The sequence below is a fragment of the Thermomonas sp. XSG genome (assembly GCF_014678725.1).
Taxonomy (GTDB): Bacteria; Pseudomonadota; Gammaproteobacteria; order Xanthomonadales; family Xanthomonadaceae; genus Thermomonas.
Map to the genome: position 1 here is coordinate 2,536,450 of NZ_CP061497.1, position 229,127 is coordinate 2,765,576.

The 229,127-nt window shown below is 68.7% G+C and carries 200 protein-coding genes, 5 tRNA genes, 1 pseudogene and 1 riboswitch (2 of these 207 only partly in view); of the genes and pseudogenes, 131 read left to right on the plus strand and 75 right to left on the minus strand.

Annotated elements, in window-relative coordinates; translation table 11 throughout:
- The 7 genes from ICG51_RS11905 to ICG51_RS11935 form a co-directional block, all read left to right on the plus strand.
- Positions 1-524 carry the 3' end of a sigma-54 dependent transcriptional regulator gene (locus tag ICG51_RS11905; protein ID WP_190280562.1) on the plus strand. It extends 820 nt beyond the left edge of the window, so the window shows 524 of its 1,344 coding nt (coding positions 821-1,344); its start codon lies beyond the left edge, outside the window; its stop codon occupies positions 522-524.
- On the plus strand, positions 521-736 hold the full coding sequence (locus tag ICG51_RS11910) for a hypothetical protein (protein WP_190280563.1): 216 nt from the start codon (positions 521-523) through the stop codon (positions 734-736). Before ICG51_RS11905 ends, ICG51_RS11910 begins: the two co-directional genes overlap by 4 nt.
- A gap of 298 nt (positions 737-1,034) precedes the next feature.
- On the plus strand, positions 1,035-2,135 hold the full coding sequence (locus ICG51_RS11915) for a BON domain-containing protein (protein ID WP_190280564.1): 1,101 nt from the start codon (positions 1,035-1,037) through the stop codon (positions 2,133-2,135).
- 345 nt (positions 2,136-2,480) lie between these two features.
- Positions 2,481-3,065: an RES family NAD+ phosphorylase gene (locus tag ICG51_RS11920; protein ID WP_190280565.1), complete on the plus strand. Its 585-nt coding sequence runs from the start codon at positions 2,481-2,483 to the stop codon at positions 3,063-3,065.
- Positions 3,066-3,087: 22 nt separating this feature from the next.
- Positions 3,088-3,480 (plus strand): low affinity iron permease family protein, encoded by a 393-nt coding sequence (locus ICG51_RS11925; RefSeq protein WP_190280566.1) that lies wholly within the window; start codon positions 3,088-3,090, stop codon positions 3,478-3,480.
- Positions 3,481-3,553: 73 nt separating this feature from the next.
- Positions 3,554-4,534: an SDR family oxidoreductase gene (locus ICG51_RS11930; protein ID WP_223809445.1), complete on the plus strand. Its 981-nt coding sequence runs from the start codon at positions 3,554-3,556 to the stop codon at positions 4,532-4,534.
- Positions 4,535-4,548: 14 nt separating this feature from the next.
- Positions 4,549-5,502 carry a Ku protein gene (locus tag ICG51_RS11935; RefSeq protein WP_190280568.1) on the plus strand — a complete coding sequence of 318 codons (954 nt, stop codon included), beginning with the start codon at positions 4,549-4,551 and terminating at the stop codon, positions 5,500-5,502.
- Positions 5,503-5,623: 121 nt separating this feature from the next.
- Here ICG51_RS11935 and ICG51_RS11940 read toward each other — a convergent pair whose 3' ends face one another.
- The gene (locus ICG51_RS11940) at positions 5,624-6,745 is read right to left on the minus strand and encodes a DNA topoisomerase IB (RefSeq protein WP_190280569.1); all 1,122 of its coding nucleotides are present in this window, start codon (positions 6,743-6,745) and stop codon (positions 5,624-5,626) included.
- A complete protein-coding gene (locus ICG51_RS11945; protein WP_190280570.1) occupies positions 6,742-7,305 on the minus strand; it encodes an isochorismatase family cysteine hydrolase in 564 nt (187 codons plus the stop codon). Before ICG51_RS11945 ends, ICG51_RS11940 begins: the two co-directional genes overlap by 4 nt.
- A gap of 97 nt (positions 7,306-7,402) precedes the next feature.
- On the opposite strand from ICG51_RS11945, the gene lexA (ICG51_RS11950) reads away from it, so the two are divergent.
- Genes lexA (ICG51_RS11950) through ICG51_RS11965 form a run of 4 tightly spaced genes read left to right on the plus strand, consistent with a single transcriptional unit; the run spans position 7,403 to position 13,147 of the window.
- Positions 7,403-8,011 (plus strand): transcriptional repressor LexA, encoded by a 609-nt coding sequence (gene lexA, locus ICG51_RS11950; protein WP_223809446.1) that lies wholly within the window; start codon positions 7,403-7,405, stop codon positions 8,009-8,011.
- A gap of 1 nt (position 8,012) precedes the next feature.
- Entirely contained in the window at positions 8,013-8,627 is a 615-nt protein-coding gene (imuA, locus tag ICG51_RS11955) for a translesion DNA synthesis-associated protein ImuA (RefSeq protein ID WP_190280572.1), read from the plus strand.
- 3 nt (positions 8,628-8,630) lie between these two features.
- The gene (locus ICG51_RS11960; protein WP_190280573.1) at positions 8,631-10,064 is read left to right on the plus strand and encodes a DNA polymerase Y family protein; all 1,434 of its coding nucleotides are present in this window, start codon (positions 8,631-8,633) and stop codon (positions 10,062-10,064) included.
- The gene (locus ICG51_RS11965) at positions 10,040-13,147 is read left to right on the plus strand and encodes an error-prone DNA polymerase (protein WP_223809590.1); all 3,108 of its coding nucleotides are present in this window, start codon (positions 10,040-10,042) and stop codon (positions 13,145-13,147) included. The genes ICG51_RS11960 and ICG51_RS11965 overlap by 25 nt, the downstream gene beginning before the upstream one ends.
- Before the next feature lie 107 nt (positions 13,148-13,254).
- Here ICG51_RS11965 and ICG51_RS11970 read toward each other — a convergent pair.
- Positions 13,255-13,339 (minus strand) — tRNA-Leu (locus ICG51_RS11970).
- A gap of 214 nt (positions 13,340-13,553) precedes the next feature.
- Between ICG51_RS11970 and rnr the strand changes: the two genes are divergently transcribed.
- From rnr to ICG51_RS11985, 3 genes are all read left to right on the plus strand, one after another.
- Positions 13,554-15,848, plus strand: coding sequence for a ribonuclease R (gene rnr, locus ICG51_RS11975; RefSeq protein ID WP_223809596.1), 2,295 nt, complete (start codon positions 13,554-13,556; stop codon positions 15,846-15,848).
- Positions 15,849-16,005: 157 nt separating this feature from the next.
- Positions 16,006-16,752, plus strand: a complete 747-nt coding sequence (gene rlmB / locus ICG51_RS11980) for a 23S rRNA (guanosine(2251)-2'-O)-methyltransferase RlmB (protein ID WP_190280575.1) — start codon at positions 16,006-16,008, stop codon at positions 16,750-16,752.
- Positions 16,752-17,018 (plus strand): hypothetical protein, encoded by a 267-nt coding sequence (locus ICG51_RS11985; RefSeq protein ID WP_190280576.1) that lies wholly within the window; start codon positions 16,752-16,754, stop codon positions 17,016-17,018. Before rlmB ends, ICG51_RS11985 begins: the two co-directional genes overlap by 1 nt.
- A gap of 160 nt (positions 17,019-17,178) precedes the next feature.
- Here the strand turns inward: ICG51_RS11985 and rnt are convergent, their stop codons facing one another.
- From rnt to pstS (ICG51_RS12035), 10 genes are all read right to left on the minus strand, one after another.
- Positions 17,179-17,847 carry a ribonuclease T gene (gene rnt, locus ICG51_RS11990; protein ID WP_190280577.1) on the minus strand — a complete coding sequence of 223 codons (669 nt, stop codon included), beginning with the start codon at positions 17,845-17,847 and terminating at the stop codon, positions 17,179-17,181.
- Between the two features lie 41 nt (positions 17,848-17,888).
- Positions 17,889-18,638, minus strand: coding sequence for a putative DNA-binding domain-containing protein (locus ICG51_RS11995; RefSeq protein ID WP_190280578.1), 750 nt, complete (start codon positions 18,636-18,638; stop codon positions 17,889-17,891).
- Positions 18,635-19,456 carry a DUF692 domain-containing protein gene (locus tag ICG51_RS12000; RefSeq protein WP_190280579.1) on the minus strand — a complete coding sequence of 274 codons (822 nt, stop codon included), beginning with the start codon at positions 19,454-19,456 and terminating at the stop codon, positions 18,635-18,637. Before ICG51_RS12000 ends, ICG51_RS11995 begins: the two co-directional genes overlap by 4 nt.
- A gap of 3 nt (positions 19,457-19,459) precedes the next feature.
- Positions 19,460-19,924 (minus strand): EF-hand domain-containing protein, encoded by a 465-nt coding sequence (locus ICG51_RS12005; RefSeq protein WP_190280580.1) that lies wholly within the window; start codon positions 19,922-19,924, stop codon positions 19,460-19,462.
- Positions 19,925-20,021: 97 nt separating this feature from the next.
- Positions 20,022-20,726 carry a phosphate signaling complex protein PhoU gene (gene phoU, locus ICG51_RS12010; protein ID WP_190280581.1) on the minus strand — a complete coding sequence of 235 codons (705 nt, stop codon included), beginning with the start codon at positions 20,724-20,726 and terminating at the stop codon, positions 20,022-20,024.
- Positions 20,727-20,806: 80 nt separating this feature from the next.
- A complete protein-coding gene (gene pstB, locus ICG51_RS12015; protein WP_190280582.1) occupies positions 20,807-21,643 on the minus strand; it encodes a phosphate ABC transporter ATP-binding protein PstB in 837 nt (278 codons plus the stop codon).
- On the minus strand, positions 21,636-22,499 hold the full coding sequence (pstA, locus tag ICG51_RS12020; protein WP_190280583.1) for a phosphate ABC transporter permease PstA: 864 nt from the start codon (positions 22,497-22,499) through the stop codon (positions 21,636-21,638). Before pstA ends, pstB begins: the two co-directional genes overlap by 8 nt.
- The gene (gene pstC / locus ICG51_RS12025) at positions 22,496-23,467 is read right to left on the minus strand and encodes a phosphate ABC transporter permease subunit PstC (protein ID WP_190280584.1); all 972 of its coding nucleotides are present in this window, start codon (positions 23,465-23,467) and stop codon (positions 22,496-22,498) included. Before pstC ends, pstA begins: the two co-directional genes overlap by 4 nt.
- Before the next feature lie 63 nt (positions 23,468-23,530).
- Positions 23,531-24,598: a phosphate ABC transporter substrate-binding protein PstS gene (pstS, locus tag ICG51_RS12030; protein WP_190280585.1), complete on the minus strand. Its 1,068-nt coding sequence runs from the start codon at positions 24,596-24,598 to the stop codon at positions 23,531-23,533.
- Between the two features lie 157 nt (positions 24,599-24,755).
- A complete protein-coding gene (gene pstS / locus ICG51_RS12035; protein ID WP_223809598.1) occupies positions 24,756-25,760 on the minus strand; it encodes a phosphate ABC transporter substrate-binding protein PstS in 1,005 nt (334 codons plus the stop codon).
- Between the two features lie 290 nt (positions 25,761-26,050).
- On the opposite strand from pstS (ICG51_RS12035), the gene ICG51_RS12040 reads away from it, so the two are divergent.
- A complete protein-coding gene (locus ICG51_RS12040) occupies positions 26,051-27,364 on the plus strand; it encodes a porin (RefSeq protein ID WP_190280587.1) in 1,314 nt (437 codons plus the stop codon).
- Between the two features lie 122 nt (positions 27,365-27,486).
- Here the strand turns inward: ICG51_RS12040 and nth are convergent, their stop codons facing one another.
- Genes nth through ICG51_RS12055 form a run of 3 tightly spaced genes read right to left on the minus strand, consistent with a single transcriptional unit; the run spans position 27,487 to position 29,374 of the window.
- Positions 27,487-28,182, minus strand: coding sequence for an endonuclease III (gene nth / locus ICG51_RS12045; protein ID WP_190280588.1), 696 nt, complete (start codon positions 28,180-28,182; stop codon positions 27,487-27,489).
- Positions 28,179-28,550 carry a hypothetical protein gene (locus ICG51_RS12050; protein ID WP_190280589.1) on the minus strand — a complete coding sequence of 124 codons (372 nt, stop codon included), beginning with the start codon at positions 28,548-28,550 and terminating at the stop codon, positions 28,179-28,181. Before ICG51_RS12050 ends, nth begins: the two co-directional genes overlap by 4 nt.
- Positions 28,551-28,591: 41 nt before the next feature.
- A complete protein-coding gene (locus ICG51_RS12055) occupies positions 28,592-29,374 on the minus strand; it encodes an enoyl-CoA hydratase-related protein (RefSeq protein ID WP_190280590.1) in 783 nt (260 codons plus the stop codon).
- 207 nt (positions 29,375-29,581) lie between these two features.
- Here ICG51_RS12055 and ICG51_RS12060 point away from each other — a divergent pair, with 207 nt between their 5' ends.
- The 4 genes and pseudogenes from ICG51_RS12060 to arsC all read left to right on the plus strand — a co-directional run bounded on the left by ICG51_RS12060 (position 29,582) and on the right by arsC (position 32,426).
- A complete protein-coding gene (locus tag ICG51_RS12060; protein WP_190280591.1) occupies positions 29,582-30,310 on the plus strand; it encodes an FKBP-type peptidyl-prolyl cis-trans isomerase N-terminal domain-containing protein in 729 nt (242 codons plus the stop codon).
- Between the two features lie 94 nt (positions 30,311-30,404).
- Positions 30,405-31,222: pseudogene (locus ICG51_RS12070) on the plus strand (CoA pyrophosphatase).
- A complete protein-coding gene (locus tag ICG51_RS12075) occupies positions 31,210-32,067 on the plus strand; it encodes a sulfurtransferase (RefSeq protein WP_190280594.1) in 858 nt (285 codons plus the stop codon). Before ICG51_RS12070 ends, ICG51_RS12075 begins: the two are co-directional and overlap by 13 nt.
- The gene (gene arsC, locus ICG51_RS12080; RefSeq protein WP_190280595.1) at positions 32,064-32,426 is read left to right on the plus strand and encodes an arsenate reductase (glutaredoxin); all 363 of its coding nucleotides are present in this window, start codon (positions 32,064-32,066) and stop codon (positions 32,424-32,426) included. Before ICG51_RS12075 ends, arsC begins: the two co-directional genes overlap by 4 nt.
- A gap of 38 nt (positions 32,427-32,464) precedes the next feature.
- Here arsC and ICG51_RS12085 read toward each other — a convergent pair whose 3' ends face one another.
- The 4 genes from ICG51_RS12085 to ICG51_RS12100 form a co-directional block, all read right to left on the minus strand.
- Positions 32,465-33,223 carry an enoyl-CoA hydratase/isomerase family protein gene (locus ICG51_RS12085; protein WP_190280596.1) on the minus strand — a complete coding sequence of 253 codons (759 nt, stop codon included), beginning with the start codon at positions 33,221-33,223 and terminating at the stop codon, positions 32,465-32,467.
- A 57-nt stretch (positions 33,224-33,280) separates the two neighbouring features.
- Positions 33,281-33,700: a thioesterase family protein gene (locus tag ICG51_RS12090; protein ID WP_190280597.1), complete on the minus strand. Its 420-nt coding sequence runs from the start codon at positions 33,698-33,700 to the stop codon at positions 33,281-33,283.
- Positions 33,697-36,597, minus strand: coding sequence for an excinuclease ABC subunit UvrA (gene uvrA, locus ICG51_RS12095; RefSeq protein WP_190280598.1), 2,901 nt, complete (start codon positions 36,595-36,597; stop codon positions 33,697-33,699). Before uvrA ends, ICG51_RS12090 begins: the two co-directional genes overlap by 4 nt.
- 117 nt (positions 36,598-36,714) lie before the next feature.
- Entirely contained in the window at positions 36,715-37,386 is a 672-nt protein-coding gene (locus ICG51_RS12100; protein WP_190280599.1) for a hypothetical protein, read from the minus strand.
- Positions 37,387-37,589: 203 nt separating this feature from the next.
- On the opposite strand from ICG51_RS12100, the gene rplU reads away from it, so the two are divergent.
- From rplU to obgE, 3 genes are all read left to right on the plus strand, one after another.
- On the plus strand, positions 37,590-37,898 hold the full coding sequence (rplU, locus tag ICG51_RS12105; protein WP_190280600.1) for a 50S ribosomal protein L21: 309 nt from the start codon (positions 37,590-37,592) through the stop codon (positions 37,896-37,898).
- 23 nt (positions 37,899-37,921) lie between these two features.
- The gene (gene rpmA / locus ICG51_RS12110) at positions 37,922-38,182 is read left to right on the plus strand and encodes a 50S ribosomal protein L27 (RefSeq protein WP_190280601.1); all 261 of its coding nucleotides are present in this window, start codon (positions 37,922-37,924) and stop codon (positions 38,180-38,182) included.
- Positions 38,183-38,329: 147 nt separating this feature from the next.
- Complete coding sequence (gene obgE, locus ICG51_RS12115) at positions 38,330-39,382, plus strand: GTPase ObgE (protein ID WP_190280602.1); 1,053 nt, start codon at positions 38,330-38,332, stop codon at positions 39,380-39,382.
- 100 nt (positions 39,383-39,482) lie between these two features.
- On the opposite strand, the gene rpsT is transcribed toward obgE, so the two are convergent.
- On the minus strand, positions 39,483-39,752 hold the full coding sequence (gene rpsT, locus ICG51_RS12120; RefSeq protein ID WP_190280603.1) for a 30S ribosomal protein S20: 270 nt from the start codon (positions 39,750-39,752) through the stop codon (positions 39,483-39,485).
- 159 nt (positions 39,753-39,911) lie between these two features.
- Here rpsT and murJ point away from each other — a divergent pair, with 159 nt between their 5' ends.
- From murJ to ICG51_RS12200, 16 genes are all read left to right on the plus strand, one after another.
- Positions 39,912-41,474 carry a murein biosynthesis integral membrane protein MurJ gene (gene murJ, locus ICG51_RS12125; RefSeq protein ID WP_190280604.1) on the plus strand — a complete coding sequence of 521 codons (1,563 nt, stop codon included), beginning with the start codon at positions 39,912-39,914 and terminating at the stop codon, positions 41,472-41,474.
- Between the two features lie 35 nt (positions 41,475-41,509).
- A complete protein-coding gene (locus ICG51_RS12130) occupies positions 41,510-42,484 on the plus strand; it encodes a bifunctional riboflavin kinase/FAD synthetase (protein ID WP_190280605.1) in 975 nt (324 codons plus the stop codon).
- Positions 42,485-42,580: 96 nt separating this feature from the next.
- Complete coding sequence (ileS, locus tag ICG51_RS12135) at positions 42,581-45,370, plus strand: isoleucine--tRNA ligase (RefSeq protein WP_223809610.1); 2,790 nt, start codon at positions 42,581-42,583, stop codon at positions 45,368-45,370.
- Positions 45,370-45,867 (plus strand): signal peptidase II, encoded by a 498-nt coding sequence (gene lspA, locus ICG51_RS12140; RefSeq protein ID WP_190280607.1) that lies wholly within the window; start codon positions 45,370-45,372, stop codon positions 45,865-45,867. Before ileS ends, lspA begins: the two co-directional genes overlap by 1 nt.
- Before the next feature lie 9 nt (positions 45,868-45,876).
- Positions 45,877-46,827: a 4-hydroxy-3-methylbut-2-enyl diphosphate reductase gene (gene ispH, locus ICG51_RS12145; RefSeq protein ID WP_190280608.1), complete on the plus strand. Its 951-nt coding sequence runs from the start codon at positions 45,877-45,879 to the stop codon at positions 46,825-46,827.
- Positions 46,828-46,855: 28 nt separating this feature from the next.
- A tRNA-Thr gene (locus ICG51_RS12150) sits at positions 46,856-46,931 on the plus strand.
- A 165-nt stretch (positions 46,932-47,096) separates the two neighbouring features.
- Entirely contained in the window at positions 47,097-48,302 is a 1,206-nt protein-coding gene (locus tag ICG51_RS12155) for an integrase arm-type DNA-binding domain-containing protein (RefSeq protein ID WP_190280609.1), read from the plus strand.
- 115 nt (positions 48,303-48,417) lie between these two features.
- Positions 48,418-48,660 carry a hypothetical protein gene (locus ICG51_RS12160; RefSeq protein WP_190280610.1) on the plus strand — a complete coding sequence of 81 codons (243 nt, stop codon included), beginning with the start codon at positions 48,418-48,420 and terminating at the stop codon, positions 48,658-48,660.
- Positions 48,657-48,986, plus strand: a complete 330-nt coding sequence (locus ICG51_RS12165; RefSeq protein WP_190280611.1) for a hypothetical protein — start codon at positions 48,657-48,659, stop codon at positions 48,984-48,986. The genes ICG51_RS12160 and ICG51_RS12165 overlap by 4 nt, the downstream gene beginning before the upstream one ends.
- A 391-nt stretch (positions 48,987-49,377) precedes the next feature.
- Positions 49,378-51,006, plus strand: coding sequence for a sel1 repeat family protein (locus tag ICG51_RS12170; RefSeq protein WP_190280612.1), 1,629 nt, complete (start codon positions 49,378-49,380; stop codon positions 51,004-51,006).
- 141 nt (positions 51,007-51,147) lie between these two features.
- Entirely contained in the window at positions 51,148-51,483 is a 336-nt protein-coding gene (locus ICG51_RS12175; protein WP_223809447.1) for an AlpA family phage regulatory protein, read from the plus strand.
- Positions 51,480-51,710, plus strand: coding sequence for a hypothetical protein (locus ICG51_RS12180; protein WP_190280613.1), 231 nt, complete (start codon positions 51,480-51,482; stop codon positions 51,708-51,710). The genes ICG51_RS12175 and ICG51_RS12180 overlap by 4 nt, the downstream gene beginning before the upstream one ends.
- Positions 51,711-51,983: 273 nt before the next feature.
- The gene (locus ICG51_RS12185; RefSeq protein WP_190280614.1) at positions 51,984-52,958 is read left to right on the plus strand and encodes an AAA family ATPase; all 975 of its coding nucleotides are present in this window, start codon (positions 51,984-51,986) and stop codon (positions 52,956-52,958) included.
- A gap of 273 nt (positions 52,959-53,231) precedes the next feature.
- Complete coding sequence (locus ICG51_RS12190) at positions 53,232-53,504, plus strand: hypothetical protein (protein WP_190280615.1); 273 nt, start codon at positions 53,232-53,234, stop codon at positions 53,502-53,504.
- The gene (locus tag ICG51_RS12195) at positions 53,501-54,133 is read left to right on the plus strand and encodes a hypothetical protein (RefSeq protein WP_190280616.1); all 633 of its coding nucleotides are present in this window, start codon (positions 53,501-53,503) and stop codon (positions 54,131-54,133) included. Before ICG51_RS12190 ends, ICG51_RS12195 begins: the two co-directional genes overlap by 4 nt.
- Entirely contained in the window at positions 54,130-59,880 is a 5,751-nt protein-coding gene (locus tag ICG51_RS12200; RefSeq protein WP_190280617.1) for a hypothetical protein, read from the plus strand. Before ICG51_RS12195 ends, ICG51_RS12200 begins: the two co-directional genes overlap by 4 nt.
- Positions 59,881-60,328: 448 nt before the next feature.
- Here the strand turns inward: ICG51_RS12200 and ICG51_RS12205 are convergent, their stop codons facing one another.
- Entirely contained in the window at positions 60,329-61,456 is a 1,128-nt protein-coding gene (locus ICG51_RS12205) for a hypothetical protein (RefSeq protein WP_190280618.1), read from the minus strand.
- Positions 61,457-61,587: 131 nt separating this feature from the next.
- Between ICG51_RS12205 and radA the strand changes: the two genes are divergently transcribed.
- Positions 61,588-62,991: a DNA repair protein RadA gene (gene radA, locus ICG51_RS12210; RefSeq protein WP_190280619.1), complete on the plus strand. Its 1,404-nt coding sequence runs from the start codon at positions 61,588-61,590 to the stop codon at positions 62,989-62,991.
- A gap of 99 nt (positions 62,992-63,090) precedes the next feature.
- On the plus strand, positions 63,091-64,470 hold the full coding sequence (locus tag ICG51_RS12215; protein ID WP_190280620.1) for a hypothetical protein: 1,380 nt from the start codon (positions 63,091-63,093) through the stop codon (positions 64,468-64,470).
- A gap of 13 nt (positions 64,471-64,483) precedes the next feature.
- On the opposite strand, the gene ICG51_RS12220 is transcribed toward ICG51_RS12215, so the two are convergent.
- The 5 genes from ICG51_RS12220 to ccsA all read right to left on the minus strand — a co-directional run bounded on the left by ICG51_RS12220 (position 64,484) and on the right by ccsA (position 70,328).
- Positions 64,484-66,049 (minus strand): DHA2 family efflux MFS transporter permease subunit, encoded by a 1,566-nt coding sequence (locus ICG51_RS12220; protein ID WP_190282472.1) that lies wholly within the window; start codon positions 66,047-66,049, stop codon positions 64,484-64,486.
- A gap of 158 nt (positions 66,050-66,207) precedes the next feature.
- Complete coding sequence (locus ICG51_RS12225) at positions 66,208-67,428, minus strand: efflux RND transporter periplasmic adaptor subunit (protein WP_190280621.1); 1,221 nt, start codon at positions 67,426-67,428, stop codon at positions 66,208-66,210.
- Between the two features lie 9 nt (positions 67,429-67,437).
- A complete protein-coding gene (locus ICG51_RS12230; RefSeq protein WP_190280622.1) occupies positions 67,438-68,883 on the minus strand; it encodes an efflux transporter outer membrane subunit in 1,446 nt (481 codons plus the stop codon).
- A 4-nt stretch (positions 68,884-68,887) separates the two neighbouring features.
- Positions 68,888-69,346, minus strand: coding sequence for a MarR family transcriptional regulator (locus ICG51_RS12235; RefSeq protein ID WP_190280623.1), 459 nt, complete (start codon positions 69,344-69,346; stop codon positions 68,888-68,890).
- Between the two features lie 187 nt (positions 69,347-69,533).
- On the minus strand, positions 69,534-70,328 hold the full coding sequence (gene ccsA, locus ICG51_RS12240; RefSeq protein ID WP_190280624.1) for a cytochrome c biogenesis protein CcsA: 795 nt from the start codon (positions 70,326-70,328) through the stop codon (positions 69,534-69,536).
- Positions 70,329-70,415: 87 nt separating this feature from the next.
- Here ccsA and ICG51_RS12245 point away from each other — a divergent pair, with 87 nt between their 5' ends.
- Positions 70,416-70,748, plus strand: a complete 333-nt coding sequence (locus tag ICG51_RS12245; protein ID WP_190280625.1) for a hypothetical protein — start codon at positions 70,416-70,418, stop codon at positions 70,746-70,748.
- 6 nt (positions 70,749-70,754) lie between these two features.
- Here ICG51_RS12245 and ICG51_RS12250 read toward each other — a convergent pair whose 3' ends face one another.
- Positions 70,755-71,159 carry a ribonucleotide reductase subunit alpha gene (locus ICG51_RS12250; RefSeq protein ID WP_190280626.1) on the minus strand — a complete coding sequence of 135 codons (405 nt, stop codon included), beginning with the start codon at positions 71,157-71,159 and terminating at the stop codon, positions 70,755-70,757.
- A gap of 120 nt (positions 71,160-71,279) precedes the next feature.
- Positions 71,280-71,429: riboswitch (molybdenum cofactor riboswitch) on the plus strand.
- Between ICG51_RS12250 and moaA the strand changes: the two genes are divergently transcribed.
- From moaA to ICG51_RS12315, 13 genes are all read left to right on the plus strand, one after another.
- Entirely contained in the window at positions 71,421-72,401 is a 981-nt protein-coding gene (gene moaA / locus ICG51_RS12255; RefSeq protein WP_190280627.1) for a GTP 3',8-cyclase MoaA, read from the plus strand. It overlaps the preceding riboswitch by 9 nt.
- 9 nt (positions 72,402-72,410) lie before the next feature.
- Entirely contained in the window at positions 72,411-73,409 is a 999-nt protein-coding gene (gene moaCB / locus ICG51_RS12260; RefSeq protein ID WP_190280628.1) for a bifunctional molybdenum cofactor biosynthesis protein MoaC/MoaB, read from the plus strand.
- Positions 73,406-74,653, plus strand: a complete 1,248-nt coding sequence (gene glp, locus ICG51_RS12265) for a gephyrin-like molybdotransferase Glp (protein WP_190280629.1) — start codon at positions 73,406-73,408, stop codon at positions 74,651-74,653. The genes moaCB and glp overlap by 4 nt, the downstream gene beginning before the upstream one ends.
- A gap of 11 nt (positions 74,654-74,664) precedes the next feature.
- Positions 74,665-74,913, plus strand: a complete 249-nt coding sequence (locus ICG51_RS12270) for a MoaD/ThiS family protein (RefSeq protein ID WP_223809448.1) — start codon at positions 74,665-74,667, stop codon at positions 74,911-74,913.
- 2 nt (positions 74,914-74,915) lie between these two features.
- A complete protein-coding gene (locus ICG51_RS12275) occupies positions 74,916-75,440 on the plus strand; it encodes a molybdenum cofactor biosynthesis protein MoaE (RefSeq protein ID WP_190280630.1) in 525 nt (174 codons plus the stop codon).
- On the plus strand, positions 75,437-75,793 hold the full coding sequence (locus ICG51_RS12280) for a hypothetical protein (protein ID WP_190280631.1): 357 nt from the start codon (positions 75,437-75,439) through the stop codon (positions 75,791-75,793). Before ICG51_RS12275 ends, ICG51_RS12280 begins: the two co-directional genes overlap by 4 nt.
- Before the next feature lie 193 nt (positions 75,794-75,986).
- Complete coding sequence (locus tag ICG51_RS12285; RefSeq protein WP_190280632.1) at positions 75,987-77,396, plus strand: NarK family nitrate/nitrite MFS transporter; 1,410 nt, start codon at positions 75,987-75,989, stop codon at positions 77,394-77,396.
- Between the two features lie 88 nt (positions 77,397-77,484).
- On the plus strand, positions 77,485-81,225 hold the full coding sequence (locus ICG51_RS12290) for a nitrate reductase subunit alpha (RefSeq protein WP_190280633.1): 3,741 nt from the start codon (positions 77,485-77,487) through the stop codon (positions 81,223-81,225).
- Entirely contained in the window at positions 81,225-82,772 is a 1,548-nt protein-coding gene (gene narH / locus ICG51_RS12295; RefSeq protein ID WP_190280634.1) for a nitrate reductase subunit beta, read from the plus strand. Before ICG51_RS12290 ends, narH begins: the two co-directional genes overlap by 1 nt.
- Positions 82,769-83,461 carry a nitrate reductase molybdenum cofactor assembly chaperone gene (gene narJ, locus ICG51_RS12300; protein ID WP_190280635.1) on the plus strand — a complete coding sequence of 231 codons (693 nt, stop codon included), beginning with the start codon at positions 82,769-82,771 and terminating at the stop codon, positions 83,459-83,461. Before narH ends, narJ begins: the two co-directional genes overlap by 4 nt.
- Positions 83,458-84,162, plus strand: a complete 705-nt coding sequence (gene narI / locus ICG51_RS12305) for a respiratory nitrate reductase subunit gamma (protein WP_190280636.1) — start codon at positions 83,458-83,460, stop codon at positions 84,160-84,162. The genes narJ and narI overlap by 4 nt, the downstream gene beginning before the upstream one ends.
- A 3-nt stretch (positions 84,163-84,165) precedes the next feature.
- The gene (locus ICG51_RS12310; RefSeq protein WP_190280637.1) at positions 84,166-85,071 is read left to right on the plus strand and encodes a peptidylprolyl isomerase; all 906 of its coding nucleotides are present in this window, start codon (positions 84,166-84,168) and stop codon (positions 85,069-85,071) included.
- A 59-nt stretch (positions 85,072-85,130) separates the two neighbouring features.
- On the plus strand, positions 85,131-86,444 hold the full coding sequence (locus ICG51_RS12315; protein ID WP_190280638.1) for a nitrate/nitrite transporter: 1,314 nt from the start codon (positions 85,131-85,133) through the stop codon (positions 86,442-86,444).
- A gap of 48 nt (positions 86,445-86,492) precedes the next feature.
- On the opposite strand, the gene ICG51_RS12320 is transcribed toward ICG51_RS12315, so the two are convergent.
- The 4 genes from ICG51_RS12320 to modA form a co-directional block, all read right to left on the minus strand.
- Positions 86,493-87,548: a tellurite resistance/C4-dicarboxylate transporter family protein gene (locus tag ICG51_RS12320; protein WP_190280639.1), complete on the minus strand. Its 1,056-nt coding sequence runs from the start codon at positions 87,546-87,548 to the stop codon at positions 86,493-86,495.
- A 124-nt stretch (positions 87,549-87,672) separates the two neighbouring features.
- On the minus strand, positions 87,673-88,758 hold the full coding sequence (gene modC / locus ICG51_RS12325) for a molybdenum ABC transporter ATP-binding protein (RefSeq protein ID WP_223809449.1): 1,086 nt from the start codon (positions 88,756-88,758) through the stop codon (positions 87,673-87,675).
- The gene (gene modB, locus ICG51_RS12330) at positions 88,751-89,437 is read right to left on the minus strand and encodes a molybdate ABC transporter permease subunit (protein WP_190280640.1); all 687 of its coding nucleotides are present in this window, start codon (positions 89,435-89,437) and stop codon (positions 88,751-88,753) included. The genes modC and modB overlap by 8 nt, the downstream gene beginning before the upstream one ends.
- A 7-nt stretch (positions 89,438-89,444) precedes the next feature.
- Complete coding sequence (gene modA, locus ICG51_RS12335; RefSeq protein WP_190280641.1) at positions 89,445-90,233, minus strand: molybdate ABC transporter substrate-binding protein; 789 nt, start codon at positions 90,231-90,233, stop codon at positions 89,445-89,447.
- 150 nt (positions 90,234-90,383) lie between these two features.
- Here modA and ffh point away from each other — a divergent pair, with 150 nt between their 5' ends.
- The 12 genes from ffh to ICG51_RS12395 all read left to right on the plus strand — a co-directional run bounded on the left by ffh (position 90,384) and on the right by ICG51_RS12395 (position 99,264).
- Entirely contained in the window at positions 90,384-91,751 is a 1,368-nt protein-coding gene (gene ffh / locus ICG51_RS12340) for a signal recognition particle protein (protein ID WP_190280642.1), read from the plus strand.
- A 110-nt stretch (positions 91,752-91,861) separates the two neighbouring features.
- Complete coding sequence (locus ICG51_RS12345; RefSeq protein ID WP_190280643.1) at positions 91,862-92,971, plus strand: YjgN family protein; 1,110 nt, start codon at positions 91,862-91,864, stop codon at positions 92,969-92,971.
- Positions 92,971-94,017: a M48 family metallopeptidase gene (locus ICG51_RS12350; protein WP_190280644.1), complete on the plus strand. Its 1,047-nt coding sequence runs from the start codon at positions 92,971-92,973 to the stop codon at positions 94,015-94,017. The genes ICG51_RS12345 and ICG51_RS12350 overlap by 1 nt, the downstream gene beginning before the upstream one ends.
- 69 nt (positions 94,018-94,086) lie before the next feature.
- Positions 94,087-94,335, plus strand: a complete 249-nt coding sequence (gene rpsP / locus ICG51_RS12355; RefSeq protein WP_028838841.1) for a 30S ribosomal protein S16 — start codon at positions 94,087-94,089, stop codon at positions 94,333-94,335.
- Between the two features lie 40 nt (positions 94,336-94,375).
- The gene (gene rimM, locus ICG51_RS12360; protein ID WP_190280645.1) at positions 94,376-94,912 is read left to right on the plus strand and encodes a ribosome maturation factor RimM; all 537 of its coding nucleotides are present in this window, start codon (positions 94,376-94,378) and stop codon (positions 94,910-94,912) included.
- Positions 94,913-95,008: 96 nt separating this feature from the next.
- Positions 95,009-95,782 carry a tRNA (guanosine(37)-N1)-methyltransferase TrmD gene (gene trmD, locus ICG51_RS12365; protein WP_190280646.1) on the plus strand — a complete coding sequence of 258 codons (774 nt, stop codon included), beginning with the start codon at positions 95,009-95,011 and terminating at the stop codon, positions 95,780-95,782.
- A gap of 158 nt (positions 95,783-95,940) precedes the next feature.
- Entirely contained in the window at positions 95,941-96,351 is a 411-nt protein-coding gene (gene rplS / locus ICG51_RS12370) for a 50S ribosomal protein L19 (RefSeq protein WP_190280647.1), read from the plus strand.
- 72 nt (positions 96,352-96,423) lie between these two features.
- On the plus strand, positions 96,424-96,834 hold the full coding sequence (locus ICG51_RS12375; protein WP_223809450.1) for an RNA-binding S4 domain-containing protein: 411 nt from the start codon (positions 96,424-96,426) through the stop codon (positions 96,832-96,834).
- Between the two features lie 60 nt (positions 96,835-96,894).
- On the plus strand, positions 96,895-97,587 hold the full coding sequence (locus ICG51_RS12380; protein WP_190280648.1) for a YafY family protein: 693 nt from the start codon (positions 96,895-96,897) through the stop codon (positions 97,585-97,587).
- A gap of 67 nt (positions 97,588-97,654) precedes the next feature.
- Complete coding sequence (locus ICG51_RS12385) at positions 97,655-98,293, plus strand: glutathione S-transferase family protein (RefSeq protein ID WP_190280649.1); 639 nt, start codon at positions 97,655-97,657, stop codon at positions 98,291-98,293.
- A gap of 251 nt (positions 98,294-98,544) precedes the next feature.
- Entirely contained in the window at positions 98,545-98,934 is a 390-nt protein-coding gene (locus ICG51_RS12390) for a peptidoglycan-binding domain-containing protein (protein ID WP_223809451.1), read from the plus strand.
- Positions 98,935-98,946: 12 nt separating this feature from the next.
- Positions 98,947-99,264, plus strand: a complete 318-nt coding sequence (locus tag ICG51_RS12395) for a papain-like cysteine protease family protein (RefSeq protein ID WP_190280651.1) — start codon at positions 98,947-98,949, stop codon at positions 99,262-99,264.
- Positions 99,265-99,276: 12 nt separating this feature from the next.
- Here the strand turns inward: ICG51_RS12395 and ICG51_RS12400 are convergent, their stop codons facing one another.
- The gene (locus ICG51_RS12400; protein WP_190280652.1) at positions 99,277-99,744 is read right to left on the minus strand and encodes an Lrp/AsnC family transcriptional regulator; all 468 of its coding nucleotides are present in this window, start codon (positions 99,742-99,744) and stop codon (positions 99,277-99,279) included.
- A gap of 96 nt (positions 99,745-99,840) precedes the next feature.
- Between ICG51_RS12400 and ICG51_RS12405 the strand changes: the two genes are divergently transcribed.
- A complete protein-coding gene (locus ICG51_RS12405; RefSeq protein ID WP_190280653.1) occupies positions 99,841-101,013 on the plus strand; it encodes an aminotransferase class I/II-fold pyridoxal phosphate-dependent enzyme in 1,173 nt (390 codons plus the stop codon).
- A 39-nt stretch (positions 101,014-101,052) separates the two neighbouring features.
- On the opposite strand, the gene ICG51_RS12410 is transcribed toward ICG51_RS12405, so the two are convergent.
- The 7 genes from ICG51_RS12410 to ICG51_RS12440 form a co-directional block, all read right to left on the minus strand.
- On the minus strand, positions 101,053-101,238 hold the full coding sequence (locus ICG51_RS12410) for a hypothetical protein (RefSeq protein ID WP_190280654.1): 186 nt from the start codon (positions 101,236-101,238) through the stop codon (positions 101,053-101,055).
- Between the two features lie 74 nt (positions 101,239-101,312).
- Positions 101,313-101,927, minus strand: a complete 615-nt coding sequence (locus tag ICG51_RS12415) for a DUF937 domain-containing protein (protein WP_190280655.1) — start codon at positions 101,925-101,927, stop codon at positions 101,313-101,315.
- Positions 101,928-102,033: 106 nt separating this feature from the next.
- Positions 102,034-103,536 carry a catalase gene (locus ICG51_RS12420; protein WP_190280656.1) on the minus strand — a complete coding sequence of 501 codons (1,503 nt, stop codon included), beginning with the start codon at positions 103,534-103,536 and terminating at the stop codon, positions 102,034-102,036.
- Between the two features lie 113 nt (positions 103,537-103,649).
- Positions 103,650-104,351 carry an MOSC domain-containing protein gene (locus ICG51_RS12425; RefSeq protein WP_190280657.1) on the minus strand — a complete coding sequence of 234 codons (702 nt, stop codon included), beginning with the start codon at positions 104,349-104,351 and terminating at the stop codon, positions 103,650-103,652.
- Positions 104,348-106,945: a DNA mismatch repair protein MutS gene (gene mutS, locus ICG51_RS12430; RefSeq protein ID WP_190280658.1), complete on the minus strand. Its 2,598-nt coding sequence runs from the start codon at positions 106,943-106,945 to the stop codon at positions 104,348-104,350. Before mutS ends, ICG51_RS12425 begins: the two co-directional genes overlap by 4 nt.
- 173 nt (positions 106,946-107,118) lie before the next feature.
- Positions 107,119-107,733 carry a DNA-3-methyladenine glycosylase gene (locus tag ICG51_RS12435; protein ID WP_190280659.1) on the minus strand — a complete coding sequence of 205 codons (615 nt, stop codon included), beginning with the start codon at positions 107,731-107,733 and terminating at the stop codon, positions 107,119-107,121.
- Complete coding sequence (locus tag ICG51_RS12440) at positions 107,717-107,917, minus strand: hypothetical protein (RefSeq protein ID WP_190280660.1); 201 nt, start codon at positions 107,915-107,917, stop codon at positions 107,717-107,719. The genes ICG51_RS12435 and ICG51_RS12440 overlap by 17 nt, the downstream gene beginning before the upstream one ends.
- Before the next feature lie 275 nt (positions 107,918-108,192).
- Between ICG51_RS12440 and ICG51_RS12445 the strand changes: the two genes are divergently transcribed.
- From ICG51_RS12445 to ICG51_RS12500, 12 genes are all read left to right on the plus strand, one after another.
- Positions 108,193-110,793, plus strand: coding sequence for a TonB-dependent receptor (locus tag ICG51_RS12445; protein ID WP_190280661.1), 2,601 nt, complete (start codon positions 108,193-108,195; stop codon positions 110,791-110,793).
- Positions 110,794-110,898: 105 nt separating this feature from the next.
- Positions 110,899-111,396 carry a CinA family protein gene (locus tag ICG51_RS12450; protein ID WP_028838822.1) on the plus strand — a complete coding sequence of 166 codons (498 nt, stop codon included), beginning with the start codon at positions 110,899-110,901 and terminating at the stop codon, positions 111,394-111,396.
- Between the two features lie 44 nt (positions 111,397-111,440).
- Positions 111,441-112,076 (plus strand): transcriptional repressor LexA, encoded by a 636-nt coding sequence (gene lexA / locus ICG51_RS12455; RefSeq protein ID WP_190280662.1) that lies wholly within the window; start codon positions 111,441-111,443, stop codon positions 112,074-112,076.
- Between the two features lie 150 nt (positions 112,077-112,226).
- Positions 112,227-113,258, plus strand: coding sequence for a recombinase RecA (recA, locus tag ICG51_RS12460; RefSeq protein ID WP_190280663.1), 1,032 nt, complete (start codon positions 112,227-112,229; stop codon positions 113,256-113,258).
- The gene (locus tag ICG51_RS12465) at positions 113,255-113,755 is read left to right on the plus strand and encodes a regulatory protein RecX (protein ID WP_190280664.1); all 501 of its coding nucleotides are present in this window, start codon (positions 113,255-113,257) and stop codon (positions 113,753-113,755) included. Before recA ends, ICG51_RS12465 begins: the two co-directional genes overlap by 4 nt.
- A 107-nt stretch (positions 113,756-113,862) precedes the next feature.
- Positions 113,863-116,514 (plus strand): alanine--tRNA ligase, encoded by a 2,652-nt coding sequence (gene alaS / locus ICG51_RS12470; RefSeq protein ID WP_190280665.1) that lies wholly within the window; start codon positions 113,863-113,865, stop codon positions 116,512-116,514.
- 124 nt (positions 116,515-116,638) lie between these two features.
- Entirely contained in the window at positions 116,639-116,833 is a 195-nt protein-coding gene (gene csrA, locus ICG51_RS12475; protein ID WP_190280666.1) for a carbon storage regulator CsrA, read from the plus strand.
- 55 nt (positions 116,834-116,888) lie between these two features.
- A tRNA-Ser gene (locus ICG51_RS12480) sits at positions 116,889-116,981 on the plus strand.
- Between the two features lie 84 nt (positions 116,982-117,065).
- Positions 117,066-117,142 (plus strand) — tRNA-Arg (locus ICG51_RS12485).
- A 343-nt stretch (positions 117,143-117,485) separates the two neighbouring features.
- Entirely contained in the window at positions 117,486-117,794 is a 309-nt protein-coding gene (locus tag ICG51_RS12490) for an XRE family transcriptional regulator (RefSeq protein ID WP_190280667.1), read from the plus strand.
- 46 nt (positions 117,795-117,840) lie between these two features.
- Positions 117,841-118,104, plus strand: a complete 264-nt coding sequence (locus ICG51_RS12495) for a DUF1778 domain-containing protein (protein ID WP_190280668.1) — start codon at positions 117,841-117,843, stop codon at positions 118,102-118,104.
- Positions 118,105-118,107: 3 nt separating this feature from the next.
- The gene (locus ICG51_RS12500; RefSeq protein WP_190280669.1) at positions 118,108-118,596 is read left to right on the plus strand and encodes a GNAT family N-acetyltransferase; all 489 of its coding nucleotides are present in this window, start codon (positions 118,108-118,110) and stop codon (positions 118,594-118,596) included.
- A gap of 521 nt (positions 118,597-119,117) precedes the next feature.
- Here the strand turns inward: ICG51_RS12500 and ICG51_RS12505 are convergent.
- The gene (locus tag ICG51_RS12505) at positions 119,118-121,979 is read right to left on the minus strand and encodes a PAS domain S-box protein (protein ID WP_190280670.1); all 2,862 of its coding nucleotides are present in this window, start codon (positions 121,977-121,979) and stop codon (positions 119,118-119,120) included.
- A 35-nt stretch (positions 121,980-122,014) separates the two neighbouring features.
- Positions 122,015-123,229, minus strand: a complete 1,215-nt coding sequence (locus tag ICG51_RS12510) for an EAL domain-containing response regulator (protein WP_190280671.1) — start codon at positions 123,227-123,229, stop codon at positions 122,015-122,017.
- A 320-nt stretch (positions 123,230-123,549) separates the two neighbouring features.
- Between ICG51_RS12510 and ICG51_RS12515 the strand changes: the two genes are divergently transcribed.
- From ICG51_RS12515 to ICG51_RS12545, 7 genes are all read left to right on the plus strand, one after another.
- Positions 123,550-124,836 carry a DUF3696 domain-containing protein gene (locus tag ICG51_RS12515; RefSeq protein WP_190280672.1) on the plus strand — a complete coding sequence of 429 codons (1,287 nt, stop codon included), beginning with the start codon at positions 123,550-123,552 and terminating at the stop codon, positions 124,834-124,836.
- The gene (locus ICG51_RS12520) at positions 124,833-125,360 is read left to right on the plus strand and encodes a hypothetical protein (RefSeq protein WP_190280673.1); all 528 of its coding nucleotides are present in this window, start codon (positions 124,833-124,835) and stop codon (positions 125,358-125,360) included. The genes ICG51_RS12515 and ICG51_RS12520 overlap by 4 nt, the downstream gene beginning before the upstream one ends.
- An 8-nt stretch (positions 125,361-125,368) precedes the next feature.
- The gene (locus tag ICG51_RS12525) at positions 125,369-126,085 is read left to right on the plus strand and encodes an RNA ligase family protein (RefSeq protein ID WP_190280674.1); all 717 of its coding nucleotides are present in this window, start codon (positions 125,369-125,371) and stop codon (positions 126,083-126,085) included.
- A gap of 124 nt (positions 126,086-126,209) precedes the next feature.
- Positions 126,210-127,643 carry a Wadjet anti-phage system protein JetA family protein gene (locus ICG51_RS12530; RefSeq protein WP_190280675.1) on the plus strand — a complete coding sequence of 478 codons (1,434 nt, stop codon included), beginning with the start codon at positions 126,210-126,212 and terminating at the stop codon, positions 127,641-127,643.
- Positions 127,640-128,278: a DUF4194 domain-containing protein gene (locus tag ICG51_RS12535; protein WP_190280676.1), complete on the plus strand. Its 639-nt coding sequence runs from the start codon at positions 127,640-127,642 to the stop codon at positions 128,276-128,278. The genes ICG51_RS12530 and ICG51_RS12535 overlap by 4 nt, the downstream gene beginning before the upstream one ends.
- Positions 128,265-131,696 carry an SbcC/MukB-like Walker B domain-containing protein gene (locus tag ICG51_RS12540; protein ID WP_190280677.1) on the plus strand — a complete coding sequence of 1,144 codons (3,432 nt, stop codon included), beginning with the start codon at positions 128,265-128,267 and terminating at the stop codon, positions 131,694-131,696. Before ICG51_RS12535 ends, ICG51_RS12540 begins: the two co-directional genes overlap by 14 nt.
- Before the next feature lie 101 nt (positions 131,697-131,797).
- Complete coding sequence (locus ICG51_RS12545) at positions 131,798-132,844, plus strand: LacI family DNA-binding transcriptional regulator (protein WP_190280678.1); 1,047 nt, start codon at positions 131,798-131,800, stop codon at positions 132,842-132,844.
- 1 nt (position 132,845) lies between these two features.
- Here ICG51_RS12545 and ICG51_RS12550 read toward each other — a convergent pair whose 3' ends face one another.
- Both ICG51_RS12550 and ICG51_RS12555 read right to left on the minus strand, forming a co-directional pair.
- Positions 132,846-134,546 (minus strand): alpha-amylase family glycosyl hydrolase, encoded by a 1,701-nt coding sequence (locus ICG51_RS12550; RefSeq protein ID WP_190282475.1) that lies wholly within the window; start codon positions 134,544-134,546, stop codon positions 132,846-132,848.
- A gap of 17 nt (positions 134,547-134,563) precedes the next feature.
- Positions 134,564-136,051 (minus strand): MFS transporter, encoded by a 1,488-nt coding sequence (locus ICG51_RS12555; RefSeq protein WP_190280679.1) that lies wholly within the window; start codon positions 136,049-136,051, stop codon positions 134,564-134,566.
- Between the two features lie 164 nt (positions 136,052-136,215).
- Between ICG51_RS12555 and ICG51_RS12560 the strand changes: the two genes are divergently transcribed.
- From ICG51_RS12560 to ICG51_RS12570, 3 genes are all read left to right on the plus strand, one after another.
- Positions 136,216-137,826 carry an alpha-glucosidase family protein gene (locus ICG51_RS12560; RefSeq protein ID WP_190280680.1) on the plus strand — a complete coding sequence of 537 codons (1,611 nt, stop codon included), beginning with the start codon at positions 136,216-136,218 and terminating at the stop codon, positions 137,824-137,826.
- A gap of 63 nt (positions 137,827-137,889) precedes the next feature.
- A complete protein-coding gene (locus ICG51_RS12565) occupies positions 137,890-139,926 on the plus strand; it encodes a glycoside hydrolase family 97 protein (protein WP_223809619.1) in 2,037 nt (678 codons plus the stop codon).
- A gap of 225 nt (positions 139,927-140,151) precedes the next feature.
- Complete coding sequence (locus tag ICG51_RS12570; RefSeq protein ID WP_190280681.1) at positions 140,152-142,935, plus strand: TonB-dependent receptor; 2,784 nt, start codon at positions 140,152-140,154, stop codon at positions 142,933-142,935.
- 105 nt (positions 142,936-143,040) lie between these two features.
- Here ICG51_RS12570 and ICG51_RS12575 read toward each other — a convergent pair whose 3' ends face one another.
- Genes ICG51_RS12575 through zwf form a run of 5 tightly spaced genes read right to left on the minus strand, consistent with a single transcriptional unit; the run spans position 143,041 to position 148,715 of the window.
- Entirely contained in the window at positions 143,041-143,688 is a 648-nt protein-coding gene (locus ICG51_RS12575; protein ID WP_190280682.1) for a bifunctional 4-hydroxy-2-oxoglutarate aldolase/2-dehydro-3-deoxy-phosphogluconate aldolase, read from the minus strand.
- A gap of 2 nt (positions 143,689-143,690) precedes the next feature.
- Positions 143,691-144,704: a glucokinase gene (gene glk, locus ICG51_RS12580; protein WP_190280683.1), complete on the minus strand. Its 1,014-nt coding sequence runs from the start codon at positions 144,702-144,704 to the stop codon at positions 143,691-143,693.
- Positions 144,701-146,533: a phosphogluconate dehydratase gene (edd, locus tag ICG51_RS12585; RefSeq protein ID WP_223809621.1), complete on the minus strand. Its 1,833-nt coding sequence runs from the start codon at positions 146,531-146,533 to the stop codon at positions 144,701-144,703. Before edd ends, glk begins: the two co-directional genes overlap by 4 nt.
- Positions 146,533-147,234 (minus strand): 6-phosphogluconolactonase, encoded by a 702-nt coding sequence (gene pgl / locus ICG51_RS12590; RefSeq protein ID WP_190280685.1) that lies wholly within the window; start codon positions 147,232-147,234, stop codon positions 146,533-146,535. The genes edd and pgl overlap by 1 nt, the downstream gene beginning before the upstream one ends.
- Positions 147,235-147,245: 11 nt before the next feature.
- Complete coding sequence (zwf, locus tag ICG51_RS12595) at positions 147,246-148,715, minus strand: glucose-6-phosphate dehydrogenase (protein ID WP_345776099.1); 1,470 nt, start codon at positions 148,713-148,715, stop codon at positions 147,246-147,248.
- 179 nt (positions 148,716-148,894) lie between these two features.
- Here zwf and fabA point away from each other — a divergent pair, with 179 nt between their 5' ends.
- The 4 genes from fabA (at position 148,895) to ICG51_RS12615 (ending at position 152,758) form a co-directional block, all read left to right on the plus strand.
- The gene (gene fabA / locus ICG51_RS12600) at positions 148,895-149,410 is read left to right on the plus strand and encodes a 3-hydroxyacyl-[acyl-carrier-protein] dehydratase FabA (RefSeq protein WP_190280686.1); all 516 of its coding nucleotides are present in this window, start codon (positions 148,895-148,897) and stop codon (positions 149,408-149,410) included.
- 1 nt (position 149,411) lies between these two features.
- A complete protein-coding gene (gene fabB / locus ICG51_RS12605) occupies positions 149,412-150,620 on the plus strand; it encodes a beta-ketoacyl-ACP synthase I (RefSeq protein ID WP_190280687.1) in 1,209 nt (402 codons plus the stop codon).
- A 213-nt stretch (positions 150,621-150,833) separates the two neighbouring features.
- Positions 150,834-151,091: a helix-turn-helix transcriptional regulator gene (locus ICG51_RS12610; RefSeq protein ID WP_190280688.1), complete on the plus strand. Its 258-nt coding sequence runs from the start codon at positions 150,834-150,836 to the stop codon at positions 151,089-151,091.
- Positions 151,088-152,758, plus strand: coding sequence for a SulP family inorganic anion transporter (locus tag ICG51_RS12615; RefSeq protein WP_190280689.1), 1,671 nt, complete (start codon positions 151,088-151,090; stop codon positions 152,756-152,758). The genes ICG51_RS12610 and ICG51_RS12615 overlap by 4 nt, the downstream gene beginning before the upstream one ends.
- On the opposite strand, the gene ICG51_RS12620 is transcribed toward ICG51_RS12615, so the two are convergent.
- From ICG51_RS12620 to ICG51_RS12630, 3 genes are all read right to left on the minus strand, one after another.
- Positions 152,737-154,134 carry a PhoH family protein gene (locus ICG51_RS12620; protein ID WP_190280690.1) on the minus strand — a complete coding sequence of 466 codons (1,398 nt, stop codon included), beginning with the start codon at positions 154,132-154,134 and terminating at the stop codon, positions 152,737-152,739. The genes ICG51_RS12615 and ICG51_RS12620 overlap by 22 nt on opposite strands.
- A gap of 82 nt (positions 154,135-154,216) precedes the next feature.
- Positions 154,217-154,687 carry a peroxiredoxin gene (locus ICG51_RS12625; RefSeq protein WP_190280691.1) on the minus strand — a complete coding sequence of 157 codons (471 nt, stop codon included), beginning with the start codon at positions 154,685-154,687 and terminating at the stop codon, positions 154,217-154,219.
- Positions 154,687-155,289 carry a glycine cleavage system protein R gene (locus ICG51_RS12630; RefSeq protein WP_190280692.1) on the minus strand — a complete coding sequence of 201 codons (603 nt, stop codon included), beginning with the start codon at positions 155,287-155,289 and terminating at the stop codon, positions 154,687-154,689. The genes ICG51_RS12625 and ICG51_RS12630 overlap by 1 nt, the downstream gene beginning before the upstream one ends.
- A 120-nt stretch (positions 155,290-155,409) precedes the next feature.
- On the opposite strand from ICG51_RS12630, the gene dapA reads away from it, so the two are divergent.
- Together dapA and ICG51_RS12640 are read left to right on the plus strand one after the other, a co-directional pair.
- Complete coding sequence (gene dapA / locus ICG51_RS12635) at positions 155,410-156,312, plus strand: 4-hydroxy-tetrahydrodipicolinate synthase (RefSeq protein WP_190280693.1); 903 nt, start codon at positions 155,410-155,412, stop codon at positions 156,310-156,312.
- Positions 156,313-156,333: 21 nt separating this feature from the next.
- Positions 156,334-156,840: a hypothetical protein gene (locus ICG51_RS12640; protein ID WP_190282478.1), complete on the plus strand. Its 507-nt coding sequence runs from the start codon at positions 156,334-156,336 to the stop codon at positions 156,838-156,840.
- A 278-nt stretch (positions 156,841-157,118) separates the two neighbouring features.
- On the opposite strand, the gene fdxA is transcribed toward ICG51_RS12640, so the two are convergent.
- The 4 genes from fdxA to cysS all read right to left on the minus strand — a co-directional run bounded on the left by fdxA (position 157,119) and on the right by cysS (position 160,685).
- Positions 157,119-157,442, minus strand: a complete 324-nt coding sequence (gene fdxA / locus ICG51_RS12645) for a ferredoxin FdxA (protein ID WP_190280694.1) — start codon at positions 157,440-157,442, stop codon at positions 157,119-157,121.
- A gap of 58 nt (positions 157,443-157,500) precedes the next feature.
- Positions 157,501-158,730 carry an MFS transporter gene (locus ICG51_RS12650; RefSeq protein ID WP_190280695.1) on the minus strand — a complete coding sequence of 410 codons (1,230 nt, stop codon included), beginning with the start codon at positions 158,728-158,730 and terminating at the stop codon, positions 157,501-157,503.
- Positions 158,727-159,170, minus strand: coding sequence for a SufE family protein (locus tag ICG51_RS12655; protein WP_190280696.1), 444 nt, complete (start codon positions 159,168-159,170; stop codon positions 158,727-158,729). Before ICG51_RS12655 ends, ICG51_RS12650 begins: the two co-directional genes overlap by 4 nt.
- Positions 159,171-159,290: 120 nt before the next feature.
- Positions 159,291-160,685: a cysteine--tRNA ligase gene (cysS, locus tag ICG51_RS12660; RefSeq protein WP_190280697.1), complete on the minus strand. Its 1,395-nt coding sequence runs from the start codon at positions 160,683-160,685 to the stop codon at positions 159,291-159,293.
- 104 nt (positions 160,686-160,789) lie between these two features.
- Between cysS and ICG51_RS12665 the strand changes: the two genes are divergently transcribed.
- From ICG51_RS12665 to ICG51_RS12710, 10 genes are all read left to right on the plus strand, one after another.
- A complete protein-coding gene (locus ICG51_RS12665; protein WP_190280698.1) occupies positions 160,790-161,236 on the plus strand; it encodes a hypothetical protein in 447 nt (148 codons plus the stop codon).
- Positions 161,237-161,478: 242 nt separating this feature from the next.
- Entirely contained in the window at positions 161,479-162,486 is a 1,008-nt protein-coding gene (locus tag ICG51_RS12670; RefSeq protein ID WP_190282479.1) for an N-acetylornithine carbamoyltransferase, read from the plus strand.
- A gap of 39 nt (positions 162,487-162,525) precedes the next feature.
- Positions 162,526-163,746 (plus strand): argininosuccinate synthase, encoded by a 1,221-nt coding sequence (locus ICG51_RS12675; protein ID WP_190280699.1) that lies wholly within the window; start codon positions 162,526-162,528, stop codon positions 163,744-163,746.
- The gene (locus tag ICG51_RS12680; RefSeq protein ID WP_190280700.1) at positions 163,739-164,842 is read left to right on the plus strand and encodes an acetylornithine deacetylase; all 1,104 of its coding nucleotides are present in this window, start codon (positions 163,739-163,741) and stop codon (positions 164,840-164,842) included. The genes ICG51_RS12675 and ICG51_RS12680 overlap by 8 nt, the downstream gene beginning before the upstream one ends.
- A gap of 23 nt (positions 164,843-164,865) precedes the next feature.
- A complete protein-coding gene (locus ICG51_RS12685; RefSeq protein ID WP_190282480.1) occupies positions 164,866-166,185 on the plus strand; it encodes an acetylglutamate kinase in 1,320 nt (439 codons plus the stop codon).
- Entirely contained in the window at positions 166,182-167,147 is a 966-nt protein-coding gene (gene argC / locus ICG51_RS12690) for an N-acetyl-gamma-glutamyl-phosphate reductase (protein ID WP_190280701.1), read from the plus strand. The genes ICG51_RS12685 and argC overlap by 4 nt, the downstream gene beginning before the upstream one ends.
- Entirely contained in the window at positions 167,144-168,436 is a 1,293-nt protein-coding gene (locus ICG51_RS12695) for an argininosuccinate lyase (RefSeq protein ID WP_190280702.1), read from the plus strand. The genes argC and ICG51_RS12695 overlap by 4 nt, the downstream gene beginning before the upstream one ends.
- Positions 168,433-168,702, plus strand: coding sequence for a YciI family protein (locus ICG51_RS12700; protein WP_223809453.1), 270 nt, complete (start codon positions 168,433-168,435; stop codon positions 168,700-168,702). Before ICG51_RS12695 ends, ICG51_RS12700 begins: the two co-directional genes overlap by 4 nt.
- Before the next feature lie 3 nt (positions 168,703-168,705).
- Positions 168,706-169,875, plus strand: coding sequence for a glutamate 5-kinase (gene proB / locus ICG51_RS12705; protein ID WP_190280703.1), 1,170 nt, complete (start codon positions 168,706-168,708; stop codon positions 169,873-169,875).
- Positions 169,872-171,140, plus strand: coding sequence for a glutamate-5-semialdehyde dehydrogenase (locus ICG51_RS12710; protein WP_190280704.1), 1,269 nt, complete (start codon positions 169,872-169,874; stop codon positions 171,138-171,140). The genes proB and ICG51_RS12710 overlap by 4 nt, the downstream gene beginning before the upstream one ends.
- A 16-nt stretch (positions 171,141-171,156) precedes the next feature.
- Here ICG51_RS12710 and motB read toward each other — a convergent pair whose 3' ends face one another.
- Together motB and motA are read right to left on the minus strand one after the other, a co-directional pair.
- Positions 171,157-172,134 (minus strand): flagellar motor protein MotB, encoded by a 978-nt coding sequence (gene motB, locus ICG51_RS12715; protein WP_190280705.1) that lies wholly within the window; start codon positions 172,132-172,134, stop codon positions 171,157-171,159.
- 3 nt (positions 172,135-172,137) lie between these two features.
- Positions 172,138-172,992 (minus strand): flagellar motor stator protein MotA, encoded by an 855-nt coding sequence (motA, locus tag ICG51_RS12720; RefSeq protein WP_190280706.1) that lies wholly within the window; start codon positions 172,990-172,992, stop codon positions 172,138-172,140.
- Between the two features lie 316 nt (positions 172,993-173,308).
- On the opposite strand from motA, the gene ICG51_RS12725 reads away from it, so the two are divergent.
- The 5 genes from ICG51_RS12725 (at position 173,309) to ICG51_RS12745 (ending at position 182,830) form a co-directional block, all read left to right on the plus strand.
- On the plus strand, positions 173,309-175,426 hold the full coding sequence (locus ICG51_RS12725) for a CHAT domain-containing protein (protein WP_223809454.1): 2,118 nt from the start codon (positions 173,309-173,311) through the stop codon (positions 175,424-175,426).
- 26 nt (positions 175,427-175,452) lie between these two features.
- Positions 175,453-177,111 (plus strand): ShlB/FhaC/HecB family hemolysin secretion/activation protein, encoded by a 1,659-nt coding sequence (locus ICG51_RS12730; RefSeq protein ID WP_190280708.1) that lies wholly within the window; start codon positions 175,453-175,455, stop codon positions 177,109-177,111.
- Between the two features lie 18 nt (positions 177,112-177,129).
- Positions 177,130-181,665, plus strand: a complete 4,536-nt coding sequence (locus tag ICG51_RS12735) for an MBG domain-containing protein (protein ID WP_190280709.1) — start codon at positions 177,130-177,132, stop codon at positions 181,663-181,665.
- A gap of 187 nt (positions 181,666-181,852) precedes the next feature.
- Positions 181,853-182,419 (plus strand): OmpA family protein, encoded by a 567-nt coding sequence (locus ICG51_RS12740; RefSeq protein ID WP_190280710.1) that lies wholly within the window; start codon positions 181,853-181,855, stop codon positions 182,417-182,419.
- 24 nt (positions 182,420-182,443) lie between these two features.
- Positions 182,444-182,830, plus strand: a complete 387-nt coding sequence (locus ICG51_RS12745) for a DUF4280 domain-containing protein (RefSeq protein ID WP_190280711.1) — start codon at positions 182,444-182,446, stop codon at positions 182,828-182,830.
- A 203-nt stretch (positions 182,831-183,033) separates the two neighbouring features.
- Here ICG51_RS12745 and ICG51_RS12750 read toward each other — a convergent pair whose 3' ends face one another.
- The 9 genes from ICG51_RS12750 to ICG51_RS12790 all read right to left on the minus strand — a co-directional run bounded on the left by ICG51_RS12750 (position 183,034) and on the right by ICG51_RS12790 (position 196,359).
- Positions 183,034-184,590 (minus strand): hypothetical protein, encoded by a 1,557-nt coding sequence (locus tag ICG51_RS12750; protein WP_190280712.1) that lies wholly within the window; start codon positions 184,588-184,590, stop codon positions 183,034-183,036.
- Between the two features lies 1 nt (position 184,591).
- Positions 184,592-184,948 carry a hypothetical protein gene (locus ICG51_RS12755; protein WP_190280713.1) on the minus strand — a complete coding sequence of 119 codons (357 nt, stop codon included), beginning with the start codon at positions 184,946-184,948 and terminating at the stop codon, positions 184,592-184,594.
- Between the two features lie 8 nt (positions 184,949-184,956).
- Positions 184,957-185,592, minus strand: a complete 636-nt coding sequence (locus ICG51_RS12760; RefSeq protein WP_190280714.1) for a DUF4123 domain-containing protein — start codon at positions 185,590-185,592, stop codon at positions 184,957-184,959.
- 96 nt (positions 185,593-185,688) lie between these two features.
- On the minus strand, positions 185,689-187,899 hold the full coding sequence (tssI, locus tag ICG51_RS12765; protein WP_190280715.1) for a type VI secretion system tip protein TssI/VgrG: 2,211 nt from the start codon (positions 187,897-187,899) through the stop codon (positions 185,689-185,691).
- A gap of 143 nt (positions 187,900-188,042) precedes the next feature.
- A complete protein-coding gene (gene tssH, locus ICG51_RS12770) occupies positions 188,043-190,706 on the minus strand; it encodes a type VI secretion system ATPase TssH (protein WP_223809455.1) in 2,664 nt (887 codons plus the stop codon).
- Positions 190,697-191,788: a type VI secretion system baseplate subunit TssG gene (gene tssG, locus ICG51_RS12775; protein WP_190280716.1), complete on the minus strand. Its 1,092-nt coding sequence runs from the start codon at positions 191,786-191,788 to the stop codon at positions 190,697-190,699. The genes tssH and tssG overlap by 10 nt, the downstream gene beginning before the upstream one ends.
- Entirely contained in the window at positions 191,785-193,620 is a 1,836-nt protein-coding gene (tssF, locus tag ICG51_RS12780; RefSeq protein ID WP_190280717.1) for a type VI secretion system baseplate subunit TssF, read from the minus strand. The genes tssG and tssF overlap by 4 nt, the downstream gene beginning before the upstream one ends.
- A gap of 130 nt (positions 193,621-193,750) precedes the next feature.
- Positions 193,751-195,559, minus strand: coding sequence for an MltA domain-containing protein (locus tag ICG51_RS14390; protein ID WP_223809456.1), 1,809 nt, complete (start codon positions 195,557-195,559; stop codon positions 193,751-193,753).
- 107 nt (positions 195,560-195,666) lie between these two features.
- Positions 195,667-196,359, minus strand: a complete 693-nt coding sequence (locus ICG51_RS12790; RefSeq protein ID WP_190280718.1) for a response regulator transcription factor — start codon at positions 196,357-196,359, stop codon at positions 195,667-195,669.
- A 246-nt stretch (positions 196,360-196,605) separates the two neighbouring features.
- Here ICG51_RS12790 and ICG51_RS12795 point away from each other — a divergent pair, with 246 nt between their 5' ends.
- From ICG51_RS12795 to tssE, 9 genes are all read left to right on the plus strand, one after another.
- Positions 196,606-197,760 (plus strand): TraB/GumN family protein, encoded by a 1,155-nt coding sequence (locus ICG51_RS12795; protein ID WP_190280719.1) that lies wholly within the window; start codon positions 196,606-196,608, stop codon positions 197,758-197,760.
- 58 nt (positions 197,761-197,818) lie between these two features.
- Positions 197,819-199,249: a type VI secretion system baseplate subunit TssK gene (gene tssK / locus ICG51_RS12800; RefSeq protein ID WP_190280720.1), complete on the plus strand. Its 1,431-nt coding sequence runs from the start codon at positions 197,819-197,821 to the stop codon at positions 199,247-199,249.
- A gap of 3 nt (positions 199,250-199,252) precedes the next feature.
- The gene (locus ICG51_RS12805; RefSeq protein WP_190280721.1) at positions 199,253-200,665 is read left to right on the plus strand and encodes a DotU family type IV/VI secretion system protein; all 1,413 of its coding nucleotides are present in this window, start codon (positions 199,253-199,255) and stop codon (positions 200,663-200,665) included.
- Positions 200,662-204,252 carry a type VI secretion protein IcmF/TssM N-terminal domain-containing protein gene (locus tag ICG51_RS12810; RefSeq protein WP_190280722.1) on the plus strand — a complete coding sequence of 1,197 codons (3,591 nt, stop codon included), beginning with the start codon at positions 200,662-200,664 and terminating at the stop codon, positions 204,250-204,252. Before ICG51_RS12805 ends, ICG51_RS12810 begins: the two co-directional genes overlap by 4 nt.
- A gap of 17 nt (positions 204,253-204,269) precedes the next feature.
- Positions 204,270-205,349 (plus strand): type VI secretion system protein TssA, encoded by a 1,080-nt coding sequence (gene tssA, locus ICG51_RS12815; RefSeq protein ID WP_190280723.1) that lies wholly within the window; start codon positions 204,270-204,272, stop codon positions 205,347-205,349.
- Positions 205,350-205,533: 184 nt separating this feature from the next.
- Positions 205,534-206,046, plus strand: a complete 513-nt coding sequence (gene tssB / locus ICG51_RS12820) for a type VI secretion system contractile sheath small subunit (protein ID WP_190280724.1) — start codon at positions 205,534-205,536, stop codon at positions 206,044-206,046.
- A gap of 49 nt (positions 206,047-206,095) precedes the next feature.
- A complete protein-coding gene (gene tssC, locus ICG51_RS12825) occupies positions 206,096-207,580 on the plus strand; it encodes a type VI secretion system contractile sheath large subunit (RefSeq protein WP_190280725.1) in 1,485 nt (494 codons plus the stop codon).
- 42 nt (positions 207,581-207,622) lie between these two features.
- On the plus strand, positions 207,623-208,114 hold the full coding sequence (locus tag ICG51_RS12830) for a type VI secretion system tube protein Hcp (RefSeq protein WP_190280726.1): 492 nt from the start codon (positions 207,623-207,625) through the stop codon (positions 208,112-208,114).
- Positions 208,115-208,192: 78 nt separating this feature from the next.
- Positions 208,193-208,633 (plus strand): type VI secretion system baseplate subunit TssE, encoded by a 441-nt coding sequence (gene tssE / locus ICG51_RS12835; RefSeq protein WP_190280727.1) that lies wholly within the window; start codon positions 208,193-208,195, stop codon positions 208,631-208,633.
- A gap of 14 nt (positions 208,634-208,647) precedes the next feature.
- Here tssE and ICG51_RS12840 read toward each other — a convergent pair whose 3' ends face one another.
- The 3 genes from ICG51_RS12840 to ICG51_RS12850 form a co-directional block, all read right to left on the minus strand.
- Positions 208,648-210,210 carry a class I SAM-dependent methyltransferase gene (locus ICG51_RS12840; RefSeq protein ID WP_190280728.1) on the minus strand — a complete coding sequence of 521 codons (1,563 nt, stop codon included), beginning with the start codon at positions 210,208-210,210 and terminating at the stop codon, positions 208,648-208,650.
- Positions 210,207-211,775, minus strand: coding sequence for a hybrid sensor histidine kinase/response regulator (locus tag ICG51_RS12845; protein ID WP_190280729.1), 1,569 nt, complete (start codon positions 211,773-211,775; stop codon positions 210,207-210,209). Before ICG51_RS12845 ends, ICG51_RS12840 begins: the two co-directional genes overlap by 4 nt.
- Before the next feature lie 212 nt (positions 211,776-211,987).
- Positions 211,988-212,064 (minus strand) — tRNA-Pro (locus ICG51_RS12850).
- 145 nt (positions 212,065-212,209) lie between these two features.
- Here ICG51_RS12850 and hisS point away from each other — a divergent pair.
- Entirely contained in the window at positions 212,210-213,589 is a 1,380-nt protein-coding gene (gene hisS / locus ICG51_RS12855; RefSeq protein WP_190280730.1) for a histidine--tRNA ligase, read from the plus strand.
- A complete protein-coding gene (locus ICG51_RS12860) occupies positions 213,589-215,484 on the plus strand; it encodes an aromatic amino acid ammonia-lyase (RefSeq protein WP_190280731.1) in 1,896 nt (631 codons plus the stop codon). Before hisS ends, ICG51_RS12860 begins: the two co-directional genes overlap by 1 nt.
- 15 nt (positions 215,485-215,499) lie before the next feature.
- Here ICG51_RS12860 and ICG51_RS12865 read toward each other — a convergent pair whose 3' ends face one another.
- Positions 215,500-216,528 (minus strand): hypothetical protein, encoded by a 1,029-nt coding sequence (locus tag ICG51_RS12865; RefSeq protein ID WP_190280732.1) that lies wholly within the window; start codon positions 216,526-216,528, stop codon positions 215,500-215,502.
- Positions 216,529-216,541: 13 nt separating this feature from the next.
- Here ICG51_RS12865 and ICG51_RS12870 point away from each other — a divergent pair, with 13 nt between their 5' ends.
- From ICG51_RS12870 to hisIE, 9 genes are read left to right on the plus strand one after another with little or no spacing between them, the layout of a single operon-like run.
- Complete coding sequence (locus ICG51_RS12870) at positions 216,542-216,865, plus strand: YerC/YecD family TrpR-related protein (protein ID WP_190280733.1); 324 nt, start codon at positions 216,542-216,544, stop codon at positions 216,863-216,865.
- Between the two features lie 9 nt (positions 216,866-216,874).
- Positions 216,875-217,789, plus strand: coding sequence for an ATP phosphoribosyltransferase (gene hisG / locus ICG51_RS12875; RefSeq protein ID WP_190280734.1), 915 nt, complete (start codon positions 216,875-216,877; stop codon positions 217,787-217,789).
- Complete coding sequence (hisD, locus tag ICG51_RS12880) at positions 217,786-219,084, plus strand: histidinol dehydrogenase (protein WP_190280735.1); 1,299 nt, start codon at positions 217,786-217,788, stop codon at positions 219,082-219,084. The genes hisG and hisD overlap by 4 nt, the downstream gene beginning before the upstream one ends.
- Positions 219,081-220,172, plus strand: coding sequence for a histidinol-phosphate transaminase (hisC, locus tag ICG51_RS12885; protein ID WP_190280736.1), 1,092 nt, complete (start codon positions 219,081-219,083; stop codon positions 220,170-220,172). The genes hisD and hisC overlap by 4 nt, the downstream gene beginning before the upstream one ends.
- A gap of 2 nt (positions 220,173-220,174) precedes the next feature.
- Complete coding sequence (hisB, locus tag ICG51_RS12890) at positions 220,175-221,248, plus strand: bifunctional histidinol-phosphatase/imidazoleglycerol-phosphate dehydratase HisB (RefSeq protein ID WP_190282484.1); 1,074 nt, start codon at positions 220,175-220,177, stop codon at positions 221,246-221,248.
- Positions 221,245-221,847: an imidazole glycerol phosphate synthase subunit HisH gene (hisH, locus tag ICG51_RS12895; RefSeq protein ID WP_190280737.1), complete on the plus strand. Its 603-nt coding sequence runs from the start codon at positions 221,245-221,247 to the stop codon at positions 221,845-221,847. Before hisB ends, hisH begins: the two co-directional genes overlap by 4 nt.
- Positions 221,844-222,578, plus strand: coding sequence for a 1-(5-phosphoribosyl)-5-[(5-phosphoribosylamino)methylideneamino]imidazole-4-carboxamide isomerase (gene hisA / locus ICG51_RS12900; RefSeq protein ID WP_190280738.1), 735 nt, complete (start codon positions 221,844-221,846; stop codon positions 222,576-222,578). Before hisH ends, hisA begins: the two co-directional genes overlap by 4 nt.
- Positions 222,572-223,342 (plus strand): imidazole glycerol phosphate synthase subunit HisF, encoded by a 771-nt coding sequence (gene hisF / locus ICG51_RS12905; protein WP_190280739.1) that lies wholly within the window; start codon positions 222,572-222,574, stop codon positions 223,340-223,342. The genes hisA and hisF overlap by 7 nt, the downstream gene beginning before the upstream one ends.
- A complete protein-coding gene (gene hisIE, locus ICG51_RS12910; RefSeq protein ID WP_190280740.1) occupies positions 223,339-223,947 on the plus strand; it encodes a bifunctional phosphoribosyl-AMP cyclohydrolase/phosphoribosyl-ATP diphosphatase HisIE in 609 nt (202 codons plus the stop codon). Before hisF ends, hisIE begins: the two co-directional genes overlap by 4 nt.
- Before the next feature lie 22 nt (positions 223,948-223,969).
- On the opposite strand, the gene ICG51_RS12915 is transcribed toward hisIE, so the two are convergent.
- A complete protein-coding gene (locus ICG51_RS12915) occupies positions 223,970-225,796 on the minus strand; it encodes a diguanylate cyclase (RefSeq protein WP_190280741.1) in 1,827 nt (608 codons plus the stop codon).
- A 75-nt stretch (positions 225,797-225,871) separates the two neighbouring features.
- On the opposite strand from ICG51_RS12915, the gene ICG51_RS12920 reads away from it, so the two are divergent.
- The gene (locus tag ICG51_RS12920) at positions 225,872-227,275 is read left to right on the plus strand and encodes a calcineurin-like phosphoesterase C-terminal domain-containing protein (protein ID WP_190280742.1); all 1,404 of its coding nucleotides are present in this window, start codon (positions 225,872-225,874) and stop codon (positions 227,273-227,275) included.
- Positions 227,276-227,374: 99 nt separating this feature from the next.
- On the opposite strand, the gene ICG51_RS12925 is transcribed toward ICG51_RS12920, so the two are convergent.
- The 3 genes in view from ICG51_RS12925 to ICG51_RS12935 are tightly spaced (each overlapping or abutting the next) and all read right to left on the minus strand, a layout consistent with a single transcriptional unit that may run on beyond the window.
- Complete coding sequence (locus ICG51_RS12925) at positions 227,375-228,250, minus strand: EamA family transporter (protein ID WP_190280743.1); 876 nt, start codon at positions 228,248-228,250, stop codon at positions 227,375-227,377.
- Positions 228,247-228,945, minus strand: a complete 699-nt coding sequence (gene mtnC / locus ICG51_RS12930; RefSeq protein WP_190280744.1) for an acireductone synthase — start codon at positions 228,943-228,945, stop codon at positions 228,247-228,249. The genes ICG51_RS12925 and mtnC overlap by 4 nt, the downstream gene beginning before the upstream one ends.
- Positions 228,942-229,127: the final stretch of an acireductone dioxygenase gene (locus tag ICG51_RS12935; protein ID WP_190280745.1), read on the minus strand. It continues 372 nt past the right edge of the window; 186 of the gene's 558 nt are visible here — the last part of the coding sequence; its start codon lies off the right edge, out of view; the stop codon is at positions 228,942-228,944. Before ICG51_RS12935 ends, mtnC begins: the two co-directional genes overlap by 4 nt.

The following is a 229,127-nucleotide window of genomic DNA, read 5'->3' on the forward strand; positions in this document are numbered from 1 at the left end:
ACCCGCTGGAAGCGGTGGCCGAAGGCCGATTGCGCGAGGATCTCTACTACCGCTTGGCCGACATCGGCATCCATATGCCGCCGCTGCGCGACCGCGGCGAAGATGTGTTGCTGCTGGCGCGCGCCTTCATCGACCGGCTCAACGCCCGCTACGGGCAGCGCAAGCGGCTTGCGCCCGCTTGCGAGAAGACGCTGATGCGGCACCTGTGGCCCGGCAACGTGCGCGAGTTGCGCAGCGCCGTGCAGCGTGCCTACCTGCTCGAGCCGGGCAACCAGGTGGTGGTGGGGCCGGTGTCGGCACAGGCGCCGGTACTGCGCGAGACCGATACCAGCATCGTGTTCAGCGTCGGCACCAAGATGGCGGAAATGGAGCGTCGCATGCTGCTGAAAACGCTGTCGCACTTCGACAACGACAAGACCGCGGCCGCGCGCGCACTGGGCATCAGCGTGCGCACGGTGCACAACCACCTCGCGCGGATCGCCGCCGACGAGGGACGCCCGGGATGCGGCGAAGCGGCGGCATGAGCGGATTGTCCGAGGCTGCGGAGCGCGACCACGCGCTTCGCAATGCGTGGAACGTGCTGGAACTGTCCTTGTCCATCGCCCGCGATGCGCTGGAGCAGGACGATGCCGCACGCGCCGCGGAATTCATCGCCCGGGCCGAGCACGCCAGCCTGCAATGCCGGCGGTTGCTCTATGCGCCGCTGGCCGCGGCCGGGGATCATCGTGCGGCCTGACGGAACTGCATCAAGCGGAAGGAGTTGCCTGCGTGCTGTCCGCATGGCAACACCGGAAGCCGCATGGGAGCACGCTTGCGTGGATGGCACGGCATTTGCGTAGTGATTGGGGCGGGCCGTCGTGGCCCGCGCCATTCGCAATCACGAGGAGGACACCGTGCGCAATTCCATTCCCGGCGGACATTCGACCACGACCGGTACCGGCGAACTGAAGGCGGTCGCGAGGGCGGCGTGGGATGTGGGCGCGCATGCCCTGCACGTGGCGGGCGATTGGCTGGACAACATGAGGACATCCAGGATGAGCAATCGCAACCAGGACAACCAGGGACAGGACGTGCGCGGGCAGGCCGGCTATCGCAATGGCAGTCGATCAAGCGGGCGATCCCTGTATTACGGGCAGTACGGCGAATACGCGTCCGCCAACACCCGTGACGACTTTGCCCAGCGGCACGCCCCGTGGCGTGAACAGGGCCTGGGCAGCGGCGATTATCCCTATGACGACCATGGCCGCCGCGCCGAGGCGATCCGCGGTGGCTACGGTATGGATGAAGCCGAGCGCACCTACGGCCGCGAGCAGGAGCGCGGCAGCGGGTTCGGCAGCAGCCAGCAGTACGAAGACATGCGCGGTATCGGCAGCACCGGTGCTACCGGCTACGAAGGTGCCTACGGCCAGCGCGACCCCTCGCAGGGCGGCTATGCGCAGCAGGGGTACGGACAGGGCCGCTATCCGCAGCAGGGCTTCGGCCATGTGCAGGGTCGTGGTTACGGTCAGGACTACAGCCAGGAAAGTCGTGCGCAACAGGGCTACGCCCACGCCGGGGGCCGCGGCGACAGCCAGCCGGGCTACAGCCATGGCGGCTATGCACAGCAGAGCTATGCACAGGGCAGCTACCCGCAGCAGGGTGGTTATCCATCGTCCCAGCAGGGCCATGTGTACGGCCGTGGATACGGATACGGGTCAGGCGAGCAGGGCGGGATGCGTTCCGGCTACGGCGGGCGGGAGCGCCAGTACGATCAGGGCCGCAGCTTCCAGAGCCGGCGCGGACTGGGGCCCAGCAGCTATACGCGCAGCGACGAGCGCATCCGCGAGGATCTCAACGAGCGGCTGATGGACGATGACCTTGTCGACGCCCGCAACATCACCGTGGAGGTGCAGAACGGTACCGTGAACCTGAGTGGCAGCGTCGACGAACGCTGGGAGAAGCATCGCGTCGAGGACATCGCCGACGCCTGTGGCGGCGTGCGCGAGGTGCGCAACAACATCCGCGTCGGCTCCGGTACCACGCCGCCGTCTCCGCAGTCCGACATGCGCACGTCAGCCACCACCGGCAGCGGGAACAAGAATGGTGGTGCGGCGAAGTCCTCCGGCACGAGTACTGGATCGGGTTCGCTTTCCTGACGGCAGTCGTGGTGGTGGGTTGCGCCCGGCTGCGAGAGCGCTGGCTGCGGGGTACTGCCGACGACGTTGCGCTTCGTGATCGGCCACGCCCTGTCCAACCGGGGCGTGGTTTTTCCGCCGTCAGAGCGTGCGATGCGAATGTCGGTGCTGGCGTGCAGAGTGCCCGGGGGAACCGGATATGCAGCTTGAATGCCGCGGTGAACACAGGCGGTGCCGCGTGAAAACGCTGTCCACCGGGCGCCTTGCAGAATGCATTGGCGTGGAAGGCGTTGCGCAACCCTGATCCGAGGCCGGCGCAGGCTTGCACGGCCGCCACTCCCGCGAACCATCGAGCAAAGGACAGCCATGAACAGGAATCTGGACGAAGCGCTTGAGGACAGTTTCCCGGCAAGCGATCCTCCGGCATTCACCACGTCGTCGACCGCCACCGCGGCATCCGATGTGCTGCCCGCCAGCAAGGACGATGCCGCCAGGGACGGCAGGATCCACGTTTACCGCATCGTGGAGGACAGGAAGTCCGCCCAGGCCTTCAGCGGCACCGATGGCGTCGCTGAAGGGCGCTGGACCTCGCGCGCAGGCCAGGTCATCTATACATCGATGTCGCCGGCTGGCGCCATGCTCGAGTTCATGGCCCACCTCGAGGGCCGCACGCCAGAGGCGCTGGTGATGGCGGTGGCCAGCCTGCCGGTGGACGATGTGCTCGTGCAGGCCGAACTGCTGGACGATTGGGACCAGCGTCCCTACCGCGCGCACGTGCAGGCCATCGGCGATGCCTGGCGCGCGGCCGGCAAGTCGCTGGCGCTGCGGGTGCCGAGCGCGCTGTGCCCCGACGAATGCAACATCCTCATCAATCCAGAACATCCGCATTTCGCGCACCTGGTGGTGGTCCGGCTGCATCCGGTCACCGTCGATGAACGCATCCGCACCTGAATCCAAGCGCAAGGAGGCGCCCATGGCCGGTTTCCGCCGGTTCGCCCAGACCACGTCCCGCTGGGCGGGAAATCCCATCGCCTTCGGCATTGCCGCGACCATGGTCCTGGTCTGGGCGGTGTCCGGACCGATGTTCGACTACTCCGCCGAATGGCAGCTGGTGATCAATACCGGCACAACCATCGTCACCTTCCTGATGGTGTTCCTGATCCAGAACGCGCAGAACCGCGATACCGAAGCGATCCAGATCAAGCTGGACGAGCTGATCCGCGCGGTAAAGGACGCCGACAACGCGATGATGGACCTGGGGCGGATGGAAGAGGCCGAGCTGGAAGCGCTGCGCGAGTACTACGAGCGGCTTGGACGCGATGCCGGCTGCGCACTGGAGAAGCGGCGCGGACACGAGCGGAAGTGACGCCCGGGCGGACGCCTTCTTCACGGCGCGTCGGGCACCGTCTACGCAAACGGATGAAACAGGCGATGCAGCCATGAGCAGCCGAGCAGACACCACCGCGCGCCGCCAGCGCCAGTTGCAGGCCGAGGCGGACGCCGCGCCCCGCAGGAAGGCCGCAAAAAAGGCCGGCGGCAAGAAGAAGGCCGTGCAGGCCGGCGCGCGGCGGCAGCCCCAGAACCCGATGCCGGCGCAGCACCTGCGCAAGCCCGGCAGCGAGGCCGAGCTGGAACTGCAGCCGCGCTGGCAGGCGCCGGATTACGTCGGCAGCGGCAAGCTGGAGGGCATGGCCGCGCTGGTGACAGGTGGCGATTCCGGCATCGGCCGCGCGGTGGCGGTGCTGTACGCGCGGGAAGGCGCGGACGTGGCGATCCTCTACCTGAGCGAACACGAAGATGCCGAGCGCACCCGCAAGGCGGTGGAAACCGAGGGGCGCCGCTGCATCGCCATTGCCGGCGACGTGCGCGACAGTGCCTTTTGCGCGCGCGCGGTCGACGAGGTGCGCAAGACGTTCGGCCGGCTCGACGTGCTGGTCAACAATGCCGCGTTCCAGCTGCACGCCGATCGCATCGAAGACATCGACGATGCGCGCCTGCAGGAAACCCTGCAGACCAATATCGCCGGCTATTTCCACATGGCACGCGCGGCCGTCCCGCACCTGCCACGGGGTGGCAGCATCATCAATACCGGTTCGGAAACCGGGCTGTTCGGCAGTCCTAAGCTGCTGGACTATTCGGCCACCAAGGGCGCGATCCATGCCTGGACCAAGTCGCTGGCCAGCCACCTGCTGGAACGCGGCATCCGGGTGAACTGCGTGGCGCCCGGGCCGGTGTGGACGCCGCTCAATCCCGCCGACAAGCCGGCGGAGGACGTGGCGAAGTTCGGCGAGGACAGCGACATGGGCCGGCCGGCGCAGCCGGAGGAGATTTCTCCCGCCTACGTGTTTCTGGCCTCGCCGGTCACCGCCTCGTACGTCAACGGCGTGGTCCTGCCGGTGATGGGCGGGCCGCGCGGCTGACGCGGGGGACGACGATGCCACGCCCGATCTGGTCCGGTTCGCTGTCCTTCGGCCTGCTCAATATCCCGGTGCAGCTGATGGCCGGCACCCGCGGCACCGACCTGTCATTCCGCATGCTGGATGCGCGCGACAAATCGCCGATCCGCTACGAGCGCGTCAACGCCGAAACCGGCGAGGAAGTGCCGTGGAAGGAGATCGTCAAGGCATTCGAATACGACAAGGGCAGTTACGTGGTGCTGGAGCAGGAGGATATCCGCTCGGCCGCGCCTGAAAGCCACGATGCCATCGAGGTGGAGGCGTTCGTCGACGTGGAGGCGATCGGCCCGCAGTATTTCGAGAAACCCTACGTGCTGGTGCCTGCGAAGAAGGCGGAGAAGGGCTACGTACTGCTGCGCGAAACCCTCAAGCGCACCGGCCGCATCGGGATCGCCCGCATCGTGATCCGCAGCAGGGAGAACCTGTGCGCGCTGTTGCCGCAAGGCGATGCGCTGCTGCTGGTGATGATGCGCTACCCGCAGGAGCTGGTGGATGTCGGCGATTACGCCATTCCCGCCGGGCAGGCTGGCGACTACCGGGTCAGCCCGCGCGAGCTGGAGATGGCCGAGGCGCTGATCGCCTCCATGGAAAGCGACTGGAAGCCGGAAGCCTACAAGGACGAGTTCCGCGCCCGCCTGCAGAAGGTGATCGAGAAGCGCATCAAGGCCAAGGGCGGCAAGGTCCGCAAGCCGCTGGACGAGCCCGCGCTGCGCGACGACGACGCCACCAACGTGGTCGACTTCATGTCGCTGCTGCAGAAGAGCATCGACGCCAAACGGCGCACGCCGGCAACCAGGGCCGCCAAACCGGCAAAAGCGGACAAGCCGGCGAAGGCGGCGAAGGCGGCGAAGGCCGCCAAGACGGCCAGGAAGGCCGCGCCCGCAAAGCCCAAGCCGGCCAAGCGCGCGGCCAGGACCAAGGTGGCGCGCTGAAGCGTCGCTGCACGGAGCAGGAGCGTCCATGCACAGCGCATGGACCTGCGCCTGCTGGGCACAGCGGGTCAAGGCGTGGCAGTGGTTATCCGGCGCATGCCGAAGGCGGCGCGATGCAGTGCTATCCAAGCATCCGCGGCTTGCGCCGCTGCGCGCGCAGGAAACGCAGCGTCGCGGCTTCCCACTGGCGTTCTCCGATTGCGCCGCGTGCGTAGCGGGCCAGCGTCGCAGCGCGCCAAGCCGGGAACACGCAAGGATCGATGTAGGCGCTGCGGCACACCGCCCGGGTATTGCCCAGCGTCGCCGCCACCTGTTCCACCACCGCGTTTTCCAACGCTGTCAGGCTGCGTTCGCTGTCGCCTGCTTCCGCACCGTCCTCCGGCAGCGCAGTGGTCGCCAGCGCGCGGAACGCCAGTGCGGTGGCGCCCCAGGTGCGGAAGTCCTTGGCCGAGAAATCCTCCCCCATCGCGGCCTGCAGCCAGCGGTTGACGTCTGCCGAGCTGACCGGATGGCAGCTGCCGGCTTCGACGTACTGGAACAGGTGCTGGCCGGGGAGCTGCTGGCAGCGCCGGACCAGCCGGACCAGGCGAGCATCCGTCAGCGGCACCTCCTGCGACTTGCCCGATTTGCCGCGGAAGCGGAAGCGCAGCCCGCCGCTGCGCATCGCCTGCACGTGCCGGTTGCGCAGCGTGGTCAGGCCGTACGAGCGGTTGCTGGCCGCATATTCGGCGTTGCCGATGCGGATCAGCGTGGTGGCCATCACCGCCACCACCATCGCCACCACCTTGTCCTTCGGCAGGCCAGGTCCGGCCAATGCCCGCCGCAGCGCCCGCCGCAGTCGCGGCAGCGCTGCGCCGAACGCGACGATGCGTTCGTGCTTGTCGTGCCGGCTGCGGCGGATCCATGCCGGGTGGTAGCGGTACTGCTTGCGGCCCTTGGCGTCGCGCCCGGTGGCCTGCACATGGCCGCGCGGATCGCGGCAGATCCACACGTCCGTCCATGCCGGCGGAATGGCGAGTGCACGGATGCGTGCCAGGGTGGCGGCATCGCGGACGCGTTGGCCGCCGGGGCCGACATAGTGGAAGCGTGTGCGTCCGCAGCGGCGGATGCCCGGCAGGTCGTCGCTGACATAGTGCAGGCGCGCGTCGCGGTGTGTATCCCGGTGCCTGCGTGCCTTGTCCCGGGTGGGTTTGCCACGCCGGTTCCGTGTGGGCGCGCGGGCGGGGGCGGGGCGGCCGCTCATCCGCGTCCAAGCCCGAAGGGGGCGCGCCGGCCGCGGCTTGTCGCCACCTCGGCGCCGCAGGTGTACCGCAGCAGGTGCATGGCCGCTTGCTGGAGCGCCGGCGTGCGCGCAGCCGTGCAGTCGCCCGGTACCCACAGCCTGTAGCCCCGCATGTGTGCGTCCAAGGCGGTGGCCAGCACGCAGGAATCGGTGGCGATGCCGGTGATCGCCAGCTGTTCCACGCCCAGCTGTTGCAGCAGGATCGGCAGTGCGGTGGCGCGGAAGGCGGAGTGCTTCGGCTTCAGCAGGTGGAAGTGTCCGGCTTCCGGTGCCAAGCCTTCCGCCAGCTGCGCCGATGCCCCGCCGCGTTCGCGGCAGGACGCCACCAGTTCCGCAAAGCCGCCCTGCCAGCGCGTCCAGTTGTCGTTGGCATAGACCACCGGGCAGCCGGCGGCGTCGAAGCGGCCGCGCAGTGCCCGCAACGGCGCGCAGATCGCCCTAGCCGCAGCCGCAAGCGGGCGCGCACCTTCGAAGGCGAAGTGGTTGATGACATCGACGATGAGCAGCGCGGGCCCGGCCATGGGCAAGACGCTCGCACGCGGTCCGTCAACGCGGCTTGAAACCCGCCCGCCGTGCGGATCTGGCGGAATGCCGGCGTTTGGGATACAAATGTATCCTATGGCCAGTCTTCCTCCCCGCCGCGCAGCCGTCCTCGGCTTCATCCGTGACCGCGTGGCCGGCCACGGCCAGCCGCCGACCCTGGCCGAGATCGCTGCCGCCTGCGGGCTGGCGACGCGTGCATCCGCGCGGAAGCACGTGCTGGCGCTGGCCGAAGCCGGGCTGGTGGAAGTCACCCCCGGGCAGGCGCGCGGCATCCGCCCGGCCGGGATGCGGGCGCGCGCCGACCTCCTGCGAGTGCCGGTGCTGGGCCGGGTGGCGGCGGGCGTGCCGATCGGCGCCGATGCCGGGCTGGCCGACACCCTGACCCTGGATACCCGGCTGTTTTCGGCCACGCCGGACTATCTGCTGCGGGTGCAGGGCGATTCGATGATCGAAGACGGCATCCTCGATGGCGACCTGGTCGGGGTGAAGCGCACCCCGGAGGCCCGCGACGGGCAGGTGGTGGTGGTGCGGCTGGACGGTGAGCTGACCATCAAGCGGCTGGCGCGCGCCGCGGGCACGCTGTGCCTGCTGCCGCGCAATCCGGCCTATGCGCCGATCGAAGTCCAGCCGGGGCAGGATTTCGCGGTCGAAGGCGTGTTCTGCGGCCTGGTCCGGCGGGGATGACATGGGCGCGGTGGTTGCGATCGATGCGCTGCTGCACCAGCGGCGCGTCTGGAAGGGACAGCCGGCACCGTTGCCGCCGAGCGCACAGCCCACCGGGCATGCCGCGCTGGACGCGGCGCTGCCCACCGGTGGCTGGCCGGAGGCGGCGCTGAGCGAGCTACTGATCCCGGTAGACGGGGTGGGTGAGCTGCAATTGCTGTGGCCGGCGCTGGCGCGGCTGTCGCAGGCCGGCGAACGCATCGTGCTGGTGGCGCCGCCCTACATCCCGTTCGCGCCGGCCTGGCAGGCAGCGGGAATCGAATTGCGCCAGCTGCAGGTGGTCGAGGCCGGGTCGCCCCGTGATGCCCTGTGGGCGGCCGAACAGTGCCTGCGTTCGGGCAGCTGCGGCGCGGTGCTGTGCTGGCCGCTGGCCGCCGACGACCGCGCGCTGCGGCGGCTGCAGGTGGCCGCAGAATCGGGGCGCACTCTGGCGTTCGCAATCCGGCCGCTCACCGCCGCGCGCAATCCCTCGCCGGCGGCGCTGCGCATCGCCATCGACGCGCGCCCGGCGCAGCTGCGCGTGCTCAAGTGCCGCGGCGGGTTGGCACCGCCGCGGCCGATCCCGCTTGCAGGCTAGGCCATGCGCTGGGCCTGCATCCTGCTGCCGCAGCTCGCGCTGGACGGCGTGCTGCGGCGCTGCGCCGAACCCGATGCGCCGCTGGCGCTGGTCGCGGGTCCATCGCAGCGGCGCGTACTGCATGCGGTCAATCCGGCTGCCCGCGCGCTCGGCCTGCGCCGGGGCATGGGCCTGGCCGCAGCGCAGGCGCTCGCCGGCAGCTTTGCCATCATCGAACACGACCCGCACGAAGAGGCCCGCTGGCACCGTTTCCTTGCTGCCTGGGCCTACCGCTTCAGTTCGCAGGTCAGCGCCCAATACGGCCATGCGTTGATCGTCGAGATCGAAGGTAGCCTGGGCCTGTTCGGGCCTTGGCCGCGTTTCGAGGCCCGGCTGCGGGAAGAGCTGGCGCAGCTGGGCTTCCGCCACCGCATCGTCGCCGCGCCGAACCCGGCGGCAGCACGGGCGCTGGCCAATGTCCACGACGGGCTGGCGGTAGCCGGCATCGCGCCGATGCGCCATGCCCTCGGGCAACTGCCGGTGCAGCGCGCCGGTTTCGCGCCCGAGGTCGCCACTGCCTTCCAGCGCATGGGCCTGCGCACGCTGCGGCAGGTCATGGTCCTGCCACGCGCCGGGCTGGCGCGGCGCTTCCCGGTCGATGTCCTGCGGCACCTGGATGCGTTGCTGGGCGAGCGCGAACTGGCGTTGGCCTGGTACCTCCCGCCGGACCGGTTCGCCATGCGGATCGAACTGGGCTACGAAGTCGAATCCTCGCAGGCGCTGCTGTTCCCGCTGAAGCGGCTGACCGCGGACCTTGCCGCATTCCTGGCCGGCCGCGATGGCGGTGTGCAGCGGTTCGCGCTGCATCTGGAACACGAGGGGTGTGCGGACACCGTGGTGCCGGTCGGATTGCTGGCACCCGAGCGCGAGCCCGCGCTGCTGTTCGAACTGGCGCGCGGCCGGCTGGAGCAGGCGCAGGTGGCCGCGCCCGTGCGCGCGCTGGCGCTGGTGGCGGAGGAGTTGCCGCCGTTTATCCCGGCGCACCGCGAGCTGTTCGATGCGCGCCCGCAGCAGGCGACATCGTGGGAACAGCTGCGCGAGCGCCTGCGTGCACGGCTGGGGGAAACGGCCGTGCACGGCCTGTCCGCCCATGACGACCACCGCCCGGAGGCGGCGTGGCGCGAGGTCGCGGCGCCTCCCTCCCGTCACGGCGAGGCCCGGCTTGCCGCGCAGGCACTGCCGCCGCAGCGCCCGGGCTGGCTGCTGGCCCGGCCGATCCCGCTGCGCGGCCCGACGCCGCGCCTGCTGACGGGCCCAGAACGCATCGAGTCCGGCTGGTGGAACGGCGACATCCGCCGCGATTACGCCATCGCCCAGCTGGCCACCGGCCAGCGCGCCTGGGTGTACCGGCCGGTGGGCGACGACGGCGACTACTGGCTGCACGGCTGGTTCGCATGAGTCCCACGGGGATGCCCTATGCCGAGCTGCACTGCCTGTCGAACTTCTCGTTCCAGCGCGGCGCGTCCAGCGCGCGCGAGCTGTTCGAGCGCGCTAGGCAGCACGGCTACACGGCCTTGGCGATCACCGACGAATGCACGCTGGCCGGCATCGTGCGCGCCTGGCAGGCGGCGAAGGCGGTGGGGTTGCCGCTGATCGTCGGCAGCGAGATGCGGATCGAGGGTGGCCCGAAACTGGTGCTGCTGGTCGAGAACCTTGCCGGCTACCAGGCGCTGTGCCGGCTGGTCACCACCGCCCGCCGACGCGCGCCGAAGGGCGAATACCGACTGCTGCACGAGGACTTTTCCGACCCGCTGGACGGACTTTCAGCACTGTGGATTCCGGATGATCCGACCGACTGCCGGGACGGGCACTGGTTGCGGGGGATGTTCCCGGCGCGGCTGTGGGTCGCGGTGGAACTGCACCGCGGCCAGCGCGATGCGGAGAAACTCGCGGCCCTGCAGGTGCTCGGCAGGACGCTGGACCTGCCGCTGGTCGCCGCCGGCGACGTGCACATGCACGCGCGCGGGCGCCGCGCCCTGCAGGACGTGATGACCGCGATCCGCCATCGCACCACGGTGGCGGAAGCCGGCCTGCGGCTGTTTCCGAACGGCGAGCGCCATCTGCGTCCGCTGCACGCACTGGCCGGGCTGTACCCGCCGGAGCTGCTCGCGGAGTCCGCGCGCATCGCCCGACGCTGCCGCTTCGATCTGGGCGAACTGCGCTACCAGTATCCGCAGGAGCTGGTGCCGGCCGGGCAGACGCCCGCCAGCTGGTTGCGTGCGTTGACCGAACAGGGCCTGCGCTGGCGCTGGCCGCAGGCGGTTCCGCGCAAGGCGCGCGCGCTGGCCGACAAGGAACTGGGCCTGATCGCCGAACTGCGCTACGAGGGCTATTTCCTGACCGTGCACGACATCGTGCGCCACGCCCGCAGCCTCGGCATCCTCTGCCAGGGCCGCGGCTCGGCAGCGAACTCGGTGGTCTGCTATGCGCTGGGCATCACCGAGATCGATCCCGACCGGATCGGCATGCTGTTCGAGCGTTTCGTCTCGAAGGAGCGCGACGAGCCGCCGGACATCGACGTCGATTTCGAGCACGAGCGGCGCGAGGAGGTCATCCAGTACATCTTCCAGCGCTACGGCCGCGCCCGCGCCGCGCTCACCGCGGTGGCCAGCAGCTACCACGGCGCCGGTGCGATCCGCGACGTGGCCAAGGCGCTGGGGTTGCCGCCGGACCAGGTCGACACGCTGGCCGGCTGCGTGGGCCGCTGGAGCGATGCGTTGCCGCCGCCGGAGCGCCTGCGCGAAAAGGGCTTCGACCCCGACAGCCCGCTGTTGCGGCGGGTGCTGGTGCTGGCGGGGGAGCTGGTGGGCTTCCCGCGCCACCTATCGCAGCATCCGGGCGGGTTCGTGATCTCCGAGCAGCCGCTGTCCACCCTGGTCCCGGTCGAGAACGCGGCCATGGACGGGCGCACCGTGGTGCAGTGGGACAAGGACGACCTCGATGCAGTCGGGCTGCTCAAGGTCGACATCCTCGCGCTGGGCATGCTCACCGCGCTGCGGCGCTGCCTCGACCTGCTGCGCGCCCACCACGGGCGCGACCTGTCGCTGGCGACGATCCCGGCGGAAGATCCCGCCACCTACGACATGATCTGCCGCGCCGACACCATCGGCGTGTTCCAGATCGAATCGCGCGCGCAGATGGCGATGCTGCCGCGGCTGCAGCCGCGCACCTTCTACGATCTGGTGATCGAGGTGGCGATCGTGCGCCCGGGGCCGATCCAGGGCGATATGGTGCATCCCTACCTGCGCCGGCGTACCGGCGAGGAACCGGTGCGTTATCCCTCGAAGGAACTGGAGCGCGTGTTCGAGCGCACGCTGGGCGTGCCGCTGTTCCAGGAGCAGGTGATGGAGTTGGCCATCGTCGCCGCGGGCTACACGCCCGGCGAGGCCGATGACCTGCGCCGTTCGATGGCGGCATGGAAGCGCCACGGCGGGCTGGAACACCATCGCGACAAGCTGACCGCCGGCATGCTGGCGCGAGGCTACGGCGCCGGATTCGCGGCGCGCATCTTCGAGCAGATCAAAGGCTTCGGCAGCTACGGCTTCCCGGAGTCGCACGCGGCCAGCTTCGCCCTGCTCACCTATGCCAGCAGCTGGCTCAAATGCCACCATCCCGCGGCTTTCACCTGCGCCCTGCTCAACAGCCAGCCGATGGGGTTCTACAGCCCCGACCAGCTGCTGCAGGATGCGCGCCGGCACGGGGTGGAAGTGCGCCCGGTCGACGTGCGCCACAGCGGCTGGGCGTGCAGCCTGGAGGCCGATCGGCATGGCGCGTTCGCATTGCGGATGGGGCTGTGCATGGTGAAGGGCTTCAACGAGGACAGTGCGCGGTGGATCGAACGGGCGAGGGCGACGCAGGCCTTCGCCGACGTCGCCGATCTGGCCGAGCGCGCCAGGCTGGACAGCCGTGCCCGCGAAGCGCTGGCCGACGCCGGCGCGCTGCGCGGGTTGGCCGGTCATCGCCATCGTGCGCGCTGGGAGGTGGCCGGCGTGGAGGAACAGCGTCCCTTGCTGGGTGCGGCGACGCAGCCGCGCGAGGGCCAAGTGGCACTGCCGCTGCCGACGGCCGGCGAAGACCTGTTCGCCGATTACGCCACCGTGGGCACCACGCTTGGCCGGCACCCGCTGGCGCGCCTGCGCGCGCAGCTGCGGGCGCGTCGCTGCCGCAGCTCGCGGGAGCTGCCGCGGATTCCGTCAGGCCGGCACATCGCCGCAGCCGGGCTGGTGGTGGGGCGCCAGCGTCCGCAGACCGCCAGCGGCGTCACCTTCGTGACCTTGGAGGACGAGCACGGGATGATCAACGTGGTGGTCTGGAAGCAGGTGGCCGACCAGCAGCGGCAGCCGTTCCTGGAGTCGAAGTTGATGATGGTGGAGGGGCGGCTGGAAGCCGAACACGGCGTGCGCCACCTGATCGCCAGGCGCCTGCATGACCTGACTCCGCTGCTCGGCAGCCTGGACGTGCGCAGCCGCGATTTCCACTGAGCGCGCGGCAGGCCGTCGACCCGTGATCGTGCCGGCATCGAGGCCACTGCGCGGCTTGCGACAGGCAACAAAAAAGCCCGCTTGCGCGGGCTTCTTCAGAACCACTGTGGTGCCCAGGAGAGGACTCGAACCTCCACGGTTTTACCCGCTAGTACCTGAAACTAGTGCGTCTACCAATTCCGCCACCTGGGCCGGTGGTGAGCCGCGCATTCTCCAGAGATGCGCCTGGGCTGTCAACAGTTATTTGTGGCTGCGCGTGCGGTTCACGCCGGGCCTGTACCATCGCGGGATGAGTAAACCTCCCAGCAAGCGCGGCCAGGGCCGCGGCAAGGGGGCCGGCACCGTCAAAGGTGCCGGCAAGACCAGTGGATCACCGGCCAAGGGTGCCGGCAAGCGGCCGGGTTGGATGCCCGAACCGCCAGCGGGCGGCCCGGGCCGACGCGCGCCGCGGCCGACGTCGGCGCCCGTCGCCGATCCGCACGCGCATCGCGAAGCGCAGCGCTACGAAAAACCGATCGCCAGCCGCGAAATGATCCTGCAGGTGCTGGCTGCGCAGGACGGGCCGATGGACGACCAGGCGCTCGCGCAGAAGCTCGAGCTGACTGAGCCGGACCGTTTCGAGGCCCTGCAGAAGCGCCTCGGCGCCATGCTGCGCGCCGGCCAGCTGCTGCAGAACCGGCGCGGCGGCTATGTGCCGGCGGCGCAGGCCGAACTGATCGCCGGCAGCGTGATCGCCAACCCCGACGGCTTCGGCTTCCTGCGCCCGGAGAAGGGCGGCGACGACCTGTTCCTGCCGCCGTACGAGATGCGCAAGGTCAGCCACGGCGACCGCGTGCTGGTCAGCCTCACCGGCATGGACCGGCGCGGGCGCGGCGAAGCGACCATCGTCGAGGTGCTGGAACGCCGCCTGACCCGGCTGCTGGGGCGCTATACCGAGGAGCTGGGCATCGCCTACGTGGTGCCGGACGACAAGCGCATCCAGCGCAACGTGATGGTGCCGCAGGACGCGCGCAACGATGCGAGGGCGGGCCAGCTGGTGGTGGTGGAAATCACCACCCCGCAGGACGCGCACCGCCCGCCGATCGGCCGCGTGCTGGCGGTGCTGGGCGACAAGCTCACCGCCTCGCAGGCGGTGGAGGCGGCCATCCACGGCCATGACATCCCGCACGAGTTCCCCCCCGAGGTGCTGGCGCAGGCCACTGCGGTGCCGCTGGAGGTCCAGTACGACGAAACCGCCTCGCGCGTCGACCTGCGGCGCGTGCCGCTGGTGACGATCGATGGCGAGGACGCCAAGGATTTCGACGATGCGGTGTGGTGCGAACCCAACGCAGACGGCTTCCGCCTGATCGTCGCGATCGCCGACGTTTCGCACTACGTGCGGCCCGGCACGCCGCTTGACGACGAGGCGCAGCTGCGCGCGACCTCGGTCTATTTCCCCGGCTTCGTGGTGCCGATGCTGCCGGAAACGCTCAGCAACGGCATCTGCTCGCTCAACCCGGCGGTGGACCGGCTGTGCTTCTGCTGCGACATGCAGGTGGGCCGCGACGGCATCGTCACGTCGAGCCGGTTCTACGAGGCGGTGATGCACTCGCACGCGCGCCTGACCTACACCGACGTGTGGAACGCGGTGGGCGAGGGCATCCCGGAGGACGAACACGACGCCGCGCTGGCGAAGATCGGCCCCCTGCTGCCGCAGGTGCAGCGCCTGCACCAGCTCTACAAGGTGCTGGACAGGGCGCGTGCCAAGCGCGGAGCGATCGAGTTCGAGAGCAGCGAAGTGCGCTTCGTGCTGGACGCCAAGGGCGTGGTGACCCAGGCCGGCATGCTCCAGCGCAACGACGCCCACAAGCTGATCGAAGAGTGCATGATCGCGGCCAACGTGCAGGCCGCGCTGTACCTGATGCAGGCGCGCGTCCCCGCGCCCTACCGCGACCACGACAGGCCGCCGGAATCCAAGTACGCCGACCTGGAGGAATTCCTCAAGGAATTCCAGCTGCGCGTCCCGCCGTGGGCCAAGGTGCGGCCGAAGGACCTGCGCGCACTGCTCGAGAAGATCCGCGAACGCCCCGACGCCGCGCTGCTGGAGTCGGTGATCCTGCGCAGCCAGTCGCTGGCGGTGTACGCGCCGGACAACATCGGGCACTTCGGCCTGGCGCTGGAGGCCTACGCGCACTTCACCTCGCCGATCCGCCGCTACCCGGACCTGCTGGTGCATCGCGCGATCAAGCACGCGCTGGCCGGCGGCCGGCCGGAAGCCTACGAATACTCGCCGCACGAAATGGCCAGCCTGTCGCTGCAGTGCTCGGAGCGCTCGCGCCGCGCCGACGAGGCCCAGCGCGAGGTCGACGAGCGCTACCGCGCGGCGTGGATGGAAAGCCATGTCGGCAAGGAGTTCGACGGCACCATCAGCGGCGTCACCAGCTTCGGCCTGTTCGTGGAACTGGACGATTCCAAGGTGAACGGCCTGGTCCACGTGACCCAGCTGCCGCGCGACTTCTACCACTTCGATGCGGTGCGCAAGACGCTCACCGGCGAGCGCCGCGGCCGCGAGTTCCGGCTCGGCGACCGCGTCCGCATCGTGGTGCTGAAGGCCAGCGTGGAAGAGCGCAAGATCGACTTCCGCCTGGCCGAGGAAGACGCCGGCCTGCCGGCGCTGCCGGAACGCGGCAAGCCGGCCAAGCGGCAGAAGAAGCGGTACTGAGCGGGCTGGGGGTGCGCGGCGCGGGGCGGCGGACTGCTGCTCCGCCTCCGCGCGCGTTCCGTTCGGGGCGCGGCTGCCGGCCGTCGATGGCCGGCATTCCGCAATTTCCCGCCCCGCGCCGGGTGCGCCGGATTTGCGCGTGCATCACAATAGCCGCATGAGCAAATCCTCCCAATGGATCGTCGGCCTGAACGCGGTGGCTTCCGCGCTGGAACACGACGCCGAACACGTGCGCGAAGTGCTGCTGGAAGCCGGCGGCAAGAATCCGCGCATCACCGAAATCGAGCAGCAGGCGCGGCGCAAGGACATCGACGTGCGCCGGGTCGCCCAGCAGGCGCTGGACGGCGTGGCCGGCGGCGTGCGCCACCAGGGCGCGGCGGCGCGCTACGCGGCGGCGAAGACCTGGGACGAGCATGAGCTGCCGGCGTTGATCGAAGCCGCCGAAGGCAAGGCGCTGCTGCTGGTGCTGGACGGCGTGCAGGACCCGCACAACCTCGGCGCCTGCCTGCGTAGCGCGGCGGCGGCGGGCGCGACCGCGGTGGTGATTCCCAAGGACAAGGCGGTGCAGGTCAACGCCACCGTGCGCAAGACTTCGGCCGGCGCGGCTGACACCCTGCCGATCTTCAGCGTGACCAACCTCTCGCGCACCCTGCGTGACCTGCAGAAGGCCGGCGTGTGGATCTACGGGTTGGCCGGCGAGGCGGACGCGTCGCTGTACGCCATCGACCTGAAGGGCAACGTGGCCCTGGTGATGGGCAGCGAGGGCGAAGGCCTGCGCCGGCTCACCCGCGAGAACTGCGACCAGCTGGTGAAGATCCCCATGCCGGGCGGTTTCGAGAGCCTCAACGTGTCGGTCGCCAGCGGCGTGGCGCTGTTCGAAGCCGTGCGGCAAAGGAGCGCGTGATGGCCTTGAACCTGATGTGGTACGACTGGGTAGGCATCGCCGGGACACTGGCGGTGCTGGTGGCGTTCTTCCTGCTGCAGGCCGGCAAGCTGTCCGGCACCGGCATCGTCTACCAGCTGCTGAACCTGTTCGGCTCCGGCGGTGTGCTGGTGTCGCTGCTGGGCAAGTTCAACGTGTCGGTGTTCGTGCTGGAAGCCGTGTGGATGGCGATCAGCGCCTACGGGATCGTGCGGACGCTCAGGGCGAAGCGTCCTGGGCCCCAGTGAGCCGCCGGGCGACGCGCCCGTAGCGAGCGCAGGGACAATCCGTGCCGTGGATGGCGCCGATTCGCCTAGATAGGTGAGGCAAGCGTTTGCGAAGCATCGCTTCGCGTGCAGCCGAACGCCTGCGATGTTCCATCGCAGGCCGGCCCCACGGCGTGGGAATTCACGGCGTGTCCCCAGCCGCTGCGGGTACGGCGTTCGGCGACGGGGCAGGACGAACCCAGCTGTTTGCAATCGCACAGAACAACTTCGCGGTCTGCTCGGTGTCGTATACCGCCGAATGCGCCTGGCTGGGATCCCAGCCAAGCCCGGCAGCCATTGCCGCGCGCGCCAGCACGGTCTGGCCATAGGCCAGGCCGGCCATCGTCACCGTGTCGAACACGCTGAATGGATGGAACGGGTTGCGCTTGTGCTGGACGCGGGCGACCGCGGCATTGAGGAAATTGAGGTCGAAATGGGCGTTGTGGCCCACCAGGATGGCGCGCTGGCAGCCGTGCTTCTTCACTGCGGCGCGCACCGGCACGAAGATCGCGTCCAGCCCGGTGCGCTCGTCCACTTCGCCGCGCAGAGGATGACCGATCTTGATGCCGGTGACCTCCAGCGATTTCGGGTCGATGCTGGTGCCGGGCGCAGGGGCGATGTGCGCATGCGCGACTTCGCCCGGCACGTAGTTGCCGGCCGCATCCAGTTCGATCGGGATTGCCGCGATCTCCAGCAGGGCGTGCTTGTTCCAGTCGAAGCCGCCGGTTTCCACGTCCACCACCACCGGCAGGTAGCCGCGGAAGCGCTCGGCCATCGCCGCGAAGGCGGGTGCGTCTTGCGTATCGGTCATCGACAAAGCCTAGCAGAGCGAGCCGCTGGCCCCCGTTGCGTTCACCGCGCGGGCGGCGCGGTGCCCAGTAGCACGCCTTCGTCGCGCAGCCGTTCCAGCATCGGCAGTGCCTCGCCGAGGAACGCATCGAAATCGGGGTGGCCGGCTTCCTCCGCCAGCTGGCGCAACAGTGCCCGGCCGCTGCGCCCTTCGTTGGCGGAAACCAGCGCCAGCAGGCGGTACAGCAGCGGGGACAGCATCGAGAAATGGACGCGGCCGCCGGGATCGCGGCGCAGCAGCACCAGCGTGGGTGCGGGCGGTGGTTCGGTGGGCTGGCAGTCCGGGCCGAGCCGGTGCACCGGCCAACGGTAGGCCAGCGGCCACGCCAACGGCGACACCAGTGGCACGCCGCCCAGCAGATCGCCATCGGGATCGTGCGCAGGCAGCGCGGCGTCGCTGAGCTGCAGGCCCAGCTCGGCCCATTCGTAGTGCGCCAGCTCGGCCAGCCATGGCCGCGCGGGCGCTTCCGCGGCCTCGAGGAAGGCGATGAACTCCAGTCCCAGCCGGGTGAACAGCGGGGTTTCGCTGCGGTGGTTGATGAGGAGGCGGCGCAGCAGCGCCTGCCAGTCGGCATCGCCCAGGGTCCTGCGGATCACCGGGAAGGTGCCGGCCAGCAGGCCGTCCAGGTTGTTGGCCACCAGCTCGCGATAGACCGCCAGCCGCCGGTCCTCGATGCCGGGCGGCCCGGGGTGCGTGGCCGGATCGCGCACGTGCGCGGCCAGCGCGTGCAGCTGGTCGTGCAGCGCGCTCATGCCGCGGCCTGCAGTGCACGGATGCGCGCCACCTCGTCCAGCAGCACCGGCAGCGGCGGGAAGTTGAAGTCGCGCTCCAGCAGGGTGGGGCGCACGCCGTGGGTGGCGTAGGCGAAGCTGAGCAGCGCCCACACGTCGTCCTTCACCGCCGTGCCGTGGGTGTCGATCTTGAGGTCGTCGGCCTCGTCGAAGTGGCCGGCGACGTGGTAGCTGGCGATGCGCTGCGTCGGCATCGCCGCGATGAAGGCGCGCGCGTCGTAGCCGTGGTTGATCGCGTTGACGTAGACGTTGTTGACGTCCAGCAGCAGGTCGCAATCGGCTTCGGCCAGCACCGCGTTGACGAAATCGGTTTCGGCAAGCTGCCGGTGCGGCGCCGCGTAATAGCTGACGTTCTCCACCGCGATGCGCCGGCCCAGTGCGTCCTGCACCTGGCGGATGCGCGCGGCGACGTGGCGAACGGCTTCTTCGGTGAACGGCAGCGGCAGCAGGTCGTAGAGATGGCCGTTTGCTGCGCAGTAGCTCAGGTGCTCGCTGTAGAGCGCGACGCGGTGGCGATCCAGGAAATCGCGGGTCTGGCGCAGGAACGCGTGGTCCAGCGGATCCGGGCCGCCCAGCGACAGCGACAGGCCGTGGCAGCTCAGCGGATGCCGCGCCGTCAGCGTTTCCAGCTGCCCGCCGAGCGCGCCACCGACGCCGATCCAGTTGTCCGGCGCGCATTCCAGAAAATCGAAGGCGCCCGCAGGCGCCCCGATCAATTCGTCCAGCAGCGCGCGGCGCAGGCCAAGCCCGGCGCCGTGCTGGGGCAGGGCCTCAGCCACGGCTCACATGCTGCCGCCGCACTTGCCCTCGCCGCATTTGCCTTCCCCGCACTTGCCTTCGCCGGCGGCCTTGCCGTCCTTCTTCATGGCAGCATGGTGCGCGTCCATTTCGGCCTGGCTGATGAAGCCGTCGCCGTCGGTGTCGATCTTCGGGAACATCGTGTCCTTGCCGGCGTGGGCAGCGGCGAACTCGGCGCGGGAGATGCGGCCGTCCTTGTCGGTGTCCTTCTGCGCCATGCCGCAGCTGCCTTCCTGCTTGGCCTTGTCGGCCTTGGCGGGCTTGTCGGCGCCCATCATCCCGGCGCCGCACTTGCCTTCCCCGCACTTGCCCTCGCTGGCGGCGGCCTTGGGCGGATCCTGCAGGTAGCCGTGGGCCATCGCGTCCATCGAGAACAGCGGGCCGGCGAGCGCGCCGGTGGCAACGGCGGCGCCGATCACCAGCGCCAGGGGATTGCGGGATTGCGACATGGTCGACTCCTTGCGCGAATGCGCCTGATGGTGGGGCGATCCTACCGCTTGCGGCACGGGGCGGCCAGTCGCCGGCAGGCGCGCTGTCCCGGGTGGTTCAGACGGCGGTGGTGTTGCTTTCGTCGCGCTTGTCGCGCTGCGGCAGCAGCTCCTCGCCGTGGATCAGGAACCAGGCGTTCTCGGCGATGTTGGTGGCGTGGTCGCCGATCCGCTCGATGTTCTTGGCCATGAACAGCAGGTGGGTGCAGGCGGTGATCGCGCGCTGGTCCTCCATCATGTAGGTCAACAGCTCGCGGAACAGCCCGGTGTAGAGGGTGTCCAGCTCGGCGTCGCGCGCGCGCACGCGCAGCGCGGCCTCGCCGTCGCGTTCGCGGTAGGCCTCCAGCACGTCGCGCACCTGCTGCACCGCCATCCTGCCGAGGGTGCCGAGCCCGCGCGTATGCGGCAGCGGCGGCAGCTGGTTCAGCACCAGCGAGCGCTTGGCGATGTTCGCCGCGTAGTCGCCGATCCGCTCGATGTCCGAAGCCACCCGCAGCGCGGCCAGGATCATGCGCAGGTCGGTGGCCATCGGGCCGCGCCGGATCAGGTGGATCACGTCGTGGTTGACCTGCTGTTCCAGCGCGTCGATGGCTTCGTCGTTGGCGACCACCCGCTCGGCGGCGCCATCGTCGCGGCGTTCCACCACTTCGAGCGCTGCTTCCAGCTGGGAGGCGGCCATCAGGCCCATGCGGATCAGTTCGCCCTGCAGCGCGTGCTGCTCGGCGTCGTAGCTCCGGACGATGTGGCTGTGCTGTTCGTTCATGTCTTGCTCCTTCTTCCCGATGGCCGGGGAAGTGCCCCGCAAGGGGACGAGGGTCGTTACGTGTGCGTGGACTGGCCTGGTCAGCCGAAACGACCGGTGATGTAGTCCTCGGTCTGCTGCTTGGCCGGGTTGGAGAAAATCTGCGAAGTCGCGCCGTGCTCGACCATGTCGCCCAGGTACATGAAGGCGGTGTAGTCGGACACGCGCGCGGCCTGCTGCATGTTGTGGGTGACGATCATGATGGTGAACTCCTGCTTGAGTTCCTCCACCAGCTGCTCGATGCGGCCGGTGGAGATCGGGTCCAGCGCGGAGGTCGGCTCGTCCAGCAGCAGCACGTCGGGCTTCAGCGCCACCGCGCGGGCGATGCACAGACGCTGCTGCTGGCCGCCGGACAGGCCCAGCCCACTTTCCTTCAGCTTGTCCTTCACCTCGTCCCAAAGCGCGGCCTGGCGCAGCGCCTGCTCGACGCGCACGTCCAGCTCGGCCCTGCCCAGGCGTTCGTGGTGGCGGATGCCATAAGCCACGTTCTCGTGGATGGTCATCGGGAACGGCACCGGCTTCTGGAACACCATGCCCACCCGGCTGCGCAGGCGGTTCATCGGGTACTTCGGATCGAGGATGTTCTCCCCGTCCAACAGCACCTCGCCTTCGGCACGCAGCTTGGGATAGAGCGCGTAGATGCGGTTGAACACCCGCAGCAGGGTGGACTTGCCGCAGCCGGACGGGCCGATCAGCGCGGTGACGCGCTTCTCGGGGATGTCGAGGTTGATGTTCCGGACCGCCAGGGACTTGTCGTACCAGAAGTTCAGCCCGCGGGCGGACAGCTTCACCGGCGGCGACTGGGGCAGGGCGGCATCGTGCGGCGCTTGCATGGCGGCTTGGGCATAGTTCATCGGAATGGTCCGGAGGTCAGTCATGGGCGGCGCGCTTGCGCAGGAGGATGAAGCGGGCCAGCAGGCTGGTGGCCAGCACGAACAGGGTGACCAGCAGCGCGCCGGCCCAGGCCAGCTGCTCCCAGTTCTCGAAGCCCGAGCCGGCGAACTTGTACATGGTCAGCGGCACCGCGCTCATCGCGCCGCCGATGTCGAGGCTGAAGAACTCGTTGCCGAACGCGGTGAACAGCAGCGGCGCGGTTTCGCCGCTGATCCGCGCCAGCGCCAGCAGCACGCCGGTGACGATGCCGGGCAGCGCGCTGCGATAGAGCACCTGCAGGGTGACCTTCCACTGCGGCACGCCCAGCGACAGCGCGGCTTCGCGCATCTGCACCGGCACCAGCCTCAGCATCTCGTCGGTAGTGCGCACCACCACCGGCAGCACGATGAAGGCCAGCGCCAGCGCGCCGGCGAAGGCGGAGAAATTGCCGCCGGTGTTCATCACGAAGGCCGCGTACACGAACAGGCCCAGCACGATTGATGGTGCCGACAGCAGGATGTCGTTGACGAAGCGCACCGCGGTGCCGAGCTTGCGATGGCCGCCGACCTCCGCCAGCCAGGTGCCGGCGGCGATGCCCAGCGGGGTGCCGATGGCCACGCCCATGCCGCACATCAGCAGGCTGCCGACGATGGCGTTGCGCAGGCCGCCGGCCTCCATCGGCGGCGGCTGGTCCTGGGTGAACAGCGCCAGGTTCAGGTGCGCCAGGCCCTTCGCCAACAGGGTCCACAGGATCCAGCCGAGGAAGGCCAGGCCGAACAGCGCGGCCGCGCAGGCCAGGCCGATGGCCACGGCGTTCTTGATGCGGCGATTACGGTACAGCGATGCGGACGGGGCGTTCACCGGTTGCCCTCCTTGCGCGCGAGGTTGAGCAGCATCAGCCGGGCCAGCGCCAGCACGATGAAGGTGACGATGAACAGCACGAAGCCGAGCAGCAGCAGGGCGGCGCGATAGGTCTCGGTGGCCTCGCCGAAATCGTTGGCGATGAGCGCGGCGATGGTGGTCGACGGCTCCAGCAGCGACGCAGTGAAAGACACGCTGTTGCCGATCACGAAGGCCACCGCCATGGTTTCGCCCAGCGCGCGGCCCAAGCCCAGGAACACGCCGCCGATCACCGCCGAGCGGGTGTAGGGCAGGACGATGTCCCAGCTCACTTCCCACTTGGTCGCGCCGAGCGCGTAGGCCGATTCCTTAAGCCGCGCCGGCACGGTCAGGAACACCTCGCGCATGGTCGAGGAGATGAACGGGATCACCATGATCGACAGCACAAGGCCGGAGGTCAGCATGCCGGCGCCGATCGGCGGGCCCTGGAACAGCGGGCCGATCACCGGCAGCGGGCCCAGGTGCGCGTCCATCCACGGAATCAGGTGCTCGCGCATCACCGGCATCAGCACGAAGAAGCCCCACATGCCGTAGATGATCGAGGGGATGCCGGCCAGCAGTTCGATGGCGGTGCCCACCGGCGTGCGCAGCCAGCGCGGCGCCACCTCGGTGAGGAAGAAGGCGATGCCGAAGCTCACCGGCACCGCGATCACCATCGCGATCAGCGCGGTGACCAGCGTGCCGTAGATCGGCACAAGCGCGCCGTACTTGTTCTCCACCGGGTTCCAGTCGGTGGAGAAGAAGAAGCCCAGGCCCTCGTGCGACAGGACGCTGCGCCCGCCCCACAGCATCGAGAGGGCGGCGCCGGCCAGGCTGAACAGGACGAAGACCGCGGTGGCGGTCAGCAGCCAGCGGAACCAGCGGTCGTGGCGCGAATCGGCCGCATCACGGCGGCTGGCGATCGGAAGGTCGGAGGTGGTGGCGCTCATTCGGTCTGCTCGTCAGGCCCGCGGGGCGGGCACTGTGGGAATCGGGGGCGGTCCGCGGCGGCGTCAGGCGGGCTGCCCGGCCCAGTACGCCTCGATCTGGCGCACCAGTTCGGGCGGCAGGGGCACGTAGTCCAGCGCCGCTGCCTGCGCGCCGCCGTTGGCCCAGGCCCAGCGGAAGAACTCGCGGGCCGCCTCGGCCGAGGCGGGATCGCGCGGCTGCCGGCGCATCAGGATGAAATTGGTGGCGGCGATCGGCCAGGCGTCGGCGCCGGGCGCGTCGGTGATGACCAGCGCGAAGTCACGCGCGTTCTTCCAGTCGGCGCTGGCAGCGGCTGCGGCGAAGCTCGCCGCGCCGGGCTGCACCCAATGGCCCGCGGCATTGCGCATCGCGGTGTAGGCCATTTTGTTCTGCAGGGCGTAGGACAGCTCGACATAGCCGATCGCGCCCTTGAGCTGCTTGACGTAGGAGGCAACGCCTTCGTTGCCCTTGCCGCCCACGCTGGTGGCGATCCAGTTCACGGTGGTGCCTTCGCCGACCTTCGCCTTCCAGTCGGCGCTCGCCTTGGAGAGGTAGTTGGTGAAGTTGAAGGTGGTGCCCGAGCCGTCGGAGCGGCGCACCACGTTGATCTTCCCGGCCGGCAGCGCGAGGCCCGGGTTGGCCGCGGCGATGGCCGGGTCATTCCAGCGGGTCACCTTGCCAAGATAGATATCCGCCAGCAGCGGACCGGTCAGGCGCAGCTTGCCGGCCTCGATGCCGGGCAGGTTGACCACCGGCACCACCCCGCCGATCACCGAGGGGAACTGGACCAGCCCGTCCTTCACCAGCTCGTCGGTGGGCAGCGGCTTGTCGGAGGAGCCGAAGTCCACCGTACCGGCCTTGATCTGGGCGATGCCGCCGCCGGAGCCGATCGACTGGTAGTTGATGCGCTTCCCGTTCAGCCTGGCGTAGTCGGACGACCACTTCGAGAACAGCGGATACACGAAGCTTGCGCCGGCGCCGGTGACGACGTCGGCAACCCGGTCGGCCTGCGTGGCATCGGCACCGGTGCGGTCACTGCCCCCGGAGCACGCGGCCAGGCCGGTGGCCAAGGTCAGGCAGAGGGCGGTGAGGCGGAAGGCGGAGCGGAACATGGCGTATCTCGATGGCTATGGCCGGATGCGCACATCAAACGATGTTTTTGTGACAGGCCGATGACCATCGCAGGCGTTGTGTCATGGTTCCCGCCGGACGACGGCCAAAAAAAGCGGGCCCGAAGGCCCGCAACAGGGGGGGTATACGGAATGCGGCTTACTTGACGTTCTGGGTCCAGTAGGTATCGATCTGCTGGACCAGCGAGTCGGGGAGCGGGACGTAGCCAAGCGAAGCGGCGGACGCATCGCCGTTGGCATAGACCCAGCGGAAGAAGTCCAGCGCGGCCTTGGTGCCCGGCTTGCTGTTCTTGTGCACCAGCATGAAGTTGGTGGCGGTGATCGGCCAGGCGTTCTCGCCAGGTGCGTTGGTGACGATCAGGAAGAAGTCCTTGGTCGACTTCCAGTCGGCGCTGGCGGCGGCCTCGGCGAAGCTGTCGTCGCTCGGGTTGATGTAATTGCCGGCGGCGTTTTTCAGTCGCGAGTAGGACACCTTGTTCTGGATCGCGTAGGCCAGCTCGACGTAGCCGATGCTGCCGCGGATCTGCTTGACGTAGGCGGACACGCCCTCGTTGCCCTTGCCGCCGATGCCGACCGGCCACTTCACCGCGGTGCCTTCACCGACCTCCGTCTTCCACGACGGGCTGACCTTGGACAGGTAGTTGGTGAAGTTGAAGGTGGTGCCGGAACCATCGGAGCGGTGCACCACGGTGATCTTCTGCGCCGGCAGGTTCAGGCCGCGGTTGGTGGCGACGATGCGCGGGTCGTTCCACATCTTGATCTTGCCGAGGAAGATGTCGGCCAGCACGTCCGGGTCCAGCTTCATGGCGCCGGCGGCGATACCGGGCAGGTTGAACGCCGGCACGATCCCGCCGATCACCGACGGGAACTGCGCCAGACCCGAGCGCGCCAGCTCGGCCGGCGGCAGCGGCTTGTCGGAGGAGCCGAAGTCCACGGTGCCGGCCTTGATCTGGGCGATGCCGCCGCCGGAGCCGATCGACTGGTAGTTCACTTCCTTGCCGGTCGCGGCCTTGTAGTCGGACGACCACTTGGACATCGCCGGGTAGACGAAGGAGGCGCCGGCGCCGGTGACGTCGGACGCGAAGGCGCTGGCGGACAGGCCGGCGGACAGGCTGGTCACCAGCGCGAGCGCGGCGATGCGGATCTTGAAGGACTTGGACACGAAGAACTCCTGGTGAGCGGATGCGACGGGGCGATGCCCGGTTCGTGGCGCATTCCATCGCGCTTGCGTGACGCCCGCGGGTCAGTCGTGTGACGGTGGCATGACGGTTGCGCGGGATCGGCGTGGCGCGCGGCCGGCGGCCGCGTGAAGAAAAGCGCGCAAGGGAAATAAAACTGCAACCGATGGCGCGTCAAATGCGTGCTGCAGGTGACGCGAGGCGGAGACCCGCGCGCTGCCCACAAGACAGCTTTCCATCACAACGGAGTTCCCACATGCGTCCCACCCGTCTGGCCGTCGCGATCGCCCTGATCGCCGGCACCGTCAGTTTCAACGTCGCCGCGCAGAGTGCCCCCAGCGCCCAGGACATCGCCGAGCTGAAGGCGCAGATCGCCGCGCTGCAGGCCCAGATCCAGAGCCTGGAAGAACGCAACGATGCGCAGTCGGAAGTCAACGTCGACACCGCCACCCAGCTCGACAACCTCACCAACAACAGCGTGAAGGTGGAGACCAAGGGCGGCCTGAAGGTGACCTCGGCCGACAAGAACTTCGAGGCCTCGCTGGGCGGCCGCATCCATTTCGACGCATACAGCTTCGACAAGGACGTGGCGGCGACCACCGACACCACCGAGTTCCGTCGTGCCCGCCTGACCCTGTCCGGCAAGGCCTACGGCTGGGAATACAAGATGGAGCAGGACTTCTCCGCCGGCACCAACCTGGACGGCATCCGCGACATGTACATCGCCCGCAACATGATGGGCGGCAAGCTCACCATCGGCCACTTCAAGCCGTACCGCTCGATGGAAGAGCTGACCAGCTCCAACGAGATCCTGATGATGGAGCGCCCCAGCACCTCCGCCACCGGCCTCTACAACGGCCGCCAGTTCCAGCAGGGCGTGGGCTACCTGCGCGCCGGCGACAGCTACACCTTCGGCGTCAGCGCGTTCAACATGCGCAGCGCGCCGACCGCCCGCACCGAGGGTCTGGGCTTCTCCGCGCGCGGCACCTGGGCGCCGATCGATACCGGTACCACCACCCTGCACCTGGGCGGTTCGTACAGCCACGAGAACCTGAACAAGGGCACCCCGAACCTGTCGGCCGTGTCCCATTACGCCGGCCGCCGCGGTCCCTCGCAGACCATGGCCACCACCACCGCCGGCACCGGCGGCAACGATTCGCAGATCGACACCTTCGGTCTGGAAGCCGCGTTCCGCAACGGTCCGCTGTTCCTGCAGTCGGAGTACGCGCGCGCCAGCTACGGTCAGGCGAACGGCACTTCGCAGGACGTCGACGCGTACTACGTGCAGGGCAGCTTCATGCTCAACGGTGGCCTGAAGGCGTACAAGGGCGCCACCGGCGTGTTCGGCTCACCCAAGGTCGGCGAGTCCGGCCTGTGGGAACTCACCGCACGCTACGACGTGATGGAGAACAAGGACGTCAACGACATGAAGACCACTTCGGCGTTGATCGGCCTGAACTACTACATCAACCCGAACATGCGGGTGATGCTGAACTACACCAAGGGCAAGAATGACAAGACCGGCGACGAGCCGGGCCAGATCGCGCTGCGCACGCAGTTCGCGTTCTGATCATCGCTCCCGGCATGCCATAGACGACGCCCCGCGTCTGCGGGGCGTCGTTTTTTGCGCAGCCTTCGGTGTGCGCCATCTTCCGCAGGGTTCAGGGTTAGCGACGTCGCGCCGGGTGTTCTTCAGGGCGCGGCGGGCTGCGCCGACGGACCCTTGTCCGGCCAGCGGCATAGGTCGTGGAGCACGCAGCGCGCGCAGTCCGGCTTGCGTGCCTTGCAGGTGTAGCGCCCGTGCAGGATCAGCCAGTGGTGCGCATCGCGCGCGAATTCGGCCGGCACCAGCCGCACCAGCTTGTCCTCGACTGTGCGCACGTCCTTGCCCGGCGCCAGCCCGGTGCGGTTGGAGACGCGGAAGATGTGCGTGTCCACCGCGATGGTGGGCTCGCCGAACGCGGTGTTGAGCACCACGTTGGCGGTCTTGCGGCCCACGCCGGGCAGCGCTTCCAGCGCCTCGCGCGTGCGCGGCACCTCGCCGCCGTGGCGTTCCAGCAGCAGCCGGCACAGCGCGATCACGTTGGCCGCCTTCGCATTGAACAGGCCGATGGTGTTGATGTAGCCCTTCAGGCCGTCTTCGCCCAGCGCCAGGATCGCTGCTGGCGTGTTGGCGGCGGGATACAGCCGGCGCGTGGCCTTGTTGACCCCGACGTCGGTGGCTTGCGCCGACAGCACCACCGCCACCAGCAGCTCGAACGGGGTGGTGTATTCCAGCTCGGTGGTGGGGTGCGGGTCGCCCGCGCGCAGGCGGGTGAACATCTCGGTGATTTCAGCGGACGTGAGCTTGCTGCCGCGCGCCGCGCGCGGTGTCGGTGCCGGGCTCATGCGTGGCGCGCCCTGGCTTTCGCCAGCGCCCGCGCTAGTGCATCGGCTGCGGCCGTGGGCAGTGGGGGTGTGGCCTGCTGGGCCGTTGGCGCAGCGGCGGTGCGACGCGCGGCATCGCGTTCAGCCTTGATCCGCGCCAGCCGTTCGGCGCGGGCGTGGTGCCGCTGCCGCGCGGCCAGCGCGAAGCGCCGGGCGTCGCGCGCGGCGACCAGTTGCGCGCTGCAACCGGCTGCGCAGGACGGACAGGGCATGGCGTCGAGCAGGCCCAGGGTCATCGCCGCGTCGAGATCGCCTTCGCACAGCGACGCCAGCAGCCGATGGGCCGGATGCTTCGCGTTGCAGTCGCAGGTCGGGCAGGGGGTGGACATGGTTTTCTCGCCACTCCCGCGGGCGCGGGAGCGGGGCGGACTCACTTCCCCGCGAATGCCGGCTTGCGCTTTTCGAGGAACGCGGAGGTGCCTTCGCGCATGTCCTCGGTGGCGAACATCAGGCCGAACTGCGCGGACTCGTATTCCAGCCCTTCCTCGATGCCGCATTCGCCACCGATGTTCACGCAGTCCAGCATCCCGCGCAGCGCCAGCGGCGCGGCGTTGGCCAGCTGCGCGGCCAGCTTCATGGTGTCCGCTTCCAGCTCCGCGGCGGGCACCACCCGGTTGACGATGCCCAGCTGCAGTGCGCGCTCGGCGGTCACCGGGGCGCCGGTCAGGCACAGTTCCAGCGTCGCCGCGCGGCCGCACAGGCGCAGCAGGCGCTGGCTGCCGCCAAAGCCGGGGATCAGCCCGAGGTTGATTTCCGGCTGGCCCACCTTGGCGGTGTCGGCGGCAACGCGCAGGTGGCAGCACATCGCCAGCTCCAGCCCGCCGCCCAGGGCGAAGCCGTTGATCATCGCGATCACCGGTTTGTTCAGCTTTTCCACCCGCCGCATCATCCGCGTGCCGCGCAGCGAGAAGTCGCGCCCCTGCACGGGCGTCAGCGCATTCATCTCGGCGATGTCGGCGCCTGCCACGAACGCCTTGGGGCCGGCGCCGGTCAACACCACCACCCGCACCGCGTCGTCGCCGGCCGCGTCGGCGAAGGCCGCGTCCAGCGCGTCGAGGGTGGCGGCGTTCAGCGCGTTCAGCTTGTCCGGGCGGTTGATGCGGATGGTGCGCACGCCGTCGGTGGTGTCGATCAGCAGCAGGTGGTCGCTCATGCAGGGGTCCAGTCGGATTTCGTGTGCCGGGAGGGAACTTCGAGGGCCGGGCCGGGTCGCAGAGGGGTGCCGGTAGCCGTCAAGTGCCGGGGCCAGTATCCTAACGTGTCGCGCACGGGCATTCCGCCCGGTCGCGGCGAAACCTCCGGCCTGCGCCGGATTCCTGCGGGCCGCGTTGGCGGCCTCATTCGACATACGAGGTTGTGGATGAAGTTGCGTGCGATTGCTGCCAGTGCGGCGGCCCTGACCCTGACCGCCGGCATCGCCTCGGCGCAGACCAAGCCGGCAGCGGCCCCCGCCAAGCCCGCCACCGCCGCGCCCGCCGCGCCGCCGGCGGTCGACAAGACCCACGCCAGCTATGCTTTCGGCTGGCAGCTCGGCCAGGAGCTGGCCAACACCGGCGAGCCGGTCGACATCGCCACCGTGGTGCGCGGCGTGCAGGATGCCTTCGCCAAGAAGCAGCCGGCCTACACCGAGCAGCAGCTGGGCACCGCCTACTCCGCCTTCCAGCAGCGCATGGAGATCAAGGCGCAGGAAGCGTTCCGCAAGGCGCTGGCCGACAATCAGGCGCAGTCCGGCGATTTCGTCACCAAGTTCAAGGCCGAGCAGGGCGTGATCACCCTGCCCAGCGGCATCATGTACCGCGTGGCCAAGGCCGGCACCGGCGCCAAGCCGACCGCCACCAGCGAAGTGCAGATTGCCTTCCGCAGCTTCCTGGCGGCCGTTGGCGTTCCGCTGAGCGGCGTGCAGACCCCGCCGGCGTTCAAGGTTGCGGACGCGCCGATCCCGGCGCTGAAGGAAACCCTGCCGCTGATGCAGCAGGGCGCGGTCTGGGAAGTGGTCATCCCGCCGGGCAAGGGCCTGGGCGGCAACCAGAACCAGCAGTTCGCGCAGCAGGCCGTGGCCATGCAGATCGAGCTGGGCTCGGTCAAGTAATCCGGTTCGCCGCGCGCTGGCGCGGCACCGCTGCAAGTCCCGATGCGCCGGCCATGTGCCGGCGCATCGCGTTTGCGGCGCTACCATGTGCGGCATGAGTGATCTGTTCCGCGCCGTGCTCAGTCCCTGCACCGGCGTCTGCACGCTGGATGAGGGCGGACTGTGCCGCGGCTGTCGCCGCACCGGCGACGAAGTTGCAGCGTGGACGACGCTGGACGATGCCGCCCGCCTGCACCTGATGGACGTGGTCCTGCCGGCGCGCCCGGCAGTGGCGGAGGACGCCTGATGGACGCCGTTGCGCTTGCCGAATGGCTGCGCGGCGCCCTGCATCCGCTGGATGCGCCCCCCTCGGCGGCGCCGTGGAACCTCGCCGATCTGGCCGGGCTGGCCCAGCCGGTCGCGCCGCGCCCGGCGGCGGTGCTGGTCGGGGTGATCCCGCGCGCCGCTGGCGCCGGCGTGCTGCTGACCCGCCGCACCGACGGCCTGCGCCACCATGGTGGCCAGGTCAGCTTCCCCGGCGGGCGTATCGAGCCCGACGACCCCAGCCCGGCCGCTGCGGCGCTGCGCGAGGCGCGCGAGGAGGTGGGCCTGCAGGCCGCGCAGGCCCGGCTGCTGGGCTATCTCGATCCGCTGCTGACCATCACCGGCTTTCGCGTGCTGCCAACGGTGGTGGTGGTAGATCCGGGTTTCCAGCCGGTGCCGGAGCCGGGCGAGGTGGCCGAAGTGTTCGAAGTGCCGCTGGAAATGCTGCTGGACCCGGGGCAGCTGGACACCATCGAACTGCAGTTCGGCGGCCGCGCCCGCCACGTGTTCCAATACCGCTACCAGCCGCAGCGGATCTGGGGCGCGACCGCCTCGATCCTGTACAACCTGCGCGAGCGGCTGGCTGGCTCGAACCAATGGAGGGTGTGATGGCCGGATGGACTACCCTGGTGCAGGCGGACATCCTGTCGGTGGCGCTGGAGCGCCCCGACCTGGTGATCGTCGACTGCCGCTTCTCGTTGCTCGATCCGCATCTGGGCGAGCAGTCCTGGCACCGTTCGCACATTCCCGGTGCTGCCTACGCGCACCTCGAGCGCGATCTTTCCGACATGTCCCGCAAGGGCGAGGGTCGGCATCCGTGGCCGGACGCGGAAACCTTCTGCGCCAAGCTGACCCGCTGGGGCATCGCCCCCAGTTCGCAGGTGGTGGCGTACGACGATGGCGATGGCGCCTACGCCGCGCGGCTGTGGTTCCTGCTGCGCACGCTGGGCCACGAGAAGGTCGCGGTGCTGGATGGCGGCTGGACGCGCTGGACCTCGCTGGGCCTGCCGGCGTCTTCGCTGCCGCGCGAGCCGGCCAGCCAGCGCTACGTCGCGAACTTCGACACCTCGCGCCTGCTCGATGCCGAAGCGGTCGAAGCCCATCTCGCCGCAGGCGGGATGCTGGTCGATGCGCGGGCGGCGGCGCGTTTCCGCGGCGAGGAAGAGCCGCTGGACAAGGTGGCGGGTCACGTCCCTGGCGCGGTCAACCGGCCGTACGCGGAGAACATGGTCGAGGGCCGCTTCAAGTCGCCGATGCAGCTGGCCGACGAGTACCGCGCACTGCTGGCCGGGCGCGATCCGTCCGAGGTCGTGGTGATGTGCGGCTCCGGCGTCACCGCCTGCCACAACCTGCTGGCGATGGAGCGCGCCGGGCTGCGTGGCGCCAAGCTGTTCACCGGTTCGTGGAGCGGCTGGCTGGCTGACCAACGGCGGCCGGTGGCGACCGGGGCATGAGCGCGCAAGGACGCAACGTGGAAATCTGGCATCGCCCGAGCTGCAGCAACTCCCGCGGCGCGCTGGAGCTCCTGCGCGACGCCGGTATCGAGCCGGTGATCGTGGACTACGTGGCCAATCCTCCTGCCAAGGCGCGGCTGCGCCAGGCCATTGCCGATGCCGGGCTCAGCGTGCGCGAGGCGATCCGCAGCAAGGAAGCCGAATACGCGACGCGCGGGCTGGCCGATCCGGCCCTGTCCGACGACGCGCTGCTGGAGGCGATGGTGGCTGCGCCGATCCTGATCAACCGCCCGTTCGTGTTCACGCCCAAGGGCGTGCGCCTGTGCCGGCCGCCGGAAACGGTGCTGGAGTTGCTGTAGCGAATCACGGCCGCTGCCTCGCGGCCGCACACCGGCGACTACTTGCCGATTCGCGCCAGCATCGCGCGCAGCGCCGCCTGCGTGTCGGGATGCGACCACTGGGCGACGAAGCGGGGCAGGTCGATGCGGTCGTCCGCCAGCGCGGCGATGACGTCGCGGCGGGCAATCGCGCGGGTCTCCAGCATCGGCATGTGCGGCAGCTGCAGCAGATCCTCCAGCCAGACCCGCGCGCGGGTGGCGACGTCGTCGATGTGCACCAGCTCGTCCACCAGCCCGATCTGCAGCGCCTGCTGGGCGTCCGGCATCGCCCCGGCCACCAGCAGGCGCTCGCCGCGATGCGGGCCGACCACGCGGGCAAGCAGGTGCTGGATGCCTTCCGGGGCGACCAGGCCCACCTGGGTTTCGTTCAGGCCGATGCGATAGGGGCCGTCGGCGAGGATGCGGTAGTCGCAGCACAGCGCCAGTACGCAGCCACCAGCCGGCGCGTGGCCGGCCATCGCCGCCACCACCGGCACGGGGCATTCCGCCAGCGCCCGCGCGGCCTGGAAGAACACCGTCCAAGCCCGCAGCAGCGCATCCCGGTCTTCGCCCAGCGACAGCAGGTAGGGCACGTCCAGGCCGGCGGAGAACACCTTCGGCCCACCCGCCAGCACGATGCCCCTCGCACCACGCGCCGGTGCTTCGCGCAGCGCCTGCACCAGGTCGGCGCACAGCTCCGGGTTCAGTGCATTGACCGGCGGGCGCGCCAGACGCAGCTCGTGGACTTGGCCGTGGACGGTGGATTCGATCAGCGACATGGGCGGGTTCCTGGGCGACGTGCGGCCATCATAGGCGTGCGCGTCGGCGATGCGGGGTCAGGCGGCGGGCGCGGCCAGCAGCCGCTCGGAAGCGCGGCGCACGCAGTCGGGCAGCGGCGTGGGGCGGCCGTCGCGGCGGCCCACCCAGACCGCGACCACGTTGCCGTCGCAGTGCAGGGTGCCGTCGGCGGCCACGATGCGGTGGCCGATCACGACGCTGCTGTTGCCCAGCTTCTCGGTGAACAGCTCGACCGCGACCTCCGCCGGATATTCGATCGGGCGCTTGAAGTTGAGCGTGGCTGACGCGACCACCGGCGCGGCGTCGTCGGTCACCCACGGCTCGCCGATGGATTCGAACCACTCGATGCGCGCCTGCTCCAGGAAGGTCAGGTAGCGCGCATTGTTGACGTGGTTGAACGCGTCCAGGTCGCTCCAGCGCAGCGGAATGGACATGCGGAACACGGTGTTGTGGGTCATGCGTCTGCCTTCTTCCTGCTCTTGCGCGGGGTCGCAGCGGAGCTTGCCGGATGTTTTTCGAGCAATGGCGCAAGGAAGCGGCCGGTATGCGAGGCCGGGTTCGCCGCCACGTCCTCGGGCGTGCCCACGGCGATGATCTGGCCGCCGCGATGGCCGCCTTCGGGGCCCAGGTCCACCACCCAGTCGGCGGTCTTGATCACGTCGAGGTTGTGCTCGATCACCACCACCGTGTTGCCGTCGTCGCGCAGCTTGTGCAGCACCGCCAGCAGCGCCTCGATGTCGTGGAAGTGCAGGCCGGTGGTGGGCTCGTCGAGGATGTACAGGGTGCGGCCGGTATCGCGCCGCGACAGCTCCTTCGACAGCTTCACCCGCTGCGCCTCGCCGCCCGACAGCGTGGTCGCGCTCTGGCCCAGCTTGATGTAGGAGAGCCCCACGTCCACCAGCGTCTCCAGCTTGCGGGCGATGCTGGGCACCGGCTGGAAAAGGTCCAGCGCGGCTTCCACGGTCATCTCCAGCACGTCGTGGATGCTGAAGCCCTTGTAGCGGATCTCCAGCGTTTCGCGGTTGTAGCGCTTGCCCTGGCAGACGTCGCAAGGCACGTACACGTCCGGCAGGAAGTGCATTTCGACCTTGATCAGGCCATCGCCCTGGCAGGCCTCGCAGCGGCCGCCGCGCACGTTGAAGCTGAAGCGGCCCGGCGAATAGCCGCGCGCGCGCGCCTCGGGCACCTGCGCGAACAGCTCGCGCAGTGGCGTGAACAGGCCGGTATATGTAGCCGGGTTGGAGCGCGGGGTGCGGCCGATCGGCGACTGGTCGATGTCGACCACCTTGTCGAACAGGTCCAGCCCGATGACATCCTTGTGTGGCGCAGGCGTGTGCGAAGCGCCGTTGATTTCGTTCGCCGCAAGTGCGTACAGGGTGTCGTTGATCAGGGTCGACTTTCCGGAACCGGACACGCCGGTCACGCAGGTCAGCAACCCGGACGGGATCTCCAGGTCCACGTTCTTCAGGTTGTTGCCGCTGGCGCCCTTCAGCTTGAGCATCAGCTTGCGATTGGGCGGGTTGCGGTGCATTGGCACTTCGATCTTCTTCTTGCCGGACAGGTACTGCCCGGTCAGCGAGCGCGGCGCCTTCAGCACGTCCGCCAACTGGCCCTGCGCCACCACTTCGCCGCCGTGCACGCCGGCGCCGGGGCCGATGTCGACGATGTAGTCGGCCAGCCGGATCGCGTCCTCGTCGTGCTCGACCACCAGCACCGTGTTGCCGAGGTCGCGCAGGCGGGTGAGGGTGCCGAGCAGGCGCTCGTTGTCGCGCTGGTGCAGGCCGATGGAGGGCTCGTCCAGCACGTACATCACGCCCACCAGCCCGGCGCCGATCTGGCTGGCCAGGCGGATGCGCTGCGCCTCGCCGCCGGACAGCGAATCGGCCTTGCGCTCCAGGGTCAGGTAATCCAAGCCGACGTCGACCAGGAAGCCCAGCCGCTCGCGGATCTCCTTGACGATCTTGGCGGCGATCTCGCCGCGCCAGCCGGGCAGGGTCAGGGTGTCGAAGAAGGCCAGGCAGGCGTCGATCGGCAGCACCGCGATCTCGGGCAGCGGGCGGTCGGCCACGAACACGTTGCGCGCCTGCCGGTTCAGTCGCGCGCCGCCGCACTCCGGGCAGGGCTGTTCGCTGATGTACTTGGCCAGCTCCTCGCGCACAGCCGCGCTTTCGGTTTCGCGGTAGCGCCGCTCGAGGTTGGGCAGGATGCCTTCGAAGGCGTGCTTGCGCTGGTACTTGTTGCCGTTCTCGCCGACGTAGCTGAGGTTGATGATCTCGCCGCCGCTGCCGCGCAGCACGATCTCGCGGATGTGCTCCGGCAGTTGCTGCCACGGCACGTCGACCTTGAAGCCGTAGTGCTTGGCCAGCGAGGCGATCATGGAAAAGTAATAGCTGTTGCGCCGGTCCCAGCCGCGCATCGCGCCGGCGGCCAGCGACAGTTCGGGATGCGCCACCACCTTGGCCGGATCGAAGAACTGCGCCACGCCCAGCCCGTCGCAGCCCGGGCAGGCGCCGGTGGGCGAGTTGAACGAGAACAGCCGCGGTTCCAGTTCCGGCAGCGAGTAGTCGCAGACCGGGCAGGAATAGCGCGAGGAGAACAGCAGCGGGTCGCGGCCGGCCTCATCCATCGACTGCACGATGGCCATGCCGTCGCCCAGTTTCAGCGCGGTCTCGAACGACTCCGCCAGCCGCTGGCGGATGTCCGCGCGCGGCTTGAAGCGGTCGATCACCGCCTCGATGGTGTGCTTCTGGCGCAGCGCCAGCGCCGGTACCGCGTCGATTTCGTGTAGTACGCCATCCACCCGCACCCGCACGTAACCCTGCGCGCGCAGCTGGTCGAACACCTGCAGGTGTTCGCCCTTGCGCTCGCGCACCACCGGCGCCAGCAGCATCCAGCGTTGCCCGGCCAGCGCCTCGTCGGCTTCCATCGCCAGCACCTGGTCCACCATCTGGCTGACCGTCTGCGCTTCCAGCGGGAAGTGGTGGTCCGGGCAGCGCGGGCTGCCCACGCGTGCGTACAGCAGGCGCATGTAGTCATGGATTTCGGTGATCGTGCCGACCGTGGAGCGCGGGTTGTGGCTGGTCGATTTCTGTTCGATCGAGATCGCCGGCGACAGCCCTTCGATATGGTCGATGTCGGGCTTGTCCATCACGCTGAGGAACTGTCGCGCATAGGCCGACAGCGACTCGACGTAGCGGCGCTGGCCTTCGGCGTAGATGGTGTCGAACGCCAGCGACGACTTGCCGGAACCGGACAGGCCGGTGATCACGATCAGCTTGTCGCGCGGCAGGTCGAGGTCGATGTTCTTGAGGTTGTGCGTCCGTGCGCCGCGGATGCGGATGTAGTCCAGCGCCATCGGGATGTCCTGCGGGGTGGGGGAGGCCGGCGGCGGGCGCAGGCCAATCGGGAAGCGTAGCGAGCGCCTGATTTGGGGGCAAATGCAGGCATCTCCAGCGCCAGCGCGCCGCGCGGTTCAGGGTCTGCAGTACTGCTTCTGCTGCCGCACCACATCTTCCAGCAGTGCCTGTCTACCTTTTGTGGTGGCCTGCCCGGCCAGTACCTGCGCGGCTTCGGCAAGACCATCGCACGGGTCGTCGGTGTAGCCGGCGGGCCACAGCAGGACCTGCGAGACCGCGCGAACGTAATCCGCCAGGCTGCTGGCGCGCGGACGCATGCGGAACCGCTCGGGCGGCGGGCGACGGATCGGATTGATGCTGGCCATGGGGCTCTTGCGTTCGAAACGGATGCCGTCATCGTGGCGCGGGGCTGCCGGCATCGACCAGTCGTCGCTGGCCATCGCCGGCGGTCCTGCCACCGGTTCGGCGCTGGTCACGGTCGCGCCCGGGGTCTGCGCCGGCGGGGTCGGGGTCGGGGCGGACTGGGTGGCCGCAACCGGCCTGGGGCGGAGCACCGGCTGATCGTGGTGGATAACCGCCGTCGCGGGTGGGGGTGGCAGGGGTGGCAACGGCGGGGGCAGGTCGATGTAGACCAGAGTCAGCGGCGGTCCGTCACCAGGGGCGGCCTCGGCATCGGGACGGGTCAGCGTCCAGCCGGCCAGCAGGTGCAGGGCCGCGACCAGCAGCCAGGCGCCGCGCTCTGCGGCAAGATCACCGGGCCAGGCCGGGGCAAATCCATTGCTGCGCATCCAGGTCCTTGGGGTCCATGCCGGGGCAGCGCTTGGACGTGGATTCGGGGCGCAAGTTCCGCGCATCGGCGGGTTGCCGGCAGGTTGACGCTAAGCTGCTGAATCCCCTACAATTCCGCTCCTGTCCGCCCTCGATGGCGGCAGGCCCTGCGCAGAGACGGCAACGGGTACCCAGAAGAACTACAGAACCGAGAGATACCAACATGTACGCAGTACTGGTCACCGGCGGTAAGCAATACCGCGTGATGCAGGGCGAAACGCTCCGCGTCGAACTGCTCGAAGCCGAAGCCGGCAGCGAGATCAAGCTGGACAACGTCCTGATGCTGGGCGATGCCGACGGCATCAAGCTGGGCGACGCGCTGAAGGGCGCTTCCGTCACCGCGAAGGTTGTCGGCCACGGCCGCGCCGACAAGGTGCGCATCGTCAAGTTCCGCCGCCGCAAGCACCACCGCAAGCAGATGGGGCACCGTCAGCACTACACCGAAATCCAGATCACCGGCATCAACGCCTGATCGTCAGCCTGGAGAACTAAGCAATGGCACACAAAAAGGCAGGCGGCAGTACCCGTAACGGCCGCGATTCCAACCCGAAGTACCTGGGCGTCAAGATGTACGGTGGCCAGGCCATCGAAGCGGGCAACATCATCGTCCGCCAGCGCGGCACCCAGTTCCATCCGGGCACCGGCGTCGGCCTCGGCCGCGACCATACCCTGTTCGCGCTGATCGACGGCAAGGTGGAGTTCACCACCAAGGGCCCGAAGAAGCGCCGCACCGTCAACATCGTCGCCGCGCAGTAAGCGCACGCGATGTTGCAATGCGAAGGGCCCCGCCTCGGCGGGGCTTTTCGTTTCCGGGCCGTCTTTCCCGCGTTGCGGGGCCGGGCGGGGCCGGCGGCGGCACTTCCCACACACACACACTTCACCGAACACTGCACAATCACACCCATGAAACTCGTCGACGAAGCTGAAATCACTGTCACTGCCGGCAATGGCGGCAATGGCTGCATCGGCTTCCGCCGCGAGAAGTTCATCCCGCTGGGCGGGCCGGACGGTGGCGACGGTGGCGCCGGTGGCGACGTCTGGCTGCAGGCCGACGAGAACCTCAACACGCTGGTGGACTTCCGCCACCAGACCAGGTTCAAGGCCCAGCGCGGCGAGAACGGCATGGGCAGCCAGCGCTATGGCAAGGCCGGCGAGGACACCGTCATCACCGTGCCGGTGGGCACCGTGATCCACAACGTCGACACCGACGAGGTGATCGGCGACCTCACCGAGCACGGCCAGCGCCTGCTGGTGGCCAAGGGTGGCCACGGTGGCCTGGGTAACATGCATTTCAAGAGCTCGGTCAATCGCTCGCCGCGCAAAGCCACGCCGGGCGGCGAGGGCGAGAGCCGGGTGCTGCGGCTGGAGCTGAAGCTGCTGGCCGACGTTGGCCTGCTCGGCTTCCCCAACGCCGGCAAGTCCACCTTCATCCGCGCGGTGTCGGCGGCGACCCCGAAGGTCGCGGACTATCCGTTCACCACGCTGTATCCCAATCTTGGCGTGGTCAGCGTGGAGCCGGGCCGCAGCTTCGTGATCGCCGATATCCCCGGCCTGATCGAGGGTGCGGCCGATGGTGCCGGCCTCGGCAGCCTGTTCCTGCGCCACGTCCAGCGCACCCGCCTGCTGCTGCACCTGGTCGATATCGCGCCCATGGACTACGAGGGCAGCGCGGTGTCGCCGGTCGAGCAGGTGCGCGCGATCGAGCACGAACTGCGCAAGTACGACCCGGCGATGCTGGAAAAGCCGCGCTGGCTGGTGCTGAACAAGGCCGACCTGATGTTCGAGGACGAGGCGCGCGAGGCTGCCGAGAAGATCGTTGCCGAGCTGGGCTGGACCCAGCCCTGGTACGTGGTCTCGGCGCTGGGGCGCGATGGCACCTGGCCGATCATGCTGGCGGTGCAGACCTTCTTCGACCGCCTGCGCGAGGAAGCGCTGGAGGCACAGGAAGGTGCGTGAGGCGAAGCGGCCACACGCGAAAAACCCGGCATCCGCCGGGTTTTTTCATGGCACAAAAAACCCCGCCGGAGCGGGGTTTTTCGAATCCTGCGGCCAGGGCTCAGGCGGCCTTGATCGCCTTGATGCGCGCGGTCAGGCGGGCCTTGTGGCGGGCGGCCTTGTTCTTGTGGATCAGGCCACGGGCGGCGAACCGGTCCAGCAGCGGCTGGGCGGTGGCGAAGGCTTCGGTAGCGCCGGCGGCATCGTTGGCGTCGAGCGCCTTGATCACCTTCTTGACGGCGGTGCGCAGCTGCGAGCGCTGGGCGACGTTGCGGGCATTGCGCACGACGGTCTGCTTGGCGCGCTTCTTGGCGGACTTGATGTTGGCCACGGGTGAGGATCCTGGAAAGTCTGTGGGTGGGGCTATGAAAACCGCCCGCTGGCAGGCTTGCCCACGGACGAAGGAATACGGAAGACTGGAAATTATGGGCGATTCAATGGCTTGGGTCAATATGTCGGTTTTTCGGGAGCAGGCGGGGATGGCAAAGGCATGAGTGGGCTGTTGCGTTCCAGTGCGGTGTTCAGCGCGATGACCCTGCTGTCGCGGATCGCCGGCTTCCTGCGCGATGCCCTGCAGTCGCGCCTGTTCGGCACCTCGGTGGCGATGGATGCCTTCGTCATCGCCTACCGGATCCCCAACTATCTGCGGCGGATCTTCGCCGAGGGCTCGATGCAGATGGCCTTCGTGCCGGTCCTCAACGAGTTGCGCGAGCGCGGCGACAAGGCGGCGTTGAAGGACTTCATCGACCACATGGCCGGCGCGCTGTTCGCGCTGGTGTTCGTGGTCGCCGGCATCGGCATGCTGGCCGCCCCGCTGCTGGCCGAGCTGTTCGCCCCCGGCGCGGTGGGCACGCCGGGCGGGGACGAGAAGTTGGCCCTGATCGCGCAGATGCTGCGCATCACATTCCCGTACCTGGTCGCCATTTCGATGATGGCGCTGGTGGCTTCGGTGCTGAACAGCTTCGGCAAGTTCGCGTTGCCCGCGGCTACGCCGGTGCTGCACAACCTGACGATGATCGCGGCGATGCTGTGGCTGGCGCCGAAGTTCGCCGAACCGGTCAAGGCGCTGGCCTGGGGCGTGCTGGTGGCGGGCGCCCTGCAGCTGCTGGTGCTGTGGCCGGCGCTGGGCAAGCTGGGGCTGCGACCCCAGCTCAAACCGGGCTTCTCCCATCCGGACGTGCGGCGGGTGGCCAAACTGATGCTGCCGACCCTGTTTTCGTCGTCGGTGGCGCAGCTCAACCTGCTGGTGGGAACGGTGTTCGCCTCGCTGCTTGCCACCGGCAGCCAGACCTGGCTGTACCTGTCCGATCGTCTGGTGGAACTGCCGCTGGGGCTGTTCGGGGTGGCGATCGGCACCGTGATCCTGCCGCACCTGTCGCGCCGGCATGCCGCCACCGATGCCGACGGCTACGGCGCCGCGCTGGACTGGGGGCTGCGGCTGGCCCTGCTGGCCGGGGTGCCGGCGGCGCTGGGCCTGCTGCTGCTGGCCGAGCCGCTGACCGCGGTGGTCTACCAGGGCGGCAAGTTCACCGCCTTCGATACCCGCATGGCGGCGATCAGCCTGAGCGCGATGAGCCTGGGCATTCCTGCGTTCATGCTCAGCAAGGTCCTGTCGCCGGCGTTCTATGCCCGCCAGGACAGCAAGACACCCATGCGGGCGGCGATCTGGACGGTGGTCTGCAACGTGCTGCTGACCATCGTCCTGACCTTGCCGCTGTGGCTCAACGACATTCCCGGTGCCCACGGCGGCATCGCGCTGGCCACCGGCCTGTCCGGGATCATCAATGCCTGGCTGCTCTGGCGCTATCTCAAGCGCGCCGGGCTGCTGCGGCCGCAACCGGGCTGGGCGCGCTTCTGGCTGCAGCTGGCGCTGGCCTGCGTGGCGATGAGTGCGGTGGTGCTGGGGCTGCGCTGGGAAATCGGCGACTGGACCGCGATCGACAGCCTGTTGCATCGCGCGCTGCTGCTGGTGGCGGTGATTGCCGCGGGTGGTCTCAGCTACGTGCTTGTGCTGCTGGGGCTGGGCCTGCGTCCGCGCGATCTGCGCCACTGATCGTTGCTGCGGCGCGGCTATACTGGCGGATCATCATGACCTTCCTGTTCCGCGATGCCGCTGGCGGGGCGCTGTGCCCCCAGGGAAGCGTGGTCTGCATCGGTGCGTTTGACGGCCTGCACCAGGGCCATCGCGCGCTGGTCGGCCACGCGGTCGGGCGCGCGCGCGCGCTGGGCGTGGCGGCGGTGGCGCTGTCGTTCGAGCCGCTGCCGCGCGAACTGTTCGCCCGGGGCGCGCCGCCGCCGCGGCTGATGCTGCCGCGGGCCAAGCTGGAAGGGCTGTGCGCGCTGGGCTGCGATGGTGTCGGCCTGTTGCGGTTCGACGCGGCGCTGGCGGCGATGTCCGCGGAGGATTTCGTGCGCCAGGTGCTGGTGGCGCGGCTGGGCGTGCGTGAAGTCTGGGTGGGCCCCGGTTTCCATTTCGGCCGCGGCCGCGCCGGCGACATCGCGCTGCTGCATGCGCTGGGCGAAGCGTGCGGCTTCTCTGCGCACGAGATCGCGCCGCTGCATGTGGACGGCGAGCGCGTGTCCAGCACGGCCATTCGCGCCGCGCTGGTGCAGGGCGACTTCGAGCACGCCGCACGCCTGCTGGGCCGGCCCTATGCAATTGGTGGGCGGGTGGTGCGCGGCCAGCAATTGGGCCGCACCCTCGGCTATCCCACCGCCAATCTGCGCTACGGCGGCAAGACGCCGGCATTGCGCGGGATCTTCGCCACCTGGGTGCACGGCATCGGCGAACAGCCGTGGCCGTCGGTATCGAGCTTCGGCACCCGTCCTACCGTGGATGGCCAGGAGCCGTTGCTGGAAGCGCACCTGTTCGACTTCGAGGGCGACCTGTACGGGCGCCGCATCGAGGTCGAATTCGTCGCCCACCTGCGCGACGAGGAGAAATTCCCCGACCTGCCGTCGCTGGTGGCGCAGATGCGCCACGACGAAGCCCGCGCGCGTGCGATCCTGCAACGCGACGTGCCCGCTGGCGCGACTGCCGCCGTTCAATCCTGTCGCGCCTGAAGGCGCTCCTGCACACCGTTCGAGACGCTGTCCGTGACTGACAAGACCGAAAACCCCTACAAGGCCACCATCCTGCTGCCGGAGACCGCGTTCCCGATGCGCGGCGACCTGCCCAAGCGCGAGCCCGAGACGCTGGCGCGCTGGGAGGCCGACGGCCTGTACGCGCAGATCCGCGAGGCGGCCAAGGGGCGTCCGCAGTTCGTGCTGCATGACGGCCCGCCCTATGCCAACGGCGCGATCCACCTGGGGCACGCGGTCAACAAGATCCTCAAGGACATCATCGTCAAGTCGAAGACGCTGGCCGGTTTCGATGCGCCGTACATCCCGGGCTGGGACTGCCACGGCTTGCCGATCGAGATCGCCATCGAGAAGAAGTTCGGCAAGGTCGGTGTGAAGCTTGACGCGGTCGCGTTCCGGCAGAAGTGCCGCGAATACGCCAGCGAGCAGATCGAGGTACAGCGGCGCGACTTCAAGAGGCTGGGCGTGCTGGGCGACTGGGAACGGCCGTACCGCACGCTGGACTTCCGTTTCGAGGCCGACGAGATCCGCGCGCTGGCCAAGGTGGTGGAGAACGGCCACCTGCTGCGCGGGGTGAAGCCGGTGTACTGGTGCTTCGACTGCGGCAGCGCGTTGGCCGAGGCCGAGATCGAATACCAGGACAAGACCTCGCCGGCGGTGGACGTGGCCTACGCCGCGCGCAATCCGCAGCAGGTCAGCCGTGCCTTCGGCAGCGAGCTGCCTGAAGGCGTGGAGGTGGCTGTTCCGATCTGGACCACCACGCCGTGGACGCTGCCGGCCTCGCTGGCGATCTCGCTGGGGCCGGAGCTCGACTACGTGCTGGTGGAAGGCCCGGCCAAGGCTGATGGCGGCCGTCGCTGGCTGGTGCTGGCCGAGGCGCTGGCAGAGAAGGCGCTCAAGCGCTACGGCGTGGACGAAGTCGCCGTGCTCGGTCGTGCGCAGGGCGAAAAGCTGGAAGGCATGCTGTTCGCGCATCCGTTCTATGCCGAGCGCGACATCCCGATCCTACTCGGCGACCACGTCAGTGCCGAAGACGGCACCGGCGCCGTGCATACCGCGCCCGGCCACGGCCAGGAGGACTTCGCGGTGGGCCAGAAGTACGGCCTGGTCGAGAAGTACAGCGCGGCCCAGCTCAATCCCGTCGATGGCCGCGGCGTTTACCTGCCGTCGACGCCGCCGGCGGGCGATGTCGATCTCACCCAGCTGCACGTGTGGAAGGCCAACGACGCGATCGTCGAGGTGCTGCGCGGCACCGGCGCCCTGCTGGCGTTCGCGCCGCTCAGGCACAGCTACCCGCACTGCTGGCGGCACAAGACCCCGATCGCGTTCCGCGCCACCCCGCAGTGGTTCATTTCGATGGAGCAGGCGCACCTGCGCCGCGATGCGCTGGCCGCGATCGAAACCGTGAAGTGGTATCCCGAATGGGGCCAGGCGCGCATCGCCGGCATGGTCGAGGGCCGCCCGGACTGGACGATTTCGCGCCAGCGCACCTGGGGCGTGCCGATCGCGCTGTTCGTGCACCGCGAGACTGGCGATATCCATCCGCGCAGCGTCGAGCTGATGCGGCAGGTGGCCGAACGCGTCGAGCAGGCCGGCATCGACGTCTGGTATTCGCTGGACGCCGCGGAACTGCTGGGCAGTGATGCGAAGGACTACGACAAGATCACCGACATCCTCGACGTCTGGTTCGATTCCGGCGTCACCCACGAGGGCGTGCTGCTGGAGCGCGGGCTCGGCAAGCCGGCCGACCTGTACCTGGAAGGCTCCGACCAGCACCGCGGCTGGTTCCAGAGTTCGCTGCTCACCGGCGTGGCCATCGACAACGCTGCGCCCTACCGGCAGTGCCTGACCCACGGTTTCACCGTGGACGAGCACGGCCGCAAGATGTCGAAGTCGCTGGGCAACGGCATCGAGCCGCAGGAAATCATGAAGACGCTGGGCGCGGACATCCTGCGCCTCTGGATTGCCAGCGCCGACTACAGCAACGAGATGTCGCTGTCGCAGGAGATCCTCAAGCGCAACGCCGACGCCTATCGCCGCATCCGCAACACCGCGCGCTTCCTGCTGGGCAACCTGCATGGCTTCGACCCGGAGCGCGACCTGCTGGCACTGCAAGACATGGTGGCGCTGGACCGCTGGATCGTGCATCGCGCCTGGCAGGTGCAGGAAGAGATCGCCGCGGCGTACGCGAACTACGATTTCGCCGCGGTGGTGCAGGCGCTGATGAATTTCTGCAGCGTCGACCTGGGCTCGCTCTACCTGGACGTCACCAAGGACAGGCTGTACACCATGCGCGAGGATGCGCATGGGCGGCGCAGCGCGCAGTCGGCGATGCATCGCATCGCCGAGGGCTTCGTGCGCTGGATCGCGCCGGTGCTCAGCTTCACCGCCGACGAGATGTGGGCTTACCTGCCAGGCGAGCATCCCGGCAACGTGCTGTTCACCACCTGGTACGACGGCCTGGCGCCGCTGCCGGACGACGCAGCGCTCTCCGCCAAGGATTTCGAGGGCCTGCTGGAACTTCGCGAGCAGGTGACCCGGGCACTGGAGCCGATGCGTGCGGCGGGGCAGATCGGCGCCGCGCTGGAAGCCGAGATCGAACTGCGCTGCAGCGTAGCCGACCAGAACTGGCTGGCGCCGCTGGCCGACGAGCTGCGCTTCCTGCTGATCAGCGGCGACGTGCGCGTGGTTCCGGACACGGAGGCGAAGGGCGTGATCGGCGTGTTCGCGCAGCCCACCACCAAGCCAAAATGCGTACGTTGCTGGCACCACCGCGAGGACGTCGGCGCGCACGCGGCGCACCCGCTGCTGTGCGGGCGCTGCGTGGCGAACGTGGAAGGCCCGGGCGAAGAGAGGAAGTGGTTCTGATGGCGTCCGCCAAGCCCAACGCGCTTTCCTGGCTGGCAGTTTCGGCCCTCGTCCTCGTCCTTGACCAGTGGTCGAAGGCCTGGGTGCTGTCCAGCCTGCCCGAGTACACCGCCGTGCCGGTGATCGACGGCTTCTGGAACTGGTACCGCACCTACAACACCGGCGCGGCGTTCAGCTTCCTGGCCGATGCCGGCGGCTGGCAGAAGTACTTCTTCATGGTGCTGGCGTTCGCCATCAGCGGGCTGATGGCGTGGATGCTGGCCAAGACGCAACGCGGAGACTGGAAGCAGGCGCTGCCGCTGTCGCTGGTGATCGGCGGCGCGATCGGCAACGTGATCGACCGTTTCCTGCACGGGCACGTGGTCGACTTCATCCAGTGGCATGTCGGCCAGCACTACTGGCCGGCGTTCAACATCGCCGATTGCGCGGTAGTGGGCGGTGCCATCGGCATCGGCCTGTTCGGCCTGCTGGGCGGCAAGCCCAGGGCCGCGGAGTAGAATCGCTGCATGGATGTCCTGCTTGCCAACCCGCGCGGCTTCTGCGCCGGCGTCGATCGCGCCATCGAAATCGTCAAGCGCACGCTGGAAGTATTCGGCGCGCCGATCTACGTGCGCCATGAAGTGGTCCACAACAAGTTCGTGGTCGATGACCTGAAGGCGCGCGGCGCTATCTTCGTCGAGGAGCTGGACGAGGTGCCGGATGGCGCCACCGTCATCTTCAGCGCCCATGGCGTGTCGCAGGCGGTGCGCACGGAGGCTGAGCGGCGCGGGCTGAAGGTGTTCGACGCCACCTGCCCGCTGGTGACCAAGGTGCATCTGGAAGTCAGCCGCACCAGCCGGCGCGGCCGCGACATGGTCCTGATCGGCCATGCCGGGCATCCCGAGGTCGAAGGCACGATGGGCCAGTGGCGCGAAGACGGTGAGGCGGGCCAGATCCACCTGGTCGAGGACATCGACGATGTGGCCGCGCTGGAGCTCAGGCAGCCCGACAACTGCGCCTACACCACCCAGACCACGCTGAGCGTGGACGACACCCGCGACATCATCGCCGCGCTCCGGGCCCGCTTCCCGAACATCCAGGGACCGAAGCACGACGACATCTGCTACGCCACCCAGAACCGCCAGGACGCCGTGCGCGACCTGGTGCGCGATGGTTGCGACGCGGTGCTGGTGGTTGGCTCGCCCAACAGCTCCAATTCCAACCGCCTGCGCGAGCTCGCCGAGCGCGAGGGCGCGGCGGCGTGGCTGATCGACAATGCCGGCCAGATCGACCCGGCCTGGATCGCCAGCCACAAGCGGATCGGCGTGACCGCCGGCGCTTCCGCCCCGGAAGTGCTGGTGCAGGGCGTGCTGGAGCGCCTGCGCGCGCTGGGCGCCGGCGACGTGCGCGAACTGCGCGGCGAGCCGGAAAGCATGGTGTTCGCCCTGCCGAAGGAACTGCGCCAGCTGGCGCCGTGACCCGGCAGCCGCTACAATCGCCGGCCATGCCGGAGTAGCTCAGTTGGTAGAGCACGTCATTCGTAATGATGGGGTCGTAGGTTCGATTCCTATCTCCGGCACCAATTTGCAGTCCAAATAAGTCCAATGAAGTCCACGAAGCCCGCCTAGCAAGCGGGTTTCGTCGTTTCAGGTGTCCAGTGTTGTCCAATGTGGTCTATTGCAATCTGCCCCCAAGTGGGGGCAAATAAGGGGGCAGGCTGCATGTCGCGCCGACTGGATGCCCCCAGATGCCCCTTTCCGACGTAGCCATTCGCAAGGCCAAGCCCGCAGAGAAGCCGCTACGGTTGTTCGACGGCGGCGGCCTGTACTTGGAGGTTATGCCCACGGGCGGAAAGCTGTGGCGCTGGAAGTACCGGTATGCCGGCAAGGAGAAACGGCTGGCACTGGGTAGCTATCCGGATGTGAGCCTTGCGAATGCCCGCGAGCGGCATGCAGAGGGCCGGAGGCTGCTGGCGGCAGGCATTGATCCCGGTGAGCAGCGCAAGGCCGAGAAGGCGGCGACTGCTGACCGTGCGGCCAATACCTTCGGCGCGGTGGCAGGCGAGATGATTGAGCAACGAAGCGGGAAGCTATCAACAGTGTCCCGTGAGCGTGCGGTGCGCCTGCTTGGCTACTTGGCCCCGATTGCCAACCTTCCGATAGCGGCCGTGGATGGCCCGCTGCTGCTGGCGGCGATCCGCAAGATCGAGGCTCGCGGGATGGAGACCGCGCATCGTGCCCGAGCGTTTGCAGGGCAGGTGTTCCGCTACGGCATTGCCACAGGTCGCAACAGGACCAATCCAGCGCGCGATCTGCTGGGTGCGCTGGCACCCGTAGATGGCGGGCACTTCGCCAGCCTGACCGAACCAGAGCGTGTAGCACCGCTGCTGCGCGCGCTGTGGGGTTATCAAGGCGGTGCAGTTGTGCAAGCCGCGTTGAAGGTCGCGCCGCTGGTGTTCGTGCGTCCCGGCGAGCTGCGCACCGCGCGCTGGGCGGACATCGACTTGGAAGCTGCCGAGTGGCGCTACACCACTGCCAAGACAAGTACGCCGCACATCGTTCCTTTGGCTTCGCAGGTGGTGGACGTGTTGCGCGCACTGCACCCCCTGACCGGGCGGGGTGAGTATGTGTTCCCGAGCGAGCGCGGTAAGCATAGGCCGATGAGTGAGAACACCGTCAATGCGGCGCTGCGCGCCCTGGGCTACGACTCCGACACCATGACCGGCCACGGGTTCCGTGCGATGGCCCGCACGATGTTGGATGAAATCTTGGGCTTCCGCCCCGACTTCATCGAACATCAACTCGCTCATGCAGTGAAAGACCCGAATGGGCGTGCCTACAACCGCACGTCGCACTTGGCCGAGCGCCGAAAAATGATGCAAACGTGGGCTGACTATCTCGATGGGTTGCGCACGGATGGGAACGTCGTGCCAATTGCGCGCAAGGCTGGCTGAATCGCAGTCGATGCGATCAGCGCGCGAAGAATCTGGCATGGCCCGGTAAGCGGCGCGGCGGGGTGTTTAGGCCACCCCGCCACGCCTTCCACAACCGTTCAAACGAGGAGCGATCATGGCAACTGAAAGTGTACCCGCGGGTATTGAAGCGCAGTTCAACAGGTGGGGCACCAACTATGGGCTTGGCAGCGAGGAGTTCGATTTCGAGCTTTGCGTGGTGCGTGGTGGCCGCATCATCGAGTCGCATGAGATAGACATTCGCACCCTTCCAAATCGCGACGACTTGTTAGCGAGGATGCCGGAGGAATGGCGCGAACGATTCCTTTCCGCTGCGTATATGGCGAGGGCAGCGACATGAGCGCGCTGCAAAATCCATCGCCGGACGCTGGTGTCGCCTACATGCACAGCCTCATGGATCGCGCGCGGCCGCGCTGGGAGAACGTAAGTGAGGGCGTCACGGCGGATGAATTGCAGCAGGCGCTAGACGACGTAGCGGATTACATGGATCGCACTGGCAATAGCGAAGGCGAGCACTACATGGCATGGATGCTGCGCATGGCGCGAACGATGGTGATGCGAACGAATGACCGGCATCACGCGGCATTGGTGGCGATCAATCGAGGTGATGCAGAGAGAGCGAGGGAGCTTCTGTCGCCGGTAGAGAGGTTTTGGAGCCAGTCATGACAGCGACCGTTACCCGCCTCTCAACTGCTGCCGCCAAGCCCGTATTGCAGGACTCCCAGCGTGACGAGTATCTGTGGGAGATGGCAATCCTGATCGCCGCTAGGGCACAACGGCGAGGCTTCGCAACTACCGCTGAGGAGGCCCTTGCGGGCATTCGCGCGAGCATGGCTAAGGAGATTGAGTTGAGCCGCTAAGACCGCCGCAATCTAGCCCCGCTCCGGCGGGGCTTTTAATTGCGGGCGGCCGCCATCTAACGCGGTAGCGAACGCGAATTACCCGATGGACGATACTGGGGCCGGTAAGAGGAGGGGGCGCCAAGATGAAGCGATTCCAGTCGTTCAATGTCACTTGCTGGGTAGATGCTCGAATACCAGCGGTAGCGGCACTAGTCGTGCTGCTGTTGGTGACTCCGATCCGAGCGATGGCCGGACAGGCATGGTCTGACACAGGTTCAGCATCGATCATGCAAGAGGTTGAGCAGTACAAGGCCGCGTCGCTTCCGGAGGCGCGCGCTGTGGCAGCGGCCAAGCTAGAACAGCTTGGCGAGAGCGATCCGGAGGCATGGAATCAGTTGGGCATCCTTTATCTAGATGGATCGCCCAGCAATCCGCAGCTAGCAGAGCGGATGTTCGACAAGGCCGCCACTGCGAAGAATCTCAACGGTCTGATGAACTTGATAGGGGTGCGGATCGCAGCCGGCCGCATCGCAGAGTCGTGCAAAGCCGCAGAGCAAAGCGTGACGTGGCCTAATAGTGCTGGGGCGCCTGCGATGGGCTACTTGGGCGAGTGCTACCGGCTTGGGCGGAATGGCCACAAGAATCTAGTCAAGGCCGAGCCGATTCTCATGGAAGCATGCCGCTGGGGCTGGGAGCCGGCGTGCGATTCGGCACTGAAAAGCCTGCGCACAAATCCCACGCCAGCACGCGCAAAGGCATATCGCGCATACTTGGAGAAGTTGAGCGGTGCTGGCTATACCCATGCGATGGCAACGCTAGGGATCGACCTTGCAGGGTCACAGGACGACGCAGCGCGTGTGCGCGGGGAGGCTCTACTCGAAAAGGCCAGCGCCGCAGGAGATGGCGAGGCGTGTACGGCGCTGGCTCTAGTTGTATGGGGCAAAGGTGACCCGGCTTCACTAAGCAGAATCTACGACCTGCTTGACTGCGGCATCGCCGGCAAGCGCACCCCTGAACTTGCATGGCTTTTCAAGGGCGTAATCGCTGGGCTGGGCGGCTCCGAAATGCTCGGGCGCTCCTCGATTGATCGCGCTGCCGAAGAGGGGTTGAAGCAGGCGGGCGCGTTCGCGGCGGCCTTCGGCTATCCCGTGCCTGCGGGCGCCGACCAGGCAAAATGCGCTCCGTTCTGCGATTGGCTTGTGGTCATCAAAGAGGCGCGGCGCATACAGCAGCTCGCAATCGACGAGCAGAGTCGCCAAGCGGAAATAGCGCGCGTTGCGCAGGAGGCGGCAGATCGGGAGGCCGCTGAGCTTGCCGCTCAAGAGGCAGCTCAGCAAGCGGAACACAACGCGCAGGTCGCAGCCTATAACGCTCAGATCGCAGCACAGAATGCAGAAGCCCGCAGGGAGCGGAGGCGGCGCTTCTGGGGAGGCGTGCTCATGGTGGCGGTCGCTCTCACAACCGGGTACGTGCAAGCGCAAGCGAATGCCCTTGCAAGCCCGCCACCTCCTCGTCCTGTGTACCAGCCGCCTGCGATCTATGCGCCCCCAGCACAGCCTCGCCAGATTTACCAACCACAACCCACCGCCGCGCCTGTGGGCCGCACGAAGGTTTGCTATGTCACCACCTCGCGCGGAACTCAGGCAATCACGGTCAACACGTCGCAGGCATGCCCGGTGAGTCTGCAATCGCTAGGGCAGCCGCTCCGGGCTAGTGGGCGGGGCTATCTGATCGGCGAGTCAGTCTCAGGGCTGATCAAGGTTTGCACGTACCAAGGCGCCGCCGGGCAGAGCGCGATCAACATCTCTGCATCCGGGATTTGTCCACCTTCGCATGAGTTCTAGCCTCGACGAGTAGCTTGCTGCATCGCACAACGTTTCTGACAAAGCTTTTCTCAAAAGCCTGTGATTAATGGTTATCCGTCCGGTTCAAGCCGGACGGATGCGAGCAAATCCGCCTGCATCCAATAAAGACAAGGATGCGGCATGCAAGCCAACGTATTGACAGCCCCGAAAGCGGGGGAGCAGGGTCGCCGCCGTCCAGCAGGAGGCGATGCCATGCGAGTGAGTCCTTCTCTTCCCGATACGGGTTTTCTGCGCCTAAGCGACATCGTTGGCCGCAAGGCGACGAAGAAATCGCCGGCAGTGCGCGGCATCTATCCCGTCAGCCGCTCCACGTGGTGGCAAATGGTGCGTGATGGCCGCGCGCCTGCTGGAGTGAAGCTGTCCAAGCGCTGTACTGCATGGCGAGTTGAGGATGTTATTGCGCTCTGCGAGGGCGCAGAAGCCGTGCAGAAGCGCATTGTGGGGGCACAGCCATGACCAGCACCGAGGCCGCAATCGCCGTGATGGCGCGGCTCTACGGGCCAGATGCCGAAACCCAGCGCCGCAGCATGCCGGAGATTGCGGACGGTTTGCACACGCAGCTGTGTGAGTTGTATGCCTGTCCGAGTGCCCATACAGCAGAGACCGTGGTTGCCAATCTTGAAGGGGCGCGGCGCGCCGTCTTGCGCTACGCGGATACCTTGCGGCAAGAGGGCATTGGCTGATGGCGGCGACGAACCGCCACACAATCGAGTCTCACCAGACTGCGCTGCAACGGCGAGGCAGCTTTACCGTTGTGCGCGGCGGGAAGGTACGCAGGTCCAGCGCAGGCATCGCGCTGGACTGCCTACAGGTTGAGCTAGACGCAATCGAAGCAATTACAGCCAAGCTTAAGGGCGGCGAGGTGCTGACTGCGGTAGAGCAATCGAGGCTCCGCGTGGCGAGCCTGCGCATCCGCGACGTGCGGGGGGTGCTACGTGTCTAAGCCAGCTTCTGTCATGGCTTCCGCACAGGAACAACGCAAAGTCATCACCTTTGATCGGTTCGACCGATTGAAGCCGGCAAAGATGACGGCCGTTATCGACGGGTTCCTGTACGCCGATACCCTGACCAACGTTATCGGCAAGTCTGGAGCTTGCAAGTCCTTCCTCCTGCAAGGCATGGCCGCCTGCGTCGCCACCGGGACGCACTGGATGGGCCGCAGGGTTGAGCGCGGCGCGGTGTTTTACATCGGCGGCGAGGGCCTCAACGGGTTGTTGAAGCGGTTTCGAGGCTGGCAAAACTACACGGGTGTCACGTTGGAGGGCGCGCCACTCTATATCGCCAGCGGACTTCCGCCACTGTCCGACCAACTCAACGTCGCAGCAACCATCGAAGCGATCCAAGAATGCGCCGAAGAGAGTTTCTTCAGGATGGGAGGCGCTGACCCGGCCCTGATCGTGATCGATACGCTGGCTCGCGCGCTGGGAGGTGCCGATGAAAACAGCGCCGCCGAAGTCGGTCGGCTAATCGAAGGGCTTGACTGGATTCGGCAACGTTGGGGTTGCGCGGTTGCCTGCGCCCACCACACCGGCCACGGCGAAAACACACAGAACCGGGGACGGGGTTCGAGCGCCATCTACGCGGCGCTCGACGGCGAACTGCTGGTGACATCAAACGGCGACGACGTGACCGTGACCAGCACGAAGGTGAAGGACTGGACGAAGCCTGAGCCGCTGGTGCTGACCCGCAACATCGTCGCTGTGGAAGTCGAGGACACCATCGAAACTACGTTGGTTCTGGACAAGGCAAGCATTCAAGACCTAGCCGCGCACGACGACCTGATTCGGCAACAAGTCCTCGAACGGAAGGGCGCAGGGAAAACCGTACGCGCCATCGCAGCAGACCTCGGCGTGTCCCGCTGGAAGGTGCAGAGCATCACCGACAAGGCCAGGCAGGCAAACGACTATCGGAGGCAGGCCGATGGCGAGTGAAGCGCTGTCCGGTCATATCGCCGGTCGAGCCTGTCCGGTTGTCCTGTCCGGCACCCCCTTAAAGGGGGGGGTGCCCGGACGGACAAGCCGAACCGTCCGGCCGTCCGGCTTTGTCCGGCGGTTTTTGTCCGGCCGGACAGGAAAAGGACATGGCCTGTGATTGATGCACTAGTGGCCGGCACTTTGGCATCCAGCCCCTGGCTGGGAGAGTCCAGAAGCGGCGCAGTTCGTTATGCCGCAGCCGTCGTGTGGGTTCCGATTCGAGATGGCCGCTTGAGCGTGTCTGTCATCACCTACGACCCTGACATCGTGGCCGAGCTGTTAGACCTCTCTGCCGGAGATGCCGTCGCAATGGTGGGCGAGTTTGTCCCTGCTTTCTTGACGCCGATTGGAGAGAGGCCGCGCTTCATGGCTGACATGGAGGTGCGCGCGCTGATTACCGCGTACCAAGTCGCCGAGCATCGCGAATTGATGAATGGATTTAACGTTGACCCGCTCGCGGACGGGGAGCAGTTTCCGCCAACCCAAGACGGAGAAACGCTGTGAGCAAGCGCGCACGCCAAATGGCACTTATGGGCTTCGTCTCTGGCGCGCTGCAAGACGTGGCGCGCAACCGCGAGAATCGCAGGCTTGAGGAGGCTGACGCACGCAAGGAGGCCCGGCTCGCTGCCATCCGTTCCGAGGAGCGCCGGCAAGACTTCGCACAGCGAAGGGAACTGACCCAATACGAGTTTGGCGAGCGCCGGGCGATGGCGGCCGAGGAGCTGGCAGGGCGCATGGCCGTGGCGGATATGGAAATCAAGTCTCGCGAGCGCATCTCTGCCGCCGACAACAAGAGCCGTGAGCGAGCGGCAAGCATCGGGGCAAGGCCGGCGCGCGACACCGCTGCGAAGCTTGAGACATATATCGACGACGCCGGCAAGTCCTACACGGTCAACACGAATGACCCGGCCAGCGTGAGGCAGTTCATGGAGCTGAGTGGGAGGGTGAACCTGCGTCCGGACTATGCATCGAGGGCCACAAATCCCTACGGCGCAAACCCCGCCGTTCCGACTATGGTGCCGCAAAGCGCGGCAGCGGGGCCGGCGCGTATCTCAAGCCCGACTGAACTTGCCAGCCTGCCGAGCGGTACTCGCTTCGTTGCTCCGGACGGCTCACTGCGGGTGAAGCCGTGAGTGCGCAATGGTGGGAGGCTGCGCCCCTCGCTGACACGCAGGAGCGGTGGTGGGAGTCCGCGCCGCTTGCCGAGCCGCCAAATTTCTCCAACGTGCGCGGAGGCGTCACCACGACCGAGGAGTCGCCGGGCTACTTCGCTCGGATGGGCAAGGTTGTGTCAGAAGCTATCCCGCGTGGCGCCGCGTCCACGCTTGCGACTGGCCTGCATGCTGGCGCTGACTTCATTGACCAGACCATTCAAGAGCCGTTGCGCCGGGCGCTTCGTCCGTTGGGCATGATGGCCGACGGCGACCCGCTGGGCGCCGCACGTGTCGCCGATGAATCCATTGGTGTAGAGCGCGAGATCAACGCCGACCGCCAGCGCGTGCAAGCGGAGATCGGCGGCCGTCCATCGTTGGAACAAGTGGCCGAGTCCCCGCTAGAGGCCGCGAAGCAGTACGGCTTGCATCTCGCCAACGCTGGCGCGGAATCGCTCCCGGCGTTCGTTGGTGCCGTGGCACTGCGAAACCCCGAGCTTGCCGCTGGCGCGCTGGGGGCATCCACGGGGGCGCAGACCTACACGGACATGCGTGCGGAGGGTGTGGGCAGGATCGATGCAGCGCGCGCTGGGCTTGCGAACGCCGCCATCGAGGCCGGCGGAGAGGCGCTGGGCTTGCCGTTCGTCATGGGCAAAGCGGGGCGTGGCTCACTGTTGCGCGCGATGGCTGCCGAGGGCGGGCAGGAAGTGGCGGTGCAGCTCGCGCAGCAGTACGTCGAGGATCAGGCCACGGGCCAGCAAACGCCGCTCTGGCAGCAACTTGGCGGTGCCCTGGACGCCGGCCTTGTTGGCGCCGGTATGGGTGCTGGCGGCCACGCCCTCAGTGCGGGCACCGCCACGGCGGCTCGCCGTCCGTTGAGTGAATCCGTCTCTGCGCCGTTTAGGCCGGCTGTGCAACGCGGCGAGGCACTGGCCGAACGACTCCTGCGTGACGCAACGCGTCCGACGGCCATCGATCCGGCGGTGCTCGCTGACGGCAATGCGGCATTGGAAGCGCCTCCCGTGCGACCGCCCGGCTCCGTCTCGCGCACTGGGGGCGGTGGCTACCGCGTCACCTCGCCGACTGGTGACATGGAGTTCAATGGCCCCGACGCGCGCGCGCAGGCTGCGGAGTTCGCGGTACGGACGCGCGCTGAGGCTGAGGCATCCGGTGCGACGCCCGTGGCTGAGCAACCGGTCGAACGGCAGGCAAAGCTGGCACTGAGCGCCACTGATGCCGGGACGATCATCGATCTCCGGTTGGCTGCACTGGACGATGCGGCGACCGGCGCGCTTTCGCGGGAGGAGTTCGCGGCGCTGCGCAGGGAGGGCGCAGAGCTTGGAGCACGCCTGCGCCAGAATGAGGAGATCGTGCGTACTGGCGTCCTGCCCGCAGACCCGCGTGCGCGACTGCGGCAGGAGGACATCGACACCATGAGCCGGCGTCGCGAGGCCATCCACGCCGCGCTGGAGCGTTCGCGTACTGCCACGGGCAGTGCCGAGCAGGCGGCGGCCCTGCGGTCCCGCTTGGATCGTATCGATAGCGATGCGCAGCTCGTGGAACTGGCAAGCCGCCTGCGTGGTTCGGCTCCTGCGGTCGCTTCCGAGGCCGGCAAACCGCCGCGGCAGGCTGAGACGGTGGAAATGGCGCCACCTGCGCCTATGGCACCGCCAGCCGTTTCGGCGACGGCATCCGACGATGCGAACGCCGCACGGCACGATCCGGCCATCAGCATCGCCGCGCCCGTCATTCGCAGTGAGGGCGCGACCGTCGATGTGCTGCCTGAGCCGCGTGTCGAGGTGGTAGCGCCGCCGGTCGCCACGACTGCCGTGGACGTAGCGACGCCTCCCGAGCAAGCGGAAGCCCCCGCAGCGGCGCCGCCAGAGGCCCCGCTCCAGGCCGCCGGCCTGGAGGGTGACGCACCGGCTGAACCAGCCATACTCGATGCGCGTCCGGCACCTGCTGAGGAGATGGCGAGCGCAGACACTCCGCGCACTGAATTCGCAGCCGACCATGACCGCGTTGCGAGCAGCATGCGCGAGCTGGACGGCGGCGCACTACTGATTGATAGAGGCCGGGATTACCGCGTCGCAAAGGCGGGCGATGACGCATTCCTGATCGGCCCGTACTCAGCGCGCGGTGCCAAGCCGCGGCGCGTGGATCGTGAAGGTGCGGAGGCGTTCTTCCGCGAGCAGTACGCGCAGCCTCTTGCCGAGGCCGCCGCGACGCACGGTGAGGCAGTGCAGGCCGGCGCTTCTGTGACAGCGAGTGCCGTGGATCGGCGTGCACCGAGCGCCATACCGCTCCGTAGTTCCGGCACGAAGAACGCGGCGACCGACGCCGAGCGCGCAGCGGCTGGCCGCCATCCCATCGTGCGCGAAGCCGTCAAATCGAATGCCGAGACGCTGGGCGACGCCATGCGCGTGCTCAGGGACAACCCCGCCGCAGGCGAGGAGGCGGTGCGCCGGTTGGCCCGCGATGGCGCCGGGAGCGTGTCCGCGTCCGATGAGGCGCTGCTGCTGGTTCACAAGACGGACCTACTCAATCGCCGCGATTCCGCGGCCAAGACGCTTGCCGACCCGAAGGCTAGCGAGGAGGCAAAGGAAGTCGCCCGCACGAAATGGATCGAAGTCGAGGCGCAGGTCGCGGAGCTGGATCAAGCCGCCGTCAACGCGGGCCGCGAATGGGGCCGCATGGGTCAATTCCGCCAGAGGTTGCTGCGCGAAGATTTCACGTTCGAGGCGCTGGAGCGCAAGGAGCGCGCGCGACTGGAGCGGCCGCTAACCCATAGCGAGTCCGACACGATCAGGGCGATGGCAGAGACGATTGGGGCGGCACAGGCGCGAGTAGACGCGTTGCAGGCGCGCATCGCCAATGCCGAATCCGAGGGCGCATACGACGACGTGCTGCGCACGATGCGCCGGCCTCGCCGAAGCAGGCCGGCACTGGATGCACTGCGGAGCGCCGCGAACGACGCACGCGCACGGCTGGCCGCAGCTCCCGAAGTCCAGAGCCGGCACCGGCAGTCGGGCGCAGTCATGTCGCCTTCGGTGCTGTATGACTTCGCGATCATCGGCGCCTACCACGTCGCCAACGGCGCGGCGAAGTTCGGCGATTGGGTCGCCGCCATGCGAGCCGACTTGGGGCAGGCATTCGACAGCGCGAAGGCTGACCATCCGGCCATCTTCAAGGCCGCGCATTACGAGCTGGAGAAGCCGATCAGGGCGGCTGCCACCGTGGCCGAGGTCATGGACGGGATCGACCTTGCGAACGTCGGTGCCAAGGATGTGCGCAGGCTGGTCGAGGCGCTGATCGGCGAGGGGATGCGCGGGGAGCCGGCAGTCATCGCGGCGGCGGCGGAGCGGCTGGAGCTGAATCCGTCCGACGTGCGGCGCCTGTTCGTGCAGGGCGGCCCACGCGCGCAGCCAACGCTGACCGAAACACAGGCCGAACTACGCGATCTGCGCAAGCTGGTGCGCCTGCAAAACGAGATCGACCGCGTAGAAGCCGGAGCGCCGAAACCGGCGCGAGGCGAACCGGCGCCGGACAGCCCGGCCATCGCCGAAAAAAAGCGCCAGCTTGCCGAACTGCGCAGGGCAATGAAGCCTGTGCGCGATCCCGAGGAGCGCTATCAGGAGATTCGCGGCAAGCAGATTGCGGGGCGCATTCGCGAGCTGGAGGAGCGGATCAGGGCCGGGGACTTCGCCGCTCGCCCGCGTGTGCCGCGCAAGCTCAACGCTGAGAACGAGCGCGCGCAGTTCGAGTTGGCCAAGGCGAAGGAGGCGTTTCTGCGCCACCAGTTCAACGAGTCGTTGAAGAACCGCAGCCCGCTCGTCAAAGTGTTCGGCACGGCCGGCGATGCGTTCAATCTCGCGCGCGCTGTCATGACGAGCTTCGACCTGTCCGCGATCCTGCGGCAAGGCGGATTCATAGCCTATGGCCACCCGCTTCGCGCGGCCAAGTCCATCGGCCCATCGGTGCGCGCATTCGCCAGCGCGCGCGCTGAGCACGCGATCAAGGCCGAGATCGAAGCGCGCCAGAACGCGCCGCTGTACAAGCGATACGGGCTGCAACTGACCGGCATCGGGGCCGGGCCATTGACGCAGATCGAGGAAGCCTACGCATCCCGCTGGCTGGAGAAGATGCCGGGATGGACCGGCATGGGCTTGGTGCGCGGCTCGGGCCGTGCCTACACCGCTTTCCTCAATAAGCTGCGCGCCGATTCGTTCGATGCGATGGCGGCGGCGTTGGCGTTGAAGGGGGCACCGACCGAGGCCGAGGGGAAGGCCATCGCTAACTACGTCAACGTTGCGACTGGGCGCGGCAAGGCCGGAATGAAAGAGCAGGCCGCGCAGGCCTTGAACACGGTTTTCTTTGCTCCCCGTTTGGTCGCCTCCAGGTTCCAGTTGCTCGCCGGCCAACCGCTGTATGCCGGCAGCGCGCGCACGCGAAATTTGATCGTGCAGGACTACGCACGGTTCCTGCTGGGCGTTGGCGTCACCATCGGCTTGACGGCATTCGCGCTGGGCGAAGATGACGACGAAGGAAAGCCGCTGGTGAATCTCGATCCGCGATCCGCCGACTTCCTGAAAATCCGCATCGGGAAAACCTTCCTCGACCCGATGGCCGGACTCGCACAGGTGAGCGTGCTGCTTGGTCGGCTGACCACGGGCGAGACGGTTACAAGCGCAGGCACCGTGAAACCATTGCGCCGCGACTGGACGTTGACCGACCTGCGCCGCGCGCTTGGCGTCGACATCCCGGCGCACCGGATGGCGAAGGATGGGGGCTTGCCGTTCGGATCCAGCGATGCCGCCGAAGTCATCGGTCGCTTCCTGCGCACGAAGCTGGCGCCCGTGCCCGGTGCCATCGTCAACACGCTGGCAGGATCGAACGTCATCGGCGAGGAGGTCACGCCTGCGGGCGCCGCGGCCGAGCTGGTCACCCCGATGGCATTCCAGAGCATCGCCGAAGTCATGGAGGCGCATGGGGCAACGAAGGGTGCCGCAATCACATTGCTGGGCCTGCTGGGCATGGGTGTGCAGCATCGCGGCACCAGCGAGGCCCGCGAGGTGCGCGACGCACTGAGTGCCGTGGATGCCGCACAGGCGAACATCCGGGAGCGTCTGTCTGCCGTGCCGATGGCTCGCTGGCCGGCTGAGCTGGAGGCGATGCGGAAGGCGCACGCGCCATTGCTGGAAGGAGTCGCGCTCGACGTGTACAAGCGCGATGGCAAGTACGGAAAGGCCGGCGAGTTCAAGCGGACGGACACGGGCGCCCCAGTGCTGGTGTTCGAGGGGCGCGACGGGCAGGGCAGCGTTATGGGCGAGCTGGCCGGGTATCCCGGCTGGGCCAACGGCGAGCCTTACACGACGGAGGGCGTCGAGGATCGGGTGCGCAAGCTCGGAGAGATCATGAACCGCTTGGCTGGCCAAGGCGCTATCACCCGAGCCGAGGCAATCAAGCTGACGGAGCGTGTCCAGCTCCAGTTGCCGGCGGCGCAAGACCTCTACAACGCGGTGGTTAAGGGCAGCGATGGCGCGGCACCGCTCGACCGACGCATGCGCGACAAGCTGCTGACACAGGTCGAGTTCCTGCGATCCGCTGAGGAGGCTGCCGGCGCTCAGGTCGTCATGGATGCCCAGAAGGGCGAGGCGCCCAAGTACAACGCCGCCCGGACGCTGGTGCAGCGCGCGCTGCAAGCTGAGTACCCAGCCCGATTCAATTGATATTTCACTGGGTTTCAAGGGCGGGGTAGCGGCGCGCGCGGGGTCGTGAAACAATTTTCAGCATCGCGCACGATGTTTCACGGCGGGCGGGACCATGTTCCGTATCCATGTTGCCCCGTGCGCGTTAAGGGGTTAGGGGCCGGCTGGCACATTCGCAAGCATTGCAGGTAGTAGGCAGGCCACTGCCGTGTCTGTACGCATCGGCGTCTGGGTGCGGCGGAGACTGAGGAATTTGAACCCGACAAACGCTTTCGATCCCATGCCCCTGACCGCCAAGCAGGCGCAGTGTGGGGGCAGAATTGGGGGCATTACGGGAGGTTCACATAGCGAGACTCGCGCAGTTGCTTCGTTTCAGGCCATCTTTCGGAGCCTATCTCCGCACCAGCGCCAGCAAAAAAGCCGCCCAGCAGGGCGGCTTTTCTGTTTGCGGCGTTCCTGAATGTCGCGGCTACACCACCAGGTCGATCTGCTGCAGCGTGCCGGCACCGCCATCCTCGCGCAGGTACAGGCCGCTGGCTCGCACCGCGCCCTGCAGTGCATTGGCGCTGTCCTTGAGCGCAAACGGTGTATCCGTCTTGCCCAGGTAGAGCGCGCCGACACCGTGCTGCAGCAGGCCCTGCAGGCGGTCCTTGCCGTCGGCGTCGCGGGTCCAGACCAGCAGGCGGTCGAACACCGCGTCGTTCTGGTCGATCCAGCCGTTGCCGTCGTCGTCATGGCGGGCCAGGTCGGCGAAGCCGTCTCCGCTCCGCGCACCGAACAGCTCGCGGCCGTCGTTGATCCGTCCATCGCCGTTGTGGTCGAGGGCGATGAAACCGCTGCCCGGGGCGACAAAGCGCATGGCGTCGGCCGTGCCGTCGACATCCAGGTCGAACTGGAACGTGGTCTGGGCGAGCCGTGCGGCGGTGCCGCCGAAGTTGATCACCAGCGGATCCTTCAGTGCATCGCCGGCGCGTACCGACAGGCTGGTGTGGCTGACGAACTCGCGGCTCATGTTCAATTCCAGCGCCAGCCGGATTTCCCTGCCGTCGGCGGTATGGACGATGCCTTGTGCGGTGAACTGGCTGGCCTCGCTTTCGTAATGGACTTCCTCCAGCGAATAGGTCGCGCCCCAGCCAGCGCGGCCGTTGCCGGCAGGCGCTGACGGCGTGGTGCCCAGCCTGGACGCGGCCTCGCCCAGCTCCGCCGGGGGGGCCGTCGCTGCATCGCCGCCCGTCAGTTTGCCGGCATCGACCACCTCCACCTTGCGGCCGGTGAGCTGTTCCACCAGCAGGCGCAGCAGGGTGACCTTGAGTTCGCCGATGTCTTCCACCTTGGCATCCACCTCGCTGGCGGAGACAGCGGGATCCACCGCCGGCGGCGCCTGCGGCAGGTCCATCGGCGGGCGCAGTGCCTCCTGACTCAGTGTCAGGCGGGTGGTGCTGGCTTCGAGACGCAGCGACTCGCTGGTGGATTCCAGCTGGATCTGGCTGCGACCGTTCGGCCCGTCGCGCCAGGCATTGAGGGACTCCTGGCGGCGCTGGTACTCCAGCGAGGCATGGCTGCCGGTGAGTTGCAGGTTGGAGGCGGTGATGATCATGGGCGGGGGGAGCTGGGGGAGGGGCTCGAAGTCGTTAGCGCCCGTTGGCGGGCAAACTTGAGCGCCGTTCGTCGCGCCGGATGCGACGCGCGCCGGCTAAAGTGAACGCATTCCCGCTTGCCGAGCCCCCGATGTCGAAGCCCGCAACCACGTCGTCCGCCGCGAAGCGCCGCAGTGCCTATGTCTGTGCCGAATGCGGCGCCGATTACGCCAAGTGGCAGGGCCAGTGCGAGGCCTGCGGGGCGTGGAACACGCTGGCGGAAATCGCGCTGGAAACCGCGGCGCAGGCCAAGTCCCCGGCGTCGCGCCGCAGCGGCTGGGCCGGCAAGGTGGACGCGCCGAAGATCATGGCGCTGGCGGAAGTGCAGCTGGACGCGCGCGCGCGCGCCTCGACCGGCATCGGCGAATTCGACCGGGTGCTGGGCGGCGGGCTGGCCGAGGGCGCGGTGGTGCTGGTGGGCGGCGATCCAGGCATCGGCAAGTCCACCCTGCTGCTGCAGGCGCTGGCGCAGATGGCGCCCACCTGGCCCGGCCTGTACGTCACCGGCGAGGAGTCGCTGGCGCAGGTGGCCGGACGCGCGCAACGGCTGGGGCTGCCGCTGGAAGGCCTGCAGGCGCTGGCGGAAACCTGCGTGGAGCGCATCCTCGAACATGCCATCGCGGCAAAACCGCGCCTGCTGATCGCAGACTCCATCCAGACCCTGTGGACGGACACCCTGACCGCCGCGCCCGGGTCGGTGTCGCAGGTGCGCGAGAGCGCCGCGCGGCTGGTGCGCTATGCAAAGGAAACCGGCACCGCCGTGTTCCTGGTCGGCCACGTCACCAAGGAGGGCGGCATTGCCGGCCCGCGCGTGCTGGAGCACATGGTCGATGCCGTGCTGTATTTCGAGGGTGATTCCGGCAGCCGTTTCCGGGTGCTGCGCGCGTTCAAGAACCGCTTCGGCGCGGTCAACGAGCTGGGCGTGTTCGCTATGTCGGACGGCGGCCTGCGCGAGGTGTCGAATCCGTCCGCGATCTTCCTGTCCGGCACCGGCGCGCCGCAACCGGGCAGTTGCGTGATGGTCACGCGCGAAGGCACGCGCCCGCTGCTGGTGGAGGTGCAGGCGCTGGTCGATGCCTCGCCGCTGTCGAATCCGCGCCGCGTGGTCGTCGGGCTGGAAGGCAACCGGCTGGCCATGCTGCTGGCGGTTCTGCACCGCCACGGCGGGGTGATGGTGGGCGATCAGGACGTGTTCGTGAACGTGGTCGGCGGCATACGCGTGCAGGAAACCGCGGCCGACCTGCCGGTGCTGCTTGCCGTGCTGTCCTCGCTGCGCGACGCGCCGCTGGCGGAGAAGACGATTGCTTTCGGCGAGGTGGGCCTGAGCGGCGAGATCCGCCCGGTGCCGAACGGCGAGGAGCGCCTCAAGGAAGCGGCCACGCACGGCTTCAAGAGGGCCATCGTGCCAAAGGCGAATGCGCCGAAATCGGGCAGCTACAAGGGCATGGAAGTGATCGCGGTGGAGCGGCTGGCGGATGCGCTGGAGCAGGCCTGAGGGTTGCCAAGCGTGACGTAGCTCACGATGACGGCAGGCACTGGCCGCCCGGCGCGGCGGCCGGCACTGTGGACGCTCCCCCGATCCGATCTCCCGTCGATGCGATTGACCGGCCTGGCGCGCCGCGCCTTCCTCCTCCTGTGCATTGCCGGCGCTGCGCCCGCACCGATGGCGGGCAACCCGGCGTCGCCGGACATGCCCGCCATCGCCCTGTCACGGCACCCGGAAGGGCGCTGGGCGGTGCGCTATGTATTGCCGGTCCCGGCCCGGCAGCTGGTGTTCGTGCGCGCCGATGCACGCGGTACGCGGGCGCGCGACTGGACCGCGCTCGATCCGGACTTCCAGCTGGTCGTTGAAAACGGCGTCGAGGTGGTGCGCCGTCGCGACGGCGCGCCGTTCACCCAGGCGGTGTTCACGATGCCGACCCGGTACGTGACCCTGGACAAGGACTACGCACCGTTCGCGCCGTTCGGCGACGGCGGCCTGCTGGTCCACAGTGGGCGCTTCCACGCCTGTGCGGAACGCTGCCCCGAGGTCGGTATGGGCCGGCCGGTTCGCTGGCGGGTCAGGCTCATGCCGTCCGCGGGTGAGCATGCGATCGTGGGCGGGCAGGTGGTTGCGGCGGTGGATTTCCTCGATGGCGACGACGGCACCAGTCTGTACGTCGGCAAGGCCACGCCGGTCGAGACCGCCGACGTGCTGGCGGTCATCGACCAGGCCATGCCGGATGGCATCCGCCAGCGCCTGCAGTCGCTGCTGCCGCGGCTGATGGCGCTGTATGCCCGCGAGTTGGGCGCGCTGCAGGCAAAGCCCATGCTGTTCGCGTCGCGCGACGCCGCCCATCCGGGCGGTGGCCATGGCTACCAGGGCGGGACGCTGCCGGGCCAGGTGTTCATGCACATCTACGGCGACCACCCTGCCTTCGCCACGCCCGCATTCGCCGCGCGCATGGACGCCTTCTTCGCCCACGAGGCGGCGCACATGTACCAGCACTATCCGGCCACCGACCAGGCAGCGAGCTGGATCCACGAGGGCGGCGCGGACGCGCTGGCCGCGGTCGCCCTGCAGCAGCTCGGCGAGTCCGACCCCGCGGCGATTGGCGTGCGGCTGCGCGATGCCCGCGACAGCTGCGCCACCAGCCTCGCTGCCGGGCCGTTGGCGGAGGCGGGCGAGCGCGGTGACTTCGATGCCTACTACCGCTGCGGTTTTGTCCTGCAGATGGCGGTGGATGCGGCGGTGCGCCGCGCCTCCGGCGGCCAGTGCGGCCTGTTCTGCGTCTGGCGCGATTTCCAGGCGCGGGTGCGTGGCGGCGCGCCGTGGACCGGCGCCACTTTCATCGAGGCGACGCGCCAGCGCGGTGGCGATGGGGCGGCGGACTTCCTGATGGCCGTCACCGACGGCAAGCCCGACAACCCGGCCGCGCTGCTGGCGGACGGCATGGCGGCGGCCGGATTGCCGCCCGCGCCACCGAAGAATTGAGTTGATGCGCGGGCTAGTGCCCGCCACCAGCGGGCGCGCCGCCGGTCTTGGCCCCGAACGGCGGCTTGGCCAGCCACACGAACAGGATCACGCCGATGAAGATGATCCCCAGCAGATGGAAGATCTCGTTGAAACCGAGCTGCGCGGCCTGGTTGGAAATCATCTTCTCCAGCACCGCCGCGCCGCGCTGGAGGTCGCCGCCGCCGTATTGCGCCACCGCTTCCATTGCAGTGGGATCGAGCATGGAAACCCGCTCGGTCATGTGCGCGTGGTGCACCGCACCGCGCTCGCTCCAGGCGTAGGTGGTCAGCGAGGCGGCGAAGCTGCCGCCCAGGGTGCGCACGAACGTGGCAAGGCCGGAGCCTGCGGCGATCTCGTGCGGCTCCAGGTCCGACAGCAGGATCTGCAGCACCGGCATGAAGAACAGCGCCACGCCCAGGCCCTGGAACAGCTGCACCAGCGCGACGTGGTGGAAGTCCACGTCGAGGTTGAAGTGCGAGCGCGCGAAGCTGGTCAGCGACATCGCGATGAAGGCGAAGCTGGCGAGGATGCGCAGGTCGAAGCGGTTGGCGTACTTGCCCACGAACGGGGTCAGCAGCACCGGCAGGATGCCGATCGGCGCAGTGGCGAAACCGGCCCAGATGGCGGTGTAGCCGAGGTTGCGCTGCAGCCACAGCGGCACCAGGATGCCGACGCTGAAGAACGCGCCATAGGCCACGGTCATGGCGATGGTGCCGGAGCGGAAATTGCGGTGGCGGAACAGGCGCAGGTTGACGATCGGGTCCTTGTCGGTCAGCTCCCAGATCACGAACACCGCCAGCGCGATCGCCGACACCACGGCCAGCGACACGATCATCGGCGAGGCGAACCAGTCCTCGTCGTTGCCCAGGTCCAGCAGCACCTGCAGCGCGCCCACGCCGATCACCAAGGTGGCCAGCCCGATGTAGTCCATCTTCGGCTTTTCCAGCCGCTCCGGCCGGCCCTTCAGCTGCCGGCCGACGACGGTGCTGGCGAAGATGCCGATGGGAATGTTGATGAAGAAGATCCATTCCCAGCTGTAGTTGTCGGTGATCCAGCCGCCCAGGATCGGCCCGGCGATCGGCGCCACCACCGTCACCATCGCCAGCAGCGCGATCGCCTGCCCGCGCTTGGCGGGCGGATAGATCGACAGCAGCAGCGCCTGCGTCACCGGGTACATCGGGCCCGCCACGAAGCCCTGCAGGGCGCGCGCGACCACCAGCAGGCCCATGCTGTGGGCGATGCCGCACAGGAACGAGGCGAACACGAACGCCAGCGTGGACCACATGAACAGCTTGCGCTCGCCGAAGTGGCGGGTCAGCCAGCCGGTCAGCGGCAGCGCGATGGCGGTGCTGACCGCGAACGAAGTGATCACCCACGTGGCCTGGTTGGCGCTGCCTCCGAGGTTGCCGGAGATGGCCGGCAGCGACACGTTGGCGATGGTGGTGTCCAGCACCTGCATGAAGCTGGCCAGCGCCAGCCCGAGCGTGGTCAGCGCCACGTTCGGCGGGCGGAAATCGGAAGGCTTCGCCTGGACCTCGCGGCCGGGCGGCAGGCCCATCGATTCTTCTTCCTGGGCAAGGGTCGTGGCCATGGGGGATCGCTATCGGAAGAGGTGCAGGAGCGGCAACGCGGTGGCTGCCGGCCGGGCGGGATCCGTCACCCAAAGGGGGAGGGGGAGGGAACGGGGCGCCGCCGGCGCGACTCCTGCGTAGGGGGTCAGGACGCGCGGCCCTGCGGCAGGTTGCCGGCGATGATGCGTTCGATCAGCGCGTCGGCATCGTGCAGCTGGCGGGCGTAGGCGTCGGTGGTCAGCACCGGCTTGTCGGCCGGCGCAGCCGGCAGCACCGGGCCGCCCTGATCATGCACGTCCACGTCCACCGCCATGCTCATGCCGAGGCGCAGCGGGTGGTCGCGCAGTTGCTTGGGATCCAGCTGGATGCGCACCGGGATGCGCTGCACGATCTTGATCCAGTTGCCGCTGGCGTTCTGCGCCGGCAGCAGGGCGAACGCGCTGCCGGTGCCCAGGCCCAGGCTGACCAGCTTGCCGTCGAATTCCACGTCACTGCCGTAGAGGTCGGCGGTGAGTTTCACCGGCTGGCCCAGGCGCATGTTGTGCAGCTGGGTTTCCTTGAAGTTGGCGTCCACCCACACGTCGTGCAGGGGAATCACCGCCATCAGCGCGCCGCCGGGCTGCACGCGCTGGCCCAGCTGCACGCTGCGCTTGGCGACGAAGCCGTCGACCGGCGCCACGATCGCGGCGCGCTGCAGGTTCAGGTAGGCCTGGCGCAGCTGCGCGGCGGCGGCCTGCACCTGCGGCTGGCTGGCCACGGTGGTGGCGTCGACCAGCGCGCGGTTGCGCGAGAGCTGCCCGCGCGAGGCCGAGAGCGCGGCCTCGGCGGCCTTCAGCTGGGCCTGCGCATGCGCCAGCTCCTCGGCGGAGACCGCGCCGCTGGCGACCAGCCCGCTGCGGCGCGCGACGTCGGCGCGTGCCTGCTGCAGCGCCACTTCGCGGGCGGCGATGTCGGCCTGCGCGCTGTCCACGCTGCTGAAGAGGCCGCGGACCTGGCGCACCGTTGCCGCAAGGTTGGCTTCGGCCTGCGCCAGGGCCACCTGGGCGTCGTTGGGGTCCAGTTGCACCAGCACCTGGCCGGCCTTCACCCGCATGCCATCGTCGGCGTTGATGGATACCACCGTGCCCGGCGTCTGCGCGGTGATGCTGACGATGTTGCCCTGCACGTAGGCGTCGTCGGTGTCCTGGCGCCAGCGGGCGACCAGCAGGTAGTAGGCGATCCAGGCGATGCCGGCCACGACGACGACGGCCAGCAGCATCAGCAGGGCGCGGCGGCGCTTTCCCTGCGCGGGCGTCCGCGTGACCTGCGATGGCGGCAGCGGGGCGGCCGGGCCGGTGGAGGTGTTCGGAGTGGTTTCGGTGGTCATGGAGGCGCGTCAGTGGGAGGCGATGGGAGTGGGCGCGGTGGCGGCGATGCCGCCGCCCAGCGCCTGGTCGAGGTCGATGGCCGCGGCGTAGCGCTGGCTGCGTACGGCCGACAGCTGTTGCTCCGCCTGCAGCAGCGGCTTGCGTGCCGCCAGCAGGTCGAGCCGGTTGGCCAGACCGGCGCGCTGGCGCTGCTCGACCACCTGCGCGGCGGCGGCGGCGGCGCTTCGGGCCTGTTCCAGCGCGGCCGCCTGGGCGTCCAGCGCGCGTATGGCCTGCACCGCGTCGGTGACCTGGCGCAGGCCTTCGACGACGGTCCGGTTGTACTCCGCCACGGCGAGGTCGTAATCGGCATCGCGCGCGGCCAGGTTGCTGCGCAGTTGGCCGCCGTCGAAGATCGGCAGGCTCAGCGCGGGACCGCCGAAGCCGAGGAAGGCGTCGTTGTCGAACAGGCCCTTGAAGCCGGTGGCGGCAAGCCCGACCAGGCCGCTCAGGTCGATGCTGGGTCGGAATCGTGCCTTCGCGGAAGTGATGCCCTGCGCGGCGGCTTCCACGCGCCAGCGGGCGGCGACGACGTCCGGGCGATGGCCCAGCAGTTCGCTGGGCAGCACCGATGGCAGCGCCGGGGCCGGGGTCTCGAGCAGGTGCGGGCGCTGGATCGCCAGGCCGCGATCGGGGCCTTGCCCCAGCAGCGCGGCCAGCGCGTTGCGCAGCGCATCGATGCGGTGCTGCGCGGCGTCCGCCTGTGCCGTGGCGGTGGCGGCCAGGGCCTCATTGCCGCGCAGGGCGGCCTGGTTGTCCAGCCCGGCGGCGATGCGCTGCTTGCCCAGCGCCACCAGGTCGCCGGTGCGCGCCTGCTCGCGGCGGGCCAGGTCGAGATCATCGAACGCCTGCGCCAGCGCGACGTAGCTGCGCGCCACGTTGGCCGCCAGCGACAGCCGCGCGGCCTGCGCGTCGACTTCGCTGGCGCGGGCCTGGCCCAGCGCCGCAAGGTAGTCGGCGCGCTTGCCGCCCCATACGTCCAGCGGCCAGTCGAATTTCAGGGTCAGCACCGCGTTGTGCATCAGCTGGCCGCCCAGCTCTTCGCCGGCCAGCCCCGCCGGCAGCTGGGCCACCGCGTACTGCGCGCCGCCGCCGACGCTGGGCTTGCGCGCGGCGTCGGCCAATCCAGCCTGTGCCTGCGCCTTGCGGACCCGCGCCTCGGCGGCGTCCAGCGAGGGCGTGCCTGCCAGCGCCTCATCGACCAGCGCGTCGAGCTGGGTATCGCCGAACGCTGTCCACCAGCGTTCGCTGGGCCAGGCGGCGGGCGACAGTGGCGCGCCGGCCAGGGCAAGGCCGGTGGCGAGGGTGGCGGGGTCGCGTGGTGCGCCCTGCGGCGCGAACCCGGCGGTGCTGGCACAACCGGCCACCAGCAAGGCACCGCCCAGGGCGGTGGCAAGAATCGAAAGTCGCGGCATGGGGTCAGTCCGGGGAAAGCAGGTTGTCGCGGGCTTGCTCAAGCAAGCCGGTCAGTTGCGCGCGCGTGGCCTCGTCCATGCCGTGGAACGCGCGCTCGCGCACGCGTGCACCGCACTGGTCGACGTCATGCCACATGTCGCGGCCGGCATCGGTCAGGTGTATGTGCAGGGCGCGGCGGTCGTTGGGGTCGGCCACCCGGGCCAGCAATCCGCGTGCTTCCAGCCGGTCCAGCAGCCGGGTCATGGCGCCCGGATTCAGGTCGGCGGCGCGGGCGAGGTCGGTGACGCCGGCAGTGCAGCCGCCGGCCAGCTTCTTCAGGGTGATGTACTGGCTGAAGGTGAGCTCATGCCCGGCCGTGGCCAGTTCGCGCTCCATGCGCGCCCACATGGCATCGCGCAATTGGCGGAACAGCAGGCCGAGCGAGGTGCTGCAGGCGTCGGCGGACGGATCGGACGGCTTCATGGGGCGACATTTTGTGTCGATGGGCAATAGTTGTCAATGCAAATATTTGCATTGCAAACGTATTCGCGACAGGCGGCAGCCATCGCCAGCGGCCAGCGCATCGGAAGCGCATCAGGGGAAGGCACGAAGCGGCACGCCTGCGCAGCAGGCGCCCGTCAGCTCGAGGTGGGGTGGCGCGGGATGCCGCTCAGGCAGTGCGGTGCAGGACCAGTTCCAGCACGAACTTGCTGCCGAAGAATGCCAGCACCAGCAGCGCCATCGCCGCCAGCGTCCAGCGCACCGCGGTGGCGCCACGCCAGCCGCGCCGCCAGCGGCCCAGCAGCAGCGCGCCGAAGGCCAGCCACGACAGCACGCTGAGCACGGTCTTGTGCACCAGGTGCTGGGCCAGCAGGTTCTCCACGAAGAGGACGCCGGTCAGCAGGGTGGCGGTGAGCAGCGCGAAGCCGACCGCGATGGTGCGGAACAGCAATGTTTCCAGCTCGGTCAGCGGCGGCAGTGCGCGCAGCCAGGCGTGGAACTGGCGACGGCGCAGGGCGCGTTCCTGCGCCCACAGGAATACCGCCAGCACGGCCGCCAGCGCCAGCGTGGCGTAGGCCAGCAGGGCCAGCCACGCGTGCAGAAGCATCCGCCAGTCCAACGGGTCGGCCGGGGGGGCGTGGCCATAGAAGCGATAGGCCAGCAACACCAGCGCGGCCAGCGGGAACACCACCACGCCCAGCGCACGCATGCGCCCGGTGGCGGCAACCAGCGCGGTCAGTGCGGCCATGCCCAGCCCGACCAGCGACAGCGCGGCGAAGAAGTGCAGGTCGGTGGCGCCGCTGCCGCGCCAGGCCAGATAGTGGGCCAGTCCATGCAGCAGCACCGCGGCATCGGCCGGGAGCAGCCAGCTGCGTCCCCCGGTGGCTTGGCCACGGCGCGCGTCGACCGCCAGCCAGGCAGCGGCCGCGAGGTACAGGACAGCGGCGGACAGGACGATCAGCATCCGCCAAGTGTCGCACAGCGGGGCACCATCCCAGAACGCCGGGAGGCGGTGCTATTCTGGCGGCAACACCACGCCGGGGGAGTCCAGATGCACGCTTCGCATGCTATCCATCTGCCGGAACGCAGTCCGCTGTGGAAGGTGTTCTGGCTGTACGGCGTCCTTCCCAGCAACCTGCTGTGGCTGGCCGTGGCCTGGCTGGTGGACCACGATCGCCTGCCGGGCGCCACCCTGGGCCTGCTGGTGTTCCTGCTGGGCTACACCGCCTGGATCGTCGCCGCGGTCTGGAAAGTGGCGCCGAACGCGAAGGATCCGCGCTACGGGGTGATGGCGCAGGCGCTGACCGTCGGCTGGGCGATCAACACCGTCCTGATCGCGTTCTTCCTCGGCCTGCAGATGGTGCGCGCGCTGGTCGGCGGCTGAACCAGCTCAGCCGAACTGCACCACCTCGCCCTGGCGGTCGAAGGCGGCGAACTGCGCCACCCGGCCGTCGTTGATCGCGTTGACCATGAAGCGCAGCGGCTGCGCGGCCTCGTCCGCGCTCGGGGCGACGCCGGCGCGGCCTGCCAGGCCGCCGACGAACAGCAGATCCCACTCCTGGCCGGTGGCCTTGGACTCCTCGGCCAGCGCCGCGAAGCTGGCGACCTCTTCCGGGGTCTTGTCCACGCACAGGCAAGGCGAGAGCGTTCCGCCCTCGCGCCGCTCGAAGCGCTCGCGCTGTTCCGCCGTGGCGTTCTGCGGCAATTCCACCCGCGCGAACACCAGCAGCAGGCGCTGCGGCTCCGGCTGCTGGCGGGCGGCATCGAGGAGATCCTGGAAGCTGGCAAGACTCATGGTGCGACGGGAATCGTGGAGGAAGGCGCGAAGCTAACATGGCGCTGCGCGCGCCGCGGCCGCGGCGCGGCGGAATCTTGATCGCAATCAAGCGCGCACCCCGCGGACGGGGCTAAGCTGTCGCCGTACCACCTCCAAGCCCCCTTGCCTGGGTTCGTCCGCGGATACGGCAACGGGGCCGTGGCATCGGCCGCAAGGCCGCTGCCACCGGGCCGGATCCGGAAACGGGCCGGCCTCCCGCGTTTGGACTGGAGCGACAACATGGCAACCCTCGTGGATGGCTTCGGCCGCACGTTCCCCTATCTGCGGCTCTCGCTCACCGAGGCCTGCAACTACCGTTGCAGCTACTGCCTGCCGAATGGCTATCAGGCCGACGGGCGGCCCAGCTTCCTGACGCTTGAGGAAGTCCAGCGGCTGGTGCGCGGCTTCGCGGCGGTGGGCATGCGCAAGATCCGCCTGACCGGCGGCGAGCCCAGCCTGCGCAAGGACCTGCCGTCGATCATCGCCGCCGTCTCGGCGACGCCTGGCGTTCAGAAGATCGCCCTGACCACCAATGGCTGCCTGCTGCCCAGGCATGTGCGGCTGTGGCGCGAAGCCGGGCTGACCGCGCTCAACGTCAGCCTGGACAGCCTGCAACCGGCGCGTTTCGCCGCCATCACCGGCCATGACCGCTTCGACGAGGTGATGGAGGGCGTCGAGATCGCGCAGGGCCTCGGCTTCGATGCGGTCAAGCTCAATGCGGTGCTGCTGCGCGGGCTGAACGACGACGAGCTGCCGGCGTGGATGGACTTCCTGCGCGGCCGCGACGTGTCGATCCGCTTCATCGAGCTGATGCGCACCGGCGACAACCAGGCCTATTTCGAACGCCACCATTACCGCGCCGAGGCGCTGGAACAACAGTTGGTGGATGCCGGCTGGACACTGCGGCCGCGTGCCGCCGATGCCGGCCCGGCGCGCGAGTACGCGCACCCTGGCTATCGCGGGCGGATCGGCATCATCGCGCCGTATTCGAAGGATTTCTGCGCCGGCTGCAACCGCCTGCGGGTGACTGCGCGCGGCGACCTGCGGCTGTGCCTGTTCGGCGACTTCGGCATCCCGCTGCGGCCGCTGCTGCAGTCGGACGACGACCACGACGCGCTCGTCGGGCGCATCGCCACCCAGCTGGGCCTCAAGGCGGCCGGCCACGGCCTGCACGAAGGCAATACCGGCATTACCCCGCACCTCGCCTCCATTGGCGGATAGGCACATTCCATGACCAGCCCACGCGACGCGGCCTTTTACATGGCCGATATCCGCAACAAGCGCCCCACCCGCCGCCGCGCGGTCGCGGTGGGCGAGTTCCTGGCGGGCGCCGCCGCGTTCGCCACCGTCGTCGAGCGCCGCCTGCCCAAGGGCGATGCGCTGGTGATGGCGGAGATCGCCGGCCTGCAGGGCGCCAAGATGGCCTCGCAGCTGATGCCGCTGTGCCATCCCATCTCGCTGGAGCTGGTGCGGGTGCGCTGCGTGCCGGTGCCGGAACGCCACGCCATCCGCGTGTACTGCGAATGCGCGCTGGAGGCGCGCACCGGCGTCGAGATGGAAGCGCTGGCGGGCGTCAACGCGGCACTGCTCACGCTTTACGATCTGACCAAGCCGGTGCAGCCGGCGCTGGCCATCAACGGCGTGCGACTGCTGTTCAAGGAAGGCGGCAAGAAGGGACTGTGGGTGCATCCCGATGGCATGACCGACGAGGAGCGCGCGCACTACCAGCCGCGCGACTTGGCCCGCCTGGACGGCGTGCCGTGCGCGGTCATCACCCTGAGCGATCGCGCCAGTTCGGGCGAGTATGAAGACCGCTCCGGTCCGGTGCTGGTGGAGGCCCTGCGCAAACTGGGTGCCGAGGTCGGCTACGTCGAAGTGCTGCCCGACGGCATCGATCCGCTGGCCGAACGCCTGCGCGCGCTGGCTGCCAAGGGCGTGCGCCTGTGCCTGTGCAGTGGCGGCACCGGCCTTGGACCGCGCGACGTGACGCCGGAAGCGCTGCGGCTGGTGGCCGAACGTCCGGTGGAGGGTCTCGCCGAGATGTTGCGCAGCGAAAGCGCCAAGCACACCCCGCTGGCCTGGCTCAGCCGCGCCGAAGTGGTGCAGCTGGGCGGCATGCTGGTGTTCGCGCTGCCGGGCAGCCCGCGCGCGGCGCAGCAGTGCATGGACATGCTGCAGCCGCTGCTGGCGCACGCGCTGGCGATGCTCGATGGCAGGCCGCACCCGTGATCGGATACGACGAGGCGCTGGCGCTCATCCAGCGCGAGGCGAAGCCGCTGCCGGTGGTGCCGCGCACGCCGATGGCCGGGCAGGTGCTGGCCGAGGCGGTGCATAGCGGCGAAGACCTGCCGCCGTTCGACAATTCCGCGATGGACGGCTTCGCCCTGCGGGTGGGCGATGCCGGCGCGATCGCGGGCACCGAGTTCGAGGTGCTGGGCGCGCAGGCGGCAGGAGACGCGCAGACCGCGGCGCAGGGTGGGGCGTGGGAAATCATGACCGGCGCGCGCATCCCGGACGGGCTGGACGCGGTGATCCCGGTCGAGCAGGTCGAAGTGCTGGCCCGCGATGGCGACGGCAAGCCCGCTCGCATCCGCCTGCAAGCCGATGTGCCGCCCGGCCAGCATGTGCGCCGGCATGGCGAGGATGTGCGCAAGGGCGACCGCTTCCTCGCCGCAGGTACCCGCCTGGATGCCCCGCAGCTGATGCTGCTGGCCGCGCTGGGGGTGCCGCTGGTCGACGTGCACGCAACCCCGCGGGTGGCGCTGCTCAATACCGGTCGCGAGCTGGTGGACGATCCCGCGCAGGCACTGGGCTCCGGTGAGATCCGCAACAGCAATGGCCCCTACCTGGCCCGACGGATTGAACAGGCGGGTGGTGACGTGGTGCTGCGGCAGACCGTCAGCGACGATGCCGAGGCCTTCTTCATCGCGATGGAGCAGGCGCGCTCGGCCGGCGTGGAGTTGGTGCTGAGCACCGGCGCGGTGTCGATGGGCCGCTACGACTTCATCCCCGATGCGCTGCGCAAGCTCGGCGCGACCCTCCATTTCCACAAGGTGGCGATCCGTCCCGGCAAGCCGCTGCTGTTTGCCACCCTGCCCAACGGCGCGCTGTTCTTCGGGCTGCCGGGCAATCCGGCCTCCAGCGCGGTGGGGCTGCGCTTCTTCGTCGAGCCGGCGCTGCGGGCGATGCTGGGGCTGGCGCCGGAGCGCCCGCTGCGGCTGCCGCTGCTGGGCGGCTACCGCAAGCGCCATGCGCTGCGCTTCCACCTCAAGGGCCACGTGGCGCTGGATGGCGACGGCCGGCTGCAGGCGCGGGTGCTGCCGGGGCAGGAGTCGTTCCGGATCGCGCCGCTGGCGCACAGCAATGCGTGGATCGTGATCGATGCCGCCGCAGGCGACCTGGAAGACGGCGCTCTGGTCGATGTGTATCCGCCCGGGCATCTGCTCGGGCTGCAACTGCAGGGACAAGGCTGATGGATGTGCAAGTGAAGCTGTTCGGGGCCTTCCGCGACTGCCAGCCGGAGCCGCAGGTAGTGCTGGCGCTGGCCGAGGGCGCCCTCGTGGCCGACCTGCGCGCCGCGCTGGAGGCGCATGGCCGGGCGCACTGGCCGAACTTCAACCCGGCGCTGCTGGCGCGTTCCGCCTTCGCCAGTGACACCTCGGTACTGCGCGATGCGCAACCGGTACCGGCCGGTGTCGGCATGGCGATCCTGCCGCCGGTCAGCGGGGGCTGAGCATGCACCGCCACCATCTCACCGTGGTCGAGATCGCCGAGGGCAAGCTGGACCCGGCCGCCGCGCTGGAGTTCGTCTCCGACCCCGGTTTCGGCGGTATCACGATGTTCGTCGGCCGCGTGCGCGATCTCAACCATGGTCGCGACGTCACCGGCATCAGCTATGACATGTTCGTGCCGCTGGCGCTGAACGGGTTTGCCGAGATTGCCGCGAAGGCCGAGCGCGACTTCGACGGCAAGCTCAAGCTCTACATCGGCCATGCCAAGGGGCGGCTGGGGATCGGCGACCTGGCGATGGTCGTGGCCGCCGGCACCCCCCATCGCGACGAGGCCTTCCGCGCCTGCCGGCAGGTCGTGGAGGCGGTGAAGCACACCAGCCCGATCTGGAAGCAGGAGCACTACGTCGACGGCGACAGCGTCTGGAGCGAAGGCTGCTCGCTGTGCGAAAGCCACGCGCCAGCGGGCGGGGATGCGCATGCACACGCACCCGGCCATGACCACCAGCACGCCCCGGAGCCGGGACGGTGAAGGTCCAGCTGCAGGGGCAGCTGGTGCGGCTGCGCATCAGCGAGGCCGAACTGGCACGCCTGCAGGCCGGCGGGACGGTGGAGAACCTGACCATCCTGCCGGCCGGGCTGGCTCTGCGGCAGTGGCTGCGGCTGGGCGAGGGGCCGCAACCGGAAGTGCTGGTGGCCGACGCGCAGGGCTGGGGTTGCCAGCTGCCGGCCGCCGAGCTGGCCGCCTACGTTGCGCGGCTGCCCTGCCGCGAGGGATTGCGCCTGCGCCTGCCGCTGGCGGAAGGGACGGAAGAGGTGGTCGAGATCGATCTGGAAGTGGACGTGCGCGACAGCGTGCGCAGCCGGGGCGTGCCCAAGCGCTGAACGCAAGGGGGCCGGACGCCTTTGTCGCGTCGGCTTGACCGGGATCAAGCCGGGTTCGCTCAGGGGGCGGATTTGATTCCGATCAAATTCGGCGGGGGGGTGATCCCGCAGGCTTGCGCCAACAAATTTTGCCGGCGCGCCCAAATAGGGTGATGATCGGCCCCGCCGGCTATCCCTAGCACAGGTACGTCCCATGAACGCCCACCTGGCCCGCAAGCCACGCAGCGTCGGTTCCGTGATCCAGGACTGGAGGCCGGAGGATGCGGCGTTCTGGGCACAGACGGGCAACCGCATCGCCAACCGCAACCTCGCCATCTCGGTGCCGGCGCTGCTGCTGGCGTTCGCGATCTGGCAGATGTTCTCGGCGGTGGCCATCAGCCTGCCGCTGGTGGGTTTCCAGTTCGACACCAACCAGCTGTTCTGGCTGGCCGCGCTGCCGGCGCTGTCCGGTGCGACCCTGCGGATCTTCTATTCGTTCGTGGTGCCGCTGTTCGGTGGCCGCCGCTGGACCGCCATCGCCACCGCCTCGCTGCTGATCCCGGCGGTCTGGCTGGGCATCGCGGTGCAGGACACCAGCACGCCCTATTGGCATTTCGTCGCCATCGCGATGCTGTGCGGCTTCGGCGGCGGCAACTTCTCCTCGTCGATGTCCAACATCTCGTTCTTCTACCCCAAGGCGAAGCAGGGCTTCGCGCTGGGCATGAATGCGGGGCTGGGCAATCTCGGCGTGTCGGCCACCCAGTTCGTGATTCCGCTGGTCATCACCTTCGGGCTGTTCGGTGCGATTGCCGGCGCGCCGCAGTTGACCGCCGACGGCAAGCAGCTGTTCCTGCAGAACGCCGGCTTCGTGTGGGTGCCGTTCCTGCTGGTCTGCGCCATCGCCGCGTGGTTCGGGATGCACGACCTGGCCGCGGCGCGCTCCTCGTTCGCCGAGCAGGCGGTGATCTTCAAACGCAAGCACAACTGGCTGATGTGCTGGCTGTACATCGGCACCTTCGGCTCCTTCATCGGCTTCTCGGCCGGGTTCCCGATGCTGATCAAGACCCAGTTCCCGGACGTCAACCCGATGGCCTACGCCTTCCTCGGCCCGCTGGTCGGCGCGCTGATGCGGTCGGTGGGCGGCTGGCTCGCCGACAAGCTGGGCGGCGCGCTGCTGACCTTCTGGGTGTTCGCGCTGATGATCGTCGGTGTGTTCTTCGTGCTGCACTTCCTGCCCGACCACGGCGGCCAGGGCGGCAGCTTCTACGGCTTCCTCGGCAGCTTCATGGCGCTGTTCGTGCTCAGCGGGATCGGCAACGCCTCGACGTTCCGGATGATCCCCGTGATCTTCCGCACCCTGCACGAGCGCTGGTCGGCCGACGCCAACGCGGAGGGCAAGGCCGCCGCGGCGCGCCAGGCCGGCATCGAGTCGGCGGCGGTGATCGGCTTCAGCTCGGCCATCGGCGCCTACGGCGGCTTCTTCATCCCGAAGAGCTATGGCTCCTCGATCGCGTGGAGCGGCGGCCCCGAGCTGGCCCTGTACGGCTTCATCGTGTTCTACGCCACCTGCCTGGCGGTGACGTGGTGGTGGTACTTCCGGCGCGGCGCGGAGACGCCGTGCTGAGCTTCGACGAGGCAATCGCGGCGGCAGTTTCCGCCATCAGCAAGATGCGTGCGCGCGGGTGGTGCACGCCAGCCAAGAGGATGTTCCCATGAGTTATTTCCTTGACCGTCTGCAGTTCTTCAAGCGCAATCCGGAGACGTTTGCCGACGGCCACGGCTTCACCAAGACCGAAAGCCGCGAATGGGAGAACAGCTACCGCGCGCGCTGGCAGTACGACAAGATCGTGCGTTCCACCCACGGGGTGAACTGCACCGGCTCCTGCAGCTGGAAGATCTACGTCAAGAACGGCCTGGTGACTTGGGAAACCCAGCAGACCGACTACCCGCGCACGCGCCCGGACCTGCCCAACCACGAGCCGCGCGGTTGCCCGCGCGGCGCCAGCTATTCCTGGTACCTGTACAGCGCCAACCGCCTGAAATACCCGCTGATCCGCGGCGCGCTGCTGCGCATGTGGCGGCAGGCGCGCAAGACGATGGCGCCGGTGGATGCCTGGGCAAGCATCGTGGAGGACAAGACCAAGGCGAAGGACTACAAGTCCCGCCGCGGCATGGGCGGTTTCGCCCGGGTGCGCTGGGAGGAGGCCAACGAGCTGATCGCCGCCGCCAACCTATACACGGTGAAGCAGTACGGCCCCGACCGCGTGGTCGGGTTCTCGCCGATCCCGGCGATGTCGATGGTGTCCTACGCCTCCGGCGCGCGCTACCTGTCGCTGCTGGGCGGCGCCTGCCTGTCGTTCTACGACTGGTACTGCGACCTGCCGCCGTCCTCGCCGCAGGTATGGGGCGAGCAGACCGACGTGCCGGAATCGGCCGACTGGTACAACAGCCGCTACATCATCGCCTGGGGCTCCAACGTCCCGCAGACCCGCACGCCCGACGCCCACTTCTTCACCGAGGCGCGCTACAACGGCACCAAGACGGTGGCGATCACCCCGGACTATTCCGAAGTCGCCAAGCTGACCGACCACTGGCTGCATCCCAAGCAGGGTACCGACGCCGCGCTGGCGTTCGCGTTCGGCCATGTGATCCTGAAGGAGTTCCACGTCGACCAGCCCTCGCAGTACTTCACCGACTATTGCCGGCAGTACACCGACATGCCGCTGCTGGTGCGGCTGGAGCGGCGCGACGACGGCCGGCTGGTCGCCGGGCGCTACCTGCGCGCGTCGGACCTGGGCGGACTGGGCGAAGCCAACAACCCCGAATGGAAGACGCTTGCGTTCGACGATAGCACCGGCGCCATCACCGTGCCGAACGGCTCGGTGGGCTTCCGCTGGGGCGAGAAAGGCAAGTGGAACATCGAGGAGAAGGACAGCGCCGGCCGCGAGACGCGCCTGCGGCTGAGCTTCAAGGATGGCAATGACGGCATCGAGGCGGTCAGCTTCCCGTACTTCGGCGGCGTCGAGCACGAGAAGTGGACGGCCTCCAAGTTCGAGGACGTGCTGGAGCGCAACATCCCGGTGCGCCGGATCGCCACCGCCGACGGCGAGACCCTGGTCGCCACGGTGTACGACCTGCTGCTGGCACAGTACGGCGTGGACCGCGGCTTCGGCGGCGGCAACGTGGCCACCAGCTTCGACGACAACGTGCCGGGTACGCCCGCGTGGCAGGAAACGATCACCGGCGTGCCGCGCCTGGATGTGATCGAGATCGCCCGCGAGTTCGCCCGCACCGCCGACAAGACCCGTGGTCGCAGCATGATCATCGTCGGCGCGGCGATGAATCACTGGTACCACAACGACATGAACTACCGCGGCCTGATCAACATGCTGGTCATGTGTGGCTGCGTGGGCCAGACCGGCGGCGGCTGGGCGCACTACGTGGGGCAGGAAAAGCTACGCCCGCAGACCGGCTGGCAGCCGCTGGCGTTCGCGCTGGACTGGAGCAAGCCGCCGCGCCACATGAACGGCACCTCGTTCTTCTACTTCAACTCCGACCAGTGGCGTTACGAGAAGCTGGACATGAAGGAGATCCTGTCGCCGCTGGCCGATCCGTCGAAGTTCACCGGCTCGATGGCCGACATGAACCTGCGCGCGGTGCGCATGGGCTGGTTGCCCAGCGCCCCGCAGCTGGACCGCAACCCGATCGAAGTGGTGCGCGAGGCCGAGAAGGCCGGCGTTGCCCCGGTCGACTACGCGGTGGCGCAGCTGAAGTCCGGCGCGCTGGATTTCGCTTTCGCCGACCCGGACGCGCCGCAGAACTACCCGCGCAACATGTTCATCTGGCGCTCCAACCTGCTGGGCAGCTCCGGCAAGGGCCACGAATACATGCTGCGCCACCTGCTGGGCACCCGCCATGGCGTGCAGGGCAAGGACCTGGGCGAGCGCGGCGCGGTCAAACCGGAGGAAGTGAAGTGGCGCGACGAGGCGCCGGAAGGCAAGCTCGACCTGCTGGTCACGCTGGACTTCCGCATGTGCACCACCGCGCTGTATTCCGACGTGGTGCTGCCCACCGCCACCTGGTACGAAAAAAACGACCTCAACACCTCCGACATGCACCCGTTCATCCATCCGCTGTCGAAGGCGGTGGACCCGGCATGGGAGTCGCGCAGCGACTGGGAGATCTTCAAGGGCATCGCCAGGACCGTCAGCGACATGGCGCCCGGCGTGCTGGACGTGGTCAAGGACCTGGTGCTGGTGCCGACGCTGCACGACACCCCCAATGAGCTGGCGATGCCGCTGGGCGTCACCGACTGGAAGAAGGGCGAGTGCGAGGCGATCCCCGGCAAGACCATGCCGTCGATGGTGGTGGTGGAGCGCGACTACCCCAATCTGTACAAGAAGTTCACCTCGCTGGGCCCGTTGCTGGACAAGCAGGGCAACGGCGGCAAGGGCATGAGTTGGGATACCAAGGACGAGGTGCACTTCCTCGGCGATCTCAACCACCGCGTGCGCGAAGAGGGCGTCAGCCAGGGCCGCCCGCAGATCGACTCGGCCATCGACGCCTGCGAGGTGATCCTGCATCTGGCGCCGGAAACCAACGGCCACGTGGCGGTCAAGGCGTGGGAATCGCTGGGCACGTTCACCGGCCGCGACCACACCCACCTTGCCGTGGGCAAGGAACACGAGGCGATCCGCTTCCGCGACATCCAGGCGCAGCCGCGCAAGATCATCTCCTCGCCGATCTGGTCGGGGCTGGAGGACGAGCACGTCAGCTACAACGCCGGCTACACCAATGTCCACGAGCTGATCCCGTGGCGCACCCTGACCGGTCGCCAGCAGTTCTACCAGGACCACGAATGGATGCTGGCGTTCGGCGAGGGCTTCATGCAGTACCGCCCGCCGGTGGACACCAAGACCATCGCGCCGATCCTGGGCAAGAAGCCGAACGGCCACAAGGAGATCGTGCTGAACTGGATCACCCCGCACCAGAAGTGGGGCATCCACAGCACCTATTCCGACAACCTGATCATGCAGACGCTGTCGCGCGGCGGCCCGATCGTGTGGCTCAGCGAGGATGACGCGCGCAGCGCCGGGATCGAGGACAACGACTGGATCGAGCTGTTCAACGTCAACGGCGCGATCGCGGCGCGGGCGGTGGTCAGCCAGCGCATGATGAACGGCATCGCGATGATGTACCACGCGCAGGAACGCATCATCAACACGCCCGGCTCCGAGATCACCGGCACCCGCGGCGGCATCCACAACTCGGTCACCCGGGTGGTGCTCAAGCCCACCCACATGATCGGCGGCTATGCGCAGTATTCCTATGGCTTCAATTACTACGGCACCGTGGGAACGAACCGCGATGAACTGGTGGTGGTGAGGAAGATGGACAAGATCGACTGGCTGGACGGCGAGCCCGTGCCCGCCAATGCCCAGGAGGTGGTGTGATGAAGGTCCGTGCACAGATCGCGATGGTGCTGAACCTGGACAAGTGCATCGGTTGCCACACGTGCTCCATCACCTGCAAGAACGTCTGGACCTCGCGCGAGGGCGTGGAGTACGCGTGGTTCAACAACGTAGAGACCAAGCCCGGCGTCGGCTACCCCAAGGAATGGGAGAACCAGGACAAGTGGAATGGCGGCTGGGTGCGCACCCGTGCCGGCAAGCTGGTGCCGCGCGCCGGCGGGCGCTGGCGGATGCTGTCGAAGATCTTCGCCAATCCCGACCTGCCGCAGATCGACGACTACTACGAGCCGTTCGATTTCGACTACCAGCACCTGCATGAAGCCCCGGACTCCAAGCACCAGCCGACCGCGCGCCCGCGTTCGCTGATCTCCGGCCAGCGCATGCAGAAGATCCACTGGGGTCCGAACTGGGAGGAGATCCTCGGCACCGAGTTCGCCAAGCGTTCCAAGGACAGGAACTTCGACAACGTGCAGAAGGAGATCTACGGCGCGTTCGAGAAGACCTTCATGATGTACCTGCCGCGGCTGTGCGAGCACTGCCTCAACCCGGCGTGCGTGTCCGCCTGCCCGTCGGGCGCGATCTACAAACGCGAGGAGGACGGCATCGTCCTGATCGACCAGGACAAGTGCCGTGGTTGGCGCATGTGCGTGTCGGCCTGCCCGTACAAGAAGATCTACTACAACTGGAAGTCGGGCAAATCCGAGAAGTGCATCTTCTGCTACCCGCGCATCGAGATGGGCGAGCCCACGGTGTGCTCGGAAACCTGCGTGGGCCGCATCCGCTACCTCGGCGTGCTGCTGTACGACGCCGACCGCATCCAGGAAGCCGCTTCCGTGCCGGCCGAGAAGGACCTGTACCAGGCGCACCTGGACATCTTCCTCGACCCCAATGACCCGGCGGTGATCGAGGCCGCGCGCAAGGAAGGCATCCCCGACAGCTGGCTGGAGGCGGCGGTGAACTCGCCGACCTACAAGCTGGCCATCGACTGGAAACTGGCGCTGCCGCTGCACCCGGAATACCGCACCCTGCCGATGGTCTGGTACGTGCCGCCGCTGTCGCCGATCCAGTCCGCCGCCGAGCGCGGCCGGGTGGGCATGAACGGCGAACTGCCGGACGTGGGCTCGCTGCGCATCCCGGTGCGCTACCTCGCCAACATGCTGACCGCCGGCGACGAAGCGCCGGTGATCCGCGCGCTGGAACGAATGATGGCGATGCGCGCCTGGCGTCGCGCCAAGAACGTGGACGGCGTGGAGGACCTGGCGGTGCTCAAGCAGGCCGGGCTGACCGTGGCGCAGGCCGAGGACATGTACCGCTACCTCGCCATCGCCAACTACGAGGACCGCTTCGTCATTCCGTCGGCGCACCGCGAGTACGCCAACGACACCTTCGGCGAGCGCGGCGGTTGCGGCTTCACCTTCGGCAACGGCTGCAGCGGCGATTCGCCGGCCGACCTGTTCGGCCAGCGCAAGACCACCACCTACGCGGTGCATCCGAACCGCCAGGAGAAATCGCTCGAGGTGGTCGAATGAGCCTGCTCAAGCTCGTCGGCGTGCTGCTGGACTACCCGCAGGATGCGCTGTGGCAGCACGGCGATGAACTGCTCGCGGCCGCCGGCGACCCGGGCCTGCCGCAGGCGCGGCGCGCGGCGCTGGCCGGTTTCGTGCGCGAGCTGCTGGCCAGCGATCCGCTGGAGGCGCAGGACCGCTGGCTGTCTCTGTTCGACCGCGGCCGTTCGATGAGCCTGCTGCTGTTCGAACACATTCACGGCGAATCGCGCGACCGCGGGCAGGCGATGGTCGACCTGATCGAGGCCTATCGCAAGAACGGCTTCGAGCTGGATGCCAAGGAGCTGCCGGACTACCTGCCGCTGCTGCTGGAATACCTCAGCCTGCGCCCGCAGGAAGAGGCGCGCGACTGGCTGCACCACGTCAGCCACATCATCGGCCTGCTGGCCGCGCGCGCCGGCGAGCGCCAAAGCCCGTACGCGCTGCTGCTGGAACTGCTGGTCGAATACGCCGAAGGCCGGCTCGACCTTGGCGCCCTGCGCAAGCGCGCCAGCGAAGAGCCCCGCGACGACACCCCAGAGGTGATGGACAGGTTGTGGGAGGAAGAGGCGGTGCGGTTCGGGGCCGAAGCGCCCGGAGAGGACTGCACGCCGCCCGCCCGCATCCCCGCCCGTGCCGCCACCCCCGCCGCCCCCCGACAGGTGCAGCCATGAATTATCTCGATACCTTCGCGTTCCAGTTCTATCCGTACATCGCGCTGGCGGTGTTCTTCATCGGCAGCTGGCTGCGCTTCGACCGCTCGATGTACACCTGGCGCACCGGCTCCAGCCAGATGCTGTCCGACAAGGGCATGCGGATCGGCAGCAACCTGTTCCACCTCGGCATCCTCGCCATCCTCGGTGGCCACCTGGTCGGTCTGCTGACCCCGCACGCGATGTACGAGGACTTCATCACCGCGCCGCAGAAGCAGCTGCTGGCAATGGTGGCCGGCGGCGTGTTCGGCGTGGTCTGCCTGGTTGGCATCACCATCCTCACCGTTCGCCGGCTGACCAATCCGCGGGTCAAGGCCACCGGCACCACCGGTGACACCGTGATCCTGCTGCTGCTTTTCGCGCAGCTGCTGCTGGGCATGTACACCATCGTCGAGTCCACCCACCACATGGACGGCAGCGTGATGATGATGCTGGCCGAATGGGCGCAGCACATCGTCACCTTCCGTGGCGGCGCGGCCGAGTTCGTGGCGCCGGTGGCCTGGGTCTACAAGGCGCACATCTTCCTCGGCCTGACCCTGTTCCTGGTGGCGCCGTTCACCCGTCTGGTGCACGTGTGGAGCATCCCGGTCAGCTACCTGTGGCGTCCGTACCAGGTGGTGCGTCGCCGCCAGCCGGCGCTGCGCTACGGGCCGAGGGCGTAAACGATGGAAGAAGGCAAGCCGCGGCGCGAACTTCCCATCACCGTCATCGACAGCGGCAAGTCGGTGACCGAGGAAGCGCATGCGCACCACCACGACCATGCCGACGAAGGCCCCCGTTCGCTGGGCCAGGCGGCGCCGACGTACCTGTTCGTCGGCGGCGTGGCGATCAGCGAGGCGGACATCGCGCGCGAGATGCAGTTCCATCGCGCGATGACCCCGGAACACTCGCGTGCCGACGCGGCGCGCGCGCTGGTGGTGCGCGAACTGCTGCGGCAGGAAGCCGCGCGACTGGGCCTGCAGGATGCAGTGCAGCCGATTGGCGGCGAGGCGGTGGAGGAAGCCTGCATCCGCGTGCTGCTGGAGCAGGAAATCGAGGATCGCGTGCCCAGCGAGGAAGATTGCCGCCGCTATTACGCGCAGAACCCGGAGCGCTTCCGCGCGCCGGATCGTATCCGCGTGCGCCACATCCTGCTGGGCGCCGCCGCCGATGACGTCAGTGGTCGGTTTGCCGCGCGTGAGCAGGCGGAAAAGCTCATCGCCGAGCTGAAGGCGCAACCGCACCTGTTCGCCGACTTCGCCATGCGCCATTCCGATTGTCCATCGAAGGACGAGGGGGGCGATCTGGGCTGGCTGGAGCGCGGCCAGGCCACCCCCGAGTTCGACCGCCAGGTGTTCCGCCTGCGCTCGGGGCTGGCGGCGTTCCCGGTGGAGTCGCGCTGGGGTTACCACGTGGTCAGCGTGGACGCGATCGAAAGCGGCGAGGAACTTGCGTTCGATCAAGTCCACCAGCGCATTTCCGACTACCTTGAATTGCAGGTCCGGCAACGCGAACTCCAGCAGTACCTGCAGGGCTTGCAGGAGCGCTACGAGGTCCGCGGGCTGGACGCCATCGAAGCCGAAGCGGCCTGATCGCACGGTACGGTCGCCACGGCAACAACGCGTTTCCCAACCTCGACCGGAAGTGACCCATGCAAGACCTTTCGCAAGTCAGCAGCGCCCGCCAGCAGCGGGCGCTGTGGTTGAGCACGTTCGCCTTCACCACGTGCTTTGCCGTCTGGATGATCTTTTCGATCATCGGCATCCAGATCAAGAAAGACCTGGGCCTCAATGACACCCAGTTCGGCCTGCTGATCGCAACGCCGGTGCTCAGCGGGTCGCTGCTGCGCATCTTCCTCGGCGTCTGGGCCGATCAGCTCGGCGGGCGCAAGGTGCTCACCGGGGTGATGCTGGCCGGCGCTATCGCCACCTGGCTGCTGACCCATGCGCAGACCTATCCGCAGTTCCTCCTGGCTGCGCTGGGCGTGGGCATCGCCGGCAGTTCGTTTTCGGTCGGCGTGGCCTACGTCTCGAAGTGGTTTCCGGCGGAGAAGCAGGGAACCGCGCTGGGTATTTTCGGCGCCGGCAACATCGGTTCCGCGGTCACCAAGCTGCTGGCGCCTATGGTGATGGTGGCGGCGGGTTGGACGATGGTGGCCAAGGTCTGGGCGGTAGGATTGGCGGTGGCGGCGATCCTCTATTTCCTGTTCTCGCAGGAAGATCCGTCGCTGGAGCAGCGCCGCAAGTCCGGCGTCAAGCCGATGCCGTTCCGCGACCAGATGGCACCGCTGAAGAACCTGCAGGTCTGGCGCTTCGCCCTGTACTACTTCTTCGTGTTCGGCGGCTTCGTCGCACTGGCGCTGTGGCTGCCGCGCTACCTGATCGGCGCCTACGGCATGGACGTTAAGACCGCCGGCGTGCTGGCCGCGTGCTACTCGATTCCGGCCAGCCTGTTCCGCGTGGTCGGCGGCTGGATGTCCGACCGGATGGGCGCGCGCAAGGTGATGTACTGGACCTTCGGCGTCTCGGTGGTCTGCTGCTTCCTGCTGGCCTACCCGGATACGCAGTACGTGGTGAAAGGCATCGAGGGCGACATCACCTTCCACCTCGCCATCGGCGTGGTGCCGTTCACGATGCTGGTGTTCGTGCTCGGCTTCTTCATGTCGCTGGGCAAGGCGGCGGTGTACAAGCACATCCCGGTGTACTACCCGCAGTACGTCGGCTCGGTTGGCGGCGTGGTCGGGATGATCGGCGGGCTGGGCGGCTTCCTGCTGCCGATCGCGTTCGGCGCGCTCAATGACCTGACCGGCATCTGGACCAGCTGCTTCATGCTGCTGTTCGTGCTGGTGGGCAGCGCACTGGCATGGATGCACTTCGCGATCCGCCGGATGGAGCGCAGCAAGTTCCCGCAGCTGGACCGCGAGACCGACCTGCCGGAGATCATCAACGCCAGGGCGGGGCGCTGAGACTGGTCCATGGCGCCGCCGCGGGGATAGCGCGGCGGCGCATCGGCCTCAACCGGCGCCTGCCGACCGCCATTGCCGGTGAAGTGCGCGCAGCTGGCCGCTGAACAGCAGCACCCAGGCGGTCAGGGCGACCCCGAACATCACCTGCGGCAGCGGGTGCAGGAAGCCGAGTTCCATCGCCTGCATCATCCGCAGCGTGCTGGCGGCGTACATGCCCAGCGGGAACACCGCCCCCCAGTACATCGGGTCGTAGCTGAAGGGGAAGCGGCGCACGCCGTGGCGCCAGATCGCCAGCACCACCAGCATCGGGATCCACCAGGTGCCGGTGGCCCAGTAGAACACCGTGAAGCCCTTGATGAAGGGCAGCATCGAGTGCAGGAACGGCGCGTGCGGCGTGTTGAGGATCAGCAGCGATCCGGCCAGGGTGGAAATGGCCATCGCCCCCATGTTGATCCAGTACGGCGGCGACAGGTCGGCGGGGGAGAACGCGAAGAAGGTGTAGCGGTAGAAGATCAGCGACATCATCCAGATGTAGAGCATGCCTCCCCACAGCCACATCGACAGGGCGAAGAAGTTCAGCTCCAGCCGCAGCGGCTGCGCCACTTCGGGTGCGATCAGCGCGGCCAGTACCGCCATCGACTGGGTGGCCACCACCGCCAGCAGCCAGCCGCCATTGATCCCGCGCGCCAGCTCGGGCTTGTCCTGCTTGACCGTGAGCACGGTGAAGATGGTGTAGGTGAAGGCGATCCAGGCCAGCAGCCCGGCGATCCCCAGCGCCGCCGCCACCCGCAGGCTGCCGCCGATCAGCAGGCTCTGGCTGCCCAGCACCGAGCAGGCGGCGACGAAGGTGAAGAAGCCCGGCGCGTTGAGGTGGTTGAACAGGTCGTCCAGCACGCGCCGCGGATGCCAGTACAGGTGCGCCAGCGCCAGCACGCCGATGACCACGAACAGGCACCAGTTCAGTACCAGCAGGGCGATGGGCAATATCGGCAGGCGCAGCATGTGCGCGGCCAGCGACAGGATGCCGGTGGCCATCACCATGCTGAAATAGCCCGGCGACAGGTTCTCTGTGGAGGCACGGACGTGCTGGAGCAGGGCAGGCATGGCGGTTCTCCCGTGGCGGGCTGGGGCGGTGGGCCGGTGCCGTGGGGAGGCAGATCGAGACTAGTGGCGGCGGCGTGCAGGCCGTTTGATCGGGATCAAGCCGGTGGCATGCGGATATCGCCGCTCACACCAGCAGCGCCACCGCCTTCACCTGCGCCCACAGCGACATGCCCGGTTGCAGCCCCAGCCGTTCCACCGATCGATGCGAAATGCGCGCCAGCAGCGTCTGGCCCTGCGCTTCCAGTCGCGCCTGCACCTGCCCGCCGGGCAGGTCGGACAACGCGACCAGCGTTGCGGGCAATGAGTTGAGCAGGCTGGAATCATCGTGCCGGCTCAGCGCCAGGCTGACGTCGCGGGCCTGGACGCGCACGCGCAGGCGGGTGCCGGGCGCGTGCGCGCCGCCGTGCGCGTGCACGGTGCCGACGGGTGTGTGCAGGGTGAGCAGGCCGTGCGTATCGCGCGCGGTGACCTCCGCCTCCAGCACCACCCCGGCATCGTCGCGCAGCGCCAGCGGCAGGTCGTCGCGGTTCAGCACCTCCAGCGCGGGCCCGGCGGCGGTGACCCGGCCGGCGTCCAGCAGGACCAGGTGATCGGCCATGCGCGCGACTTCCTCGATCGCGTGGGTCACGTACAGCACCGGGATGCCGGCTTCGCGACGCACCGCTTCCAGGTACGGCAGGATTTCGGCGCGACGCGGCGCGTCCAGCGCACTCAGTGGTTCGTCCAGCAGCAGCAGGCGTGGATTGCTGACCAGTGCGCGCGCCAACGCCACCCGCTGCCGCTCGCCACCTGATAGCGAGTCCGGCCTGCGGGCAAGCAGCGGCGCCAGTGCCAGCCGCTCGATCCAGGTTTCCAGCAATGCCCGCGGCGCGCCCGCGCGCTTCCAGCCGTAGCGCAGGTTGTCGCCCGCCGAGAGGTGCGGCAGCAGGGCGCTGTGCTGGAACACCATGCCGACCCCGCGCCGGTGCGCCGGCAGCGCGCTGCGCGCGTCCTGCCAGGTTGCCTCGCCGACCCGGATTTCACCGCGTGCGCGTGGCTCCAGCCCGGCGATGGCGCGCAGCAGGGTGCTCTTGCCGCAGCCGGAGGGGCCGAACACAACGCTGCAGCCGCTCCCCGGCAGGCGCAGGTCGAGATCCATGCGGAAGTCGCCGCGGGCAAGCCGCAGCGCGATGCGGATGTCGTCCACGCGCTCAGCCATATGCTCAGCCATGCGCCACCACCGTGCGCCGGCCCAGCCACTGCATCAGCAGCAGCAGCGCGAACGAAAAGCCCAGCAGCCCGGCCGCCAGCAGGTGCGCATCGGCGTAGGCCATGCCTTCCACCTGGTCGTACAGCAGCACCGACAGCACGCGCGTCTCGCCTTCGATATTCCCGCCCACCATCAGTACCACCCCGAACTCGCCCACGGTATGGGCGAAGCCGAGCAGGCTGGCTGTGACCAGCGACGGCCGCGACAAAGGCAGTACTACGCTGAAGAAACGGTCCAGCGGCGAGGCGCGAAGGGTGGCGGCCGCTTCCAGAAGCGACGGCGGCAGCGCGGCGAATCCCGCCTGCAGCGGATGCACCACGAACGGCAGCGAGTACAGCACCGAGGCCAGCAGCAGCCCCTTGAAGGTGAACGCCAGCGTGCCCAGCCCCAGTGCGTTGGTGAGCTGGCCGATCGGGCCATCGGGGGCGAGGCCGATCAGCAGGTAGAAGCCCAGCACGGTCGGCGGCAGCACCATCGGCAGCGCCACCACCGCGCCCACGGGCGCGCGCCAGCGCGAGCGCGTATGCGCCAGCCACCATGCCAGCGGCATCCCCAGCACCAGCAGGATGAGGGTGGTCAGGCCGGCCAGCTTCAGGGTCACCCAGCTGGCGGCCAGCCAGGCCGGAGTGGCGGCGTCCATTGGGAGATCAGTCGTAGCCGAAGGCGCGGATACGCTGCTTCGCCGCGGGGCTCTGCAGGTATTTCAGGAAGCCGCGCGCAGCGGGATTGCGCTCACCGCGCTGGAGCAGCACCGCGCTCTGCACGATCGGTGCATGCCAGCTCGCCGGTATCTCCCAGCCGGAACCGGGGTGGCTCTTGCGCGCTTCCTGCACCAGCGAGCGCGGCAGCAGGCCCAGCGGCGCGGCGCCGCTGACCACGAACTGGGTGGCCTGGCCGACGTTTTCGCCCAGCACCAGCTTGGGCCGCAGCTCTTCCCAGCGACGCAGGTAGTCCAGCGACTCGCGCGCCGCCGCGCCGTACGGGGCAAGGTCGGGATTGGCGATCGCCAGCCGTTCGATCGCACCCTTGCGCAGCAGCGCCTCGCCGTCCTTCACCCGCGAAGGATCGCGGCTCCACAGCACCAGCCGGCCGATGGCGTAGTCCTGCAGGGTGTCGCCATCGGCCAGCCCTTCTTCCACCAGCATGCGCGGCGTTTCGGCATCGGCCGACAGCAGTACGTCGAACGGCGCCCCGCTGCGGATCTGCGCGTACAGCTTGCCGGTGGAGGCCGAGCTGATCTCGATCTTGTGCCCGCTCTGCTTGCCGTAGGCGGCGGCCATTTGCCTGGCTGCGTCGGCAAAGTTGGAGGCCACCGCCACCCGCGCCACCACCGGTGCGGGTGGCTTCCCGGGTTTGGCCTGGGTTTGGCCCTGGGCGGCGACAGGCAGGAGGCCGGCGAGCACCAGCAGTACGCCGATGAACCGATAGCGGGTCATATCCGTTCCTTGGGGATGAACGGGGCCCAGTGTAGGGCAAGGTCGCGCTGGCGCCGCGCCCATGCCGCTTGCCTGCGGCCTCCGATCGGGCAGGCGCCCCATGGCCTTATAATTCGCGGTTCCCGTTTTCCCGTCGAAGGTCACGCCCGCGTGTTCGAATCCCTGACCCAGCGCCTGTCCGGCACCATCGAGCGCCTGCGCGGCCGCGGCCGCCTGACCGAGTCCAACATCAGCGAGGCCGTGCGCGAGGTTCGCATCGCGCTGCTGGAAGCCGACGTGGCGCTGCCGGTGGTGCAGGCGCTGATCCAGCGCATCAAGGTGCGCGCGGTGGGCCAGGAGGTGATGCGTTCGCTCTCGCCCGGCCAGGTGCTGGTCAAGATCGTGCGCGATGAACTGGCGGCGGTGATGGGCGCGCAGGCGTCCGACCTCAACCTCAACGTGCCGGCCCCGGCGGTCATCCTGATGGCCGGCCTGCAGGGCGCGGGCAAGACCACCACCGTGGCCAAGCTCGCCAAGCACCTGAAGGACAAGCGCAAGAAGAAGGTGATGGTGGTCAGCGCCGACGTCTACCGCCCGGCCGCGATCGAGCAGTTGCAGACGCTGGCGGGGCAGGTGGGCGCGGTGTTCTTCCCGTCGCAGGCCTCGCAGAAGCCCGAGGCCATCGTCAAGGCCGCCATCGACGAGGCGAAGAAGACGTTTGCCGACGTGCTGATCGTCGATACCGCCGGCCGCACCAGCATCGACGACGCGATGATGGCCGAGATCAAGGCGCTGCACGGCGCGGTGAACCCGGTCGAGACCCTGTTCGTGGTCGACTCGATGACCGGCCAGGACGCGGCGGTGACCGCCAAGCACTTCGGCGAGGCGTTGCCGCTAACCGGCGTGGTGCTGACCAAGACCGACGGTGACGCCCGCGGCGGTGCGGCGCTGTCGGTGCGCTACATCACGGGCAAGCCGATCAAGTTCATCGGCGTGGGCGAAAAGCCCGACGGCCTGGACGTGTTCCATCCGGATCGCGCCGCCGGCCGCATCCTCGACATGGGCGACGTGCTGTCGCTGGTCGAGCAGGTCGAGGCGCAGGTCGACAAGGACAAGGCGCAGAAGCTGGCCGAGAAGGTCGCCAAGGGCAAGAAGTTCGACCTCAACGACATGCGCGACCAGCTCGAGCAGATGCAGAACATGGGCGGTCTGTCCGGGCTGATGGACAAGCTGCCCGGCGTCGGCCAGTTGCCGGAGCACGTCAAGCAGCAGGTCACCGGCAAGGAAGTGCCGCGGATGATCGCCATCATCAATTCGATGACGAAGAAGGAGCGCCGCAACCCGGATCTCCTCAACGGCTCGCGGCGCGCCCGCGTGGCGCGCGGCAGCGGCCTCACCCCCGCCGACGTCAACAAAGTGCTCAAGCAGTACCAGCAGATGGAAAAGATGATGGGCAAGCTGGGACGCGGCGGCATGAAGGGCATGATGCGCGGGCTGTCCGGGATGATGGGCGGGCGCGGCGGACTGCCGTTCCGCTGAGCCTGCAGTCCGCCTGCCGCAACCGCTACCGTCAATCATTCGCGACGATGCAGGAAACCTGCGGTTAAGCTTCGCCCTCGCGTCGGGGGACGCGCATGGGGAAAGCCACGATGTTCGAAGGGGAATCCGGTACGCCGGAGCATGTGTCTGCCGCGCCGGCGGAAACGCCGGTGGTCCGCCACCAGCCGGAGTTCTCCGGCCGCGTTGGCGAGTGCTTTGGTATCTGGTTCGTCAACCTGCTGCTGGGCATCGTCACCCTGGGCATCTATTCGGCCTGGGCGAAGGTGCGCACCGAGCGCTATTTCTACGGGAATACCCGGCTGGCGGGTTCCAGCTTCGATTACCTGGCCGACCCGATCGCCATCCTCAAGGGGCGGCTGATCGCCTATGCGGTGTTGATCGCGCTGGGCCTGTCGTCGCATTTCCTGCCACTGCTGTACGTGGTGATCCTGTTGGCACTGGCGGCGCTGATGCCGCTGATCATCGTGTTGGGCCTGCGCTTCCGTGCGCGCAATTCGGCCTGGCGCGGGCTGAGCTTCCGCTTCGACCGCGGCGGCGGGGAAGCCTACGGCCCGTTCCTGGGCTGGCCGATCCTCAGTGGCCTGACCGCCACCCTGCTGTATCCGCTGATGAAGCTGCGGCAGCACGAGTTCGTCGTTGCCGGCCACGGCTTCGGGCGCCAGCGCTTCGGCTATGCCGGCGATGCCGGGCGCTACTACGTGCCGTACCTGATCGCGCTGGGGATCGGCGTGGGCCTGATGGTGCTGTTCTTCCTGGCCTTCGGCGCGGTGATCGCGGCGGGCGTGGTCGCCGGCAAGGGCGAGGCCAATGGTGCCGGCGGCGCGGCGCTGGGCGTCGGGATGGTGGCTGCGCTGCTGCTGCTCTACGGCGGCATGTTCGGCGTCGGCATCTTCCTGCGGGTGAAGTTCGCCAACCTGCTGTGGAACAGCGCGCGGCTGGGCCCGCACCGCTTCGAATCCACCCTGCGCGTGCGCGACATGCTGTGGATCTACTTCAGCAACCTGGTCGCCATCGTCTGCACGCTGGGCCTGGCGGTGCCGTGGGCGATGATCCGGCTGGCCCGCTACCGCGCAGCGCACTTCGCGGTGTGGGTCGAGGGCAGCTTGGAGGAGTTCGTGCACGACAGCGGGCGTGACCATGGCGCCGCGGGCGCGGAGCTGGTCGACGCGCTGGACGTGGGCGTCGACCTGGGCTTCTGATGCCGCTCACCGCGCACTGCTACGACGGTCAGTCCAGCCGCATGCGCACGGCGCGGCTGGACTGCACCGACGGTTTCCTGCAGCTGGCGTTCGAGGATGGCCGGTTGCAGCAGTGGCCACTGGAGGCGGTGCGGATCCGGCCGCGGCTGGGCAATACCCCGCGGGTGCTGCAGCTGCCCGATGGCGGCCGCGTGGAAGTGGCGGACAGTCCCGAGATGGAGCGGTGGTTCCCGGATGGCGGTAGCCGCATCGAAGGCTGGGCCGACTGGCTGGAGCGCCGCCGCGGCGCGATCCTGGGGTCGGCGCTGCTGGTGCTGGCGGCGACCGTGCTGTTCCTCCGCCACGGCATGCCGTGGCTGGCGCGCGAGGCCGCCGAGCGCATGCCGGCGGCGGTCGAGCGGCATGTCAGCGAGCAGGTGGCCGTGCTGCTCGCGCGGCTGCATTTCGACCCGAGCAAGGTGCCGGCCGCGCGGCGGACGGCGCTGGTGCAGCGCTTCCGGCAGCTGGTGCGGGGCGAGCCGCGTTCGGAGCAGATGCGGATCGTGTTCGTCGACGCGGAGGGAATCGGGGCGAATGCATTCGCGCTGCCGGACGGGCGCATTTTCGTCACCGATCAAATGCTGGAACTGGGCGGCAGTGACGACGAGGTGCTGGCCGTGCTCGCCCACGAGGCCGGGCACCACGTGCACCGGCACGGCATGCGCAGGGCCTTGGAGCAGTCTTCGGTTTTCGTCGTTGCCGGCTTGCTGTTCGGCGACGCCTCGGGCTCGTCGCTGGCGGTGTCGATTCCGGCCACGCTGCTCGGCAGCGGATTTTCCCGCGGCCACGAGCGCGAGGCCGACGCCTACGCGTTCGACCTGCTGCGCCGGCACGGGCAATCGCCCAGGACGTTCGCCGCGATGATGCGGCGGCTGTCGGCGCAGGTACCGGAGGCGCTGGAAAAAGGCCCGATGGGTTACCTGTCCACCCATCCGCCCAGTCCCGAGCGGATCGGGGCGGCCGAACAGGCGGCCATGAACGCTGAAGCGGGGGCGGCTTCCCCGTAGCGGCCGGTGCGGCTATACTTGGCGGCTTACCCGGCCATCCCGGCCGCTGGGCAACACCGAGAAAGCACCATGGTCAAGATCCGCCTTACCCGTGGCGGCGCCAAGAAGCGCCCCTTCTACCACATCATCGTCACCGACAGCCGCAGCGCCCGCGATGGCCGCAACATCGAGCGCGTGGGCTTCTACAACCCGGTGGCGCAGGGCCAGGAAAAGCGCATCGAGCTGAACGTCGAGCGCATGAAGTTCTGGCTGGACAACGGCGCGCAGCTGACCGACAAGGTCGCCGACCTGTACAAGCAGGCCGCCAAGGCCGCCTGACGGTTTCGGGCCGCGTTGCGCGGCCCGTTGCATCGAACGCATGAACGCACCGGACGCCGGCCAGCGGAAGAATCCAGAACGGATGATCCCGATGGGCCGGTTGCACGGTGCGTTCGGCGTGCGCGGCGAAGTGAAGCTGGAAAGCTACGCCGACCCGCTGCGTGCCATCGCCCGCTACCAGCCGTGGACGCTGCGCGACGCGCGCGGCAACCAGCGGCTGTGCGAGGGCGCGAAGGTGCGCGAGGGCGGCAAGGGGCTGATCGCCACCTTGCCGGGCGTGGATGACCGCGATGCCGCCGAGGCGCTGCGCGGCACGGACATCCTGGTGCCGCGTTCCGCGCTGCCGCCGCCGGCACCCGGCGAGTATTACTGGGTCGACCTGGAAGGCCTGCGCGTGGTCAACCTGGACGGGGCCGATTTCGGCGTGGTCTCGCATCTGTTCAACAACGGCGCCAACGATGTGCTGGTGGCGCAGGGCGAGCGCGAGCGGATGATCCCGTTCGCACAGCCGGCGTACGTGCGCAGCGTCGACTTCGATGCCGGCGTCATCACCGTGGACTGGGACGCCGAGTTCTAGGATGTGGCGGCGCGCCGCAGCGGCGCGGACTGCTTCCGGCGGGATCAGGCAAAGCCTTTGCGCCGTGGGGCGGGTTTCCGCCCAATGGAGATACCCATGCGCTTCGACATCGTCAGCCTGTTCCCCGACTTCGTCGCCCAGATCGCCGCGCATGGCGTGGTGGGGCGCGCCGGCGAGCGCGGGCTGCTGTCGCTGCACGGCTGGAATCCGCGCGACTACGCCGAAGGCAACTACCGCCGGGTCGACGACCGCCCGTTTGGCGGTGGTCCCGGCATGGTGATGATGATCGACCCGCTGCGTGCGGCGATCCGTGCGGCGCGCGACGCCGATCCGGCGCCGGCGCGGGTGGTCTACTTGAGCCCGCAAGGCGGCCGGCTGGACCAGCGCAAGGTCCGCGAACTGGCGGCGCTGCCGCGGCTGGTGCTGCTGTGCGGCCGCTACGAAGGCGTCGACGAGCGCCTGCTGCAGGCCGAGGTGGACGAGGAAATCTCCATCGGCGACTACGTGCTGTCCGGCGGCGAGCTGGCCGCGGCGGTGCTGGTGGACGCGGTCGCGCGGCTGCAGGAGGGCGCGCTGAACGACGCCGAGTCCGCCGTGCAGGACAGTTTCGAGGGCGATGGCCTGCTGGACTGCCCGCACTACACCCGGCCGGTCGAGCACGCGCTCGGCGCGGTACCGGAGGTTCTGCTGTCCGGCAACCACGCCGGGATCGCCCGCTGGCGCCGGCAGCAGTCGCTGGGCCGCACCTGGCTGCGCCGCCCGGACCTGCTGGACGAGGCGGCGCTGTCGAAGGCCGATCGGGCGCTGCTGGATGCATTCCGCGCGCGCTGGCTGCAGGCGGTGGGCGAACCTCCCGCAGGCGACGCCTGACCCCGGCACCGCGGCTGGATTTCCGCTACAATGCGCGGCTGGGCCCTGCCCATGTACCACGCTGCACCGAGCCATGACGCGGGTCCACGTGCACTCGCGCAACAACGACACCAACAGGCGCGTGCCAATGCACGCAACAAAAATCCAAGGTTGATCCCATGAACAAGCCCTCGATCCACACCCTGCTGCAGGACTTCGAAACCGCGCAGATCTCGCGCAAGCTGCCCGACTTCGGCCCCGGCGACACCGTCGTCGTCAACGTCAAGGTGAAGGAAGGCAACCGCGAACGCGTGCAGGCCTACGAAGGCGTTGTCATCGGCAAGAAGAACGCCGGCCTGAACTCCGCGTTCACCGTGCGCAAGATTTCCCACGGCTTCGGCGTGGAGCGCGTGTTCCAGACCCACAGCGCCGCCATCGACTCGGTGGAAGTGAAGCGCCGTGGTGCCGTGCGCGCGAGCAAGCTGTACTACCTGCGTGGCCTGGAAGGCAAGAAGGCGCGCATCAAGGAAGATCTGGCCGGCAACGCCAAGGCGCGCGCCAAGGCCGCTGCCGAAGCCGCCGCCGAGTAATTCCGGCGCAGCGTCCGCACGACGGCCACCTCCGGGTGGCCGTTTGCGTTTCCGGGGCCGCAAGACCACGCCATGCCGATACAGATGCCAGACGAAGTCGCCAGCGTCCGCCTTGACCTGTGGCTGTGGGCGGCGCGCTTCTTCAAGACCCGCGCGCTGGCCAAGCACGCCATCGAAACCGGCAAGGTGGAGATCGGCGGGCAGCGCGCCAAGCCCGCGCGCGGGGTGCGCGTGGGGGATGCGCTGCAGGTCACCCGGCTGGAGGAGCGCTTCGAGATCGAAGTGCTGGCACTCGGCACCGTGCGCGGCCCGGCAAGTGTCGCGCAAACCCTGTATCGCGAATCGGATGCATCGAAGCAGGCGCGTGAGCAGGTCCGTGCGCAGCGCGCCGCCGAGCGCGCCGGCTACCACCCACCGGACACCAAGCCGGACAAGCGGGCGCGCCGGCTGATCCGCGCGCTGGGCGACATCGACGCGCTGTAGGCAGGCGGCGCCTGCCCGCAGGCGCGGGTATCCTGCGGTGCCTTTCCCGCGTATCCGACGATGACGCAGCGCGCCACCCGCCTCCTGCAGCTGCTGGATGATCTCCGGCGCAGGCGCCGTCCCGTCCGCGGCGCGCAGCTGGCAGCCCAGCTCGGGGTCAGCCTGCGCACCCTGTACCGCGATATCGAGGCCTTGCGCGGGCAGGGCGCCGACATCGCCGGCGACCCCGGCATCGGCTACCTGCTGCGCCCCGGTTTCCTGCTGCCACCGATGATGTTCTCGGAGGAGGAGCTGGAAGCGATGGTGCTTGGGACCCGCTGGGTGGCCTCGCACGCCGATCCCGAGCTGGCGCTGGCGGCGCGCGGCGCGATGGACCGCATCCTCGGCATCCTGCCCGCTGGGCTGCGCCTGCAGGTGGAGACCGGCGGCCTGTTCGCGCCGGACTGGTGCCCGAAGACCCCCGAGCCCTGGCTGCCCACGCTGCGCCACGCCATCCGCAATCAGCGCGTGCTGCACCTGGCCTATGCCGATGCAGGCGACCGGGTGTCACAACGCACGATCTGGCCGTTTGCGATGGCCTTCCTCGACGATCGCCGGCTGCTGGCGGCGTGGTGCGAGTTGCGCGGCGATTTCCGCCACTTCCGCGCCGACCGCGTGCTGGGACTGGAGGATGCCGGCCGGCACTACCCGCAGACACGGCATGGATTGCTGCAGTGCTGGCGCGAACACGAGCGGATCCGCCAGCGCGACTGAAGGCTGCTGCCAGCAGCTGTCAGCAGGGCCGGCGCAGACTGCGCGTCCACCCAACGCAGGACCCGCCATGACCCCGCAGCTGCGCTTCTACACCAACCCGATGTCGCGCGCCCGCATCACCCGCTGGATGCTGGAGGAAACCGGCCTGCCATACGACGAGGTGCAACTCGAATTCGGCCCCAGCATGAAGTCGCCGGAGTTCCTCGCCGTCAACCCGATGGGCAAGGTGCCGGCGCTGGTGCACGACGGCGTGGCGATCACCGAGAACGCCGCCATCTGCCTGCATCTGGCCGATCTGGTGCCGGAACTGGGCCTGTTGCCGCCGCCGGGCACGCCGGAGCGCGGCGCCTGCTACCGCTGGATGCTGTTCGCCAGCCCGCTGGAGTTCTTCATCACCGCGCGCCGGCACGGCACCATCGCGCCGTCGATGGAAGCAGGTTACGGCAACGAGGCCGACCTTCTGCGCACGCTGGAAGGCGCGGTGGCGGGCAAGCGATATCTGGTCGGTGACCGCTTCACCGTGGCCGATCTCTACATCGCCGCGTTCATCGGTTACTACATCCAGATTGGCGAGCTCGAGCCCAGGCAGGTGTTCCAGGACTACGCGATGCCGCACCTGCAGCGCGCCGCTGCCCAGCGTGCGAACGACCGCGACGACGCGCTCGCAAGGCCGGCATCGAAGCCGGCGCAGGACGAAGCCCACTGAAGGCGTGCACTCGCCCGGCCGGCTTCCCGTGCACGGGAAGCCGCCTGGCGCAGCCGTCCCGGAGGTGCAGCCCCGGCTCCCCGCGCAGGACAGCGCCGCGGAGCCGCTGCGGAATGGATTAGGCGGAATGCGCTAGGCCCGGCGGCCGCGGTTAGTGCTTCCAGCAAATGGCGGTGCGTGCCGTGCATTGCCAACATGCGCTGGAAGCACTGGAGGCAAGGAGCCGCGCCATGGCCGTTACGGTATTGAGGATGGGGTCGAAGGGAAGCGAGGTAAGGCGCCTGCAGGAGGCGCTCAACCGCAAGTTGCCGGGCTGCAGCCTGCGTCCCGACGGCGACTTCGGCAACCAGACCCGCAATGCGGTGCGCCGTTACCAGGACCAGGCCTGGCTGGTGGTCGATGGCGAGGCGGGCCAGTGCACGCAGAACGCGCTGTTCGATGCGGAAGCCTATGCGCCGGCCCGGCACCAGCGGCCGTTCATCCCCCAGCCCACCAACAGCACCTGCTGGGCGGCGGCCACGGCCATGCTCAAGCGCAGCAGCGTGTCCGCGGTGAAGGCGGCGACGCCCGCCGACATGTGGGACGACACCAACGGGTTGTACAACCAGTCGGATGCGGCCAACTGGGTGCCGCAGACCTAGCGTTATGCGCGGGTGCACGGCCTGCGCTCGTACCCACCGGCGTCGTGGACGCCGCAGGCCTTCGCGGCGATGGTGCGGCAGGGGCCGGTGATGGTGGATACGCTGTGGAATCCTGGCGGTTACCTGCAGCGGATTCCCGGCGGCTACCAGGGCAGCCCGGGGCACATGACCCTGGTGGTGGGGATCCGCGGTGACAACGATCCGACCGGGCGCGGCACCTCCCTGATGGTGTACGACCCTTGGGAACCGAACATCGGGCGGCAATGGCGGGTCAGCTACCTGCGCTGGGTCTCCGAGGTCAGCACCCGCACCTACCGGCTGTTCCAGTGAGGCGTCGGCGGCTCACGCCCCGGTTTCCCGCGGCGGCAGCTCCACGTTGCGCTGGAACTCGAAGATCAGCCGCGTCTCGATGTGGGCCACTTCCTCGCGCTCGGTCAGCGCGGCGAGGGTGAACTGGCGCAGGTGCTCGCTGTCGTGCACGCCGACGTGGGCAAGGAAGTCGTCCGCGCCGGCCACGTGGTAGCAGGCCAATACCTCGGGCAGACCCAGCAGGTGCTGGTGGAAGCCGTCGACCAGCGCGCGCGAGTGCCGGGCCAGCCGCACCGAGATCATCGCCTGCAGCCCCACGCCCATGGCTTCGGGGGCGATCTCTGCGTGGTAGCCCAGCAGGATCTTCGCTTCGCGCATCCGCCGCACCCGCTCCAGCGCGGTGGATGGCGCGATGCCGACCTTTTCGGCCAGATCCTTGTTGGGCAGCCGCGCATTCTTCCGCAGCAGGCGGAGCAGGGCGTAATCGATTCGGTCCAGCATGGTGGTTTGGTGCCTTGGCGAAATATCGTTCGACACGACGGTTTGCAGTCGAACAGGGTTCTAGGATAGCGGTATCCCATCGCACCCGAGGCCGCCATGCACCGTTTCCAGACCACTGCCGTCCACGCCGGCCGCGAGGACTTCGGCGACCTCTGCGTGCACGCGCCGCCGCTGGACCTGTCCACTACCTATCCGATCGCCGACCTCGATGTTGGCAGCGCTAGTTTCGATGCGCTGGTCGGCGGCCACGCCAGCGCCGCCAACCCGATCTACGCGCGCCTGCACAACCCCACCGTGGCCCGTGCCGAAAACGCCATCGCCGCGCTCGAGGGCACCCAGGCCTGCGTGGCCTACGCCTCCGGCATGGCGGCGATGACGGCCGTGCTGCTGGATCGCGCCCAGCACGGCAAGCACGTGCTGGTGGTGCGCCCGCTGTACGGCACCGCCGACCACCTGCTGGCCACCGGCATGTGCGGGCTGGAGGCGGAGTTCGTGAAGGCCGAGGACATCGCCGCGCGTCTTCGCCCCGATACCGCGCTGGTGGTGATCGAAACCCCTGCCAATCCCACCCTCAACCTGGTCGACATCCGGGCGGTGGTCGCGGCTGCCGGCAGCGTGCCGGTGCTGGTGGACTCCACCTTTGCCACCCCGGTGCTGCAGCGCCCCGCGGAGCTCGGCGCGGCCTACGTCCTGCACAGCGCCACCAAGTTCCTCGGCGGCCACGGCGACGTGATCGCCGGGGTGGTCTGCTGCGATGAAGCCCGCGCCGCGCCGCTGCGCACCGTGCGCGCGGCCACCGGCGCGCTGTTGCACCCGCTGGCCGCCTACCTGCTGCACCGCGGCCTGCCCACGCTGAAGCTGCGGGTGGAAGCCGCGCAGGCCAATGCGCAGGTGCTGGCGCAGCGGCTGAGCGAACACCCGGCGGTGTCGAAGGTGTTCTATCCGAGCCTGCCGGGCGCGCACGGCGCGCACCTTGTCGGCACCCAGATGCGCGGGCCGGGCTGCCTGATGGCGTTCGAATTGCGCGGCGGCCATGACGCAGCCGCCAAGGTGATGGCGTCGGTGAAGGTGATGACCGCGGCGGTGAGCCTTGGCTCGGTGGACAGCCTGATCCAGCATCCCGCCGGCCTGACCCATCGCATGGTGGACGAGCAGGTCAAGGCCGCCACCGGCATCACCGCCGGCCTGCTGCGCCTGTCGGTGGGGATCGAGGACGTGGAAGACCTGTGGGATGACCTGGCGCAGGCGATGGCAGCCAGCGGCGCCTGAGTCCAAGAGAGGCCGGCGCCGGCTCGCGGCGCCGCGGCTTCAGCCCGTCCGGCCACCGACCGGTGGCAGCAGGACGATCAGCAGCGTCGCCAGCGGCCCGCCAAGCAGCGAGCCCAGCCACCAGCCGAAGCCGCTGCGGCCCTTGGATTGGGCCAGCCCGGCATTGATCAGCGACAGGGTTCCCCAGCCGACGAAAAAGCTGGAACCTGCTTGCGGAAGGGTCATGCGTTGCGCTCCATTCGGGGAGGACGTGCGGGGTGGGGTGCGCGGACGGGGAGGTCCGCGCACCCAGCGGGGCGTCAGCGCCCGCCGCCGAGCAGCCCGCCGCCGATCTTCATCAGATCGCCCAAACCCAGCTGGCCGTCGCCGTCCTGGTCGAGCACGGCGCCCAGCAGTCCGCCGCCGAGGCCACCGGCCTGCCGCACCTGCGCGTGTTCCTGGCCGAGGATGTCGCCCAGCGCCTGCGGCGATGCCGCTTCCTGCTGGCCGCCGAACATGCGCTTGGCCAGATAGGCCATGACGATGGGGGCCAGGATCTTCAGCAGTATCTGCGCCTTGTCCCCGCCCAGCCCGGTGGCCTGGCCGAGGCCGCTTTCCGCACGCGGCAGTTGGCCGCCGAAAATGTGGCCGAGCTGGCCGAGGCCGTCGGTCTGGCGGCCCTGCTGGCCACCCAGCACCGCGCCGAGGACGTCGCCGAGCCCGCCGCCGCCGTTGTGGTCGCGGCCCAGCGCGCCGAACAGGGCTTCCGCGCCGCCCGGCTGGGCGGTGTTGCGGCCCATCGCGCCGAGGATCATCGGCAGCGCGGCGGCAATCGCCCCCGAGGTCTGCGCGGGGTCGGTGCCCAGTTGCTGGCTGATCTGCTGCAGGGCGGGGCCGGAGAGCTGGGAAAAGAGGTCATCGGTCAGGGACGGCATGCGGGACTCCTGCGCGGTCGCCGGTTGGCGAGTGCGGCTAGGGTAACCCCGCACTGAAAGCGCCGGCAGGCGAACCTGCCGGCGTCCAGGCGGGATGCCGAAGTCGTCAGCCCAGGCTGTTCGGGGATTGCTCGCCGGCGAAGGCGCCGAGCTTGCGCAGCGCGGCCTCCACCCCGGCGCCGTAGGCGGGGTCGGCCTTCGTGCAGTTGTCCACGTGACGGCGCTTGATGAAGTCGGGCGCGTCGCCCATCGCACGGGCGGTGTTGTCGAACAGCAGTTTCTGTTTTTCCGGCGTCATCAGGCGGAACAGGTCGCCGGGCTGCTTGAAGTAGTCGGCATCGTCCTCTCGGTAGTTGAACCAGTCCGCGAGGTTGCCGCTGATCTTCAACGGCGGTTCGCGGAACTGCGGCTGTTCCTGCCACTGCTGGAAGCTGTTGGGCTCGTAATGCGGCAGGCCGCCGTAGTTGCCGTCGACCCGGCCGATGCCGTCACGGTGGTTGCTGTGCACCGGGCAGCGCGCGGCGTTGACCGGGATCTGCTGGTAGTTGGTGCCGAGCCGGTAGCGCTGCGCGTCGGCGTAGTTGAACAGCCGGGCCTGCAGCATCTTGTCCGGCGACACGCCGATGCCCGGCACCAGGTTGGACGGCGCGAACGCGCTCTGCTCGACGTCGGCGAAGAAGTTCTCGGGATTGCGGTTCAGCTCGAACTCTCCGACCTCGATCAGCGGGTAGTCCGCTTTCGGCCACACCTTGGTGAGGTCGAACGGGTGGTAGGGGACCTTCTCGGCGTCGGTCTCCGGCATCACCTGAACGTACATCGTCCACTTCGGGAAGTCGCCGCGCTCGATGGCGTCGAACAGGTCGCGCTGGTGGGTCTCGCGGTCGTTGCCGATCGCTTCGGCGGCCTCGGCGTCGGTGAGGTTCCTGATGCCCTGCTGGGTGCGGAAGTGGAACTTCACCCAGAAGCGCTCGCCGGCCGCATTCCAGAAGCTGTAGGTATGCGAGCCGAAGCCGTGCATGTGGCGGTAGCTGGCGGGGATGCCGCGGTCGCTCATCACGATGGTGATCTGGTGCAGTGCCTCCGGCAGCAGCGTCCACCAGTCCCAGTTGTTGGTGGCGCTGCGCAGGTTGGTGCGCGGGTCGCGTTTGACCACCTTGTTGAGGTCGGGGAACTTGCGCGGGTCGCGGATGAAGAACACCGGGGTGTTGTTGCCCACCATGTCCCAGTTGCCTTCCTCGGTGTAGAACTTCAGCGCGAAGCCGCGGATGTCGCGCTCGGCGTCGGCCGCGCCGCGCTCGCCGGCGACGGTGGTGAAGCGGGCGAACATCTCGGTCTTCTTGCCGACCACGCTGAAGATCTTCGCGCGGGTGTACCTCGTGATGTCGTGGGTGACGGTGAAGGTGCCGAAGGCGCCGGAGCCCTTGGCGTGCATGCGCCGCTCCGGGATCACCTCGCGCACGAAGTTGCCCAGTTTCTCGTGCAGCCAGACGTCCTGCGAAAGGAGCGGGCCGCGTGGCCCGGCGGTCAGGCTGTTCTGGTTGTCGGGTACCGGCGCGCCGAAGTCGGTGGTCAGGTAGCTGGGCTTGGGGGGATCGGTGGGCTTGCGCATCGCACTGGCTCCGTGGCGGGTGATGCGGCCACTCTAGGAGCCCTGATCGATGATTGGAAATCGATTGGCGGGATCATTCTGATTGTTTCTGGCTATGTACCAGCCGTCTGCGATCAAAGCCCTGATGGACCGTCGACGCGTCGGCTCCAGTCCTCTACCGCGCCCTGTTCCAGACGGCGTTCGATCAGTTTGCGGTGCGACGGCACCAGCGGCAGCGCCAGTGCGGGTTCCAGCTGGATCGGGTCGAGCACGCGCTGGTACAGCAGCGCGCCCAGGCGCTGCAGCGTCCAACCCGGGTGCGGGCGCTCGGTCAGCACCAGCACGTCGCCGGCGCGCGCCGTGCCGGGCCGCAGCACCCGGTAATACCAGCCAGTACGGCCGGTGGCCTGTACCCGGCGGGCCATGTCGGCCACGCCGAAGCGGTCGTTGAGCTTCCAGCAGGGCTGCCGGCCCTGGCTGACTTCCAGCAGTGCGTCTCCCAGCACGAAGCGGTCGCCCAGGCATACATCGGCTTCGGTCAGGCCGCGGGTGCTGATGTTTTCGCCGAACGCGCCAGGCGCCTGCAGCAGTGGCAGCACACCCAGATCCTGGCGCCAGGCGGTGTAGTGGTCGAAGGCGTACTGGTGCACCGCCTTGTCCACGCCGCCGTGCACGCGCAGGTCGCCCTGTTCGTCGCCTTCGAGGCCCAGCTCGCCAATGTGTACCGCTCCAGCCAATGGCCGCTTGTCGATGGCGCTGCTTGTGCCGGGCCGGGTATAGGCGCGTGCCTTGCCAGCCAGCAGGGCATCCACGGCGACGGCGGTCGAGCCGCTCATGCCAGCGCCTTCAGCCGGTACAGCGCTTCCAGTGCCTGCTTCGGGGTCAGGTCGTCGGGATCGATGCCGGCCAGCGCGTCCAGCGCCGCGCTGGACGGGGCGAACAGGCCGAACTGCTGCGGCTGGTCCAGGGCAGGCGCGCTCAGTGGGACATGCGGCGCGTTGCGGCTCTGCGCCTCGAGCTCCGCCAGTCGCGTCCTGGCCTGCTGCAGCGCGGCTTTCGGCAGGCCGGCCAGCGCGGCCACCTGCAGGCCGAAGCTGCGGTTGGCCGGGCCGGGACGGACCGCGTGCATGAACACCAGCGCGTCGCCGTGCTCCACCGCGTCCAGATGCAGGTTGGCGATGCCGCTGCCCGGTTCGGCCAGCGCGGTCAGCTCGAAGTAGTGGGTCGCGAACAGCGTGTAGCTGCGGTTGCCGGCAGCCAGCTGCCGCGCCACCGCGTCGGCCAGGGCCAGACCGTCGTAGGTGGAGGTGCCGCGGCCGATCTCGTCCATCAGCACCAGCGACTGCTCGCTGGCGTGGTGGAGGATGTAGGCGGTTTCGCTCATCTCCACCATGAAAGTGGACTGGCCGCGGGCGAGGTCGTCGCCGGCGCCGATGCGGGTGAGGATGCGGTCGATCGGCCCAATCTCCGCCTGCGCCGCCGGCACGAAGCTGCCGATGCAGGCCAGCAGCACGATCAGCGCGTTCTGGCGCATGAAGGTCGACTTGCCGCCCATGTTCGGGCCGGTGATGACGTACATACGCGTTGCGTCATCGAAGACAAGATCGTTCGGCTCGAACGGCGCGTCGCGAAGCGCTTCCACCACCGGGTGGCGACCGCGTTCGATGCGGATGCCGGGGTCGTCGTGCAGCGTCGGCCGGCTCCAGTCCAGCGCCTGCGCGCGCTCGGCGAAACCGGCCAGCACGTCCAGTTCGCTCAGCGCCAGCGCGCAGTGGCGCAGCGGTTCCAGCACGGCGTTCAGTGCGTCCAACACCCCTTCGTACAGCAGCTTCTCGCGCGCCAGCGCCCGCTCGCGCGCGGACAGCACCTTGTCCTCGAAGCCCTTCAGCTCCTCGGTGATGTAGCGCTCCGCGCCGGTCAGGGTCTGGCGGCGGGTGTAATGCACCGGCGCCTTGTCGCTCTGGCCCTTGCTGATCTCGATGAAATAGCCGTGCACGCGGTTGTAGCCGACCTTGAGGTTGGCGATGCCGGTGGCCTCGCGCTCGCGCGCTTCCAGGTCGATCAGGAACCGGTCGGCATTGGTCGAGAGCTGCCGTAGTTCGTCGAGTTCGGCATCAAAGCCCTCCTCGATCACGCCGCCGTCGCGCGCCAGCAGCGGCGGCTGGCCGACGATGGCGGCGCGCAGCATGCGCGCGGTGTCTTCGTGTTCGCCGAGTTCGGCGTGCAGCGCGGCCAGCCGCGGCGAATCCAGAGGAGCGAGGATCCCGCGCACGGCCGGCAGCAGCGACAGTCCGTCGCGCAGGGTGGACAGGTCGCGGGGGCGGGCGCTGCGCAGGGCGACGCGTGCGAGGATGCGTTCCATGTCGCCGAGGCCTCGGAACGCCTCGCGCAGGGCATCATCGGCCCGATGCTCGAGCAGCGTCTGCACCGCGTGGTGGCGTTCGCCGACCACCCGGCGGTCGCGCAGCGGGCGGTGCAGCCAGCGTCGCAACAGGCGGCCGCCCATCGGGGTGACGGTGGAGTCCAGTACGCCCAGCAGGGTGGCTTTCACATCGCCGTCGACGCGCGTGTCCAGCTCCAGGTGGCGGCGCGTCGCGGCGTTCATCGCGATGGCGTCGTCGCTGGTCTCGAGGGCGATGCTGCGCAGGTGCGGCAACCGCTGCTTCTGGGTTTCCTCCACGTAGCCCAGCACCGCCGCGGCGGCGGCGACCGCCAGCGGGCGGTCTTCCAGGCCGAAGGCGGTGAGGTCGTGCACGGCGAAGAACTGCAGCAGCTGGCGGCGACCGGAGTCGGCGTCGAACAGCCACGGCGGGCGCCGGCGCAGCCCGCGCGATTCCAGCGCGCAGGCGGGCCAGCCGTCCTCGTCGGCGAGCAGCGTTTCCGCCGGCTGCAGGCGCGCCAGCTCGGCTTCCAGCGCGTCTTCGCCGGCCACTTCGTTGGCGCGCAGGCGGCCGCTGGCAAGGTCGGCCCAAGCGAGGCCGTATCCTTGCTTGCCGCGGCTGATCGCCAGCAGCAGGGTGTCGCGGCGTTCGTCCAGCAGCGCCTCGTCGGTCACCGTGCCGGGGGTGACGATGCGCACCACCTTGCGTTCCACGATGCCCTTGGAGGTCGCGGGATCGCCGATCTGCTCGCAGATCGCCACCGATTCGCCCAGCGCCACCAGCCGCGCCAGATAACCTTCGGCCGCATGGTGCGGCACCCCCGCCATCGGGATCGGCTGGCCGGCCGACTGCCCGCGCTGGGTCAGGGTGATGTCCAGCAGCCGCGCCGCCTTGCGGGCGTCATCGAAGAACAGCTCGTAGAAATCGCCCATGCGGAAGAACAGCAGCACGTCCGGGTGCTCCGCCTTGGCGGCGAAGAACTGCTTCATCAGCGGGGTGTGTTCTGTGGGAGGCGTGGGCTTTCCCTGGGGGTCTTTCGTTTCGAGCATTTGCCGCGGAGTGCCGGAATCGGGGAGGTGGCTGCGGATTCGCAGCGGAGGGCAGCCATCTTAGTGGGCAACGCCGGCGAAGGGGGCGTGGGCACGGCCCAGCGGCGGTGCTGCTGGCGGGAACGAACGGCTGGCGGTTGTCGTCGGTCCGATCCTCGCGGCCGCCGGCTGGGTCAGGGCCTGCGTGGCCGGACCGAGACATGCGGGTGGTCGGGAACGTGCCAGCGCCACGGGAAATCGGTGGCCTTGCTGATGCCGATGCGCGGGCCCACCACGGGATCGGCGGGTGGCGGGGTGCCATCGCTGACGATGCGGATGCCGCGATCGCCGAGCACGAGGTCGGCGCCATCCAGTTCGCGGGTGATGCCGAATGCCTGCGACAGCTTGCCGGGACCGCTGGCCAGGTCGGTGTCGCGGCGCGCAGCCGGACGCGCAGCGCGCATGGACTCGATGCCCAGAACCGGTTCGGCGGCGCGGAGGAGCACGCCCACGCCTTCGCCCACTTCGCCGCAGACCGCGTTGCTGCCCCAGTGCATGCCGTAGGTGAAATAGACATACAGGTGGCCGGGCGGGCCGAACATGGTGGCGTTGCGCGCGGTCGGTCCGCGGAACGAATGCGCGGCCGGGTCCTCGTGGCCGGCATAGGCTTCCACCTCCACGATCCGGGCGGCGCGTCCGTCGGCCCGCACAAGCAGTTTGTTCAGCAGTTCCGGGGCCACCATCGCCGGGTGCCGGCGATAGAAGTCCCGCGGCAGTGCCGGCCAGCCGTGCTCAATGGCGGATGGCACGGCCCACCGTGACGTCGTGGCGGTCGAGGTGCTGCTGCGGATCCGTGGCCGCTTGCGGCGCCGGAGTGGACGACGCGGTGCGCCCGCCGATATCCGCGAACACGCGATCCAGGTCCTGGCGGAAACGCGGCATCTGCGTGGCAATGGCATCCAGCCGCGCGTCCAGGTCGGTTCTGTTCGGCATGACGGCCTCCTGTGTCTTCCGTGGAAGTGTATTGCGGCGCCTGTCAGGGCGGTTCACAAGCCGATCACCGGCGGCGGGCAGGGCAGGTCGCAGCGGTGCCGACGCGATCCTGCGAGGGGCTCCGGCGATGCCCTGGGGCGGCGCATGCCGGACGTCTGGTCGCCCTGTTGCAGGTGTGCTAGCGTCCTTGGCATGCGGCCATCCCCCACGTGGTCGCAGCCACAGCAGCAGCTGTCCATAACGATTCCATCGAAACCACCAGTGGGGGGAAGGTCATGCTTCGCAAGCAACCGCAACGTAGTCCGCTGTCCGTGGCTGTCATCGCCGGACTGGTTTCCACGCTCGCCCTGCCTGCGTTCGCGCAGGACGCCGCCCCGGCGGCGAAGCAGGAGGCCAAGACCCTCGATACCCTGGTCGTCACCGCGCAGAAGCGCGAAGAGGTGATGCAGGACGTGCCGATCGCCGTCACCGCGCTGTCCGAACAGACCTTGCAGGACACCGGCGTGCGCGACATCAAGGACCTGCAGATCCTGGTGCCGGGCCTGACCGTTACCAGCACCCAGAGCGAGACCATCACCACCGCGCGCATCCGCGGCATCGGTACGGTGGGTGACAACGTCGGCCTGGAGTCGTCCGTCGGCGTCGTGATCGACGGCGTGTACCGCCCGCGCAACTCGGTCGGCTTCGGCGACCTCGGAGAACTCGAGCGCGTCGAGGTGCTGAAGGGTCCGCAGGGCACCCTGTTCGGCAAGAACACTTCGTCTGGCGTCATCAACGTGGTCACCCGTAAGCCGGGCTTCGAGCGCTCCGCCGACGCCGAGGTCACCTTCGGCAACTATTCCGCGCTGGGGCTGGCCGGCTCGTTCAACACCCCGCTGGGCGACTACGCCGCGCTGCGCGTGTATGCCGCGCACCGCAACCGCGACGGCTGGATGTCGGTCAGGACCGGTGCCGGCCCGCGCAGCGAGGATCGCGACTACGACCAGGATTTCAACACCTTCCGGGCGAAGCTGCTGATCGCGCCGGCCGACAACGTGGAGATCGTGCTTTCGGCCGACAGCACCCGCCGCGACGAGAACTGCTGCACCGCCGTCCAGCTGGTCAGCGGGCAGAGCTCGACCCTGATCAACGCGCTGGCCGGCGGCGGTGCCATCGCCCCCACCGGTCAGGCCGACCCGTGGTCGCGCGTCGCCTACAGCAACCGCAGCACCGCGCAGGAGATCAGCGACCGCGGCGTGCAGGGCGAGGTCAACATCGACCTGGACATGCTGGGCGGGGCGCGCCTCACCTCCATCACCGCCGGTCGCGACTGGGACGCGGTCAACGGGCGCGACTTCGACTTCACCACCGCCGACATCCTCTACATGGATCCGCGCGAGGACGAATCGTACGCACGCTTCAAGACCTTCAGCCAGGAATTCCACCTGACCGGCGCCACCGACAAGGTCGACTGGCTGTTCGGCGGCTTCTATACGAAGGAAACCATCAACCGCACCGAAAGCTACCGCATCGGCGCGCACTACGAGCCCTATCTGTCGATCGGGTTGCTGTCGATGATCAACCCGGCGCTGGCATCGCTGCCAAACGCGGCGACCTTCCTGTCGGCCGCGACCGGCAAGCCCTACGGCACCACCTTCGCCGGGCTGGGCTCGCTGGACCGCTACACCCAGGATGCCAAGAGCACCGCGCTGTTCGGCAACACCACCTGGCACGCCACCGATGCGCTCGATTTCACCCTGGGCCTGCGCTACACCCGCGAGACCAAGGACCTGCACTCGGTCTACACCAACCCCAACGGCAGCCCCGGCTGCGCTTCCTACTTCGGCCCGACCGGGGTCAGTGCGGCAGCGATCGGCCGCATCGCCGCCGCGCTGACCGCACGCGGGGTGCCGTTCGCCTCGCTGCCTGCCGCCAACCAGCAGGCGCTGATCAGCAACATCGTCGGCTACAGCTGCCTGCCGTGGGCCAATGCCATGCACAACGGCCGGGTCACCGACCAGTCGCGCAGCGAGAACGAGTGGTCGGGCACGGTCAAGGCGGCCTACCGCTGGAACGAGCACGCCATGACCTATCTGTCCTATGCGCGCGGATACAAGGCGGGCGGCTTCAACATGGACCGCGTGCAGTCGTCCACCGGGCTGTCCAGCGGCGGTGCCGGCATCACCCCGGTCAACGACACGTCGTTCCCGGGTGAATTCGTGGACAGCTGGGAACTGGGCGCCAAGACCACCTGGGCCGGCGGCAACCTGCTGCTCAACGCGGCGCTGTTCCACCAGACCTACAGCGATTTCCAGCTCAACAGCTTCCTCGGCACCAGCTTCGTGGTGCGCTCGATCCCGGAAGTGGTCTCCAAGGGCCTGGACGCCGAGCTGCTGTGGCAGGCCACGCCGGGCCTGATGCTGCAGGCTGGCGCGATGTACGCCGACACCAAGTACGGCAACGACATCCCGGGTGCGGACTTCACTTATCCGGGCGCGCTGTACAAGCTCCCGGGCGCGCAGATGAGCTTCGCGCCGAAGTTTTCCGGCTCGCTGTCGGCGACCTATGAATGGGACATCGGTGCGAATCTGGAAGGTCGCTTCAACATCGGGGCCAAGTACATGTCCAGCTACAACACCGGCTCCGACCTGGACGCCGAGAAGGCCCAGGACGCGTACACGGTGGCGAACGCACGCCTCGGCATCGGTTCCCGCGACCGCAAGTGGCAGCTGGAGCTGTGGGCACAGAACCTGTTCGACGAGGACTACGTGCAGGTCGGTTTCGACGGCCCGCTGCAGGCGCTGGGCACGCCCGAGCCGGGCAACCCGAAGAACACCTACAACGCCTTCCTCGGCGCCCCGCGGATGTACGGCGCCACCCTGCGGTTCCGCTTCTGAGGCCAGCCGCCAGCGATCCAGCCCACCGGCCCGCGCAAGCGGGCCGGTTTTGTTTTCGGCCGCGGATGCGCTACAACGCCCGCAGGTCTTCCTCCGGTTCCGTTGATGACAGCCCCCACCGACGCCGAGCTTGATGCCCTGTCCCGCGCCACCGGCGAGCGCCTGCTGGCGATGCGGCACATGCTGGTCACGGCCGAAAGTTGCACCGGTGGCTGGATCGCCAAGTGCATGACCGACGTGCCGGGATCCTCCGGTTGGTTCGATTGCGGCATGGCGGCCTACAGCTACGAGGCAAAGCAGGCGCTGCTGGGCGTGCGCCCGCAGACGCTGGAGGAGTTCGGCGCGGTCAGTCGCGAGACCGTGGTGGAAATGGTGTCCGGTGCGCTGGTGCATTCCGGTGCGACCATCGCGGTAGCGGTGACCGGCATCGCCGGACCCGGTGGCGGCAGCGAGGACAAGCCCGTGGGCACCGTCTGGATCGGCTGGAAACGCCGTGGTGGCTACGCCCGCGCCGAAATCTTCCATTTCGAGGGCGACCGCGACGCGGTCCGCCGCCAGACCGTGGCCGCGGCCCTGCGCGGCCTGGAGTCGCAGCTGGCCTGACCGGGCGTTGACGGCCGGGGTTGTTAGTAGTATTACTACTAACCATGAGCCTGACCGAAACCCAGCGCGCCATCCACGCATTTCTCGCCGAGCGCATCGAAGCGGACGGCTTCGCCCCCTCGCAGGCGGAGATCGCCCGTGCCTTCGGCTTCAAGGGCGTGCGCGCCGCCCAGTACCACCTGGAAGCCCTGGAAGCGGCCGGCATCGTGGAGCGCAGCCCCGGCCGCGCGCGCAGCCTGCGCCTGCTGCAGCAGCCCGGCGGCCCGCGCCAGCTCGACCTGCCCGCCAACGACGATGCCTTGCAGCTGCCGGTGTTGGGACAAGTGGCCGCTGGCGTGCCGATCGGTGCCGATATCGGCAGCGACCAGATGGTGCTGATGGACCGCGCGCTGTTTTCGCCCACGCCGGACTACCTGCTCAAGGTGCGCGGCGACTCGATGCGCGACGAAGGCATCTTCGACGGCGATCTGATCGGCGTGCACCGCACTTCCGAGGCCCGCAGCGGCCAGATCGTGATCGCCCGCATCGACGACGAGATCACGGTCAAGCTGCTTCGGATCGGGCAGGGCCGGATCCGCCTGCTGCCGCGAAATCCCGATTACGCACCGATCGAGGTGAAGCCGGGGCAGGACTTCGCCATCGAAGGCCTGTACTGCGGCCTGGTCCGCCCCAATGCGTGAAGCGCCGAGCCGGCGGCAGGGCATTCCCCGATGCCCGGCGTGCGGTGCGGATGCGATTTTCATCCTGCGGTCCGGCGCGTCGCAGTCCGTGCGACCGGCCCCGCCTAAGCTGACCCCAATCCAGAGATCACCGACTTGAGGAGCACCACGATGGACGAGAACAAGAAGCGCGCGCTTGCGGCGGCCCTGGGCCAGATCGAACGCCAGTTCGGCAAGGGCTCGGTGATGCGCATGGGCGACCGCACCGTGGAAGCGGTGGAAACCATCGGCACCGGGTCGCTGATGCTGGACATCGCGCTGGGCATCGGTGGCCTGCCCAAGGGCCGCGTGGTCGAGATCTACGGGCCGGAATCCTCGGGCAAGACCACCCTCACCCTGCAGGCCATCGCCGAGTGCCAGAAGGCCGGCGGCACCTGCGCCTTCATCGATGCCGAGCACGCGCTGGATCCGATCTACGCGCAGAAGCTGGGGGTGAACCTCGATGACCTGTACCTGTCGCAGCCGGATACCGGCGAGCAGGCGCTGGAAATCGCCGACATGCTGGTGCGCTCCAACGCCGTCGACATGGTGGTGGTGGATTCGGTGGCCGCGCTGACCCCCAAGGCCGAGATCGAAGGCGAGATGGGCGATCAGCTCCCCGGCCTGCAGGCCCGCCTGATGAGCCAGGCGCTGCGCAAGCTGACCGGCAACATCAAGCGCAGCAACACGCTGGTGATCTTCATCAACCAGCTGCGCATGAAGATCGGCGTGATGATGCCGGGCCAGAGCCCGGAAGTGACCACCGGCGGCAATGCGTTGAAGTTCTACGCCTCGGTGCGTCTGGACATCCGCCGCATCGGCAGCATCAAGAAGGGCGATGAGATCATCGGCAACCAGACCCGCATCAAGGTGGTCAAGAACAAGCTGGCCCCCCCGTTCAAGCAGGTGGTCACCGAGATCCTCTACGGCGAAGGCATCAGCCGCGAGGGCGAACTGATCGAGATGGGCGTGAATGCCAAGCTGGTGGAGAAGGCGGGTGCCTGGTACAGCTACGACGGCGAGCGCATCGGGCAGGGCAAGGAGAACGCCCGCCAGTACCTCAAGGAGAATCCCGCCGCCGCGGCGAAGCTGGAAGCCGCGCTGCGCGAGCAGTTCGTGCCGGAAGAGTCCTCGCGTGACGAGGGCGAGGCCGGCGAAGAATGACCGGGTCGGGCGGCGGCGACGACGGGGTAGCCTCGTCAGCGCCGAAGCGTCGCCGCCGCCCGGAACCCACCCCCTTGCAGCGCGCGCTGGGCCTTTTGACCCGACGCGAGCATTCCCGGCTGGAGCTGGCGCGCAAGCTCCAGCAGCGCGGGGTGGAGCGTGACCAGGCCGAGGCCGCCATCGGCAAACTGACCGAGGCGGGCTGGCAGGACGATGGCCGTTTTGCCGAATCGCTGCTGCGCAGCCGCGCCAGCAGCGGCTATGGCCCCGCCTACATCCGCGCGGAGCTGGCCACCCACGGACTGGGCAGCGAAGTCATCGCCGTCGTCATGGAGGGGTTCGAGGGCGATTGGGTCGAGAACGCCCGCGACCTGCTGCAGCGCCGCCATCCGCAGGCGCTGGCCGGCGACCGCGACGCCCGCCGCAAGGCCGCGGATTTCCTGCTGCGCAGGGGCTTCGGAATGGAGCATGTTCGCGCCGCAATGGAGGCGGAGTAGGGGGTCTCGCCTGTAAACTGGCAGCCTTGGGTTGCCAACTCGGTTTCGCGGCTGCATCTTGAGCGGTTCGCGGGCGCAGCGCTGCCCGCCACCTCCCCGATGCCCGCATGAACACGCCAGCCAAGACCACCTCCGACATCCGCCGCGACTTCCTCGATTTCTTCGCCTCCAAGGGCCACACCATCGTGCCGTCGGCGCCGCTGGTGCCGGGCAACGACCCGACCCTGCTGTTCACCAATTCCGGCATGGTGCAGTTCAAGGACGTGTTCCTGGGCGCGGAGAAGCGCAGCTACGTGCGCGCGGCGGACGTGCAGCGCTGCCTGCGCGCGGGCGGCAAGCACAACGATCTGGACTCGGTGGGCTATACCGCGCGCCACCACACCTTCTTCGAAATGCTCGGCAACTGGTCGTTCGGCGACTACTTCAAGAAGGAGGCCATCGCCTGGGCCTGGGAATTGCTGACCGAGGTCTGGAAGCTGCCGAAGGAGCGCCTGCTGGCCACCGTCTACCACACCGACGACGAGGCCTACGCGATCTGGCGCGATGACATCGGGCTGCCGGAAGACCGGATCATCCGCATCGGCGACAACAAGGGTGCGCCGTTTGCTTCCGACAATTTCTGGCAGATGGCCGACACCGGTCCCTGCGGTCCGTGCAGCGAGATCTTCTACGACCACGGCCCCAGCCATTTCGGCGGCCCGCCGGGCTCGCCCGACGAGGACGGCGACCGCTACATCGAGATCTGGAACAACGTCTTCATGCAGTTCGACCGCGCCGCGGACGGCACCCTGACGCCGCTGCCCGCGCCCTGCGTGGACACCGGTATGGGCCTGGAACGCATCACCGCGATCCTGCAGCATGTGCATTCCAACTACGAGATCGACCTGTTCCAGGCGTTGATCAAGCATGCGGCCGAGCTGACCGGCACGGCAGACCTGGAGAACAAGTCGCTGCGCGTGATCGCCGACCACATCCGTGCCTGTGCCTTCCTGATTGTCGACGGCGTGCTGCCGTCCAACGAGGGCCGCGGCTACGTGCTGCGCCGGATCATCCGCCGCGCCCTGCGCCATGGCTGGATGCTGGGCGTGCGCGAGCCGTTCTTCCACAAGCTCGTCGCCACGCTGGACGAGCTGATGGGCGAGGCCTATCCGGTGCTGCGCGAGGGCCGCGCCACCGCCGAGCGTGCGCTCAAGGCCGAGGAGGAGCGCTTCGCCGAGACGCTGGACTCCGGCATGAAGATCTTCGAGGACGTGGCCGGCCGGGTCGATGACAAGGTCATCCCCGGTGCCGACGCCTTCCGCCTGTACGACACCTACGGCTTCCCGCTCGACCTCACCCAGGACATGGCGCGCGAGCGCGGCATGTCGGTGGACGTGGCCGGCTTCGATGCCGCGATGGAGCACCAGAAGGAAACCGCCCGTGCGGCCGGTAAGTTCGGCGGTGGCGTGCAGCTGCCGGCGGATCTGGTCGCCAAGCTCGCGCCCACCGCCTTCCTCGGCTACGACGAACTTGCAGCTGGCAGCCTGCAGGTGCTGGCGCTGCTGAAGGACGGCAAGCCGGTGGAAGTGGTGGAGGCCGGTGATGACGCCATCGTCATCCTCGACCGCACGCCGTTCTACGCCGAGTCCGGCGGCCAGGTCGGCGACACCGGCGACCTCGACGGCGTCGAGAGCCGCTTCAACGTCAACGACACCCTCAAGCTGGCCGGGCAGTTCCACGGCCACGCCGGCCGGCTGCAGTTCGGCCGCCTGCGCGTGGGCGACCACGTGCGCGGCGAGATCGATGCCGGCCGCCGTGGCGCCACCATCCTCAACCACAGCGCCACCCACCTGCTGCACGCCGCCCTGCGCAACGTGCTGGGCACGCATGTGCAGCAGAAGGGCTCGCTGGTCGCGCCTGATCGCCTGCGCTTCGACTTCTCGCATTTCCAGCCGATGACCGCGGCCGAACTGGCCGAGGTCGAGCGCCGCGTGAATGCCGAAGTGCGCGCCAACCACGAGGGCGAAGTGCGCCACATGGGCATGCAGGAAGCGCTGGATTTTGGCGCGATGGCGCTGTTCGGCGAGAAGTACGGCGAGCGCGTGCGCGTGTTGCGCTTCGGCCCGACTTCGACCGAACTGTGCGGCGGTACCCACGTCGGCCGCACCGGCGACATCGGCCTGTTCAAGATCGTGTCCGAAGGCGGCGTGTCCGCAGGCGTGCGCCGCATCGAGGCGGTCACCGGGCAGGGCGCGCTGGATTTCGTGGCCGAAGAAGAGCATCGCCTGCACGAGGCCGCGCAGTTGCTGGGCGGCAATGCGGCCGACCTTTCCGGCAAGTTGCATGCGCTGCTCGACCGCCAGAAGAAGCTGGAACGCGAGGTCGAGGCACTCAAGGCCAAGGCCGCCTCCAATGCCACTGGCGACCTCGCCGGACAGGCGCAAGACGTCGGTGGCATCAAGGTGCTGGCGGCGCGGCTGGAAGGGTTCGACGCCAAGGCGCTGCGCGACGCGATGGACCGGCTCAAGCAGCAGCTGGGCGATGCGGTTGTGGTGCTGGCCGGGACCGGGGACGGCAAGGCTGCGCTGGTGGCCGGCGTCAGTGGTGCAGCACTGGGCCGGATCAAGGCCGGCGACGTGCTGGGTGAAGTCGCCAGGCAGATCAACGGCAAGGGCGGCGGTCGCCCGGACATGGCGCAGGGTGGCGGCGAAGATGGGCCGGCACTGGTTGCCGCACTGGAAGGCGTGCCGGTCCGCGTGCGCGAAACCCTCCAATCATGAGGGCGGGAGTGCATTGCGTTGGGTTGTCCAACCTGAAGCCGCGCCAGTATGATCGGGGGGACTGGATGTCTGCGCTCCCGTATGGTCGGTAACGCATGAAAGCCAGCGACAGGGGAGTTGCGCGATGTTGATCTTGACCAGACGGGTAGGCGAAACCTTGATGATCGGAGATGCGATTACCGTCACCGTGCTTGGCGTGAAGGGCAACCAGGTGCGGATCGGCATCACCGCGCCCAAGGACGTGGCCGTCCATCGGGAAGAGATCTATCAGCGGATCCAGGGTGGCGAGGACAACCGGGACGAAGAAAAGTCGTCCTGAGGTTTGCCGGAACACCTTATTGCCTGTATTCTTTCGGGCTCGCGTTTCGCCTCACGGAGACTTGCCCGAGAGGCCGAAGGGGCTCCCCTGCTAAGGGAGTATGGGGTCAAAAGCTCCATCGAGGGTTCGAATCCCTCAGTCTCCGCCACTTGCGGCGAAACGCGAAAAACCTGCGCTGACACGGAAATTTTCCGTTGACGCGCAACCAGCGGATCTGCATAATTCCGCTTCTGCGCCCGTAGCTCAGTTGGATAGAGCACCAGGCTACGAACTTGGGGGTCGGAGGTTCGAATCCTTCCGGGCGCGCCACCTAAAACGCACAAGGGTCAATGGGTCAGCGCTCATTGGCCCTTTTGCTTTTGGGGCTCCGGCCGGCCTCCGTGTCAGATCCGTGCCACATCCGTGCCACACGCATCCCCGTTCCGTGTCACCTCGTGAGAACGGGGTCATGTAGATTGGAGGTCGCGAGTCACTTGGAGGGGGGGCATGAGCAAAGCAAAAGGCGCGCAACCGCGCAATTGGTTCCTTGACCGGTCGGGATCTGGTCGATGAATCCACAGGTCGCGGCACCAGAGCGGTCGGCATCGCTATCCAATTACTTGTGGTTTATACAAGTGTTTGGATAATTGATTTCAATGACAGGGAGGTGCCGATGCGTAAGAGTGCCAAGGACGAAAACAAGATCACGACTTCCAGCGGCAATGTCTTCGCCGATCTCGGGTTTGATGAGGCCGAGGCCCAGGTGCTCGCGCTCCGTGCAGACCTGATGGCCCAGCTCGAGCAGACGCTCAAGGCACGTAAGATGACCCAGGTCGCGGCTTCCAAGGTATTGGGCGTGAGCCAAGGGCGGGTGTCCGACCTGGCCCGCGGCAAGGTCGAGAAGTTCAGTCTCGACATGCTGGTCACGTTTGCCGCCAAGCTCGGGAAGCCGGCAAAGATCGAGCTGGGTCAGGGTTCTTGACTTCGGCGCCTTGTACGGTATTATTCCGTACAACTAGGAGTTAGCCATGACCACTGCTGCCGCCCGTCTCGACCTGCGCTTGAATCCCGCCGACAAGGCGCGGATTTCCCGTGCCGCGGATCTGCGCGGCGTGCCGCTTTCGGCCTTCGTGCGCAATGCGGTCATGCGCGAGGCGGAGAGTGTCATGGCGGCGGAGTTGACCGTGACCTTGTCGGTGGAGGAGTCCAAGCGCTTTCTGAAAGCGCTCGATGCGCCCTTCCAGCCCAATGCCAAGTTGAAGAAGGCGCTCGCCCGCGTTGCACAGAGTTGACCAGTGCTATTGGTCGAACAGCTGCAGCCCAAGCGACATGATCGTGCCGGGTTCGCATGTGGCGAGCCTGTGCTGGACAACTATCTGCGCCAACAGGCGGCGCAGCACCACCGGGATGGCATCAGCACGACCCATGTCCTGGTGGAAGCGGCAGCTTCTGGTCGCATCCTCGGCTATTACACCCTGTCAGCAGCCCAGCTCCTGCTGATGGAGTTGCAGGAGCAGGATCGCAAACGCCTTCCGGGTTACCCCGTGCCCGCGATCCGCATGGGTCGCCTGGCTGTCACGGCCGCCGAGCAAGGGAAGGGGCTTGGAGACTATCTGCTGGGGCATGCGGTGGCCCGTTGCCTGAGCTTGCGGGAACAATTGGGGGTGCGTGTGCTGTTGGTCGATGCCCTGCATGAAAAGGCCGCCAAGTTCTATCGTGCCTACGGGTTCCGCGAAACGTCCGAGAACGCCACGACGCTCTATCTCCCACTGGGTACTTCGTAGTCTGATCGGGTGTCCAACTTGGCTCGCGGCAAGGTCGAGAAGTTCAGTCTAGTATGCTGGCCACGGTTGCCGCCAAACTCGGGAAGCCGGCAAAGATCGAGCTGTCTGCCTGACGGAATGACCTCCAAGCAGGGAGTGGCAGCGGGGCCGCGTGCGTACACTTGGTGGTCGCTTCCGTGCCAACGTCTGTGCCAATGCCGTGCTAAAGGGCCCCGTGACGGCGAAAAACGGCACGCTCCGGGGTCAAATGTGTTGGAGGCAAAGCCCCGTAATTTCAGTGGCTTGCCGCTTGGAGCCGATTCCGGACCCATTGGCGCCATCTGAGCCCGACCCCAAATCGCCGCCTACGAACTTGGGGGTCGGAGGTTCGAGGGCGCGCCACCTAAAACGCACAAGGGTCAATGAGTTAGCGCTCATTGGCCCTTTTGCTTTTGGGCGCTACAAGCCCCGGTGACATGTTGACCGCCAGTGCACCGTGCGGATGCCGCACCGGCGATCCAGGACACCGGTTGCGCTGTACCTCACCCAAGCTGGCGTGCACTCCCCGCATCCATCGGCCTTGGGGCGGGGATGGCGGGAAATTCATCGTGCAGCCGGGCAAGGGCCTCGCCCAGCCGGATCGCGCAGGTGTCCAGTCCGACAGGGTCCTGGCGGCGGCATGCGTCTTCGATGTCCACACAGAGGTCCGCGATCAGCGAGGCGCCCATCGCACGGGATGAGGACTTCAGCCGGTGGGCCTCGGCGGAGGCCCGTGCGTAGTCCCGTACGCGGGTTGTCGCCAGCATGTCCCCGATCGACACCGGCGCCATCCTGCAGTACTCCGACAGCAGGTCCCGGATCGCGGCTTCGTCGTCGCCGATCAGGCCTCTCAGCACGGACAGGTCGATGATGGGGCCATTGCTGGTTCGCGCGGATGGTGCCGGGGCAAGGGATGCAATGTCGGCACCGGCGTTGTCCGCCATGTGCTTCTCCAGCGCGCCTTCCAGCTGTTTCAGCCGCAGCGGTTTGGTCAGGTAATCGTCCATGCCGGCGGCGAAGGCAGCTGTGGCCTCGCCGCGCAATGCGTTCGCGGTCAACGCGATGATCGGCATCCGCCCGCCGCCCGCTTCTTCGTCGCGGATGCTGCGGGCGAGGGTGTAGCCGTCCATCAGTGGCATGTGCAGGTCGGTGATGAGCATGCCGAAGCCGCCCTTGCGCCACAGCGCCAGCGCCTCCTCGCCATTGCCCGCCACTTCGGCGGCGTACCCCAGGATCTCCAGCTGGCGCAGGATGACCTTCTGGTTGATCGCGTCATCCTCGGCCACCAGCACCAGCTGGCCTGCCGCGCGCGCCGCCGCGACGCTGGGCGGCGGGGCGGGTTTCGTCCTGGATGGGGCGGAAGGAATCCATGCCGGCCTCGTGATGGTGAAATGGCCGGTCGCGGCGGCGACCGCGCGGATCAGCGCGTCCCGCCTGAGTATGTTGCCGTCCAGCGACACGATGCCTTGCGCTTCCAGGCGCGGGGTCCTGCGGTTACCGCGGGTGATGATGACCCGGGCCTGGGTGCCGGAGCGGGCGCGGGCGTGTTCCAGCAGGCGCCCCTGCTCGGCCCGGTCGGCGATGCCCTCGATGGCGACGTGTTGCGACGGGGATGCCGACAGGAATGCATCCAGGTCCTCCACCGGGCCGATGACCTCGGCCCCGGCGGCCCGCAGGTAGTCGCCGATGTCGATGAGTTCGTCCACGTCGCCATCCGCAAGGACGCAGGTGATCCCGTCCAGCCGGAGCTCCCGGGCGTCCTCCCCGTGGCTGTCCGCGCGCGCCATCGGCAGGAACACAGAGAAGGTGGACCCGATCGACAGCCGGCTCGAGACCTTGATGCTCCCGCCCATCAGGTCGACCAGACGCTTGCAGATTGCAAGCCCGAGGCCGGTGCCGCCAAAGCGGCGGGTGGTCGAGGCTTCTCCTTGCTTGAACGGACTGAAGAGCCCGGCCATCACCTCGTCCGACATGCCGATGCCGTTGTCGGACACCGAGATCGAGTAGGAGTCCGACAGTGCGTGCATCCGCACTTCGACCCGGCCCGGCTTGTCGCTGCCGCTTGGGCTGAACTTGATGGAGTTGCCCATCAGATTCACCAGCACCTGCCGCAGCCGCGTCGGGTCGGTATGGATCCAGTCGGGAAGCGATGGATCCACGTAGAGCGAGAGCTGGGTGCCACGATGCCTGGCGACCGGCAGCAGGTTGTCGCATACCTGCTCGGCCAGTTCGCGCAGGTTGACCGGCTCGCGTTCCAGCTCCATGTGGCCGGCTTCGATCTTGGAGAAGTCCAGGATTTCGTCGATCAGGCCCAGCAGGGAAAAGGCGGATTCGCGGATGGTTTGCACCGCATCGGTCTGCGCATCGTTCAGTGCGCTGTGCGCCAGCACCTCGATCATCCCGATCACGCCATTCATCGGCGTGCGGATCTCGTGGCTCATGGCGGCAAGGAACGCGGACTTCGCGTGGTTGGCCTGTTCCGCCTCCACCCGCGCCCGGGTCAGGTCCTGGATCAGCCGCTCGCGTTCGCTCAGGTCCCGCAGGGTGCCGATGAAGAAGCGCTCCCCGTGCGCGCTGTACTGGCTGATCGACAGTTCCAGCAGCACCGCTTTCCCGCTCCTGTGGATCGCCCGCACCGAGTGCGCGACGAACGCGGGTGATGTTCCGGTGCGCGATGCCTGCAGCCGCAGGAAGCCGCGGTACCGCGTCCGATCCTCCACGGTCATCAGCATCGAGACATTGCGGCCCACGACCTCGTCGATCCGGTAGCCGAGCATCCGGCTCACCGCGGGATTCGCGCTGCGGATCGTGCCGGCCTGGTCGATCGAGATGACGCAGTCGTTGAGGTTGTCGAGGAGGGCGCGGTGCTCCTGTTCCTTTTCGTTGAGTTCGGCCAGCGCGCCCTGGTGTTGCTTCACCCGCAGCGCGAGGTCCGCGGCGAGGGCCTGGGTGCGCAACTCCGCGTCGTGCTGGCCGGTGATTTCCCTGCCCACGGCGAGGACGTGGCCGGGATTCGACGCGTCGGATCCCAGCGGACTGGTCTGCACGTCCCACCAGGCGAAGCTTCCGTCCCAGCGCCGGATGAAGGCCCGGAACCGTCCGACTTCACCGGCAAGGGACTGGTCGAGTGCGGCCTGGGCGGCATGGCGCTCATCGCTCCACAGGTCGAACCAGTTGCTGCCGACCGGATCCTGGCCAGCAGGCACGCGCAGCATCTCGCGGGCGGCGCCGGCGACCTGGGTGATCCTGCCTTCCGCATCCAGTACCACGATGCAGTCCCGGCTGGCCGCCGCGATCAGCTGCGCGGAAACCGGCGCTTCCTGCGCCGACGGGACAGGGCTCGGGTTGTCGGCGTCCGTGGTCATTGCCGCATCGCCTGCGTTGCCGCTTCGGCGACGGGTCAGGTCCCGTCCGCGGGGACGGGCGCTGCGGGTTGCGCCCACTCCGACAGCCAATGGCCGAGTTCGGCGATGGACAGGCCGGGGGCGACGAAGAACCCCTGCGCGCGCGCGCAGCCGTGCCGGGTGCAGGCTTGCCACTGTTCGAGCGACTCGATGGCCACGGCCGTGCAGCGGAGTCCGTGGTCCGCGGCCAACGTCCCCAGTGCGTTGAAAGCTTCCTGCTTGCCGGCCACCTCCACCTCATCCGCGTTGCCGGCGCCCGCTCCGATCCGGATTTTCACCTCGTCGAAGGGCGTGCCGTTGAGGGCCGCGGGATGCAGGCCGCCGCTGCCGAACCGGTCGACGGCCAGCCCGACCCCCTGCATTGCAAGCCTTGCCAGATTGGCGAGCAGGGTGGCGTCCGGGCCCGGGCCCAGATCGGCGTCCTGGATCTCGAGCCGCAGCGCGCCCGCAGGTACGCCGGCGGTGGCCAGAAGATCGGAGAGTCGATCGGGGAAGCCATCCGTGCCTGCCAGGGAGGCGGACACGTTCACGCTCACGAACGCCCCATCGACCAGTTCGCGTACTGCCGCCAGATCGGATGCCACGCGCAGCAGCACCTGCCAGTCCAGCTGCGCCATGCCATCCGCGTGTTGCAGGACGGGCAGGAACTCGGTCGGTAGCGCCAGTCGGCCGCCGGGCACCGGCAGGCGCGCCAGCGCCTCGAATCCCGCGGGCCGCCCGCTGGCGAGGTCGATGACGGGCTGGTAGAGGATTCGGGTCTGCTGCAGGGCCAGCACCTTGTGGATGCCGTCCGCGGTGATCGTGGCGCTCGGTGGGGCATCGCCGCGATAGGCCTGCAATAAGTGCGTGAGCACATCGGGAGGCACGGGTTTCTCGGCGTACGCCACCATGTTCAGCCCGTACGCCTTGCCCACCGCGAAAGCGGTCTTCAGGGTGGCGGCGCCCGCACCCGAGAGCAGCACCACGCCGCCGCGGAAACCGATGTCGGACAGGTGCCGGAGGAACTCGATGCCGTCGATTTCCGGCATGACCAGGTCGCAGAACAGCAGCCCGATGTCATGGTCCGCGTCGGCCAGCAGCTCGACGGCGGGCCTGGCCCGGTCCAGCGAAGTCACCCCGGTGAAGCCCCGGTCCTTCAGGCGCAGGTTGCGCAGCTGGATGTCCAGGAGCCGGGGGAGAAAGGGGTCGTCGTCGACGATGAGGATCTTCATGGATGCTGTCCTGACGCTGCCGAGTTGGATGCGGGGTGCAACAGCCTTGCCGGTACGACCATAACGCCGGGTGGATGAGAAGGACAGCAGATCGCGAAGGGGGCATGCTGTTCCGGGCTGTTGCAGCCGGCGGGAGGTGCCGGCGCGTGCCTGCTGCAGCCCGCCCCGTGCGGACTGGTGAACGCATTGCACAAAGTACAACGGTCAACCGGCGTTACGCTGCATGCGGTCTTCACACGCTCGGTCCGCGATTGCGGCGGACCCGATAACATCGGCGCTTCCGCCAGATCGCTGGCATCCACCGCATTCCGGGCGCTCCGATGTTCACCAGGCTTCACCTGATCCGCTTCAAGGCCTGGCAGGACACCGGCGAGCTGGCGCTCAGGCCGGTGACGCTGCTGCTGGGCACCAACTCCTCCGGTAAGTCGTCGCTGGTGCAGAGCCTGCTGCTGCTCAAGCAGACGGTGCAGTCGCCCGATCGCACGATCCACCTGGACCTCGGCGGCGACGAGGCCAGCGACCTGTTCGATTTCGGTGGCTTCGACGACGTGTTGCACCGGCAGGACGGCGCGCCGCGACGGTTTTCGCTGGCGTTCTCGTTCGCGCATCCGGGCCCGAGTCGGGTGGCTGCGGGCAGTTTCGCGTGCAGCTACGGGCGGTCCCCGGCCGGCGGTGCGGTGGTCGAGGAGATGGCGATGGCCGCTGGCGGGCGCCGGTTCCGTGCGGTCCGCCGCGAACGCGGCGCGTATTCGGTATTCGTGGATGACGAGGCTCGGCCACGGCTGAAGGGCGGCCAGTACGCGCCGGAGCGCTCCATCGCGCTGCCTGCGGATGCGATCGCCGCGCTGGACAAGGACGGCCAGCTGGCCGAGGACCTGAGCCTGGCGATCCGTCGCGAACTCGAGGGGATCCACTACCTCGGCCCGCTGCGACGCAGGCCAGAGCGCGCGTACGCGTGGAGCAGGTCGCGGCCCGGCGAGGTGGGCAGCGACGGCCGCGCCGCGATCGACGCGCTGCTGGCCAGCGTGCTGCTGCGCGGCGACGGGCAACCGGATGTGCTTGAGGGCGTCGCGCGCTGGCTGTCGCGGATGCGCCTGGCCGACCGGCTGGAGGTGCGCCAGCAGGGGCGCTCCGGCCGCTACGAACTGCTGGTCCATCGCGACGGCGTGGCCAGCAACCTGCGCGACGTCGGCATCGGCGTATCGCAGGTGCTGCCGGTGCTGGTGCTGGCGCATTTCGCCCCGGCCGGCAGCACGATCATGCTCGAGGAGCCCGAGATCCACCTGCATCCGCTGGCGCAATCGGTGCTGGCCGAGCTGTTCGTCGAGGTCAGCCAACGGCGCCAGGTGCAGTTCATCGTCGAGACCCACTCGGAGCACCTGTTCCGGCGCATGCAGACGCTGGTCGCGGCGCAGAAGGCCGGCCGCGAGGCGGTGGCGTTGTACTTCGTCGAACGCAACGGCGGTGGGGCGCAGCTGCGCGACCTGGCGCTGGACGACTATGGCCGCGTCACCGTCTGGCCGAAGGACTTCTTCGGCGATGCGCTGGGGGAAACCCGCGAGCAGGCGCGGCTGATGTTCGAGCGCCAGCAGCGGACGCCGCGATGAGGGCGCGCTACGTGGTCGATACCAACGTGCTGATCGCGGCGAGCGCGGTGGACGGGGAGCATCCCAGCGCCATCGACGCCACCCCAGGGGATCCGGCGCTGCGCAGGGTGGTGTGGGAGTGGCTGGACCGCTTCCAGCGCAGCGACGCCCGACTGGTGCTGGACGGCGCCGGCGGGATCTTCGCCGAATACCACAACAAGCTCGGCTTCAACGATTACGGCATCCAGGTGGTGCTGCACAAATGGAGCATCGCGGCGGTGGACAATGTCGCGGTCGAATATGACGGCAACGGCGAGGCCATCCTGCCGGCATCGCTCGCGCAGGTGGTGCACGACGGCGCCGACCGCAAGATGGTGGCAGCGGCGCTGGCCTCGCATGCGCAGTTCGGCGAGGGCTGCGTGGCCTTCGCCGGCGATACCGACTGGCATGATTGGGAAGACGCACTGGCCGAACACGCGGTGCTGCTCGAGCCGATCATCGAGGCCTGGTCGCGCGCCAAGCACGCGGCCAAGCAGCAGCGCTAGAGGAGCGAATGGACGATTTCTTCCGTTTTCCGCACACCCCCCACATCGCCTGGCTGGGCGAGGGCATGCCGCGCGACGACAAGGTGCTCGCGCCCGACGAGGTGCGCACCCTGTTGGAGGGCCCGGTGGTGGTGGAGGAGAAGTTGGACGGCGCCAACCTCGGGTTTTCGCTGGGGCCGGACGGCCGGCTGCGCGCACAGAACCGCGGGCAGTACCTCGAGCTGCCGCACGCCGGCCAGTTCCAGCGCCTGCCGGAATGGATGGCCGGGCACGGCGAGGCGCTGGCCGCGCTGCTGGGAACGGAGCTGATGGCGTTTGGCGAATGGTGCGCCGCGCGGCATTCGCTGGATTACCCTGCGCTGCCCGACTGGTGGCTGCTGTTCGACGTCTACGATCGCCGCCGGCAGCGCTTCTGGAGCACCGGCCGCCGCGACGGGCTGGCGCGCGAGGCCGGGCTGGTGGCGGTGCCGAGGATCGCCGAGGGCGAACACACCGTGGCGATGTTGGAGGCACGCGTGGCCGAGGGCCGCAGCCGCTTCCGCGAGGGCGTGCTGGAAGGCGTGGTGGTGCGGCGCGAGAACGAGGACTGGCTGCTCGCCCGCGGCAAGCTGGTGCGCGCCGATTTCACCCAGGCCATCGAAGGCCACTGGCGCAGCCGCAAGCTGGAGTGGAACCGGATCGACTGGCAGGCGGCCGCATCCGGGACGCGGGACCCCGCCGAATGACGCGTCCCCGGCAGGCGGCCGGGCCAGCGCGGCGATCTGGGATAATTCCACGGAATCTTGGGGGCAGGGTGCGCAGGTCGCGGGCCGCCCGCGGCGCGCATGGAACGGGAGGGCGGTAGACACGATGCATGGAAGCGCGCCCCTGTTCGAGGTGGTCCCTGCCGGCATTTTCGGCCCGCTGGCATCGGCCAACCGGCAGCACCACTGGGTGCTGCTGTGCCGGCTGTACGAGGAATTCTTCGGGCCCGATGCGCCGCTGGCGCCGCCGGTGGGATTCCAGCGCCGCGAGATCACCGCCGCCATCGAGCGCTACCTGCTCAGCGACGATCCCTGGGAGGACGAGGACGCGCAGGCGCCCGATGCGCCGCTGAACGTGCGCGCCAACGCGATCCACGAGCGTTTCCGCGCGGCCGGCTGGCTGCGCCAGGAGCGAGTGGGCGCGCGCGAGATGGTCAGCATGCCGCCGCTGGTGGCGCAGTTCCTGGCTACGCTGGTGGAGTTCGCCGAGCACGGGCCGACCTTCGTGTCGGTGAAGGTCCGCTCGATCGAATGGCAGCTGCGCCAGGTGGTGGAGGGCCGGGCCGGCGGCGACGCGCTGGACGAAGCCGCCGACCAGGCGCGGCGGCTGCTGGTGTCGCTGAGTTCGATGAGCCTGAAGGTGCGCGACCTGATGCCCGAGCTGTCGCGCGCCGAGAGCACCGCGCAGTTCGCACGGCTGTGGTTCGAGCGCTACGTGTCCAGCTTCTTCGTCGGCGACTACGCCGAGCTGCACAAGGCCGACCACCCGCTGGCGCGGCGCGGCGCGATCCTCGGGATGGCGCGCGAGATCGAGACCGGCGACCGGCGCGCGGCGGTGCTGGGCTGGTACGCCGAGCACCTGACCTCGGGCGACGCCGGGCGGGCCGAGGCGCGATTGGCGCGCAGCCTGCGCCGGCTGCACGAGCTGGAACGCATCGACGAATATCTGGGCCGGCTGGACGAGGACATCCGTCAGGCCAATCGCCGCGCGCTGGCGTTCCTCGACTACCGCCTGCGCGCGCCGGCCAAGCTCGATGTGCTGCTTGCGCGCGCGATCCGCGGCGCACTGGCGGCGCCGGACGATGCGCTGCGGCTGCCGGTGGCGCCGGGTGCATTGATGGACGAGGAGCAGCTGCGCCCGCCGCGGCGCAAGCCCGCCGCCATCGCCCGCAGCGCCAATGCCGTGGCCCGGCCCACGACCGAGCAGCAGGCGCGGTTGGCGCTGCTGCGGCGGATCAAGCGCGCGCGGCTGGTGACGGCGGAAGACATGGCCCGCTACGTCGGCCGCCACTTGCCAGCGGACGGGCGGGTGGACTCCGCCGAGCTTGCCATCGACAGCATCGCCGACCTGCGCGCCTACCAGACCCTGCTCACCCTGGCCCTGCGCAGCCACCGCATCGGCGGCCTGCGCCGCGACGACCCGTTGACCCGGCTTGCCAAGGGCTTCCGGGTGGAGCTCGTCGACGCCGGCGAGCGCAACGACAACGGCTACCTGCGCGCCCCGCGCTTCGCCATCCACCGCATCCGAAAGACCGCATGAAACGCAGCTGGAACGTCCTCTCGCAACTCTCGAACGGCATCCACGCGGTGGCGGATTTCGAGAGCGCCGCCTATCGCCTGGTCACCGAGCAGGTGCTGTATGCCAGCGACCGCGGCACGCGCACCGCCTACCACCTGGTGGAGGACCATTTCGACGATTACGTGGCCGCGCTGGCGCCGCTGGGCATCCGGCTGGAGCGCAACGCGCATTACCGATACGTCGTCGCGCTGCCGGCGCACGCCGAGGGCGTGCCGGTGACGCTGGAGGAAACCCTGCTGCTGCTGGTGTTGCGCCAGCGCTACGACGCGGCGGCGCGGCAGGGCAACATCGAGGAACTGGGCGAGGTGGTGGTGGAGCTGCCCGAGCTGCAGGAGGCCTATCAGGCACTGATTGCGCGGCCGATGCCGGAAGTCGGCACGCTGCGCGCGCTGGCGCGCACGGTCAGGCGCTGGGGCGTGGCGCGGCTGGTGGACTCCGAACCGGACGACCCGCAGCCGTTCCACCTGCGCGTGCGCCCGGCCATCGTGGACATCGTCGGCGAAACCTGGCTGCAGCGGCTGGACCAGCACAACCGCGACGACGAGGCCGAAGACGCCGAAGTCGAGGCGATGGGGGACGACGATGCAGCTGCTTGAGCGCGTGCACCTGGTGCAGTTCTTCCTGTTCGAGGCGCAGACGCTCGAGCTGTCTCCCACCAGCGCCATCATCGCGCCCAACGGCGCCGGCAAGAGCGCGCTGCTGGACGCGCTGCAGATCGTGCTGCTGGGCGGCGACCGCTCGCGCATCCGCTTCAACGCCCAGGCCGGCGGCAGCGCCCGCGCCCGCTCGATCCGCGACTACTGCCTGGGCACCTGGCGCAGCGGCGAGGAAGGGCGCAAGCGGCGCACCGCCACCACCTACATCAGCCTGGTGTTCCGCGACCAGGACAGCGGCCTGCCTCTGACCGCCGGCATCGCGCTGGGGGCCAGCGCGGATGAGCCCGATCATCGCGTCTACGGCCAGTACATCGTGCCGGGTGTGGCGCTGACGCTGGACGACCACCTGGAGCGTGCCAACGGCCGCGAACTGCCGCTGGCCTGGGCCGGCTTCAAGGATCTGCTGGCAAGGCGCTGCCGCGAAGCGGGCAGCGGGCCGGGCCCGGAGCTGCATGCCGGCAGCGAGCGCTTCCTCAAGGATCTGCTGCTGCGCCTGCGCGCCTCGCCCGCCGGCCAACCCGACGTCAGCGCCTACCGCAAGGCGTTCCAGAACGCGCTGAACCTGCAGCGGGTGGAGGACGTGGACCTGTTCGTGCGCACGCTGGTGGCCGAGGACCGGCCGACCGACATCGCCCGTTTCCACGCGCTGCTGGATACCTTCCGCCAGCTCAAGGAGAAGATCGAACAGGTGGTGGCGCGGATCGCGGCGGCCGAGGGCGTGGACGCGCAGTACGAGAAGATCGCCCAGCAGGCCACCCGCGCCGCCAGCTGCCGCGCACTGGCCGCGGAATACGCGCGCGACCTGCTGTCGGAACAGGTGGAGCAGGCCGAGGCGGCTTGCGAAGCGGCCACCCGCCAGCTGGCCGACACCCGCCGCGCGCTGGGCGAAGCCAGCAGCGAACAGGCGGCCATCGAGGATGCACACGCGCAGGCGCAGGCGCGCCTGCAGGGCAGCGCAGGCTACGGCGAGCAGGCGCAGATCGACGAGCTGGCCGGGCGCGACCGCGGCGAGCTGGCGCGGCTCAAGCGCGAACTCACCCGCAGCGTCGGCATGGTGCGCGAGCAGTGGCAGGCGGCCGCCAGGCTCGAGCTTCCCGCGCTGGACGCGGCCGCGCTGGCGCAGGCGCAGGCGGCTTGGCAGCGTTGGTATGACGCGCTGGCGGCTTTGCCGGTCGATGCCGAACTGCCGTGGCAACCCCCCGCGCTGTTCGCCGAGGCGCACCAGGCGCTGGCCGCCGCGCAGCCGCTGATCGCCGCCGTCGACGGCCACGCCCGCGCCCTGCATGCTGGTGTGGACGAGGCGCAGGGCCGGCTGGCCGCGGCGCGGCAGAACCAGAAGCGCCTCGCCGCAGGCAAGGCGGAGCTGCATCCCGACGTGGTGCGGCTGATGCACTACCTGCAGGACGAAGGCATCTCCGCGCGCCCGGTCTGCGACTTGGTGCGGGTGCGCGATCCGGCCTGGCAGGGCGCCATCGAGGCCTATCTGCGCGGCAATGTCGAGGCGCTGCTGATCCCTGCCGCCGACGAGGAGCGCGCGGTGAAGTTGTATCGCGCGCTCAGCGGCGGGCGCAGCGTGTACGGCGTCAAGCTGGCGCTGTCCAGCGCGGCGCGGCGCGGAGGCGAGGACCCCAGGCCGGGCAGCGTTGCCGCCTTGCTGGAAGGCGACAACGTCGAGGCGCTGGCGTTCCTGCGCCGCACCCTCGGCGAACTGCGTTGCGTGGACAGCGAAGCGGAACTGGTCGCCAGCCGCCAGGGCCTGACCCGCGACGGCCTGCTGGCCAAGGGCGGCAGCATCGAGCGCCGGCGCCTGCCCGCGGCCGACGAGCTGAAGATCGGCGCCAGCGACAATCGCGCGCGCCTGCGCGTGCTGCGCGAGGACATCGACGCCGCCGAGCGCGAGCTGCGCGAGCTTGAACCGGCGCTGCGCCGCGCCGATGCCTGCCAGCGCGGCCTGGCACCGCTAGCCGATCCCGAAGCGCTGGCGCAGGCACTGCGCGATGCGGCGCTCGAACACCGTCAGGTGTTGCGCCGCTACCGCGACGCGCAGGAGGGCCGCGAGGCCGCGCAGAACCCCGACCTGTTGCGTGCGTCCGAGCAGCTGCGCGAGTTGGCCGACCTGCTGGCCGCCTGCCGCAGCCGGCGCGATGCGCTGCTGGGCAGGGTGGCGCTGGACGAGGGTGCGGAGACCGCCGCGCAACGCCTGCTGGACGGCCTGCGCGGCCAGGAAGACCTGGTCGCGCGGCGTGCGGTGGAAGCCTTCCGCGATGCCGACGTGGATCCCAACCGGGTCGAACGCCTGCGCGAGGAAATGGACGCCAAGTGGCCCGCGCTGGAAGAGCGCGGCGCGCGCTGCGAGGAGCGCGCGAGGGACAGCGACCGCCAGCTGGACAACCTCAAACCCGAGGCCTGGGGCACGCTGTCGCAGTACGCCAAGGACCACGGGCTGGCGCTGGCGCTGGCCCCCGGAGACTGGCGCGCAGCGCGCAGCCTTCTGGCGAAGGAACTGGCGCAGCTGCGCGAGTCCGAACTGGCCAACTACCAGCGCCAGGCCGACGAGGCCTACGCCACCGCCACCGAGACTTTCCGCAGCAACGTCGCTTCGGCGCTGTACGACAATTTCAGCAAGCTGAAATACCAGATCGGCACGCTCAACCGCACGCTGCGCGCCAGCCCCGCGTTTTCCAACAACGAGCGCTACCAGTTCCACTACGAGGTCGCGCCCGAATACCGCGAGTTGCACCGCTTCATCCAGCGGGTGGCCGACGTCGGGGGCGAAGACGGCCTGTTCGGCAGCGCGGGCGAAGTGCCGGCCGCGTTCCGCGAACTGATCGAGGACAACGCCGCGCAGCGCGGCGCTGCCTCGGCGCTGGACGACTACCGCCGCTTCTTCCGCTTCGAGGTGCAGATCCGCCAGGACGACAAGGTGATCGGCTCGCTGTCCGAGCGCATGCGCTCCGGCTCCGGCGGTGAACACCGCGCGCCGCTGTACGTGATTGCCGGCGCCGCGCTGGCCGCCGCCTACGGCAAGAGCACGGCGCATCCGGGCGGGCTGGGGCTGATCCTGCTGGACGAGTTCGGCGACAAGATCGATGCGCAGAACGCACGCGCCACCGTCGACTACCTGCGCTCATTGGGCCTCCAGTTGATCCTCGCTGCGCCCGACACCGCACAGGGCACGCTGTCCGGCGTGCTGGACAGCTACATCGAACTGTTCCGCGACGGCGACCTGCTGCAGGCCGAACGCATCGAAGTCGGCGAAGCGGCGCGGGCACTGCTGCTCTCCGACCAGTTCGACCTGCACCCGCAGCTGCTGGCCGAGGAGGCCGCGCGCATCGCCGCCGGCAAGGGCGAGGCGTGAGCGCGGCGGCTGCGTTGCGGACCGGAGCCTGATCTTTCGCCGCTGCCCCGGCCCGGGCCGAATCCGGGCCAGTCGCGCGCAGCCGTTGCTACACTCGGCCCATGACCGAAGCGCGCCGCTCCCGCAAGAAAACCCGGGTCACCTCGCTGGATATCGCCCACCGGGCCGGGGTGTCGCAGGCCACGGTGTCGCGGGTGCTGGCCGGAAGCCCGCTGGTCAACGCGGAGACGCGCCGGCGGGTGGAGCTGGCGGTGCGCGAGCTCAACTACAAGGTCGACCGCCACGCCTCCAGCCTGCGCACGCAGCGCGCCGGCACGCTGGCGCTGCTGCTGTTCGAGGACCCCACCCAGGACGATTCGCACATCAACCCGTTCTTCCTGTCGATGCTGGGTTCGATCACCCGCGCCTGCGCCCGCCACGGCCACGACCTGCTGGTGTCGTTCCAGCAGCTGTCCGACGACTGGCACGCCGACTACGAGGACAGCATGAAGGCCGACGGGCTGATCCTGCTGGGCTACGGCGATTACCTGGCCTACGAGAGCAAGCTCGCGCGGCTGGTGGAGCAGGGCACGCATTTCGTACGCTGGGGCCAGGTGCAGCCTGGCCAACCGGGCATTTCCATCGGCTGCGACAACCATGCTGGCGGGGTGTTGGCTGGCCGGCACCTGCTGGCGCAGGGACGGCGCAGGATCGCGTTCCTGGGCGATGCCTCCACCCGTTTCCCGGAGTTCTTCGCCCGCTACCAGGGCTGCGACGCGGCGCTGCGCGAGGCCGGTGCGGCGATGCTGCCGGAACTGCAGGTGGACGCCGATAGCACCGAACAGGCCGGCGCCGATGCCGCCAGTACGCTGCTGGCGCGCGGGCTGCCGTTCGACGCGGTGTTCGCCGCCAGCGACCTGATCGCGATCGGCGCGATGCATGCGCTCAAGCAGGCCGGGCTGCGCATTCCCGAGGACGTGGCGGTGGTGGGCTTCGACGGTACGTCGATGGCGCTGTATGCCAACCCGCCACTCACCACGGTGGTGCAGGACACTTCGAAAGCCGGCGAGTTGCTGGTGCAGGCGCTGTTGCAGCAGGTCCGCGAACAGCCGGCGCAGAGCGCGATGCTGCAGCCCACCCTCGTGGTGCGGGCGTCCAGCGGCGGCTGAATTATCGCGGCAGCCGCGCGCCCGCCATCGCCCCATCCAGTGCCGCCATCAGCGCCGGATCGGCGACCGGCGCATCCAGCAGGTAGACCTGCACACCATGCGCCGGCACGCTGGCTTCGAGTTTTCCGCCCGCGGCGACCTCGATCACCCCGCCATCCAGCGCCGACGTCCAGCGTCCCGCCTGCAGCATCGAATCGATGGTGAAGCGCGCCGTCGCATCGCCCTTGTTCAGCAGCACCAGTGCGATCTGCGCATTGCCAGCGTGCTGGTACACCCGGTAGAACGCCGCGCGCGTGCCCTGCAGCTCGACATTGACCTGCAGGCCACGCTGCAGTGCCGGCGAGGCTTCACGCACCCTGGCGATGCGCGCCAGCGCGGCGCGGATCGGGCTGGCCTTGGCCGCGGTGATGCCCTCCACGCCGAAGTAGTTGCGGTTGCCGCCGTGCTCGGGCCGGCCGCGCATGAAGCCCATCTCCGAGCCGTAATAGACCACCGGGATGCCGCGCGCGGTGAACAGCCAGTTGTGCGCGTCTATGAAGCCGGCATCGCTGGCGTCCATCCGCGGCATGTCGTGGTTGTCGTAGAAGGTGGCCAGATCGTAGGGGTTCGCATACGGCCCGCCGGTCAGGTGCAACGCCGGCGCCAGCCGTTCGAAGCCGGCCTGCTTGTGGCCGAAGGCCTCTTCCATCGCCTGCTTCATCGGGAAGTCCAGCACGCTGGTTTCGCCGTGGCCGGGCAGGGTGTGGCGGGCGATGGTGGCGGCGTTGTAATCGAAGGCTTCGCCGAACATGAAGAAGCCGGGATGTTTCGCGCGGATGCGACTGGTGAACTGCTGCCAGAACGCATCCGGCATCCACGCGATGGTGTCGATGCGGAAGGCGTCCGCGCCCTGTTCGATCCACTGCTCGTAGGCGCCCGCCAGATAGTCCAGCACCGCGGGGTTGCGTTCGTTGAGGTCCGCGAGCTGGGCAAGGTTGCCGCTGGCGTATTTCTCGCCATCCACCGGACCGGTCGTGTTGTAGAAGCGGTGCAGCGGGTTGTGTGCCGGGTCGAGCTGCTGCGGCGGCAGGTTCTGGTGGTCGGCGATCAGCTTGCCGTCACGGTCGTAGATCTTGCCGAAGCCGGGTTGGTCGCGCTCCATCCCCCACGCCGGCGAACCGTGGTTGCCCACGATGTCCAGCACCAGCTTCATGCCCTTGCCGTGCACCGCGTCGGCCAGCCCGCGGAAGTCCAGCCCGGCGCTGGGCAGGTGCTCGTCGAGCTGGTAGAAGTTCACGCCCCAGTAGCCGTGGTAGCCGGTCTTGCCCTTGTCGGCGAGGCTGCCGCCGCAGGTCGGCGCGGTGCCGCCGGTGAACGGCTCGTCGGGGTTGTCCACGACGGGGGTGATCCACACCGAGGTGAAACCCATCTCGCGGATGTAGCCGAGGTTGTCCGCCAGCCCGCGGAAGTCGCCGCCGAGGTAGCCGATGTTGCCGGCCACGCCGTTGCAGGGCGCCAGCGGGATGTCGAAGGTGCCCTGGTCGCGTTGGTCGTTGGCGGTGTCGCCGTTGACGAAGCGGTCGGTCACCACGAAGTACACCGCCTCGCGGGCGAACGGTTCCAGCGTGCCGTAGTAGTCGCTGGACTGGCGCGCGGAGGACGGCGCGGTGCTGGCGCAGCCGCTGGCCGCGGCGATCAGTGCGAGGGTGAGCAGGGTGCGGATCGGGCGCATGGCGGGCCTCAGGCGTGGGCGATGGGTTCGGGCACGCGCAGCACGCACAGCCCGGCGACGAGCATGCTGGCGCCACCCAGCACGAGGATCTTCGACGGCTCGTCGGCGAACACGTGCTTGAGGATGTAGCCCAGCGTGGCCACCGCCACCAGCTGCGGGATGACGATGAAGAAATTGAAGATGCCCATGTACACGCCCATCTTTGGGGCGGGCACGCTGTCGGACAGCAGCGCGTAAGGCAGCGACAGGATCGAGGCCCAGGCGATGCCGACCCCGGCCATCGACAGCAGCAGCCAGTTCTCGTCGGGCATGAACGGAATCGAGGCCAGCCCCAGCCCGCCCAGCGACACGTTGACCAGGTGGCTGCCGCGCAGGCCGAAGCGGCGCGCCATCCACGGGATCGCGATCGCCGCCAGCGCGGCGAAGCCGTTGTAGGCGGCGAACAGCACGCCCACCCAGTTGGCGCCGGTGTTGTATGCGGCCGAGGCGGTGTCGGTGCTGCCGTAATACACGCTGGTGACGGTGGCGGTGGTGTAGATCCACATCGCGAACAGCGCGAACCAGGAGAAGAACTGCACCACCGCCAGCCGGCGCATGGCAGTCGGCATTGCGTAGATGTCGTGCATGACGTGGGCAAAGCCGTTGTCGCGCCCCACTGTGTTCAGTGCCAGCAGGGCTACGCCGTAGGCGGCCAGCAGCGCGCCCAGCAGGTACAGCTCTCGCGGCAGGCCCTGCCAGGCCACGCCGGCAAGACCCAGCGCGCCCACCGCCAGCCACAGCAGGCCGAAGCGGGTAGCGCGCGGCCGGTCGAGCGGCGCGCGATCCAGCGGCGGCGCCTGGTCGAAGGCGTGCAGCGCTTCCGGCGGATATTCGCGGGTGCGCAACACCGTCCACGCGATCGCGCCCAGCAGCACGCCTGCGCCTGCATAGAAGGCATAACGCACGGTGTCCGGCACTTCGCCGGGCCCGGCGGTATTGGCCACGCCCCATTTCTCCAGTATCCACGGCAGCAGGCTGGCCACTACCGAGCCGATGCCGATGAAGAAGCTCTGCATCGCATAGCCCTTGGCGCGCTGCGATACCGGCAGCTGGTCGCCGACGAAGGCGCGGAAGGGTTCCATCGACACGTTGATGGACGCATCCAGCACCCACAGCAGCCCGGCGGCGATCCACAGTGTCGGCGAGTCGGGCATGAACAGCAGTGCCAGCGAGGCGAGCAGGGCGCCGGCGAGGAAGTACGGCCGGCGCCGGCCCAGCCCGGTCCAGGTGCGATCGGACAGGTAGCCGATCACCGGTTGCACCAGCAGGCCGGTCAGCGGCGCGGCGATCCACAGGCCCGGCAGCGAATCCATCTCCGCACCCAGGGTCTGGAAGATGCGGCTGACGTTGGCGTTCTGCAGGGCGAAGCCGAACTGGATACCCAGAAAACCGAAGCACATGTTCCAGATCTGCCAGAACGACAGCTGCGGTTTGGCGGTGGTGCCGGTGATGTGCATGCGGTCCCCTGTGCGCGCGATGGCCAGCCGATACGGGCGGCGGGGTAGATATACCGCACCGCTTCCACCGGCCCGTGCATGTAAACGTATTCACGCGCCGCCGGTGTCGCAGCCGCGGTGGTGCGCGGCATAGTCCGCGCTTGTCGCAGGGGCGTGGAGCGGGAATGGCTGGACAGAACTGGTGGCGCGGCGCGGTGATCTACCAGATCTACCCGCGCAGCTTCCTCGACACCGATGGCGACGGCGTGGGCGACCTGCCGGGCATCCTGGCGCGCCTGGACTACATCGCCTCGTTGGGCGTGGACGCGATCTGGATCTCGCCGTTCTTCACCTCGCCGATGGCCGATTTCGGCTACGACATCGCCGACTTCCGCGGCGTCGATCCGCTGTTCGGCACGCTGGCCGATTTCGACCGCGTGCTGGAAAAGGCGCACGCGCTTGGCCTGAAGGTGATGATCGACCAGGTGCTCAGCCACTGCTCGGTCGATCACCCCTGGTTCCAGGAGAGCCGGCAGGACCGCGACAACGCGAAGGCCGACTGGTTCGTCTGGGCCGACGCCAGGCCCGATGGCACCCCGCCCAACAACTGGCTTTCGATCTTCGGCGGGGTGGCATGGACGTGGGAGCCGCGCCGCGGCCAGTACTACCTGCACAACTTCCTGTCGTCGCAACCCCAGCTCAACTTCCACAACCGTGAAGTGCGCGCGGCGCAACTGGATAACCTGAAGTTCTGGCTGGACCGGGGCGTCGACGGGTTCCGCCTCGACTCCATCAATTTTCCTTTCCACGACGCGCAGCTGCGCGACAACCCGCCCAAGCCCGCGCACCTGCGCACGGGGCGTGGCTTCAGCGCCGACAACCCCTACGCATTCCAGTACCACCTGCACAACAACACCCAGCCGGAAAACCTGGGCCTGCTGGAGGAAGTGCGCGCGCTGCTGGACCGCTATCCCGACGCCGGCGCGCTGGGCGAGATTTCCTCCGAGGATTCGCTGGCCACCACCGCCGAGTACTGCACGCCGCAGCGGCTGCACATGGGCTACAGCTTCGAGCTGCTGACCACCGATTGCAGCCCGGCCTACATCCGCGCCACGGTGGAAGCGCTGGAAGCGAAGATAACCGAGGGCTGGCCCTGCTGGGCCATCTCCAACCACGACGTGCAGCGCGCGGTGACGCGCTGGGGCGGTGGCGACGATGCGGCGATGGCCAGGCAATTGCTGGCGCTGGTGTGCTCGCTGCGCGGCTCGGTCTGTCTGTACCAGGGCGAGGAGCTGGGCCTGCCCGAAGCCGAGGTGCCGTTCGAGGCGCTGCAGGATCCCTACGGAAAGGCGTTCTGGCCCAACTTCAAGGGCCGCGACGGTTGCCGCACGCCGATGCCATGGACCGGCGCGGACGACGCCGGCTTCAGCAGCGCCGTGCCGTGGCTGCCGGTGCCGCCGTCGCACCGCGCCCTGAGCGTGGAGGCGCAGGAGCGCGATCCGGCCTCGGTGCTGCACGCCGCGCGCGCCTTCCTGCGCTGGCGCAGGCAGCAGCCGGCATTGGTGCAGGGCACGATCCGCTTCCTAGATGCGCCGGCGCAGGTGCTGGCAGTGGTGCGTGAACACGCCGGGCAGCGGCTGCTGCTGGCGTTCAACCTGTCCGCACAGGCCTGTGACTGGACGCTGCCGGCGCCGGCCACCCTGCTGGATGTGCCGGGCTTGCCAACACCCGCCGTGGAGGCCGATGTGCTGCGGCTGCCGCCGCGCGGCGTGGCCTGCGCGGTGCTGGCGGACTGACCGGAGGAGCGGATCATGCAGGGGAAGACGATGGGTATCCCGATGCGCGTTTCGCTGCTGGCGATGGCGCTGGTACTGGCGGTGCCGGGCGTGGCGCTTGCCGAACAGGTGGCGCAGGTGAAGTCGCCGGATGGCCGCATCGCGGTGCAGCTGGATCTCAACGGCGAAGGCCGGTTGGCCTACCGCGTGCTGCGCGACGGCAAGCCGGTGATCCGGGACTCGCGGCTGGGCTTCATCTTCCGCAACGGCCGCCAGCTGCTGCGCAACCTGGCGTTGGAAAAACAGGCGCAGCGCAGCGCCGACAGTACCTGGGAGCAGCCCTGGGGCGAGCGCCGCTACGTGCGCGACCACTTCAACGAACTGCGCGCCGGCTTCGTCGAGAAGGACGGCGACCATCGCCGCTTCGACATGGTGTTCCGCGTGTTCGACGACGGCATCGGCTTCCGCTACGACGTGCCGGCGCAGCCAGCGCTGCGCGAGGCGCAGATCGTGCAGGAACTGACCGAGTTCGCCGTCGCCCGTCCGGCCACCGCGTGGTGGATTCCGGCGCTGGAATGGAACCGCGAGGAATACCTCTACCACCGCACGCCGCTTTCCGAGGTGGCGGTGGTGCAGACGCCGATCACCCTGCGCACCGAAGATGGCCTGCACCTGAGCATCCACGAAGCGGCGCTGGTCGACTATGCCGGCATGAACCTGATGCGCGGCGGCGACGGCGAGTTGCGCGCGCTGCTGACGCCCGGCAGCCCGGCGCCGGTGGTGCGCAGGACGCCGTTCGCCACCCCGTGGCGCACGATCACGATCAGCGAGCGCGCCGGCGGGCTGGTCGAATCCAACCTGGTCCTCAACCTCAACGAGCCCAACGCGCTGGGCGACGTGGGCTGGTTCAAGCCGTCGAAATACGTCGGCGTCTGGTGGTCGCTGCACTTGGATACCGAAAGCTGGGCGACTGGCCCGAAGCACGGCGCAACAACGGAACACACCAAGCGCTACATCGACTTCGCCGCCGCCAACGGTTTCCGCGGCGTGCTGGTGGAAGGCTGGAACGTGGGCTGGGACGGTGACTGGTTCGCCAACGGCTGGGGCTTCGATTTCAGCAAACCCACCCCGGACTACGACCTTGCCGCACTGTCGAGGTACGCCGGCGGAAAAGGCGTGCACTTGATCGGCCACCACGAAACCGCCTGTGCGGTCAGCCACTACGAGCGGCAGATGGATGCCGCGTTCGCGAAGTTCGCAGCGCTGGGCATCGACGCGGTCAAGACCGGCTATGTCTGCGATGCCGGCCAGATCGAGCGCCAGGACGCAGCCGGCGCGCCGGTGCTGCGCGAATGGCATGAGGGCCAGTGGATGAGCAACCACCACCTGCGGGTGGTGCGCGACGCGGCCAGGCACCACGTGGCGATCAATGCCCACGAGCCGATCAAGGACACCGGCCTGCGCCGCACGTATCCCAACTGGATCTCGCGCGAAGGCGCACGCGGGATGGAGTTCAACGCCTGGGGCAATCCGCCCAATCCGCCGGAGCACGAGGTCACGCTGGTATTCACCCGCCTGCTGGCCGGGCCGATGGACTACACCCCGGGCGTGCTCAGCCTCACCGGCCGCAACGGGCAGGAAATCCAGAGCACGCTGGCGCGCCAGCTGGCCCTCTACGTCGGCATCTACAGCCCGATCCAGATGGTGGCGGACCTGCCGGAGCATTACGCCGCGCATCCCGAAGCGTTCCGCTTCATCAGGGATGTCGCGGTGGACTGGGACGAGTCGAAGGTGCTGGCCGGCGAGGTGGGCGAGTACGTGGCGATCGCGCGCAAGGCGCGCGGCGCGCCGGAGTGGTTCATCGGTGCGCTGAACGACCGCAGCCCGCGCACGCTGGCGCTGGCGCTGGACTTCCTCGAACCCGGCAAGCGTTACCGCGCGGAGATCTACCGCGACGGCGAGGGTGCTGGGTTCACCGGCGATGCCCGCTTCCGCTTCGTCCGCGAGGAAAAAACCGTGACCCGCGGCGACGTGCTGCCGCTGTGGCTGGCCGGCGGTGGCGGCGCGGCGGTGCACTTGCTGCCGGTTGCGCCGGAAGCGGTTTCCGCGGCGTCGCCCTGAGCCTTGCGCGGACGCTTCGGCGGGCGCCATTGGTTTTTTGCTGCAGGCCAGCATTGGTGCGGGTTGCAGGGCATCTGGCCGCCGCCGCAATGAATACGTATGCAGCATCTTCTGTTGGCCGATGGCACGACTACCATCGCAATGTTCATGTGATGCGCGCCGCGCAGGCATGAGGAGCGGGCGACCACAGTCCGCCATTTCCGAGAACCATTTCTGGAGGGGAACATGGTGCAGTTGAAGCGAAACCTGTTGAGCGTGGCGCTGGCGTCGGCCGCGATGATGCTGACCGCCCAGGCGTCCGCGCAGGAGGCGCAGCCCGCCGCGCAGGACGCGCCGGCCGCGAAGAAGAAGGCGGACGCCAAGAACCTGGATACCGTGGTGGTGACCGGCATCCGCGGCGGCATCGAGCGCGCCATCGACATCAAGAAGGATTCCACCTCGATCGTCGAGGCGATCTCCGCCGAGGACATCGGCAAGCTGCCCGACGTCAGCATCGCCGAATCGATCGCGCGCCTGCCCGGCATTGCTGCGCAGCGCGTGGCAGGCCGTGCGCAGGTCGTCAGCGTGCGCGGCCTGTCGCCCGACTTCTCCACCACGCTGCTCAACGGCCGCGAGCTGGTCAGCACCGGCGACAACCGCAGCGTCGAGTTCGACCAGTATCCGTCCGAGCTGATGGCCGGCGTCACCATCTACAAGACGCCCGACGCCGCGCTGGTGGGCCAGGGTCTGTCCGGCACGATGGACATGCGCACCGTGCGTCCGCTGGACTACGACAAGCCGGTGATCGCGATCAGCGGCCGCTGGCAGCGCAACTCGTTGGGCTCGGCCGCCAACCAGGGCGCCACCGGCAACCGCTTCAACGCCAGCTTCATCGGCCAGTCCGCCAGCCGCACCATCGGTTATTCGATCGGCTACTCGCACTCGGACACGCCGATCCAGGAAAACCAGGTGGGCCTGTACGAACCGTGGGAGAAGATCGGCGACAACTGGCGCCCCGGGGTGGCGGCGGGCACCTACTATTCCAACGGCATCAAGGCGCTGCGCCGCACTGGTTACACCAAGCGCGACGGCGTCATGGCCACGCTCGAGTTCCGGCCGTCCGATGCGTGGATCAGCACGTTCGACGCCTTCCACTCGCAAGCCAAGCAGGAAGACACCGCCAACCAGTTCGAGGTCAACCTCGGCGACTACAACGGTGGCTACGGCCGCCTGAACGTGACCGGCGCCCAGGTCAACGGCAATGGCACCTTCACCGGCGGCACCGCGGAGAACGTGTATCCGCTGGTGCGCGGCATGTACAACCGCCGCAAGGACGAGATCAACGCGTTCGGCTGGAAGAACGAGATGTTCCTCGGCCAGGTGAAGCTGCTCGCGGACGCCAGCTGGTCGAAGGCAAAGCGCAACGAGATCAACCTCGAGAACAACACCCAGCTGGTGCCGGCCCCGCAGCTGGATTCGGTGGTGCTGGACTATACCGGCGGCGGCTTCCCGCAGTTGGACCCGGGGCGTGACTACTCGAATCCCGATGCGCTGTACCTGCGCGGCACCATCTACGGTTCGGGCTACGGCAAGACCCCGCGCGTCGAGGACGAGCTGAGCAGCTTCCGGCTCGGCGGCGAGTTCCCGGTGCCGGCGTCCATGGCCAACGTCTTCTCCGGATTCGACGCGGGCTTCAACTACGCCGACCGCCAGAAGCAGAAGTGGCAGCCGGAAGGCGGCATCAACGTCGGCGCGCAGGGCGATACCACCATCGCTTCCGACCTGCAGTACGGGCTGGTCGACCTGGGCTTCGCGGGCGTGGGCATGATCCCGTCCTGGAACGTCCCGGGCGCCGTCGCCCGCTACATGACCTTCAACCCGGTCGATGACCTCGACTACCTGATCCCGAAGGCCTGGACCGTCACCGAGCGGATCTCCACCGGCTACTTCAAGGCCAACATCGACACCACGTGGGGCTCGGTGCCGGTGCGCGGCAACCTCGGCGTGCAGGTGCAGTACACCGACCAGTCGTCCGATGCCCGCTACTGGGACGCCACCCGGCCCGCGGGCAGCCGCGCGCTGCCGATCCACAAGGGCGCCAAGTACACCGACGTGCTGCCCAGCATGAACCTGGCGTTCTCGCTGGCCAACGACCAGACCGTGCGCGTGGCGCTGGCGCGCCAGGTGGCGCGCGCCCGCGTCGACCAGATGCGCGCTTCGCTCGACTTCGGCGTGGACACCACCACCGGCAAGCCGGGCGGCGGCGGCGGCAACCCGGAGCTGGCGCCGTGGCGCGCCAATGCGTTCGACCTGTCGTGGGAGAAGTACTTCGGGTCCAAGGCGTACATCGCCGCGGCGTACTTCTACAAGGATCTCACCAGCTACATCTTCACCCAGACCCGCGACGGCTACGACTTCACCGACCAGGTGGCGTCGTGGCTGGAAGTCAACGGCAGCACCCTGCCGCCGGGCGTCACGGTGAAGAACACCGGCACCTACAGCGCACCGTTCAACGGCAAGGGCGGCAAGCTGCAGGGCCTGGAGCTGACCGCGTCGTTGCCGCTGGACCTGATGTTCGGCGATGCGTTCACCGGCTTCGGCATGGTGGCCAGCGCCAGCTTCACCGACAGCAGCATCAAGATCCTGGCCCCGGAGAATTCCAGCAGCATCGGCAACGATCCGATCACCCTGCCGGGCTTGTCCAAGCGCGTCTACAACTTCACTGCCTACTACGAGCGCAACGGCTTCGAGTTCCGCGTCAACAACCGTCGCCGCTCGGACTTCATCGGCGAAATCGGCAATTTCGATGGCGCCCGTTCGCTGCGTTACGTGGTCGGCGAGAACATCACCGACGCGCAGGTCAGCTACAGCTTCAGCGACGACAGCAACCTGAAGGGCCTGAGCCTGCTCCTGCAGGCCAGCAACCTGGGAGACGAGTCCTATCGCACCTATGCAGGGACCAAGGACCGTCCGCTGGAAACCATCAAGTGGGGCCGTACCCTGCTGCTGGGCGCCAGCTACAAGTTCTGAAGCCAGCCGCATCCCTGGGCCACAAGCCAGCCCCGCCGGCGTCAGCCGGCGGGGTTTTTCTTTGCGGAAGCGCGGGTATGGCTGGCGCGGGGGAGTGCGCGGTGGTCAGCGCGGCAGCGCCGCCGCCTCGCGCGCCAGCCGGCCGATGCGTTCCCAGTCGCCGGCCTTGATGGCGTCGTCGGGCAGCATCCAAGATCCGCCCACGCAGGCCACGTTCGGCAGCGCCAGGTAGGCGGGCGCTTTCGCGATGTCGATCCCGCCGGTCGGGCAGAACCGCGCCATCGGCAGCGGGCCGGCGAAGCCCTTGAGCGCGGCCACGCCGCCACTGGCCTGGGCGGGAAAGAACTTGAAGCGCTGCCAGCCGTGTTCCAGTCCGCGCATCAGCTCGGAGGCTGTCGCTATTCCGGGAATCAGCGGGATTGCACACGCCTTCGCGGCTTCATACAGCGCATCGGTGCAGCCGGGCGAGATGGCGAACTGCGCGCCGGCCGCTTCGACGCGATGCAGGTCGGCTTCGCCCAGCACCGTGCCGGCGCCAACGCAGGCCTGCGGCAGTTCGCGCGCCAGCAGGGCGATGGCGTCCAGTGCGCAGGCGGTGCGCAGGGTCACTTCCAGCACCGGCAGGCCGTTATCGGCCAGCGCCCGGCACAGCGGCAGTGCATCTTCGATGCGTTCGATGGTGATGACCGGCACCACCGGCGCACGGGCGAACACGGCGTCGACGAGCTGGCTGTGGCGTGCGGTGTCGAGCATGTTCAGAGCTCCGTGGCGCGCAGCGCGCAGGCGGCGCCGAGCAGGCCGGGGTGGGGGTGGGTGATGACCTGGACCGGCAGGGACTCCAGCAGCGGCGCCATCCGTCCCTTGGCGAGGAAGCGTTCGCGGAACGCGCTGCTGCGCAGGAACGGGATGAAGCGCGGCACGATCCCACCGGCGATGACCACGCTGCGGGCGCCGTGGATCAGCGCGCAGTCGCCGGCCACGCTGCCGAGCACGGCGCAGAAGCGGGCGAGGGCGCGGCGCGCGGCCTGGTCGTGGCCGCCCAGCGCGGCCGCCACCACCTCGGCAGGATCGCGCAGGGCCGGGGCGCGCAGCGTGGTTTCCCCGGGTTGCGGCAGCTGCCCCGGCAGCACCGCGCCGCTGCCGCGCAGGACCGCGTCGATTTCGGACAGGCCCTTGCCGCACAGCAGGCGCTCGGTGGAGGTGCGCCCGTGCTGCGCCGTCAGCCACGCCGAGATCGCGCGCTCCTCGTCGCCGATCGGGGCGAAGCCGACGTGGCCGCCTTCGGTTTCCACCACGTGCCAGCCGTTCGCTTCCGACCCCACCAGCATCGCAACGCCCAGTCCGGTACCGGGGCCGAGTACGCTGACCGGGCCGCGCTGCGGCGGCTCCGGCGCGCCGTGCAGGGTCAGCAGGTGTTCCGGCGACAGCGCCGGGATCGCCCAGGCCACCGCCCCGAAGTCGTTGAGCATGCGCAGTTCGGAAAGTCCCAGCGTGCGCTGCAGTTCGCTGCGCGAGAACGACCAGGCCCGGTTGGTCAGGCGGATCTCATCGCTGCCCACCGGGCAGGCCACCGCCAGCGCCGCGCGTGCCGGCTGGTCGGCGACGCCGGCCAGGTAGTGTTCGATGGCGTGCTGCAGGCTGGCGAAGTCGGCATTCGGCAGCGACTTCGATTCGTGCAGTTTGATCGTCGGCGCAGCCAGGTCGACCAGCGCGAAGCGCGCGTTGGTGCCGCCGATGTCGCCGACCAGGGCGAGGCTGGAATGGCTCATGCGGGGTGCCCGAACAGCGAGCAGGCGCCACCCTCGGCCGAGCCGACGCCGCTGCGCATCAGCGCGAACAGCTCGCGGCCCATTCCCGACTGGTTGCCGGCGAGCTCCGGCAGCACCACCTCGCGTGCCTGCCATTCGGCGGCGTCCACCAGCACGTCCATGCTGCCGGCTTCGGCATCGATGCGGACCAGGTCGCCGTCGCGCAGTTTCGCCAGCGCGCCGCCATCGGCGGCCTCCGGGGTCACGTGGATGGCCGCCAGCACCTTGCCGGACGCGCCGGACATGCGGCCGTCGGTGAGCAGGGCGACGCGCTGGCCGCGGTCCTGCAACGCCGCCAGCGTCGGGGTGAGCTTGTGCAGTTCCGGCATGCCGTTGGCGCGCGGGCCCTGGCCGCGCACCACCGCGATGAAGTCGCCTTCCAGCCCGCCAGCCTTGAACGCCGCCAGCAGTGCGTCCTGCGATTCGAAGATCCTTGCCGGTGCCTGGTGGCGGCGGTACTGCGGCGCCACCGCCGAGATCTTGACCACCGCGCGGCCCAGGTTGCCCTGCAGCCGGCGCAGGCCGCCCTCGCTGTCGAACGGTGCGGAGACCGGGCGCACGATCTCGGTATCGCGCGAGGCGGCCGGCGGGTCGCGCCAGCGCAGCGCAAGATCATCCAGATAGGGCTGCCGGGCCTGCTGGCGCAGGCTGCCGCCGTGCACGCACAGGATGTCCTCGTGCAGAAGGCCAGCATCCAGCAGCTGCGAGATCACGAAGCCCATGCCACCGGCGGCCTCGAAATGGTTCACGTCGGCGGCACCGTTCGGATACACCCGCGCCAGCAACGGGGTGGCCTTGGAGAGTTCGTCGAGGTCGTTCCAGTCGATCAGCAGGCCGGCGGCGCGCGCGACCGCGACCAGGTGCAGGGCGTGGTTGGTGGAGCCGCCGGTGGCCGCCAGCCCGACCATCGCATTGACAATGGCTTTCTCGTTGACGGTCTGCGCGAGCGGGCGGTAGTCCGCGCCCAGCGCGGTGATGCGCAGCGCCTGTTCGGCCGCCGCCACGGTCAGCGCGCTGCGCAGCGGCCCGTTCGGCGGCACGAAGGCGGTGCCGGGCAGGTGCAGGCCCATCACTTCCATCAGCATCTGGTTGGAATTGGCGGTGCCATAGAAGGTGCAGGTGCCGGGCGCGTGGTAGGACGCGGCTTCCGCATCCATCAGTTCGTCCTGCGTCGCTTGCCCCAGCGCATAACGCTGGCGCACCTCGGCCTTCTGCTTGTTGGGAATGCCGGAAGGCATCGGCCCGGCGGGCACGAAGATCACCGGCAGGTGGCCGAAGCTGAGCGCGCCGATCAGCAGGCCGGGCACGATCTTGTCGCACACGCCCAGGCACAGGACCGCGTCGAAGCTGTCGTGCGAGAGCGAGACCGCGGTGGCCAGCGCGATCACGTCGCGCGAGAACAGCGACAGCTCCATGCCGTCGCGGCCCTGGGTCACGCCGTCGCACATCGCCGGCACGCCGCCGGCCACCTGCGCGCTGCCGCCGGCGTTGCGCGCGGCCATGCGGATCAGCGAGGGGTACTGCTCCATCGGCTGGTGCGCGCTGAGCATGTCGTTGTAGGCCGTGACGATCCCGATGTTGCCGCCGCGCCCGCCGCGCAGCGCCGGCTTGTCCTCGCCGGAGGCGGCGAAGGCATGCGCCTGGTTGCCGCAGGACAGCTTGTAGCGGTACGGACCGGCCGCGCGCGCGGCGTCCATCCGCGCGAGGTAGTCGCGGCGCGTCGCCAGGCTGCGCTCGGCGATGCGGGCGGTGACGCGTTCGACGGCGGGATGCAGCGCGGCGGTGGACATCATGGGCTCCAGTGGATGTGGATGGGGGCCGGCGCGGGCGCGTGCAGCAGCGCGGCAACCGGGTACGGCGCGTGCGGCTCCTGCTGGACGCGGCGCAGGATCGCGCGTTTGTCCTGGCCGCTCACGACCAGGTGCACGGCGCGCGCGCGCAGCAGCCGCGGCAGGGTCAGGCTGATCCGCGCGAACGGGGCTTCCGGCGGCAGCGGATCGGGCAGGGTGGCGATGGCGTCCATGCCGCTGTCCATCGCCAGCCCGTCGGCGAGATTCGCGGCGCCGGGGAACAGCGAGGCGAAGTGGCCGTCCGCGCCCATGCCGAGCAGGACGGCGTCGAACGGTTCGGGATGGGCGGCCAGCAGCGTGCGCGCCTGCGCGAGCGAGGCATCGATATCCCCGTCGGTGGCGGTCAATGGCTGCACGCCGATGTTGGCGTCGCCCGCGAACGCCTTGCGCAGGTTGCCCAGGTTGCACGCCGGGTGATCGTGCGGCACGCAGCGCTCGTCGGTAGGCAGGGCCTCGATGTGGCCGCCGAGCTGCGCGTTCGCCAGGTGCGCATACACCGGCAGCGGCGTGCGGCCGCCGGCCAGCGCGAGGAAGGCGCTGCCGCGCGCCGCGATGGCGGCGCGGCAGGCCGCTTCGAACGTTTCGGCGACGCCGGCCACCAGCGTGGAGGCATCGAGGTAATCGCGTTCGATCCAACCCATCGCTGCCGTCCTCATTCGCGCCAGCCGTGGCCGCTGCGGTCGATCAGCGACACCGACGCGCTGGGTCCCCACGTGCCGGCGGGGTAGGGTTTGGGGACCATGCCGATGCTGCGCCAGCCCTCGGCGATGGCATCGACCCACTGCCATGCCGCCTCGGTCTCGTCGCGGCGCACGAACAGCGTGCCGTTGCCCTCGATCGCATCCAGATAGAGGCGCTCGTAGGCGATGCGCTTGCGCGCGTTGAGGAATTCCTCGTGGAAGTCCAGGTCCAGCGCCACCTGCGACAGGCGCAGGCCGGCGCGATCCAGCCCCGGGGTCTTGCTCATCAGGTCCAGCTCGATGCGCTCTTCCGGCTGCAGCTTGATGAGCAGCCCATTGGGCCGCATGTCGGTGTCCGCCGGGCCGCCGAAGATCGAATACGGCACCTTGCGGAACTGGATGTAGATCTCGGTGCTGCGCGCGGGCAGCCGCTTGCCGGTGCGCAGGTAGATCGGCACCCCCGACCAGCGCCAGTTGTCCACGTGCGCGCGCAGGGCGACGAAGGTCTCGGTGCGGCTGGCGCGGCCCAGCTCCTCGGCGTAGCCCGGCACCACCCGGCCTTCACTGGCGCCGGCGGTGTACTGGCCGATCACCGATTCGGTGGCCACGTTGCCGCGGTCGACCGGCCGCAGCGAGCGCAGCACCTTGATCTTCTCGTTGCGCACCGCGGTGGGCTCGAAGCGCGCCGGCGGCTCCATCGCGACCAGGCACAGCAGCTGCAGGAGATGGTTCTGCAGCATGTCGCGCAGCGCGCCGGACTCGTCGTAGTAGTCGCCGCGGCCCTCCACGCCGACCGTCTCGCCGACGGTGATCTGCACCTGCTCGATGTGGCGGGCGCTCCACAGCGGCTCGAACAGCGAATTGCCGAAGCGCAGGGCGATCAGGTTCTGCACCCCCTCCTTGCCGAGGTAGTGGTCGGTGCGGAAGATCCGCTCCTCGTCGAAGGCCATGGCAACGCTGTCGTTGATGGCGATGGCAGAGGCCAGGTCCTTGCCGATCGGCTTCTCCAGCATTACCCGGGTGCCCGGGCCGGCGACGCCGTTGGCGGCCAGCGCCTGGCAGGCGGGGCCGTAGAACTTCGGCGCGGTACTCATGTGGTAGAGCACGTCGCCGTTGCGCAGCGCTTCCACCCTGCCGGCCAGCGCCTGCATCGAGGTGGCGTCGTCGGCGCTGGCTGCGCAGTAGTCCAGCCGCTCCAGCAGGCCGCGCAGGGCCTCCTCGCTGCGTTCGGCAGCGGGGACGCGCTCGGCGATGCTGGTGGCCACCAGATCGGCGAATCCTTCCCGATCCAGCTCGCTACGCGCGGTGCCGAGGATGCGCATGCCATCCGGCAGCAGGTGCTCGGCCTGCAGGCTGTAGAGCGAGGGCAGCAGCATCCGCCGGGCAAGGTCGCCGGTGGCGCCGAAAATGGTCAGCAGCGAAGCTGGCATGGCTTGCGACACGGAGTCGTTCCGGCAAGGGTTCCACCGCAGCTTAATATGCTTGGCGCGGGGTGTTGCGGTGCACACGTTTGCAGTCGTTTCACCCGGGCCGGCCGGAACCGCGTGGCGGAACCGGCAATACGCCTAGGTATCGCGCGAGTGTCGTGTTTACAATCGAGGTTTCCCCCTTGGGCCAGTCCATGACCCGCGCTTCATCGTTCACCCGCGAGCAGCTCCTGGCCAGCGCACGCGGCGAGCTGTTCCCGAACAGCCTGGCCCGCCTGCCGGCCGATCCGATGCTGATGTTCGACCGCATCGTCGAGATCAACGACGGCGGCGGCGCCCACGGCAAGGGCTTCGTCCGCGCCGAGCTCGATATCCGCCCCGACCTCTGGTTCTTCCAGTGCCATTTCCTCGGCGACCCGGTGATGCCCGGCTGCCTGGGACTGGATGCGATGTGGCAACTGGTCGGCTTCTACCTGACCTGGCTGGGCGCGCCCGGCCGCGGCCGGGCGCTGGGCTGCGGCGAGGTGAAGTTCACCGGCCAGGTGCTGCCCACCGCCAAGGTGGTGACCTACGAGATCGACGTGACCCGCGTGATCAACCGCAAGCTGGTGGTGGCGCAGGCCGATGCGCGCACCCTGGTCGACGGCCGCGAGATCTACACCGCCAAGGACCTGCGGGTGGGCCTGTTCACTTCCACGGAGAGCTTCTGACATGCGTCGCGTCGCCATCACCGGCATGGGCATCACCTCCTGCCTCGGCAACGATCTCGATACGGTCTCGCGCGCGCTGCGCGAGGGCCGCTCCGGCATCCGCACGCTGCCCGATTCGGTGGAGCGCGGCCTGCGCAGCCAGGTCGGCGGCGCGGTCGACATCGACCTTGACGCCGTGATCGACCGCAAGCTCAAGCGCTTCATGAGCGATGCCGCGGCCTACAGCTACGTCGCCCTGCGCGATGCCATCGCCGACGCGGGCCTGTCCGAAGCGCAGGTCAGCAACCCGCGTACCGGCCTGATCGCAGGCTCCGGCGGTGGTTCCAGCCGCTGGCAGGTGGAGACCGCCGACATCCTGCGCGACCGCGGCGTGCGCAAGGTCGGCCCGTACATGGTGCCGCGCACGATGTGCTCCACGGTGTCGGCGAACCTCGCCACCGCCTTCAAGATCAAGGGCCTGAGCTATTCGATCAGCGCCGCCTGCGCGACGTCCGCGCACTGCATCGGCGCCGGCGCCGACCTGATCCGCCATGGCGCGCAGGACATCGTGTTCGCCGGTGGCGGCGAGGACCTGGACTGGACGATGACGGTGATGTTCGACGCGATGGGCGCGCTGTCGTCCGGTCGCAACGACGAGCCGGAGAAGGCATCGCGCCCCTACGACGCGGGCCGCGACGGCTTCGTCATCGGCAGTGGTGGCGGCATGCTGGTGCTGGAGGACTGGGACCACGCGGTGGCGCGCGGTGCGCATATCCACGCGGAACTGGTGGGCTACGGCGTGACCTCCGATGGCGCGGACATGGTGGCGCCGAGCGGCGAGGGTGCGGTGCGCTGCATGCGCATGGCGCTGGAGGGCGTCCAGCGCCCGGTCGACTACCTCAACACCCACGGCACTTCCACGCCGCTGGGCGACATCGTCGAATTGAACGCGGTGCGCGAGGTGTTCGGCGATGCGGTGCCGCCGATTTCCTCCACCAAGGCACTGAGTGGCCATTCTCTGGGTGCGGCCAGCGTGCACGAGGCGATCTACAGCCTGCTGATGCTGCGCGACGGCTTCATCGCCGGCTCGGCCAACATCGACAACCTCGATCCCGGTGCCGAAGGCTTCCCGATCGCGCGCGAGAGCCGCGACGCCAGGCTCGACGTGGTGATGTCCAACAGCTTCGGCTTCGGCGGCACCAACGCCGCGCTGGTGTTCGCGCGGGCCTGAGGCCCGTCGAGCCGGCCACGAAGCCCGGCCGCCGCTTGCACGGCGGTCCTCCCACGATGACCCTGCCCATGTCGCCCCCCGGCGGCAGCGGCGGGGTTTTTTCGTGATCGAGATGGCGGATTCGCATGCAGGATAGCGGTAAAATACAATCATATTGATGTTTTAAACATTAATTATGCTGTTCCTTGTTGCATCGTCCGGAGCGGAGAGCCCGTGATCACTTCAGCCCAGATGCGCGCCGCGCGCGCCCTGCTTGGCATCGACCAGAAGATGCTGGCGCAGATGGCCGGCCTGTCCCTGCCCACCATCCAGCGCATGGAACTCAGCCGCGGACATGTGCGCGGCGTGGTCGATTCGCTGGTCAAGGTGGTGGCCGCGCTGGATGCGGCCGGGGTGGAGCTGATCGGCGAGCGCGTCGCCAGCGGTGGCGGCGGACGCGGCGTGCGGCTCAAGTCGGAGGAGGATGCATGATCGCGTTGGTCGAGGCCGCGCGCGCGGGGCTGTTCCGGCGCGCCCACTGGCTGCCCAACATCACCGCCGGTGTGATCGTCGGGGTGGTGGCGCTGCCGCTGGCGATGGCGTTCGCCATCGCGTCCGGGGTCAAGCCGGAGCAGGGGCTGTATACGGCGATCATCGCCGGCATCGCGGTGTCGCTGTTCGGTGGCTCGCGGGTCCAGATCGCCGGACCCACCGGTGCGTTCATCGTGATCCTTGCGGGGGTGGTCGCGCAGTACGGGGTCAGTGGCCTGCTGTTGGCCACACTGATGGCCGGGGTGATCCTGGTGGCGATGGGTCTGGCGCGCCTGGGCGCAGTGATCCGCTTTATTCCCGACCCGGTGATCGTGGGGTTCACCGCCGGCATCGCGGTGATCATCTGGGTCGGGCAGTGGCAGTACTTCTTCGGGCTGCCCGCGCCGGGCGGCGGGCCGTTCTACCTGAAGACCTGGCAGCTGCTGCAGTCATTCGGCCAGCTGCACACGGCCACCTCGCTGCTGGCCCTGCTCAGCCTCGCGCTGGCGGTCTGGGGCTCGCGCATTCCCGGCCTGGCACGCGTGCCCGGGCCGCTGCTGGCGATGGTCGTGGCCACCGCCGTGGTGATGGCCTTCGACCTGCAGGGCGTCGCCACCATCGAGTCCACCTTCGGTGCCATCCCGCGCGCGCTGCCGGCGCTGCAGTTGCCCGAGGTTGGCTTCGACCGGCTGGTGGAGCTGCTGCCGGCGGCGTTCACCATCGCCATGCTCGGCGCGATCGAGTCGCTGCTGTCGGCGGTGGTGGCCGACGGCATGGCCGGGACCCGCCACGATTCCAACCAGGAGCTGATCGGGCAGGGCGTGGCCAACATCCTGTCGCCGCTGTTCGGCGGCATCGCCGCCACCGGCGCGATCGCGCGCACCGCCACCAACATCCGCAACGGCGGCACCTCGCCGCTGGCGGGCGTGGTCCACGGGATCACGCTGGTGCTGATCCTGCTGGTGCTGGCGCCCTACGCCGGCAAGGTGCCACTGGCGGCGCTGGCGGCAATCCTATTCCTGGTGGCGTGGAACATGAGCGAGGCGCGCCGCTTTGTGCGGATGGTGCGGCAGGCGCCGCGCGCCGACGTGGCGATCCTGCTGATCACCTTCGTCCTGACCATCGTCACCGACCTCGTGGTGGCGGTGAACATCGGCGTGATCCTGGCCATGTTCCAGTTCATGCGCCGGATGAGCGCCTCGGTGTCGGTGGTGGAGCATGGCCAGGCCAGCCTGCGCCATGAACTGGCTGAGGCCGGGCTGGATACGCTGCCGAAGGACGTGCTGGTCTATGCCATCGAGGGGCCGTTCTTCTTCGGCTCGGTCGACTCGCTGGAGCGCGCGCTGTCGTGGTCGCGGGAGCCCCCGCGCTGGGTGCTGCTGCGGCTGGAGCGGGTGCCGCTGGTGGACGCCACCGGCCTCAAGCGGCTGGAGTCGACCATCGAGAACCTGCGCGGTCGCGGCGTGCATGTGCTGCTGAGCGGCGCCAACCTGCGCGTGCTGCGCAAGCTGGTGCGCGCGGAGATCGTGCGCCGTGACGGGCCGCCGGTCTATTTCGGCGATCTCGCCACCGCGCTGCGCCACGTGGACGCAGCGCGGGGGACGGACTACAGCACCTCGGAAGCGTAGTCCGCCAGGCGCGAACGCTCGCCGCGGCGCAGGGTGACGTGGGCGCTGTGCATCCAGGTCTTGAAGCGGTCCACCGCGTAGGTCAGGCCGGAGGTGGTTTCGGTCAGGTAGGGCGTGTCGATCTGCTCGACGTTGCCCAGGCAGACGATCTTGGTGCCGGGGCCCGCGCGCGTGATCAGCGTCTTCATCTGCTTGGGGGTGAGGTTCTGCGCCTCGTCCAGGATCAGGTAGCGGGACAGGAAGGTGCGCCCGCGCATGAAGTTCATCGAGCGGATCTTGATCCGCGAGGCCAGCAGGTCGTTGGTAGCCGCGCGGCCCCAGGCACCGCCGTCCTGGTTGTGGGTCAGCACTTCCAGGTTGTCGGTGAGTGCGCCCATCCACGGCGTCATCTTCTCTTCCTCGGTGCCGGGCAGGAAGCCGATGTCCTCGCCCACGCTCACGGTGGCGCGGGTCATGATGATCTCGCGGTAGCGCTGCTGGTCCATCGTCTGCGCCAGGCCTGCGGCCAGCGCCAGCAGGGTCTTGCCGGTGCCGGCGGTGCCGAGCAGGGTGACGAAGTCGATGTCCGGGTCCATCAGCGCGTTGAGCGCGAAGTTCTGCTCGCGGTTGCGCGCGGTGATGCCCCAGACCGAATGCTGGGCGTGGCGGAAGTCGTCGACGATCCGCAGGGTGACCCGGTCGCCCTCCACCTTGGCCACCTTCAGCTCCGACTGCTCGTCGCCGGGGAGGAAGGTGAACTGGTTGGGATACCAGTCCTCGTCGTCGCTGCGGGTGATCTCGTAATAGGTGCGGCCCTTGTCGGTCCACGACTTCAGGTCCGTGCCGTGGCGTTGCCAGAAGTCCTCCGGCAGCGGCGTGGCGCCGGTGTAGAGCAGGCTGAAATCGTCCAGTGCGCGGTCGTTCTCGTAGTCCGCGCTGACGATCCCGGCGATCGAGGCCTTGATCCGCAGGTTGATGTCCTTGGACACGAACACCACGTCCGCCTCGGGCTGCTCGTCCTTCAGCGCCAGGATCGCCCCGAGGATGGCGTTGTCCGGTACCACGGCGCCGAACCGCTTGCCGGCATCGAAATTGCCGGTCTGGAAGCGCAGGCAGCCGGTGCTGGCGGCGCCGCGCAACTGCAGGGCGCCCGGACGCTGCAGGGCGATGCCGCGGGTGACGTCGGTGCTGCCGTGCGCTTCGATCAGCTCGTTGAGGAATCGGCTGACCTGGCGCGCATTGCGGCTGGATTCGCTGGTGCCCTTCTTGCCATTGTCCAGCTCCTCCATCACCTGCATCGGCAGGTAGACATCGTGCTCCTCGAACTTGAACAGTGCGGTGGGGTCGTGCATCAGCACGTTGGTGTCGAGGACATAGATGCGCTTGTTCCGGGTCATGCGGAAATACCTTTGGTCGGACAGCAGCAGGCCACCGCGTCCCGCGGAGCGGGGCAGTGGGCAAGGATGGAAACGGGGACGGTCACGTGGCCTGCGCGGCCTGCACTGCGTCTAGCACGGCCCGTGCATGGCCGGGGACCTTCACCGGCTGCCATTTCTGGCGCACCACGCCGGCGGGATCGATCAGGAAGGTGCTGCGGACAATGCCGACGTATTCGCGGCCATACAGTTTCTTCGGCTGCACCACCCCGAACGCGTCGCAGAGCGCGCCGTCGGCATCGCTGACCAGGTCGAACCTGAACCCCTGCTTGGTGCAGAAGTTCCTGTGCGACTTCAGCGAGTCCTTGGACACGCCCAGCACGGTTGCGCCGGCGTCGTTGAACTCGGGCAGCAGCGCGTTGAAGTCCAGCCCTTCGGTGGTGCAGCCGGGGGTGGAGTCCTTGGGGTAGAAGTACAGCACCAGCCAGCGGCCGGCATAGTCGCCAAGCGTGGCGGACTTGTCGCTGGAAAGCGCGAGCGGCAGGTCGGGGATGCGGTCGCCGGTGTCGAGCATCAGTACTTCATCGGATCCATGATGGCGTCGAGGTTCAGATGGTCGCAGAACTCGAGGAAATCGTCGCGCAGCGCGGCGATGTGCATGTCCGCCGGCACCCCGATGGTCAGCTGCGCCGAGAACATGTCGGCGCCGGTCTGCATCGCCCGGTAGCGCGAACAGTGCAGGCTTTCGATGGTGATGCACTGATGGTCGAAGAAGTCGGCCAGCTGGAACAGGATGCCCGGCTTGTCGGCGGCGATCACTTCCACCACGTACGGCAGCAGGCTGGACTGCAGCGCCTTCGGACCGGTGCGGTACCACACCAGCTTCAGGCCTTCCTCGCGCTCCAGCTTGGTCAGCATGGTCTCGAGCTTGGCCACCGCGTCCCAGGAGCCCGTGACCAGCGCGGTGACCGACACGTCCCGCCCCACCGTGGCCAGCCGCGTATCGACCAGGTTGCAGCCTGAGTCGGCGATGCGGCGGGTGACGGCCAGCAGCGGCGACTGCGGATGCGTGGTGTACGCGTTGATCAGCAGGTGGTTCTCGTTCGGCTGGGGCCGTGGGGCGGCGGTTTTGCTCAAAGCGGGGGATCCAGACGTGGGGAAGTGCCGCCAGTACATGGCAGCATGGTCGCCAGCATACTTGCCGGCGCTTTCGAGCCGCAAGTAAGATCAAGGCCATACGCGAGTTTCCCCCATGCGCCCCGCGTCCCGCGCGGCGCCTTGCCCGAGCCTTTCCCCTTGCGACTTTCCGGCAGCATCACCGCCCTGGCGACGCCGTTCACGGCCGCCGGCGATATCGATTTCTCCGCCTGGGAGCGGCTGCTGCATGCGCAGCTGGAGGCGGGCACGCAGGCGGTAGTGGTGGCGGGATCCACCGGCGAGGCCGCCGCGCTGTTCGATGACGAGTACGACCGCCTGCTGGCCGCCGCGGTGGAGTTCGCGGCCGGCCGGATGCCGGTGCTGGCCGGTACCGGCCAGTCCAATACCGCCAAGACCGTCCGCTTCAACCGGCGGGTGGCCGCGCTGGGCGCGGATGCCGCGCTGGTGGTGACACCCCCCTACGTGCGCCCCACCCAGGCCGGATTGCTGGCGCATTTCCGCGCGGTGGCCGACGACGGCGGGCTGCCGGTGGTGCTGTACAACGTGCCCGGCCGCACCGGCTGCGACATGGTGCCGGATACCGTCGGCGAGCTTTCGGTGCACGCCAACATCGTCGGCATCAAGGAAGCGCGCGGCGAGGAGGACCGGATGGCGGCGCTGTTGCCGCTGCGCCGCGAGGATTTCGCGGTGCTCAGCGGCGATGACCCCACCGCGGTGCGTGCCATGCTGGCCGGCGCCGACGGGGTGGTGTCGGTCGCCTCCAACGTGGTCCCGGCCACCTTCCGCCGCCTGTGCGACCTGGCCTGCGGCGGCGATGCGGCCGGAGCGCAGGCGCTGGACGAGGCGCTGGCCGAGCTCTACCACTTCCTCGGGGTGGAACCCAATCCGATCCCGGTGAAGGCGCTGCTGGCGCTGGCCGGCATCGGCCATGGCCTGCGCCTGCCGCTGCAACCGCTATCATCCGCGCATGCCGGGCAGGCCGCCCGCCTGCACGCGGCCATCCGTCAACTCGAACAACGCAGCCGCGCCGACGCGGCCTGACAGGAGATCCAGATGCACCGCATGTTCCGCGCGTCCACGGCCGCCCCGCTCGTCGCCATCCTGCTGGCAACCAGCCTGTCCGGCTGCCACTGGTTCAAGAAGAAGAACGAGCTGTACACCCAGAGCGGCGAATCGCGCCCGCTGGAAGTGCCGCCGGACCTGGACCGTCCCGCGGCCGACCGGGCCATGGCGCTGCCGACCGTCGGCAGCAGCGTCACTGCTTCCGGCGCGCAGGCGGCCCGGCCGGGTGCAGTCGCCCCGGTGGGCTTCAACGCCGCAGGCGAGCGCGACGCCGTCTTCGCCAAGGTCGGCGAAGTGCTGGCCACCACCAGCGGCGTGAAGGTTGCCAGCAAGGCCGAGATCCTCGGCACTTACGACGTCGACTACATGGACAGCAAGTTCCTGGTGCGCGTGACCAAGGCGGGCGAGGGTACCTATGTCTCCGCGGTGGATCCGCGCGGCCTGCCGCCCAGCGGCGAGGCCGCGGGCAAGCTGATCGGCGCGCTCAAGGCGGCGATCGCTCCGTAACGCGGGCGCTCCCTGCGGCTGGCCCGGGGGTTGGATGCAGTCCCCGGGGCGCGTTGCCAGGACATCCTGCGTGCGCTTCGCGTCTCCCGCACCAGGCCTCGTTCGTTCTGGGTCGCGTCATGCGCGATCCAGAACGCCGCGCTGGTGTGGCAGATGCGTTCGGCAAGCGCCCGCCGCGATGTGTGCAGGCAAGTAGATCGCATGCGCGGCCGGTGTGGCCGCGTTGCGCGGCAATTCGGCGCGTCGCGGGCGGCGAATGGCCGGTGGACCCCGCCGGATCAGCGTTCCAGCAGCGGCAGTTTGTCCGGCTTGCCGTCCCATTCCGCGGCGTCGGCCGGCGGATCCTTGCGCACCGTCAGCACCGGCCATTCCTTTGCCAGTTCGGCGTTCAGGCCGATGAATACTTCCTGGCCTGCGGGGACGTCCTCTTCCGGGAAGATCGCGCCCACCGGGCACTCGGGCTCGCACAGGGTGCAGTCGATGCACTCGTCGGGGTCGATCACCAGGAAGTTCGGGCCCTCGTGGAAGCAATCGACCGGGCACACCTCGACGCAGTCGGTGTGCTTGCACTTGATGCAGTTTTCGGTGACGACAAAGGGCATGGCGCGAATTCCGTGGAGCGTTGCTGCGAAGTGCGTAGTTTAACGCGGGCGGCGCCGGTTACTGCAGTTCGCGCAGGTCCAGCCGGCGCAGGCGCGGGGCCAGCCGGGCGGTGGTGGCGACGACGCCCAGAGTCACGAACCCGCCCACGATCATCGCCGGCACCAGCCCCATCAGTCTCGCCATCACACCGTCGTAGAAGGCGCCCAGTTCGTTCGAGGAGCTGACGAAGATACCGTTGATCGACGACACCCGGCCGCGCATCTCGTCCGGGGTGACCAGCTGCATGATGGTGGAGCGCATCACCACCGACACGCCGTCGCAGACGCCGTACAGCACCAGCAGCAGCGTCGACAACCACAGGTGGCGGGACAGCGCGAAGGCCATGGTGCACAGGCCGAAGCAGGCCACCGCCAGCAGCAAAACCCGCCCGGCATGCCGCTGCAGCGGGTGGCGGGTCAGCCACAGCGCGATCACGATGGAGCCGACCGCCGGCGCGGCGCGCAGGATGCCCAGCGCCTCGGGACCTTCGTGCAGGATGTCCTTGATGAAGGCCGGCAGCATCGACATCGCCCCGCCCAGCAGCACCCAGAACATGTCCAGCGCCATCGCGCCCAGCATGATCTGGTTGCCCGCGACGAAGCGTGCGCCCTCGGCGATGCTGCGGAAGATCGGGCCGCGCTGTTGCGGCAGGGCTGGCTCGGACACCGGCATCGCCAGCAGGGTGGCGGCGGCCAGCAGGGCGACCGCCGTGCCCACCGCATAGGCCACGGGCTTGCCCGCCGCCCCCACCAGCACGCCGCCGGCGGCCGGGCCAAGCACCAGCCCGATCTGGAACACCACACTGCCCAGGCTGGCACCGTGGCCGAACTGGGCGCGCTGCAGCACGCGCGCGAACAGCGCGTTGTAGACGGGGCCGAGGAAGGAGCGGCCGATGCCGCCTACCGCCACCGCCAGATAGATGGGCCAGGTGCCATGGGTGGGCAGGGCGCCGCTCGCAATCAGCGCCAGCACGCCGGCATTGACCGCCAGCAGGGTGCAGGCCGCCGCACCCAGCTTGCGCCGCGGCAGGTGGTCGACCAGATACCCGGAGAAAGGCGCGATGCAGAAATACGGCACCACTTCCGCCAGCCCCACCAGCCCCAGCGCCAGCGGATCACCGGTGAGCTCGTAGATGTGCCAGCCGACCGTGACCGCGACGATCTGGTAGGACAGCAGGGTGCAGATGCGGTACAGCAGCAGCCAGCGGAAGCCGCGGCTGTGCAGCGGCGGGGCCGGCGCCGCGCTCATTCCGGCAGGGCGGCGCGGGCGCGTTCGCGGATGAAGGCCAGCAGCGCGGCCAGGCCGTTGCTGCGGGTCGGCGACAGGTGCTTGGACAGCCCGATGGAGGCGATGTAGTCCGGCTCGGTGGCGATGATTTCCGCCGCGCTGCGCCCGGAATACACGCGCAGGGCCAGGTAGACCAGGCCCGAGACGATGGCGGAGTCGCTGATCGAGTGGAAATCGAGCCGCTCCGCATCACCGTCTGCCACGATCCAGACCAGCGACTGGCAGCCCTGCAGGCGATGCTCCTCGGTCTTCCATGCGTCGGGGAACTCGGGCAGCTTGCGGCCGAGGTCGATCAGGTACTGGTAGCGCTCCGACCAGTCGCCGAAGAAGCCGAATTCATCGGCAATGGCAGCTTGGGCGTCGGCGGCGGTAGGCTCGAGCGGGAAGGGGGAGTTGGTCATGTCGTTCCTTGGGACTTGCTTGTTGCCCTCCATGGCGCTGCAACCATTGATCCTGTTCGTCCGGCCCGGCCATCCATGGACGGGTGCCCGGCAGCGCAGCCGGTGCCGACAGGACGCCGGCTAGATGCGCTTCCTCACCCAGCGCACGCCCTGCGGCGTGTCCTCAAGCAGGATGCCTTCGTCGGCCAGCTGCTGGCGGATTGCGTCGGCGCGGGCGAAGTCGCGGGCCTGCTTGGCGGCGCCGCGTTCGTCCACCAGCGCCTGGATGCGGGCGTCGTCGTCACCGGAGGCGCCGCGCGCGAACCAGTCGGCCGGCGCCTGCTGCAGGAGTCCCAGTACCATGCCGGCGCCCAGCAGCTGCGCCTTCAGCGCGGCCTTGTCTTCCGTCGATGTGGCCTTGCGCGCCTCGCCGGCGATGCGGGCGATCTCCGCGAGCGCCGCCGGGGTGTTGAGGTCGTCATCCAGCGCCGCCTCGATGCTGGCCGGCGTGGCCGGCACGGCATCGACATCCGCCAGGTCGCGAAGGGTGCCGTACAGCCGGTCCAGCGTGCGCACGCACTGCTCGATCAGCCCGTCCGACCATTCCAGCGGCTGCCGGTAGTGCGCGGAGAGCAGCGCGTAGCGCAGCGCTTCCGGTGGGTGCTGCCGCACCAGGTCGTGCACGCGCTGGATGTTGCCGACCGACTTGGCCATCTTGGCGCCGCCGAAGTTCAGCATGCCGTTGTGCAGCCAGAACCGCGCGAACGGCTTGCCGCCGTGGGCGCATTCGCTCTGCGCCACTTCGTTCTCGTGGTGCGGGAACTGCAGGTCCACGCCGCCGGCATGGATGTCGATGGTCTCGCCCAGGTGGGCTTCCGCCATCGCCGAGCATTCGATATGCCAACCCGGGCGGCCGCGGCCCCAGGGTGATTCCCAGCCCGGCAGGTCGTCGCTGGAGGGCTTCCACAGCACGAAGTCGCCGGGGTCGCGCTTGTACGGCGCCACTTCCACCCGGGCGCCGGCCAGCATCTCGTCGGTGTCGCGGCGCGACAGCTTGCCGTAGCCGTCGAAGCTTCCCACCGCGAACAGCACGTGGCCTTCCGCCGCGTAGGCGTGGCCATCGGCTATCAGGCGCTCGATCATCGCGATCATCTGCGGCATGTGCGCGGTGGCGGCCGGCTCGATGTCCGGGGCGAACGCGCCGGAAACGCCCAATGCCGCCATGTCCTCGCGGTAGGCGTCGGCGTATTTGTCGGTGATCGCGGAGATCGGCGTGCCGAGGTCCTTCGCCGCAGCGTTGATCTTGTCGTCCACGTCGGTGATGTTGCGGGCGTAGCGCAGGCCGCCGTAGCGGCGCCGCAGCAGTGCGGCCAGCACCCCGAACACCACCGGCCCGCGGGCGTTGCCGATGTGCACGTAGTTGTAGACGGTGGGCCCGCACACGTACATGGTTGGGCACCCGGGCGACAGCGGTGCGAAAGGCTCGGTCCGGCGGCTCAGGGTGTTGTAGAGGTGGAGCGGGTTGGAGGGGCTCATGGCGGCACGCGCTTGGGATACGCCATTGTAGCGGCCGCGCGGCGCCGGCCGCCGCGACAGCGTTGATTCATGCGGTGCCTGCCGCGGGCCGATAAACTCCGCGCATGTCCGCTTCCCGAAACCTCGCTGCCTTGTGCCTGCCCCTGGGCCTGTTCGCGATGGCCCCGGCGTTCGCCCAGGACGCCACGCGCGAGGTCGTGCTGCCGGTCGAGAACGTGCGCTACGACTATGCGCAGGTGCTGTCGGTGCGACCGGTCTACCAGACCCTGCGCACCACGTCGATGGAGCGGGTCTGCGACCCCCGAGAGCCGGCCGTCAGCGCCACCCTGGCGCGGGTGATGAGCGCGGTGCGCATCCGCGGGGACGACCGCAAGGCGGAAGACGAGGCGCGCAACTGCCGGATGGAGCCGGTGGCCAAGGAACACCGCCGCATCATCGCTTACGACGTGGACTACATGTACCGCGGAAGCAAGTTCCGCACCCGCATGGATCGCGACCCCGGCAACCGGCTGCGCATCCGCGTCTCGATCGCCCCCCAGCCCTTCGACTGATCGCTTGCGCCGGACCTCCCGGCATGCGAGCATGCCGCCCCGATGAACGCCCAACTCGCCACGCGTCACGCTGACTCTGCCCGGATGGCCTCCGGCATGACCTCGCGTGCGCGCCGACCGGAATCCTCACATCCTGCTGGGTAATCCGGACGCGTCCTCGTGCTTCACCATCCGAACCCAGCCCCCAGGCTGGGTTTTTGCGTTTCTGGGCCCCGAAAACATCCCCCTTCCCACCGAGTCGACTGCCGATGAAGCACTTCCTCAACACCCAGGACTGGAGCCGCCCCGACCTGGACACCCTGCTGGCGCAGGCCGCCGCGTTCAAGCGCAGCAAGCTCGGCGACGCCATGAAGGGCCGCTCGATCGCGCTGGTCTTCTTCAATCCGTCCATGCGCACCCGCACCAGCTTCGAGCTGGGTGCGTTCCAGCTGGGCGGCCATGCCGTGGTGCTGCAGCCTGGCAAGGACGCGTGGCCGATCGAGTTCGACCTCGGTACCGTGATGGACGGTGACACCGAGGAGCACATCGCCGAGGTGGCGCGGGTGCTGGCGCGCTACGTGGACCTGATCGGCGTGCGCGCCTTCCCCAAGTTCGTCGACTGGTCGGTGGACCGCGAGGACCGGGTGCTCAAGGCCTTCGCGAAGTACTCGACGGTGCCGGTCATCAACATGGAGACCATCACCCATCCCTGCCAGGAGCTGGCCCACGCGCTGGCGCTGCAGGAGCACTTCGGCACCACCGACCTGCGCGGCAGGAAGTACGTGCTGACCTGGACCTACCACCCGAAGCCGCTGAACACCGCCGTGGCGAACTCGGCGCTGACCATCGCCACTCGCCTGGGCATGGACGTGACCCTGCTGTGCCCGACCCCGGACTACGTGCTGGACGAGCGCTACATGGGCTGGGCCGCGCAGAACGTGGCGGAAAGCGGCGGCTCGCTCCAGGTCAGCCACGACATCGAGAGCGCCTACGCCGGCGCCGACGTCGTCTATGCCAAGAGCTGGGGCGCGTTGCCGTTCTTCGGCAACTGGGAACCCGAGAAGCCGATCCGCGACCGCTACAAGCACTTCATCGTCGACGAGGCGAAGATGGCGCTGACCAACGACGGCGTGTTCTCGCACTGCCTGCCGCTGCGCCGCAACGTCAAGGCCACCGATGCGGTGATGGACTCCCCGCGCTGTATCGCCGTCGATGAAGCCGAAAACCGCCTGCACGTGCAGAAGGCCGTGATGGCCGCGCTGCTGCGCTGAGCCGCGCCCCCTTTCCCGTCCTCCCCCTCGGAAATCCCAATGACTGCCCCCAACGACTCCCGCGACATCGTCCTCGCCTTCTCCGGCGGCCTCGACACCAGCTTCTGCGTGCCCTACCTGAAGGAGCAGGGCTGGAACGTGCACACCGTGTTCGCCGACACCGGCGGCGTGGATGCCGAGGAGCGTGCCACCATCGAGGCCCGCGCCGCCGAGCTGGGCGTGGCCTCGCACGTCACCGTCGACGGCGGCCCTGCCATCTGGTCCGGCTTCGTGAAGCCCTTCGTGTGGGCGGGCGAGGGCTACCAGGGCCAGTACCCGCTGCTGGTCTCCGACCGCTACCTGATCGTCGACGCCAGCCTGGCCCGGGCCCGCGAGCTCGGCACCAATGCCATCGCCCACGGCTGCACCGGCATGGGTAACGACCAGGTGCGGTTCGACCTGGCGGTGAAGGCGCAGGGCGACTACCGCATCGTGGCGCCGATCCGCGAGATCCAGAAGCAGCACACCCAGACCCGCGCGTACGAGCAGGCCTACCTGGAGGAGCGCGGCTTCGGCGTGCGCGCCAAGCAGAAGGCCTACACGATCAACGAGAACCTGCTGGGCCTGACCATGTCCGGCGGCGAGATCGACGCCTGGGAGGCACCTGGCGAGGGTGCGCGCGGCTGGTGCGCGCGCCGCGAACAATGGCCGGCCGAAGCGCTGGAGGTGACGCTGCGCTTCGAGAACGGCGAAGCCGTGGCGCTGGACGGGCAGGAGCTGTCGGGCGAGAAGATCCTCGCCAAGCTCAACACCATGTTCGCCCAGTACGGCGTCGGCCGCGGCATGTACACCGGTGACACCACCATCGGCCTGAAGGGCCGCATCGTGTTCGAGGCGCCCGGTCTGGCCGCGTTGCTGGCCGCGCACCGTGCGCTCGAAGAGGCGGTGCTGACCAAGCAGCAGAACCGCTTCAAGCCCGACATCGCCCGCAAATGGGTGGAGCTGGTCTACGAGGGCTTCTTCCACGATCCCCTGAAGGCGGACCTGGAGGCTTTCCTGGCTTCCAGCCAGCGGACGGTGAACGGCGAGGTGGTGCTGCGCACCCAGGGTGGCCGGGTGGATGCCGTCGCCGTGCGCTCGCCGCATCTGCTGAACGCCAAGGGCGCCACCTACGCGCAGTCGGCCGACTGGGGCGTGGAGGAGGCCGAGGGCTTCATCAAGCTGTTCGGCATGAGCAGCACCCTGTGGGCCGAGGTGAATGGCGGGCAGGGCGGTGGCTGAGATGCTCGATGCGGTCCTGCGCCATCTCGAAGCGCTGGTGTCCTACGACACCCGCAACCCGCCGCGCCTGATCGGCACCGGCGGGATCTTCGACTACCTGCGCGCGCAGCTGCCGGGGTTCCGCTGCGAGGTCACCGACCATGGCGACGGCGCGGTTTCGCTGCTGGCCGTGCGCGGCAACCCGCGGCGGGTGTTCAACGTGCATCTGGACACGGTGCCGTCATCCTCCGCGTGGACGGCCGACCCGCTCAGCCTGCGGGTCACGCCGGACCGCGCCATTGGCCTCGGTGCCTGCGACATCAAGGGCGCTGCAGCCGGGCTGGTGGCAGCCGCCAACGCCACCACCGGGGACGCCGCGTTCCTGTTCTCCTCCGACGAGGAAGCCAACGACCCGCGCTGCATCGCCGCGTTCCTCGCCCGCGACCACGGCTTCAACGAGGCGATCATCGCCGAGCCCACCCGCTGCGAGGCGGTGCTGGCGCATCGCGGCATCAGTTCGGTGCTGCTGAAGTTCAAGGGCGAGGCCGGGCATGCCTCGGGCGCGAACGCGATGAACGCCAACGCCCTGCACCAGGCGATGCGCTGGGGTGCGAATGCCCTGGCGCTGGTCGAAGGTGAAGCCAGCGCGCGCTTCGGCGGGCTGACCGGCCTGCGTTTCAACATCGGCAAGGTCGAGGGCGGAATCAAGGCCAACGTGATCGCGCCGAGCGCGGAGGTGCGGTTCGGTTTCCGCCCGCTGCCGTCGCACGACATCGACACGCTGCACGTGCGCCTTGGCGCCTGCGCCGCGGTGGGTGCGCTGGAGCGCTATGAAGAGACCTTCCGCGGGCCTTCGCTGCCAGCCGGCGATATCGCGACCGCCGAGGAACGCCGCCTGGCCGCACGCGACCTGGCCGACGGGCTGGGCCTGCCGATCGGCAATGCCGTCGATTTCTGGACCGAGGCGTCCCTGTTCTCGCAGGCCGGCCTGACCGCGTTCGTCTACGGACCCGGCGACATCGCCCAGGCCCACACCGCCGACGAGTGGGTGGCGCTTGAGCAGCTGCAGCGCTATGCCGACTCCATCACCCGCATCCTTGGAACCGATCCCTCGTGACCCCGATCCTCTCCCCACACGCCGTGCACGATCCGCAGACCCGCCAGACCATCGTGCGGCTGCTGTCCAGCATGGGCAGCGCGAAGGAAATTTCGCAGTACCTGAAGCGTTTTTCGCAGCTGGACGCGGCGCGCTTCGCCGTGGTCAAGGTGGGCGGCGCGGTGCTGCGCGACGACCTCGACGCACTGGTGTCCTCGCTGGCCTTCCTGCAGGACGTGGGCCTGACGCCCATCGTCATCCACGGCGCTGGCCCGCAGCTGGACGTGGAGCTGTCCGCCGCCGGCATCGTCAAGCAGACCATCGACGGCCTGCGGGTGACCTCGCCGGAGGCGCTGGCCATCGTGCGCCGCGTGTTCCATGCGCAGAACCTGAAGCTGGTGGAGGCGTTGCAGGCGGCGGATGCACGCGCCACCTCGATCGTGTCCGGCGTGTTCGAGGCCGACTACATGGACCGCGAGCGCTACGGGCTGGTCGGCGACGTGAAGCGCGTCGACCTAGCGCCGATCCAGGCCAGCCTGCAGGCGGGTTCGATTCCGGTCATCGCCTCGCTGGGCGAGACCGTGGGGGGGCAGATCCTCAACGTCAACGCCGACTTCGCCGCCAACGAGCTGGTGCAGAAGCTGCAGCCCTACAAGATCGTGTTCCTGACCGGCACCGGCGGGTTGCTGGACGCCGAGGGCCGGGTCATCGACTCGATCAACCTGTCCACCGAGTACGACGACCTGATGCAGCAGCCGTGGATCGAGGGCGGCATGCGGGTGAAGATCGAGCAGATCAAGGACCTGCTGGACGGTCTGCCGCAGGCGTCGTCCGTGTCGATCACCCGGCCCGAAGAGCTGGCCAAGGAACTGTTCACCCACAAGGGTTCGGGCACGCTGGTGCGGCGCGGCGAGCGCGTGCTGCAGGGCGATGCCTGGACGGACTTCGACCTGCCACGGCTGCGCGGGCTGATCGAATCGGCGTTCGGACGCAAGCTGGTGCCGGACTATTTCGAGACCACCCGGCTGCATCGCGCCTACGTCAGCGAGAACTACCGCGCCGCGGTCATCCTCACCCGCGAAGAGGCCGGCGTGTACCTGGACAAGTTCGCGGTGCTGGACGAGGCGCAGGGCGAGGGCTTGGGCCGGGCGGTGTGGCTGGTGATGCGCGAGCAGAACCCCGCGCTGTTCTGGCGTTCGCGCCACGGCAACCCGGTCAACGCGTTCTACGACGCGGAGTCCGACGGCTGCATCAAGCAGGAGAAGTGGAAGGTGTACTGGTATGGCGATGCGGGCTTCCCGCTGATCGAACGCTATGTCGCGCTGTGCGCGCAGCGGCCGGCCACGCTGGAGGAGCCGGCGTGAGCGCGGCGATCAAGGTGGGCCTGGTCGGCGCGCGCGGCTACACCGGCGCGGAGCTGATCCGCCTGTTCGCGGCGCATCCGCGCTTCGAGCTGGCGTTCGTGACCTCGCGCGAGCTGGACGGCCAGCGCGTGGCCGACCACAACGCCGGCTTCGCGGGCGAGCTGCGCTACAGCTCGCCCGACTACCGCGACCTGCCGGGGCTGGGCGCCGACGCGGTGGTGCTGGCGCTGCCGAACGGCAAGGCCGCGCACATCGTCCAGCAGTTCGACGACGCCGGCGCCGATCCGGTCATCATCGACCTGTCCGCCGACTACCGCTTCGATCCGTCCTGGTACTACGGGCTGCCGGAGCTGACCCGCACGCGCTATGCCGGGCAAAGGCGCATCAGCAATCCGGGCTGCTATGCCACCGCGATGCAGCTGGCGATCGCGCCGATGCTGAACGTGCTGGACGGGCCGGTGCAGTGCTTCGGGGTCAGTGGCTATTCCGGCGCCGGCACCACGCCCAGCGACAGGAACAATGTCGAATTGCTGCGCGACAACCTGATGCCGTACGCGCTGGCCGGCCATGTCCACGAGCGCGAAGTGCCGCATCAGCTGGGCCATCCGGTGGAGTTCATGCCGCACGTCGCCCCGCATTTCCGTGGCATTACCTTGACCGCCAACCTGCACCTGTCGATCCCGTTCGAGCACGAGGAAGTGCTGGCGCGTTACCGCGGCCGCTATGCCGCGGAGCCGCTGGTGCGGGTGCAGGACGAGGCGCCGTGGGTCAGCCGGATTGCGGGCAAGCACCACGTCGAGATCGGCGGCTTCACCCTGTCCGGCGACGGCAAGAGGCTGGTGGTGGTGGCGACCGAGGACAACCTGCTCAAGGGCGCGGCCACCCAGGCACTGCAGAATCTCAACCTCGCCTTCGGGCTGGACGAACTGGCCGGCATTCCGGCTTACGAGGAGGCGGCATGAGCGATCTTCTGTGGCAGAAGCCCGGGGTGGCGGTGGACGCCGGTATCCAGGCCTTCCTGGCCGGCGACGACGTGCTGCTGGACCGCGCGTTCTTCCTGCACGATATCGCCGCGAGCACGGCCCACGCCGAAGGCCTGCAGCGCATCGGCATCCTCACCTTGGACGAACTGGGCGGGCTGAAGCGGGAGTTGGCCAATCTGGCCGATGATTTCAGCAACGGCACCTTCGTCCTCGACGATCGTTTCGAGGACGGCCATTCCGCCATCGAGGCACGACTGACCGAACGGCTGGGCGACGCCGGCCGCAAGATCCACACCGGGCGCAGCCGCAACGACCAGGTGCTGGTCGCCACCCGCCTGTGGCTGAAGGAAAAGCTGGCGCGACTGGCGGCGCTTTCCCGCGAGATCGCCAAGGTCGCGCTGGACCGCGCCGACGCGGAGCACGGCCTGCCCGTCCCCGGCTACACCCACATCCAGCGCGCGGTGGTGTCCTCGGCCGGCATGTGGTGGGCCGGCTGGGCCGAGGCCTTCATCGACGATGCCGTGCGCGCCGCCGACACCCTGGCGCTGGTGGACTGCAACCCGCTGGGCACCGCCGCCGGCTATGGCGTCAACCTGCGGCTGGACCGCGAGCACACCACCCGCGCGCTGGGCTTCGCGCGCATGCAGGTGTCGCCGGTCTACGCCCAGCTGTCGCGCGGCAAGTTCGAGCTGGCGGCGCTGGAAGCACTGGGCAGCGCCACCCTGGACCTGCGGCGGCTGGCCTGGGACCTGTCGCTGTTCACCAGTGCGGAGTTCGGTTTCGTCGCGCTGCCGCCGCAGTACACCACCGGCAGTTCGATCATGCCGAACAAGCGCAACCCCGACGTGATCGAACTGATGCGGGCCACCCATGCCAGCGTGGCCGCGGCGCGCACCGAAATCGAGCAGCTGCTGTCGCTGCCGTCCGGCTACCACCGCGACCTGCAGGCGTCCAAGGGGGCGATCTACCACGGCTTCGGCCGCGGCCTGGCGGCGCTGGAGTTGCTGCCGGCGCTGCTGGCCAACCTCGACTGGCGTGAAGACCGCCTGCGCGCGGCGATCGATTCCGGCATGTACGCCACCGACGTGGCGGTGGAGGCCGCTATCGCCGGCCTGCCGTTCCGCGAGGCCTACAAGGCCGCGGCGGCGAGCAGTGAAACGGCCGGGCAGGGCCGCACGCCGGAAGGCTCGCTGGCCGCGCGGACCTCGCCGGGCGCCACCGCGGACCTGCGACTGGACGTGCTGCGCGCGCGCTGGGAGGCGCTGTGAGCGCCACGCGCCTGCGCCATCTGGTGCTGGTGCTGCGCCGGCCTGGATTCGACGCCGGCCTGCTGCCGGCGCATGCCGCCTTCCTCGATGGACTGCGCGAACGCGGCGTGCTGGAAACCAGCGGCGGCTTCACCGACGGCAGCGGCGGCGCCTACCTGCTGCGCAGCATTGCCGGGGTGGAGGAGGCGCGCAGGATCGCGGCGGCCGATCCGCTGGCGGTGCATGGCGCATCGGACATCGTCGTCCACGAATGGAAGACGCATTGAGTGATGGACACGCAGGCCTTCCCCGCCCAGATCCTGCCGCCGTGGAAACGCGCGGTGCTGAAGGTCGGCAGCAGCCTGCTTGCCGCCGAGGGGGGGGGCCTGAGCCCGCGCTTCGCGCTGGGGCTGGCGCAGTTCGTGCTGGCCAGCCGCCAGGCCGGGCGCGAGGTGGTCATCGTGTCGTCCGGGGCGGTCGCGGCCGGGCGCGCGGTCCTGCCCCGGGCTGGCGGTGGGGCACCCACCATCGCCGCCAAGCAGGCACTGGCTGCGCTGGGACAGGCCCAGCTGATCGGTCTGTGGCAGCGCTTCTTCGAAGCGCCGGTGGCACAGGTCCTGTTGACCCATGAGGATCTGCGCGATCGCCGCCGCTACCTCAACGCGCGCAGCGCGCTGCTGGAGCTGTTGCGGCTGGGCGCGGTGCCGGTGGTCAACGAGAACGACACGGTCGCCGTCGATGAACTGAAACTCGGCGACAACGACAACCTCGCCGCTGCGGTGGCCTCGCTGGTGGATGCAGAGCTGTTGCTGATCGCCACAGATATTGCCGGCCTGTACAGCGGTCATCCCGGTCAGGACCCGGACGCGCAGCCGGTGGCGCGCGTCGAGACCATCACGCCGGCGGTACTGGCGATGGCCGGCGATGCCGGGGCGCTGGGCACGGGCGGCATGCGCACCAAGCTGGAAGCGGCCGCCAAGGCCGCGACCGCGGGCATCTCCACCGCGCTGTTCAGTGGCCGCGATGCCACTACCGTAGCGGCGCTGGGGCAGGGCAGGCTGCACGGCACCCTGGTGGATGCGCAGGGCAGCCGCCTGCGCGCCCGCAAGCAGTGGTTGCGGCATGCGCCCGCGGCAGGTGCGCTGAAGATCGACGCAGGCGCGTGCGCCGCATTGCTGCGCGGCGCTTCGCTGCTGCCCGGCGGCGTGCGCGCCGTGGCCGGCGATTTCCGCCGCGGCGACGTGATCGAGGTGCGGGCTGCGGACGGTAGTGTGCTGGCACGTGGCCAGGCGCAGTACAACGCGCAAGACGGTGCGCGCATCGCCGGTCGCCACAGCCGCGAGATCGAAGCCGTGCTGGGGTTCCACTACAACGAAGCGATGATCCACCGCGACGATCTGGTCCTGCTGCAGGCAGCCGGCCCGTCGCCCATCGACACCAACGGGGAGACCACGGCATGAGCGGTTACGTGCGCGAGCTGGCACTGGCGGCGCGCGCGGCGCAGGCGGCGATCGCCGCAGCCGACGCGGCAACCCGACGCGCCCTGCTGGAAGGCATGGCCGAACGGCTGCTGGACGGGCAGGACGCGATCCTTGCCGCCAACGGCGGCGATCTGGAACGTGCACGCCTGGCCGGGGCAGGCAAGGCGACCCTGGACCGCCTCGCGCTCAGCCCCGAGCGTGTGCGCGGCATGGCCGAGGCGCTGCGCGAGGTGGCCGCGCAGGACGATCCGCTGGGCGAAGTGACCCGCCGCGACGTACGTCCGAACGGGCTGGTGGTCGAACGCCAGCGCATCCCGCTGGGGCTGGTGGCGATGATCTACGAAGCACGGCCGAACGTGACCGCCGAGGCGGCGGCGCTGTGCCTGAAGGCCGGCAACGCGGTGTTGTTGCGCGGCGGCTCCGAGGCGGCCGCCAGCAATGCCGCCATTGCCCATTGCCTGCACGCGGCGCTGCGCGATGCCGGGTTGCCGGAAGCGGCGGTCTCGCTGGTCGCGGACACCGCGCGCGAACACGTGCTGGAACTGCTGCAGCTCACCGATCTGGTCGACCTGGCCATCCCGCGCGGCGGTGAAAGCCTGATCCGCTTCGTCGCCGAGCACGCGCGCGTGCCGGTGATCAAACACTACAAGGGCGTCTGCCACCTGTACGTGGACCGCGCCGCCGACGTGGAGCTTGCGCTGGGCCTGCTGATCGACGGCAAGGCCTCGCGCCCCGGTGTCTGCAATGCGCTGGAAACCCTGCTGGTGCACCGGGACATCGCCGCGGCGTTCCTGCCACGCGCGCTGGCGGCGCTGCAGGCCAGCGGGGTCGAGGCCCGCGGTGATGCAGCTACGCGCGCCTTCGATGCCTCGCTGGCCGAGGCCAGCGACGACGACTACGCCGCCGAGTTCCTCGATCTGGTCATTGCCGTCCGCGTGGTCGATTCACTGGAGGAGGCCATCGCCCATGTCCGGCGCTTCACCTCCGACCACACCGAAGTCATCGCCACCGGCGACCCGGCGGCGGCACAGGCGTTCGTGGATGCGGTGCGCAGCTCGGCGGTGATGGTCAACGCTAGCTCGCGCTTCAACGATGGCGGCCAGTTGGGGCTGGGGGCGGAGATCGGCATTTCCACCACCCGCCTGCACGCCTACGGCCCGATGGGCGTGGAGGCGCTGACCATCGAGCGTTTCGTGGTGCGGGGGCAGGGCCAACGCCGGCACGCAGCGCGGGCCGAACGCTGAGTCCACCCGGCGGGCCTCAGCCGCCGGGTTTGGCCGTCGGCGCGGGGGTTGCTGCCGGTGCAGGGGTTGTTGCCTGCGCGGATGTGGCTGCGGCCGCGGTCGGCGGTGCAATCGACGGCATCGCCTGGTTCCGGCTCAGGGCGGCGTCTTCCGCTTCCTTGGTCATGACCACGATGCTGATGCGGCGGTTGATCGGGTTGAGCGGATTGGCGGCATCGAACGGCACTGCCGGTCCGAAGCCGACCACCCGCACCACCTTGGCCGCCGCCATGCCGCCTTCCAGCAGCGCGCGGCGGGCGGCGTTGGCGCGATCCGCGCTCAGCTCCCAGTTGCTGTAGCCGATGCGGGTGGCGTAGTTGGCGGTGTCGGTATGGCCGGCCAGGCTGATGCGGTTGGGAACGCGGTTCACGAACCGCGCGATCTCGTGCAGGATCTCGCTGGTATAGGGCATCAGCTGGGCGCTGCCGAGGTCGAACATCGCCCGGTTCTGCTTGTCCACGATCTGGATGCGCAGGCCCTCCGGGGTGAGATCCAGCAGCAGCTGGTCCTTGAACGGCTCCAGTGCCTGGCTCTTGCTGATCGCTTCCTCCAGCTCCTTCTTCAGCGCTTCCAGCCGCTGCTTTTCCTGCTCGCGGCGCTGCGCCTCGGTGGGGTCGCCGGGCGTGCGGGTGAACTCGGCGCCGGGGCCTTTCGGCAGGTCCATGGTGCCTCCCAGCTTGATCATCGAATTGCTGGCGCCGCCGGGGCCGTTCATGCCGGGTGCGGGGGCCGGGCTGGCGCCGGCAATCGGGCTGGGGTTCTTGAAATAGTCCGAAACCGCCTCGCGCTGCTTGGTGGTCAGCGCCCCCACCAGCCACATCACCATGAAGAACGCCATCATCGCAGTGACGAAATCGGCATAGGCCACCTTCCAGGAGCCGCCGTGGTGGCCGCCGCCCTGGACCTTCTTCACCCGCCGGACGATGACGGTGGGCTTTTCGTCCTTGCCGGCCATGGTTTATTTCAGCGCCTTGATGTGCTGCTCGAATTCGGAGAAATCCGGACGCAGGGCCGAGGGCACGGTCTTGCGGGCGAACTCCAGCGCGATCTTCGGCGGGTAGCCGCGCAGGCTGGCCAGCAGCGCGGTCTTGACCGACTCATAAATGCGCGAATCCTGCTCGGCGCGGGCTTCCACGGCGGCCGCCAGCGGCGCCACGAACCCGTAGGCCAGCAGGATCCCGAGGAAGGTGCCGACCAGCGCGGCGGCCACGTGGCCGCCGACCGCGGCGACGTCGCCGCCGATCGAGGCCATGGTGATGATGATGCCGAGCACGGCGGCCACGATGCCGAAGCCGGGCAGGCCGTCCGCCACCTTGGTCAGCGCATGCGCGGGCGCCAGTTCCTCGTGGTGGTGCTTTTCCAGCTCCAGTTCGAGCAGCGGTTCCAGCTCGTGCGGCTCGATGTTGGAGCCGACCATCAGCCGCAGGCAGTCGGTGATGAAGTCCATCAGGTGGTGGTCGTCGCGGATCGACGGATAGTTCGCGAAGATCGAGCTTTCCATCGGGTGGTCGATGTGGCTCTCCAGCGCCATGAAGCCTTCCTTGCGCGCGCGGTTCAGCAGTTCGTACAGCAGGCTGAGCGCATCCAGGTAGTCCTTGCGCTGGTAGCGCGGCCCCTTGAACACGCCGATCACCGCGGCGAAGGTCTGTTTGACCGTTTTCGGCGGGGTCCCGGCAAGGAAGGCGCCGAATGCGGCCCCCCCGATGATGACCAGCTCGAACGGCTGCCACAGCGCGGCCAGCTTGCCGTGCGAGGCGACGAAGCCGCCGAGGACGCTGAGGGTGACGACGATGAAGCCGACGATGATGAGCATGAGGCGGGTGGGTGCCCTGCGGGGGATTCCTACATTAACGGTTTCCTCCGCAAAGTCTGCAGTGCCCGCGTGCCCGGCCCACGTCAATCCCCTGCGATTCCGGACAGGCCGCCATCAGCTGTAAGCGCTATGCCTTATCGCGAATAGGCCCGGGCGATGGCCCTTCCTAGACTCCCCTGATCCTGCAGGCCCGGCCTGCGGTCCGCCCGGGAGTCCCCGCATGCCTCGCGTCGCGTCAACCGTACTTGGCCTTGCCGCCCTGATCCTGCTGGCTTGTCCGCCCGTCCGCGCCGGCTGCGCTGCGACGGGGGATGAGGTGAGCGCCGCGCCGGCCGCGAGCACCCCGCAGAACGTCCCCACGCCTGGGCCGCCGGCGCCCGTGCCGCCAGCGCCAGCTCCCGATGCCAGCGCCGAGGCGCGCGCGGTGCTGGCCGCGGTCGGCAGGCTGGACGATGCCGACACCGCGCTGGCGCTGGCCGCGGAAGGCGCCGCGCTGTACGACGCCGAGAAGGTCAAGCTGGATGGCTACGCCTATTGCAGCCAGGCGGTGGAGTTGGCGGAACAGGGCGAGTTCCGCGAGAGCGCGCGCGCCGCCAGCAAGGCGATGCACGTGGCCCTGCAGAGCGGCAATACCGACCTGCTGGGCAAGGCCTATCGCGACCTGGCGATTGCCTTCAGCTATGCCGGCCAGCTGGAGCGCGCGGAACAGTTCGCCAACCTCGCGCTCAAGTATCCCGGCATCGACCCGACCCAGGTCAACGGCCCCGCGCGCAAGGTGATTGGCGACGTGCGCACGCGCCAGGCGCGCTACGACGAAGCCATCGCCGCCTACGACCAGGCCCGCGGCGACAGCTCGCCGCGCTTCCGCCCGCTGGTTGAAGCCTCGCTTGCAAACGCCTTGATCCTGTCCGGCGACCTGGCGCGCGCGCGCGCCACCCTGGACGCGGTGCCCGTGCCTGCCGACGCCCGCCAGCAGGCCCAGCTGCAGCGCACCCGCGGCCGCCTGCTGCTGGCTGAAAACAAGCCCGACGAAGCGCTGGCGCTGTACCGGCAGCTGGCTGATGCCCCCGCCGCAGGCGACGAGGATTTCTATCGCGCATGGGCGCTGGATGGCATCTCCAAGAGCCAGGCCGCGCTGGGTCGGGACGCCGAGGCCGCGCAGGCGCTGGACCAGGCGATCGAGGTATTCGATCGCGCCCGCGCGCAGTTCCGCAGCGACGAATTCAAGATGGGCCTGTTTTCCGACCTGCAGGCGGTGTTCGAACGGGCGATTGGCCTGCACAGCCGGCTGGGCCAGCCGGCGCAGGCCTTCGACATCAGCGAGCGCAGCCGCTCGCGGGCGCTGCTGGACGCGGTATCCGGGCGTGTCGAATTCGACCAGACGGCCGTGGCGACGCTGGATGCCGCCGCGCTGCAGGCGATGCTGAAACCGGATGAAGTGGTGGTGGCATTCCACACCCTGCCGGACCGGCTGCTGGCCTGGGTGCTCTCGCGCGAGGGCGTGCGCGAGGTCGGTTATCCGGTTGCGCTGCCGCGCGCGGATCTGGCCAGGCTGGTGGATGCCTATCGCGATGCGCTGATCCGGGTCAGCCCGAACGCGCCGGAGGTGGGTGGCAAGATCGGCCAGTTGCTGCTGGCACCGCTGGGCCTGCCGGCCGGCAAGCGGCTGGTGATCGTGCCGCACGGACCGCTGCACTACCTGCCTTTCCAGGCGCTGCGGCTGGACGGCCAATACCTGATCGAGCGCAATCCGATCTCGATCGCGCCTTCGATCAGCATCGCCGCCCGGCTGGCGCAGCGCACCCCCACCGCCGCGCCGCAGCTGCTGGCGTTCGGCAATCCCACCATCAATCCCGAGGTGGCCGACCCGCTGCCGGGCGCTGAAAAGGAAGTGCACGAACTGGCCCAGCGCTTCCCCGGCGCCAGGCTGTTCTTCCGCGACGAGGCCAGCAAGGAGAATTTCGCCAGCAACGCGCCTGCCTCCCGACTGGTGCATATCGCCGCGCACGCGATGGCCGACACGCTGGACCCACTGCATTCCAAGGTGCTGCTGGCGGACAAGGATGGCAAACCCAACTACCTCGAGGCGAAGGACGTGCTGGGCATGCGCCTGGATAACGTTGCGATGATCGCGCTGTCCGCCTGCGAGTCCGGGCTGGGCCGGGTGGAGAACGGCGACGAGGTGCTGGGCTTCACCCGCTCGTTCCTGTCGGCCGGCACCTCGACCCTGCTGGCCTCGCTGTGGCCGGTCTCCGATGCGGCCACCGAAAAACTCATGACCACCCTGTACACCGATCTCGCCAAGGGCATCGAGGTGCAGGACGCGATGCGCGATGCGCAGCGCGCGGTGATGGCCGACCCGGCCACGGCGCACCCGTTCTACTGGGCGCCGTTCAACCTGATCGGCAACTGGCGCCTGCAGGTGACCCAGTGAACGCGGCGGCAGGAGGACAGGCGACGATGAGAATGGATTTCCGCATCGCGCAGCGGCGCAATCTGCTGGCGGCAGCGTTGCTGCTGGCCTGCGCGCCGCTGGCCCAGGCAGCGGACGAGGCGGCTGCGACAGGTCAGTCCGCGCCGCCACAGCAGGCGCAGGCATTGCCGGAACCACAGATGGCCGCGCAGGCACACGCGAGCTTCGTGCTGCAGGCGGTGGAGTTCGTCGGCGTGAGCGGGGTGCCGGAGTCGGAACTGCAGGCGGCGGTGGCTGATCGCATCGGCCAGCAGGTGACCCTGCAGGACCTGGAGCAACTGGCGGCGAAGGCCGCGGCGGTCTATCGCGCCCATGGCTATGCCCTGGTGCAGGTCTTCGTGCCGGTGCAGGAAGTGGTGGATGGCCGGGTGCGGCTGAACGTGGTGGAAGGCGCGCTGGGCCAAGTCAGCATCGACATCGCCCCCGCTGCGCCGATCCAGCAGGAGCGGGTGGCCAAGACGCTGGCGATCCTCACCCCGGGCAAGCCGCTCAACAACCGCGATTACGAGCGCGCGATGCTGCTGCTGTCGGACCTGCCGGGGATCAAGCCGCAGTCGGCCATCACCGTGGGTGCCGCTTCCGGCGCGTCGGATCTGACGGTGCAGGTGGGCGCCCGCGATCGGGTCAACTATGGCCTCGAGCTGGACAATTTCGGCACCCGCGATTCCGGTCGCCTGCGCTTGACCGGCAGCCTGCGCTGGGCCAGCCCGTTCGAGCGGGGCGACAACCTCGACCTGCGGGTGATGGCCGCCGAAGGCATGCATACGGCGTTCGGGCGGATTTCCTACGAAAGCCCGGTGGGCTACAGCGGACTGCGTCTCGGCGGCGGCCTCGCGCGGGTGCAGTACGAGTTGGGCGGGCCGTTTGCGGCCCTCCAGCCCACCGGCGTCGGCGAAGTGGCGGACTTGTCCTTCAGCTATCCGCTGATCCGCCAGCGCGGCACCAATCTGTTCCTGCGCGGCGGCTTCGACGACAAGCGTCTGACCGACCGTTTCGAGGCGGTGGGTTTCCGGACCCGCAAGCGCATCCACGGCGCCACCCTGGGCCTGTCGCTGGAACGCCGCGACCGCTGGGCCGGTGGTGGCTATACCAGCCTGAACGCGCAGGCCTACCACGGCCGGCTGGACATCCGCGATGCGATGGGCGAGCTGTTCGATCGCCCGCCGTTCGGCTACGGCACCGAGGGCAGCTTCAGCAAGTTCTCGCTGCAGTTCGCACGCCTGCAGTACCTGGCACCGAAGTTAAGCCTGTTCGTGGGCGGCGGAATGCAGCGCGCCAGCAAGAACCTCGACACCTACGAAAAGCTCTCACTGGGCGGACCGAAGGCGGTGCGCGCCTATGCCACCGGCGAGGTGCTGGTGGACGACGGCTGGCTGGCGACGATGGAGTTCCGCTTCGCACTGCGCCCTGAGATGACCCTGTTCGCGTTCATCGATGCCGCCCGCGGCGACCAGTTCCACGACCCGCGGCCGTTCGATGGCGATCTGTCGCGCAACCTGCGCGGCCATGGCCTGGGCTTCAACTGGAGCAAGCCGGGCAACGTCACCGTCAACCTGAGCGTGGCCTGGCGTGACACCGCCGCCGGCGTCACCGACGGCGGCGACCGTAATCCGCGGGTGTACTGGTCGATCCAGAAGGCGTTCTGAGGGAGAAGGGCAATGGGCATGAACAAGACCAGCTGCTTGCAGCAAAGGATCCTGCGCCGCCGCCGTTTGGCGATCGCCCTGGCGGGCGCGATGGCGATGCCGCCGGCGCTCGCGCAGAGCCTGCCGGACAGCGGCAGCGTGGTATCGGGAGCGGCGTCGATCGCGCCGCCCAGCGGCTCGCAGCTGACCATCACCCAGACCAGCAAAGGCGCCATCATCGACTGGGGCAGCTTCAGCATCGGCACAGGCTACGGCGTCACCTTCGACCAGCAGTTCGGTGCCTCCAGCGTGACCCTGAACCGGGTGGTGGGCTACGGCTACGGTGCCGGCGCGTCTACCATCGACGGCAGCCTGAGCGCCAACGGCAGCGTGTTCATCATCAATCCGGCCGGGATCACCTTCGGCGGCGGCTCGCAGGTGAACGTGGGCGCGCTGGTGGCCTCGACCATGGACATCAGCAACGCGAACTTCGATGCCGGCGTGGCCAGCGGCAGCTACCAGTTCGAGCCGATGACCGACGTGGACTCCCAGACCGTCACGCTGGACCCGGGGGCTGACATCACCACGGCGGCCGGCGGCACGGTGGCGCTGATCGGACGCCAGGTCTTCAACCAGGGCACCATCACTGCCCCCGGTGGCAGCGTTGTGTTCGGCTCGGCGGAAAACGTGACCCTGGACTTCGAGGGCGACGGCCTGACCATGCTGACCATTCAAGGCCCCGGCATCGCCAGGCCCGGGTCGATAGCCTGTCCGTCCTTCCCCTGCCCGGGTCCGGTGCTTCCGACGCTGGTCAACAGCGGCACTATCAATGCCGATGGTGGCCAGATCCTGATGCGCACGGCGGCGTCATCGCTCGGCGGTGGCGACATCCTCAACGTCGGCACGCTGCGCGCGCAGAGCCTCGTCAGCAGGAATGGCCGCATCGAACTGACCACCGATGGTCTGGTGTCGCTGGGCTACTGGTCGCCATCGGCTGACGCGTTCACCGGCGAGCTGGACGTCTCCGGTCAGGCCGGCGCCAATGGCGGCACCGTGCTGGTGCGGGCAAGCGATTTCGTGATGTACAACAACGACGCCACGCCGGAGAACCCTACAGATCCGGGGTCGGCAGGCAGTCTCATCAATGCCTCCGGCGCGGTGAATGGCGGCGTGGTGGACATCGTGGCGACCAACCTGGCGCAGGTCTTCTCGCTGTCCTCGATCCTGGCCGACGGCGCAGGCGGGCGGGGTGGGCGGGTTTCGCTGGTGGGTGGCACCACCGAGCTCGGCGCACGGGCGCAGATCAGTGCCAACGGCAGTGCCGGGGCGGGTGGCCGCATCGAGGTGTCGGGTAGCAGCGGACTGTCGCTTTTCGGATTGCTGTCGGCCACCGGTACCAGCGCAGGGGGCATCGTCAATACATCCACCCTGGCCGACGCTTTTGATCTGCGCGGCTTGCGGGTCGAAGCGGGATCGCCCGGTGCCGCCGGCACCTGGACCATGTCCGCCCCCTACGTGACGGTGATCAGTGGCAGCGAGGCCGGCGAGCTGGACAGCGCGGTCGGCGGCACCTATCTGCAGGACGCCGAGATCAACCATGCGCTGTCCAACGGCACCAGCGTGGTGCTGCGTTCCGCAAGCGACGTCTATATCGACGATGCCCAGATCCAGACCGACAGCGGGCTGAACCTGCTGTTCGCGATCAACGCCAACGGCAGCATCGGCGGCACGGGTTTTTCCATCGCAGGACAGGGTGGCCGGCTGGACATGCGCTTCAACGCCGATGACGCGGGGACCAGTACAGGGTTCGCCGGCATCTCCTTCGGCAACGCAAGCCTGGACAGCAACGGCGGCAGCATCCTGATGTACGGCCAGTCCGACACCTCCAACGGGTTTGCCAGCAGCTATGCCAGCGGCATCCGCCTGGATGCGGTCGACCTGTCCACCGGAGGCGGCAACCTGCTGCTGCGGGGTGCTTCCACCGGTGCCGATGCCGGCTCCGATGACGCCGGCGTACTGGTAACCGGCGGCAGCCTGGATGTCGGCAGCGGCGGTGTTCGCATCGTCGGCGAAGGTGCCCAGCTGGTGAGCGGCGTACGCATCGCCACCGGCTTGCTCCAGGCCGGTGCGGGTGGCATCGACATCCGCGGACTGGCCACCGGCAGCGGCGACGGCATCGTACTGTCGCCTTACGCGCTGACCACAAGCGGCGGCGATATTTTCCTGGACGGGCGCGGCGGTGGTACCGGGGTGTCCGTGTCCTATGCCAATCTCGATAGTGGCGGTGGCGACATCGTCGTGTATGGCGAGGGTGGCGCCGGCAACGGCGTGGACCTGTTCGGCTCGATCGACAGCGGTGGCGGGCGCGTGTCGCTGGACGGCATCAGCGCGCAGGCGGTGGGTCTGGTGTTCCAGGCTGGCTACGCGGGCGGCATCCTCAGCGCCGGCGGCGACATTTTCCTGTCCGGCGTGGGTGCAACCGGCGGCTCCGTGTTGGTAGGTAACGGTTACGGCACGACCACCATCGACAGTGCCGGCGGGGCGATCGACATTTTCGGCAGCGCCTCGGGGGCATCGGCAGTGGGCGTCACGCTGTCGCAGTTGCCGGTGCTGGCGGGCGTCGGCGATATCAGCGTGACGGGCCTGTCCGCTGCCGGCACCAGCATCGCGTTCTCCACCGAGAGCAGCCTGACCACCACCTCGGGCGACATCAGCGTAGCCGGCGTGGGCTTCGACAATGGCCTGCTGCTTGACGGGGGCGTGACGCTGGCCACCGACAGCGGCCAGCTCGACCTGCGCGGACGCGGGACGGCAGCCAATGCAAGCGGGCTGGTGATCGGCAATGGCGTGAGTATCGCCACCGCCAGCGGCGGGATCACGCTGGCGGGAGAGGGTGGTAGCGGCGCCGGCGTCGAACTGGGCCCGAACACGTTGCTGGGTGCCGGCAGCGGGATGGTCGTGCTGCGCGCCGGCAACGATGGCAGCAGCGATGCGGTCCGCATCGGTGGTGCGATCCGCGCCGGGGCCGGTGTCAACCTGCGGCCGGGGGGCGTGGACCTGAACGGGCTGGCCTACGATCGCATCGCCGATGGCATCCTTCTGGGAAGTGGCAGCGGATTCGCGCTGGATGCCGCCGAGCTGGCGATGATCGACGCACCGGAGCTGGTCATCGGCAGCCGCCAGCATGCCGGTGCGATCCTGGTAGCCCAGAGCACCGTCCGCAATGGCAACCTGACTTTGCAGAACCAGGGTGGCAGCGGTGGTATCACCCTGCAGGCCGGCGTGGATGTCGGCGGCGGGACACTGGCCCTGCTCAGCGGCGGCAGCATCGTGCAGACCGCCTCCGCGCCGATCCGCGCGCACAGCCTGCTGGCGCAGGCCGGCGGTGACGTGCTGCTGGGGCTGGCGCAGAACGACGTCGCCAGCACCACCCTGGCCGGGCAGGCCGGCGGCGACTTCCAGTTCCAGGACGCCACCGATCTGGCCGTCGGCAGCGTGGCGGCCAGCGGCTTCGATGCCGCGGGTGGCGCGATGTCGGGCGAGGGCAGCAGCGGCATCAACGCCGGCGGCGATATCCAGATCCGCAATCTCGCGGGCGACCTGACCCTGGGTGCGGGGATGGCCGCGACCAACATCGATCTGGTGATCGCCGGCCGGTTGCAGAACCCGGCGAATGCCGGACTCTCCGCCAGCGGCGACTGGCGGATCTGGGCCAGTACGTGGGAGGGCGAAAACCGCGGAGGCCTGGGGGGCAGCGGCGACCTGCCCAACCTGTACAACTGCGCCTACCTGGGCGCCTGTGGTGTCACCGTCGCCAGCGGCGACAACCACTTCATCTATGTCCAGCAGCCCACCGCCACCATCACCGTGGACAGCTGGTCGCGCGAATACGGTCTGGCCAATCCCGGCTTCACTTACACGGTTTCCGGCGCGGTGCTGGGAGACCTGCTGGCGAACGTGGTCAGCGGCGCGCCGAGCACCACCGCAGGGACCGGCAGCGATGTCGGGCAGTACCCGATCCTGGGTAGTTTCACCTCGAACGCGGGCTACCGGATCCAGATCCTGCCCGGCGTCCTGACCATCACTCCGGCGACCCTGCTGTTCACCGCGGACGCAGTGACGCGCTATCTCGGCATACCCAACCCGCCGCTGGGCGGCACGGTGACCGGTTTCCGCAATGGCGACACGCTGGAGAGCGTGTTCGGTACCGCCACGGTATGGAGTTCCCCCGCAGGCCCGCTGTCGCCGGTCGGCTACTACGCGATCAACGGTGGCGCCAGCGCAAAGAACTACGTGTTCGCCCAGGCGCCATCCAACGCCACCGCGTTGCAGGTCATCCCGTTGCCGAACGTGGACGGCCGGCCGGTCAACCTGGTCCACGAGACGGTGGAGACCTATGTCTACGACCGCAACCTCGGCACCGCGCCGGTCTGCGCCATCAACGCAACGCTGGATGATCAGCCGCTGGCCTCGGCAGGTGACGCGCTGGCGATGGAATGGTCGAAGGTGCGTACCCGGCCGAACCTCACCAATTGTTTCGAAAGCCAGCGCCGCAACGGCTGCGGCGACTTCTGAGTGGTGGGTGTTGCCGAGGACGGGTGCTGCAGCGGCACCCGCCCTGTAGGAGTAGGCCGAACGGTGTATCGAAATCACCGGCCGGCGGTAGCAGACTCATTCCACCTAGCAGGCGCCCTCCGCCTGGCATGCGCGCCGCGCATGTGACCGATCCGGCCACTGGCCGCACAACCACGAGGATGCACCAATGAGCATGATCCATATTGTCCGCGGCACGCTGGCGGTGGCGTTGCTGGCCGGGTGCGGCGGGGCATTCGCCCAGGACGCGCAGGGCGCGCCGGCAGTGGACTCCATCATCAACAGCCTGAAGGCGGAGAACACCGAGCAGGCGCAGGGCCAGACCCGTGCGCTGCGCCCCGGTGCGGCCGCCATGGCCACCACCGCGCCCGCACCGGTGGCCAAACCGGCCAAGGCGGCCTCCATCAACATGCAGATCAATTTCGACTTCAACTCCGACCGGATTTCCGGCAGCTCCGAGCAGACCATGGCCAACCTGGCCAAGGCACTGGTGTCGCCGCAGCTTGAAAACCGCAGCTTCACCGTGATCGGCCACACCGACGCCAAGGGCTCCGCCGGCTACAACAAGGCCCTGTCGGATCGTCGTGCGGCCGCGGTCCGCCGCTATCTGGTGGAGCATGGCGTCGCGACCACCCGGCTGCGCGCGGTCGGCAAGGGCGAAAGCCAGCTGCTGAATGCCGAGGATCCGGAAGGCGCGGAAAACCGTCGCGTCGAGATCCTGGCCACCGGCGGCTGATCGCGCTGGTATCCGGGCAACCGCATGCCCCTCCATGTCGTCAACGGCGCCCTCCTGACCTGCTCGTTCGGGATGGCGCCATCCGCGCTGGTGGTGACGCCGGAGAAGCGGGTGATGTCGAGCATGATGCCGGCGGCCACGATCATGGACTTCGTGCCGATGAAGAACATCATGCCGTTTGCGATGTGCACAACGCCAAGCAATCCGATGGTGGCGGCAGCCACCTCTGCGGCCATGGGCGTGCTGACCCCGCAGCCCTGTATTCCGGTGACCACGCCCTGGAAGCCCGGGGCGCCGACCGTGCTGCTGGGTGGCATTCCCGCGTTGGACAACACCTGCACCAGCCAATGCGCCTGGGGTGGCGTGATCACGGTCAGTGTGCCGGGCCAGGTCAAGGAAATGATTCCCTAGCCACGCCGCGCGGCTGATCTCCACGGACGGATGCGCGCCAGCCGCCGCTCCCTTGTTCCCCCTCGCCGCCGCCCCGCAGTACAGGCCTGCCCGCGGCTGGCGGGTGGTTGCAGCGACCGGTCGATGCCATGTGCGTTGTGGCGCTGCAGCGCCGCATGTGGGTTCGCCGGCGGCGGACGGCGCCGCTGCTGGTGCGGGACCGGTCAGCCGAACAGATTGCCCAACGAACTGGCGGCGTTGCCGATGGCCTGTCCGGCGCCCGCCATCGCGGACTGCGCGGCGGTCACCGCGGTGCTGGCCGCGCGAGCTGCGGCCGCCGATGCGGACGCGATGCTGGTCTGGGCGTTGCCGATCGTGGCCTGTGCGGCCTCGCCGGCGCTGGCGGCCGCTTCCTGGGCGGCGTTCTGCGCGGTGTTGAGCGCCCCCTGTGCTGCGCCGGTTAGCGCCTGCTGGGCCTGCTGGGTGGCCTGGTTGGCTTGTGCAAGCGTCTGCTGGGCGGCCTGGTTGGCCTGTTGCTGCGCCAGCGCCGCTGCCTGTTGCGCGCCGTTCAATGCCTGCTGGGCGGCATCACCGGCCTGCCGCTGGGCGGAGTCCACCGCGGCCATGGCCTGGTCGATGGCGCCCTGCGCCGTCTGCTGCACCTGGTCGCGCGCCGAATCCACGGCGCCGCGGGCTTGGCTGATCGCGGTGCCTGCCCCATCGCGCACCGCCTGTTGCGCCTGCTGCACTGCGCCTTTGGCGGTATCCAAGGCCGACTTGGCAGCCCCATTGGCCAGCGCCTGCGCCTGGTCCAGGGCGGCACAGGCCGTGTCCATGGCGGCCAGCGCCTGCCCGGCCATCGCGTTGGCCTGGTCCAGCATGCCGTTGGCCTGCTCCAGCAACGGGCCTGCGACGTTCTGCAGCGCGTTGCCCGCATTGCCCAGGGCGTTGTTGGCCTGTGCCGCGCGGCGCGCCAGCGCATCGCGCAGGGCGCGGACATAGGGGCAGTCGGACGCCGGGAATTCCACCGGCAGATTAGGGAAGGCGTCGGGCAGCGCATCGAGCGCGGCCTGGACCGGCCCAAGCGCATCGCGTGCACGATCCAGTGTGGCAGCGCGTGCCTGCTCGAGGGCCTCGGTGGCGGCGTTGCGCAGCAGGTCCTGTGCCTGGTCGATGGCGTTGTTGGCAGCCGACAGCGCGTTGTTCACGCCGTCTTCGACCAGCGTGGTGGCGTTGTCGACCATGGCCATGGCCTGTTCGAGCAGCGCCTGCGCAGCCTGCTCCGCAGTGTCCATCGCGCTGTCCAGCGCTTCATTGGCCCGCTCCAGGGCGCCCTGCACCACGGCCTGAGCCTGCTGCTGCGCGGCGTCCACCGCAGCCTGGGCCTGCGCAAGCGCGCCCTGTGCGGCGGCGCCGGTCTGCTCGCGGGCCTGGGTGAGCGCTGCGTTGGCCTGTGCCAGCGCGTTCTGCGTCATGTCGTTGGCCGCATTGCGCGCATCGTCCAAGGCCTGGTTGGCCTGTGCCAGCGCGCCCTGTGCCATTGCCCCGGCCTTCGCAGCGGCGGCCTGCGCTGCCTGCTGCGCCTGCGCCACCGCACCATTGGCGGCACCCGTGGCGGCGCTGGTGGCATTGGCGACAGCGGTCGTGGCTTCCGTGATCGCGCCCTGTGCGGCGCCGGCGGCCTGTTGGGCGGCGCCGGCGGCGGCCTGCTGTGCCTGCTGCACGGCTTGGCCTGCGGCGGCGCCGATGCCGGAAAGGCCCTCGGTCAAGGATTCGAACATGTCAGCCCCTCTGCAAACGGCGGTAGTCGCTGTAGGCGGCGGCCGTCCACATCTCGATCAGCAGTGCGCGGTCGATCTGCGGGCTGCTGCGGTCGGCGAGGATGCCGATGATCGAAGGATCGTTGCCAACCCGCTCATTGCCGAACAGTGAGCAGGCCAGGGCATAGGCCGCCACCGCGCGCTGGCTGCGCAGGCCCGCCTTGCGGCAGTGGGCGATGACCGCGTCGAGCTCGGCGTCCAGCTGGTCCAGCTGCAGCGGCACCTTGCCGCCAAGATGGCGGTTGAGGAAGTCGGCCAGGTTGTTTCGCAGCTGGGTCTCGCCGATGGCCGTCATCTGCTTGCGGTCGAGTTCGAGCATGGGTGTTCCTAGGCGGCCGCGGCCAGCGACAGCTGGTTCGGGGCCTCGAGGCCGTCGCGGGCGAAATACAGCGCGCTGTCGCTGCTGCGGCCCTCGGTGTAGCAGCCGTGGATGGGGCCGAAGAATGCCTTGCGCTGGGCGGGGTCGAAGGTGGGAACGACGCTGCGGAAAGCGCGCGGATCGTAGAAGCGGAACAGCATCGAGGCGCCGCCGGGGGTGCTGACGCGCAACACGCGCCGCAGATGCGCCCGCAACGAGTAGATGTCGGTGCCGGGGTCGGCGACCAGGACGATTCCCCAGTGCGCGTTCCACCCCTCCAGCAGTGCCAGGCGGGTGGCCGCTGTATCCGGCGCCAGCGGCAGCAGGTAGGGTGCCGCCGCGGCGAGCATCGGATCGAGGTCGCCGGAGAACAGGCACATCGCGTCCGGTGCGTGCTTGCCGAGGCGTGCCGGCAGATCGTCGATGATCGCGCCGTCGAGTACCGCAAAAACCGGGCGCTGGCGCTGCCCGAACACCGCCTGCTGCAATTGTTCGTACTGTCCCTGGCCGATCACGAAGAAGTTTCCGCCTTGTGTAGTGGCGCGGGGCGAACCCGCCGAGCCATCGGCCGGTCCCCCTTCCGGCGCGATGCATTCCGTGTTCATCGAAGCATTACGCGGAAGCGGCGGAAAAAGGGACATGGCGCATGCGGATCAATGGGGGAGTGGGGAGAGAGGTCGCAATCCGGCTTCGCCGGGAGATCAGAGCGCTTCCAGTGCCGCGCGCGCGGCCTCGCATTCAGCGCAGAAGGGCTGGGCGCTCGCAGCGGCGTTGCGCAGGGCCCGTGCCTGCAGCTGTTGCGCCGGGTTGGACACCTTGCCGGCGTTGCCCTGGATGGCGTCCTTGGCCTTGCTCGGTTTGTCCGCCTTTTCCGCCTTCTGTGCCTTCTGCGCGGACAGCGGGCTTCCTCCCGAATTGATCATCACCAGATTGCCGGTGATGAACACGCCCGCCGGGTTCAGCACGATGGAGTTGCTGCCGGCCTTGAGGCTGATCACCACGCCGGCTTCCGCCACCAGGTTGACGCCGGCCTTCAGGTCGATGTTCACACCGGCGGTGAGTGCCGAATTGACCCCCGCATTCACGTGGTGGTTGGTGCCGGTTGTGACCGACATGTTCATCCCGACGTTGGTGTGCTGGTTCGCGCCAACGGTGAGGTAATCATCCTGGCCTGCGGTGACCGCGCGGCTGGTGCCCACGGAAACGGTCTGCGTCTGGCCGATGGTGAGTTGGGCGTTCTCGCCGATGCTTTCGGTGCGGTCCTTGCCGATGGTCAGGTCGGCGCTGGTACCGATGGCCTCGGTACGGCAGTTGCCGGTGCGCAGCTGCAGGTCCTTCTGCGCGTGCAGGAAGATTTCCTCGCTGCCTTTCTTGTCCTCGAAGCGGAGTTCGTTGAAGCCGCCGCCGCCCTTGGAGGACAGCGTCTTGATGGTGGAGCGGGTGGCATCGGCAGCAGCCACCGGCGGCTGATTGGGGCCGTTGTAGACGCAGCCGACCACCAGCGGCCGGTCGGGATCGCCGTCGAGGAAGTCCACCACGACCTCCATGCCGACCCGCGGCAGGAAGAAGGTGCCATAGCCGGCGCCGGCCCAAAGCTGCGCCACCCGCACCCAGCACGAGGACTTGTCGTCCTCGGTATTGGTCCTGCGGCCTGCCACCTTGCGGTCCCAGGGAAACCGCACCTTGATCCTGCCCAGATCGTCGGTATGGACCTCGTTGCCGGCGGGCCCGGTCACGATCGCGGTCTGCGGCCCATGCATCCGCGCGCGCGGCGTGGCCTGCCGTGGCCGGTAGGTGGCGTGCCTGGCTTGCAGGATGAAGGCGTTGCTGTACTCCGCACCGCCATCGGCGACCATCAGGTTGTTGCGGGCATGGTGCTGCACGGACACCACCATGTACTCGGCGTTGAAGGCATCGATGAGGTCGTGCTTCTCCAGCTCGAACAGGTAGCCTGGGGTCAGCGAGCGCACCTGGCCCTGGCCATGGAAGAGGTGGTGGTCGCTCTCCTGCGATTCCATCAGCACGTCGGTCAGGTGCTTGCCGATGGCCGTGTCGGCAGCGCCGCTGGTCGCGGCGAAACCGCCCGGGTAGCGGTAGATCTCAAGCTCGACCTCGCTGCCTGCAGTCACCAGAGTGGGTGTGTTCTCGCTGAGCGGCGCCCGCTTCACGTAGTCCCAGTCGGCCAGGGTGGCCGCGCGCGTGCGCACCTCCTGGCTAGACGACAGCCTGCTGATGGCATCCGTTCCGCTTGCGTGCCCTTCGTGGTGGAACGGTACCTGGAACGGTTGCAGGTGCGGGTTGTGGTCCTTGTTGTCGCTGAAGACGAGGATGTGCCGGGCTTCGCTGGACTCGTCGTGGCGGAAGTAGAAATAGATTCCTTCGCGCTCGATCAGGCGGCACAGGAAGGCATAGGTGCTTTCGTTGAACTGGGTGCAGTACTCGAGCTTGGGGTAGGTCTTCGCCAGTTCCAGTTTGTAGTCGCTGTAGCCGAATTCGCCGAACACCGTGTCGATGATGTCGGCGACCGACTGGTTCTGGAAAATACGGCAGTCCTCGTTCCGGGTCATGAACCAGAACCACGGCACGATGTCGCATTCGTAGCAGAAGGCGTCGCTGTCGTTGCTGTCGGCCGCGGGAATGCTGCCCGTGACCGCGAACCGGGAGACGTAGCCGCTCCAGTGGCGCTCCCCGCCACTGTGGCTTGTATCCCAGGTCTCGATGCGGAGGATGGCGCTCTTGCCGATGAGTGCCTCGGGCGCGAAGTGCGATTCGTGGGAAAGCAGTTTCAGGCGCAGCTGGAACAGCTGCGAGACGCCTTCCTCGCCGTACATTTCCTCGACCAGCAGCGCATCCTCCTGCTGGCCGTCCAGGGTCAGGAAGTACATCCGGTTGCTGGTGGAGAGCGTGGGCATGGCGGATTCGGCGGTTGTTCGTACCAATCGTCGCGGCTGCGGGTCCCTTCGAACATTCACCCGAAGTGCTATGCCCGGGCCGGCCGGATGGCCGGAATAGGGCGGACGGGCTAGGTCGCGGGTTGATCCGCGGCACGCACGGCTCAGGTCACCGCATAGTCGAAGCGGCCAGCCTCGCCGACGCCGATGCGTATGGCGTGGACGCCGCCGCCTTCGGCCATCCGCTCCAGCACATAGCCGGAGACTTCCGGCAGGACCGTGCCGGTGAGGATGTTGTCGATGTTGCGGGCGCCAGAATCGACCTCGGTGCAGCGATCGGCGATGGCGTCCACCACCGCGTCGTCGTACTCGAACGCGGCGCCGTGGTTGGCGCGGATCCGCTTGCCGATCTTGTTGAGCTTCAGCCGCACGATCTTGCGCATGTTCTCGTCGCGCAGCGGGTAATAGGGCACCACCGCGGTACGGCCCAGGAAGGCCGGCTTGAATACCCGATTGAGCTCGGGCTTGAGCAGTTCATTCAGGGACTCGACGGTGGGCAGTTCCTCGGACTCGCTGCAGGCCTGCATCACCAGGTCGGTGCCGGCGTTGGAAGTGAGGATGATCAGCGTATTGCGGAAGTCGATCTCGCGGCCTTCGCCGTCCTCCATGCGCCCCTTGTCGAAGACCTGGAAGAACAGTTCCAGCACGTCGGGATGGGCTTTCTCGATTTCGTCCAGCAGCACCACTGAATAAGGCCGGCGCCGCACCGCTTCGGTGAGCACGCCGCCCTCGCCATAGCCCACATAGCCGGGCGGGCTGCCCTTGAGGCTGGAGACCGTATGCGCCTCCTGGTACTCGGACATCGCGATCGTGATCATGCTGCGCTCGCCGCCGTACAGCGCATCAGCCAGCGCGATCGCCGTCTCGGTCTTGCCGACGCCGGAGGTGCCGACCAGCAGGAACACGCCCTTGGGCTTGTCCGGATCCTCGAGGTTGGCGCGCGAGGTGCGCACGCGCTGGGCGATCGCGTCCAGCGCATGGCTCTGCCCGATCACCCGTTCCTCGAGCGTTTCCTTGAGCCGCAGCACGGTCTGGATCTCGTCGGCCACCATCCGTCCGACCGGGATACCGGTCCATCCGGCGATGATCTGCGCCACCGCCGAGGCGTCGACCACCGGCAGGATCATCGGCTCGAAACCCTGCAGCGCTTTCAGTTCGGCGCGCGCTGCGTTGAGCGTGGCCAGTGCGTCGGTGCGGGCCGGGTCGCCTTCCGGCAGCGCTTCGATCCGGTCGAGTTCGGCATGGATCTTCGCCACCAGCTCCTTTTCCTGCGCAAAGCGAGCTTCGTCGGCGGCCAGCGACTCGCCGAGCGTCGTCGATTCGTCCGCGATCTCCCCCAGCCGCTTGCCATGGTCGGCGCCCCCGGCCTGCTCGTTCTCCAGCTGCGCGCGCTCGGTCGCAAGCACCTCCAGACGCCGGCGTGCGTCCTCGATCCGCGCGGGAGTGGCGTTCTGGCCGATCGCGATCTTGGCGCAGGCGGTATCGAGCACGCTCACCGCCTTGTCCGGCAGCTGGCGGCCGGGGATGAAGCGCGAGCTCAGCTTGACCGCTTCGGTGATCGCCTCGTCGAGGATGCGCACCTTGTGGTGCGCCGCCATCGCCTGGCCCACGCCGCGCAGCATCGACACGGCCTTGTCGTCGTCGGGTTCGTCCACCTTCACCACCTGGAAGCGGCGGGTGAGGGCGGGGTCCTTCTCGAAGTACTTCTTGTATTCGCTCCAGGTGGTGGCGGCAATCGTGCGCATTTCGCCGCGCGCCAGCGCCGGCTTGAGCAGGTTGGCCGCATCGTTCTGGCCGGCCGCGCCGCCGGCCCCGATCAGCGTGTGCGCCTCGTCGATGAACATGATGATCGGCTTCGGGCTGGACTTGACCTCCTCGATCACGCCCTTCAAGCGGTTCTCGAACTCGCCCTTCACCGAAGCGCCGGCCTGCAGCAGGCCCAGGTCCAGCGACAGCAGCTCCACGCCCTGCAGCTGCGGCGGCACGTCGTCCTGCGCGATGCGCAGGGCCAAGCCTTCCACCACCGCGGTCTTGCCGACGCCGGCTTCGCCGGTGAGGATGGGATTGTTCTGGCGGCGACGGGTCAGCACGTCGATCATCAGCCGGATTTCGGAATCACGGCCGAGCACCGGGTCCAGCTTGCCCTCGCGCGCGCGCTGGGTGAGGTTGATGCAGTACTGGTCGAGGTTGGGCGTCCGGCTGGGCTTGCCGCCGCCGGGGGCCGCACCCGGCGTGGCTGCATCGCCGCCGACCGCCGCCGCGCCGGCATCGCCGAGCGCGCGCGCGTCCTTTGCTTCCGACGAGGCTTCGGTCAGGGCGTGGAAGTTCTTGGTCAGGGTCTCGAGATTGATCTTCTCCAGCGAGCGCGCGCTGACCGACACCAGCCTGCGCAGTTCGGCATCCGCCAGCAGCGCGACGAGCACGTGGCCGCTGCGGATTTTCGCTTCGCCGAATTCGATCGAGGCCCAGCCCCATGCCGCTTCGAACAGCTTGGGCAGCATCGCCGACAGCGCCGGGGTGCGCTGGTTGCCGCTCTTGAAGCCGTCCAGCGCCTTGCCCAGCTCGCGCTCCAGCGCTTCCGGGGCGATCTCGAACTGGCGAAGGATGCGGCGGATGTCGCTGTTCTCGACTTCCAGCAGCTTGGCCAGTACGTGTTCCACCTCGACTTCGTAGTGGCCGCGCGACATGCACAGGCCGGCGGCGCCCTCCATCGCACTGCGGACGGTGGGGTTGAGGCGTGCGATCAGCGCGCGCAGATTCAGTGCCATGACTGGCCTCCCATTGCGGAAAAGTGGAATTCGGCGTCGGTTGCGGGTTGCTGGCGGGCCGGTCCGCGCAGCCAGGTGTTCCAGCCCAGCTGCGGGCGATCGGCGCCGCGTGCACCCAGCTGCAGCGGTGGTACCTCATCTGCACGCAGCGACAGCCGCACGCGCAGGTCGAGCGCCAGCCCGGTGAGGAAGCGGGTGAGTTCGATCACGTCGCCCAGGCGTTCGCCGCGCGGCAGCAGCGCGTTGAACTTGTCGCGCCGCAGGGGCCCCACGGTCAGCCGCAGCGTGGTCTGCCTGTCCCAATAGCGCGCGCCCAGCACGCAGCCGGCGCCCAGCTGGTGGCCGTTGCGACCCAGTCGTGTGCGGGCCTCGTCGGTGATGGTCTGCCAGGTGCCCAGGCAGCCGCGGGCCTCCACCGGTGCGCCGACCACCGCAGACACCACCTGCGCGATCGCGCGCTCCCCGTGCGGGCGTTGTGCGATCAGGCCGGAGAAGTAGGCCATCGCCGCGCCGGGCAGCTGCTTTGCAGCGGAGGTTCGGCTCCCCGGATGCAGCCGCGCCTGCAGCGCGGGCGTGCCCAGCCCGACCAGATGCTCGAGGTAGCGCAGCACCGAGTTCTGGAAGCCGAATTCGCGGCCGATTTCCGGCCGGTGCTTCGCCCAGGCGAGCCAGAACAGCGCTACCAGGCGGTGGTTGAAGATGTCGAGGAATTCCTGCGCGCCCCGATCGCGGTCCAGCCGGCGCGCGATCAGCAGTTCGGTATAGCTGCGCGGCAGCACGCCGGACGGGCCGGTGAGGCCCATGAAGTTGACGCATACCCGGGTGTCGCGGTCGTGGCCATCGATCGAGGCCAGCTCCGACACGGGAAAGGCCAGCGACGCCGGGGTCACGAAGCGCAGCGGTCCGGGGCGCGCGCCGCTGCCGCGGCCGTCGAACCCATTGGCCCCATACAGCAACCGCACCGCCTGGAAGAAGCCGAACCGCCCCGGCTGCGCCTGCAGCCGTTCCAGCGCAGGGCGCATCGGGTCGATGTCGCGCGGCTCGGTGGTGGTGGGCGCGGCGGCTGCGATGTCCTCGCTCATACCAGCGGCAGGCTCCCGCTGCGCGGGCCGAAACGCACCAGCCAGTCCTCGCGCTGCTCGCTGCGCACGCTCAGGCGGGTGTAGGAATTGGCGGTGCAGTAGAGCCCGAAGAAGTGGTCCAGTACGCAGGCCATCAGATAGACGCCGGAGCCCACGTACTGGTTTTCATCGAATTCCAGTTCGATTTCGGTGCCGCGCACGAAGGCCTGCCGCGGTGCCCGCCCGATCCGCGTCACTGACGGATGCCCACTGACCCGGGTGATGCCCGCGATCTGCTTGCGCAGCGAGCTGGAGTCGGCGAAGTTGTAGAGGTTCAGGATTTCCAGCAGTGCTTCCCGGCCGCCGTCGACGATCGAGAGATGGTTGAGCGACAGATGCGAGATCAGCCGCCACTGGTTGGCCTGTCGCATCGGGGCGCGCCAGGTCGGGCTGGGCTTCTTCAGCAGCCGCGCGGACGCGATCACGCCGCCCTGTTCCGGCTGCAGCAGGCTGTCGTCGCCGCCGAACGGGAGTTGCGAGGGAAGGTCGCGGTTGGTGCAGGTGAGGCTGACTGACAGCGTGTCCACGCCGGGCGTACGGGGATTCATATCGCGGTCGACCAGACTCAGCATCACGTCCGCGCCATCGTCTCCGGGCAGCAGCGACGGGCGACGCTGCAGATACCAGTAGTGGCCGTTGCCATCGTCGTGCAGGCCATGCTGTACCGAATAGGCGGGATGGAATTCCATCGAATCGTTACCGCCCGGGCCACGGCTGAACTTGCGCACCCAGTCCACCGAGTAGACCTCCAGCCCCAGCGGCCGGCGCACGTCGGGAACCACCTGGTATTCGTGGCGCTCCTGCGACAGCCGGATCGGCTCGCCCTGCTGCTTGAACAGGTTGACCACCGGCGTGCAGAACAGCCGGAAGGTCTCCGCCGAGACGGTCTGCTCCAGCCGCGCCAGCCGCTCGGGCCGGCCGAAGGCATTGAACTCGACTGCGATCTCCACGGCACGCTCGAAGCGCGACAGGTCCAGGCCCGCAAGGTCCACGAACAGGAACTTTTCCGGCAGCACGAAATATTCCTGGATCAGCCGGTAGCCGAGGAAAGAGCGCGGGTCGTAGTCGAGCAGGGCTTCTTCCTCGGCGAAGCCCACGGGGCGCAGATTGCCGGGCGGCAGCCGTAGCGGCGGCACCTGTGGCGCATCGTCTGGCGCACGCAGGGTGATGCCGGCGGCGGAGTTGAGCAGCAGTTCGTGCAGCGCATGCACCAGCGGGCTTTCGCCATCCAGATAGAAGCGCAGCTGGCGGATCGGCAGCTGCGACAGGGGCAGCTGGCCGGTGGCCTCGATGCGCAGCCGAAGGGTGGCGACGGTGTCGTTGCGGGTGACGGCAAAGGCGGAGCGTTCGGCCGCTTCCAGCTGCGCCTTTGCCACCCGGATCGGCCACATCTCCACCGGGTAGGCGGTGCGGTAGCGGATCGGGAGCCCCTGCACCGGGCGCGTCAGCAGTTCGCTGTGCCGCGGCATCTCCTGCATCTCGTTGATGTCGGCGCCGGGAGTCAGCGCCAGTTGCGCCACCGACATGGACGGTACCGGGCGCAGGAAGTGCGGGTACAGCACCGACAGCATCGCTTCGGTGATCTGCGGGAACTCGTCATCCAGCTTCTTGTGGATGCGTGCGGTGAGGAAGGAGAACGACTCGATCATCCGCTCGACGTGCGGATCCTCGCAAACCTCGCCTTCCATCTGCAGGCGCGAGGCGATCTTGGGATAGCGCGCGGCGAACTCCTTCGACAGCCGCCGGAGGTAGGTCAGTTCGTTCTCGTAGTACGGCAGCAGATCGTCGAGCATGGCGGTCCTGCGGCGTTGGCCGGGCCCCGCGCGGTGCGCGACGGGCGAGGACACAGGCTAGTGAGCGCGGCGCGGCGCAGCCATTCGCCGGATGGTCTATGTCCTCCGGGGCGGCCGCGCCGGTGCCCGCTCACTCCTCCACGCACAGCTCCTCGTCCGGCACCGCGCAGTCGCGCAGCCCGCCGCCCTCACCGCGGGTCTTGATGCCGCTGGCGGCGGCGCTTCCGGCCACGGCCTTGGGCAGCAGCAGCCACATCCGCACCGGCTGGTTGGTGGCCAGCGCCATCTTGCCGGCCTTGTCACCGAAGCCCCAGAAGAAGTCGCCACGCACGCTGCCCCGGATGGCGCCGCCGGTGTCCTGGGCGAATACCAGCCGACGCATGGGGGCGTCGCTGCCGGGTCGGGTGCCCTCGATGAACACCGGTGCGCCCAGCGGAGTTGCGCGCGGGTCCACCGCCATCGAGCGGCCGGCGCTCAGTGGCACGCCCAACGCGCCGATCGGGCCTTCCGGGCCATCGCCGATTCGGCGGAAGAACACGTAGCTGGGGTCGAGGATGCCGGTGTTCGGCACTGGCACGCCGTTGCCGCTCGCGTGACCCGCGGCTTTGCCGCCGCCCTTGCCCTCGAACTCGGACATGTCCATGCGCGCTTCCGGGGAGGCGGCGCCCTTGCCATCGGGCCTGCCGGTGGTTGCGGGTGCAGGGCTGGAGGCCAGCAGCGTGTCTTCCTCCGGCACAACGTAGGTCGGGTCGGCCACCGGCGCGTTCAGCAGCAGCTGGATCATGGCCTCCACTTCGGAAGCATCGGCGTGGGGCGTACCGGTGCTCGCCTGCGCGGGCGGCCGCTTGCCCTTCGGCTTGGCCTTCATGCGTGGCGATGGCGATGCGGAGCCCGAGGCAGCGGGGGCGCCGCCTTGGAGGGCGGCCACGATGCGCGCCACTTCGGCATCCACCGCGGCGTCGCCGCCGGGCCGTTTCGTGCCGCGGGTACCCCCGGGGACATCCACCGCCAGCGGCTGGTCCAGGCCGCGCGCCTTGATCGCCAGCAGCATGGCGTCGGCATCGCCACGGGTGGCATTGGGCAGGAACGGCTGTCCGTTCTGCTCGGCATAGGCCAGCCGGATCAGGCCGCCATCCTTGAGCTGGATCTTGCCGGAACCCTGGATCTGCATCGAATAGAGTTTGTACGGGTCGGCCACCCAGGCCAGCACGGGGGCATCCAGCCCGCTGGCATCGATCTGCTGGCGCGTGTAGTAGGCCCGGACGGTATTGCCGTCGACACGCACGCGGTAGCGCTTGTCGCGCGGATTGGGCGAGGCGCCGCCGAGGTCGATGCGGTATTCGCGGGCGCCGGCATCGCCGCTGTCGGCGCCGACCAGTCGCCCGTCAGCACGCCTCAGCCAGCGCGTGGCTTGCCCGGCCACGGTGCGCGAATCGACCATCAGCAGGTCTGGTGGGGTGGCGTAGACCGGGTAGCGATAGGCGCCCTGGCGGGTGAGCGAACCGGCGATCAGGGGTTCGAAGTAGCCTGTCAGCTTGCCGGTGGCGCTGCGCGTAGGTGTCAGCATCTGGTAGGCGTAGAACTCCTCGTGCAGGAACTGCCGCAGTGCATCTTCGTTCCTGGGCAGGCCGGCGAGTTTCGCGCACAGCGGCGCCCACGCGCTGCGCCGCTTCATCGCCCGGCAATTGGTGCTGAAGCTGGCGAAGGCCTCACCGAAGTCCTCGTTCTCCCAGCCGGGGATCTCGTCGAGCAGGATCGGTACATAGGCCGCGTTGCGGGTAGCGAACGCGGGTCCGAGATCGGGATTGGTTGGGACTTCCGGGGCGCTCTGTGCGGCCGCGACGGTGCCGGTCGCCACGCCGACCGCCAGCAGCAGGGTGCGGAGCGTGCCATGCCAGCGGAACGGGGCGGGATGGTGATGGGGATCGAGCGGAATCATGCGCATTCCTACGCCGCGTCGGCGGGCCGGTGCCTGCGATCAGGCTGCGCCGCGGGGCCGTGCCGGACAATACGGCGGAGGCCATAGGCGAAGCGTGGTGCGCGGCTTCAGAGCCCCTGCAGCTTGCGCGATGCCACCACGGCCTCGACCCGGTTGCGCACGTTCAGCGCGCGGAAGATCGCCGCAAGGTGGATTTTCACCGTGCCTTCGCTGATCCCCAGGTCACGTGCGATCAGCTTGTTCGGCTTGCCCTGCGAGAGCAAGCGCATCACGTCCACCTGCCGTTCGGTCAGCAGTTGGCGCAACCCGTCCAGTGAATGCGTGCTGCCCGCGTGCGCGCCGGCCTCGCGGCTGGCGGACTGTGCCGCCCCGGCGCCGGGTTGCCAACCCTGTGCCTGCGCGCTGGCCAGCAGCTGCGGCGGGATGTAGACGCCGCCGGCCAGCACCAGGCGGATGGCGGACAGCATGACGTCCGGCGAATAGGCCTTCGGGATGAAACCCAGTACGCCGAGGTCCATCAGCGCACGCATCAGCTCCGCGTCTTCCGATCCGGACAGCACGATCACCGGCAGGCCCGGTGCCTCCGCGCGCAGGCGCGCCACGTGTTCGTAACCCTGGGTGCCGGGCATGGCGATGTCGAGCAGCGCCAGATCCAGCGAGTCGCCGTGGCTGGCGAGTGCCTGCTCCAGCTCTTCCAGGTTCATCGCCACCACGGTTTCCAGCGCCGGGTCGAGCTCGGCGAGCTTGAGCTTCACGCCTTCGATGATCAGGCGATGGTCATCGGCCAGCAGTACTTTCACGTCGCTACCTGCATGCGTGCGCCCGGCATGGGCGTTCCTTGTTGCGCGAACGGGACACGCGCCGGTGGGTGGAGGGCTGGGCGTTTCCTTCTTTCACGATAGACGGCGCGACGAGCGGCCAGCAAGGCTTGAGCGCCGTTCCAACGACATACGTCCTACGACATATGGCTGCGGACAACACCCAGGGCGAAGAATGCCGGCGATGCGCGCCATGGCCGGCGTCGCCCAACCGATCGCCGTCACGTCATGTCGCAGCATCCAGCCCCACGCCAGTGCGATGGATCCAGGCCCGCCCTGCGGACGGGCCGGGTCGGGCTGCTTGCGCTGCTGCTGGCGCTGTCCTGGCCGCTGTCGGCGCAACAGGCGCTGCGCGGTGTCGCCGCGCATGCCGCCAGCGAAGCGGTGGGTACGCAGTTGCGACCACCCTCGCAGGACGCAGCGCCCTCGGCATCGGTGCAGGCGGCGAGCGCAGGCACCGGGACGGGCGCGCCGGCGCCTGCCGCTGTTGAAGCAGACGTCGCAGCCATCACGATGGCGCGCGAGCGGGGGGTCCTGTTCAAGGTGACGCCGCCGGTGCCCGCCGTACTGCCGGTGCAGGTGACCGAGGCTGGCGCCGCATCGCCTGTCCCCGACCAGCCGGTGAGCTACCTGCTGGGCACCATCCACTTCGGTACGCCGGAGGAGCAGGGTATCGATTACGGACAGCTCGAGCAGTTGATCGACGGCAGCGGCACCTTCATCAACGAGGTGGACATCGATTCGTCGTGGAAGTCCGATTACGACGGCTACCGCTGGCTGCCGGAAGACGCCCCGCTGGATGCAATGATCGATGCGGAGGGAATGGCCCGGGCGCAGGCGCTGCTGCCGGCCATACGCCCGCAGGACCTGCGGCGGATGAAGCCGTGGGCGGTGCTGGCGCTACTGGAGGCGCGCGGCGAACACGGCGGCGAGGCGACGATGGATGCACGCCTGCAGCGCGCCGCCGCCGCAGCGGGCAAGCGGATGCTGCATCTGGAAACGCTGGAGCAGCAGCTGCAGGCGCTGGACTGCGTGCCGGCCCACGAGCACGTGCAGGTGCTGGACGAGCGCCTGCGCAAGTCGTGGGTGCTGCGCATCGAATCGGCGGAGGCGATGGCGTTCTATCGCAGTCGCGTGCTTGATGCATGGCTGGCGAGCATCGACCGCATGGACGGATTGGACGGGTCGGCGAAGGCGATCGAGCAGCGCGCACGGCTGTGCCTGCTGGAGGACCGCAATGCGCGCTGGATCGGTCCGCTGGAGACGGCGTTCCAGGATGGCGCGAGTTTCGTCGCGGTGGGGGCGATCCACCTGGTGGGTCCGCAGGGGTTGATCGCGCGGCTGCGCGGCGATGGCTATCGAATCGAGGCGATGCCGTTTTGAATGGCGTCCCGCGTTGTGTTGGGAAAGCGGTGTTCGTGGGTATCAGGGAGCAGTTGGCATGGCATTCGGCATGAGCGGTGATCGGCAAGTCCACTGGGGGCAGGGTGCGTTCCTGAGCCCGCAGCATCTTCAGGCGCAGGACGCCTGGACGCAGGCCGCGCGCCATGCACTGCACCTGCGGTTGACGCCGTTCCCGTGGGGGTTCGAAGCGCTTCGCCTGCGCGAGGACGCGCTGGCCAGCGGCGTCGTCGACATCGAGCGGTTCACGCTGGTGACACGCAATGGCGAGCGGCTCGCCGGTGGTGCGCTCGATACCGCCGGCGGCAACGCGCGCGTGCCTCAGCGCAACATCGGCGAGCTGCGCAGTACCGGCAACGACCCGGTGCCGTTGTGGCTGGTGCTGAACGCCGAGCGCAACCTGCAGGGCCTGGTCCAGCGTGACTCCGAACGGCTGCAGGCGCGCCACGCGCTGGCCACCGAAAGCCTGGCCGATCCGTTCGATCCGCAGGCGCCGGAGGCGGACATCGAGTTCCTGCTGTACCAGGGCAACATCGTCACCGGGCTGGACGAGAACGCCGAGGCGATCGTGCGTGCCTCGGACAGTTACAAGTTCGCCGAGCTGCTGCCGGCGGGCCCCGGCAAATACAAGCTGTCGCACGACTATATCCCGCCGACCACGGCCATCGGCGCCTCGCACAACCTGGCGCGGTGGACGCGGGCGCTGCGCGACCTGCTGGTGTCGCGCGGCCAGGACTTCGCCGCGATCAAGCGCCAGCGCGGCATCCGCGCCGCCTCGACCAGCGCGCAGGAGGTTATGCGGGTGCTGATGATGCAGACCTTCGCCCGGCACATCCCGCTGTTCCAGGAGCACGCGCTGCTGAACACGGTGTCGGCCTATGCCATGTACCAGGACCTGCGCCGGCTGGTGGCGGAGTTCTCCGTGTTCTCCGAGGACATCGGCTATTTCGGCGAGTTGGCTGCCAACCCGCGCGAAACCGAACTCCCGGACTATGACCATGAAGACCTGCGGCGCTGCTTCCGGATCGGCTTCGACCGCGCGGAGGCGCTGATCAAGGCGCTTACCGTGGGCGCAGAGGTGGGCATCACCCTGGCGTACGACGGCCGCTTCTACCGCGCCGACCTACCGGCCAACCTGTTCGAAAGCGACAAGACCCGCTTCTACCTTGCATTCGAGTCCGAGCAGAAGGGCGCCGACCTGTTCGCGCGGCTGTCGCGTACCGGCAAGATCGCGTCGATGGACGAGATGCCGCGGCTGCTGTCGGCAGCGTTGTTCGGGCTGAAGATCGACCTCCTGCCGGTGCCGCCGGAAGAGCTGCCGCAGAAGAGCCCGAACACCACCTATTTCCTCGTCGATACCACCCACCCGTTCTGGCAGATGATCAGGAACGGCCGCAACATCGCGGTGTTCTCCGACCTCCCGCCGGAGTCCACCGTGATCAAGCTGTTCCCGGTCGCGGGGCAGGAGTAAGCCATGGCCCGACTCCTGCATCATTTCGCCCCGGTGTTCTCGTTCGGCCTGGCGCTGGACGAAAGCGTCGCCAGCGGGCAGGCCGCCGATGCGGCGGCGACGGTGGCCGCGCGTGCCCGCGAGCTGATCGAACGCGCCAGGGCCTCCGCGCTGGCGGATGGCAAGCGCCCGGAGCAGGTCGATGATGCCGCCTTCGCGGTGGTGGCCTGGATCGACGAGATCATGGCCCGCAACCCGGTGTGGCTGACCAGCGGCGTGACCCCGCTGCAGGTGGCGATGTTCACCACCAACAATGCCGGCAACGAGTTCTTCAGCCACCTGTCCGCGCTCAAGCAGGACCAGGACGAGGTGCGCGAGGTCTATTACCACGCCTTGCTGGTGGGTTTCGTCGGCCAGTACTACTACGAGACCGGGGATACCGGCGAACTGGGCAAGCTCAAGGAGCTGCACGGCCGCCAGCTGCCGGTGGCGCCGGCGCCCACGCACACCCTGCGCGAGGAGAAGATCACCCCGCAGCCCTATGGCGTCGCCGATCCGTCCGGCCCGCGGTTGCCGCGGCAGTGGGATCGCACCCTGCTGCGCCTCGGCGCGCTGGTCGCGCTGCTGATCCCGGTGGCATATCTGGTCTGGATCCTGCTCGCCTCGCCGAAGCCATCGATCACGCTGCCGGTGCAGCAGGTGCTGGCGAAGTTCGAATGCTCCGATCTCAGCGCGAACACCGATGAGGACAAGGGCAAGGTCCGGCTTTCCGGTTACGTGTCCCGTCCCGACGACATGGCCGCGGTGAAGCAGCAGGTGGCGGCCATCGAAGGGGTGAAGTCGGTCGACGCCCAGCTGCAGCTGCGGATCTGGCCGCACTGCGAGGTGGTCAAGGTGCTGGCGCCGTACAAGGCGCGCAACGACGACAGCGGCCACGACCTCACCATCACCCCCAGCACCGGCCATTCAGACCGCTTCATCGAAGGCGAGAAAGTCGTGGTCAAGCTGCAGCAGGCCAACTACGAGGGCTATCTCTACGTGGACTACTTCACTGTCAACGGCGACGTCGCACACATCTACCCCAACGCCGGCGAGCCCGACAGCGGGCGCGTGATCCGCGCGCTGGAGCAGTTCGAAGTCGGCGCGTCCGCCAGCAAGACCTGGACCGTCTGCCCGCCGTTCGGGCAGGAGCTGATCACGGTGATCGCCTCGCCCACGCCGCTCTACCGGGAGGCGCTGCCGGAGATCCAGACCGCCCAGGAGTACCTGCCGATGCTGCGCCGGATGCTGGAGGACAACCACGGCAATGCCAAGCTGGTGGCGTCGCACCTGTTCATGCAGACCGAGCCGGAGACCGATCCTGCGCGCAAGCAGGCCGCGCTGGCCGCGTGCGCCGCGCCGGTGCCGGAAGCGGCCACCGAGGAGGTGGCGCCGTGAATCCGCTCAGCTTCGTGGAAAACCTGTTCTCCACCGTCGGCAACGTGTTCGCGCGGATCGGATCGCTGTATTCGAAGGGGGCGGAGGGCGCGAAGTCGCCGTGGTTGCGGCGTATCGCGCTCACCCTGTTGCTGCTGGTGGTGCTGGCCGGGCTGGTGTTCCTGGCGCTGGCCATCCTGCCGCAGTTGCCGATGCGCTTCTGGCAGGTGCTGGGCCTGTGCGTGGTGGTGCTGGTGGTGCTGTGGTGGTTCATGGCCGGCCAGCGCAAGGCGTCGTTGAAGGGGCGTACCCGCAAGCGCATCGGCGACCTTGGTCCCGGCAATGCCGAGGACGAGCGCGAGCCGGTGGCGAAGATGGCCGCCGCGATCGCCGAGGCCAAGCGCACCATCGCGCGGGCACCGGAGATCGCGCAGGGCCGCACTCCGCTGTACCGGATCCCGTGGCTGATGTTCATCGGCGATGCCGATGCCAACGTCGATGGCCTGTTGCGTGCCGGCAGCGAGGTGTCGCCGTTCCCGGCCTCCGAGCAGGCGGCGATGGCGGCCGACGATGTCTGGCGCTGGTGGTTCCACAAGTCGATGATCGCCATCGAGATGCATCCGCGGGTGGTCTGCGATACCGGCGCGCGGCTGGATCGGGGGCTGTGGTACCAGGCGCTGATGAAGCTGGCGGACGAGCGCGAGAAGCTGCCGCTCAACGGCATCGTGGTGGCGGTGGCGGTGCAGACCCTGCTGGGTCCGGCGGAAGCGCTGAAAGATACCGCCACCCGCCTGCGCCGGCTGGTGGACGAGGCGATGGAGCATCTGCAGGTGCAGATGCCGGTGTACTTCGTGGTCACCGGGCTCGAGCGCCTGGCCGGTTACGAACAGCTGCGCGCCAGCCTGCCGACGGAAGCGTTCGCGCAGGCACTGGGCCATCGTTTCTCGGAAAACGAAGTGGTCAGCGCCGCCGCCAGCGGCCGCCTCGACGACGTGTTGCGCCCGATCGAGGAGCGCCTGCACGCCCTGCGGATGACCGCGCTGCGTGCCCAGCACACCGCGCAGCAGCGCCGCGCCCTGTTCGATTTCGTCGAATCGCTGCGGCTGGCGCACGACGGACTGGTGCGGTTTGTCGGGCTGATGCTGGAAGACAACCCGTTCCAGCGCACCCCACGCTGGCGCGGCCTGTACTTCGCCGCGGCGGCCAATGCGGCCCATCGCGGCGGCGGTTTCGTGGCCGACCTGTTCACCCGATTCCTGCCCAGCGACCAGCCGTTGGCCGGCACCAGTTTCCGCGGCAGCGCCGGCCGGATCGCGATTGCAGGCGCCGGCGTGCTGGCGATGCTGGGGCTTTCGGCTTCGTTTGCCTACGGCCTGAAAGCCGCGCATCGCGATGATGCCGCGCTGCTCGCGCAGACGCGAAGCGCCTGCGCCGAGGTGGCCAACCGCACGTCCACCGGCCGCATCGAATGGGTGGCCAGCTGCGGTCGCACCATCGAAGCGCTGGAAGCGGCGCAGGGCGAGGCTCTGCTGAGTTTCGGCATCCGCCGCGCCGACAGTGACATCGCCCGCCTCAAGCAGCGCGTGGTCGACGATTTCGCCAATCTGATCCTGGCGCCGGAGGACCAGATGCTGGCCACCGACATCGACCAGCGCCGCGCCGGCATCGAACACGTGCTGGCGATCACCCAGCGCCTGCGCCTGCTGGAGGAGTGTACTTCCGGTGCCGAGGCCTGCCGCGCGCGCGAGCTGCCGAACAACGTGAGTTTCGACGCTCGTTCGCGGCTGTTCGCCCCCTTCGTCAGTGCCGACAACGACACGCGCCGCGACCGGGCCAACGCGGACGCGCTGTTCGCCACCTACCTCGGCTACCTGCGGTGGCAAAAAAAAAACCTTCGTGACGCCGAGCAGGCGCGGCTCCAGGGCCTGCTGACCCGGCTGCTGGCGAACTACACGCCGCGCGCACCCGATTTGCGCAAATGGGCGGACGCCCGCGGCAGAGCCATCGATCTTGGGAGCCACTGGTTGCCCCAGGGGGCGGTGGTCGGCACCGACGCGGACCAGATGGCCGGTGTCTCCAGTGCTTATACCACCGACGCCTGGGAAGGCGTGGTGCAACCCATGCTGGCGACCCTGCGCGCGCAGGCACCGGAACGTGCGAGCCGCATCGACGACCTGCGCGATGCCTATTTCCGCGACTACTTCGCGCAGTGGGCGAAGTACCAGTCGCGCTTCCAGGAGGGGCTCGGTCTGTGGCGCGGTCGCTACGGCGAGCTGCTGGCACGTGCCGGCAGCAAGCAGAACCCCTACGCACTTTTTTTTGAATCCGCCCAGCGCAACCTGTATGAGCTGCCCCTCGATTGGCCGCTCTCGTCGCGCTGGGCGCTGACGTGGGCCCAGATGAAGGCGAAATGGCTGTCGTCGTGGCGGCCATTCGGTCGCTTCATCACCGGCTCTTTCCGCTTCGGCGGCGAAAAGATCCAGCCGCCGGTCTGGATGCTGGCGATGCGCGATACGCAGGCCACGGTGTTGGCTGATCAGGATGCGGAGTACGCGCGTGCCTATCTTCGGCTGCAGGCCGATGGTTCCGGCGAGGACGTGTATCAGCTCGCTTCCGACCTGTTCGCCAGCAAGGGCAAGGCCGAGAAGCCGCCCGCCAGCGAGTACGGCGAGTTGATCGCGGCGGTGGACAAGCCCGCCGAGAAGTACGCCACCGCGTTCAAGGGCGATGACCTGGCCGCGTGGTCGGTGGTGCAGGGGCCGGCCCGGCTGCTGCTGTTCCTCACCGTCCATCGCGCCGGCGAATTCGTGCAGGAGCGCTGGCGCGAAAGCGTGGTCAAGCCGCTGGCGGCACTGCCGCCTGCCCAGCAGGTCGAGGCGCTGTACGGGCCCCAGGGCAAGCTGGGTGCGTTCGTCAACGACTGGCTCAAGCCCTTCATCAGCGAGAAGGAGCGCCTGCCGGTCAAGGTGGATGGCGTGGCGATGCCGCTGACCGCCGCCTATCAGGGCATGGTGGCGGCCGAGCGCAAGTTCCTGCCGGTGCTGGGTGACGTCGCCCCGTTCCTGGCCGGCAGCTTCACCCTGGTGCAGCCCAGCCAGCTTGGCGCGCTGGACGAGGGGCCTTCCGGCACGGTGTTCGAGGTCGAATGCCGCGAGCGTGTCTATCGCGCAAGTTCGGCCGGCGCGTCGCTGGCGGAAGCCACCGCACAGGTATTCTGGTCGCCATCCAGCTGCCTGTCGGCGCGGCTGCGCATCGCCATTGCACTGCCGGCGGCCGAAGGTGGCGAAGTGGTGCAGGAATTCGATCCGGACACCAGCGCGATGCAGGCGGCGCCGCCGGAAGAGCTTGAACTGGTGCGCACCTATGCCGATGCCGACGGCTTCGCCGAACTGATCCGCGACTTCGCCACCGGTTCGCACGCCTACGGGCTGGAGGACTTCCGTGCCAGCTACAGCCCCGCGCAGTGGAGCCAGCTGCGGCAGAAGCTGGCGACGGCCGGCTTCCGCGGCGCGCGGGTATTCCTCAAGCCAGACCTGTCCGACGAAATGCAGCGCTACCTCGGTGCCAGCACCGCGCGCGCGGAAGTGCCCAGCGAGATCCTCGAATAACCGCAAACGGAGGGCCCATGGCCATCGATGTCACCGAACTCCTCGCGCCGATCCCCGGCAGCGATCCCGCCGGCAGCGATGCCAGCTTTTCCGACCAGTTCGACCGCATCCGCGAGGCTCGCCGCGCCGATGACCCCAACCTTGCCCAGGGCGACTGGCAGACCGAGCTCAAGGTGGCCGACTGGCGCGAGGCGCAAAGCCTCTCGGAAGACGTGCTGCTGCGCACCAGCAAGGACCTGCAGGCCGCGGTCTGGCTGGCCGAGGCGGCCATCGCACGGCACGGGCTGGAGGGCGCGCGGGATGCCTTCGACCTGCTGACGGGGCTGCTGGATACCTATTGGGATGGCCTGTATCCGCGTGCCGAGGATGGCGACTTGGAAGAGCGTGCCGGCAAACTGGCCTGGTTCGCCAACTACGGCGGCCGCGTGCTGCAGACCATGCTGCTCAATGACGATCCGCAAGCGGCGTTGACGCTGGCCGGCTGGATCGACTCGCGCGAGGTCGACAACCTTGGTCGCCAGAACGCCGAGGCCTACCAGGCCGCGCTGGACGAAGGCCGGATCAATGGAGAAACCTTCGACACCCGGATGCAGTCAATCTCCGAAGCGCTGGTCCGCGAGCGCAGCGACATGGTCCAGGCGGCCCGCGAGGCGTTTGCCCGCTTCAGCGCCATGGCCGATGGCCGGCTCGGTCGCGAAGCCCCCAGCCTCGGCGCGCTGGACGATGCGCTGAAGAAGATCCAGACCATCTATGCGCGGGTGGCGGCGGCCAAGGGCATGGGCGGGATCGAAGCCGCCGATGCGGAGGCGGGTACCGGTGTTGCTGCCAGCGAAGCGGGCGGTAACGGTGGGGCCCCGGCGGGGGCGTTGGAGCTTGGCGGCGGCAGCCTCGCCTCGAAGGAAGCCGCGCTCCGCGCGCTCAACGACATTGCCGGGTTCTTCCGGCGCACCGAGCCGCACAGCCCGGTGGCCTATCTGCTGGATCGCGCAGTGACCTGGGCCAACATGCCGCTGGAGCAGTGGCTGGCGGAAGTGATCCGCGACGAAGGCACGCTGTCTTCCATCCGTGAACGGGTCGGCCTGCCGCCCAGCTACTGATGGCGCGGGGCTGGGTGGGGCGCCCGCGTCCACGTCGAACGGCATATGCCCAAGTCTGGCCGTCCGACGGATGTTGCGGCCGCGGCGCGCTTCCTAGACTCGATTGCATGTCCCGGGGCGCGCTGCGTACTTGCCGCGATCCCGGCCCAGACACCCGCAACACCCAACATGCCCGGGGAATCTCATGGCCAAGAAGGAAAGCACCCAGCACAAGCTCGATCGCGTTCGCGCTCCGCGCGTGCAACTCACCTATGACGTCGAGGTGGGGGATGCGATCGAGAAGAAGGAACTGCCGTTCGTGGCCGGCGTGATCGGCAACTTCAGCGGTCAGCCCGCGGAGCCGCTGGCGAAGATGAAGGACCGCAAGTTCGTCAACGTCGACAAGGACAACTACGACGACGTACTCAAGGGCATGAAGCCGCGCGTGCAGGTGCAGGTGGACAACAAGCTCGCCGACGACGGTTCCAAGCTGGCGGTCGAACTGAACTTCCGCAGCCTGGAGGATTTTTCGCCGGAGCGCGTGACCAACCAGATCGAACCGCTGCGCAAGCTCCTTGAGGCGCGCCAGAAGCTCGCCGACCTGCGCAACAAGGCGGCCGGCAACGACAAGTTCGAGGACCTGCTGAACGAGGTCCTGCAGAACACCGACAAGATCGCCCAGCTGAGCAAGGAAGTCGGCCCCCGGTCCGACGACTGAGCGTCCACCCGCAACCGACGATCACGACCAGCAGCGAGCACACGACATCATGGCCAATACCGAAACCCTCGCGGCGCCCGCCGCCACCGCCGAAGCCGCCGAGGGCGGCCTCCTCGACCAGATCCTGACCCAGAGCAAGATCGCCCGCTCCGACAGCGAGCGCACCCGCGCCCGCGACCTGATCGCCGAGCTGGTTGCCCAGGTCAGCGACGGCGCGATGACCCTGTCCAAGGACGCCATCGGTGCGCTGGATGCGCGCATCGCCGAGATCGACCGGGTGCTGTCCGACCAGCTGTCGGCGGTGATGCACGCGCCGGAGTTCCAGCAGCTGGAAGGCAGCTGGCGCGGATTGAAGTACCTGGTCGACAACTCCGAGACCAGCACCACCCTGAAGATCAAGGTGTTCAACACGACCAAGAAGGAGCTGGTGAAGGACTTCAAGAACGCTTCGGACTTCGACCAGAGCAACCTGTTCAAGAAGCTCTACGAAGAGGAGTACGGCACCTTCGGCGGCGCGCCCTTCGCCACCCTCATCGGCGACTTCGAGTTCGGCCGCCATCCTGAGGACATGTATCTCATGGAGGAGATCTCGCATGTCTGCGCCGCAGCCCATGCGCCGTTCCTCAGCGCGGCCTCGCCGGAGCTGCTGGGCTTCGACGATTTCACCGAGTTGTCCGGTCCGCGCGACCTATCGAAGATCTTCGACACCGTCGAATACGCCAAGTGGAAGAGCTTCCGTGCGTCCGAGGACTCCCGCTACGTGGGCCTGGCGATGCCGCACGTGCTCGGCCGGCTGCCTTACGGGCCGGACACCGCGCCGGTGGAGGCGTTCAACTTCGTCGAACGCACCGATGGCACCGACCACAACAAGTACCTGTGGATGAACGCCGCCTACGCGCTGGGCACCAAGGTGACCGATGCCTTCGCGAAGTACGGCTGGTGCGCGGCGATCCGCGGGGTGGAGGGTGGTGGCCTGGTCGAGGGTTTGCCCACCCATACCTTCGCCACCGACGATGGCGAGGTGGCGCTGAAGTGCCCCACCGAGATCGCGATCACCGACCGGCGCGAAAAGGAACTGGCAGACCTGGGGCTGATCCCGCTGGTGCACTGCAAGGGCACCGATTACGCGGCGTTCTTCTCCACCCAGTCGGCGCAGAAGGCCAAGGAGTACAACACCGACGCCGCCAACGCCAATGCGCGCCTTTCGTCGCAATTGCAGTACATCTTCGCGGTCAGTCGCATCGCCCACTACCTGAAGTCGATGATGCGCGACAAGATCGGCAGCTTCGCCTCCAAGTCCAGCGTCGAACTGTTCCTCAACAACTGGATCTCGCAGTACGTGCTGCTGGACGACAACGCCTCGCAGGAGGCCAAGGCCCAGTACCCGCTGCGCGAGGCCCGCATCGAAGTGGCGGAGATCCCGGGCAAGCCCGGCGCCTACAAGTCGGTGGCATTCCTGCGCCCGCATTACCAGCTGGACGAACTGAGCGTGTCCCTGCGCCTGGTCGCGGAACTGCCCAAGTCGGCCCGCTGACGCCTGTTTCCCTTTTCCCTTCCAATCTGAGGAGATTCCAAGATGGCTTCCGATTACCTGCTCGAGCTTGATGGCATCAAGGGCGAGTCGCTCGACGAAAAGCACAAGGACAAGATCGAAATCGATTCGTTCACCTGGGGCGTCAGCAACGCCGGCAACATGGGGCGCGGCGGCGGCGGCGGCACCGGCAAGGCCGACTTCCAGGACCTGACCTTCACCAAGCAGACCGACAAGGCGAGCCCGTTGCTGGTGAAGGCAGCGGCCACCGGCGACCACATCAAGAAGGCCGTGTTGACCGCGCGCAAGGCCGGCGGCAAGGGTGGCCAGGTCGAATACTTCAAGATCACCCTGGAGGACGTGATGGTGAGTTCGTTCACCACCGGCGGCAACGCGGGCGGCTCCTCGATCCCGATCGATTCCTTCAGCCTGAACTACACCAAGATGAAGTACGAGTACATGCCGCAGAAGGCGGACGGCAGCTTGGAGGGCGCCATCATCGCCCAGTACGATCGCGCGCTGAACAAGGCCTCCTGATAGCGGGCGTCTCCGCGGCCCGTTGCGCATGTCGCGACGGGCCGCTGCCTTTTCCCGGATCCGCCACGAGGGCAGGACATGCGTGGACTGATGGACCGTCTGGTCGACCTGGCCTTGCCGGAGGACACCGGTCGTCGGGTATCGATCACCGACATCCGCAACAGCGTTTCCCGTGATCTGGAGAACCTCCTCAACACCCGTTCGGAAGCTGCGCGGATGATCCCTGAGGTGTTCAAGGAATGCCGCGCCTCGTCGCTGACCTACGGCATCCTGGATTTCTCTTCCTACAGCCTGCTCAGCCCGCACGATCGCGACCGCATCCGCCGTTCGCTGGAACAGGCGATCGCGCTGCACGAACGCCGGCTGACCCGGATCCGCGTCACCCTGGAACCGCAGCGCGAGCTGGACCGCGCCTTGCGCTTCCGGGTCGATGCGTTGATGGAGCTGGGTGACGACAACGAAAAGGTGCAGTTCGACGCGGTGTTGCAGCTCAACACCCAGACCTACGTGGTGCGCTGAGCCGACGGCGCCGCCTACGCCTCCAGCAACGCCATCCTCGCCGCCTGGTGCAGGCCGTCGGCCAGCTGCGGCGCCAGCTTCTGCCGCCACCACGCCGCCGGACGCAGTGCCTCCGGGCCTTCTCCCTCCGCTGCCGGCAGGGCTGACATCCGCAGCGCCAGGTCATCGAGCAGCGCCACGTGGTCGCGGCTGCCATCGAGCAGCTGGATGAGTTCGATCGCCAGGCGGCTGTCCAGGCGGACCATCGATGGGCGGAGGCTGGCCACGCAGTCCGCGCCGGCCTCCAGTTGCAGGCGTGCCAGCGCGCTGGCACGCGGCTTCGCGCCCGGCTCCGCCGCGAACCGGGGGGGCTCGCAGTGCAGTCCCAACAGACCGTGCTCGAAGCCGCTCAGCAGTGCCTGCGCCAGCGCGGATGCATCCTCGTCGGGACCGGCCGTGCTGCCGGCAGCCGCGCGCGCGCGCGTCAGCAGGTCGGGGAAGGCCAGTGGCAGCGGGAACGCTTCAGCGATGGCGTCCAGTGCCGCCTGGATCACCGGGTGGTCGGTGCTCAGCGCAGCGCCATCGCTGCTGCGGAAGCCGATGGTTCCGGCATCGTCCGTGTCCGCGGCGTCGCGCTGCAGGTGCCCGACCGCATGCAGGCTCCGGGTCGCATCTGCTTCGGCGGGGCGCATGACAGCGGCCTCCGCGCGACAGAGCAGCGTCTGCCGGAACCGGCGCCCCTTCAGGAAGTCCAGGTACTGTTCGCGCTGCAGTACGTCGCCGTCGGCGAGCGCAGCAAGCCCGGGGCGTGCTTCCGGCGCCAGCGCGGCGTCGCTCATCTCGTGGTAGTCCGCTTCGGCCAGGAAGCGCAGGCCGTGGGCCTGGGCCTGCGCGGCAAAAGCCGTGATGCTCAGGGGCTCATTGATCTGCGCCAGGTCGTCGTGAAACAGCACGGCGTGGTCGGTGCGGCGCAGCAGGTCGGCAGCCTCGTCGCGGATAACCTCGGCATAGGGCTTGCCCTCGGGGACCGCCGCACCCAGCCAGCCGAGGAACTGCCGTGCGCTGGCGATTCTCGCAGTCGGCTCCTCGATGCCGGCGCAGTGGTGGCGCAGCATGTCCCACATCACCCGGCGCAGGTGGCAACCCGGCAGTGCGTTGTAGCTGATGTAGGCGATGCCGGCGTCGGCCAGCCGCTGCCGGCAGAGCGCCAGCAGGTGATCGCGCACCTGCGGTGGTACCCAGGAGTAGAACCCGTGCGCGGTGATGTAGTCGAAGGCTTCCCGGCCGGGGTCCCAGCGGGTCAGGTCGGCTTGTACCAATAGCAGGTTCTCCAGTCCCAGCCGCCGCCGCATTGCCTCGCCGCGTGCGATCGCGTTGCGCGACATGTCGATGCCGACGAAGCGCGCCTGCGGGTACGCCATCGCCAGGGCCAGCAGCTGCAGGCCGTCGCCGCATCCCACCTCCAGCAGGCGGCACCGCGAAGGTGGCGCGCAGTCCAGCCCATGCAGGCGACCGATGGCGGCCAGCCGCGACGGGTGCATCTGCGGCAGCACATGCGCCGGATATTCCAGGGTGTCGTAGGCGAACTCCGTGCTCATGCGGTGTCTCCCGTGCGTGCGCGGGCTGCCAGCACGGCCGCCAGCATGGCTTCGCGCAGTCGGTGCGGAGCCACCGGTTTGAACAGCACCGGGATATGGCTGGCCATGATCGCGTCGACCCGCTCGGGCCGGGTTTCGCCGGTCACCAGCAGGCGCGCGAAAGGCGGATGTTGTGCGTCGGCGCCGTAGTGACTGGCGATCGCTCCCAATACTTCCAAGCCGCTATGCTCGTCCTGTAGGTGCAAATCGCTCAGGACCAGGTCGGGCGGGGCGGGCCAGCCGGACAGGCGGGCGAGGGCACCGGCCTCGTCGGAGGCCGTGCGGATATCGCAGCCCCATTCCTGCAGCAGGACGCGCAGGCCTTCCAGAATGCCGGGCTCGTCGTCGATCGCAAGCACGCGCAGGCCGCCGAGGTCGAGCGGGATGTCGATGCCGTCGCTGCCGACAGGCGCGCGCGCAGTGCCGGGCTCCAGCGTGATCGACACCCGCGTACCGCGGCCGAGCCGCGACGCGAGGTCGATCCGGCAATCCACAAGGCTCGCAAGCCGCTGCACGGTCGCCAGCCCGAGGCCCAGACCGCGCTTGCGCTCCCCGGTGCGGGTATCGGCCTGCTTGACCTGGTAGAACTCCTCGAACACGCGGTGCTGGTGTTCCGCGGCGATGCCGCAACCGGTATCCCACACGTCCACCCGGATCCTGCCGGACGCCTGGTGGCGTACCCCGATCAGCACGCCGCCGGCATCGGTGTACCGCAAGGCATTGCTGACCAGGTTGTTGAGGATGCGCGCCAGCATGGTGCGGTCGCAGTGCACCCACGCATCGGTCTTGCGCACCACCAAGCGCAGTCCGCGCGACTCCGCCAGCATGCGGAAATTGCGGCTGACTTCGTCGAAGACGCCATCCAGGTACACGTCCACCGGCTCCGCGCGCATGCTGCCGGCTTCCAGCCGCGACAGGTCCAGCAGTTCCGAGAACAACTGGTCCAGCGAGGCCACGCATTCCTCGATGTGCATCATCCGCGCCAGCTTGTCCGGGTCGGTTTCGCCTGCGCGCAGGGTGGAAGAGAACAGCGTCAGCGCGTACAGCGGCTGGCGCAGGTCGTGGCTGGCAGCGGCCAACAGGCGCGAGCGGGCCTGGCTGGCGGCCTCCAGCTTGGCGTTCTTGTCGGCCAGCTCGATGGAAGCGCGTCCCAGCTCGCTCTGCATGCGGTTGCGTGCGCTGGCCAGCAGCTTTGATGCCTGGTTGACCCCCAGCTGCAGCCGGCGGATGGCGCCTTCCCGCTTCACCGGGTGCACGTGCACCGCTTCGCCGCGACCGAGCCTGTCCATGGCGACGCCCAGCTCATCCAGCGGTCGCAGGACCTGGATCGCGATGTCCCAGCTGAGTGCCACCACCAGTGCCAGGGCGCCTACCAGCAACAGGCCGCTGAGCCACAACGCCGGTCCCATGCCGCTGGCGAGGGGGCCGTGCGACAGCTGCCAGGCGCCATAGACCAGCAGGCAGAAGGCAATGGACACCGCCAGCGTGAGCGGCATCACCACCCGCCAGGCCCACTGCCTGAGCATGGAGTCCCGCGGTCGATTCGGGCCTGGACCCGCCGGGGCCGGGGATGCCTGCATGCTGCCTTGGTTGCGATTGCCGGAGATACCGCGGCAAACGGACTGTGGCGGCGGCTGCGGCCATCGTGCGTGGAGCGACAGGCGGCCGCGGCGGTCGTTCCGGCGCCGGAAACGAAAAAACCGCCTTTCGGCGGTTTCACGCAACAGCTTGATTTGATTGGTCGGGGAGACAGGATTCGAACCTGCGACCTCTACGTCCCGAACGTAGCGCTCTACCAGACTGAGCTACACCCCGACAGCTGAGCCGCGCATTTTAGGGACATGTCCCGTCCTCGGCAAGTCCCCCGCGATGCATCCACCGTCGATATGCCGTTTCCGACCTTCGGGGGAAAGGTCGCGCCCGCTAAACTAGCGGTTTTCCGCGCCACCGGAGCCCCACCGTGATCAAGCCACGCACCCCTACCGGGGTCATGGAACTGCTGCCGCGCGACCAGATCGCGTTCCAGCGGATGCTCGACACCATCCGCCAGACCTTCGAGCGCTTCGGCTTCCTGCCGGTGGAAACGCCGGTGATGGAGCTGTCCGAGGTGCTGCTGACCAAGTCGGGCGGCGAAACCGAGCGGCAGGTGTACTTCGTGCAGTCCACCGGTGCGCTGGAGAAGCAGGCGGAGGGCTTGCCGGAACTGGCGCTGCGCTTCGACCTTACCGTGCCGCTGGCGCGCTATGTGGCGGAGCATGAGCACGACCTCGCGTTCCCGTTCCGGCGCTACCAGATGCAGCGGGTGTACCGCGGCGAGCGCGCTCAGCGCGGGCGCTTTCGCGAGTTCTACCAGTGCGACATCGACGTGATCGGCAAGGACAGCCTGTCGCCGCGCTTCGACGCTGAGATCCCGGCGGTGATCGCAGCGGTGTTCGAGCGACTGGCGATCGGCGAGTTCACCATCCAGTTCAACCACCGCAAGTTGCTGCGGGGTTACTTCGAAGGCCTCGGCATCGAGGGCGAGGCGCAGCTGCTGGTGCTGCGCGAGCTGGACAAGCTGGACAAGCGCGGCGCGGACGCCGTGCGCGAAACGCTGGCGGGTGAGGGCTTCGGGCTCGGCCCGGAGGTCATCGATAAGTTGATGTCGTTCTCGCAGGTGCGCTCGCACGGCCACGCCGACGCGCTGGCCAAGCTCGATGCGCTGGGCGCCGGCACGCCGCTGTTCGACGAAGGCCGCGAAGAGCTGCGCACCATCCTCGACCAGCTCAAGGCGCTGGGCGTGGCGGAGTCGCGCTACGCGCTGAACCTGTCGATCGCACGCGGGCTGGATTACTACACCGGCATCGTCTACGAGACCACCCTCGACGCCTATCCGCAGATCGGCTCGATCTGCTCTGGCGGCCGCTACGAAAACCTCGCCGGCCATTACACCAAGTCGAAGCTGCCGGGCGTCGGCATCTCCATCGGCCTGACCCGCCTGTTCTATCAGTTGCAGGACGCAGGCCTGGTTGCCACCGCCGACAGTTCGGTGGACGTGTTGCTGGCGCTGCTGGATGACGCCGGGCTCGCGCATGCGCTGGCGCTCTCGCAGCGGCTGCGTGCGGCCGGCCTCAACGTGGAGACCCAGCTGGAGCCGCGCAAGCTGGCCAAGCAGTTCCAGTACGCCGACAAGGCCGGGATCCGCTTCGTGGTGATGCGCGGCGAGGATGAGGCCGCGCGCGGCGTGGTCACAGTCAAGGACCTGCGTCGCGGCGAACAGTTCGAGGTGGCGGAGGCCGAGCTGGCCGCGGCCCTGCTGGTGGAACGCGAGCAGCTGCGCAGCACGGCGGGGAAGGCGTGATGAAGGATGTCGTCAGGCTGGACGGGGTGTCGCTGACCCGTGCCCAGCTGGTGGAGGTGGCGCGTGGCGCGCAGGTGGCGCTGGATGCCCAGGCGCTGGAGCGGGTGGCGCATGCCGCCGAGTTCCTGCTGGAGCAGGTGGCGAAGCAGGAGCCGATCTACGGCATTTCCACGGGTTTCGGCAGCAATGCCGACAAGCTGCTGGGCAGCCACCGCCTGCGCGACGAACTGCCGGGTGCGGCCCGGTCCGGGCAGCCGCCGCATATCGAACTGCAGCGCAATCTGATCGTCACCCACGCGGTCTGCGTGGGCGAACCGTTTGCGCCGGAAGTGGTGCGGGCGATGCTGTGCATCCGCATCAACACGCTGTTGCGCGGCCATTCCGGCATCCGCGTGCAGACGCTGCAGGCGCTGGCGGCGATGCTCAATGCCGGCATCGTGCCGGTGGTGCCGCAGCTGGGATCGGTGGGCGCCTCCGGCGACCTGGCGCCGCTGTCGCATCTGGCCATCGTTCTGCTGGGCGGTGGCGAAGCCTTCGTCGACGGCCAGCGCATGCCGGGCGCCGACGCGCTGGCGCGCAAGGGCCTGCAGCCGGTCGAGCTGTCGTACAAGGAAGGCCTGGCGCTGAACAACGGCACCGCGCAGATGCTGGCCACCGGCGTGCTGGCGGTGCAGCTGCTGGAAGACCTGCTGGATACAGCCGACCTGGCCGCGGCGATGACCATCGATGCTTTCGCCGGCCGCCTTGGTGCGTTCGCGCCGGAAGTGCACGCGCTGCGCCCGCATCCCGGGCAGGTGCAGACCGCCGCCAACCTGCGACGCCTGTTGGACGGTTCCACCCTGTCCGACATCGCCTACCACCTGGTGCCGAAGTTCCGCCAGTGGCTGCCGGGCAGCTGGGACAGCCCGTCGCTGCAGGCGCTGGGCTTCGACATCGGCTGGGACTGGGTGGGCTTCGCCCAGCGCCATGGCCGCGAGAAGTTCTACCAGCGCTTCCTGCCGTTCCGCGGCGGCAAGAAGCACCAGCCGCAGGACAGCTACTCGCTGCGCTGCATCCCGCAGGTGCATGGCGCAGTGCGCGACGCGCTGGAGCAGGCCAAGCGGGTGCTGGAGATCGAGCTCAATGCGGTGACCGACAACCCGCTGGTCTTCCCGGACAAGACCGGCGCGGCGTTCGTTGAGGAGCAGGTGATCTCCGCCGGCCATTTCCACGGCATGCCGCTGGCGCTGGCGATGAGCTACCTGAAGGCGGCGATTCCGGTGCTGGCTTCAATCAGCGAGCGTCGCCTCAACAAGCTGGTCGATCCGGCCACCAATGACGGCCTGCCGCCGTTCCTGATCGGCAACGAGGACGGCACCGAGTCCGGTCACATGATCGTGCAGTACACCGCCGCGGCCATCGTCAACGACCTCGCCAGCCGCGCGATGCCCGCCTCGGTCTATTCCATCCCGACCTCGGCCAATGCCGAAGACCATGTTTCGATGGGTGCCAACGAGGCGCGCCACGTGCTGGCGATGGCGCAGGACCTGGGTAAGGTGCTGGGGCTCGAGCTGTTCACCGCCGCGCAGGCGCTGGACCTGCGCCGCGACATGATCAATGCCGCCCGCGAGCTGGCCCGTCGCAGCGATGCCGGCGGCTTCGCTGCGAAGATCGGTGGCGGTCCGCTGCCCGATGCGGCCGAGCGCGCGGCATTCCTGGCCGAAGTGGACGCACTGCGCGAACAGCTCGCCCGTTCCGGCGAATTCCAGCCGGGCAGGGCGGTCGCCACTGCCCACGCCGCTATCCGCGCGCGCATTCCCTATCTGGACCGCGACCGCGCGCTGGATGGCGAAGTGGCCGCCGCCGTGGCGATGGTGGCGGACGGGAGCATCCTCGCGGCGGTGCGTGCGGGCTGAGGGTTTGCTGTGACTTCAGTCAGTGCCGGCTTGCAGCAAGCCGGCACGCCTGAGCATTGAAACCAGCTTGTTGCGGAATTCGGGGTCTCCGCTGCGCCAACCTCGGGTGCTGTCGATCAGCTTGCCGCCCTGGATGATGGCAAAGGTCGGCATGTTCCATTTCGGGATCACGGCCCATTCCGCACGGTTACGAATCGCCAGCATCGGGGTCCGAGGATGGGTGCGGTTCCATTCCCGTAGCGCATCCAGATCCTCGTTGCCGGGGGGCAGCGAAAGCCAGCGCGCATGCCGCGTGAACACCGGGCCAAGCACTGGGTCATTCGCGATGTCGTTGGCGGCATCGGCTGAAAAGTGACAACCCGCCGCCACGATGATCTGCAATGGCTGCAGATCGATACCTGTGCGCGTCAGCGTATTGCCGTCCTTACTGAAGCGCCATGCGCTCGGCAAGCCGGGGTCGGTGTCGAGGAACGCCGGCACTTGGGGCAGGCCGGAATCTGTATGCCGTGCGGCGAAGCTGCGGGCTGCATCGAAGCGGCCTGCGCTCAGCAATGCATTGAACAAGCGTGATCTGGCCCGATTGTCCGCAAGGCCGCGTCGCTCCATTTCGCCGAGGACGCGCTGCGCCGAAGCGGTGACGTGCGCGGCGCTGGTGTAGAAGATCGCGGTTTCTGCTGCCTCCCAATGTCGCTTCAGGTCGGTGTCGCTGTGGTTGCGCAGTTGCCCCGCATTGTCGATGTCGCCGAAGTTCCTGTCGTAGCTGCGCTGGATTCGTGTCGCGAATCCCAGATCATCCGGGCGCGGCGATTGCTGCACATCCGCCTCAACCCTATTTGCGCGCCGGGCAACCTCCGTCTCGGCTGCTCGCACGGGCAGAGCCGTTATCGCGGCTGACAAGGTCAGGATCATGAGCGTGCGCACACGAGGCAGCTTATGTCTCAAGAACGGGCTTGCCAACTGCGCGCCCTTGGGATAATGTATTAACACGCTAATACATTGATCCAACTGATGCAGGCAGTTCAGTTCCTTGCGTCCTGCCGTCATCCCCGAGGCCTCGATGAAACAACGCCCCGAACCCCTGCCCAAGTACGACGCCGCGGTCGCGATCGACGCGCTGGCCACGGCGCTGGCCAAGCTGGAAAGCGCGGAGGAGGTCCGGGCCTTCCTCGATGACCTGTGCACGCCGGCGGAATTGGAGGCGATGGGCGACCGCTGGCGGGTGGTGCCGCAGCTGCTGCAGGGCGTGCCTTACCGCGAAATCCACGAGCGCACCAAGGTCAGCGTGACCACCATCGGGCGGGTGGCGCGCTGCCTCGAGCGCGGTGCCGGCGGCTATCGGGTTGCCGCTAGCCGTCTGGGCCTGGCCAACACTTCTTCCTGAGTCCACACGATGACCACTGCAACGACAACCGCCGGGCGTGATCGCCTGCGCATCGCCATCCAGAAAAACGGCCGCCTCAGCGAGCCGGCGCGCGCACTGCTCGCGTCCGCGGGTTTGAGCTGGCGCGAAAGCCGCGACAAGCTGTTCTGCTACGGCGAATCCCTGCCGGTGGACCTGCTGCTGGTGCGCGACGATGACATTCCCGGCCTGATCGCCGATGGCGTCTGCGACCTGGGCGTCGTCGGCCGCAACGTGCTGCTGGAGCAGGCCGGCGAGCGCACCGAGGCCGGCAAGCCGGCGGTGTTCCGCGAATGGCGCGCGCTGGGCTTCGGCGGCTGCCGCTTGTCGATCGCCGTGCCGGAAGGCTGGGATTGGCAGGGGCCGGCGCAACTTGCCGGAAAGCGCATCGCCACCACCTATCCCAACCAGCTGCGCGCGTGGCTGCGTGCCCAGGGCGTGGACGCCGAGACCGTGGTGCTCAACGGCTCGGTGGAAATCGCGCCGCGCCTGGGCCAGGCCGACCTGATCTGCGACCTGGTCTCCAGCGGCGCCACGCTGGCCGCCAACCAGCTCAAGCCGGTGCTCGACATCCTGCACAGCGAGGCGGTGCTGGCTGGTCCGGTGGCGCCGTTTGGCGATGTTCGCGCCGAGCTGGCCGACCTGCTGCTGCGGCGCATGGATGGTGTGCTGCGCATCCGCGACAGCAAGCTGCTGCTGTTCCAGACCCCGCGCGAAGCGCTGCCGCAGGTATTGCAGCTGCTGCCCGATGCCGAGCCGCCGACCATGTGCGCGGTCGATGGAAGCGAGACGCTTGCGCTGCAGGCGCTCTGCCACGGCGCGATGACCTGGCAGCGGCTGGAAGACCTCAAGCGCGCCGGTGCGCGCGGCCTGATGGTGCTGCCGGTGGAGCGGATGCTGGCATGAAGCGGATCGACTGGAACGCGCTGGGCGCGGATGAGCGCACTGCGGTGCTGCGGCGCCCGGTGCAGGCGGTGTCGGACACGCTGCGCGAGGGTGTGCGGGCGATCTTCGATGCGGTGGCTGCACGCGGTGACGGCGCGCTGCGCCACTACACCGCGCAGTTCGACGGCGTCTCGTTGGAGGATTTCGAAGTCGGCGCCGGGGAATTCGAAGCTGCCGCCGGGCAGGTGCCGGCGAACGTGCAGGCTGCGATCCTTGAAGCGGCAGCGCGGATCGAGGCCTTCCACGGCGCCGGCATCACGCAGCCGTACGAAGTGGAAACCGCGCCCGGCCTGTTGTGCCAGCGCGTGCAGCGCCCGATCAATCGCGTCGGTCTGTACGTGCCCGCGGGCAGTGCGCCGCTGCCGTCGACTGCGCTGATGCTGTGCATCCCGGCGCGGTTGGCAGGCTGCGGCGAGATCATCCTGTGCACGCCGCCGCGTGCGGACGGCAGCGCCGATCCCGCCGTGCTGCTGGCGGCGCGGCAGGCGCCAGGCCTGCGTGTGTTCAAGCTTGGCGGCGCGCAGGCGATCGCGGCGATGGCGCTGGGCACGGACAGCGTGCCGCGCTGCGACAAGCTGTTCGGCCCCGGCAACGCTTGGGTGGACGAGGCCAAGCGGCAGGCCGCGCAGCGGCCGGGCGGGCTGGCCATCGACATGCCGGCCGGGCCGTCGGAGGTGCTGGTCATCGCCGACGCTTGCGCGAACGCTGCCTTTGTTGCTGCCGACCTGTTGTCGCAGGCCGAGCACGGCCCCGACTCGCAGGTGCTGCTGCTGACCGACAGTCCGGCGCTGCGGGATGCGGTGGCAGTCGAGGTCGATGCGCAGCTGGCGCGGCTGCCGCGCGCCGACATCGCCCGGCGTGCGCTGGTGGCATCGCGGCTGGTGCTGGTGCGCGACATCGAACAGGCCATCGAAGTCAGCGATGCGTATGCGCCGGAACACCTGATCCTGGCGGTGCGGGAGCCGCGCGGCTGGCTGGAACGCATCCACAACGCCGGCAGCATCTTCCTCGGCGACTGGACCCCGGAAGCGCTGGGCGACTATTGCAGCGGCAGCAACCATGTGCTGCCCACGGGCGGCGCGGCGCGCGCGTGGAGCGGCTTGTCCGTCGCCAGTTTCCAGAAAGCGATCACGGTGCAGGAAGCCAGCCGCGCCGGGATAGCCAGTGCCGGGCCCTGCGCCGCCACGCTGGCGCATGCGGAAGGCCTGCAGGCGCATGCGCGGGCGGTGGAGTTGCGACTGGAGCAGGCCGTATGAGCGCGACGGTGAATGCGCTGCTGCGCGAGGACCTGCGGGATTTCGCCGGCTACAGGTCGGCGCGCAGCGAAGCGCTGGCCGGCTCGGTCTGGCTGAACGCCAACGAGTCTGCGTGGGCCAACGGCAGTGATGCCGGCGGTCGCCTGCGTCGTTATCCGCAGCCGCAGCCGGAAGCGCTGTGCGCGCGGTTGGCGGCGTTGTACGACGTGGCGCCGGCGCAGCTGCTGGTCGGGCGCGGCAGCGACGAAGGCATCGACCTGCTGCTGCGTGCCTTCTGCATGCCGGGCCGAGGCGCGATCGTCACCGCGCCGCCGGTGTTCGGGATGTATGCGGTGTGCGCGCGCCTGCACGGGGCGAAGATCGTCGAGGTGCCGCTGCGCGAGACCGAGGCGGGCCTGTGCGCGGACCTGCCGGCGATGGGCGATGCCGCGCTGGCCAGCGCCGCCTCGCTGTTGTTCCTGTGCTCGCCGGGCAATCCATCCGGTGAGTTGCTGGAACTGGACGCCATCGCGGCGCTTGCGCAGCGCCTGCGCGGACGCTGCCTGGTGATCGTGGACGAGGCCTACATCGAGTATGCCGATGCACCCTCTGCGACCCGCTTGCTGGAGCAGCACGATAATATCGCCGTGCTGCGCACGCTGTCGAAGGCGCATGCGCTGGCCGCCGCGCGGGTGGGTTGCGTGCTTGGCAACCCGCAGCTGATCGGGGCGCTGCGCCGCGTGCAGGCGCCGTATCCGCTGCCGCAGCCGGTCGTCGATGCGGCGCTGGCCGCGCTGGCGCCGTCGACACTGGCGCTGACCCTCAGCCGCATGGCGGCGGTGCGCGAGGCGCGCGCGCGGCTGGCCGACGGCCTGCGCATGCTGCCGCAGGTGCGGCGGGTCTATCCTTCCGCCGGCAATTTCCTGCTGGTGCGGTTCGCCGACGCGGACGCCGCGTTCGCCGCGCTGCTGTCGGCCGGCGTGGTGGTGCGCGACATGCGTGCGATGGCGCAGCTGGGCGATGCACTGCGCATCACCGTTGGCAGCATGGAGGAATGCCGCCGTGTGCTCGCTGCTCTGGAAGCGACGCGCATGGGGGTGGCGGCATGAGCCTGCAGCCGATCCTGTTCGTGGACCGCGACGGCACGCTCATCGAGGAGCCCGCCGACTTCCAGATCGATGCGTTCGAGAAGCTGCGCTTCGTCAAGGGCGTGATCCCCGCGCTGTTGAAGCTGCGCGATGCCGGCTACCAGTTCGTGATCGTCAGCAACCAGGACGGGCTGGGCAGCGAGGCGTATCCGCGCGCTTCGTTCGACGGCCCGCACGCGCTGATGCTTCAGGTGTTCGAAAGCCAGGGGATCGTGTTCCGCGATGAGCTGATCGACTGCAGCCTGCCGGCCGACAACAGCCCGAACCGCAAGCCCGGCCTCGGCATGATGACGGCCTTGCTGCAGGACCGGAGCATCGACTGGGCGCGCAGCGCGATGGTCGGCGACCGCCAGACGGACCTCCAGTTCGCCGACAACCTGAAGATCCGCGGCTTCCAGCTTGCCACCGCACAGTTCGGTGGCGACTGGGACTGGGCCGGGATTGCGCATGCGCTTGCCGATGCGCCGCGCCAGGCGATGGTCGTGCGCAACACCAAGGAGACCAAGGTCCGCGTGGAAGTGGATCTGGATCGCGTAGCCGAGCCGCAGGTCGCCACCGGGCTGGCGTTCTTCGACCACATGCTGGAGCAGATCGGCAAGCACGGCGGCTTCGACCTGCGCATCCATTGCGAAGGCGACCTGCACATCGACGAGCACCACACGGTCGAGGACACCGCGCTGGCGCTGGGGCAGGCGCTGCGCGAAGGGCTGGGCGACAAGCGCGGCATCGGTCGCTACGGCTTCACCCTGCCGATGGACGAATGCCTGGCCAGCGCCGCGCTGGACTTTTCCGGCCGGCCTTATTTCGTCTTTGATGGCGCGCTGCGTCGCGAGCGCGTGGGCGACCTGCCCACCGAGCTGGTGCCGCACTTCTTCCGTTCGCTCTGCGACGCCGCAGGTTTGAACCTGCACCTGAAGGTGCAGGGCGAAAATGATCACCACCAGATCGAAGCCTGCTTCAAGGCACTGGCGCGGGCACTGCGGCAGGCGATCCGCCGCGAAGGCGCGGAGTTGCCGTCGACAAAGGGCACGCTGTGATGGAGGTTGCCGTCATCGATGCCGGCGGGGCCAATTTCGGCTCGGTCTGCTACGCGCTGGAACGGCTGGGCGCAGCCCCGCGCATCGTGCGCGACGCGGATGACCTTGCGGGCGCGCCACGCGTGCTGCTGCCCGGCGTCGGTGCGGCCGCGCCGGCAATGACGCTGCTGCACGAACGCGGTTTCGCCGAGGTGCTGCCGGCGTTGCAGGTGCCGCTGCTGGGCATCTGCCTGGGCATGCAGCTGCTGTTCGAATCTTCCGAGGAAGGCGGCGTGGGCTGCCTTGGCCTGCTGCCCGGGCGGGTGCGGAAACTCGCCGGTGGGCCGGGCCTGCGGGTGCCACACATGGGCTGGAACACCCTCGAGCAGGTCGCCGCATCGCCGCTTCTCGACGGCATCGGCAGTGAAGCGCGCGCCTATTTCGTGCACGGCTATGCCGCGCCCGTCACCGGGGATTGCATCGCCGCCTGCAGCCACGGCGAACGCTTCGCCGCGGTGGTTGCGCGTGGGCGCGTGGCCGGCGCGCAGTTCCACCCCGAGCGATCTTCCGCCACCGGCGCGCGGCTGCTGGCCAATTTCCTGCAATGGAACCCGACATGAGCTTCACCGTCTATCCCGCCATCGACGTCCGCGAAGGCCGCGTGGTGCGGCTGCGCCAGGGCGACTACGCCGACGAGACCCGCTACGGCGACGACCCGCTGGCATTCGCCGTGCGCTACGCGCAAGCCGGTGCCAAGTGGCTGCACCTGGTCGATCTGGACGCGGCGAAGGCAGGCGGTTACACCCTGCTGCCGCTGCTGCGCGCGATCGTTGCGCAGACCGGGCTGCAGGTGCAGACCGGCGGCGGGGTGCGCTCCCGCGCGGGCCTGGCGAGCCTGCTCGATGTCGGCGCCGCGCGGGTGGTGATCGGCTCGTTGGCGGTGCGCGAGCCCGGCACCGTGGCGGAATGGCTGGCGGATTTCGGTGGCGACCGCATCACCGTCGCGCTGGATGCACGGCAGGACGAGGCGGGGGCGTGGCGCCTGCCGGTGCACGGCTGGACGCAGGTCGCCGAGGAGACGCTCGACGAGGTGCTGGCGCGCCATGCCGATGCCGGGTTGGTGCACCTGCTGTGCACCGACATCGCCCGTGACGGCATGTTGGCCGGGCCGAACATCGATTTGTATCGGCGCCTGTGCGAACGCCACCCGGACCTGCGCCTGCAGGCCAGTGGTGGTATCCGCGACGTGGCCGATCTCGGCGCCGCGCGCGCGGCCGGATGCAGCGGCGCGGTGCTGGGCAAGGCATTGCTGGAAGGCCGCGTCGACCTGCGCGGGGCGCTGGCATGCTGAGCCGCCGCATCATTCCCTGCCTCGACGTGCGCGACGGTCGCGTGGTCAAGGGCGTGCGCTTCCGCGACCACGTCGACATGGGCGACATCGTCGATCTGGCGCTGCGCTACCGCGATGCCGGCGCCGACGAGCTGGTGTTCTACGACATCGCCGCCAGCCCGGAAGGGCGCAGCGTGGCGCGCGACTGGGTGGAGCGTGTGGCGCGGCTCATCGACATCCCGTTCTGCGTGGCCGGCGGGATCCGCAGCGTCGAGGATGCGCGCGCGGTGCTGCGCGCCGGCGCCGACAAGATTTCGATCAATACACCGGCGCTGGAGCGGCCCGCGCTGATTTCAGAACTGGCCGAGGCGTTCGGCGTGCAGTGCGTGGTGGTCGGCATCGACTCGGTACGCGAGGACGACGGGCAGTGGCGGGTGCGCAGCCACACCGGCAGCCCGGATGCGATGCGCGCGCCGGGCCGCCTGACGCTGGACTGGATCGTCGAAGCGCAGAAGCTCGGCGCCGGCGAGATCGTCCTGAACTGCATGGGCAGCGACGGCGTGCGCGCCGGTTACGACATCGACCAGCTGCGCGCGGCGCGCGCCGTGTGCCATGTGCCGCTGGTGGCCTCGGGGGGTGCCGGCACCACGTCCCATTTCGCCGAGGTGTTCATCGACGCCGACGTGGACGCCGCGCTGGCGGCCAGCGTGTTCCATTCCGGCGCCATCGCGATTCCGGAACTCAAGCAGTACCTGCGCGGGCAGGGCATCGAGGTGCGGCTGTGAACATTGCAACGATCGACATCGGTGCGCTGGCCTGGGACAAGCAGGATGGCCTGCTGCCGGCAATCGTGCAGGACGCGGCCACGCTGCGCGTGCTGATGCTGGGTTACATGAACCGCGAAGCGCTTGGCGTTACGCTGGCCAGCGGCAAGGTCACGTTTTTCAGTCGCAGCAAGGGCCGGCTGTGGACCAAGGGCGAAAGCTCCGGCCACGCGCTTGAATTGGTATCCATCGAAGCCGATTGCGATGACGACACCCTGCTGGTGCAGGCGCATCCACGCGGCCCAACCTGCCATCTGCAGCGTGCCAGCTGCTTCCCCGCCGCACCGGCGGATGGATTGGCCGAGCTCGATGCACTCATCGCCCAGCGCGAACGCGAGCGCCCGCAGGGCAGCTACACCACGAAGCTGTTCGAGGACGGCGTCCGCCGCATCGCCCAGAAGGTGGGCGAGGAGGGCGTGGAAACGGCGCTGGCGGCCGTGGCCCAGGAGGATGCGGCCCTGCTGGGCGAGGCCGCCGACCTGCTGTACCACCTCACGGTGCTGCTGCGCGCGCGCGGACTGTCGCTGGAGGACGCCAGGGGGGTGCTGGCGGCGCGCCGCGGCTGATCCCCGCCGGGTTACCGCCGCCTCAGGCGGTGGTCAGCGAATGGCGCACGCAGTTGCGGCCGTCGTCCTTGGCGCGATACAGAGCCTCGTCGGCGATGCGGATGATTTCCTCCGCACTGCTGCCGCGATCGCTGGACACGGTATGGATGCCGATGCTGACGCTCAGGCGGATGGCCAGCGCTTCATGGCGCACGGGATCCTGCTGGATGCGCAGACGGATGGCTTCCGCGACCTGCAACGCGTCCTGGGCATCGCGGCAGCTCAGCGCCACCACGAACTCCTCGCCGCCGAAGCGCGCCACCAGGCCGCCACGTTGCGCGGCGACCTCCTCGATCCGGCGCGCCGCCTCGACCAGGCAGCTGTCGCCAGCGGGATGGCCGTGGCTGTCGTTGATCCGCTTGAAGAAATCCAGGTCCAGCAGCAGCAGTGCGATCTGGCCGCCGCTGCCCTTGCGCGATTCCAGCATCTGCGCGAACGCTTCGCGAAAGTGGCGACGGTTGTAGGTGCCGGTCAACGGGTCGCGACGGCTGTATTCCTGCAGCTTGACGTTGGCTTCGCCCAGCTTCGCCATGGTCGTGCGCAGTTCGCGGGTGCGGTCGATCAGGCCGCGCTCCAGCTTTTCGTTGGTTTCCTGCACGATGCGGATGTTTTCCTCGCGCAGGCTGGCGTAGCGCCTGCCCAGCGCCAGTGAGAGCAGCAGCAGTTCCAGCGCGGAGCCGATCTGCACCCCGTTCTGGGTCCAGAAGTTCTGCGGCAGCGCCCCGAACGCCAGCAGGGTGAACGCGGCGGTACCGCTGAGGAACAGCGACCAGGCCAGCAGGAACAGCCGCGCCGGCTGGTAGCCGCGGCGCAGCATCACCACGGTGGCGATGATGATCCAGGCGACGCCGAGCAGGACCGCTCGCGAGGCGATCGGGGTGGCGATGCTGTACGGCAGCCAGGTCGCTGCGACCCCCAGGGCCGCGAAGAACGCCACCACGCCCAGGCAGACCTTGTCGCCTGTGGGCCAGCGCGTGCGCAGGTCCAGGAAGCTGCGTGCGAACAGCTGCATGCCGATCAGGGCCAGGCAGATCGACAGCGGGATCGAGGCGTCGGCCAGCCAGGCGGAGGTCGGCCACAGGTACTCGAAGCCATAGCCGTTGAGGGTGAACAGCACCAGTCCGAACGCGCCGGTATGCAGCAGGTACCAGAAGTAACTGGCATCGCGCAGCATCAGCCACAGCACCAGGTTGTAGCAGAGCAACGCCAGCACGATGCCGTAGTACAGGCCGTTGGAGAACTGCGCGTCGCGCAGCAGCTCGGCGAACGCCTTGGGCGTGTACAGCGCCAGCGGCACCTGCATCGAGCTTTCGCTCTGCACGCGCACCAGCAGCTCCATGCGCTGCCCGGCCGGCAGGTCGAGGCGGAAGTTGGGGTGGCGGTAGCGGATGAAGCGGTCGGCGAACGGCACGTGGTCGCCGCCGGCAGTGTGCTCCACGTGGCCGTCCGGGTGGCGGAGATACACATCGAGCTTGTCGCTCAGCGCGTATTCCTGCACCAGGATCCACAGCGGCTCGTCGCGCTGCAGGTTCTCCACCGGCAGGTGGAACCAGTAGGCGCCGGTCTGGAACCCGAAGGCCGGGTTGCCGTCGGGCAGCGGCGCGAACCCGCCGGCATGGGCCCGGGAGAAGGCCTGGTCCGGCGTGGCTTCGGCCGACGTGTCGTGCCAGTAGTGCATCGCTCCGGCCAGCGGGAAACTGGACTCGCCGGCGCCCAGGCGCAGTGTCGGGTCGCTGGCGGCGGCCGGCAGCATGCACAGGCAGGCGGCCAGCACCAGCCACCAGCCGGCCAGTCGCCTTCGTGCCTGCATGCCCCGTGGTGTTCCCATCCCCATGGCGGGGATTCTAGAGCAGCCCGCGTGCGCCGCGCATTGCATAATCGGCGGATGCGCATCCATCTCCTGCTTGGCCTGCTCTTCCCCCTGCTGCTACCCCTTGCTGCCCGGGCGTCCAACGACGCCGCGGGTTGCGTTCCGGTCACCGTGGAGGCGCCATTGCCGCTGCCGCGCGCCGCGCGCGATCCAATGCCGGGGTGCATCGTCTACCGACGCGCGCCGCGCAGCCTGGCCGGGGACTCCGCCAAGGTGCTGGTGTTCGGCGACCCGCAGGTGAAGTCCGACGACGATGTGGACTACTTCCGCCGCGACATCGTGCAGCCGTTGCAAGGCCGGCACGGTGCCAGCCTGGGCCTGACCCTCGGCGACCTGGTGGACGATGTGCCGACGCTGATGCCGGCGGTGAAGCAACTCACCGGCTCGCTGGGCGTGCCGTGGCTGCATGCCCCCGGCAACCACGACGTGGACCCGGGCGCGACCAGCGACGAGGCATCGCTGGATTTGTTCCGGCAGCGCATAGGGCCGGACACGTTCGCCCGCCAGACCGCGCTGGCCAACATCGTCGTGCTGGACGACGTGATCTACCGGCCCGGCCAGAAGCCGGCTTACATCGGCGGCTTCCGCGAAGACCAGTTCGCTTTCCTTGAACGCTGGCTGCCGACCCTGCCGCGCGACCGCCTGCTGGTGCTGGCGATGCACATACCGCTGTTCGAGGATGCCGCCAAGGACAGCTTCCGCGACGCCGACCGCCATCGCCTGTTCGCCCTGCTGGCGCCGTTCCCGCACGTGCTGGTGCTCAGCGCACACAACCACAGCCAGCGCCACTATTACCACGCCGCCGCCGACGGCTGGACGGGGGCGAAGCCGCTGCACGAATTCAACCTCGGCGCGGCCTGCGGCTCCTACTGGGCCGGCGCCCGGGACGCCGACGGCATCCCCGACGCCACCATGTCCGACGGCACCCCCAACGGTTATGCGCTGCTGACCGTGAAGGCCGGTGGCGACTATGCGCTGGCGTGGCACGCGGCCCGCGATGCCGCGGACAGCCAGATCGGCCTGCACGCGCCCAAGGTGCTGCGGCGCGGCGCCTATCCGGCCTGGGGCGTGTTCGCCAACGTCTACATGGGCGATGAAGACACCCGCGTCGAGTTCCGCGTCGATGGCGGCGAGTGGATGCCGATGAAGAAAGTGCTGCAGCCCGATCCGCGGTTGATGGCTGAGAACCGGCGCGACGACGAAGCCACCGCGCTGCGCGGCTACGACCGCTCGCCGGAAGCCGAGGTATCCGCGCACCTGTGGCGTGCCGCGTTGCCGACCAAGCTCTCTGCGGGCGAACATCGCATCGATGTGCGCGCCTTCGACCGCTGGCGTGGCGAGGTGACCGCCAGTACCAGCTACTCGCTGCTGGAGTACCAGCCCCCGCAGCCGCACCAGACGCTTCAGCCCCGCCCCTGACTTGCCCAGCCGAGACATCGGTGCGCCAGCGACAGGGGCGCTGATGGCGCGGGTCGGCCCGTGCAGCAGGTCCCCGCTTGCCAGGGCGGGCCTGCGTTGTCAGTGCGCGGGTTTGCGTACGCTCAGCCACGCGCCAAGCAGCAGCAGCGCGATGGCGATGGCCTGCGACACGTGCGGTTGGGCCTGGCCGGCGATGACCAGCAGCAGCGTGGACAGCAGCGGCGCGAGGTAGGAAAGGCTGCCTAGCAGGGCGATGTCGCCACGCTTGGTGCCGATGTCCCACAGCAGGAACGCCGCGCCTACCGGGCCGATGCCCATGCCCAACAGTGCCAGCCACTGGCCCGGTTCGGGCTGGACGGTGGTCTCGAATGCCGCGTGCGCCGCCGCGCCAAGCATGGCCACCAGCACGCAGGGCAGGGCGATGGCCGCGCTGGGGACATCGGCATGACGGCGGTTGAGGACGGAATACGCCGCCCAGATGACCGCCGCACCAAGCGCCGCGGCGTAGCCGGGCAGGTAATCGGCGTGGATGCTGACCGCGCTGCCGCGGGTGACCAGCACCACCGCCGCCGCCAGCCCCAGCAGGGTGCCGAGCCACTGTCCGCCGCGCACGCGCACGCCTGGCAGGAAACCGGCGAACAGCACGATCAGCAGCGGCCACAGGTAGTTCAGCAGGTTGGCTTCCAGCGCCGGCGCGCGCTTGAGCGCGATGAAATAAAGCGCGTGGTAGCCGAACAGGGCAGTGGTGGTCAGCGCCAGTGCCGCGGGCGGCTGCCGCAGCGCGCGCCAGCCGGCGCGGCCGCGCGCAGCCGCATGGGCAAGGCCGAGCAGGCCGGCCACGCCGAAACCGGTGGCCAGTACCTGGAACGGCGGCAGCCCGGCGGTCAGAGTGGTCAGCAGCGCCAGCGATGCCCACAGCAGGATCGCCAGCAATCCGCAGCCGGTGGCGCGGCGATCGGGCGCCTGCGGGTTCAAGCAGCGGCGTCGATGTCGGCGAACGATTCCGCGCGGGCGTGCCCGTTGGCGGCATCGCCGGTGCGCGGCTGCGGGTAGTCCTCGCGACGGTCCAGCAGCACGGTGCGCAGCCCGGCCTCGCGCGCGGCGTCGAGCTCGGCGACCACGTCGGACAGGAACAGGATCTCCCCCGGCCGTTGCGCGAGACTGGCGGCGATGGCGGTGTAACTTGCTGCCTCGCGCTTGCCGCCCACCTCGGTATCGAAGAAGCCGGAGAACAGCGGCGTCAGGTCGCCGGCATCGGTATGCGCGAACAGCAGCTTCTGCGCCGGCACCGAGCCGGACGAATACACGGCCAGCGTGTGGCCCGCCGCGTGCCAGGCGCGCAGCGCCGGCGTGACGTCGGGGTAGAGTGGCGCGGTGAAGTCGCCTTCGCGATAGCCGGCCTGCCAGACCATGCCCTGCAACGCCTTCAGCGCGGTGTGCTTGCGGTCCTCGTCGATCCAGCCCTGCAGGGTTTCCACGATCACCGCGTCCTGGCAGGCGCTGGCGGAAATCTCCACCGCCACCTCGTCCAGCCAGCGGCGCACCTCGGGTTCCTGTCCGTGTTCGCGGACGAAGGCGGGCAGCCTGGCCCGTGCATAGGGGAACAGCACGTCCTTGACGAAGGAAATCGAGGACGTGGTGCCTTCGATGTCGGTGAGGATGGTGGTCAAAGCGCCGATCCCGCTTCAAGGCGCGGGAACCGCTGCGCGATGTCGCTGCCGGTGAAATGGCCCACCCAGCCGTCCGGCTCGGTGAAGAAGCGGATGGCGACGAAGCTGGGCTCGGGCCCCATGTCGAACCAGTGGGTGGCGCCGTCCGGCACCGAGATCAGATCCCCGGCCTCGCACAGCAC

Coding starts and splice junctions, on each gene's coding strand:
- pstC (WP_190280584.1), bottom strand. CDS start 23,467: ATGAGCGCCACCACCTCCGACCTTCCGATCGCCAGCCGCCGTGATGCG.
- lexA (WP_190280662.1), top strand. CDS start 111,441: ATGAGCCTGACCGAAACCCAGCGCGCCATCCACGCATTTCTCGCCGAG.
- ICG51_RS12640 (WP_190282478.1), top strand. CDS start 156,334: ATGTTCCGCGCGTCCACGGCCGCCCCGCTCGTCGCCATCCTGCTGGCA.
- fabB (WP_190280687.1), top strand. CDS start 149,412: ATGCGTCGCGTCGCCATCACCGGCATGGGCATCACCTCCTGCCTCGGC.
- ICG51_RS12380 (WP_190280648.1), top strand. CDS start 96,895: ATGACGCAGCGCGCCACCCGCCTCCTGCAGCTGCTGGATGATCTCCGG.
- ICG51_RS12075 (WP_190280594.1), top strand. CDS start 31,210: ATGGAGGGTGTGATGGCCGGATGGACTACCCTGGTGCAGGCGGACATC.
- ICG51_RS12545 (WP_190280678.1), top strand. CDS start 131,798: ATGACCGAAGCGCGCCGCTCCCGCAAGAAAACCCGGGTCACCTCGCTG.
- ICG51_RS12510 (WP_190280671.1), bottom strand. CDS start 123,229: ATGAAGATCCTCATCGTCGACGACGACCCCTTTCTCCCCCGGCTCCTG.
- ICG51_RS12130 (WP_190280605.1), top strand. CDS start 41,510: ATGACCTTCCTGTTCCGCGATGCCGCTGGCGGGGCGCTGTGCCCCCAG.
- tssC (WP_190280725.1), top strand. CDS start 206,096: ATGGCCAATACCGAAACCCTCGCGGCGCCCGCCGCCACCGCCGAAGCC.
- rimM (WP_190280645.1), top strand. CDS start 94,376: ATGAACGCACCGGACGCCGGCCAGCGGAAGAATCCAGAACGGATGATC.
- mutS (WP_190280658.1), bottom strand. CDS start 106,945: ATGCTCGAAACGAAAGACCCCCAGGGAAAGCCCACGCCTCCCACAGAA.
- ICG51_RS12535 (WP_190280676.1), top strand. CDS start 127,640: ATGAAACGCAGCTGGAACGTCCTCTCGCAACTCTCGAACGGCATCCAC.
- ICG51_RS12205 (WP_190280618.1), bottom strand. CDS start 61,456: ATGATCATCACCGCCTCCAACCTGCAACTCACCGGCAGCCATGCCTCG.
- ICG51_RS12860 (WP_190280731.1), top strand. CDS start 213,589: ATGAAGGATGTCGTCAGGCTGGACGGGGTGTCGCTGACCCGTGCCCAG.
- ICG51_RS12655 (WP_190280696.1), bottom strand. CDS start 159,170: ATGACCAACTCCCCCTTCCCGCTCGAGCCTACCGCCGCCGACGCCCAA.
- ICG51_RS11920 (WP_190280565.1), top strand. CDS start 2,481: ATGAACAGGAATCTGGACGAAGCGCTTGAGGACAGTTTCCCGGCAAGC.
- cysS (WP_190280697.1), bottom strand. CDS start 160,685: ATGAGCCCCTCCAACCCGCTCCACCTCTACAACACCCTGAGCCGCCGG.
- ICG51_RS12415 (WP_190280655.1), bottom strand. CDS start 101,927: ATGCCGTCCCTGACCGATGACCTCTTTTCCCAGCTCTCCGGCCCCGCC.
- ICG51_RS12320 (WP_190280639.1), bottom strand. CDS start 87,548: ATGCCTGCCCTGCTCCAGCACGTCCGTGCCTCCACAGAGAACCTGTCG.
- ICG51_RS12555 (WP_190280679.1), bottom strand. CDS start 136,051: ATGCACATCACCGGCACCACCGCCAAACCGCAGCTGTCGTTCTGGCAG.
- tssH (WP_223809455.1), bottom strand. CDS start 190,706: ATGGCACTGAATCTGCGCGCGCTGATCGCACGCCTCAACCCCACCGTC.
- narI (WP_190280636.1), top strand. CDS start 83,458: ATGAATTATCTCGATACCTTCGCGTTCCAGTTCTATCCGTACATCGCG.
- ICG51_RS12515 (WP_190280672.1), top strand. CDS start 123,550: ATGTTCACCAGGCTTCACCTGATCCGCTTCAAGGCCTGGCAGGACACC.
- modA (WP_190280641.1), bottom strand. CDS start 90,233: ATGACCCGCTATCGGTTCATCGGCGTACTGCTGGTGCTCGCCGGCCTC.
- fdxA (WP_190280694.1), bottom strand. CDS start 157,442: ATGCCCTTTGTCGTCACCGAAAACTGCATCAAGTGCAAGCACACCGAC.
- moaCB (WP_190280628.1), top strand. CDS start 72,411: ATGACCAGCCCACGCGACGCGGCCTTTTACATGGCCGATATCCGCAAC.
- edd (WP_223809621.1), bottom strand. CDS start 146,533: ATGTCCACCGCCGCGCTGCATCCCGCCGTCGAACGCGTCACCGCCCGC.
- narH (WP_190280634.1), top strand. CDS start 81,225: ATGAAGGTCCGTGCACAGATCGCGATGGTGCTGAACCTGGACAAGTGC.
- ICG51_RS11960 (WP_190280573.1), top strand. CDS start 8,631: ATGCGCTGGGCCTGCATCCTGCTGCCGCAGCTCGCGCTGGACGGCGTG.
- ICG51_RS12375 (WP_223809450.1), top strand. CDS start 96,424: ATGCCGATACAGATGCCAGACGAAGTCGCCAGCGTCCGCCTTGACCTG.
- ICG51_RS12345 (WP_190280643.1), top strand. CDS start 91,862: ATGTTCGAAGGGGAATCCGGTACGCCGGAGCATGTGTCTGCCGCGCCG.
- rnr (WP_223809596.1), top strand. CDS start 13,554: ATGCCCGAACCGCCAGCGGGCGGCCCGGGCCGACGCGCGCCGCGGCCG.
- ICG51_RS12350 (WP_190280644.1), top strand. CDS start 92,971: ATGCCGCTCACCGCGCACTGCTACGACGGTCAGTCCAGCCGCATGCGC.
- rplS (WP_190280647.1), top strand. CDS start 95,941: ATGAACAAGCCCTCGATCCACACCCTGCTGCAGGACTTCGAAACCGCG.
- tssB (WP_190280724.1), top strand. CDS start 205,534: ATGGCCAAGAAGGAAAGCACCCAGCACAAGCTCGATCGCGTTCGCGCT.
- ICG51_RS12445 (WP_190280661.1), top strand. CDS start 108,193: ATGCTTCGCAAGCAACCGCAACGTAGTCCGCTGTCCGTGGCTGTCATC.
- ICG51_RS12805 (WP_190280721.1), top strand. CDS start 199,253: ATGGCCCGACTCCTGCATCATTTCGCCCCGGTGTTCTCGTTCGGCCTG.
- ICG51_RS12490 (WP_190280667.1), top strand. CDS start 117,486: ATGCGTAAGAGTGCCAAGGACGAAAACAAGATCACGACTTCCAGCGGC.
- recA (WP_190280663.1), top strand. CDS start 112,227: ATGGACGAGAACAAGAAGCGCGCGCTTGCGGCGGCCCTGGGCCAGATC.
- ICG51_RS12620 (WP_190280690.1), bottom strand. CDS start 154,134: ATGACCCGGAACAAGCGCATCTATGTCCTCGACACCAACGTGCTGATG.
- hisD (WP_190280735.1), top strand. CDS start 217,786: ATGAAGCGGATCGACTGGAACGCGCTGGGCGCGGATGAGCGCACTGCG.
- ICG51_RS12795 (WP_190280719.1), top strand. CDS start 196,606: ATGTCGCAGCATCCAGCCCCACGCCAGTGCGATGGATCCAGGCCCGCC.
- proB (WP_190280703.1), top strand. CDS start 168,706: ATGGACACGCAGGCCTTCCCCGCCCAGATCCTGCCGCCGTGGAAACGC.
- ICG51_RS12665 (WP_190280698.1), top strand. CDS start 160,790: ATGTCCGCTTCCCGAAACCTCGCTGCCTTGTGCCTGCCCCTGGGCCTG.
- rnt (WP_190280577.1), bottom strand. CDS start 17,847: ATGACCGATACGCAAGACGCACCCGCCTTCGCGGCGATGGCCGAGCGC.
- ICG51_RS12225 (WP_190280621.1), bottom strand. CDS start 67,428: ATGACCACCGAAACCACTCCGAACACCTCCACCGGCCCGGCCGCCCCG.
- ICG51_RS12740 (WP_190280710.1), top strand. CDS start 181,853: ATGAGCATGATCCATATTGTCCGCGGCACGCTGGCGGTGGCGTTGCTG.
- ICG51_RS12675 (WP_190280699.1), top strand. CDS start 162,526: ATGACTGCCCCCAACGACTCCCGCGACATCGTCCTCGCCTTCTCCGGC.
- ICG51_RS12390 (WP_223809451.1), top strand. CDS start 98,545: ATGGGGTCGAAGGGAAGCGAGGTAAGGCGCCTGCAGGAGGCGCTCAAC.
- ICG51_RS12840 (WP_190280728.1), bottom strand. CDS start 210,210: ATGAGCACGGAGTTCGCCTACGACACCCTGGAATATCCGGCGCATGTG.
- ICG51_RS12385 (WP_190280649.1), top strand. CDS start 97,655: ATGACCCCGCAGCTGCGCTTCTACACCAACCCGATGTCGCGCGCCCGC.
- ICG51_RS12250 (WP_190280626.1), bottom strand. CDS start 71,159: ATGAGTCTTGCCAGCTTCCAGGATCTCCTCGATGCCGCCCGCCAGCAG.
- ICG51_RS12085 (WP_190280596.1), bottom strand. CDS start 33,223: ATGTCGCTGATCGAATCCACCGTCCACGGCCAAGTCCACGAGCTGCGT.
- tssA (WP_190280723.1), top strand. CDS start 204,270: ATGGCCATCGATGTCACCGAACTCCTCGCGCCGATCCCCGGCAGCGAT.
- ICG51_RS14390 (WP_223809456.1), bottom strand. CDS start 195,559: ATGATTCCGCTCGATCCCCATCACCATCCCGCCCCGTTCCGCTGGCAT.
- ICG51_RS12400 (WP_190280652.1), bottom strand. CDS start 99,744: ATGCTGGACCGAATCGATTACGCCCTGCTCCGCCTGCTGCGGAAGAAT.
- ICG51_RS12285 (WP_190280632.1), top strand. CDS start 75,987: ATGAACGCCCACCTGGCCCGCAAGCCACGCAGCGTCGGTTCCGTGATC.
- ICG51_RS12565 (WP_223809619.1), top strand. CDS start 137,890: ATGGCGCTGGTACTGGCGGTGCCGGGCGTGGCGCTTGCCGAACAGGTG.
- ICG51_RS12745 (WP_190280711.1), top strand. CDS start 182,444: ATGCCCCTCCATGTCGTCAACGGCGCCCTCCTGACCTGCTCGTTCGGG.
- ICG51_RS11925 (WP_190280566.1), top strand. CDS start 3,088: ATGGCCGGTTTCCGCCGGTTCGCCCAGACCACGTCCCGCTGGGCGGGA.
- narJ (WP_190280635.1), top strand. CDS start 82,769: ATGAGCCTGCTCAAGCTCGTCGGCGTGCTGCTGGACTACCCGCAGGAT.
- rlmB (WP_190280575.1), top strand. CDS start 16,006: ATGAGCAAATCCTCCCAATGGATCGTCGGCCTGAACGCGGTGGCTTCC.
- ICG51_RS12180 (WP_190280613.1), top strand. CDS start 51,480: ATGACCAGCACCGAGGCCGCAATCGCCGTGATGGCGCGGCTCTACGGG.
- ICG51_RS12315 (WP_190280638.1), top strand. CDS start 85,131: ATGCAAGACCTTTCGCAAGTCAGCAGCGCCCGCCAGCAGCGGGCGCTG.
- ICG51_RS12525 (WP_190280674.1), top strand. CDS start 125,369: ATGGACGATTTCTTCCGTTTTCCGCACACCCCCCACATCGCCTGGCTG.
- ICG51_RS12630 (WP_190280692.1), bottom strand. CDS start 155,289: ATGTACTGGCGGCACTTCCCCACGTCTGGATCCCCCGCTTTGAGCAAA.
- tssK (WP_190280720.1), top strand. CDS start 197,819: ATGGCATTCGGCATGAGCGGTGATCGGCAAGTCCACTGGGGGCAGGGT.
- ICG51_RS12160 (WP_190280610.1), top strand. CDS start 48,418: ATGGCAACTGAAAGTGTACCCGCGGGTATTGAAGCGCAGTTCAACAGG.
- ICG51_RS12235 (WP_190280623.1), bottom strand. CDS start 69,346: ATGAAGCCGTCCGATCCGTCCGCCGACGCCTGCAGCACCTCGCTCGGC.
- ICG51_RS12425 (WP_190280657.1), bottom strand. CDS start 104,351: ATGAGCGGCTCGACCGCCGTCGCCGTGGATGCCCTGCTGGCTGGCAAG.
- ICG51_RS12750 (WP_190280712.1), bottom strand. CDS start 184,590: ATGTTCGAATCCTTGACCGAGGGCCTTTCCGGCATCGGCGCCGCCGCA.
- ICG51_RS11940 (WP_190280569.1), bottom strand. CDS start 6,745: ATGAGCGGCCGCCCCGCCCCCGCCCGCGCGCCCACACGGAACCGGCGT.
- hisF (WP_190280739.1), top strand. CDS start 222,572: ATGCTGAGCCGCCGCATCATTCCCTGCCTCGACGTGCGCGACGGTCGC.
- pstS (WP_190280585.1), bottom strand. CDS start 24,598: ATGTTCCGCTCCGCCTTCCGCCTCACCGCCCTCTGCCTGACCTTGGCC.
- ICG51_RS11985 (WP_190280576.1), top strand. CDS start 16,752: ATGGCCTTGAACCTGATGTGGTACGACTGGGTAGGCATCGCCGGGACA.
- ICG51_RS11995 (WP_190280578.1), bottom strand. CDS start 18,638: ATGAGCGCGCTGCACGACCAGCTGCACGCGCTGGCCGCGCACGTGCGC.
- radA (WP_190280619.1), top strand. CDS start 61,588: ATGTCGAAGCCCGCAACCACGTCGTCCGCCGCGAAGCGCCGCAGTGCC.
- ICG51_RS12155 (WP_190280609.1), top strand. CDS start 47,097: ATGCCCCTTTCCGACGTAGCCATTCGCAAGGCCAAGCCCGCAGAGAAG.
- hisG (WP_190280734.1), top strand. CDS start 216,875: ATGACCACTGCAACGACAACCGCCGGGCGTGATCGCCTGCGCATCGCC.
- phoU (WP_190280581.1), bottom strand. CDS start 20,726: ATGAACGAACAGCACAGCCACATCGTCCGGAGCTACGACGCCGAGCAG.
- lspA (WP_190280607.1), top strand. CDS start 45,370: ATGGCGTCCGCCAAGCCCAACGCGCTTTCCTGGCTGGCAGTTTCGGCC.
- ICG51_RS12755 (WP_190280713.1), bottom strand. CDS start 184,948: ATGCTCGAACTCGACCGCAAGCAGATGACGGCCATCGGCGAGACCCAG.
- ICG51_RS12845 (WP_190280729.1), bottom strand. CDS start 211,775: ATGCTCAGGCAGTGGGCCTGGCGGGTGGTGATGCCGCTCACGCTGGCG.
- hisA (WP_190280738.1), top strand. CDS start 221,844: ATGAGCTTCACCGTCTATCCCGCCATCGACGTCCGCGAAGGCCGCGTG.
- uvrA (WP_190280598.1), bottom strand. CDS start 36,597: ATGGCGCTGGACTACATCCGCATCCGCGGCGCACGGACGCACAACCTC.
- modC (WP_223809449.1), bottom strand. CDS start 88,758: ATGGCTGAGCATATGGCTGAGCGCGTGGACGACATCCGCATCGCGCTG.
- rpmA (WP_190280601.1), top strand. CDS start 37,922: ATGGCACACAAAAAGGCAGGCGGCAGTACCCGTAACGGCCGCGATTCC.
- ICG51_RS12215 (WP_190280620.1), top strand. CDS start 63,091: ATGCGATTGACCGGCCTGGCGCGCCGCGCCTTCCTCCTCCTGTGCATT.
- ICG51_RS12465 (WP_190280664.1), top strand. CDS start 113,255: ATGACCGGGTCGGGCGGCGGCGACGACGGGGTAGCCTCGTCAGCGCCG.
- rpsP (WP_028838841.1), top strand. CDS start 94,087: ATGGTCAAGATCCGCCTTACCCGTGGCGGCGCCAAGAAGCGCCCCTTC.
- lexA (WP_223809446.1), top strand. CDS start 7,403: ATGGCCAGTCTTCCTCCCCGCCGCGCAGCCGTCCTCGGCTTCATCCGT.
- ICG51_RS12290 (WP_190280633.1), top strand. CDS start 77,485: ATGAGTTATTTCCTTGACCGTCTGCAGTTCTTCAAGCGCAATCCGGAG.
- ICG51_RS11945 (WP_190280570.1), bottom strand. CDS start 7,305: ATGGCCGGGCCCGCGCTGCTCATCGTCGATGTCATCAACCACTTCGCC.
- ICG51_RS12570 (WP_190280681.1), top strand. CDS start 140,152: ATGGTGCAGTTGAAGCGAAACCTGTTGAGCGTGGCGCTGGCGTCGGCC.
- glk (WP_190280683.1), bottom strand. CDS start 144,704: ATGAGCCATTCCAGCCTCGCCCTGGTCGGCGACATCGGCGGCACCAAC.
- ICG51_RS11935 (WP_190280568.1), top strand. CDS start 4,549: ATGCCACGCCCGATCTGGTCCGGTTCGCTGTCCTTCGGCCTGCTCAAT.
- ICG51_RS12915 (WP_190280741.1), bottom strand. CDS start 225,796: ATGCAGGCACGAAGGCGACTGGCCGGCTGGTGGCTGGTGCTGGCCGCC.
- ICG51_RS12005 (WP_190280580.1), bottom strand. CDS start 19,924: ATGTCGCAATCCCGCAATCCCCTGGCGCTGGTGATCGGCGCCGCCGTT.
- ICG51_RS12520 (WP_190280673.1), top strand. CDS start 124,833: ATGAGGGCGCGCTACGTGGTCGATACCAACGTGCTGATCGCGGCGAGC.
- ICG51_RS12420 (WP_190280656.1), bottom strand. CDS start 103,536: ATGCGCAAGCCCACCGATCCCCCCAAGCCCAGCTACCTGACCACCGAC.
- ICG51_RS11910 (WP_190280563.1), top strand. CDS start 521: ATGAGCGGATTGTCCGAGGCTGCGGAGCGCGACCACGCGCTTCGCAAT.
- ICG51_RS12090 (WP_190280597.1), bottom strand. CDS start 33,700: ATGACCCACAACACCGTGTTCCGCATGTCCATTCCGCTGCGCTGGAGC.
- ICG51_RS12275 (WP_190280630.1), top strand. CDS start 74,916: ATGCACCGCCACCATCTCACCGTGGTCGAGATCGCCGAGGGCAAGCTG.
- fabA (WP_190280686.1), top strand. CDS start 148,895: ATGACCCGCGCTTCATCGTTCACCCGCGAGCAGCTCCTGGCCAGCGCA.
- ICG51_RS12495 (WP_190280668.1), top strand. CDS start 117,841: ATGACCACTGCTGCCGCCCGTCTCGACCTGCGCTTGAATCCCGCCGAC.
- ICG51_RS12165 (WP_190280611.1), top strand. CDS start 48,657: ATGAGCGCGCTGCAAAATCCATCGCCGGACGCTGGTGTCGCCTACATG.
- ICG51_RS12440 (WP_190280660.1), bottom strand. CDS start 107,917: ATGCCGAACAGAACCGACCTGGACGCGCGGCTGGATGCCATTGCCACG.
- ICG51_RS12405 (WP_190280653.1), top strand. CDS start 99,841: ATGCACCGTTTCCAGACCACTGCCGTCCACGCCGGCCGCGAGGACTTC.
- ICG51_RS12695 (WP_190280702.1), top strand. CDS start 167,144: ATGAGCGATCTTCTGTGGCAGAAGCCCGGGGTGGCGGTGGACGCCGGT.
- murJ (WP_190280604.1), top strand. CDS start 39,912: ATGAGTGGGCTGTTGCGTTCCAGTGCGGTGTTCAGCGCGATGACCCTG.
- ICG51_RS12450 (WP_028838822.1), top strand. CDS start 110,899: ATGACAGCCCCCACCGACGCCGAGCTTGATGCCCTGTCCCGCGCCACC.
- motA (WP_190280706.1), bottom strand. CDS start 172,992: ATGCTCATCATCGTCGGCTTCATCGTCGTCACCCTCAGCGTCCTCGGC.
- ICG51_RS12730 (WP_190280708.1), top strand. CDS start 175,453: ATGAGAATGGATTTCCGCATCGCGCAGCGGCGCAATCTGCTGGCGGCA.
- ICG51_RS12310 (WP_190280637.1), top strand. CDS start 84,166: ATGGAAGAAGGCAAGCCGCGGCGCGAACTTCCCATCACCGTCATCGAC.
- ICG51_RS11930 (WP_223809445.1), top strand. CDS start 3,554: ATGAGCAGCCGAGCAGACACCACCGCGCGCCGCCAGCGCCAGTTGCAG.
- ICG51_RS12830 (WP_190280726.1), top strand. CDS start 207,623: ATGGCTTCCGATTACCTGCTCGAGCTTGATGGCATCAAGGGCGAGTCG.
- obgE (WP_190280602.1), top strand. CDS start 38,330: ATGAAACTCGTCGACGAAGCTGAAATCACTGTCACTGCCGGCAATGGC.
- ICG51_RS11915 (WP_190280564.1), top strand. CDS start 1,035: ATGAGCAATCGCAACCAGGACAACCAGGGACAGGACGTGCGCGGGCAG.
- rplU (WP_190280600.1), top strand. CDS start 37,590: ATGTACGCAGTACTGGTCACCGGCGGTAAGCAATACCGCGTGATGCAG.
- moaA (WP_190280627.1), top strand. CDS start 71,421: ATGGCAACCCTCGTGGATGGCTTCGGCCGCACGTTCCCCTATCTGCGG.
- ICG51_RS12050 (WP_190280589.1), bottom strand. CDS start 28,550: ATGTCCACCCCCTGCCCGACCTGCGACTGCAACGCGAAGCATCCGGCC.
- ICG51_RS12055 (WP_190280590.1), bottom strand. CDS start 29,374: ATGAGCGACCACCTGCTGCTGATCGACACCACCGACGGCGTGCGCACC.
- ICG51_RS12865 (WP_190280732.1), bottom strand. CDS start 216,528: ATGACGGCAGGACGCAAGGAACTGAACTGCCTGCATCAGTTGGATCAA.
- csrA (WP_190280666.1), top strand. CDS start 116,639: ATGTTGATCTTGACCAGACGGGTAGGCGAAACCTTGATGATCGGAGAT.
- ICG51_RS12625 (WP_190280691.1), bottom strand. CDS start 154,687: ATGCTCGACACCGGCGACCGCATCCCCGACCTGCCGCTCGCGCTTTCC.
- ICG51_RS12185 (WP_190280614.1), top strand. CDS start 51,984: ATGGCTTCCGCACAGGAACAACGCAAAGTCATCACCTTTGATCGGTTC.
- imuA (WP_190280572.1), top strand. CDS start 8,013: ATGGGCGCGGTGGTTGCGATCGATGCGCTGCTGCACCAGCGGCGCGTC.
- ICG51_RS12650 (WP_190280695.1), bottom strand. CDS start 158,730: ATGAGCGCGGCGCCGGCCCCGCCGCTGCACAGCCGCGGCTTCCGCTGG.
- ICG51_RS12735 (WP_190280709.1), top strand. CDS start 177,130: ATGAACAAGACCAGCTGCTTGCAGCAAAGGATCCTGCGCCGCCGCCGT.
- tssE (WP_190280727.1), top strand. CDS start 208,193: ATGCGTGGACTGATGGACCGTCTGGTCGACCTGGCCTTGCCGGAGGAC.
- ICG51_RS12760 (WP_190280714.1), bottom strand. CDS start 185,592: ATGAACACGGAATGCATCGCGCCGGAAGGGGGACCGGCCGATGGCTCG.
- ICG51_RS12230 (WP_190280622.1), bottom strand. CDS start 68,883: ATGCCGCGACTTTCGATTCTTGCCACCGCCCTGGGCGGTGCCTTGCTG.
- ICG51_RS12505 (WP_190280670.1), bottom strand. CDS start 121,979: ATGACCACGGACGCCGACAACCCGAGCCCTGTCCCGTCGGCGCAGGAA.
- nth (WP_190280588.1), bottom strand. CDS start 28,182: ATGAGCCCGGCACCGACACCGCGCGCGGCGCGCGGCAGCAAGCTCACG.
- ICG51_RS12410 (WP_190280654.1), bottom strand. CDS start 101,238: ATGACCCTTCCGCAAGCAGGTTCCAGCTTTTTCGTCGGCTGGGGAACC.
- ICG51_RS12540 (WP_190280677.1), top strand. CDS start 128,265: ATGCAGCTGCTTGAGCGCGTGCACCTGGTGCAGTTCTTCCTGTTCGAG.
- tssG (WP_190280716.1), bottom strand. CDS start 191,788: ATGAGCGAGGACATCGCAGCCGCCGCGCCCACCACCACCGAGCCGCGC.
- ICG51_RS12220 (WP_190282472.1), bottom strand. CDS start 66,049: ATGGGCCTGCCGCCCGGCCGCGAGGTCCAGGCGAAGCCTTCCGATTTC.
- ispH (WP_190280608.1), top strand. CDS start 45,877: ATGGATGTCCTGCTTGCCAACCCGCGCGGCTTCTGCGCCGGCGTCGAT.
- pgl (WP_190280685.1), bottom strand. CDS start 147,234: ATGGGTTGGATCGAACGCGATTACCTCGATGCCTCCACGCTGGTGGCC.
- ICG51_RS12245 (WP_190280625.1), top strand. CDS start 70,416: ATGCACGCTTCGCATGCTATCCATCTGCCGGAACGCAGTCCGCTGTGG.
- ICG51_RS12560 (WP_190280680.1), top strand. CDS start 136,216: ATGGCTGGACAGAACTGGTGGCGCGGCGCGGTGATCTACCAGATCTAC.
- modB (WP_190280640.1), bottom strand. CDS start 89,437: ATGGACGCCGCCACTCCGGCCTGGCTGGCCGCCAGCTGGGTGACCCTG.
- ICG51_RS12060 (WP_190280591.1), top strand. CDS start 29,582: ATGAAGTTGCGTGCGATTGCTGCCAGTGCGGCGGCCCTGACCCTGACC.
- pstB (WP_190280582.1), bottom strand. CDS start 21,643: ATGACTGACCTCCGGACCATTCCGATGAACTATGCCCAAGCCGCCATG.
- ICG51_RS12040 (WP_190280587.1), top strand. CDS start 26,051: ATGCGTCCCACCCGTCTGGCCGTCGCGATCGCCCTGATCGCCGGCACC.
- arsC (WP_190280595.1), top strand. CDS start 32,064: ATGAGCGCGCAAGGACGCAACGTGGAAATCTGGCATCGCCCGAGCTGC.
- tssF (WP_190280717.1), bottom strand. CDS start 193,620: ATGCTCGACGATCTGCTGCCGTACTACGAGAACGAACTGACCTACCTC.
- hisC (WP_190280736.1), top strand. CDS start 219,081: ATGAGCGCGACGGTGAATGCGCTGCTGCGCGAGGACCTGCGGGATTTC.
- ICG51_RS12530 (WP_190280675.1), top strand. CDS start 126,210: ATGCATGGAAGCGCGCCCCTGTTCGAGGTGGTCCCTGCCGGCATTTTC.
- alaS (WP_190280665.1), top strand. CDS start 113,863: ATGAACACGCCAGCCAAGACCACCTCCGACATCCGCCGCGACTTCCTC.
- ccsA (WP_190280624.1), bottom strand. CDS start 70,328: ATGCTGATCGTCCTGTCCGCCGCTGTCCTGTACCTCGCGGCCGCTGCC.
- ICG51_RS12920 (WP_190280742.1), top strand. CDS start 225,872: ATGCGCATCCATCTCCTGCTTGGCCTGCTCTTCCCCCTGCTGCTACCC.
- ICG51_RS12575 (WP_190280682.1), bottom strand. CDS start 143,688: ATGCTCGACACCGCACGCCACAGCCAGCTCGTCGACGCCGTGTTCGCC.
- ileS (WP_223809610.1), top strand. CDS start 42,581: ATGCGCGGCGACCTGCCCAAGCGCGAGCCCGAGACGCTGGCGCGCTGG.
- ICG51_RS12100 (WP_190280599.1), bottom strand. CDS start 37,386: ATGCGCAGCAATGGATTTGCCCCGGCCTGGCCCGGTGATCTTGCCGCA.
- ICG51_RS12615 (WP_190280689.1), top strand. CDS start 151,088: ATGATCGCGTTGGTCGAGGCCGCGCGCGCGGGGCTGTTCCGGCGCGCC.
- ICG51_RS12710 (WP_190280704.1), top strand. CDS start 169,872: ATGAGCGGTTACGTGCGCGAGCTGGCACTGGCGGCGCGCGCGGCGCAG.
- tssI (WP_190280715.1), bottom strand. CDS start 187,899: ATGCCCACGCTCTCCACCAGCAACCGGATGTACTTCCTGACCCTGGAC.
- motB (WP_190280705.1), bottom strand. CDS start 172,134: ATGGCCGGCAAGGACGAAAAGCCCACCGTCATCGTCCGGCGGGTGAAG.
- ICG51_RS12175 (WP_223809447.1), top strand. CDS start 51,148: ATGCAAGCCAACGTATTGACAGCCCCGAAAGCGGGGGAGCAGGGTCGC.
- ICG51_RS12870 (WP_190280733.1), top strand. CDS start 216,542: ATGAAACAACGCCCCGAACCCCTGCCCAAGTACGACGCCGCGGTCGCG.
- trmD (WP_190280646.1), top strand. CDS start 95,009: ATGCGCTTCGACATCGTCAGCCTGTTCCCCGACTTCGTCGCCCAGATC.